Source organism: Aeromonas sp. Marseille-Q5825, from assembly GCF_946892685.1.
Lineage (GTDB): Bacteria > Pseudomonadota > Gammaproteobacteria > Enterobacterales > Aeromonadaceae > Aeromonas > Aeromonas rivipollensis.
In genome coordinates this window covers 171,406-395,819 of the sequence record NZ_CAMPOU010000006.1, presented here as the reverse complement: position 1 = coordinate 395,819, position 224,414 = coordinate 171,406, and the positions used below count along the sequence as shown (strand labels likewise).

Sequence of the window (224,414 nt, the reverse complement as noted above, 5' to 3'; positions counted from 1 at the left end):
TGATCGCCGGCGAGCCGGACATCGCCCGGGTGCCGGTGATGATCGACTCCTCCAAGTGGGAGGTGCTGGAGGCGGGTCTCAAGTGCGTGCAGGGCAAGCCTGTGGTCAACTCCATCTCCATGAAGGAGGGGGAGGCCAAGTTCATCGAACAGGCCAAGCTGCTGCGTCGCTATGGCGCCGCCGTCATCGTGATGGCGTTCGACGAGGTGGGCCAGGCCGATACCCGTGCCCGCAAGTTCGAGATCTGCCAGCGTGCCTACCGCATCCTTGTAGATCAGGTCGGCTTCCCGCCGGAAGACATCATCTTCGACCCCAACATCTTCGCGGTGGCGACCGGCATCGACGAGCACAACAACTACGCGGTGGACTTTATCGAGGCGGTGAAGGACATCAAGGAGCACCTGCCCCACGCCATGATCTCCGGCGGCGTCTCCAACGTCTCCTTCTCCTTCCGTGGCAACGAGCCGGTGCGGGAAGCCATTCACGCCGTCTTCCTCTACCATGCCATCCGCAGCGGCATGGACATGGGGATAGTCAACGCCGGTCAGCTCGCCATCTATGAAGACATTCCGGCGGAGCTGAAGGCCAAGGTCGAGGCCGTGGTGCTCAACTTGAGTGACAGCGCCACCGAGGATCTGCTGGCCATCGCCGAGAAGTATCGTGGCGCTGGCGCCCAGGCGGAGGATCCCCGGGATCAGGAGTGGCGCAGCTGGCCCGTGGGCAAGCGGCTTGAGCATGCCCTGGTCAAGGGGATCACCGACTTCATCGAAGAGGACACCGAAGAGGCGCGGGCCGGGGCCGAGAAGCCGCTGCACGTGATCGAAGGGCCGCTGATGGACGGCATGAACGTGGTGGGCGACCTGTTTGGCGCCGGCAAGATGTTCCTGCCCCAGGTGGTGAAGTCGGCGCGGGTGATGAAGCGGGCGGTCGCCTACCTGCAACCCTACATAGAGGCGGAGAAGTCCGGCGGCTCCAGCAACGGCAAGATAGTGATGGCCACCGTCAAGGGGGACGTGCACGACATCGGCAAGAACATCGTCGGCGTGGTGCTGCAGTGCAACAACTACGAGATCGTCGATCTCGGGGTCATGGTCTCCTGCGAGACCATCCTCAAGACGGCGCGGGAAGTGGGGGCCGACATCATAGGCCTGTCCGGCCTCATCACTCCGTCCCTGGACGAGATGGTGCACGTGGCGAAAGAGATGGAGCGCCAGGGCTTCAAGCTGCCGCTGCTGATCGGCGGCGCCACCACCTCCAAGGCCCACACAGCGGTGAAGATAGAGCAGAACTACTCGGAGCCCGTGGTCTATGTCTCGAACGCCTCCCGCGCGGTGGGGGTGGCCCAGAGCCTGCTGAACCCCGAGCTCAAGCCCGCCTTCGTCGCCCGCATCGACAAGGAGTACGAGATAGCGCGGGATCAGCATGCCCGCAAGCAGCCTAGATCCAAGCCGGTTTCCCTGGCCCACGCCCGCGCCAACCGCCAGCAACTGGACTGGGTCGGCTATGAGCCGCCCAAGCCCCGCGAGTTGGGCGTGCAGACCTTCGAGGACGTGCCCGTCTCTGTGCTGCGCCCTTACATCGACTGGACGCCGTTTTTCCTCAGCTGGGAGCTGGCAGGCAAGTATCCGCGCATCCTGGAGGACGAGATCATAGGTGAAGAGGCGACCAAGCTGTTTGCCGATGCCAACGCCATGCTCGACCAGCTGGAGCAGGACAAGAGCGTGCGCTGCGCCGGCATCATAGGTCTGTTCCCGGCCAACGGGGTGGGGGACAGCATAGAAGTCTACAGCGACGAGTCCCGTACCGAGGTCATCAAGGTGCTGCACCACCTGCGCCAGCAGAGCGAGAAGCAGGGCTTCCCGAACTACTGTCTGGCGGACTATGTGGCACCCAAGGAGAGCGGCAAGCCGGACTGGATCGGCGCCTTTGCGGTAACCGGCGGTATCGGCGAGGAGGCCATAGCGCAAGCCTACAAGGCGGATCACGACGACTACAACGCCATCCTCATCCAGGCGGTGTGCGACCGTCTCGCCGAGGCCTTCGCCGAATACCTGCACGAGCAGGTGCGCAAAGTGCACTGGGGCTATGCCCCCGATGAAGCACTCTCCAACGAGGAGCTCATTCGCGAGAACTATCAGGGCATCCGCCCGGCCCCCGGTTACCCCGCCTGCCCTGAGCACACCGAGAAGGGCAGCATCTGGGAGCTGCTGGGTGTGGAGCAGGCCATCGGCATGAAGCTCACCGAGTCCTACGCCATGTGGCCGGGGGCGGCGGTGTCCGGCTGGTACTTCTCCCACCCCGAGAGCAAGTATTTTGCGGTGGCGCAGATCCAGCCCGATCAGGTGGAAGACTATGCCCAGCGCAAAGGCATGACGCTGGCAGAGGCCGAGCGTTGGTTGGGGCCAAACCTGAATTGATCCCGTTGCCCGGCCTGAACTGGCCCACGCAAGCCGAGGTGCTATGAAGATTGGATTCGTTGGCCTGGGGGCAGTGGTGGAGACCGCCTATCTGCCGGCATTGCGGGCCCTGGCGCCAGAGATGGCGATCTGGGGATTCGATCCCGCCCGCAGCCTGCCGGGAGTGGACTCGCTGCCGACCCTGGAAGCCCTGCTGGCACAGCGCCTGGATCGGCTGGTCATTGCCACCCCCTCCCTGCTGCACCTGCCCGTGCTGGAGCAGGCGCTGGCAAGCACCATCCCCTTGATTCTGGTGGAGAAGCCTGTGGTGGCTACCCTGGCCCAGCAGGCTCGCCTGCTGGCCCTGCTGGTGGATCCCGAAGTCGCCCCCCGGGTGCTGGCGCTGGATCACTGGATGGCCCGCAACGCCGTCCAGCGGCTGCTCAGCGGCGGGTTGGGGGATGATTGGCGGCCGCAATCCGGTCAGGCTGGCCCCATTTCGCCGGTCACCCTGGCCGACGTGGCCTCGGTGGAGGGCTTCCTGCTGGAGCCCTGCGGCCTTGACGAGCAGGGGCACCCCTATGCCCTCAACTTCGCCACCGGCGAGCCGGACAGGCGGGTCCTGCGTCATCCCGACGGGGTGATCCTCGACATCGGCACCCATCTGCTGGCAATGATCCGCGAGCTGCTGGTGGCCCTCGGCGGGGATGACAGCTTGACGCTGGTGGCTGACGGGGTGGCCGACAGGCTGGGCCAACCCATCCCCAATGGCGATCTCGAGACCGCCGAGGGGCGGGCCTGTCTGCGCGGCGAGGGGGCAGGTGTGCCCCTGAGGCTCTGGCTCGACAAGTACGCAGGATCCGGAGTCGAGAAGAAGGGGTTATGCCTGCATCTCAAGGATGGGCGGCGCATCGAGCTGCTTCGCAGCGGCAATCTGGAGTGGCTGCATTTTCACGGCGTCGATGGTATGCGGGGCTGGCAACATGAGGGGCCCCTCTATCGCGACTGCATAGCCCAAACCCTGCTGGCGCCCTTGCCTGTCGCGGACTGGGCCGGAGTCACTGCGCGCCGGTTGCAGGAGGTGGCGCTGCTGCTGAGCCTGCAGCAGGAATTACGTGGTCCTCATTGAATCTGGTATTCAGCGGTTCTTGCAGAACGCCGAATGGTGAGGGGAAAGGATTGGCGTTGCCAGTCGTTCATGGCACCTTATACTCTCCAGTCCGATTATCAGGTCTGTCATTTCCATGAATATTGCCATTTTATCCCGCGAGCCCAACAACTACTCCACCCGCCGTCTGGTCGAGGTGGCGCAGGCGCGCGGGCATCAGGTCGAGGTGCTCGACACCCTGCGCTGCTACATGAACATCGCCTCCCACAGCCCCTCCATCCACTACGAAGGACGGGAACTGGAGAGCTATGACGCCGTGATCCCGCGCATCGGTGCCAGCATCACCTTCTATGGCACCGCCGTGCTGCGCCAGTTCGAGATGATGAATACCATGGCCCTCAACAGCTCGGTGGCCATCAGTCGCTCCCGAGACAAGCTGCGCGCCATGCAGCTGCTCTCCCGCCACGGCATAGGCCTGCCCATCACCGGCTATGCACACAGCACCCACGACGTGCCCGATCTCATCACCATGGTCGGCGGGGCGCCGCTGGTGGTGAAGCTGCTGGAGGGGACCCAGGGGATAGGCGTGGTGCTGTGCGAGACCCAGAAGGCGGCCGAGAGCGTGATCGAGGCCTTCATCCAGACCAACAACAACATCCTGGTGCAGGAGTACATCCGCGAGGCCAATGGTGCCGACATTCGCTGCGTGGTGGTGGGTGGCAAGGTGGTGGCGGCCATGCGTCGTCAGGCCCAGCCGGGGGAGTTTCGCTCCAACCTGCACCGTGGCGGCGAGGCGTCGGCCATCAAGATCACCCCGGAAGAGCGGGCGACAGCGGTGCAGGCCGCCAAGATCATGGGGCTGGACGTGGCCGGGGTGGATATCTTGCGCAGTGCCCGCGGCCCCCTGGTATTGGAGGTGAACTCCTCCCCCGGTCTGCAAGGGGTCGAAGCCGCCTCCGGCAAGGATGTGGCGGGCAAGATCATCGATTTTCTGGAGCTCAAGGCGAGTCGCAAGCACAAGCCGGCGGAATAAGCCGCCCTCCTATCCTCTGACAACAAGGCGCCCTCGGGCGCCTTGTTGTTATCTGGCTTGTGGGCTTGCCGGGGAGTGCGTTGTCTCCCTTCTCCCCTTGCGGGAGAAGGGTCGGGGATGAGGGGGAAACTATGCCTCTGTGAGGTCGGGGGCGTTCATCGCCAGCCGGGCGCTGAAAACGCCATCCTCCAGCCGGGTCTCTATCTGCCAGCCCAGCTTCTCGCAGATGCGCTGTATGATGGTGAGGCCGCAGCCGTAGCCCAGGATCTGATCCGGCGCCGCCGCGGTGGGATTGCTGATGGTGAGTACCTGCCCCTGAAGCGCGATCTCGATATGACCCTCGGCGTAGCTCAGGGCATTCTTCAGCAGGTTGCCCAGGGCGATGGCGAGCAGGGAGAGAGGGGCCTGCACCTCGCTCTGCTCGTCCAGATTGAGGCGGATATCCAGGCTTTCGCGCTGCAGCAGGGGGGCGAGGCGCGCCAGCTCCCGCTGGATCAGCGGTGCCACCCATTGCGGGGGGCGCTCGACTGCCTCCTTGCGGCCCAGCAGCAGGAAGGTCTCGGTGAGCAAGGCCATCTCGTCGCTGGCGGCCCGAATGCGGCTGGCGGCCCGGGCGGCGGGAGCGGGCAGGTCGCTCACCTTGCCGAGCAGGGCGGCCGAGCCCTGGATCACCATGTTGGGGGTGCGCAGCTCATGGCTGGCGAAGCGGCTGAACTCCTGCTCCCGGGCGAACACGGCGGCCACTTCGTGCTTGCCCGCCAGCAGCGCCAGCTCGATCTCTCGCAGCTCCTGCCAGGGAGCATCCGGCACGAAGTCGACCTGATCCGGGGTGAGGTGGGCGACGCGCTGGCGCAGCCTGTCCAGGGGGCGGGTGATGTGGCGCACCAGCCAGATGCCGAACGCTATGCAGCCGAGCAACAGGGCCAGCCCGATCAGCCGGGTGACCAGGTGCAGCCTGTCTTCGTAAGGATCCAGGTAGTCGTCGGCGTCGTCGTTGAACACCAGATAGAGCAGGCCCTGGCCCGAGGGGTGAGCGCGCACCAGAAAGTGTTTGTCCTCCTCCCCCAGCTGGTGCTCGAAGAAGCCGGGGGTCCGGTAGGGTTTGAGCCAGACGGGCAGGCGTCCCGCCTCCGTCCAGTAGCTGGAGAACTGGCGCGGGCTGGGGGCGGGCGCCGCCGGGCCGAGCCGCAGCCAGTCATCGTTGTAGCGGGTGACCTCGGCCTCCAGCCAGTGGCGCAGGCTGAGCTCCTCCATCTTGTTCTCGGCCACCACCATGAGCAGACTCAGGATCAGCAGCAGCAGCAAGCCGGCCCCGCCCAGCGCCAGAATCAGGCGCTTGCGCAGGCTCGGCAGGTTCAAGGCTTGCTGGCCCGGGGGAGTCGGGGTGCTCATGGTTTGACCAGCCGGTAGCCCTGGCCGTGCACTGTCTCCAGCATGGGGCTGGGGAAGGGCTTGTCCAGGGCGTTGCGCAGGGCGTAGATGTGGCTGCGCAGGGCGTCCGAGTCGGGCTCCTCATCCCCCCAGACGGTGTCGAGCACCTCCTGGCGCGTCACCAGCTGGGGGGCTCGCCTGACCAGCAGGGTGAGGATCTGGAAGGGGATCTTGCCAAGTTTGAGCTCCATCCCGGCGCGGGTGGCGCGGCCCGCGCCAGGATCCACCGCCAGCTCGCCGAATGCCAGTGCTCCCATGTCGCTGCGGGGGCCGCGCAGGGCCAGGGCCTGCAACCGCACCTCCAGCTCCTCCATGGCGAACGGCTTGACCAGGTAGTCGTCGCCCCCCGCCTTGAAACCTGCCAGCTTGTCGTCCAGGCTGTCGCGGGCGGTGAGAAAGAGCACAGGGGTGGCGATGCCGTCCGAGCGCAGCCGCTCGACGGTGCGCAGGCCGTCGAGGCGCGGCATCATGACGTCCATGATGATGACGTCGAAACGCTGCTCGGCCAGCAGTTGCAGGGCGGCCTGGCCGTGATAGGCGCAGTCTACCCTGTGCCCGGCCAGCTCCAGATAATCCATGACGGTCTCAGCCACCTGGGGACTGTCTTCCACCACCAGTATTTTCATGCTCTGATCTCCTGGTTTGGGCCGAGATTTCACGGCCATTTCACACCGGATAAGACATCCTGTGTGCCAGTGTAACCCCGAGGATCCCCGATGAAGAAGTCTCTCTGCGCCCTCTGGCTATTGATTTTATTGCCCTTTGGTCTGGTGCAGGCGGCCGAGTTCAAGCTGACCGGCCGCACCAGCTGGCAACTGGGCCAGTTGATGGTCAACGGCATTCCCTTCGTGATCGATGAGCAGACCCGCTTCAAGGACGGTCTGGACGAAGACGATCTCGGCGGCACCTGGGTCGATCTGGAAGGGGTGATAGAGGGAGATAGACGGCTGGTCCGCGAGGTGGAGCCGTTGGAAGAAAAGCATGAGATGGAGCTGGAAGGGCCTGTGGCGCAGGGGCGGATCTGGGGTTATGTCACCTCGGATGACAGCCTGGCCCCCTTCGAGGGGCGCTGGCTGGAGCTGGAGTGCCGCTTCGACGGCATGCGTCTGAGCCAGTGTCGGGAGGACGACTGAGCCGCCGCACCAGTGAACCGGAAAAATTGCCCGTCCAGGCCCATAGTTAAACCTCCTCGCTGGGTTGACCATGGGCCTGCTTGCTATGACCAGAACCGCATTGTTCCTGCTGCTCTCCTTTCACGCCCTTGCCGATGAGCCCGAGCTCTGGCTGGTGGAGCTGGAGCACAACGACGGCATCCGCCTGCAATTTCAGGGGGCCGAGCTGGAACTCGGCACCGCCGCTCTGAGCGGCGTAGATCAGTTTGATGAGCTCAGGCCCGGCATGCAGCTCGCCATCCAGAGCCGGTACGGCGTGGCCGAGCAAATCCGGGTGCTCGCAACTGGGCCGGATCCGGCCCAGAGCAGCCAGTGGTTGCGGGCGGATGACAGGCTGGTCGCCACCGCAGGAGAGAGCCTGCTGATGCAGCAGCTGGGTGTGCTGGTGTTTGATGCCGGTACCCGCTGGGTGAACGGCAGCCTCGCCGATCTGCAACCGGGCCGCAGGCTGGTGCTGAGCCGGAATGATGAGGGCCGTCTGACCGAGATCCTGATCCCCAACCCGGAGGACACACTCGATTCCGATGAGTGAGCCGAGTCCTTGGCTGGTTGTTCTTTCCCCTTGTTAATGACTTGTACTTTAAAATTCCCCACTTATACTGGCGCCATCTTGTCGGAGTGCTGACCGTCGAACGACGCAAAGCTGAGACCGTTAATTCGGGATCCGTGGAACCTGATCAGGTTAAGACCTGCGAAGGGAAACAAGGGTAACTTGCGAGTTGCCGCGCCGGGGGAGTAGCCACTTCCCCCTTGCCTTGAGGGGAGCCCCCGGGCAAGGGCTGGCGCACAGGAGGGAGGTCGTCCCGCCGCTTGCCCGTCAGGGCGGCGAATGTCCCCGACAAGGGGGACGGGACGGCAGAGCAGGGATGATCCATCCCGCGCTCGCTCCCTCCTGAGAGCGCACCCAGACTGCAAGTTCATCACTTCTCCTCGAACTCCAGACAAGCAAACACCCATAACTTCAACCAGTTAATGTGAGTTTTGCTATGTCTACCTCTTCTGAAAACAGCAAGTCCGTGCCCGCCAGCCGCCGGGAGCAGCGCTCCAGTGCCCAGGCCTTTATCGACAACCTCAAGGGCATGGCCCATCCCAACTCCAGACGCATCTTCATCGAAGGTTCCCGTCCCGACATTCGGGTGGGGCTGCGGGAGATAGTCCTGGCCGACACCTTGGTCGGCGGCAGCAAGGAAGACCCCCAGTTCGAGCCGAACGATCCCGTGCCCGTCTACGACACCTCGGGGGCCTATGGGGATGAGAGTGCCGAGATAGACGTGCGCCGCGGCCTGCCGCGCCTGCGTGAAGCCTGGGTGCTGGAGCGGGGCGACACCGAAGCGCTCGAGGGTCTGAGCTCCGCCTTCACCCAGGAGCGCCTCGCCGACGAAGGGCTGGATCACCTGCGCTTCGATAACTTGCCCAAACCGCTGCGTGCCAAGCCGGGCCGCCGGGTGACCCAGCTGCACTATGCCCGTCAGGGGATGGTCACCCCGGAGATGGAGTTCATCGCCATTCGCGAGAACATGGGCCGCGAACGGGTGCGCTCCGAGCTGCTGCTACGCCAGCATCCGGGTCAGGGCTTCGGCGCCCGCCTGCCGGAAAGCATCACCCCAGAATTCGTGCGCGATGAGGTGGCCGCCGGCCGCGCCATCATCCCCAGCAACATCAACCACCCGGAAGCCGAGCCGATGATCATCGGCCGCAATTTCCTGGTGAAGATCAACGCCAACATAGGCAACTCGGCGGTGACCTCCAGCATCGAGGAGGAGGTGGAGAAGCTGGTCTGGTCCACTCGCTGGGGCGCCGACACCGTCATGGATCTCTCCACCGGCCGCTACATCCACGAGACCCGCGAGTGGATCCTGCGCAACAGCCCTGTGCCCATCGGCACTGTGCCCATCTATCAGGCGCTGGAAAAAACCAACGGCATCGCCGAAGACCTCACCTGGGAGCTGTTCCGCGACACTCTGCTGGAGCAGGCCGAGCAGGGGGTGGATTACTTCACCATTCACGCCGGCGTCTTGCTGCGCTACGTGCCCATGACAGCCAAGCGTCTCACCGGCATTGTCTCCCGCGGCGGCAGCATCATGGCCAAGTGGTGCCTGTCGCACCACAAGGAGAACTTCCTCTACCAGCATTTCCGCGAGATCTGCGAGATCTGCGCGGCCTATGACGTGGCGCTCTCCCTCGGTGACGGCCTGCGTCCGGGCTCCGTCTATGACGCCAACGACGAGGCCCAGTTCGCCGAGCTGCATACCCTGGGGGAGCTCACCAAGATCGCCTGGGAGTACGACGTCCAGGTGATGATCGAGGGGCCGGGTCACGTGCCCATGCACATGATAGAGCGCAACATGACGGAGCAGCTCGAGCACTGCCACGAGGCACCCTTCTACACGCTTGGCCCGCTCACCACCGACATAGCCCCAGGCTACGATCACTTCACCTCCGGCATAGGCGCCGCCATGATCGGCTGGTATGGCTGCGCCATGCTCTGCTACGTCACCCCCAAGGAGCACCTGGGGCTGCCGAACAAGGAGGACGTGAAGCAGGGCCTCATCACCTACAAGATCGCCGCCCACGCCGCGGATCTCGCCAAGGGTCATCCGGGCGCCCAGATCCGCGACAATGCCATGTCCAAGGCGCGCTTCGAGTTCCGCTGGGAGGATCAGTTCAACCTGGCGCTGGATCCCGAGACCGCCCGCGCCTACCACGACGAGACCCTGCCCCAGGAGTCCGGCAAGGTGGCCCACTTCTGCTCCATGTGCGGCCCCAAGTTCTGCTCAATGAAGATCACCCAGGATGTGCGTGCCTACACCGCCGAACTGAATGCCGCCAAACTGGAGGCGGTGGAGATCAAGCTGGTGGGCATGGATGGCCAGCAGGAGCGAGTGGTGGCCGAGGTGGAAAGCGGTATGAACCGTATGGCTGAGACCTTCAAGGAGAAGGGGGGCGAGCTCTACCATCAGGCGGCGGCCCTCAAAGAGGAGCGGGAAGAAGCATGAGCACCAAGCCCATCGTCTGGACCATAGCAGGTTCCGACTCGGGGGGCGGTGCCGGCATTCAGGCCGATCTGCACACCTTGCACGCCCTCGGCGTGCACGGCTGCTCCGTCATCTCCGCCATCACGGCCCAGAATTCGGTGGCGGTGAAGATGGTGGATCCCGTGCTGATGCAGACCTTCTGCGCCCAGTTCGACGCCCTCGGCGTCGATCTGCCCCCGGCCGCCATCAAGATCGGTCTGCTGCCGACCCGGCTCCATGTGGAGGTGCTGGCCCGGCGGCTCGATACGATAAACGCCCCCTTCGTGGTCTATGACCCCGTGGCCATCGCCAGCACAGGCACCCCCATGGCGGAGCCCAACATGCTGGCGGCGGTGCGCGAGCACCTGCTGCCCCGTCTGTCTCTCATCACCCCCAACGGCCCCGAGCTCGAGGCATTGACAGGCATTCCGGCGACCAGCCCCGCCCTGGTACGGGCAGGAGCGGCGCGACTGCGGGAGCTCGGCGCCCGCGCCGTGCTGGTCAAGGGGGGGCATCTTGAGTGGAGCAGGGATCTCTGTCTGGACTACTACCAGGACGAGAGCCGCGAGTTCTGGCTCGCCGCGCCGCGGCTCGATACCCGCCACGGCCATGGCACCGGCTGCTGCTACGCCAGCGCCATCGCCGCCGTCGTGGCGCTGGATTACCCGGTGGAAGACGCCATCACCCTGGCGCGTGCTTATCTGCAGCAAGGGCTGGCAGGGGCGCAGGGGGTGGGGGCAGGCCCCGGCCCCATAGCCCATCTCGGCTGGCCCGGGGATCTTGTTCACTTCCCCCGCGCCGTACTGGCGGGATCAATGCTGGATCACCACTTCGGTCTTTATGAGGCAAGCAGCGCTCGACTGCCGGAGGGCCCCTTTGCCCCCACCGAGCACCGCCTCGGCCTCTATCCGGTGGTGGATTCGGTGCAGTGGCTGGAGCGGCTGCTGGAAGCCGGGGTCAAGACACTGCAACTGCGCATCAAGGATCTGTCCGCCGATGAGGTAGCACCAGCCATTGCCGAGGCGGTGGCCCTGGGTCGCCGCTTCTGGGCGCGGCTCTTTATCAACGACCATTGGCAGCAGGCCATCGCCGCGGGTGCCTATGGGGTGCATCTGGGGCAGGAGGACATGGAGACGGCGGATCTCGCCGCCATCCAGGCCGCCGGCCTGCGCCTCGGTCTCTCCACCCACGGCTACTTCGAGCTGATGCGGGCCCGGGAGCTGGCACCCTCCTATATAGCCCTGGGTCATATCTTCCCCACCAACACCAAGCAGATGCCCTCCCGCCCCCAGGGGCTGGTGCGGCTGCACCACTACCGCGCCCTTATGCGCGACTGGCCCACTGTCGCCATCGGCGGCATCAGTGAAGAGCGGGTGGCAGCGGTCAAGGAGAGCGGGGTGGGCAGCATTGCCCTGGTCTCCGCCATCACAGGGAGCGACGACTGGCAGGGGGCCACGGCCCGGCTGCTGGCCACCGTGGGGGCCGGGGATCCTGCGCGCACAGCCATAGCGGTGCAGGAGGTGGCACATGCTCTCTGACGAGGCGTCTCTTCGTGACGAAGAGTATCTGCGCTATGGCCGCCAGCTGATGCTGGCCGAGATAGGGGAAGCCGGGCAGGTGAGGCTGAAAGCTAAGTCGGTGCTGATCGTCGGCCTCGGCGGCCTCGGCTCGCCGCTCGCCCTCTATCTCGCCGGGGCAGGAGTCGGCACCCTCTGGCTCGCCGACGGCGACGTGGTGGATTCGAGCAACCTGCCGCGCCAGATCCTGTTCGACGGGGAGGGGCTGCGCCGCTCCAAGGCCGAGCTGGCCCGGGAGCGGTTGGCGGCTCACAACCCCCACGTCGAGCTGATCGCCATCAACCAGCGTCTCGACGCCCATAGCCTGCCAGCCTTCGTGGCCGAGGTGGACCTGGTTGTCGACTGCTGCGATAACCTGGCCAGCCGCCATGCCATCAACGCCGCCTGCGTAGGGCAGGGCAAGCCCTGGATCTCCGCCGCCGCCGTCGGCTGGCAAGGGCAACTGATGGTGCGAAGCGCGCCTGAACATGCCTGCTACGCCTGTCTCTACCCGGCGGACACCGAGATAAAGGAGAGCTGCCAGAGCAGCGGCGTCACCGGCCCCCTGGTGGGAGTGATGGGTTCCCTGCAGGCGCTGGAGGCACTGAAACTGCTGCTCGGGCGTCCCAGCCCGGTGGCGGGCACCCTGCGCCGCTTCGATGCCCTGACCCACGAGTGGCAGACGCTGCGCCTGCCCCCCGATCCCGCTTGCCCGGTGTGTGGCAGCCATAAGGATGACCAATGAATATTCGATTGAACGATATCGAGCTGACGCTGCCCACCGGCCAGCGCCTGACCGAGCTGCTGGCGGTGCAGGAGATTGCCCCCCAGGGGGTGGCGGTGGCCCTCAACGGCGCCGTGCTGCCCCGCAGCCGCTGGCCAGAGACCCGCCTCAATGACGGGGACGAGATCCACCTTTTCACTGCCATCGCCGGAGGCTGAGATGCTGACCATTGCCAATCACACCTTCTCATCGCGCCTCTTTACCGGCACCGGCAAGTTTGCCCACCCCGAGCTGATGGCGGCCGCCATAGCGGCGAGCGGTTCCCAGCTGGTGACCATGGCCATCAAGCGCCTCGAACCTGGCAAGCGCCACGATGACATCCTGAGCCCCTTGCTGGCCCTCGGAGTCAAGCTGCTGCCCAACACCTCTGGTGCCAAGACGGCCGCCGAGGCGGTGTTTGCCGCCCACCTGGCCCGGGAGGCGCTCGGCACCAACTGGCTCAAGCTCGAGATCCACCCCGATCCCAAGTACCTGCTGCCGGATCCCATAGAAACGCTGAAAGCCGCCGAACAGCTGGTGAAAGAGGGCTTCGTGGTGCTGCCTTACTGCGGCGCCGATCCCGTGCTCTGCAAGCGGCTCGAAGAGGTGGGCTGCGCCGCCGTCATGCCGCTCGGCGCTCCCATCGGCTCCAATCAGGGGCTGGTGACCCGGGAGTTCCTTTCCATCATCGTCGAGCAGTCCAGGGTGCCCGTGGTGGTGGACGCAGGGATAGGTGCCCCCAGCCACGCGGCAGCGGCCTTCGAGCTCGGCGCCGATGCGGTGCTGGTGAACACGGCCATTGCCGTGAGTGGGGATCCGGTCGCCATGGGCCGCGCCTTCGCGCTCGCCTGCGAGGCCGGTCGCAGCGGCTATGAGGCGGGCCTCGGGGCGCGCGGCAGCCAGGCCCAGGCCTCCAGCCCCCTGACCGATTTCCTGGGGGCGTTATGAGCCAGGGTTTAGAGGTGATAGATGCTGCAGCTATGGGCTCTGTACCACAAGCTCAGCCAAGTGTTCGCTCCCCTCTCCCTTTGGGAGAGGGGTTGGGGGTGAGGGGCGAGGCTGACTCGGCTCTTGAATGGGGCGAGCCCTGCGCTCCTCCCCCTCCCAAGGGGGAGGCCGGGAGGGGGTTGGATTTTGCCGACCGCTGGCGCGAGCTGGAGTGGGACGATATCGGCATGCAGATCCGCGCCAAGACGGCCCGGGATGTCGAGCGGGCGCTGGCCAATCCACGTCGCACCCTGCAGGACTTTATGGCGCTTATCTCCCCGGCCGCCGAGCCCTTCCTGCCCCAGATGGCCCAGCTGGCGGAGCGCCTCACCCGCCAGCGTTTCGGCAATACGGTGGGTTTCTACGTGCCCCTCTATCTGTCGAACCTGTGCGCCAACGATTGCAGCTATTGCGGTTTCTCCATGAGCAACCGCTTGAAGCGCAAGACCCTGAATGCCGAGGAAATCGAGCGCGAGTGCCTGGCCCTCAAGGCGCGCGGCTTCGACAGCGTGCTGCTGGTGACCGGCGAGCACGAGACCAAGGTGGGCATGGACTACTTTCGCCAGCACCTGCCGCAGATCCGCCGCCACTTCAGCACCCTGGCAATGGAGGTGCAGCCCCTGTCGCAGGCCGAATACGCCGAGCTCAAAACCCTGGGCCTCGATGCGGTCATGGTCTATCAGGAGACCTATCACGCCCCGGCCTACGCCCGTCACCACCTGCGCGGCAACAAGCGGGATATCGGGTGGCGTCTCGCCACGCCGGATCGGCTGGGACGCGCCGGTATCGACAAGATTGGCCTCGGCGCCCTGATCGGTCTGTCACCGGACTGGCGCGCCGACAGCTACTTCGTGGCCGAGCACCTCGCCTGGCTGGAGCGCCACCATTGGCAGAGCCGCTATTCGCTCTCCTTCCCGCGCCTGCGCCCCTGCACCGGGGGGCTGGAGCCCGAGGTGACCATGTCGGATCGCCAGCTGGTGCAGCTGATCTGCGCCTGGCGCCTCTTCTCGCCAACCCTGGACTTGTCGCTCTCCACCCGGGAATCCCCGGCGTTTCGCAACGGTGCGGTACGTCTTGGCATCACCCAGATGTCGGCGGAATCCCGCACCCAGCCGGGCGGTTATGCGGAGGGAGACAAGGAGGAGCTGGAGCAGTTCGCCATCCACGACGACCGGGCCCTGGGAGACGTGGCCGCCGCCGTGCGGCAGGCGGGGTTGCAGCCGGTGTTCAAGGACTGGGAACCCTTCTTGGGCCGATAGGTGCGGCCAGGCCCCCTTTGGACTGGTAGCCGCCCGTCATAACGGTTGGGCGGTGTTCGGCCGCGCTCCTTGCTGGTGCCGATGCTTTGGCTCCCTCCCCTGCGAAGGGGAGGGTTGGGGAGGGGTCTTTATGCGACATTTCATTGGCATCGTAGGGTCGATTAGCCGTCAGGCGTAATCGTCCGTTTTGCAGTTTTTGGGGGGGAATACGGCACGGCCTTGCCGCGCAGGACGCGAGGCTGCTGGCCTCGACGGGGTTTCGCCCGCCCTTCGGGCTGGGGCGAGTAACTTTTCTTTGCGTGGCCAAAGAAAAGTCACCAAAAGAAAGGCCACCCCCGCCAATCCGACCGCTGCGCGGTTGCCCTCGGGTCAGGTGCAAGGCCGGACGGACCGCCGCAGACGGCACTTTGGCCTTCGCCATCCATGGCTTCGGCCAAAGCCCGCTTCGAACATCCTGTTCTCGCGCCAAATCGGGTCGAGCTGCGCTCGCCCTTTCCCGATCTGGCCCCTGTGCCGGCTGCGTCTGCGCCATCATCCCTGATGGCGTTCCTGACCTTGCCCCTTCCCCTCGGCGGATTGGAGGGGGACCCAACAGTGTGCTTGCCTTGTCTTTCGGAGCCACTTATATAGCTCAGTAGTGTGGCTACCAAAACAGGGGAGAGCCGTATATCTCACGGTAAGGGTAAATGCTCACAGATAAATGCGATTATCATTTTATTCTTGGATTCAGGAACTGGCTTGTGTATATAAATTCTATTTTGGTGAACTTGGAGCTTTCCATGCCATTCACAATACAAAATAGAACCTTCCATTGTTATCGTTCTGGCTCTTCTTGAGTCTGCATTCCTAGATACATTCGGGTTCTCTGGTTCAACAGTGATACCAAAACCAGTAAACCGATCTCTTATTATTTGATTTGTTGGTGCTAAATTATTATTTATAACTATTTCATCCGGTCTCAATATAGGTGGTGGAGTGGTAAATATCCACTCCCCATGATCATTGAGAATCGACATGTATTTCATTATGGCTGATCTTAGAGGAAAATATCCACCGACTAAATCATCAATGCCATCCAATACATTGTTGTGGAAATGTAAGTCAGGAAATGCATTTTCAGATAGCTGTCTAAACTTATCTGATGTATTACCTTCAATATCAATGGCATTTCGCCAGAAATTAAGATGTTCTTTTTCGTCTCCAATGATATGGATGTCTACTTCGCCTAAATTTGATGATGTTTTGAAAACTCCTGATTCATGTAGCCCAATACATCCCACGGCTACGCCATGTAAATTATTATAATGAGCCCAAGAAAGATCGAGGTTATCATTTTCTTGCGCATCATTTATAGCTAATAAACTGTTTTCTATGAGCTCGTCAGGGAAATTAGTTTCATCAATATAGAGTGGAGCTCTATCCAACCAGGCTGAACACTCTTGGGATATTTCACTAGGCATGCTAGCCATAAATGTCCAGAAGTCCTTGTCTTCATAGACTATTTTTTTCTGTAAATTCTCACCAATCCATATTTTTTCTTTCCTATCAATAGCAGTGCCAATTCTATCCAAGAAAGAGTCTATTATAGATTGATGTAACGCTTGATCTATATTATCAAATGTCCACTCATCACTGTTAATTACAAAAGACATTATTACCTCCTTCTACGGAGACGGCCCAGGGAGGATACATCAATCTGGTATTGGTCAAAAAAGCCTTTCGGCCAGCTACTAATGCTGCCATCATCCTTAATGTTGAGCCTATGAACTCCTACTTTAGAGTCATCAAAGTAATAAGTTAATACATCATTGCTATTAATGTGACTATTGATTGCTATTGATTTTCTTATACCATTCAATACATGATCAGAATGGGTTTCAACAATTATTTGAATTCCTTTCCCAGCCAACCATCCTAGAAATTCCCCCATTTTTGATTGACCGGCTGGGTGTAAATGCGCTTCAGGATTTTCAATCAATATTACACCCCCATTTAGCGCAGTAAGTCCACAAAGTATTACAGGTAGCGAATAAGATATTCCGAAACCCATATTCGGTGCACTAACCCATTCTCCTCCAATTGTACGGAAGCTAATGGCGGTAATACTGGTGCCCTGGAATTGTGCTGTCGAAATTTCAACTTGTTTTGCAATATCTTTTAACCAGCGTTCTATTTCATACTTCAATAATGTTGATTCTTGACCATTATTGTCTGGATGTAAACGGGTTATGTCTTCAATAGGCTTGTCCCCAAGAGATCCTATCATCTGAGCACAATACTCACCATGAACTCCTACTTCCAGTTCATCATCAGGTTCAGGAGATGAACCGAGTATACTACGAGGCCCTAAGCGCTCTGCGGAGAGATATGAGAAATATCTTTTTCTATTCAAGTTATTTTCTGAATTAATTTCAGATAGATCATTGTTCAGTCTTAAAAACAGATCATCCTCATTTAATGTCCTGAACACACATTTATGAATAGAGGTATCATCGAAATTTAAAGTAATAGTGATGTCCGCATCGTAATCCCAGTTCCTTACTTTTCCTGCTACACCAAGCTGTAAACCAAATGGACCATTTAATTTTATAATCTCATTTTTAGAGGCCGCCCATGCCAATAGAATTGCTTGTATTAAGGATGTTTTACCATAACCATTTAACCCTGTAAGTACAGTTAACCTTGATAGGGGAAACTCACTGTGGGTAAATTTTTTAAATCCAGATACGGTTACTTTATTAATCATTTAGAACCCCTATCAAAATATCTCTCATTTTTTTAATGCGATACTCGACAGCTGATGGTGAGCCAGTACCAACTGAAACTGAACGAACAAAAATCTCATCGTTGAAAGCTTCTCTAAATGCATGGTTAATAGATTTTTTCTTTGGCTCCAGATCAGAGGCTTTATAATCAGCTAATGCTATGGCTTGAGATTCAAAGACTGCTCTATTGATTGGCCCTTTGCGCTTGCTATTCAGAGGGTAACGTCTAAATGCAGTGTCATCAAAAATCAGATTTGCATTTTCCATAGCTTGATAGAAATCAAATTTCAATGAGTTTATCTCTGCTTCAGAGATAGATTGATTGTTTTTAGAATGTCCATCTATTCGCTTTGTAAACTCAACTAGGTATGCGTCTAGGTTTTTATATTGACGATACTCGTCAGCATTTAAGTTTCTAAATGCTAGAAATCTAAGAACTAGCTCTCTATTGGTCATTCTTCCACTATGACGAACATTATTTCCATTACTGTCCTTTCGCCAAAAATTAAAGTCTGTTGCTTTATCGAACGAACTCGATTCGGACAGTTCACTCAATAACTCCCTTGATCTTTTTTTGCTCATCGCGTGACGAATTTCTTGTGCAGACAAAGGGCTTCCAGAGGTGTTAACTCTACTGAATATGTCGTATTTCACTTCTTCTGGGGTTTGTGGCTCGATAACGTGAACAACTATTTGTGTGCTTCTAAAACGACGAGAAGATGCCGTGTCTAATTTAGAAAACAGTAAACCATTGAGGCCCTGTAAATATTCAAGGTCTTCGTGTGATAATATGTGTTCATCGTTCATGAACATAGCTATTGTCGATAGCCGTTGAACACCATCTATCACCTGATAAGAACCATCATCTGATTGGTTGAAATAAAAGGCAGGTAGTGGTATCCCCAAGAGAATCGATTCTATCAAACGTGTCTTTTGGCGCTTTCGCCATACATAATCACGTTGAAAGTCAGGAGATAAATCGATTTCTTCATCCATGATTTGAGTAACTACATCACGTAGTGAAAAATGTTTTGTTGAAATTCGTATTTTACTTGGATCCCAAGGTTCAGGGATATTATCACCATTGCTATCATCTTCATCATCGACAAGATCTAGCGAAAATAGAATGCTATCATCATCATTATTAACCATGGATTTTGTCATCATTCCTCAGCCATTTTATTAAAATGATAAAAAACAGAGCTGTATATTCAACTAATAATAGCATGTTGATGTAACTAGCGGCTATACCATAGAAAGAATTCTAGGAAAAGGGCTCTGTGACTCCCTACGTTTTGAGAAAGGCTCAGCAGGTGCTTGGCACAAGCACTATCCAACAATAGTAGGACCTTGGTTGTCTTCATTCATTTACCTTTCCTCTTAGTCGAACCTTAGGTTCGACTTCTGTTGGGGGTGTTAGAGAAGAGTTGATCATGAGAGTTGCCGTCGTGGTGCCCGCTATTGCTGTTGGTGTTGTCGGCAGAGGTACTGAGAAAGGAGATCGGGCTCCAACTCTGAGCCTTGGTAGGAGTAGGGGCTCACATTGGCGCCCTTATTATTACAAAGCATGGTCTCCCCTATTTGATGGCACCCTCCAGTACTTCTATATCTCCGCCGGCAATCAACTTTAAATTCCGGCTGATCTGCTCCACCGGCCAGTTCCACCAGGCGAGGGCGCCCAGGCGGGTGATGGTGTCGTCGTCGAAGCGGTAGCGGATCACCTTGGCGGGGTTGCCGCCGACGATGGCGTAGTCGGGGACGTCGCCTGTGACCACGGAGCGGGCGGCGATAATGGCGCCGTTGCCGACCTTGACGCCCGGCATGATCAGGGCGTCATAGCCAATCCAGACGTCGTTGCCAATCACCGTATCCCCCTTGTAGGGGAGGCTGCCAGGTTTGGGGGCGGCGCTCTCCCAGCCGTTGCCGAAGATAAAGAAGGGGTAGGTGGAGAAGCCGGAGCTCTGGTGGTTGGCGCCGTTCATGATGAACTTGACCCCGCGGGCGATGGCGCAGAACTTGCCGATGATGAGCTTGTCGCCGATGAAGGGGAAGTGGTAGAGGACGTTGCGCTCAAAGCCTGCGGAGTCTTCCGGGTCGTCGTAGTAGCTGTAGTCGCCCACCTCGATATTGGGCCCCTTGATGGTGTTCTTGATAAAGCACACCTGGGGGAAGCCCTTCATGGGGTGGGGGTTGGCGGGGTCGGGTCCGTGCATGGGGTGCTCCTCTGGGGTCTGGGCTCAAGCTACCCTAACGGAACCGGAAGGACCCTTGCCACCTTTTTGTACGCCCCGGTTCGCCAGCCTTTGTCGCCCCCGGCCCATGTGCGCATCGACCCGGGGCCGGTTTGTCTCTAGCATGGGAGGGATGCGGGGCTGGTGCTCCGCCCCCACGGGCTTTTGGCGAAGTCCGTCCTGCGGACTTCTGGTGGAGAGAAAAGATGAAGCTGCGTTCCTTGTTGATGGTGGGTGCCCTCTTGCTGGGCGGCTGTGCGGTCAATCCCTATGGAGGCACCCCGGCGCCGGTCGGCGAGCCGGACAAGCCGGTGAGCCAGCCACAGAAACCTGTGGCCGAGCCTGACAAGGCAGAGCCTGTGCCTGCGCCCGAACCCGTTGCCCCGACCGGGCTGGCGCTCGCCATGGCGGATGCCTTTCTGAAGGCCCCCGAGGTGCAGGCGCTGAGCCAGGATGGCAGCCCTGTGCTACTGCTGATGGCGCCCCAGAACGGCACGGGTGAGCCCTTCAGTACCCAGCCCATGGCGGTGGCCATGAGCCAGCGCATTCAGGCAAACAGCGGCTTTCGCTTCGCCGATCCCGGCCAGGTGGCGGCCATCACGGGTCAGCTCGAGTACCAGCAGGGGGGCATGAACCCCGCCTCTTTGGTGCGTCTGGGTCGTCAGACCGGGGCCGGTTACATGCTCTACGGGGATCTTCTCTCCGAGGGGAGCCGCTACCGCCTCGCCATGAGCCTGATGGATCTGAAGAGCGGCGAGCTGCTCTGGAGCGGGAGCCGCTCCGCCAGCCGCTGATCCCGCCATCCCTGCCACCGAAAACGCCATCGAGCCCCTCTCGATGGCGTTTTCGTATCAAGGCACCGGAGCCCGGAGAAGGGCAAGGCGCGCCCCTTGACGCTCGGCGTCCCCCTAGTGCTCTAGTCCTGCCGCTTCTTCAGGAAGTAGGTGATATGCCCGGGCGGCATGTCCGGCAGCTCGCCGAAGACGGTGTAGCCCTGCTTCTGGTAGAAGGGCAGCGCCTGGAAGCTGGTGGTTTCCAGGTGGACATTGATGATGCCCTTGCTCCCGGCATACTGCTCCATGCTGGCGAGCAGGCGGCCGCCCCAGCCCTCCTTGCGAATGCGCTCGTCAATCCAGAGCCAGTCGATGTGCAGCCAGCCCCACTTGATGTCGGCGAGTATGCCGCCCAGCACAAGCCCCTGTTCATCCTTGATAAAGCTGGCTACCTGCTCGCGCAGATGGCTGCCGGCAACCGCCTGGTTGTAGCCTGACAGGCCGATGCGCAGGGCGTCGAGATCCCGCTCAATCGGGGGCAGGGGTGGGGTGAGTTTCATCTAGGGGCCTCCTGGGGCAGGCAAATCCCATTAATATCCAAACGGCATCCACCAGGTCAAGGCTGGCGGCGGTTCGCCACGGCATTCTGGCCGTATGCGATACTGAACGGGTCGTGTATAACAGACAACACAGGGCCCTCCCCGCAGATAAAAAGGAGCACCTATGGCTCTCTCAGTGGCACAACTCTATGAAGTGATGACCCAGTTGCCCGACCCCGTCTTCATCCTCAGTGAAGATGGTCACTACATCGAATACATAGGCGGGGTGGAGCAACAGTCATATCAGGATGGCAACCCCCTGATCGGCAAGCGGTTGTTCGATGTGCTGCCGGCAGACAAGGCGTTCTGGGTGATGGAGCAGGTGGCGCGCGCCCTGGCCGGCGGCCAGGTGCAGGTGGTGGAGTACGATCTCTCCCCCGCCGAGGTGGAGGGCATAGATGCCGAGGCGGGGCCCCAGGGGATGCAGCGCTTCGAGGGCAAGATAGCGCCGCTGCCCTCTCTCTACGACGGCAAGCGAGCCGTGGCCTGGATGACCCGCAACATCACCCGCCAGCACGAGCTGCAACTGCGGCTCAAGCGGCTCGGCGAGACGGATCAGCTGACCGGCCTCTACAATCGCCACTTCTTCTTCGATCAATATCACCAGAGGGTGCAGGGCCAGCCGCTCACCGGCCTCATCATGCTGGATCTCGATCACTTCAAGCAGATCAACGATCGCTACGGTCACCAGACCGGGGACAGGGTGCTGTGCCGCGTCTGCGACTGCGTCTCTGCCCAGCTGCGGGGGGAGGATCTGTTCGTGCGCAGCGGCGGCGAGGAGTTTCTGATCCTGCTGCCGCAGATAGACGAGGGGATATTGCTGAAGGTGGCGGAGCGGATCCGCGCCGCTGTGGCGGCCATGGCGCCGGATCCGGCCCCCGTCACAGTCAGTCTGGGCACCACCCTGATCCGGCCGGGGGAGGAGCTCAGCGCCGTGCTGGCCCGGGCGGACGAGTGGCTTTATCGGGCCAAGCGGGGCGGGCGCAACCAGGTGGCCCACGACGGGGATCCCTGAACAGTGCCCTGGCTTGCAACGAAGGAGGGCGACACTGTGTCGCCCTCGTTGTTATCTGTCGCTACCCGGCCTTGACCAAAGTGTCGCCTTGGCGCTTGTCTGCCGAGCCTTATCCAAACAGGGTCGAGATGTTCTGGCCCGCCATCAGCAGACCTATGGCCAGCACGCTGAACCAGACCAGGGTGGCGCTGACCAGGGCATAGCCGAGGGCGACGAAGAGGCCGTCCCGTTGCAGCATGCCGATGGACAGCAGCAGTATGGCCCAGGCGGGCATGGCGTTGGTGAAGGGGATGGCGCCGAGCGGCAGCATCAGCAGCAGGGCCGCCAGCATGATCAGCAGGCCGTTGCAGCGATTGATGGCGGAGCTGCCGGTCAGCAGCAGCAGGCGCGGCCGGATCAAGCGATCGATACGGGCCAGCAGATCGGCCCCCTTGTGCAGGGCCGGTTTGAGGTGCTCGGCGGCGAAGCGGCGCTCCATCAGGACGGCGGGCAGCCAGGGCACCCGGTTGAGGGTGATGCCGATGCCGATGAAGAGGATCAAGAGCCCAAAGGGCGTGCTGACGCCGGGAATGGAGACAGGCAACAGGAAGGGGACTGTGAGCAGCACGCAAAACAGCAGCATGCCCTGTTCGCCCACCAGAGCCAGCATCTCCCTGAGGCTGATGTGGCTCTCCTCGATGGCGTGGGCTGTGGCCCGCAGGGTATCGGAGAGTGTGCTTTGTGGGTCGTTGAGTTGCGCGGCAACCATTCCTGAGATCCTCGTCCTGTTAACGCCACCACTGTGGCGCCGCCAGCTTACGTGGCAGAGGTTAATCCCAGATGAATAATGTGAGCCTGCGCAAGCTTTGATGGAAATCGAGGGCAGGGAAGGGGGGCGGGTCGCCAAAATGGGGCGATACAGCCCCCGTCAAGGGTCGGATGGAACAGGCTCTGATATGCTTTTGACGCAATCCATGCCAACCGGGGAGAAGAGCGTGACGCGAGCGACCATGATGCTGCTGGGACTGTGCTTGCCGCTGACGGGCGGGGCGGCCGAGTCCGCCGCCTCGGGCTGGCAACTGACCCCTTTCCTGGGTTACAGCTCCTCCATCGACTTCGAGGCCATGGATGAACCTGCCCCCACGCCGCACTCGACCGGCATCGACTCACTGCAAGGGGAGAGCTCGGGCAACTGGGGCCTCTTCATCAGCCGGGAGGTGGATGATCCCGGCATGGTGGAGCTGCTCTACAGCCATCAGTCCACCCCCATCTCCCCGGATCAGCCTGACAGGCTGACGGTGGATACCCTGCACTTCGCCGGGGTCCTCACCCTCTCGGACAACCTGATGGCGCCCTATCTAGGTGCCGGGATCGGGGTGACCCGCTTCGATGCCTATGATAGCGAGACGGCCCCCTCCATGTCCCTGGCGCTCGGGGTGCAGCCGCGCCTGGGGGAACATCTGGCGCTGCGGGCCGAGGTGCGCGGCTACGGCTCCCTGCTCAATGACGACAGCGCGTTTCTCTGCAACCCCGAGGTCTGCGCCTTCCGGGTGCGGGGGGATCTGCTTACCCAGTGGCAGGCCAATATCGGCTTGACCCTGAGGTTCTGAGCCCGCTTTCCGGCCCGGTTTATGGGATGCCGAAGGTGATGCGGTTCAGGGGCTCGTTCACGTCAAACAGCTTGAACTGCACCGCGCTGGCGCCCATGGCGAGTACCCTCTGCTCGCCTGCAGGCTCGCTGGCCGCAGTGGCCAGCGCTAGCCCCTCAGCGAGCCCGCAGCAGCCAGCCAGTGATCCGGTTTGTCGCCAGCAGCCGGCAGGCGAGCAGGGAGAGCACCAGTAGCACCGGCACCTTGACCAGCTCCCACCACAGCAGCTTGCCCTGGGGGCCTAACACCATCAGCCAGACCACCAGCATCATATGCAGGCAGTAGAGGCCCAACACTTTGGGGGCCTGGCGTTCCAGCCAGCTGCCCTTGCCCCAGTTTGGGTTTGCCAGCAGCAGGCCAAAGAGGCCGAGTGCCCAGGGCAGGGAGCCCAGCAGGAAGTCGTGACGGTTGAGGGGCACGGCGGCGAAACGCAGCAGGCCCGCGGCCTCCAGGGCATAGAGACCCATACCCGCCACCATCAGCAGGGCGCTGCGCCGGGCATCGGGTTGCCAGCCACGCAGGCGCAGCTCGGCACCGAGCGCCACGAACAGCAGCGAGAAGAAGGGGCCGTTGCGGGTCAGCAGGGCCCACTCGCCCCCCGACAGCAGCGGGCCATAGGAGCCGCCGATCAGGGCAAGCCCGTAGAGCAGCGCCCCCGCCACCAGGGCCAGTCGGGGCAGACTGACCTGCCAGCAGAGGGCCAGCAGCAGAACGGCCAGCATCAGGGCGGGCAGGAACCAGAGGTGGATCATGCCGCCTACCCACCAGGCGTTGAGGGGATCCCCCAGCTGCATCTGCCACTGGCCCGCCATGGCGGGCAGATAGCCTTCCGTCATGGCCGCGACCGGGTTGAAGGGCACCAGCAGATAGAGCAGGCTCCACACCAGCCAGAGCCCCAGCAGGGGGCGGCAGTAACGCAGCGCCACCGCCATAGGCTTGCCTGCGGCCAGGGCGGGTTGCAGGAAGTAGCCGGCGCACAGGAAGAAGAGCGGCACCGCGAAGCGGCAGAGCTGGTTGATGATGGCCCCGAGCCAGAGGTAGGGGGTGCCGTCCCAGAGGGTGGGATCGAACGGATTGCTGAAGGGGGAGAGGTGAATGGTCATCACGGCCATGATGGCCAGGACTCGCCCGCACTCGATGCTGGAGATGCGCATGATTGTTTCCGACGGCTGAAACCCGGCACCCTAGCAGCCGGGCACATGCCTCTTCCAGCCAGGGGGTCGCCAACTGTGACCCCCATCGGTGGCCGGTTACCCTTTGTTACCCTGGGGAAGGGCAGGGTTACCCCGGGTGGGAGGCGGATCCCGTTTTGGTGTCGGTAAGATCCCTAGAGCAGGGCAATCACTACAGTGGCGACGGTACCCAGCAGCAGCAGGGCTATGCCGCGACCGGCGGGGCCGTGCAGCTTGTTCCACATCAGCAGACTGGTGAGAGCCAGCAGCAGCATGGCCAGGGCCGCCAGATCGCCAAACAGCTGCCAGGCCAGGCCGGTACCCATGCCGCGATGCAGCCGGTTGAGGCTGGCGGCGACGTTGGCCCGCTGCAGCTCGGTCTGCACCAGCAGGGTGCCTTCCACATAGCTGGCGGCCAGGCTCTGGCTCAGGGTAACGCCGCGCAGCTCCCATTTGGCCGGCAGGGTGAGGGGGCCTGTGGGGGTGGGCAGGGTCCGGGCCGGGGTGATGCTGAGTCGCCCCTCCTCCAAGCCCTCAGGGTAGTGCTGTTGCAGCAGGGCTTTCAGGGCGTCCGGGCTCGCCAGCGGCGCGGCCAGCGTTATCTCCTCGCTCGACTTTTCGGTGTGGGGGCCGGGCAGAGGCAGCACGGCCCTGTGCTGGAGCCAGAGGCCGGTCAGGCCGTAGAGCAGCATCAGGGTGAGGGTGGCAAAGCCCGCCCAGGCGTGGATGCGGCGCACCCACTTGTTGTTGTGAAGGGGGAGTCTCTTGGGTTTTTTCATGGTGGCGCGTCATAAAAAACTGGCCAGCAGAGGCTGGCCAGTGGGGCTGTGGGCAAGGGGGTTCAGAAGCGGTAGGCGGCGGTGAGATTCAGCTGACGGGGGCTGCCCGGCATGATCTGGGCCGCGCTGGTGGCGCTGACGAAGTAGTCGTGGTCGGTCAGGTTCTCCACGCTGAGCTGGGCATCCCACTGGGACCAGCGGTAGCCGGCGCGGGCGTCATAGCGGGCGTAGCCGGGCAGCGTGGTGGTGTTGGCGTTGTCGGCGAAGCGATCCCCCACCGCCGTCACCCCGGTTTCCCCATACCAGCCCTGCTGGCCGTTCTGGTAGCCGGCGAACAGCTGGCCGTTCTCGCGGGAGACGTTGCTCGGCCGCTTGCCCTGCAGATCCGCGTCCGCCTTGACCTGCTCCGCATCCTGGATGGCGATGCCGCCATGCAGGTAGAAGGCGTCGGTCAGCTGGGCGCGGGCGCTCAGCTCTATGCCGTCGGTGCGTTGCAGGCCGGTGAGGATCACCTTGGTGGGATCCAGCGGATCCTTGCTGCGCTTGTTGTACATCTCCAGCCTGTAGAGGGAGAGGGTGGTGGCCAGGCGACCGTTCAGCCAGTCGCTCTTCACGCCCCCCTCGTAGAGCCGGGTGTGCTGGGGATCCAGCTTGTTGTTCTTGTCTCCCGGGGTGATGCCGATCAGCTCCCCGCCCACAGGGGTGAAGGTCTTGCTGTAGGAGGTATAGAAGGCATGTTCCTCTATGGGGTTCCACACCAGGCCCAGGCGTGGGCTCAGGCTGGTGACCGAGAGGGTCTCCTCCTTGTCGAGGTCGTTGCGGCGGCTGGTGACGGTGAACGCGTCCCGGCGCAGGCCGCCGAGCAGGTGCCAGTCACCCAGACTGAGCTGATCCTGCAGATAGAGGCCGACCCCGCGCACCCTGTGCCTGGCGTCGCTGGAGAGCTTCATGGTGCCGTTGTAGCTCGGCAGTGAGCCGGGATCGTACAGATCCCCCGGGGGAATAGGGGTGGCGTTCTGGTAGAGCTTGGGGGTGCGCTCCTGCCAGCCCTGCTCCAACCCCACCAGCAGGCGATGGGCGACGGGGCCTGTCTGCAGCTGGCCCTCGGCTTCCGTGTTGCTGGTGAGGCTGTTGGCCTTGAGATCCTGCTGCCAGCGGGCACGGGTCACCTTGTCACCCTTGACGGCGGTGACATAGGTGTTGTCGAACTGGCTGTCGAGCCTGGTGTAGCCGAGCTGCTGGCGCAATTGCCACCGATCGTTGATGTCCCAGCTAAGGCGGGATCGGGTGGACTGGGCCAGATCGTCGATGAAGTCCCGGCTGGTGTCGCTGTAGACGCTCTCTATGGGGACGTCGGCGGGACGGCCATCGACCCCGGGGATGCCGCGATCCGGGGTGCGATCGTGCTCGTTGCGCTCGTACTGCACCAGCCAGTTCAGGCTGTCGCTTATCTCCCAGTTCACGGCGGGGGCCAGCAGGGTGCGCTTGCTGGTCACGTCGTCACGAAAACTCTCCTTGTCCTCCTGGGCCAGGTTGAGGCGCAGTTGCACCCGCTCCCCCGCCTCGGCGTTGAGGTCGGCGGCGAAGCGTCGGCTGTCGAAGCTGCCGACCCGGGCGCTGACGCTGGACGCTTGCCCGCGCTGGGGTGTCTTGCTGACTCTGTTGATGATGCCCCCGGTGCTGCCACGGCCGTAGAGCACGGCGGCCGGCCCCTTGAGCACCTCGACCCGCTCTATGTTGCCAAGGTCGCGGGTGTACTGCATGTCGTCCCGCAGGCCGTCGAGGTAGAAGTCGTTGCTGGCGTTGAAGCCACGGATATTGACGCTGTCGAAGCGGGTGTCACCGCTGGCGTTGACCCCGGGAATACCGGTCAGGGCCTCGCTCATGGTGGGCTGGCCGTAGGCGGTCAGCTCGCTGGCCGGGACGCTCTCTATGGTCTGGGGCACCAGCTTGGCCGGGGTGGCGGTGCGGGTCGCGGTGGCCACTTCTTCGTGCTGGCTGCGTTTGCCGACCACGGTCAGGGTCTCGTCTTCGGCGCGGGGGCTGGCACAGAAGGCCAGCAAGGCGACGCCCAGCAGGGCGCGCGGGGAGTTGGGGTTATGCATCTGGGTGTGACTCTTATCGACCTGTTGGCCTGAACTTATTGATTTATTTGTAGTTATTGGTGTCTCTCGTTTCGAGAGGGCGCCAATGATATTGATTTTCATTTGCCTTGCAAGGGAAAGATGTAAGAAAACTACATCGATGGAAATGGGCGCAGTCAGACGGCACCAGCCGGGTTCATGCCCCGGTTTGGAGATGGGTGAACGGCGGGGTTACCATGGCCAGAACGCGCCATGGCGCATCACGGATGGAACAGGAAGGGAGAGGGACATGGCAGAGATCATCAGGGCGGATCTTCATAACCGGCACCATGGCGAGGCGCTGGTGGCGTTGCTCGACGCATACGCCAGGGACGAGATGGGCGGCGGCGCCCCCCTGGCTGACGAGGTGAAGGCCAATCTGGCGCAGGCCCTGGCGGCGAGAAGTGGTGCCCATGTGCTGCTGGCCTGGGTGGATGACCAGCCGGTCGGGGTGGCCACCTGCTTCGAGGGGTTCTCGACCTTCGCCTGCCGGCCCCTGCTCAATATCCACGATCTGGCGGTGCACCCGGCCCATCGTGGCCGCGGCATCGGCAAGGCGTTGCTGGCCGGGGTGGAGCGGCTCGCCCGGGAGCTCGACTGTTGCAAGCTGACCCTGGAGGTGCTGGAGGGCAACAAGGTGGCGCAGGCCGCCTACAAGGCCAGCGGTTTCGAGGGCTATGAGCTGAGCCCGCAAGTGGGCAGGGCCCTGTTCTGGCAGAAGAAACTCTAGCCTCTGTGGCTCAGCCCCAAGGCGGGAGAGGAGAATGAAAAACGGCGCGCAGAGGGATCTGCGCGCCGCTTTGTCTGGGGCCTGAGTTAGAAGTCGTAACGGGCCGCCAGCTGGAAGTCATCCTTGGTGTTCAGCTTGCCGCTGTCATTGCTGTCCAGGTTGTTGATGCGGTACTCGCCGATGACCCTCAGGTTCTTGTTGAACTTGTACTGGGCCCCCAGGGTGTAGTAGTCGATGGAGTCGTAATCGCTCTTGCCGCTCTGCTCCACCTTCTGCTTGTTCCACAGGGCCATCAGGCCGAAGCCGCTCTCGAAGTTGTAGCCGAGCGCCGCTTCCCAGCCGGTGTGATCCTTGCCGGTGGCCAGGAAGTCGCTGCCGTCGGCGTAGCTCAGGGCGGCATAGACGGCCTTGTTGTCGTACTTGGCGGAGATCAGCCACAGCTTGGCATCCTCTTCACCGCTCTTGTCGCGGATACCCACGTTGTAGGCGGTACCCAGGGCCAGGTTGAACGGGAAGGTGTAGGCCAGGGCGGCGCCGTAGGCGGCATCGCTGTCCTTGCTGGTGGTCTCTTCGGTGTCACCGCCGTCGAACTTGTAGCTGGTATCGACCTGGAAGCCGTTGAACAGGCCTGAGTATTTCAGCACAGAGCCGGCACGGTTGGTGGCGAAGGTGTCTGTCTTGGCGCCGAGGGCGTCGTTGCCGTAGCCGTCGGAGAGGGAGACGTCGGTCCAGTCGGCCAGCAGGCCGGGGGCGCCCTTCTGGCGACCGAAGGTGACATTGCCCCAGTCGGCGCCCACACCGGCGAAGGCCAGGCGGGTGCGCATGTTGTCGGAGTTCTCGCTGACGGTCTTCTCGCTGTCATTGACGTAGATCTGCAATTCATACTGGGCCAGAGCCTTGAGACCCGGGTTGATCTCGCTCTCTACCTTGGCGCCCAGGCGGACAAACTGGTTGGCGCCCTGCTTGTCGCTGTATTCGTTCTTGATGTCACCATTGGCATCCAGCTCCTTCTTCTCACCGAAGAACTGGCCGGCGTAGATGCGGCCATAGAGATCGAGCAGAGTGGAGTCATTTTTATAGACTTCGACGGCTTGAGCCTGGAAGGCGGCGGTGAGAGCCAATGCTACTACTGTCAGCTTTTTCATCATGATCCCTTGTGTTGCAAGCTTCTGTTTTAAAAGACGGGGCCATGCTAGGAGGGGCAGATGACAGCGGGGTGACCGTGCGGTGAACAAACCGTGGCGGTTTCATGTCAGCGGGATGAAAACCGCGATTTATGTGGCGAGCAGCCACTTTTGCGCGCAAAGGTTTGCCCTTGTGGTAGAATGCCGCCCGTTTTCGAGCTCCTAAGGTTGGATATGCGATGAGACGTGAACTGGCAATCGAATTTTCCCGAGTGACGGAAGCGGCTGCACTGGCTGGCTACAAGTGGCTCGGACGTGGTGACAAGAATATCGCCGATGGCGCGGCCGTTGCGGCCATGCGTCACATCCTCAATCAGATCCAGATCGATGGCGAGATTGTGATAGGCGAGGGCGAGATCGACGAAGCCCCCATGCTCTACATCGGCGAGAAGGTGGGCACGGGTCAGGGCGACGCCGTGGACATCGCGGTCGACCCCATAGAGGGCACCCGCATGACCGCCATGGGGCAGTCCAATGCCCTGGCCGTGCTGGCTGTCGGCGACAAGGGCTCCTTCCTCAAGGCTCCCGACATGTACATGGAGAAGCTGATCGTGGGTCCGGGTGCCAAGGGCGCCATCGATCTCGATCAGGCCCTGGAGCTGAACCTCAAGGCCGTGGCCAAGGCGCTCGGCAAGCCGCTCTCCCGCCTGACCGTCATCACCTTGGCCAAGCCGCGTCATGACAAGGCGATCAAGGAGATGCAGGGGCTGGGCGTGCGGGTGTTCGCCATCCCCGATGGTGACGTGGCCGCCTCCATCCTCACCTGCCTGCCGGACAGCGAAGTGGACATGCTCTATGGCATCGGCGGCGCCCCGGAAGGGGTGATCTCGGCTGCTGTGATCCGCGCCCTGGACGGCGACATGCAGGCGCGCCTGGTGCCCCGTCATCAGGTCAAGGGTGACAGCCCCGAGGTGCGTGCCCTGGGCGAGCAGGAGATTGCCCGTTGCCAGGAGCTCGGCATCGACGTGACCAAGGTGCTCAAGCTGGAAGATCTGGCCAAGAATGACAACGTCATCTTCTCGGCCACCGGCATCACCAAGGGTGATCTGCTGGAAGGCATCACCAGCAATGGCGTCATGGCGACCACGGAGACCCTGCTGATCCGCGGCAAGTCCAGAACCATCCGCCGTATCAAGTCGATCCACTTCCTGGATCGCAAGGACAGTGTGGTACGCGACATCATCCTGTGATGAGGGTGTGCTGAGTGGCGGCAAGTCCCGTCCTCTCATGCCGCCGCATCAAGTCGATCCACTCCCTGGATCGCAAGGACAGCGTGGTACGCGACATCATTCTCTGATGCGCGAAAGCCCTGTCACTGAAAAGCCCGACCGCTGCTGCCGTCGGGCTTTTTGTTGCCCACGCGCCGGGGCCTGGACTATTTCGAGGAACAGGGCGGATAAGGCTAAGGGGAATCGGGGCCCTTTGATAGACTGCTTCGCCATGCACAGGAATGCATCATATGGAATGTCGTCAAGGTTGCGGTGCCTGCTGCACAGCCCCCAGTATCAGCAGTGCCATCCCCGGCATGCCGGAGGGCAAGCCGGCCGGCGTTCCCTGTGTTCAGCTCGACCAGTGGCTGGGCTGCAAGATCTTCGGCCAGCCTGAGCGCCCGGCGGTGTGTAGCAGCTTTCGGCCCATGCAGGATGTGTGCGGCTCGCACCGCCAGGAGGCTGTCTGGCTTATCGGCGAGATGGAGCGGCTGACGGCCTGAGGCGAGGTTGTGGCTCGTCCGATGATGTGGCGATGTCCGCAACGACGTTACCTCGTCCGATTACGCCGCTGCGCGGTTAATCGAACCTACATGGCCAATCAAGCCTCCACATCCAGCCGTTCTCGTAGGTTCGAATAGCGAAGCGTATTCGAACGATCGCGAAACACGGAGAAACCCGGAATAGAAAAAGGCCGCAATTGCGGCCTTTTTGGTTTTCTCTGTCACTCGTGTCAGACGTCGGCCAGTTGCAGGGCCTGACGATAGTACTCGTTGGCCTTGTTGGTGAGACGGCGCTTGTCCATCACCTGGCCGAGGGCGTGGTAGAGGGCGGCATCCGGCCTCTTCGCCACTTCCTGCTCCAGCAGGCGCTGGGCCTCGTCCAGCTGGCCGGCCAGCAGGTAGATTCGTGCAAGTGCCGCCTCGGCGCCCGGCTGATCCTGGATCTTCTTGAGCAGGGTCAGCATGGGCTGATAGTCATCCAGCCTGAGCTTGGGCAGGCGGGCGAACAGCTCGGGGGAGGGATCCTTGCGCAGGGCCTCCAGCCAGAGGTCGGCCGCCTCGCTGTCGGCACCGAGCCGGCGCAGACGATCCCCGTAGCTGGCCAGCAGTGCGGGATCCTGACGCAGCTTGCGGGGCAGCGCCTGCCACACAGGGCGCAGGGTCTCGAGGGCGCCGCTGGCGGCCTCGAGACGGCCGGTCCAGGCCTGGTGCAGCAGCGCCTCTTCCTGCACCGACGTCAACTTGCCCACCTTGCGCAGGGCCGGGGCCAGATCGATCAGGGCCGCCCAGTCCTCCCGGGCCAGATAGACCTGGCGCAGTTGATCCAGCACCATGGGGTGGCGCGGATGCAGGGCGTAGACGGATTCGAGCCGGCCGAGGGCGCTGTCGTACTGGCCCTGCTCTATCTGCAGCTGGGTCTGGATCAGGGTCAATGCCAGCTCGGCCTTGGGGTTCTCCTCCTGCGCTTTTTGCAGGTAGTGATCCCGGCGCACGTCATCGCCTCTGGCCTGGGCCACCTTGGCGGCACTCAGGTAGTTGAGCAGCGGGGTGTCGCTGTTGTCGGCCCCCTTGATCAGCAGCTTCTCGGCCTGGTTGTAGTGCCCCTCGGCCATGGCCAGGGTGGCATTCACGGTTTGCAGGTTCGCCTTGCGGCGACGGCGCGAGCCGAACCAGCCCTGGGTCTTGCGGCGCAGGCCGAAGACCCGGCCCAGCACCCACTCGACGATGAGCAGGGCGCCGTAGAAGAGCACCGCCAGGATCACGGCGCTGGTGACCGAAGACTCCACCGTGTAGTTGCCGAGCGAGATGAGCACATAGCCCTTGTTGCCGGAGGCTTCGGGGCCGAAGATCAGGCCAGCGACCATCACGGCCACCACGACGATCAGACGAATCATGGTCTCCTCCTCAGTTGCCGGCCAGGATGCGTTGCAGGCGCTCGGTCAGCACCTGTTCCAGCATGGACTGGGTCTTGAACTGATCCGGGTAGTCAAACTGGATCTGCTCGCCTTTGAGCTTGTCGAGCTCGGACTGCATGTATTGGGTGGCGCTGTTGTCGACGTCGAAGTACTGGGTCAGCCAGCGCTGGGCCTTCTCCAGGCTGTCGGTATAGAGCGCCTGCTGCTCGCGATAGACGGCGAGCTGGGCCTGCAACAGCTTGGTCTTGAGGTTCTCGCGCAGGAAGATCTCCTGCTGCGGGGAGAGCAGGGCCTCCACGGCCCCGTCGCGGCGACGTATGGTGATGAAGTTCTCGGTGAACTTGACCCAGTTCTTCTTGAGATTGCTCTCCCACTCGTCCGGATTGGCACTGACTGCCTGATCCGGTTCGGCCTTGGCTTGTGGCATGCTCACGGTGGAGAGGGGCAGCAGCTCTATCTGGTCGGAGAGCGCAGCCAGCTTCAGGGTCAGCCCCTCGCGATCGACCCGCGGCATCCCCTTGAGCTGGGCTATGTCTTCCGCCAGTGCCTTGCGAATGTGCATCAGGCTGGGATCGTTGAGCGCCTTGATCCGCTCGTCGGCGTTGCCGAGCAGGGTGATGGCGGAGACGATATCATGCTCGAGCCACAGCTTGCGGCCCGCCATGCGCACCAGATATTCGGATTCGGCCAGCATCCAGTCGTTGGGGCGCTTGTCGTCGAGATCCAGCACCTTGTGCTGCAGGGCGTCCAGCGCCTCCTGCTGCTGTTGCTGGCTCTTGCCGAGGGCGCTGAACTGTTCGGCATCCTTGCTGTTGTTCTGATCCAGCTTGCCCATGGCCTCGGCCAGTTGCAGCTTGAGGGCGCCGAGTTCGGCCTGCTGGGCGACGGCATTCTGGTGGCCGTGCAGATAGAGGCCGCCGGTCAGCCCCAGGGCCAGCAGTATGGCAACGCCACCGAGGACGACGCCGGCGCCGCCCTTCTTGTTGCCGACGGCCTTGTTCTCGGGCTTGTTGTTGTCGGCCGCGGGGGCCGCAGCGCTCGGCTGGACTTCTTGCTGTTCAGTCATTCCATCTTCCTCAGTTCCAGGGCGGCCACCAGAGCCTGGTTGGATGCACCTTGGGCAATCACGATACGGGTAAAACCAGCTCCCTCGGCCAGCTCGGCCACCCGGGGACTGGGCACCACCAGCAGGCGGTCATAAAGCCAGGGTCGCTGCGGGCCGGGCACCAGTGCCAGCAACCGCTGCAGGAGTTCACCACTGGTGATGAGCAGGCTGTCGAGGCCGGCTGCCTGCCAGTGGCGGGTCAATGCGTCCCCGTCTAGCTCGGGGTAGTGGCGCTCATAGGTGGCACAATAGTGCACCAGTGCGCCGCGTGAGGCCAGCGTCCGGGCGATGAGATCCCGCCCGTCGTTGCCGCGCAGGATCAGCACCCGCTTGCCGCTCACCTGTTGCAGGGCGGGCAGGGCCAGCAGCCCTTCGCTACGTGGATCGTCAGGGCAGCTCGCCTCTATACCGACTTCGCTGAAGGCATCTGCGCTGGCCTGACCGACCGCAAAGTAGTCAATATGTGGCCAGGTCAGACCAGTTTGCAACAGAAAATGATGAGCAAATTTAACGGCATGGGCACTGACGGCAATGACGATGTCCGTTTGGGGCAGCCATTCGGGCAGGCGGGGGAGTTCACTGCCCGGCCGGGTTTCCAGCAGCGGGCAGCACAGCGGTGCATGGCCCTGCTGGCGCAGCAACTGCACCAGCAGGGCGGCCTGGGCGGCCGGGCGCACCACCAGGGGGACCATCAGGTGGCGCTCCGGGGTGGTGACCATGAGCCGGCCAGGCCCGCACTCATGCCCGGTAGACCTCGGCCAGAATTGCGTCGGCACCGGCGGCCAGCAGGCGCTGGGCCAGGGCGTGGCCGAGCGCCTCGCCGTCCGCCAGGGGGCCGCGGATCTCGTCCCGGATCACCTGGGTGCCATCCGGGCTACCCACCAGGCCGCGCAGCCAGACCTCGTCCCCCTGCACCAGCGCATAGGCACCGATAGGCACCTGACAACCCCCTTGCAGGGCGCGGTTCATGGCGCGCTCTGTCAGCACCCGGATCCGGGTCTCGGCGTGCTCCAGCGGTGCCAGCAGGGCGTGCAGCTCGTGGTCATCCTGGCGGCACTCGATACCGACCGCCCCCTGACCGTTGGCGGGCAGGCTCTGCTCCGGCTCGATGAAGGCGGTGATGCGATGGGCCATCTCCAGCCGTTTCAGGCCGGCGGCGGCGAGTATGATGGCGTCGTACTCACCGGCATCCAGCTTGGCGAGGCGGGTGTTGACGTTGCCGCGCAGGTCGCGGATCACCAGATCCGGGCGGGCGGCCCGCAGCTGGCACTGGCGGCGCAGGCTGGAGGTGCCGACCACGGCTCCCTGGGGTAGCTCGTCGATCTGCTTGAAACAGTTGGAGACGAAGGCATCGCGCGGGTCTTCGCGCTCGCAGATGGTGTGCAGGCCAAGCCCTTCCGGGAACTCCACCGGCACGTCCTTCATGGAGTGGACGGCGATGTCGGCCCGCCCTTCCAGCATGGCAGTCTCCAGCTCCTTGACGAAGAGTCCCTTGCCGCCGACCTTGGCCAGCGGCGTATCCAGGATCTTGTCACCCTGGGTGCTCATGGGAACCAGTTCGACTCGCAGATCGGGATAGAGGGCTTCCAGCCGATCTTTTACAAAGTTGGCCTGCCACAGGGCCAGTGGGCTCTTGCGAGTGGCAATTCTCAGGGTTCGGGCTGCCATATCAATCAGTTGTTTCATCTTTAGTGAGGAAAACGATCTTACCACCCTTTGCAGGGGCTTTCATGGCGCAGCCGGCAAAAGCGGGGCCAAGCTCAAAAAGGGTCGCTGAAATTAATTTTCATTCGCTCATTATATGATGGCAACTAATTGAAAATATTATTTTTTATTGCTTTCCGCTGATACCGTTACGGGGCGTGCCAGAAATAATCCGGTGATTGTGTGCGGGCTTGTTTACCACTGCTGTTTGCATTGTTAACATGATCACACTTTTTTGACGTCTCCCCGTTTTGGTGCGTCATTTCTCTTCCCCATAGGTAGGGCATTGCTGGTAAAACTCGACACGCTGGTGGCGCGCTACGACGAGCTGAATCGTCTCAAGACGCAACGAGCGTTGGATCTCATGAGTCGCTATGGGCAGCAGGTCTTCCAACTGCTGCCTGTCATGCTGCACTTCAATCATCCCCTTCTGCCCGGTTATGTGGCAGGGGACGTGCCTCATGGTATCTGGAGTTTCGTCGCCAACGAGGCTCAACAAGCCTTCATCCAGGATCTGTGTCAGAACGCCAACTGTCAGGGGGGCCTCAGCACCCACGACAAGTCGATCCAGGGCCTCTACTCCATGGGCAGCACCTCTTCTATCGGTCAGTGCTGCCACTCGGATCTCGACATCTGGGTCTGTCACGTGGCCGGCTTGTCCCAGGAACGCCTCGCCCTGCTGGAGCAGAAGTGCCAGCACCTCTCCCTCTGGGCCGAGCAGCGCGGGGTCGATCTCAACTTCTTCCTGATCCCCGAAGACAAGTTCCGCCAGCGCAACGATGCCCAGATGCAGGGGGAGAGCTGCGGCAGTGCCCAGCACCTGCTGCTGCTCGACGAGTTCTACCGCAGCGCCATGCACATCGCGGGCAAGCGGCTGCTCTGGTATCTGGTGCCTGCGGAATATGACGATCACTACGACGACTATGTGAACGGCCTCTTTGCCCACGGCAAGTTGAGCCAGGATGACTGGCTCGATCTGGGGGGCTTTGACCGCATTCCCGCCGAGGAGTACTTCGGCTCCGCCCTGTGGCAGCTCTACAAGGGCATAGATTCCCCCTACAAGGCTGTGCTCAAGTCGGTGCTGATGGAGGCCTACTCCCACGAGTATCCCAACACCCGGCTGCTGTCGGTGACCAGCCGCGACTGGTTCCAGCACAACGAGGGGATGCACTACCGGCTCGACAACTACTGCCTGATGCTGGACAAGGTGACCAACTACCTCAAGTCCATCGGCGACATGCAGCGCCTGGATCTGGTGCGCCGCTGCTTCTATCTCAAGGTGTGCGACGGTCTGAGCCACCCGAAGGAGGAGCACTCCCCGGACTGGCGCCGGGAGCAGATGGCCCAGCTGGTGGCTTACTGGGGCTGGAGCCCGGAGCGGCTGCATCACCTGGATCATCGCCAGGAGTGGAAGGTCGAGGACGTCAAGGTGGCTTACGCCGAGTTGCTGGAGGCCCTGATGCAGAGCTACCGCAACCTCATCCAGTTCGCCCGCCGCAACAACATCAGCGAGTCCATCAACCCGGAGGACATCGGCATACTGTCGCGCAAGCTCTATGCCGCCTTCGAGAGCCTGCCGGGCAAGGTGCAGCGGATCAACCTCAAGATAGCGCCGGATCTCGGCGAGCCGGATCTCAGCCTGGTGCAGGTGCCCCACGGCCGCCTGAATCGCGCCGGCTGGTATCTCTACAAGCACTCTCTGGAGCCCGCCGACATCATAGGTCGGGCGCCGCTCGAATATAACGGATACATCAGCAAGCTGGTGGCCTGGGCCTACTTCAACGGCCTGCTGACCCCCCAGTCCCGGGTGCACCTGTTCAATCAGGGCTCGGATCTGCACATCGACAACCTGCACCAGTTCTGTCGCGATCTCTCTGGGACCTTCCCGGTCAAGTACCCTCGCGCCACCAACCTGGCCCTGAGCCGCCCCTGCGAGATCCACCAGCTCTCCATCTTCCTCAACCTGGAGACGGACCCGTCCAGCCACTGGGTGGGGCAGGTGATCGAGTTCGACGCCAATGCCGCAGACGTCTTCTCCTTCGGCCGCAACCAGGAGTGTCTGGTGGGATCCGTGGATCTGGTCTATCGCAACTCCTGGAGCGAGATCCGCACCTTGCACTTCCAGGGGGAGGAGGCTGTGGTCGATGCCCTCACCACCATACTCGGCAAGATGCACCAGGATGCCGCCGCCCCCGAGATGATAGAGGTGTTCTGTTACAGCCAGCACTTCCGCTCCCTGGTGCGCACCCGCTTCCAGCAGCTGGTGGCCGAATGCATAGAGCTGCGTCTGGCCCGGGACAAGCAGCAACTGGTCAAGACGCTGGCCCTTGGCCGCGAGAAGTACGGTATCTTCTTCGAGCGGCGCGGGGTCTCGGTGAAGAAGCTGGAAAACGCCATCGACTTCTACCGCCACATCTCCCACAACAAGCTGGATCACCTGCCGCTGCGGCTCGACAAGACCCACAGCCAGCACCTGCCCGGCATAGTCGACACCTACGCCAGCGAGGGGCTGGTGCAGTTCTTCTTCGATACCCGGGATGCGGGCACCAACATCTATATCCTGGACGAGGCGAACCGGGTGGAGATCTACCAGCACTTCGCCGGCAACAAGGATGAGCTGGTGCAGGGGGTGAACCGCTTCTACACCTCGGGCCACGAGCGCTTTAGCGATGCGGGCCAGTTCAGCAACTTCAACCTGCCCCAGTATTATGAAATCGTGCAGATGGGCGACAAGCTGGAGGTGATCCCCTACCGCAGCCAGAATCCGCAGCGAGACAATCCGGGGGCGGCTCGGGAAGTAGGGTGATGGAAGCGGGGTGATGTGCCGGGCACATTGCCAACGGGATGAAAGCAAACGGCCTGCATGATGCAGGCCGTTGTCGTATCTGTGGTGCTACATCAGGCGCCGAGGCGCGCCAGCAGCCAGTGGCGGATGTCGGCGAGTTGGGGTCGGCAGATCTCGTGGCGCATGGGGTATTCGTGCCACTCTAGGCTGAGGCCCGCCGCCTCCAGCCGGTTCTTGGCATCCCAGCCCATGGAGAGGCTCACCACATCATCATAGATGCCGTGCATGTAGCAGATGGGCAGGGCGCGGGCGGCCTCGCTCATCTCCTCGACCAGTTGCTCGGGCGCCGCCAGATAGGTGGACATGCAGAGCAGGCCCGCCAGCTTTGCTTGATAGCGCAGCGCGGTGAAGGAGGCGATGACGCCCCCCTGGGAGAAGCCCGCCAGCACTATGTTGCCCGGGGCGAAGCCCTCGGCCACCAGCCGATCCAGCAGGGCGGCGATACGATCGGCGGACTCGCGTACATGGGACTCCACGGCGCGGTCCGCCGGGTCGTCGAAGCTCTTGATGTCGTACCAGCCGCGCATCTTGTAGCCCATGTTGATGGTGATGGGCCGTTCAGGTGCATCGGGCAGCAGGTGACGGACCAGCAGGGTGGCGGGCAGCGCCAGGGCATCGACCAGGGGCGCGAGCCCGGCGCCGGAATCCCCCAGCCCGTGCAGCCAGATCACCGCATGACGGGCGCCCTGGGGATGCAGATCCATCATGGGAGACTCTGCCATCATGGGAACTGGACGGGCTCGCCCGCCTGGGTGGTGCAGGCTCGGGTCAGCAGGGCCTTGAGCTCGTCGCCGAAGCGGTTGTCGATCCAGCTGTCACCGCGCAGCTCGAAGTGGAAGCCGTTCTCGCGGGTGGCCACCCAGATCTGGTGCAGGGGTTCCTGCTTGTTGATGATGACCTTGGTCTTGTTCTCGAAGCTTAAGGTCAGCACACCGCCTGCTCGCTCGCAGTCGATATCCGGATACCCCTCGTCGATAACGTCTTCCACATACTGGAAAAAGGCGTCGGTCAGGGCGTGATACTCGTGATCCTTCATCGGTTTATCCTGTTGCTTTTAACAATGTGAGTGCGATTATAGAGGGCCAAAAATTTTTTCGCAGCGAACCATTATGATTACCCAGTTCACCAAGTGCCTGTTTGCCGCGTCGCTGTCGTTCGGGTTGGCCGCCTGCGGCCTGACGGGGCCACTCTACATGCCACCGGCCGAACAGCCCGCCTCCACTGAGCAAGCGCCGGCACAGCCCAAGACAGAGAGTACACCGCAAGCCGCCTCGCCTGCGACCGCCACACCGGCCTCCGAGGCCGCGCCGCAATAATCTAGGAAGGAACCGCCCCCTTGGATCACTTTAACTACGACGCCGACGGCCAGCTTCAGGCCGAGCAGCTTCCCCTGCAACAGCTCGCCGAGCAGTACGGTACCCCGCTGTATGTCTACTCCCGCGCCACCTTGGAACGCCACTGGCACGCCTTCGATCAGGCGGCGGGGGACATTCCCCATCTGATCTGCTATGCGGTCAAGGCCAACTCCAACCTGGCGCTGCTCAACCTGCTTGCCCGCCTGGGCTCGGGTTTTGACATCGTCTCCGGCGGGGAGCTGTCCAGGGTGCTGGCGGCAGGGGGCGATCCGGCCAAGGTGGTCTTCTCCGGCGTCGCCAAGAGCGAGGCCGAGATGCGCCTCGCGCTGGAGAAAGAGATCCTCTGCTTCAACCTGGAGTCGGAAGCCGAGCTGGAGCGCCTGAACCGGGTCGCTGGCAGCATGGGCAAGACAGCGCGCGTCTCGGTGCGGGTCAATCCCGACATAGACGCGGGCACTCATCCCTATATCTCTACCGGCCTCAAGCAGAACAAGTTCGGCATCCCCATCGAGCAGGCGCCCGCCATCTATCGCAAGGCGGCGGCCATGGCCCACATCGAGATCAAGGGGGTGGATTGCCACATCGGCTCTCAACTCACTGAATTGAATCCCTTTATGGAGGCAGCGGACAAGCTGCTGAAGCTGATCGACGAACTGGCGGCCGAAGGTATCCATATCCATCACCTGGACGTGGGCGGGGGCCTGGGGGTCAACTATGGCGCCGAGCAGCCACCGCACCCGACCGAGTACGCCGAGGCGCTCAAGCAGAAGCTGGCGGGCCGGGATCTGACCCTGCTGTTCGAGCCGGGCCGTGCCATAGTCGCCAACGCCGGCGTGCTGTTGACCCGGGTCGAGTTCCTCAAACCCGGCGAGACCCGCAACTTCGCGCTGATCGACGCCGGCATGAACGATCTACTGCGCCCCTCTCTCTATGGCGCCTGGATGAACATCATAGAGGTGGACAGCCGTACGACCCACGAGAAGGCGCTGTACGACGTGGTCGGCCCCGTGTGTGAAACCGGTGACTTCCTCGGCAAGGAGCGTACCCTGGCGATTGCCGAGGGCTCACTGCTGGCGGTGCGTTCCGCCGGGGCCTACGGCTTTACCATGTCGTCCAACTACAACACCCGTCCCCGTGCGGCCGAGGTGCTGGTGGACGGTGACCAGGCCCATCTCATTCGTGAGCGGGAGCAGCTCGCCGACCTCTGGCGAGGCGAGCACCTGCTGCCTTGAGCTATATGGATTTTCAGCGTTCCTCCAGGTGAGAGCGTGATAAACGGTGAGACAGGAACGCGCGATGTTGATTGAGTTTTCCAGGATGCATGGGGGGTTGGACAACGACTTCAGGGTGGTTGGCGACTTTCGTTACGGCCTGAACGGCGCAGGGAAAAAAGATGTTGATTGAATTTTCCAAGATGCATGGCCTGGGCAACGACTTCATGGTGGTGGACGGTGTCACCCAGAAGGTGTTTTTCAGCAACGACGTCATCAAGAAGCTGGCGGATCGCCACTTTGGCATCGGCTTCGATCAGCTGCTGCTGGTGGAGCCGCCCTATGATCCCGAGCTCGACTTCCATTACCGCATCTTCAATGCCGATGGCAGCGAGGTGGAGCAGTGCGGCAACGGTGCCCGCTGTTTCGCCCGTTTCGTGCGGCTAAAGGGGCTGATCAACCGGGATCGCATCGCGGTCAGCACGGCCCGAGGCCGCATCACCCTGCAGCTGGAGGGGGAGAACCAGGTCACGGTCAACATGGGGGTGCCCCAGTTCGAGCCGGGCAAGATCCCGTTTCGCGCCCAGAAGGCGGAGAAGACCTACCTGCTGCGGGCGCAGGATCACACTGTGATGTGCGGTGCCGTCTCCATGGGCAATCCCCACTGCGTCATCGAGGTGCCCTCGGTGGCCGATGCCCCTGTGGAGACCCTGGGCCCCATCATGGAGCGCCACGAGCGTTTCCCCGAGCGGGTCAACGTCGGCTTCATGGAGATGGTCAGTGCCAGCGAGATCAAGTTGCGGGTGTTCGAGCGCGGGGTGGGGGAGACCCTGGCCTGCGGCACCGGCGCCTGTGCGGCCGTGGTGCTCGGCATCAGCCAGGGCAAGCTCAGAGAGCGGGTCACCGTCACCCTGCCGGGGGGCAAGCTGACCATCGCCTGGAAGGGGCCGGGTCAGCCGGTCTACATGACGGGCCCGGCCGAGCATGTCTTTGATGGCCAGATAGAGCTGTAAGCCAGTGAGCGGGCCAGTCGAGCATATGACGGGCCCGGCCGAGCATGTCTTTGACGGCCAGATAGAGCTGTAAGCCAGTGAGCGGGCCAGCCGAGCATATGACGGGCCGGGCCGAGCATGTCTTTGATGGCCAGATAGAGCTGTAAGCCAGTGAGCGGGCCAGTCGAGCATATGACGGGCCCGGCCGAACACGTGTTCGACGGCCAGATAGAGTTATAGGCATCGAGTGGGGACGTCCTCCGCGCAGCCAAACGGTAATGTCGGGGCCCTGTGCCCCTTTTTCGGATGGATCAACCAAGTTATGAGCGAACTCAAACGGCAGGAATCACTGATGGACGAAGCCACAGTGCTGGAGTACCTGGCCCGTTACCCCGAGTTTTTCCAGCGCCACGGGGCCATGCTGGACAGGATCCGCATTCCCCATGAGCACAAGGGCACCATCTCCCTGGTGGAGCGCCAGCTGGACAGACAGCGCGAGCGCATCGAGCAGCTGGAGCAGGAGATCACCGAACTGATGGGGATCGCCAGCGAGAACGAGCGGATCTTCCGGGTCTATGCGGATCTCTATGGCGAGCTGTATGGCTGCCAGACCCTGTTCGAGCTGAGCGCCGTGATGGGCAAGGCCTTCGTGCAGCGGCTGCGGCTGACCGGCCTGCGGCTCTGGCTCAGCCCGAAGAAATTCCAGCTGACTGGCCCCGAGCAGCGCTTCCTGGCTGACGGCAAGCAGCTCGATCAGCTGCTGGGCCAGCGGCTGCCCGGGACGGATTACTACTTCGGCCGGCTCAACCAGAGCGAGAAGCAGGCGCTGTTTGGCAGCGATGTGCTGGTCAACTCCGTGGCCCTGATGCGGCTCGGGGATCTCGGCGTGCTGGCCTTCGCGAGCTCGGATCCCAGCCACTTCACCCCTCACAACGACACCCTGCTGCTGGGTCAGCTGGGGCGTCTGCTGCAACTGCGTCTGCCCGAGCTGGTTCGTGGCTAAGGCACCCCTCCCCGCCGCCGACCCCCTGCCTGCCTCCCTGGCGGGGGAACTCACCGCCTTTATCGAATACCTGAGGGTCGAGCGCCAGCTCAGCCCTCATACCCGCAGCAACTATCAGGCCCATCTGGAAGCCATGGCCGCCGAGCTGGTCAGGCTGGGGGTCGATGACTGGGCCCGGCTCGAGGCGAGCCAGGTGCGCAGCCTGGTGACCCGGATGCACAAGGCAGGCCTGGCCCCCCGATCGCTCGCCACCAAGGTCTCTGCCCTGCGCAGCTTCTGCGACTGGCAGGTGCGCCAGGGGCGGCTCCCTGCCAACCCGGCCCGCGGCATCGTCACCCCCAAGCAGGGGCGGCCGCTGCCCAAGAACCTCGACGTGGACGAGATGTACCAGCTGCTCAACATCACCGACGAGCAGGATCCGCTGGCGGTGCGGGATCGCGCCATCATGGAGCTGATGTACTCCTCCGGCTTGCGCCTCGCCGAGCTGGTGGGGCTCAACCTCGCGGACGTGAAGCTCGATGAGCGCCAGCTCAGGGTCACCGGCAAGGGGTCGCGAGAGCGGGTGCTGCCCATGGGCAGGATGGCGGTGGAGTGGCTGCAGAAGTGGCTCAAGGTGCGGCCCTTGCTGGCGGGGGACGAGGGGGAGGCGCTGTTCGTCTCCAAGCGCCGGCAGCGACTGTCGGCCCGCTCGGTACAGGAGCGGCTCGACGGCTGGGGCAACAAGCAGGCCCTCAATGCCCACGTTCACCCCCACAAGCTGCGCCACAGCTTCGCCACCCACATGCTGGAGTCCTCCGGCGATCTGCGGGCGGTGCAGGAGCTGCTGGGCCACGCCGATCTCTCCACCACCCAGATCTATACCCACCTCGACTTCCAGCATCTGGCCAAGGTGTATGACAGTGCCCACCCAAGGGCCAAACGGGATCCTGCCACCCCGGAAGATGAGTGAGCTTTGCCAGTTATCAAGGGGCCAAGGGAATGACAGCGCACCATTCGCGAGGGCCAAACGGGATCCCGCTACCCCGGAAGATGAGTAAAAGCGACTGTGCTCGAATGGTTCTGCTCCCTTCTACCCTCGTGGGAGAACGCTTGGGGATGAGGGGAATGGGTTTGACAACAGGTAACGGGAACAGCCCCATAAAGAGGAATGACCATGCAGTTCTACCGTCGCTGGCAGCCGGTGGCCGCCATCTCGTTTGATCTTGACGACACCCTCTATGACAACGGCCCCGCCATAGCGCGGGCCGAGCAGTGGATGCTGAGCCACCTGCGCAGCGAATACCTGGCCACCGCCATGCTGGACAAGCCGCGCTGGCTCGAGCTCAAGCGCAACCTGCTGCTGGCCCGGCCCGAGCTGGGTCAGGACGTCAGCCTGGCGCGCCAGCACGGCATCCGCGAGGCCATGGTGCAGGGGGGCATGGCCGCCTCCCGGGCGGATCAGGAGGCAGAGCGGGTGTTCGCCGCCTTTCTCGCCGAGCGCTCGAAGATAGAGGTGAGCGAGGCAACTCACGCCCTGCTGGCTCGCCTGGCGGAACGCTACCCCCTGGCGGTCATCACCAATGGCAACCTGGATCTGGTGCAGGCCGGACTCGCGGACTACTTCACCCTGGTCTGCAAGGCGGGGGCCGGGGCCAGGATGAAGCCGGCGCCGGACATGTTCGTGCAGGTGCAGCAGGCCCTCGGGCTCGCCCCCGGCCAGATACTCCACGTGGGGGATCATCCCGAGACGGACGTGCTGGGGGCCAGGTTGCACGGCTTCAAAGCCGCCTGGCTCAACGAGCGCCGGTTGCCCTGGCAGTCGTTGCAGTTGCTGCCGGATGTGGAGCTCGCCACCCTCGACGAGCTGGCCGGGCTGCTGCTCTGATCCTGCTAGAGGGGCAGAGAAAGAGATGCGCAGGCGAGGCCATTTATTTATCCTTGGCGCGGACTGACAAGGGAGTGCTGGGCGTGAGTGGAATGAAGAGTGTCATCTGGTTGGTCATCCCCATCGTGCTGGCGGGCTGCGATCTGTTTAGCGACCACTACCGGATGGAGTTCAGGGATGGATCCTGGCGGGATATCGCCATTTCGCCCTTTTCGGATCAGGCCCGCTGGCGTGAAGGGTGCGCCACCGGCGAGATACTGGTGGACATGACCCTGCCCCTGAAGCGGGGCAAGGTGGTCGATGGCCGCGAACAGCTGCTGATCGGCGGCGAGCTGTTCGAGCTGGAAGAGGCCCGGCTCTATCGCGGCAACGGCATGGTGCTGGGGCAGGCCCCTGACCATGTTCAGCGGGGCCTCAAGGGGCTGGATGTCTGCCGTACCCTGCGCCCGGATCGCGGGGCCCTGCCCAAGTTGAAGGGCAAGGGATTCGGCGACTAGCCCGCCCGCTGCCGATGCTGGCGACAGGCGTCGCCGAAGGCGCTAAACAGCTTGATGGAGTGGGGATTCTCTTTCGCCTTCCACTCCGGGTGCCACTGCACCGCCAGGAGAAAGAGGGTGGGAGCGTGGCATGAATAGCCTCGATCAAGCCATCCTCGACATGGGTCAGCGACGCCGGATGTCTGCCATACCCTGCGTGCGCCCCGTTCGCGGGGCCCTGCCCAAGTTGAAGGGCAAGGGATTCGGCGACTAGCCCGCCCGCTGCCGATACTGGCGACAGGCGTCGCCGAAGGCGCTAAACAGCTTGATGGAGTGGGGGTTCTCTTTCGCCTTCCACTCAGGGTGCCACTGCACCGCCAGGAGGAAGGGGGAGAGGGCAGGGGCGTGGATCGCCTCGATCAGCCCGTCCTCGGCATGGGCCAGCGGCGCCAACCCCTTGGCCAGCGTCTTGATCCCCTGACCGTGCAGGGAGTTGACCGGGATCTGCGCCTCCCCCATCAGGTCGGCAAACCAGCTGCCGGGCACCAGACTCACCTGGTGGCTGTGGCCATACTGCTCCTCCACGGGATCGTCCGCATCCTCCCTGTGATCCGCATAGCCGGGCTCGCAATAGACCTTCTGATGAATATCCCCGCCCAGCGCCACGTTGATCTCCTGCATGCCGCGGCAGATGCCGAGCAGGGGCAGTCCCCGATCGAGGGCGGCGCGCACCAGGGCTATGTCGAACAGATCCCTGTCCCTGTCCTGGGCCTTCTCCGGGGTCAGGTTCTCCTGGCCGTAGAGGGCGGGATCTATGTTGGATCCGGCCCCGCTCAGGTAGACCCCATCGACGAGATCCAGATACTGCTCCAGATCAGCTGTCCCGCAGCAGGTGGGAACCAGCAGGGGCACGCAGTCGCTGATCTCCACCAGGGGGGTGATGTATTTGTGGGTCATTACCTGGTAGGCGTGGCCACTGCGGGCCTGGGCCCCCATGGTCATCAGCACGACGGGTTTGGAATGGGAACTGGGGTTGGGCATAGGTCACCTTGGCTATCCTTGGCGGTCTCATCCTGCGCCTTGGGAAGGCCCTTGCCGCGTCACTCTCGCAAGGGCATGCCTCAAGGCATGGTCATGGGATCAGGGTCGTGTCACAGTGCCAGAATCGTCGGTCAGCCTGGGCGATGACAGCCTGGATCCCGATCCCAGTCTGCCAAGGCCGTTCAATATGTCAAACGAAATGATGCGTTAATGTTAAATCTCGTGGCGACTGAGCCAGCTTGAGTCCCTGCTTCAGGGGCTTTAGCGGCAGTTGGCGGGCATTTGGGGGAAAGGCGTGGTGGATATATTAAACATTCGGCCCTGATGGCCGGATAGCAGAAGGGGCCCGCAGGCCCCTCGTCGATTCAGGCATTGAGGATGAACTGCTCTATCACCCTGGCCACGCCGTCCTCGTCGTTGCGGGCCGTGGTGTGCTGCGCCAGCGTCTTGATCTCGTCGGTGGCGTTGCCCATGGCGACCCCGAGTCCGGCATATTCGATCATGTGGCGGTCGTTGCCCGCATCGCCCACCGCGATCACCTGGTGAGCGGTGAGGCCCAGGTGCTCCGCCAGGGCGGCCACGCCGGTGCCCTTGTTGCTTCGCTTGTTCATGAACTCGAGGAAGTAGGGGGAGCTGCGCACCACCGTGTAGCGCTCATAGAGCTCGGCGGGCAACTGGGCGATAGCGCGGGAGAGCTGGGGCTCGGGGTCTATCATCATCACCTTCATGATCTGCTCGTCGGCGGGCAGGGTGGCGAAGTCCACCAGGTTGATCGGCATCTTGATCAGTTGGGACTCGTGCTCTGTGTAGGTGCTGATCCTGGGGCTGATGAGGCCCTGGAGGACGGAGAAGCCGTGGACGTTGACCCCCAGCTCAGAGGCGAGATGGGCGATGGCGCTGGCGTCGCTGCCGGTCAGCAGCTGGCTGCGCAGTATGCGTTGATCCGCGACCTGCTGCACCAGGGCGCCGTTGTAGCAGATGACGTAGTCATCCTGACCGGTGAGGCCGAGTTCGGCCAGATAGGGCGTCATGCCTTCCAGCGGGCGGCCCGAGGTCAGCACTACTGTCACGCCCTGGGCGCGGGCGGCCGCGATGGCGGCATGGGTGCGGGGGGTTATTTGACCGTGCGGGTTCAGCAGGGTGCCATCCATATCCAATGCGATCAGCTTGTACATCTTCTCACTACCTGAGTCTGGCCGGCCCGCCCTATGGGGCCAAGGGGAGGCCGAGTGTAGCGAAAATCGCCGCCGGGATCACGAGTTGAACGGTTGCGTGGCAGAGCTGCCCCTGACTGGCACCTCTCAGTGCTGGCCCTCGTAAGGGGTCAGTTGCAGTTGATCTTCCCGGATGGCGAAGTGGATGGGGCCGTGTTCTATGTCGACCCTGTTGTGGTGATGGGCCATCTCCACCTCGACGCCGGGGAAGAGGCGCTGGGTGGCGATGATGTCCATGTTGGCCATCAGGGCCTGCAGCTCGCGCTGCGCCTCGGCAAGCTGTTCATCAAGGGACTTGCTCTCGTCCAGCTGACGGGTGCGCAGCTCCTTGATCTTCTTCAGGGTCTCGGGATTGCGCTTGTCGCCGGGCAGTTGCAGCAGCCGCAGGATGAGATCCTGCAGCTTGTCGAGCTGCTCCCGGCAGGCCTGCTTGCGTTGACGCAGGGCCTGCTCCTGCTCCTTGTGGCTGAAGTAGCCACCGAGGATCTGCAGCCGGGTCCGGTTCGCCGCCGAGGCCCCGAGCACGGGCGCCATGATGAGTCGGTTGGCAATGTTGATGCCGCCGATGAGGTGGCCCTTGCGCATGGCGCTGTCCCCGACCCTGATGTCCTGGCCGCTGCGGCAATAGCTGTGGCTGAGCTGGCTCTGGATATGGATGTCGCCATCGGCCTCCAGCCTGGCGTACTGGGCATAGCTGGCGTGGATCTCGCCCCCGGCGTTGAGGTGGCAGAGGTACTGGTCCCCCTCCAGCTTGCGCCCTATGATGCCGTTGCGCACCGTGATGGTGCCGCCGGATTCGATATAACCCCCCTCGACGAAGCCCCCTATCACCACATCGCCGCTGGTCTTGATCCGCATGCCGGGCATGACGTCCCCGGTGACCAACAGGGAGCCCTCGAACATGACGTGACCGTGGCGGATGTCGACCTGCTTGACGCTCAGCACCTCGTCCACCCTCATGCCGGCCCGCTCCTGGCAAGGTAGCCCGGCACGGGTCGCCAGCAGCAGATCCGGGTCCTCGGGGGAGAAACAGGTTCCTTCTCCCGCCGTCATGGCGCTCTCCTTGCCGTGGCGGGCCGGCAGCACCTGGCCCGTCACCGTGAAGCCCTCTATGCCCTGGGTGGCGGGGTGGCGCCGCATCAGGGGGGCGCCCGCCTTGACGGTGAGCAGGGTGCCGAGATCGCGCATGTCCACCTTGCCGTGGTCCACCTCCTGGGGCTTGAGGATCCGCTCCGCCGCCGTCTCCACCAGCCGCTCCAGGCGGGTATCTTGGCCATGCCTGGCCGCCTTGCCCAGGGCGATGACAGGGGTGAGCCGGGCGCCGGGGGCCGCCTCGCTGGCGGCCTTGATGGCGGCGGCGAGCAGCCGCTCGCTCACCCCCTGCTTGATTGGGCTCGCCGCCACCGCCTCCTGCAACTGCGCCAGGGTCAGGGGGTTGCCGCCCCAGTCGGCGGTGATCTGGGCGCTGGCGCTCATCTGATCCTTGTCGACCAGGACGAGGAGCCGGGCATCCTGCCGCTGGGCTATGGGCACGGGAGGGGGGAGGGGGCGTCCGGCTGGGTCAGCAGGGTGTTGAGCAGGGCGACGGCCTGCCGGATCCCCTCGTCGAGGGGTTGATAGCGTCGGCAGTTGGAGAGCCGCAGCAGGGCCAGGACATGTTGCTCCTGGACGGGCTCGGTGAGACCCGGGGTAATGCGCAGACAGACATAGGTCATGTCTGCCGACAGCTGAAACCACGCTTTGCTTAACACCGGGATCCTCCTTCGTTGTCCCGATCCGGCTAGCCCCCCTGTGGCCGGGGGCGGGATCCTTGCCAAGAGTCGATGCCGCCGGGGCGGCCAAGAACCGCAGTATTCTGACATTTCGTCGTCCGGGTCAACGAGCCGAGTGCAAATGGGTGAGCCGGGTTGAGGAAATCCTGTGTGACGGGGAGTTGGGCCGATGGCGAAGGCGCGGCGGCTTGCTGAGTGTCAAATGAGGTGTTTTTGGCGGTATCTGCTGACTATTTCACCGACTGCCGCCCCCGACGGGCATCAAGTTCAGGGTGGCAATACGATTCACCTTGCAAGGGGAGGTTCAAGGGATTTTAATCTGCCGCCGCCCCGAGGCGCTGATGCCGGTCGCTGCCGACCATACTGTCCTCTTGTCCAACCGAACGAGCCCCATGACCGCCCAAGGCCACCTGCTGTTTTCCGTTACCTGCGCCCTGCTTGCCCACAAGGTCGAACTCACTCCGGCCCTGGCCGAAGGCAGCCTGTGGCACATAGTGCCCATGGCCCTGGCCAGTGCCCTGCTGCCGGATCTCGATCACCCCCAATCCCTGCTCGGTCGGCAACTGCCCTGGATCTCGGGGCCCCTCTCCCGCCTGTTCGGCCATCGCGGCTTCACCCACAGCCTGCTGGCGGTGGGCCTGGGGATATGGGGGTTGGCGCAGTTTCAGGCACCCGGGCCACTGTCCGGGGTGATGAAGGACGCCCTCATCGTCGGCTACCTCAGCCACCTGCTCGGGGATTGGCTCACCCCGGCGGGCATTCCCCTGTTCTGGCCCTGGCGTCGGCGCTTTCGGCTGCCCGGCCTGCCCCTCAAGAGCGGCGGGGGCTACGAGAAGGCCTTCTGCCTGCTGACCCTGGCGCTCGCCGGGTACTGGGTGCATGGGAGCGCGGGCTTAGGCGCCTTCTAGCCCGGTATCAGTCGATGCGGCTGGCGGTTCTGGTCAGGGTGAGGTAGTCGGCGAGTACCGGCAGGCCCTGCAGGTGACGGCGCAGCATGTCGAGGGCGGCGAAGGCGAGGATCCGGCGGCCGCTCTCGGGATCCGGGTGACTCAGCTTCACCCTCTGGCCGATTCGCTGGCCGTCTGCGCACAGCAGCAGCGGTACGCCGCCTGGGCCCGTACTGCCTATGGTCAGGCTGGGTTCCCGTCCGCTCCCCGTCAGTTGGTCGAGCTCGCTCGGGAGGTTGTGGCTGAAGCTGGCCTCCAGCACCGGATGGGGGTGGCACATGGCCAGCAGGGCGCCCCGGCTCTCGCCTTCTTGCAGCCACAGCGGCCGCTCCCCCAGCAGGGCCAGGATCTGCTGAGCCGGATCCTCGTTCCCCCGTCCCACCAGCCAGGGACTTATCTCCCCGAGCAGGCGCGCCTCGGCGGCGGCCATGTCGGCGGCGCTGGCCCCATGGCCGATGAGTTTCAGCTCGATGAGAGGCATGGAGGAGCGGTAGCCGAGTTCGATGCCGGCAGGCCAGGGCGCCGCATCCAGCTTGTCCGAGAGGGCGGATTCCGAGATGCCGAAGGTATAGAAGCGGCGCAGCTCTGTGTCCGTCTCTTCCCCCGCCAGCGCCTTGAGGCGCGGCAGGATTTGCTCGCACACCATCTGCTTGAACTCGAACGGCACGCCCGGGGTGAAGAAGAGCCGGCTCTGGCCGTGGCTGGCCGGGTGGCTGACCAGGAAGCCGCAGGCGGTGCCGACCGGGTTGTCGAGGATCTCGCAGCCCCGGGGCAGCCAGGCCTGCTTGCTGTTGCTCTGGGCCATGATGCGGCCCCGGCTGGCGTAGCGCTCGGCCATGGTGGCGAGCCAGTCGGGGAACAGGGTCAGGGGTTGGCCGAAGGCCTCGGCCGCCGCCTGGGCGGTGAGATCATCCGCGGTGGGGCCCAGGCCCCCGCACACCAGCACCACCTCGGCCCGGTTGGCACTCTCCTGCAAGGCGGCCTTCAGATCGGCGAGGTTGTCCCCCACGGTGAGGCGGCGGCGCACCTGCCAGCCCTGTTCCAGCAGCAGGGCGCTGAGCCAGGCGGCGTTGGTGTCCACCACCAGGCCGGTCACTATCTCGTCCCCCGTGCTGATGATCTCGATACGCATGCAGACTCCTTGGGTGGTGGGCCCCGATCAGGGCTTGTTGTGCTCGAAGTAGTAGCTGATCCGGGTGCGCGGGTTGAGGTACTCGAACACCGCCGGCGGCAGTCGCTTGGGGTGGATCACCTTGGCAATCGTCAGCTCGGCCTGCTCGAGATCTATGATGGCCGCCTCCTGGCGCGGGATGCGGGGATCGTACACCAGCACGGCGGGGTAGAGCAGGCGGGAGGCGTTGACCGACATCACCAGCCCGACCTGGCCGTTGGAGAGCTGCACCACGCTGCCGGGCGGGTAGATGCCCATCAGGCGGATCAGCATGCCGAGGTGGTCGGTGTTGAACTGGGCCTTGCGCTGCTTGTAGAGGTTGCCGAGGGCCGAGTAGGGCACCTTGGCCTGCAGGTGGCAGAGGTTGTCGTACTCGTTGATGAGGGACACTATCTGGGTCAGGGGGTCGAGCTGATCCCCCCTGAGCCCCTGTGGCCCGCTGCCGTCCAGATATTCGTGATGGTACTGCACTATGCGCTTCGCAGGCTCCGGGAAGCCGCTGGCCAGGCTCAGCAGATCCAGGCCATAGCGCGGATGCTGGGCCATCAGGTTCTGCTCCGGTTTGGTCAGGGGGCTTGTCTTGCGCAGGATCTGGCTCGGGATCTTCAGCTTGCCGATGTCGTGGAACAGGGCCCCCATGCCGACCTGGCGAATAGCCTCGGCTGGCAACTTGCACTCCCTGGCCAGCAGCATGCTGAGCACGCTGACGTTGAGGGAGTGAAACTGGAGGCTGTTGCCATCCGCGCTGTCGGAGACCAGGTGCAGCACCATCTCGTCCACCGACAGCAGCTGCTCCGTCATGGCGTTGATCAGCTCCTGGGCCTCATTGATGGCGTTGAGGGGGCGGGACTGGATCTTGCCCATCAGGTTGCGCACCTGGGCCAGGGACTGCTGGAAATGCTTCTCGCACTGCTGCAGATCCCGGCGATAGCGCTGCAACTGCTCGATGCGCCTGGCCTTCTCCTGCTGCATCTCCTGCTGGCGGCCGACGAGATCGTCAGTGCCATCCGGTGCGGGCTGCACCTGATCGAGGGGCTTGGGGGGGGCGTCGCTCTTGTCGGGAATGATGGTCACCAGCTTGAGGCCGAGCCGACGGATCAGCTCTATCTCCTCTTCACTCTTGAGTTTGAAGCTGGAAAACAGGAAAGGGTGCTCGCGCCATCCCAGTGGCAGGGAGACGTAATTGCCGACTTGCAGCCGGTCTACGGAGATCTTGATTCCTGTCATGGGGTTGGGCACGAGAGACACACAGAGCCGTATGCTAGTCAAAGGCAGGGGTGAATACAAAAGGTATCTGATGACAGGATGAGCGCTTTATTATAGGCTTCTAGATGTCCAGACATATTTACCGATGCAGTACAGGGAGTCAGCATGCCGATCAAGATCCCGGACCAGTTGCCCGCCGCCGAAGTGCTGGGGCAGGAGAACATCTTCGTGATGACGGAATCCCGGGCCGTCACCCAGAACATCCGTCCGCTGCGGGTGCTCATCCTCAACCTGATGCCCAAGAAGATAGAGACCGAGATCCAGCTGATGCGGATGCTCTCCAACTCGCCGTTGCAGGTGGATGTGGATCTGCTGCGCATCGACGATCGGGAGTCGAAGAACACGCCTCAGGCGCACCTGGAGAACTTCTATCACGACTTCGAGCAGGTGCGTGGCAACAACTACGACGGCATGATCATCACGGGGGCGCCGCTCGGGCTGGTGGAGTTCGAGGAGGTGGTCTACTGGCCGCGCATCGTCGAGATCATCGAGTGGTCCCATCAGCATGTGACCTCGACCCTGTTCCTCTGCTGGGCGGTGCAGGCGGCGCTCAAGGCGCTCTACGGCATGGAGAAGCAGACCCACGGCGAGAAGCTGTCAGGGGTCTATCGCCACCATCGCCTCGACGAGCACGAGCCGCTGCTGCGTGGCTTCGATGACGAGTTCGTCGCCCCCCACTCCCGTTATGCGGCCTTCGACGGTGACCTCATCCGCGCCCACACCGATCTGCAGATCTTCGCCGAGTCGGAGGAGGCGGGGGTCTATCTGGCGGCGACCAAGGATTGCCGCCAGGTGTTCGTCACCGGCCACCCGGAATACGATGCCTTGACCCTGGACGGCGAATATCAACGGGATCTGGCGGCGGGGCTCACCCCCGTCATCCCGGTCAACTACTACCCGGACGACAATCCTGGCCAGACTCCGCGCGCCACCTGGCGCAGCCACGGCCACCTGTTGTTTTCCAACTGGCTCAACTACTACGTCTATCAGCTCACCAGCTATCGGCTGGAGGACATCGGCAAGGTGTTCACCTACGAGCAGCCCAAAGGCTAGGTGTCATAGGGCCGGCTCACCCGCGATGATCCGCCATCGCCTGGAGGACATCGGCAAGGTGTTCACTTAATCAGCCGCCCAAGGGGTAGGGCGCCCTTCAGTCGGCCCCGGCCAGCCGTCGCCCCCGGGTGTCGAGCCAGTGACGGTGGCAGGCCAGGGTGAAGGCGCCGGGCCGCCTGGCCCGGATGGCGGCCATGGCCTCCGGCTGGGGCTGGCCCAGGGTCATCAGCAGCAGGGCCGCCACCAGCCCGGTGCGGCCGCTCCCTCCGTGACAGTGAATGGCCAGGTGCCGGCCCTCGCGCAGCAGGGCGAGCAGTTGCGGCAGCACGGGGGGCCAGGCTTGCTCGAAGGCTTCATCGGGGGCCTCATCGTCCGCTATGGGCAGGTGGAACCAGGCCATGCCCCTGGCCCTGACCAGTGAGCCGAGGGACCCTGCGCCGCGTGCGGCCAGCTCATCCTTTGTCATCAGCGTGAGCACACCGCCGGCACCGGCCAACTGCAACTGGGCCAGGGCGAGGGGCATGGGAACCTGCTGGTTGCCGGGACAGGGGGTGAGCAACAGCTGACCGTCGAGGCGCGGAACCTCCAGGCTCCAGAAGGGGTGGGCACTGAGCATGAGGATCCTTGTCGGTGCTAGGCGGGTGTCAAACGAACTTGTTGGCCCCCTGTTTGAGTGCGGCACAGCATAGAGGGCGCGGGTGCGATGTCAATCTGCGTTGTGTTCGGCCCGGTTTACGGGCAGAGTCTAAAAAAATTGAGCGATGGAAGGAGTAGAGATGAGAAACCTGGATCAACTGGACTTGGACATCCTGGCCCATCTGTTTCGCGATGCGGGCATGACCAACAAGGATTTGGCGGCCCTGGTCGGGGTGGCTCCCTCCACCTGCCTGGAGCGGGTGCGCAAGCTGCAACAGGACGGGGTGCTGAAGGGCGCTCACTGCGAGGTGGATTATCAGGCCCTGGGCGGCCATATCCAAGCCATGGTCTCCCTGCAGCTGGCGCGGCACAGCCGGCAGATCATAGATGCGTTTCGCGATGCCATACTGGCGTTGCCCGAGGTGATCAGCCTGTTTCACATGGGTGGCAAGGATGATTTCCTGGTGCACCTCTGCGTCGCCGACACCGAGCACCTGCGCAACTTCGTGTTCGATCACTTCACCTCCCGGGAAGAGGTGGTACACCTCGAGACCTCCCTGGTGTTCGAGCACAGGTTCAGCCGATCCCTGCCCTGCTTCACTCACCCCTGAGCGTCAGGGAAGCCGCAAAAAACCGCCAGTTGGCGGTTTTTTCGTTTCTGCATCGTGTCAGTTGAGGGCGAGCCTATCGTCCGGCGCCGTCTGGTAGAGCCCCTGCTGGTAGGCCAGGTTGCCCCAGAGTACCAGCCCCAGCGCGGCATCCTTCATGGCATCCGGCTGCGGGGCCGGGGTGAGGGTCTCGCTGGCATCGTCATAGACGAAGCCTTCCGCCGCCCGCTCAGGTTGCAGTATCACCACATCCTTGCCCCGCATCAGGGCGAAGTTCTTGTCGTACTGCATGATGGCGCGCCCCGGCCAGTCCGCCGGCATCCGGGTCAGATCCTTGCCCAGCATGGGGTAGTCGGCACTTATGCCCATCAGGGAGAGCAGGGTGGGCGCCATGTCTATCTGGCTGACGATGCGCCTATCCTGTTTCGGCGCTATGCCCTCTCCCACTATGACTCCAGGGATATGGAAGCGGGGGATGGGCACCAGGCTGGCTCCGCCGACCCGGCTGTCGTGATCGGCGATGACCAGGAACAGGGTGTCCTTCCAGTAGTCCGATGCCTTGGCCTTCCTGAAGAACTCGCCGACGGCGTAATCCGCATACTTGGCGGCGTTGTTGCGGGTCGCCTTGGGCTGCTCGTAGAGGGAGATGCGGTCGTCCGGGAACTCGAAGGGATCGTGGTTGCTGGAGCTGAATACCAGGCTGAAGAAGGGTTTGCCCTGCTTGTGGAGTGCCTCGAAGGTGTCGTTGGCCTTGGCCATGAGATCCTCATCCGAGGCGCCCCATGAGCCCTCGAACACAGGGTTCTTGAAGTCCTTCTGCTCGACTATGGTGGTGAAGCCATTGCCGAGGAAGAAGCTGCGCATGTTGTCGAAATGGCTCTCGCCGCCGTAGATGAAGCTGGTGTCATAGCCCCGCTGCTTGAGCAGATCCGCGATGGTGAAGAAGTTGGTCTGGCTCTTGCCGAGTTTGACCACGGCCTGGGCCGGGGTCGGGGTGAAGCCGGTCAGCACCGCCTCTATGCCGCGCACCGAGCGGGTGCCGGTGGCGTAGAGCTGCTCGAACGCCCATCCCTCCCGGGACAGCGCATCTATGTTGGGGGTCAGGGGCAGGCCGCCGAGGGAGCCGACGAACTGGGCGCCCAGACTCTCCTGCAGCAGGATCACCAGGTTCTTCGGCTTGCCGCTATGGCTGGCTTCGTTGAAGGTCTGGCTGGGTTGTGTCTCGGAGTTGAAGTCCTGGCCGGGGCGGCCGCTCTCCTCGCGCACCAGTTCCAGGATCCGCTCTCTGGGCAGTTCCCCGTAGAATTCGCCGGCACTCTCCTCGTTGCTCATCTGCTTGATGGCGAAGAAGAGGGAGTAGGCGGAGTTGACCGTCAGGGCGTTGACCAGGGGATCGCTGGCGAACGCCACCATGGCCGGGTTCAGGGCCCTGTGCCCCAGGCTGGAGCGGGCGCCGAGGAAGCCGATGACCAGGATCAGCAGGGCGAAGGCCGGGCGCAGATGCCAGCGCGGGAAGCTCAGGTGCCGCATCAGGCGCCCGCTCAGCCACCAGCCGCCCCCCAGGGTCAGCAGGCTGAACACCAGGGCCAGCAGCAGTTCGCCCTTGCGGCCCGCCCACAGCATGGCGAGCACCTCCTTCGGATAGATGAGGTATTCGATATAGAGGCGATTGGGGCGAACCCCGTATTCGGTGACGAAGGCGGGGGTGGAGATCTCGAGGAAGAGCATCAGCCAGAGCCCCAGGGTCAGCCAGACCCGGATAAGTTGCAGCCAGGCGCGCCCCAGGGCATGGGGGCCGGCCAGCAGCAGGGTGAAGACGGCGGGGACGCCCCACAGCCAGCAGAGGGTGGCGAAGTCGACGCGCAATCCCTGCAGCAGCATCTCTGACCAACCGGCGACGGCGTCGACCCGCTCCTGTTGCCAGAGCCCCAGGCCTGCCCGGCTGGCGGAGAGGGCGATGAGCGCGATCACCGAAAAAATGGCGATGGGCCAAAATGGACCCAGCCAATGTCTTATTTTTGTCATTGTTTTTCCTGATAAAGCCTGTTTTTTGATGCCCATCCGAGGACAGCTTTTTTTATATTGCAGGGTTATGACAATGGGGGCGGGGAAAGGTTGCGGCGCAGAGAGAGACTGGACGCTATTGATAATATTGATTTTTTAATGAGTGCTCCCGGGGGATCCAAAAGACAGCATAAATGACTGGGCGTTGTGTGATCCCCACTGCAAAGTGCGGCGAGGGGCTTGCCTATAATGGCGCCGGATTTTCTCAATCGGAGCCGAAGGGATGCCGGTCTTTATCGATGTGGAGTATGTGCATGGCTGGTGCCTGTTCGTGGTGCTCTCTGACGGCACCACCGGGGTGCTGGACCTGACCCCCTGGCGCAGCCAGCCCCTGTTCGCGGCGCTGGACTCGGAGCGGCGTTGCGCCCGGGTCTTCATCAATCGCCGCCACCAGCTGGAGTGGCCCTCGGGCTGCACCCTGTCGGCCCAGGAGGTCTATCACCTGATTGCCCCCATCGACGAGCGCGAGGCCTTCCCGGATCGCAATCCGGGCTGAGAGTGATGGGCTAACTCGTTGAGCCAGGTAACGTTTTCAGTCACAGACCCGCTTTGGCGAGGCCGTTATCATGGCCTCAGGGTGGCGCATTTTGCGCCAGCACCACCACAGCGGGAAGATAACAATGAAACAAGGAAGGTTGCGCCATGGCGGCCTGATCGGGGCCGCCTTGTTACTGACAGCGTGCGGCAGTGGCGGCGGGGGATCCAGCGGCGAGACCCAGCCCCCCGTGGTCAATCCGCCTCCCACCTCGGACAGTCGCGCCTGCTACGGCGATGATCAGCCCGCCTGCAACCTGAGAACCTATCAGGTGATGGTGGAGTCCTTCGTCGATGGCGACGGCAGTGCCAATTACGGCGTCGGCTACGGCCCCTCCAGGCACAACGGCGATCTGCAAGGGATCATCGACAGCCTGGACCACATCAAGAGCCTCAACGTCAACGCCATCTGGCTTACCCCTGTGTTCGACTCCTGCGCCGGTCAGGCCGGGGACGACAGGCTGGATGCCACCGGTTATTTCGCCTGCGACTTCTTCAATGTGGACCCCAACTTCGGCAGCAACGCCCAGTTGAAAAAACTGGTGGAGGCGGCCCACCAGCGCGGCCTCTATGTCTTCCTCGACGGTGTCTTCGGCCACGTCAACAAGGTGGGGGTGAGCAAGCCCTCCCCCGAGGGCCGTCTGCCTGCCCTCACCAGCGGCGGCGCCGGTTATCCGGGCCAGTTGGTGGATTACGGCCAGCCCGAGAGCCTCGCCTACTTCAAGGAGGTGGCCCGCTACTGGATTGAGCAGTACGGCATCGACGGCTGGCGCCTCGATCAGGCCTATCAGCTGGGGCTGGGCGACTGGCGCGCCATTCGCACCGAGGTGGAGCAGGCCAGTGCGGCGCGCAAGGCCGCCGGCCAGCAGTGGGGCACCCTCGGCTACCTGGTGGGCGAGGTGTGGAAGGGAGCTGACGAGATCCGGGCCCAGGCTTATGGCAGCAGCGACAACCCGGCGCTCTCCTCGGCGTTCGACTTCCCGCTGCGCTACGGCCTGGTGCAGGCGCTGGCGGTGGAGGAGTCCGGCAAGGGCGGGCAGGGGGCCAGCGTGCTCGATGCCAGCTGGAACAAGGTGGAGAACTACCCCAATCACGCCATGCCGAACCTGATGCTGGGCAACCACGATTTGGTGCGCTTCGGCGATCTGCTGGAGCGCGGCAACTTCAACCAGGCGGACTACTGGCAGCGCCACAAGGCGGCCTTCAGCTTCCTGGCGGCCCGCTCCGGCCCCATCACCCTCTACTACGGCGAGGAGTTTGGCGACGAGGTGCCGGGCTTTGCTGCCCAGGTGAGCGGTGACTGTGCGGCCCAGGGATTGTGCGACGATCACGTGGCCCGCAGCGACGGCAAGGTGCCCGGTGTCACCGGCTTCACCCCGAGCGGCGAGCAGGCCGAGCTCAAGCAGTGGCTTGGCCAGCTGCTGGCCCTGCGCGCCGCCCATCCCGCCCTCTATCAGGGGGAGCGGGTCAAGCTGGTGGCCGATGGCAGCGTCTATGGCGACATCAAGCAGACGGCGGCCGAGCAAGTGGTCTACCTGCTCAACCTATCAACCACGCCCCAGAGCTACAGCCTGCCTCTGGTTAAGCTGCGCAGCGGCAGCGCCCTGGTGGATCTGCAGAGCGGTGAGCGCCTGGCCATGGGGGGCAGCAGCCTGACGGTGGATCTGCCGCCCCTCAGTGGCCGCTTCCTGCTGCTGCAATAAGACGGCAAACAGCAAAAGGGCTCCCGCAGGAGCCCTTTTTGTTGCCAGCTGGCGACAGGGTCACTTCTCGAGGCCGCTGCCGAGCTCCTCCTGACGGGGGCTGGCCGGCGCGCCGCGCTCGTTGCCGCTGCGCCAGTGCTCGATCCGGTTGTGCACCCCACGGCGCAGGCTCTTGAAGCTGGTCTCCAGGTAGTGAACCCCCACCAGGATCCCCAGGGTCACGCCGGTGAGCAGCACGGCCTGGTGCAGCATTCCCATGCCGATCAGGGCGCCGAGGGCGGCCAGCATCCAGATGGTAGCCGCCGAGGTCACCCCCAGCACCTGACCATCCCGGGTCATCATGACCCCGGCGCCGAGGAAGCCGATGCCGGTGATGAGCTGGCCCAGCACCCGCGCCTGATCCGCAGACTGCGGGCTGACGGCGGCGCCGATGGCGAGAAAGCAGTAAGTGCCGAGCACTATGAGGGAGGAGGTGCGAATGCCGACCGGCTTGCCGTGCAACTGGCGCTCCAGCCCGACCAGACCGCCGCACACCAGACAGGCCAGAATGTTGTTCCAGCCAAGGGGCGCTATGTCCCACCACTGCGTTGTCATCATACCCACCTCTGCCGATCCTGCTTGTTATCCTGCCGCGCTCTGCCCCCGGTTCTCCAGCCGTTGCCGGAAGGCCCTGGCCAGGCGCTCGTAGAGATCTTTGGCCTCTCTGTCTTCAATATCGCCACGTATCCAGGGATTGTCGATGATTTCCAGCAGCACGCAGCCCTGGCCCTGCTGGCGAAGATCCACCCCGAACAGGCCGTTGCCGAGCTGGTGCACGGCGCGGCGGGCGGTCTGCAATACCCGCTCCGGTACCTCGGTGAGCGGCAACGCCTCGATCCGGCTCAGGTCGAGGGGGTGCTTGCGGCGGCGGATGCGATTGCCGGGCTCCGGCCGGTAGCGGCGGCAGGCGAACAGCGGCGAGCCGTCGAGAAAGCCGATGCGCCAGTCGAACTCGGCGGGGATCCGGCTCTGCACCAGCAGCAGGGCTGAGCGGCCCAGCCCCTCGTCCAGCAGGCGGGCGAGCTGGGTCTCGTCGCTCGCCATGGCCAGATCCCGGCCCTGGGCACCGTCGGGCACCTTCACCATCAGCGGCAGGCCGAGCCGCTGCACCAGCTCGTCCACCTGGTGGCGGCCACGGCGGGTCACCACCATGGTCGGCGGCATGGGCACGCCGCTGCGCACCATCAGCTCGTAGAGGTAGAGCTTGTTGCTGCAGGCGAGGATGGCGCGGGAGCTGTCGATCACCGGCATCTTGAGCTGCTCGGCGCGGCGGGCGAACTCGAAGGTGTAGTGGCCGACCGCGGTCTCGGCCCGCAGCCAGAGGGTGTCGAACTCCGGCAGCCGTTCTATGGCGGATGGCGCCAGTATCTCGGCCTGGATCCCCTGGGCGGCGGCGGCCTGGATGAAGCGCTCTATCGCCAGGGCATCGCTGCTGGCGCGGCCATCGTTCTGATCCATCAGGATGGCGAGCTGATAGAGCGGCGCCGTCTGCTCCTCGCCCCCGGTGCCCACCAGGGCCTGGGCGTGTTGCAACATCAGATCTCGCTCGCTCTGGCTCAACGCCAGCGGGGAGAGGCTCTGCTGCTGGCGCACCGACCAGCCGTGACGGCCACGTTTCAGGGTCAGCTCCTGCAACGGCAGCTGGCTCAGGCCGTAGTAGTAGCGGGCCAGCCCCCCTAGCTCGCTCTGCTCGCACTGGCCGAAGATGGCGCGCACCCGGATCCTGTCCTCGCTCTGGCGGGTCAGCCAGCCCTGCAGCTTGCGCCACAGCTTGGCCGGTGGCTGCTGGGGTTGCAGCCGGCTGATGGCCTGCAGTCCCGGCAGGCAGTGGTGACTGCGGGCCTGGGCCAGCAGTGAGCAGTAGTAGCCCGCGCTCAGGTGTTCCAGACTGCGGCAGAGGTTGATGATGCGGGGGCGGCCGCCCGTGGTCGGCACGCCGTGTTGCAGATAGGTGCGGGCGGTCAGCAGATAATCGGCATGGCAGGGCCAGTCGCCCAGCTCCTCGACGATGACATAGGTACTCATATTTTCGGCTCCACAGAAAGGACTGCCCGAAAAGGCAGGATCCCCAGTGGGCTTCGATGCACCGACAAGCACGACAATGGCGCGAGGGGAAACAAGAGGTTACAGTGCCTAATATTCTGCCTTGGTAACTTGTGATACAAGTCGCATTTCTGGTGCTGAGGATAAATAACCGAACAAGGACTCCCCGTGTTGACCGTGCGCGCGGCCCGAACCGATGATTTGGGCGCCATCGTGAAGCTGGAACGCTACTGTTTCCCCCCCGAAGTCGCCTTCGGCCGCAGCCGCTGGCACTACCTGCTCAGCCATGCCAAGGGGCGCACCCTGCTGCTGCAAGATGAGAAGGCGCAGTTGATGGGCTACCTCAGCGTGCTGGAGCACAGGGGCTGGGACAGGCTCATCATCCAGACCCTCGCCATTCGCTGGACGGTGCGCCGCCAGGGCTGGGCCCGGCGCCTGCTGGAGCAGGTGATCCGGGAGGGCCGGGAGGCGGGCTGGGGTGCCATCCGGCTCGAGGTGGCCGACGCCAACCCCGAGGCCCAGACCCTCTACCACAGGCTGGGGTTTCGCCCAAGGCTCAGGCTGCCGGACTACTACGGGCCGGGTCAGCATGCGCACCGGCTGGTGCTGCCACTGCGATCCGATGAGCAGGGAGCGGCATGAGCCGCGCTGCCTCGACATCGAGGGGCCAGCATGAGCTGTGATAACTGTCTGGCCACCGCCATCAAGGCCAAACTCGGGCGTTGCCCGGCTTGCGCCATCCAGACTCTCGTCATCGGGGCCGTGGGCTGGCTGGTCTGGTGGTGGTGTGGCGCCGACACCTCGGTCAACGCCCTCACCGGCCTGCTGTTTGCCCTGGGGGGCAGCGGCCTGCTGCTGCTGCACCTGTCGGTCTTCCTCTGGCGCAAGGTAACGGGGCGCGAGCTGGATAATGAGTGAATTCTTTTTGTTTCAACCAGATAAATAACAATGGAGGTTCAGATGATCGCAATGGTAACGGGCGCCTCGTCCGGGTTTGGTGAGGCCATCAGCCGTCAGCTGGTGCAGGCTGGTTACAGGGTGATAGGCACCGGTCGCCGCGCCGATCGGCTGGCCGCCCTGGCCGACGAGCTGGGGGAGCAGTTCCTGCCGCTGGCGTTCGACGTGCAGGACAAGGCGGCCACCCGCGCCGCCATCGAGGGGCTGCCGGCCGCCTGGCAGGAGGTGGATCTGCTGGTCAACAACGCCGGGCTGGCGCTCGGGCTTGAGCCCGCCCACAAGGCGGATCTGGAAGACTGGGAGCAGATGATAGCCACCAACATCAGCGGCCTGACCCTGCTCACCCGATTGCTGCTGCCGGGCATGGTGGCGCGCAATCGCGGCCACGTGGTCAACATCGGCTCCATCGCAGGCACCTACCCCTATCCGGGCGGCAACGTCTACGGCGCCACCAAGGCGTTCGTGAAGCAGTTCAGCCTGAACCTGCGGGCCGATCTGGCGGGCACCGCCATCCGCGTCACCAACCTGGAGCCGGGCCTGTGCGGCGGGACCGAGTTCTCCAACGTGCGCTTCCACGGTGACGACGCCAAGGCGGCGACCGTCTATCAGGGGGTGCAGGCCATCCAGCCGGAGGACATCGCCAATACGGTGCTCTGGGTCAGCCAGCAGCCCGCCCACGTCAACATCAACAGCATAGAGATCATGCCGGTGGCCCAGACTTTCGGCCCGCTGCAGATCAGCCGTCGCTGAACCCCGTCTCGCCGGGATGAGAAGAGGCACCCCTGGGTGCCTCTTCTCGCTGCTGCCCTGTCGTTTTTCCCGCCTGCCCGCCGCGTCATCTGGCGTCATTCACCCGCTATCCCAGGTCGCTGCCACCCAGTGGTCAAGTTGGCCTGCAACTTGCTGGTCATGGTTATTGGCGGGGAGTCTCTCCCCCGGACGCCGGCCTGGCCGGCAGCAGCTTGGAGCCTTCATGGACATCAAACCTTATGGTCAGCAACTCGCCCAGAGTGCGTCCCACAGCCGTGCCCTGGCCACCCTCAGTGGCGATGACAGCCAGCAAGGGAGCTGGGATCAGCAGGTCAGCCTCTCCAGCCAGGTGCTGACCGGCAAGGCGCAGCAGGTACTGACTTACGAGCATCTGGCCAGAAGCGGCAAGAGCGCCTCCCTGGCCGGGAGCGCCAACAATACGGTGGTACAGCAGCTGGTGGACAAGGCACTCGGCTTCGATCGCAAAAAATTTGACGATCTCGAGAGCCAGATCAAGGGGGTGGCCGACAACAAGACGCTCTCGGCCGAAGAGCGTGAGACCGAGACTCGGGCCCTGACCGAGCAGCGTGATGCCATGCTCAAGGCTGCCATGGACAGGCTCACCGGCAAGTCGTCGAGCGGGCAGAGCGCCCAGGCCTGACACCAACGACTCGAACGGCAATCTTTGGTGTCAACTGGGCAAGATTTTGCCCCGGATGCGGGAAGGATGAAGCAGGGAGCGCCAGCGCCCTCCCTGCCGCAGACGGCGTGCCTCAGGGCTGTTTGGGCACTATCCCTATGGCGATGGCCGTGGTCTGGACGGCCTTGATCTGATCCCCCTTGGCGATCAGGGCGAACTGGGCAGGATCCTTCACCTTGAGGGTGAGGGTATCGTCCACACCCTTGACCCTGATGGTCTGCTGCGCCTTGTCGACGTCGATGACGTCGGCATAGATGGTGACCTGCATGCCAGCCCCGGCGCCCGGCTGCTCGCCGGCGGCCGCCTTGCTCCCTTCTACTTCCACTACCCGCTTTCTCACGCCGGCTGTGCCCTTGAGCAGCTCGAGATCCAGCAGTTGCAGGTAGCGCAGCGCCACCACATCCCCCACCTTGAGGTTCTGGAGGTTGGTCACCTCTTCCCCGGCGACCAGATCGAAGGTCTTGCCTTCGGCATTCTTCAGGCTGATCTTGCGGGTCGCGAGATCGATGGCGGTGACGGTCGCCTCGGCCTTCACCTCTTCTGCCAGGCTGGCCTGGCCCGGGGTGACGGCCACATTGGCGGTCACTTCGGCGGCCTGTATCAGGGGATTGACACAGAGAGTGAGCACTCCTGCGATCCATGCGTGCTTCAGTTTCATGATTGAGACCCTATGACTGGAAAACAGAACCCCGTGAGAGGCGTCAGGATGACGACATGGCGCGGCGCCATGACGGAGCGGGGAGTGTTCCCCCGGCTCCAGTGACACCATAGCAAAGTCACACCTGAGTACCATCATGTCAAAGAGGGCGCATCACCATTTTGATGGCTCGCTCCCGTTTTTGACCCGATGGGATGACGGCATGGCGCGGCGCCATGGGGAGCAGGGGAGTGATCCCTCTGCCCCCGTTTTTTGACCTGATGGTATGGCTGGCGCACAATCCCCCTGCATGCATTCAACCGAGGGCTCTGCCGTGTACAACTTCCAATATGCCAATCCCACCCGCGTCTGTTTCGGGGAGGGCCAGATAGCCACGCTGCCGGAGCTGATACCTGCGGGCAGCCGCCTGCTGGTGCTCTACGGCGGCGGCAGCATCAAGCAAAACGGCGTCTATGAGCAGTTGATCCAGGCGCTGGCGGGCAGGGAGTGGCTGGAGTTTCCCGGCATAGGCGCCAACCCCCAGTACGATCAGCTGATGGAGGCGGTGGATCTGGTCAAACGCGAGCGCATCGACTTCCTGCTGGCGGTCGGTGGCGGATCCGTGGTGGATGGTACCAAGTTCGTGGCCGCCGCGGCCTGCTTCGAGGGGGAGGATCCCTGGGACATCTTGCTGGACAAGGCGCCGATCAAGGCTGCACTACCCCTCGGCTGTGTGCTGACCCTGCCTGCCACCGGCTCCGAGAGCAATCCCGCCGCCGTGGTGAGCCGGGGGGAGGCCAAGCTCTCCTTCTACAATCCGCTGGTGCTGCCCCGCTTTGCTGTGCTGGATCCCACCACCACCTACAGCCTGCCGGTGCGCCAGGTGGGCAACGGCGTGGTGGATGCCTTCGTCCATATCCTGGAGCAGTACCTCACCTTCCCGGTGGGAGGGGATGTGCAGGACCGGCTGGCGGAGGGCCTGCTGCAGGTGCTGGTGGACAACGGCCCGCGGGCGCTGACGGAGCCCACCAACTACCAGGTGCGGGCCAACCTGATGTGGGCCGCCAGCCTGGCGCTCAACGGCCTCATCGGGCGCGGCGTGCCCCAGGACTGGTCCACCCATGCCATAGGCCACCAGCTCACCGCCCTGCACGGGCTGGATCATGCCCAGAGCCTGGCGGTGGTGCTGCCCTCCCTGCTGCGGGAACAGGCGGCCCAGAAGCAGGAGAAACTGGCCCAGTTCGCCGAGCGGGTCTGGCACTCCCGCCGGGAGGACAAGGCGCTGCGCATCGAGGAGGCCATCATCCGCACCGAGCAGTTCTTCCAGCAGATGGGGGTGGGCACCCGCCTCGCCGACTACGGCCTGAACGAGAGCTGCATCCCCGCCATCTGCTCCAACCTCAAGCGTTTCGGCCTGACCGCGCTGGGGGAGCAGCAGGACATAGATCCGGACAAGGTGGCCAGGATCCTTTCACATGCTCTTTAAGTTTGGGGTTCCAGCTTCGGGCGAAGGAGAGATCCGGGCAATATAGTGGCGCGGATCCTTTCCCACGCCCTCTAAGCCTCGGCTCCCGAGCTGAAAAGAAAACGCCCCGCATTCGGGGCGTTTTGCATTCCAGGGCAGGGGCAGTCGATCAGGCGCTCTGATCCAGCTCGCGCTCCAGGGCTGCCGCCTTCTGGCGGGCCGGATGGGTATTGAGGCGTTCCCAGTAGCTCTTAAGGTGCGGGAACTGGGCCAGCTGGCCGCTTTGTGCCAGCAGATCCACCAGGAAGGAGTTCATGATGTCGGCGCCGGAGAGGCGATCCCCCACCAGATAGTGGCGGCTGGCCAGCACCTCGTTGAGATAGCCCAGCACCTTGGCGCACTCCGCCTGGGCGTAGCCCGGCAGGAAGCGCATCGGGCTGCCGTCCTTGCGCACGAACATGTCCAGCAGCAGCGGCAAGATGCCGGAGCTCTCGGCGAAGTGGAGCCACTGCAGGTACTCGGGGTAGTCGGGGCTGTCGGTGGCTGGCGCCAGCCGCTCCGGGGCGTGACGGGCAATCAGATATTCTGTGATGGCGCCCGATTCCGCCAATACGCGGCCGTCGAACTCGATGACGGGTGACTTGCCGAGGGGGTGGATGGCCTTGAGCTCTGGGGGCGCCAGGAAGCTGGTGGCATCGCGCTGGTAGGCCTTGATCTGGTAGGGCAGGCCCAGCTCTTCGAGCAGCCAGATGATGCGTTGGGAGCGGGACTTGTTCAGGTGGTGCAGGACTATCATGGGAACCTCGATGGGTGGCTGAAGCGGCTGATACGCGCTGGCGGGGTGACTGGTTCACCGGCAGACAAAAAAGAGCGGGCAGATGCCCGCTCTGTGCTGACTCAGGCCTCCAGCGCCTGATCCAGATCCGCCAATATGTCTTCGATCGCCTCGATCCCCACCGACAGCCGGATCATCTCCGGCTTGACCCCGGCCCTGGCCTGCTCGGCGTCGCTCAGCTGGCGGTGGGTGGTGGAGGCGGGGTGGCAGGCCAGGGACTTGGCATCCCCTATGTTGACCAGCCGCTTGAAGATCTTGAGCGCATCGTAGAAGCGCACACCCGCCTCATAACCCTCCTTCAGACCGAAGGAGAGGATGGCCGAGGGGCGGCCGCCCATGTACTTCTCCGCCAACGGATAGTGGGGGTGACCGGGCAGACCGGCGTAGCTGACCCAGGCCACCTTGGGGTGATGCTTGAGGTGGTGGGCGACCCGCAGGGCGTTGTCCACGTGGCGCTCCATGCGCAGGCTCAGGGTCTCCAGCCCCTGCAGCAGCAGGAAGGCGTTCATGGGGGCCAGGGCCGCGCCTGTGTTGCGCAGGGGCACTGTGCGTACCCGGCCTATGAAGGCTGCCGGCCCGAAGGCTTCCGTATAGACAACTCCGTGGTAGGAGGGCTCCGGCTGGGTGAGCTGGGGGAAGCGTTCGGTGTTATCCGCCCAGGGGAACTTGCCCGAGTCGACGATGACGCCGCCCAGCGAGTTGCCGTGGCCACCCACGTACTTGGTGAGGCTGTGCACCACTATGTCGGCGCCGTGTTCTATGGGTTTGCACAGCACGGGGGTGGCGACAGTGTTGTCGACGATGAGCGGCACGCCGCGGGCGTGGGCCACCCTGGCGAAGGCCGCCAGATCGACGATGTTGCCCGCCGGGTTGCCTATGCTCTCGCAGTAGACCGCCTTGGTCTTGTCGTCGATGAGGGCGGCGATGGCCTCGGCGCTGTCATCTTTGGCGAAGCGCACCTCGACCCCGAAACTCGGCAGCATGTGGGCGAACAGGGTGTAGGTGCCGCCGTAGAGCTGGGGGGTGGAGACAATGTTGTCGCCGGCGGCGGTCAGCGCCTGGATGGCGTAGGTGATGGCGGCGGAACCCGCCGAGACCACCAGACCGGCTATGCCCCCCTCGAGGGCAGCCATCCGCTGTTCCAGCACGTCGTTGGTGGGGTTCATGATGCGGGTGTAGATGTTGCCAGGCACCGCCAGGTTGAACAGATCCGCCCCGTGCTGGGCGCTGTCGAACTCGTAGGCCACCGTCTGGTAGATGGGCACGGCCACCGCCTTGGTAGCGGGATCGTGGGAAAAGCCGTGGTGCAGGGCCAGGGTCGCATCTTTCATCACACACTCCTTGTTGGACGTCGTCGCCATTATGGATGGATAGACGTCCAATCTAGCAGGCCCTGCGCCGATGTAAACCACCCAATCCGGCAAAGCAATTGCGCCCGCTGACGATATGCGTCTCCCTTGAGCGCTCCGTGCGAGGGATGGTACTCAGAGACGGCGACGATACTCCCTGTCGTCTATCTGGTGCATGTCCCACTGCATCAGGCGGTTGAGCTGATGCATGGGATCCTCGATCAGGGTCAGCGGACGGGGCAGGATCCGGCGGAAGTAGCGGCGCATTCCTTGCTGGATCCGGTTCGGTGCATGGGGGGTGGTCTGGCTCATGATGGTGCTCCTGTGCTGTGGTGCTCACGTTCGCCAACAGTATTGAGCTAAAATGAGGAAGTAAAAACTGACGAATTGACTGATAAGGATTTCCTCTTTTATGCCCAGCAGCCGCCTCTACCAGCAATTTCAACGGCTCGCCCAGCAGCTTGGCTGCGATGAGCGGGAGGCCAGCCTCGCCGAGGTGGCGGACTTGCTCTGCTGCACCCCGCGCAACGCCCGCCTGCTGCTGCGCCGCATGCAGGATCAGGGCTGGCTCAGCTGGTCGGCCGAGGCGGGACGGGGGCGGCGCTCCCGGCTCATACTGCTGGACAACCAGGAGAGCCTGACTCGCCGCCGTCTGCGGGATCTGCTGAGCCAGGGCCAGCTCGCCCAGGCGGTGCGGCTGGCGGAGGGGCGGCTGGACTTGCTCACCCCGCTGCTCATCGAGCAGCTTGGTCAGGCCACCCGGGAGGGGCGCCAGATCCTGCGGGTGCCCTACTACCGGCCGTTGCCCCGCCTGCTGCCCACGGATCCCCTGCGCCGCTCCGAAATTCACCTGAGCCGCCAGATCTTCAACGGCCTCACCCGGCGAAATGAGGAAAATGGGGAAATCGAGGGGGATCTAGCCCACCACTGGGAGTGTCTGGGCCCCTGCCACTGGCGCTTCTATCTAAGGCCTGCGGTGCGCTTTCACCACGGCCGCGAGCTGGCGGTTGAGGATGTGATGGAGAGCCTGCTGGCCTTGCGGGATCGCCCGCTGTTTGCCCACCTCGCCCGGCTGGAGAGCCGCTGGCCGCGGACCCTGGATCTGCACCTCGACAGCCCGGATCCCCTGCTGCTGCACCTGCTGGCGGAGCCGGTGGCGGCCATCTTGCCGCGTGAACTCAAGGGGGAGGCGGGCTTTGCCCTGCAACCCGTGGGCACAGGCCCCTACAGAGTCACCGCCAACGATCCCCTGCAGCTGTGCCTTGAGGCCTTCGACGACTACTTCGGCCTGCGAGCCCTGCTCGACGAGATCGACATCTGGATGCTGCCGGAGCTGGCGGAGCGGCTGGAGAGCCACCTGCAGCTGGGGCGCGACAGTCCCGAGCTCGGCACCATGCGCGGCGAGTCCGAGCTCGAATCCGGCTGCTACTTCCTGCTGCAAGACGACAGATCCCCCCTGCTGCAGGATCCCGCCTTGCGCCAGTGGCTGACCCGGCTGCTCAACCCCATAGCCCTGATGGGGCGGGTCGCCCCCGAGCTGCAGCGGGGCTGGACCAGCGCCCTCGGCCTGCTGCCCCACTGGCGCGAGGCCTTGCCGGCCGAGGAGCCTAAACCGGTGCTGCTGCCGACCCGGCTGGTGCTGGCCTGTTTCAACCAGCACCTGGAGTTCAACGAGTGCGCCAATGCCATGGCCAGCCTGCTGGCAGAGCAGGGGATCCTGCTCGAGGTGCGCACCCTGGATTACGGCCGCTGGGTGAGCGGCGCCGATGAAGATGTGGATCTCTGGCTCGGCACCTTGAACCTGGAGCATGAACACGCCTTCGCCCCCTACGCCTGGTTGCAGGGCACCCCCTTGCTGCGCCGGGTATGGGGGGGGCAGCAGGCCCTGTGGCAGGGATTGACGCAGTGGCGCGCCAGCGGCGCCGAGCCTGGCCCGCGCGCCTTGCTGGCCGAGGTGCAGCGCCAGGGCTGGTTCGTGCCCCTGTTTCACCACTGGCTGGAGCTGGAGAGCCGGGTCGGCGTGCATGGGGTGCGGATGACGGCCCTCGGCTGGTTCGATTTTCGCAGCGCCTGGCTCAAACCCGAACAGGGGATGGCGGCGCCGGAAAGCGGAGGCGGCTCCCACCCGGATGCCGGGACGCTTGAGTCATAAGGGTTGGCGCGCTAGCCTGTGCGCGGTCCCACGACAAGGAGTCTAAACCTATGCTGGAAATGCAGATCCAACCCCGTTTTCAAGAGACGGACGCCCTCGGCCACATCAACAATACGGTGCCGGCGGTCTGGTTTGAATCGGCCCGTGATCCCCTGTTCCGCCTCTTCTCTCCCGAGCTGGATGTGCACAACTGGCATCTGATCATCGCGGGCTATACGGTGCAGTTCAAACGGGAGCTGTTCTATGGCCAGCAGGTATTGATCAAGACGGGGGTGCGGCGCATCGGCACCAGCTCCTTCACCCTCTGGCAGGAGGCCTGGCAGGGGGGCGAGCTGGCGGTGACCGCCGAGACGACCCTGATCCATTTTGACTACCAGACCCGTCAGTCCATCCCCCTGAGTGACGCGCACCGGGAGGGGCTGAGGGCCTGGCTGGTAGAGAGTTAACCTGGCCTTTGGGCCATCACAGGACACTTATGCGCAAGACAGCGATCGCCCTGAGCCTCGGCTTGGGACTGGGACTCTGCTCCCTGCCTTCTCTGGCCACTACCCTGGCCGAGCAGTTCACCCTGATGGAGAAGGGGGCCGACTATGGCCTCGACACCCGGCTGTTCAGCCATGACGGTGTGGACATCAAGGCCTGGATCGACGGAGTTCCCGTCATCATAGCCGTGCCCATCCTGAACGAGCAGGGCAAGCAGGAGGGGGAGAGCCGATACTACTTCAAGGGGGGCAAGCTGTTCGGGGTGAAGGAGCCCGCCGCCCAGTTCGCCTTCGATGACGGCGGCAAGCTGACCCAGTGGCTGGACGAGAAGGGGCAGCCGGCGGAGTTCGTCAGCAAGATGAGCATGCAGCAGCGGGAGGCCTGGCTCACCCGGCGGGCAGCCGAGCTGAGCGCGCTGTTCGTGCCGAGCCAGGCGGAGCAGCAGGCCGGCGAAGGCGGCGTCAAGCTGAAGGGGGCCGAGCTGACCCGGTGGCTCTGCAACGGCAAGCTGATGGCGCTCGCCAAGGGCGACAAGGTGACCTTCGAGCAGGCGAAGCTCAAGACCAGCCCAGAGGGCATGAAGGGGGAGGTCTCCCTGCGCCAGGAGAAGGGGTGGCAGGATCTCTGCCTCACCTGCGAGGTACAGGGCACCCAGGTGACCCGCCTCACCTGGCAGCCATTGCCAGGAGCCAACAAGCCGCAATAACGGCATCGAGGATCGACGAGGGGGCCAGCAGGGCCCCCTCGCTATTTATGGTCGCTCCACGAGCCTCAGCCGGGTCAGCGCCTCCACCCGCCGCCACTGCCCGGGCTCGAACCAGCGCGCCAGGATCGCCTGCTGCTGCTCGGTCCGCTCCAGGGGGAGCAGGGGCTCGAGTTCCGCCAGATAGCCCGCCAGCTGCCGATCGAACCCTTGCTGGCTCTGCGCCAGCTGATGCAGCCGATCCACCGCCTCAGGTCCCAGATGCTCCAGCAGCACGGCGTCCCGCTCGGCGGGAGAGACCAGCTCCAGCCGCTGCAGATCGCCGAGCAGACGGCCGTTGGCCTCCGCCTCCCTGAACCACTGGGGTTGCTCCGCCAGCCAGAGCGCCAGCTCCTCCCCCAGCACCTCACTGTCGGCGGCGTCGGCCTCTGCCAGCGCCTTGCGCCTCAGGGTCCACTGCTCCATCAGCCTCTCTTCGGCAAAGAGCGACCCTGCTCGGCGGGGCTGAAGTGTTGCCGGCGCAGCCGCTCACGCTCGTCAAACAGCAGTTGCAGGCTGGCGAGGCCCGGATCCGTCGGCACCGTCAGGCTCCCTTCCGCCCGCAGAAATTGCCGGTAGCGGGCCAGCATGGCGTCCTCTTCGTCCGTCTCGCCCTGCTCCAGCCGCTGGGCCAACTGGTGGCGCAGGGCTCCCCGCTCGGGGGCCGCCGCCAGATCAGGGGCAGGCTCGGGCCAGAGCAGGAGTGCCCCCAGCAGGGCCGCGCCCAGGGAGAGGGCGACCAGCAGGATCCGTCTCATAGCCCCAGCCTCTGCAAGCGGTTGGCATGCTGACGATAGAGGGTGACGGGATCCGTGTCGAACAGGTGGTGGATGCCAAACGACTGGTTCACCTCGTCCAGGTGGTTCATCCGGTAAGCCGTGCCTATCACCTTGCCGAGGTGGCTGCTGCAGACCCCGACCAGGCCGTCATTGGGCTCATGAAAGAAGCTGCCGGTCAGGGCCAGCGCCGGATCCACGGGATCCAGTATGTTGGTCATGTTGCCGCGCCCGCTCCAGGAGAAGTAGTAGACGCCGTTGTCGGCCAGCAGCGGCCCCTCGCCGCAGTGCTGGCTGGGCAGCCCTTCTGGATAGCGCTGGTTGAAGCGCTGGGCACCGGCGCTGGTCAAGGCATCGAGGGAGGCGAGGGGATCCTGGGGCAGGTCACTGCCGCCGGAGAGCAGCGAGATGACCCCGGAGAGCGCCGAGGCGGCGGCCAGCGCCAACTGCTCGGCCACCGAGCCCGGCGCCACCCTGGTGCGCACCAGATCGGCGATCTCGGAGCCCTGGTTGACGCCCCCCACGCTGGTGGCGGAGGCGACCAGCTCGGGGGCGACCGAGGCCACATAGCGAATGGTGGGGCCGCCGTGGGAGTGGCCTATGAGGTTCACCTTGTCGGCCCCCGTGATGGCGAGTACCTGCTGTACCTGCCTGAGCAACTGCTCGCCGCGCAGCTCCGAACTCTGGGTGGCGGAGACCTGCGCCACATAGACGCGGGCGCCGTCCCGGGTCAGGGCCTGGGGAATGCCGTAGAAATAGTCGACCCCGAGCAGCTTGTCGAAGCCGAACAGTCCGTGCACCAGCACTATGGGGTAGCGGGTCTGGGTATAGCCGGCCCCCTGACCCAGCATGGGCAGGGCGCACAAGAGCACCAATAGCCATCTTTTCATCTTCACCATCCTTGTGAAAACCGGCTGCGCTCCGGCAGCCACCGGCCTCATGCCGGTAGCAGCAGCATGGTAGCTGAACTCAAATGTATCTGTGGATGGGATCACTAAACCGGGGATTGCAGAAAAACCCTACCCATATGGGCAAAAAGGGGCCGCGCCAACTATTCCTTGTGTCCGCCCATCAAATAAGTTAAATAATAATTATTATCATTTGGATGTCTGAGTCATGACGGTAAGCTGGGTGAAGGGATGGGTCGGTGCCACCGACGGGGACAGCAGCATGGCGCACTGGAAGGCGCAGACCCTGAGTGGCAATCGCCACTTCGACGCGGGTGAGCACGCCAGGGCGCTCGACTATTACCAGCAGGCCCTGTGGCTGGCCCGTCAGCAGTTCCCCTGCTGGCCGGATGCGGACGAAGCCGTGGCAGCCCTGGTGGTAGCCCACCACAACCTGGCGGATCTGCTGGTGGCCATGACGCTGCCGGACAGGGCCGCCGACATGTTGTGCCATGTCCACGACTGCCTGCTCGCCACCAGCCAGTCTCCCGCAAGCCCCGATCCCCTGCGGGCGGCGGCCCTGCGCCATAGCCGTGGCACCCGCACCGAGCTGCTCGCCTTCGTGCGCAAGCACGGTCATCACGACGGCATCTTGCGCTGCCTCGGTCAATGTCAGTGCCAGACCGAGCCCGCCCATCAATTGCATTGAGCCCAACAAGAGAGAGAACGAACATGAGCCATACCTTGCCTGCCCTCGCCTATGCCTATGACGCGCTGGAGCCCCACATAGATGCGCTGACCATGGAGATCCACCACAGCCGCCACCACCAGACCTACATCACCAACCTCAACGCCGCCCTGGCCGAGCTCCCCGAGTTGGCGGCCCTGCCGGTGGACGAGCTGCTGCTGAGCTTCGACAGCCTGCCGGCCAAGGTGCAGGGTGCAGTGCGCAATCATGGTGGCGGTCATGCCAACCACAGCCTGTTCTGGCAGGTGATGAGCCCGCAAGGGGGCGGTGAGCCGACCGGTGAGCTGGCCGAGGCGATCAATCGGGATCTGGGGGGGCTGGATGCCTTCAGGCAGGCCTTCACCCAGGCGGCCCTGAGCCGGTTTGGCAGCGGCTGGGCCTGGCTGGTGGTGGACAAGGCGGGCCATCTGCAGGTGGTGAGCAGTGCCAACCAGGACAGCCCCCTGATGGAGGGGCTGGTGCCTGTCCTGGGGCTGGACGTGTGGGAGCACGCCTACTACCTCAAGTACCAGAACAAGCGTCCCGACTACATAGCCGCGTTTTACCAGGTGATCGACTGGGACGAGGTGGCCCGCCGCTACCGGCAGGCGCTGGCCTGAGCCCTCTCCTTTTCTTCCTTCATAAAAAGAGACCCGCCATCAGGCGGGTCTCTTTTTATGCTCTGCTCAGGGCGTGGCCGCGCTAGTCGATGCCGGTGTACTGGCGGCACCACTCGGTGCCTGTGCTGGCGTGGTCGAGACGGCGGCACTGGTCGATGGCGATGTGCTGGCGGCACCACTCGGTGCCTGTGCTGGCGTGGTCGAGACGGCCGCGCTGGTCGATGGCGATGTACTGGCGGCATCACTCGGTGCCTGTGCTGGGGCGGTCGAGACGGCGGCACTGGTCGCCTTGGCCGCACTGACGGCAGGGGCAGGTGTTGGCTTGGTGGCTGGTGCCATGGGCAGGCAGGGCTGGCTGGCCCCTATGGTGCTCAGGGCCTGGCAGGGGATGGGGCCGCCGATGACGATGGGCTCGCCTAGGAACTTGGGCCCCTTGTCCAGCACGTAGAGATCGAGCAGCCCCATCAGGCGGGCGAACACCTCGCGTACCCGGGTCTTGATGCCCTGATAGGCGCTGGGATCCAGGGCGTTGAAGCCGACGGCCTCGATGCCGAAGTGGCGGGCGATGAAGATGGCGCGCTCGTTGTGGAAGGCCTGGGAGACCACGGTGAAGCGGGCCTGCCCGAACACCTCCTTGGCGCGCACTATGGAGTCCAGGGTGCGAAAGCCCGCGTAGTCGCTGTAGATGGCCTTGGCCGGGATGCCCGCCTGGATCAGGGCCCGCCGCATCTGGCGCGGCTCGTTGTACTGGACGGTGGCGTTGTCGCCGGAGACCAGGATGTAGTCCACCTTGCCGTTGTTGTAGAGCTCGGCGGCGGCCTTGATCCTGTACTTGAAGTAGTGGTTCGGGCTGCCCCCGATCAGATACTTGGAGGTGCCGAGCACCAGGGCGACCCTGTTGTAGGGCACCGCATCGACGTCGTCGTAGGTGTAGTGACGGGCGTCGGAGACGGTCCACTCGCTGTAGCCCAGCAGCGCGGCGACTGAGGCCAGCAACAGGCAGAGGCAGGCGAGCAGGATCTTGGCAAACTTCTTCATGCGCGGTGCGGTTCGGGTCTGAAGTAAGAGATGACAGGGGGCCATTCTATTACAACTTGCCCTGGCGCGTCAGGTTTGATGCTCCGGCATGGCGTCACTCGGGCACAGGCTGTCGCAGAGCGCGGCGCGATCTTGAGTCCATCAAAGGGCGCCATAAACAAGGGCGGCCATGGCCGCCCCGTCTCATTCACGCCTCACCCTCAGTGGGCTGAGTCGTTCGCCTTGCACTCGTCAGACTCCTTGTTGGCCTCCCACCAGGGCAGCAGATCCCGGCCAAGCCATGCCTGGTAGGCCTCGCTGTCGCTAGACACTCTGTTGCAGGCTGGCGGCCAGCTTGCTGCGGGAGGGTTTCAGGCTGCCGCCGAGATCCGGCCAAGGATGCCACTGATCCGGCACCATAAAGCCAGGCAACGCCTGCCTGATCCAGGCGGCCAGCTCGGCGTAGGGCACGGGCTCTGCCAGCCAGTCGATGAAGGCGGCGGGGCGCTGACCCCACTGCGCGCTGGGGATGGGCACCACCAGGGCCTGGGCCACGGCGGGGTGATCCACCAGCCGCTGCTCTATGGTCTCGGGCTGGATGTTCTCCCCTCCCGAGATGAAGAGGTTGTCGAGCCGCCCCTCCACCACCAGCTCGCCGTCCGGGGTGAAATGGCCCTTGTCCCGGGTGTGGAACCAGCCCTCCTCATCCAGCGGCAGCACCAGCTCCCCGGCCTGGAAATAGCCGGCAAAGAGGGTGTCGCCGCGCACGCAGATCTCCCCCTGGCGGATGCAGACCTCCCGCCCGGGCAGAGGCCTGCCCACCACCCCGGCACCGGCAGGCAGGCCGGTGCAGACCTGGCTGCCCATCTCGGAGAGGCCATAGCTCGACTTGGGGGTGAACCCCAGGGCCTTGAGGCGATTGACTAGGGGCTCAGGGATGGCGGCCCCCCCGAGCAGCAGCTCGCGCAAGCGGGTGCGGGCGGGGTCGAAGCCTTGCGCCAGCAGGCGCCAGAGCTGGGTCGGTACCAGCGAGAGGTGGGTGATGGGCTGATCCTCCAGCCGCCCCTTGAGGGGCTGGGTGCGATCGTCCAGCACCAGGCTGGCCCCCGCCAGGAAGACCCGGAACAGGATGGCGTAGCCGCCGACGTGAAACAGCGGCAGGGAGAGCAGCCAGCCGCAGTCTGCATCGAGCGGGATCAGGCTGGCCGAGCCCCGGGCCGAAGCGAGGTGGTTGGCGAGGCGGTGCACCACCGCCTTGGGTGTGCCGCTGGATCCCGAGGTGAGGATCATGTTGTTGAGCTGGGCCGGTTCAAGCTGCCAGGCTTCCTCGCTTGCCGGCAGTTCGCCCCTGAAGTCGAGCCGCAATGGCAACCCGCTCCCCACCGGAATCTCCCCCGCTGACCAGAAGGCGCAGGCATCCAGCTGTGCGGCCAGCTCGGCCTGCCTGGGGAGGGGGAAGGCGGGATTGAGCGGGCAGAAGACGAGGCCGCTGCGCACGCAGGCCCAGGCCAGCAGCACGTCCTCCAGGGCGCCGCGCACCACGGCGGCCAGCCGGTCGCCGGCCTTTAAACCCGCCTGCTCGAGCTGCTTGCACAGGCCGTTGAGCCGGGCATCCAGCTGTCGGTAGCTGAGGGAGCCGTTGCCGTGGATGGCGATGCGTTCGGGTGCCGCCTGTGCCCAGTGGCGCACCGGGCAGGCCTCCAGTGAGGCGTCAGCTGCACGGATGGGCGGCATGGGAGCCCCTTCAGTCACGGTGAAACAGGGGAGTCATCAGGCTTGGGTCGGGTTGACCCTGCTTGTCCAGCAGATCCCTGGCCAGCCAGCGCCTGGTGTCGAGGCCAGGGGCCTGATCCGGTGCCCACTCTCCCGCGAGGCGGGCGAGCTGACCGAGACCGACGCCTGACTCGAAACAGGAGGAGACGATGACCTTCAGCTTAAGCTCGCGGGCGCGGGCCACCAGGGCCTCGCTGTTTGCCAGGGAACCGAGCAGGGTTGGCTTTAGCACCAGGGCCTTCAACTGGGGTATGGGTTCCCATGGCTTGCCCTGGGCCAGCAACTCGTCGAGGGCCACCGGCATGCCGGTACGGTTGGCGACGAAGGCGATGTCGGCAAAGTCGGCACAGAGATCTTCCAGGTATTCGATCCGGTTCGGATCCAGGTGACCGCAGAAGGCCCAGGCCTCCTCGCGGGTCCAGCCCTGGTTGGCGTCCAGCACCAGCTTGAGATTGGGGCGCCGATCGAGCAACAGGCGGATCAGCGCCAGCTCGTCCCGCATGGGATAGCGGGCTACCTTCAGCTTGGCCTTGAGGGGGGTCTCGTGCAGCCACTGCTTCCAGTTCTTGAGCAGCTCCTGAGGGGAGCCCTGAATGAGGGGATAGGGTTCGGGCAGGCTGGTGCTCTGCTGTGGCCAGTGACGGCGGGCACAGTCGAGCCCGAACTGCACCGAGGGTAGCCGGGGGGCTATGGTCTGCCCCCGGGCCAGCTGCGCCAGGCAGGCCAGGCTCTCGGCTTGCGCCTCGGCCAGGCTCTCCCTGGAGAAACCGGGCAGGGGGGCTATCTCCCCCCAGCCGTCGTTGATGCGCACCAAGAGGCCCTCTCGCGCCACCTCCACCTTGCCGTGAAAGGTCAGGGGTTGGGTAAAGGGCAGTTGGTAGCGATAGAGGGCGAGTGTCATCAGGGGTTCCGCTTGTATTTGGAGAAGTCGGGGCGGCGCTTCTCGTTGAAGGCGTTGCGCCCTTCCTGACCCTCTTCGGTCATGTAGAAGAGCATGGTGGCATTGCCCGCCAGCTCCTGCAAACCGGCCTGGCCGTCGCAGTCGGCGTTCAGAGCGGCCTTCAGGCAGCGCAGCGCCATGGGGCTGTTTTGCAGCATCTCCCGGCACCAGCGCACGGTTTCCCGCTCCAGCTCGGCCAGGGGCACCACAGTGTTGACCAGCCCCATGTCGAGGGCTTGGCTCGCATCGTACATGCGGCAGAGGAACCAGATCTCGCGGGCCTTCTTCTGGCCGACGATGCGGGCCATGTAGGAGGCGCCCCAGCCGCCGTCGAAGGAGCCGACTTTCGGGCCTGTCTGGCCGAACTGGGCGTTGTCGGCGGCTATGGTCAGGTCGCACATCATGTGCAGCACATGGCCGCCACCGACCGCATAACCGGCCACCATGGCGACCACGGGTTTGGGGCAGGTGCGGATGTCGCGCTGGAAGTCGAGCACGTTGAGGTGATGGGTCCCCTCGTCGTCGCGGTATCCACCGTAGTCGCCACGGATCTTCTGGTCACCGCCGGCGCAGAAGGCCTTCTCGCCAAAGCCGGTCAGTATGATGGTGCCCACCTTGTCGTCGTAGCGGGCATCGGCCAGGGCCTGCAGCATCTCTTTGACGGTGCGGGGGCGGAAGGCGTTGCGCACCTGGGGGCGGTTGATGGTGATCTTGGCAATGCCATCCTGGGACTTGTGATAGAGGATGTCCTCGTAACCGGCGGAGCAATCCTGCCACTCAATGGGAGCGTACAGTTCCGCTTCCGTCATTGCCTCAATCATGGTGTTTTCCTTCTGGTGTGGTAGAGGTCAGCCGGGCAACCCTGTCAGGGGCGACGGGGGCATAGGGTTGCGCTTCCGTCATTGCGTCAGTCATGACTCTTCTCTTCTGGTTGCTTGACCCAGTCCCGCAGGAGCCGGGCAAAGGTGTCGGGCTGGCTGGCGTGCAAGTTGTGCCCGCCATCCAGAGCCAAGTGATTGATATTGCAGCCTTGCTTGACCAGCTGGCAAGCCAGGCGATGGAATTTGTGATCCCGGCTGCCGGAGATCCAGCGCACCGGCAACCGGGTTTTACCCAGCCAGGGGGCGAGATCCGGCTGCTTGCCGAGGGAGGTGGCGCGCAGCATGGTCGCCACGGCTCTGCCCTCGTTGCCAAGGCGTTTCGCCATTTGGCGGGCACGGGCCTCCTCGTCCAGATCGGCGAACACCCCCTGCCGGTACCAGTCTGCCAAGACCTGGGCCAGGGGTTCGCGCTCGAAGCGCCGGGCCCAGCCCTCGTCGTGTTCGAGGCGGGCGGCGCGCTCGGCCGCAGGCAGGCCGGGGTGGCAGTTCTCCAGCAAGAGCGCCTGCAAGCCGGCGGGGGACTGGCTGGCGTGATAGAGGGCGAGCCGCCCCCCCAGGGAGTAGCCCGCCAGCCGGTAGCGCGTTATACCCCGCGCGGCCAGCTCGCCGCAGAGCCACTCGTGGGCCTCGTCAAAGCCGCTCACCCTCAGCCCCTTGTTGCTGCCGTGGCCCGGCAAGTCCAGCGCGTGGCAATCTATTCCAGGCATTGCCTCGATCACTGGCTGCCAGTCGCGGCCATCACCCAGCAGGCCGTGCAACAGAACCAGCCTTGGCTGGTCTGCGTTAGTGGCCACGGATAAGGGACCCCAGTGCTTTAAGATCCTCGGCCACCTCGTTGCTCGGCACCTTGATTTCAATCAGGGTTACCCCTTTTTCCAGGGCGGTTGCGTAATCTTGCTCGAACTCGGCCAGGGTGGTCGGCGCTCTGTAGTGCAGGCCGAACATGGCGGCGGCGTGCTCGAAGTGCAGGCCGTGGGGCAGGCAGTAGTAGGTCTCCAGCAACGCATCTTTAGTCGGTACCGGCAGCATGCGGAAGATGCTGCCACCGTCGTTGTTGAGCAGGATCACCACCAAAGGGCGGCTCCCCTTGCCGAGCAGGGCCAGGCTGTTGAGATCGTGCAGGGCGCTGAGATCGCCGAGCAGTAGTGTGGTCGGCTCGTCGCTGGACAGGGAGAAACCGAAGGCAGTGGCGATCAGGCCGTCGATGCCGGAGGCGCCGCGGTTGGTCATCAGCCGGCTGGGGCCCTTGCCGGTTTCGCCGAGCATGTCCATCAACCGGGCCGGCATGCTGTTGCCGACGAACAGCTGGCCCTGGATGAGCTGGGTCAGACGGTGGCAGACCCCGAGTTCTGAGAAGCGATCGCAGGCACGGCGGATCTGGCCGCTGATGCCCTGCTGGCGCTCCGCCAGCCGGTGCCAGGGCAGATGGCGATGGTCCACCGGATGGGCCGCGGCGAAGGCGCCGGGCGTACACACCAGGCGGCGACGCAGCCGGTAGTCCGGATCCAGCCTGGCCGGTTGCGGGTCCACCAGCCAGTAATCCTGCCAGGGGTGCTGCTTGATGAACTGGCCGAGCCGCTTGGAGATGAGGCGAGCACCGAATTGCAGCAGCACCTCGGCCCGGGCCAGCTCGGTCACGAAGCAGCTGTTTTGCAGGGCGAGATCCATGTGGATGAGATTGCGACTGTCGAAGCGGATCTGGCTCTGCAAGTCCGCCAGCAGCGGCCAGCCGAGGCGCTCGGCCAGCTGGGCGACCCTCTGCGCTTCGGCAGGATCCTGCATGCGGCCCGCGACTATGACGCCGCGTTTGCCCTGCAAGGCGGCCCAGTCTGGCTGGCGGGGGCAGTGCTGCTCGCCCTGCTGCCAGGGGCTCCAGGGCTCGTTTGAATGGAGCCAGTCACCGAGGGGGGCCAGGTAGTCGGAAAAATCCAGGTACGCCTCGCCGGGATAGAGGGGCTCGGGATACATGCAGTTGAAGTGGACAGGCCCCGGGGTCAGTGCCTGTCTGGCCAGGGCCTGATCCACCGAGCTCAGTACGAAGGCGGCTGGTATGGTCGGGGTGGGGCTCGGCAGGTTCTGCTGATGGACGGGGTAGCGACCGAAGATCCCCTGCTGGTCGATGGCCTGGTTGGCGCCGTTGTCGATAAGCTCAGGCGGTCGATCGGCCGAGAGAATAATCAGCGGCACGCCTGTGAGTTGTGCCTCGGCCACCGCGGGCCAGAGGTTGGCCACCGCAGTGCCCGAGGTCATGATCACCGCGACCGGTCGGCCGCTCCCCTTGGCCAGCCCCAACGCCATGAAGCCCAGACCCCGCTCGTCGAAGTGGAGGTGACGGCGAAAACCGGCATGGGCGGCGGCGGCCATGGTGAGCGGCGCCGAGCGGGAGCCCGAGGCCAGCGCTATGTCCCGCACCCCGAGGCGATAGAGCTCTTCCAGCAGGAGGGAAGACCAGACGTGGTTGAAGGTGGCATGCTGGCTGGCAAACGCTCGGTGCTCAGGCAATTGGCTGGCGGGCATAAGGCTCTCGCAGTGGGTCGATGAAAAACGCTATCCCAGCAGGGAGAGCACGTTGGCGATCTTGTTGTCGAGCTCGGCCCACTCGGCGGCGGGCTCTGACCCGGCCACTATGCCGGCGCCGGCAAACAGGCTGATGCCCCGGGCCGTTATGCGGGCGCTGCGGATGGCGACCGAGAACTCCGAGGTCTCCCGGCTCAGCATGCCGCAGGCACCGGCGTACCAGCCGCGCTGGTAGGGTTCACATTCGCGGATAAAGGCCAGCGCCGCCTCGCGGGGGGCACCGCCCACCGCCGGCGTCGGGTGCAGGGCAGCCAGCAGTTGCCAGTCGCACACACCGGGTTTGAGCTCGGCCTCTATGTCGCACTTGAGGTGTTGCAGCAGCCGCAGTTTCAGGATGCGCGGCTCGGTCAGGGTGGCGTCCGTGGTGAGGGGGGCCAGGCGGCTCAGGATGTCTGCGTGTACCAGCCGGTTCTCCAGCCGGTTCTTGCTGTCGGCCAGCAGCTCGGCGGCCAGGGCCGCGTCGGCCGCCTCGTCACCGGAGCGGCGTATGGTGCCCGCCAGCGCCTCGGTGAAGAGGTGGCCGCGTTCCCGGCGATAGAGGCGCTCGGGGGAGCAGGAGATGAAGCTCTGCTCGGGGGAGAACTGGAAGCCGAAGTGGAAGCACTCCTGGGCGTGACTTGCCCACTGGGTGAGCAGGGACCAGGGGCAGAGGGGAGCATCCCCATGCTGGCCGGTCAGCACGCTTTCCCGTGACAGCACCACCTTGGGGGTGTGGGCCTGAAAGGCGGGCGCCGTCACCCGCTCTACCAGGGTTTGCCACTGGGCCTGGCCCGGGACATCCCGGCGCTGCCAAGGGCGTTTTTGCAGTGGGGGCAGGGGGGCTTCCGGTTTCAGGGCGTCAAGGGCGGCCTCGGCCGTCTGCAGTTCGGCATCCAGATTGCCGTCGGTCAGCCAGAGGTTGAGGCAGAGGCTGACACACTCTCCCCGGCGCACCAGCTCGATGCGCGGCAGCACGAAGCGGCAGGGGCCGAACCCCTGCCAGCCGGGCTGGGCGGGATCGAACGCCAGGCCGCCGTAGTAACGGGGGCTGTCTTCACTGTTTGAGTTGGCGAGATCGCAGACCCGCTGGATATCCGCTGGCCGGGTCAGCTCGTGGATGGCGCCGAGGGCCACATACTCGGGGCTCCTGGGACCACGGGCCTGCCAATAGATGCGGGGATACAGGGTCTGCGCCGCCAGCCATCCCGGGAAGAGGTCGACGTTGGCCGCCACGCGCAACCGCACGAAGCCGCTGACATTGCTGTGACGCAGGGCGTCCAGTTGTTGCTTGAGATGGGTCTGAGCCAACATGGATGTCTTGTCTGAGCCGGATAGTCGCAATCGCTCTGGGGGAGGATGGCGCAGGTTGATGCCAAAGGGCGATGATTTCCTATATATTATCTGCCCATTCTTCCATGTAAATTGCCCGAGGGAGCCCAGCCCCCACGGAGCCAAGTATACCTAAATCCGGTTCGATAACCCTTAACACGATCAATATCTGATTGTTTGGCCATCACAATATGACAAATACCTTCTCTGTTTGGTTGCTGGCGGCGCGTTTGCGAACACTGCCCCTGGCGTGCTCCTCCATTTTGCTGGGCTCGGGGCTCGCAGCCAGTCGGGGGGCCTTCGACGGCGCCATCATGGGCCTCTCCCTGCTGACAGCCATACTGCTGCAGATCCTCTCCAACCTGGCCAACGACTATGGTGATGCGGTCTCCGGTGCCGACAACTGCGAGCGGATCGGGCCCCAGCGTGCCGTGGTATCCGGCCTCATCACCCGCCACCAGATGTGCATTGCCATGGGGTTGACCGCGCTGGCGGCCGTGGTGAGCGGCCTCTCCCTGCTGGTCTGCGCCTTCGGGGAGCAGTGGCAGCAGATCCTGACTTTCATCCTGCTGGGGGGCGCCGCCATAGTCGCGGCCATCACCTACACGGTGGGCAAGACCCCTTACGGCTATCGCGGTTTCGGGGACATCTCGGTATTCCTGTTCTTCGGCCTGCTGGGGGTGCTCGGCTCCTACTACCTGTTCACCCATACCCTGCAATGGGATCTGCTGCTGCCCGCCACCGCCTGCGGCCTGTTGGCCACCGCCGTGCTCAACATCAACAATGTGCGGGACATAGAGAGCGATGCCGCCAGCGGCAAGATCACCCTGGCGGTGCGGCTCGGCCGCAACCGCGCCATCGCCTATCACTGGGGGCTGCTGGGGGGGGCGCTGCTGGCCACCATCGCCTTCCTGCTGACCCAGCCCGCAAGTGTCTGGCCCTGGATCTTCCTGCCCGCCATCAAGCCCCTCACCGATGCCGCCCGCACCCTGCGCGAGAGCTTCGATGGGGAGGTGTTGACCGGCGCCCTCAAGAAGACCGCCATCAGCGCCTTCCTGTTCAGCCTGCTGCTCTCGGTCGGGCTGGCGCTCTCCTGAGCGCTGTGCCGCCATGAACTGGCGCTGTTTGTCGTGCGCCAGACCAGGAAGGGCCCCGTTGAAGGGGCCCTTCTTGTTGGTGTGCCTTGTCGTTTTCTTCAAGCATTTCAGCGCTTTTCCCTCCTGCTCCAGGCCTGATGGCCGTGATCCGGCTGGCAATATTGAGAAATTCTCGGAACGGGTCGCCGACTTGTGACGGGCCTCGATTGTGGCACGGCGTCGATTGCTATAGAGATGTAAGCGTGTGGGGTTTCATATGTAAAAAACCAATGGCAGGGACAGGCTTATGGACAGGTTAGGGAAACATCTTGGATGGGGGCTGCTGGCACTGCTGGGCGCCAGCTCCCTCGGTTACATCGCCCTCAACAGGGGCGAGCAGATCAACGCGCTCTGGATAGTGGTCGCGGCTGTGTGCGTTTACCTTATCGCCTACCGCTACTACGGGCTCTTCATCGCCAAGCGAGTGCTGGCGGTCGACAGCAGCCGCATGACGCCGGCGGTGCGTCACAACGACGGTCTGGACTATGTGCCGACCGACAAGAAGGTGCTGTTTGGCCACCACTTCGCCGCCATCGCCGGCGCCGGTCCCCTGGTCGGCCCCGTGCTGGCGGCCCAGATGGGCTATCTGCCCGGCATGCTCTGGCTGCTGGCCGGTGTGGTGCTGGCGGGGGCTGTGCAGGACTTCATGGTGTTGTTCGTTTCCACCCGTCGCGATGGTCGCTCCCTCGGCGAGCTGATCAAGTCGGAGATGGGTCCGGTCGCCGGGGTCATCGCCCTGGTCGCCACCTTCATGATCATGGTGATCATACTGGCGGTGCTGGCGATGATAGTGGTCAAGGCGCTTACCCACAGCCCCTGGGGCACCTACACAGTGGCCTTCACCATACCGCTCGCCATCTTCATGGGGATCTACACCCGCTACCTGAGGCCGGGCCGCATCGGTGAGGTCTCCATCATAGGTCTGGTGTGCCTCATCTTCGCCATCGTCTCCGGTGGCTGGGTGGCCGAGAGCCAGACCTGGGCTCCCTACTTCGACTTCGACGGGGTGCAGCTGACCTGGATGCTGGTGGGCTACGGCTTCGTTGCCTCCGTGCTGCCGGTCTGGCTGCTGCTGGCGCCGCGGGACTATCTCTCCACCTTCCTCAAGATAGGCACCATCATAGGCCTGGCCATCGGCATACTGGTGACCCAGCCGACCCTGCAGATGCCGGCGCTGACCCAGTTCGTGGACGGCACAGGCCCGGTCTGGGCCGGGGATCTCTTCCCCTTCCTGTTCATCACCATCGCCTGCGGCGCCGTCTCCGGCTTCCATGCGCTCATCTCTTCCGGCACCACCCCCAAGATGCTGGCCAACGAGAACCAGGCCTGCTTCATCGGTTATGGCGGCATGTTGATGGAGTCCTTCGTCGCCATCATGGCGCTGGTCTCCGCCTGCGTCATCGATCCGGGCGTCTACTTCGCCATGAACAGCCCCCTGGCGGTGCTGGCACCGGCGGGCACCGCCGACGTGGTGGTCTCCGCCGCCGCCGTGGTGAGCAGCTGGGGCTTCCAGATCACCCCGGAGACCCTGACCCGCATCGCCAGCGAGGTGGGTGAGCAGAGCATCATCTCCCGTGCCGGCGGTGCCCCGACCCTGGCGGTCGGCATGGCCTACATACTGCACGGCGCCCTCGGCGGCCTGATGAACGTCGCCTTCTGGTACCACTTCGCCATCCTGTTCGAGGCGCTCTTCATCCTCACCGCCGTGGATGCCGGCACCCGGGCGGCGCGCTTCATGCTGCAGGATCTGATGGGAGTTATCTCCCCCTCCCTGAAACGCACCGACTCCCTGCCGGCCAACCTGCTGGCCACCGCCCTTTGCGTGCTGGCCTGGGGTTACTTCCTCCATCAGGGGGTGGTGGACCCGCTCGGCGGCATCAACACCCTGTGGCCGCTGTTCGGCATCGCCAACCAGATGCTGGCGGGCATGGCGCTGATGCTGTGCGCCGTGGTGCTGTTCAAGATGAAGCGTCAGGCCTATGCCTGGGTGGCCTTGCTGCCCACCAGCTGGCTGCTCATCTGCACCCTGTCGGCGGGTTGGGAGAAGACCTTCAGCGACAATCCCAAGCTCGGCTTCCTGGCCATCGCCAACAAGTTCCAGGGGATGATCGACAGCGGCACCATTCCGGCCCAGTACACCGAGTTCCAGCTGGCTCAGCTGGTGTTCAACAACCGCCTCGATGCGGGGCTGACCATCTTCTTCATGGGGGTGGTGGTGGTGCTCGCCGGCTTCTCCCTGAAGACGGCCCTCAAGGCGCTGCAGAACCCGCAGCCGACCGCCAACGAGACCCCCTATCAGCCGATGCCGGCGCAACAGGGTGCCACCCGGCCCCAGTCTGATGACGACGGCGATCTGGCTCCCAGCCTCAAGTAAGTCAGCAGGCCGGCACCCCAGGGTGCCGGCTCCTCACTGACGACGAACAAGGAGCAAGCATGTTTGATACCCTGGCCAAGGCGGGCAAGTATCTGGGGCAGACCGCCAGGCTGATGGTGGGCGTGCCCGACTACGACAACTATGTGCAGCACATGCGGCTGACCCACCCGGAGCAGACCCCCATGAGCCACGACGAGTTCTTTCGCGAACGCCAGGATGCCCGCTACGGCGGCAAGAATGGCGGGCGCTGCTGTTAATAGACCCATCACAGGACTCCCATAATGACGAATGCTGTAGCGGTCACTCTGCTGACCGGTTTTCTCGGCGCCGGCAAGACCACCTTGCTCAACCACTTCCTGCGCCACCATGGCGATGCCTCCGTGGCCATTCTCGAGAACGAGTTCGGCGCCGCCAATATCGACGGTGCCCTGCTGGAGGGAGGCTCGGGGGTCAGCGTGGTGGAGCTCAGCAACGGCTGCGTCTGCTGCAGCGTGCGGGGTGAATTTCGGGCCGCCCTGAGCGATCTGCTGGCCCGGCGGACGGCGGGGGAGTTGCAGTTCGAGCGGCTGATCGTCGAGACCACGGGGCTCGCCGATCCCGCCCCCATCATCCAGACCTTCTTCGTTGAAGAAACGCTGCGGGATGCCCTGCGCCTGGATGCCGTCATCACCCTGGCCGACTGTGAACACATAGGTCGTCAGCTGGATGAGCATCCGGTGGCGGCATCCCAGCTCGGCTTTGCCGACCGCATCCTGCTCACCAAGACGGATAGGGTGGACGGAGCTACCCGGGAGGCGGCCATAGCGCGAGTCCAGGGTATCAACCCCAAGGCGCAGATCATCGACATAGTGCGGGGGGAGTGTCCGGCCGGGCTCTGGCTCGATCTGGATGCCTTCACCCTGAGCGACGAGCTGAGCCTAAGCCAAGGCATCAAGATAGTGCGTGGGGGCGGTCAGGGCGTCGAGGCGTTTGCGCCCCTCTCGGCCCGGCCCCGCTCCTGGCAGGATGTCATCTCGGCCCACCTGTTCGAGGGGGGCGAGCTGGACTTGAAGAAGATAGGGGCCTTCATGGAGCAGTGCATAGAGCAGCATGGCAACGACATGTTGCGCTACAAGGGGGTGCTGGCCATCGCCGGGGAGCCGCGCCGGCTGATAGTGCAGGGGGTGCACAGGGTGGCGGGGTTCGATTACGGCTCTCCCTGGGGTGACGAGGTGCCCTGCTCGCGGCTGGTGGTGATCGGTCGCTACCTGCCTCTGGAGGCGCTGCGGGAGGGCTTTGCCCGGACGCAGGCCGGAGGAAAAACGACAGATGCGTGAATCACTGAAACAGAAAATCATCCAGGTCTGCCACCAGAAGATCGGCCAGAAGGGGGAGGGGGTCGGTGTCTCCTTCTATGCCTTTTTCGCCAACAGGAATGACGACCCCGAGCTGCTGATGGAGGCGGCGACCTGGTGGATCCAGACCCAGAAACTCGACCACTTCGAGAAGGCGCGCAAGATCATCGCGCTGGTCGAGGCCATGAAATAGGGCGGGATGAAACAAGAAGGGCTCCTGATGAGGAGCCCTTCTTGTTTATGGTTTGCAGCTATCGACGCCGAATGGCCTTAGCTGGCTGGCGCCACTGCGGTCCGGCGGGAGAAGAAGAGACAGTCCAGCAGCCAGATGACCAGCATGGAGGCGCCCACCAGGGGGAAGCAGATCCCGAGCAGCACCAGCACTGCGATGGCGCCGCCCATGGGGGGCAACTTGGCGGGCAGGGGCGGGGCGGCGAGCCGGCCCTTGGGGCGGCGGCTCCACCAGATCCAGAGCCCGCTCACCGAGCTTGCCAGCACCATCAGGCAGATGATCAGCATGACCAGCTGGTGGGGCCAGCCGTAGATCTTGCCCATGTGCAGCATGACGCCGGTTTCCACCGTCTTGGCGACCGGACCATAATCCTGCCAGCGCACGTCGGCCAGCACCTTGCCGCTGTATTGATCTATGTGCAGGGTGGCGTCGTTGCGCGGATCATCGGCGAACAGGGCTATGGTATAGACGCCTGTGTCACCGACCGGCGGCGTGATGCTGTAACCCGGGTGAACCCCGCGCTCGGTGGCGATCTCCACTACCCGTTGCAGGGGGATGCGGTGGCTGGCCATGACCATGCCGTCGTGTTCTCCGCCATGGTTCATGGCGCTGTGATCATGGCTTTCCGGCGCCGGCTGCGAGCTCGGCATGGGCGTGTTCTCGACGGCCCAGGGCACAGTCTGTTCATGGGCATGGTTGAGGGTGCGGGCGAGAGGGGCGGATTTGGGCACCTCGTTCCACATGGCGGCCGGGAAACGGTTCCAGACGTTGGCGAACTGATCGCCCCAGAAGCCGGTCCAGGTCATGCCGCTCAAGAGCAGCAGCAGCAGGAAACCCGCCCCCCAGAAGCCGACCACGGCGTGCAGATCGCGCCACCAGAGGCGTCCGCGCTGGTTCATTCTGGGCCAGAGGATGCCCCCCACGCCGGGTCCCTTGCGCGGCCACCACAGGTAGAGCCCGCTGACGAGCAGCACTATGCCCCAGCCGGCGGCCAGTTCGATCAGCCGATCCCCTGTGGTACCGAGCAGCAGCTCCGCATGCAGGGCACGGGCCACCGCCTGCAGGTTCCACTTGTTGTCCATGGTGCCGAGCAGGGCGCCGCTGGCGGGATCCATGAAGAGGGTCAGCTCGCGCTCGCCTTGATTTACGATGAGCTGGGCGCTCGCGTCACTGGCCACGGGGGGCAGATATTTGCGCAGGCTGGCATCTGGCATGGCGATCTTCGCCTTGGCCAGCAGTTGATCGGCGCTCAAGGCCTGGGTGGCGGGGGCCACCTTCATCAGCTCGGGGTAGAGCAGGTTGTCGAGCTGGGGCTTGTACAGGTACAGGATGCCGGTGAGGGAGAGCAGGATCAGAAAGGGGGCGACGAAGAGACCGGCATAGAAATGCCAGCGCCAGATCCTTTGGTAATAACTCGCGTCTTGATTCTTCATCTTTGATCCTTGCGCCCAGGCTAAAGGTTTCAGTTGGTGGAATGTTTGGTTGGCGCGGATGATAGCAGCAACGTTTTATTAACTGCAACAGAACATGCTGGCTCCGCCTTCACTGCGCTGCGCACAGAAACTGTGCCATTTAGCGTCGATGTCTGTCGGTGATGGCCTGGGTTCCATGGACTTTTTGCATATAAATCCTTACCTTGTTGCAACATCAGGCGGCGTCGGCGCGGCGAAAAATTCAGGGGAGGAGGGGGACGTGCACTTGCAACCACACGGCCATTTCGAGATGCAGCGACAGGGGCAGGTGCTGATTTGCCGCCCGAGCGGCCCCTTCAATCTGGCGGGCGCCATGGCCTATGAGGCTGCCTTCAGCCAGCAGATCGCAGGATTGCGCGATGCACCCTGGGGTATTGTCGAGGTGGCGACCGAGTTCGAGGCCGCCGGTCCCGAGGTGCTGGTGCGCTTTCGTCGGCAGTTTGGCTGGTGCGCCGCCAATGGCTGCGCCTTTCTCGCGGTCGTGGTGGTGGGCGGGTTCAAACGCTATCTGGCGGATCAGGTCTTCAGCGAGTTGCCGTTCAATACGGTGCGCTACTTCGAGCAGGAGGCGGCGGCCATCCGCTGGTTGGGGGAGCAGCTCGGCGGCGACGTCACACCGGTGAGCTGACCCGGCAGCCCGGGGCTGTCTTGTCTGCCCGTCTCATTCCAGCTTGATAAACCATTTATCCCGCTCGTCGACGCAGTCGGGCTCACCCATCTCGAACTCGCGACAGATCAGCGGCCGCACCTCATAGAAGTTGCACATCGCTGATAGGGCAGCCCAGCGCGGCTTGCTACCCCTTGGTCAACTCAGCTTGATAAACCATTTATCCCGCTCGTCGACGCAGTCGGGCTCGCCCATCTCGAATTCGCGACAGATGAGGGGGCGCACCTCATAGATGCGGCACATCATGGTGTTGCGGTCCAGGGCCGCACACCAGCCATCTTCCAGCCGGCGCATCACGGGGATTTCCCCTTCCCTGTCGAGCACATAGCGATCCGGCACGCCGGTATCGGTAAAGAGCATCACTTCGAGGCGGCAGCAGCAGGCTTCGCAGTTCTGGCAGCTCACGTCGGTTTGGATTGCTTGGGTCATGGTGCCTGTCTTGCCGCATGGCGGCATCGAAATATATGAAACAGGCGCCTGTCAGGCGCCTGTGGTCTGGCTAAGGGCTTGTGAAGAACCTTAGCCCAGTTTGCGGGCGCGGTAGGTGCGCCCCTTGATCTTGCCTTCCTGCAGCCGCTTGAGGGCGGCGCTCGCCACCTGACGCTTGACCGCCACGTAGGAGTACTGCTCGGAGATCTGGATCTTGCCCACATCGGCGCCAGCAATGCCGCCTTCGCCGGTCAGGGCGCCCAGGATGTCACCGGCCCGCACCTTGGTCTTGCGGCCCGCATCTATGGAGAGGGTTACCATCTGCGGGGCTATCGGCTTGATGTCGCGGCCTATGGTGTCGAGATCCCCCAGCGGCATCGGCGCCTGCTGGTACTCCTCGATCAGGTTGACGCGCTGGGCTTCGTTCGGCTGATAGAGGCTCAGGGCCAGGCCCTGCTGGCCGGCACGACCGGTACGACCGATGCGGTGCACGTGCACTTCAGGGTCATAGGTCAGCTCGTAGTTGATGACGGCGCCCAGCTCCTTGATGTCGAGGCCCCGGGCCGCTACGTCGGTCGCGACCAGTATGGTGGCGCTGCCGTTGGCAAAGCGGACCAGCACCTGATCCCGCTCCCGCTGTTCCAGATCGCCGTTCAGCGCCAGGGCCGAGAAGCCCTTGGCGGCCAGGTGATCGGCCACGTCGTTGCAGGCGCGCTTGGTGTTGCAGAACACCACGCAGGAGCTGGGTTGATAGTGGCTGAGCAGCCAGGTGAGGGCGTCGAGGCGCTGACCGGCCGGCACTTCATACAGCTTCTGTTCGATGGCACTGCCCTCGTGCAGGGACTCCACGCTCACCTCGACCGGGTTGCGCTGCACACCGCGGCTCATCTGGGCTATCCCCTCCGGATAAGTGGCGGAGAACAGCAGGGTCTGACGGCGCTCGGGGGCATAGCTGATGACGCGGTTGATGTCTTCGCCAAAGCCCATGTCCAGCATGCGATCTGCCTCGTCCAGCACCAGAGTCTCCAGGCTGGAGAGCTCCAGGGTACCCTGCTCCAGGTGCTTGAGAATACGACCCGGGGTGCCGACGGCGATGTGGGCGCCGAAGCTCAGGGTGGCGGACTGAGGTGCGGTCGGGGTGCCGCCACACAGGGTCACCAGCTTGACGTTCGGCAGGGCGCGGGCCAGGCGACGGATCTCCTGAGCCACCTGATCCGCCAGCTCGCGGGTCGGACAGAGCACCAGGGCCTGTACGTCGACACGGTTGACGTTGAGGCGGGAGAGCAGGCCCAAGGCGAAGGCGGCTGTCTTGCCGCTGCCGGTTTTTGCCTTGGCAATCAGGTCTTTGCCTTCGAGTACCAGGGGCAGGCTCTGGGCCTGGATCGGGGTCATCTGCAGGTAACCCAGGCTGGTGAGGTTCTCTTGCAGGGCGGGGGAGAGATTGAGGCTGCTAAATTCGCTGTTGTTCACAAAAGGACTCTATTTCGGAGAAAACGGGGATGCGCGAGCGCTAAGGCCGCGCATCATACCAGAATGTGGCACCGGATGTGGCGGATTTTTGAACGCTTAAGCCCGTACAACCTCAGGGCGGGTTCATCTGTCCCCATGGCGACAGAGAGGTGCAACCGGGGTGGCACCTGGTGAATGTTTGCAGTGATTCGCTAATTATTTATCAGGGGTAAACGTTTTCTATTCTGGTTGATTAAATTTCCTGGATGAAATAGGTGCCGTGCATGAGAAGGAGTGTTGCGAAAATGATACTGGAATATCAATTGGCGCTGTCAGCGCAATCAGAATATTCCTATCGACATGTTCTATAAGGCATTTTTAACTTGATGTTGCACGATTAATATACTGTTAATGGTTAATTAATTTAAAAACGTTTGTATTATCTCGCATACATATTATTGAGCCAGATTGTGATGGCTATCTGATTTTTAAATATGCAAATCTCTATGATGGCGCCGGTCAAAAATTACAATTCACTCAGGTGCTACTGGTATGGAATACGTTCACTTTGTGCTCGGACTGGTGATGGTCCTCGTGCTCGCGTTGCTGGCTAACCGCCACAACTGGAAACAGATCAAGCTGCGCTATATCGGCCAGCTGTTGGTGGTGGAACTGGCGCTGGCCTGGTTCATGCTGAACTCCGAGGTGGGCCTGGCCGTGGTGGGTGGCTTCGCCGCCGGCTTCACCAAGCTGATGGAGTTTGCCAAGCAGGGTACCGACTTCGTGTTCGGTGGTCTGGTCAACGAGGGAGCCTTCTCCTTCTTCCTGATGGTGTTGATGCCCATCGTCTTCATCTCGGTGCTGATCGGTATCTTGCAGTACATCCGTCTGCTGCCCATCATCATCCGTGGCATCGGTACCGTGCTGGCCAAGATCAACGGCATGGGCAAGCTGGAATCCTTCAACGCCATCAGCTCCATGATCGTCGGCCAGTCCGAGAACTTCATCGCGCTCAAGAACACCCTGCCGCACCTGAACGAGAAGCAGATGTACACCCTGGCGGCGACGGCCATGTCCACCGTCTCCATGTCCATCGTCGGTGCCTACATGCAGCTGATCGAGCCGCGTTACGTGGTGGCCGCGCTGGTGCTCAACATGTTCAGCACCTTCATCGTGTTGTCGCTGATCAACCCGTACGAGCCGGACAACTCGGTCACCGATCTGAAGGCCATCGCCGAGGGTGACGAGCACCATACCCCGAAGAAAGAGAACTTCTTCGAGATGCTGGGCGAGTACATCATGGCCGGTTTCTCCGTGGCCGTGATCGTGGCCGCCATGCTGGTCGGTTTCATCGCCCTGATCGCCCTGGTCAACTACCTGTTCGAGATGGCGTTTGGTGTCAACTTCCAGTACGTCATGGGTTACATTTTCTATCCGATCGCCTGGATCCTGGGTATCCCCAGTGGTGAGGCGCTGCAAGCCGGCTCCATCATGGCGACCAAGCTGGTGACCAACGAATTCGTGGCCATGATGGATCTGGGCAAGATTGCCGCCGATCTCTCCCCGCGCACCATCGGCATCCTCTCCATCTTCATGGTGTCGTTCGCCAACTTCAGCTCCATCGGCATCATCGCCGGTGCGGTGAAGGCGCTGAACGAAGAGAAGGGCAACATGGTCTCCCGCTTCGGCCTGAAGCTGGTCTACGGCTCCACCCTGGTGAGCCTGCTCTCCGCCGTGATAGCCGGTGTGATGATCTAATCGCCCCTCGCCATCACAATGACAAACCCCTGCTTCGGCAGGGGTTTGTTTTTTTGGGGCCGGTAACCACAGCAGCCAGCAGGGGGGTGAATACAAACGCCAGTCCCGATGGCAGGGCATGGTGCCTATCGGGTGGAGTTAGCCGGCTGTGATTTAAAAAAATCAGTATGTTGCGGCGATAAAATGCCGACAATGGTCCCGTTAGCGTCGGCTTACAACTTGCCTTTGAGCAGCCATTTGTCGAGGGCATTGGCGAAGCGCTGCTTGTCGGCGGCGTTGAAGGGGGCCGGGCCGCCGGTCTGTACCCCGGCCGAGCGCAGCTCCTCCATGAAGTTGCGCATGCCGAGCCGGGCCTGGATGGTCTCGCGGGTGTAGATCTCACCACGGGGATTGAGCGCCTCGCCGCCAGCATCGATCACCCAGGAGGCGAGGGGGATGTCGCCGGTGATCACCAGATCGCCGGGCTGAACCTGCTGGGCAATGACATGATCCGCCACATCGAATCCCTTCTCCACCTGTTGGGTCTTGATGAAGGGGGAGGGGGGGACCCGCAGCCCCTGATTGGCCACCAGCGTGGTGACGACCTGGGCGCGGTGGGCGGCGCGGTAGAGGATCTCCTTGACCGGAATGGGGCAGGCATCGGCATCGACCCAGATGGGCATGGCATGGTTTCCTGTAGTTGAAACGGGCATAAAACGAGAGCGGGCATGGTAGCACAGACGCCCCCTTCCCGGTGTGGGGCTGAGTCGGCCCCCGCTTTCGTGTAAGCTGGGGCCTGAGCATGAATGAGAAGGAGACGAGATGGATCGGGTGCCCAGTGACGTAATTTATGGTCTGACTCTGGATGGCAAGGGGGGCATGACCCCGCTTGCCACAGGCAGCGAGATCCCGGCAGCCCAGCCCAGCTGGGTGCATCTGGATTACGGCAATCCGGAGGCGGCCCGCTGGCTGTTGCAGACCCCCTTGCTCAATGATGCCGCGCGCGAATCCCTGCTCGGCCAGAGCAACAGGCCCAAGCTGGTGCGGATGGGGGAGACTGTGCTGCTGATCCTGCGTGGCATCAATCACAACAAGGATCACAGGCCCGAGGAGATGGTGGCGCTGCGCATCTACATCACCCCGGATTTCATCCTCAGCAGTCGCCGTCGCTCCCTGCTGTCGGAAAAAGATGTCTTCCAGCAGTTGGCGCTGGGGGGCGGCGCCATCTCTACCGCCGACTGGCTGGTGGAGATCTGCGATGCCCTGACCGACAGGGCGGGGGAGTTTGTCGAGGAGCTGCACGATCAGATCCTGGAGCTGGAAGAGATAGTGCTGATGCGTGAACTGCCCGCCAACGGCAGACTGGCGCGGATCCGCAAGCAGCTCATCATGATCCGCCGTTACCTCTCTCCCCAGCGGGATCTGGTGGCGCGCCTCGCTAACGAGAAGCTCACCTGGCTGGATGAGGATGACAGGCGGCGCCTGCTCGACATCGCCGATCGACTGCGCCGCTGGCTGGACGATCTGGACGCCGGGGTGGCTCGCTCTGCCGTGCTGGCGGACGAGATCAACAACCTGACGGCGGAGGCCACCAACCGCCGTGCCTACCAGATGTCGGTGATGGCACTGATGTTCCTGCCCGCCAGCTTCCTGACCGGCCTGTTTGGCATCAACCTGGGCGGCATACCCGGGGCCGAGAGCCCGACCGCCTTCTGGATCTTCTGCGGATCTCTGGTGGGGCTGGCGACCGGGCTGGCGGTCTGGCTCAAATATCGACGCTGGTGGTAAGGAGCGCGCATGACGACATGGGAATCCTTTGGTGTGACCCTGCTGCTGTTGCTGGGACACACCCTGATCCGCGGCCTCATTCACAAGAGCCTGATGGCGCTAGGACAGAGCCGACAGGTGAGCGAAAACCGGGTGCTCTATGTGGAGCATGTGTTCCACTTCCTGCTCGGCTGCGCCACCCTGCTGATCCTGGCGGGGGTGTGGGGGCTCGACTTCTCCCGGCTGGTGGTGCTCGCCTCCTCCTTCTTTGCCGTGCTCGGCGTCGCCATGGTGGCGCAATGGTCGATCCTCTCCAACATCACCGCCAGCATCACCATCTTCTTCGCCTTCCCCTACAAGATCGGCGACCGGATCCGCATCCTCGACAAGGATGACTCAGTCACCGGCGTCATCACCGAGATAGGCCTGTTCTACCTGCGGGTACGGGATGACAACGGCGATCTGGTGACCTACCCGGCCAACCTGATCCTGCAAAAGCCGGTCAGGCGGCTGGAGGGCAAGGAAGCCGAGCCACTGCAGCCGGAATGAGAAAAGGCTCCCTTGGGAGCCTTTTTGCTGGCATCGGTCTCAACGCTCGAAGAAGCGATAGAGGTGCTCGACCTGGATGGGGCAATCGGCTACCAGGTGGATATGGTCGCGAGCCTCTTCGGTCGAGGAGAAACTCATCGGGCAACCCAGGGTGTCCGTCATCATGTAGAGATGGCCGTCCTGACCCCGAAACTCCACTACCCAGCCGGGGGAGATGATGTCATGCATGATCTCCGCCTCCCTGAATCTGTGCTGCTGGTGAAGCGCACGCAATTCGCTGACTGTCATGACATCCTCCTGTGACTCATGGCGCCACCCTCAAGTCTAGTCGCCCGCGGCGGTCGCAGGCCCGGGTCGCCGGAGATGGCGGCGCATCAGGCCGCCTGGGGCTCCCGTGGTGGCTGCAGGGCGATAAGCAGCTCCCCGGCCAGCGGCGCCACCGGGCCTGTGACGACCCGGGGTTTTCCCCTGGCATCGACGATGAACAGGGGAATGGCGCCGGGATTGGCGTCCTGATACTGGGTCCAGTCGAAGGCCTCGCTCAGGCGGGTCGCCTTGATCTGGCCGCCCCGGCTCAGCAGGCCGCTCAGGCGGGCGAAATTCATCTCGGTCCCGAACAGATCCTGGCGTGCACGGAAGGTGGCGCTCTCCCGGTTCGCCTTGCCGTGCTGCTCGCTGGAGCGCAGGGAGTGGACCTTTTCTTCCCCGTACAGGTGGGCAAAGTGCAGCACCCCCAGGGCGTTGTTGTGACGGTTGGGGGAAAGCGCCAGCACCGTATGTATGCTGGTGAGGGGCAGGTGCAGCTCTGCATGTTCCGATTGTGGATTGCCGAAGTAGCAGGGCAGGCCGCTCATGCGGGCCAGCTTGCAATGTTCCCAGGCCGGATCGGAGAGATGGACGGGTATGCCCTGATCCGCCAGCGCCCGGCCTATGGCGCGGGCCACCGAGTTGGCGCCGATCAGCAGCCAGGTATCGGGAGCGGGCTGGCGCATGCCGAGCAGCCTGGCCAATGGGGTCGCCGTCAGGCTCTGCAACACCACTGTGAAGATGATGACCGCAAACACCAGGGGCACCAGCTTGTCGGCATCTTCAATGCCGGCCTCGTGCATGCTGATGGCGAAGGAGGCGCTGACCGCCGCCGCCACTATGCCGCGGGGGGCTATCCAGGCGAGCAGTGCCCGGGCGCGCCAGGGGAGATCCGATCCCAGGGTCGAGACCAGGATGCAGAGCGGACGGGCCACGAACTGCACCACGCACAGCAGCACCAGCACCATGGGACCGAGTTGCCAGAGCTGCGCCAGATCGAGTCGGGCCGCCAGCAGTATGAAGAGGGAAGAGATGAGGATGACCGCCAGATCCTCCTTGAATGCCAGCACCTCCTCCAGATCCAGTCCCTCCTGGTTGGCGAGCCAGATGCCGAACACCGTCACCGCCAGCAGCCCGGACTCGTGGCTGAGCCAGTCCGACAGGGTGAAGGTGACCAGCACCAGGGCCAGCACCCCGAACTTGTGCAGGCTGACCGGCAACCAGTCCTTGCGCATGATCAGTGTGGTGATCCAGCCGGCCGCCACCCCGATCAGCGAACCCACCCCCACCGTCTTGGCCAGGGCCAGCAGGGTGTGATCGATGAGATCCCCCTGGCTGCCGAGGCGCACCGCCTCGAACACCAATACCGCAAACAGGGCGCCGATGGGATCGATGACTATCCCCTCCCAGCGCAGGATCTTGTCCACCTCCCGCACCGGCCGAATGACGCTGAGCATGGGAGCGACCACGGTCGGCCCTGTCACCACCAGCACGGCGCCGAGCACCATGGCAACCCGCCAGTCCAGCCCCAGCAACCAGTAGCTGGCGGCGCCTATGATGGCGAAGCTGACCAGCATGCCGGTGGAGCAGAGGTTGCGCACCACCTTGCCTATCCCCTTGAGCTCGGTCAGGTGCAGGGTCAGCGCCCCTTCAAACAAGATGATGGCGACCGAGAGCGACACCAGCGGAAACAGCAGCTCCCCCAGCAGTTGATCCGGGTCCAGTACCCCTGTCACCGGGCCGAGCAAGAGGCCGCTCAGCAGCAGGAACAGGATGGCGGGGACCCGCAGTGACCAGGCGAGCCACTGGGCGAGCAGGGAGATCAGGGCGATCCCGGCGAGAGAGAGTGCAATCATGCCAACCTCGGGTGGGTAATGGGGTTGGGAGTAGTGTAGCGGGGAAGGAGGGCAAATTGACACCCGGTAGAGGCGGCCTCGGGGAGGCCGGTATCCCGGGAGTAACCTCAGCGGGCTGGCCTGATCAGATGGGGCTCTCTTTGTGGAGTTCGGTGACGCAGTCGGTCACCGCCAGCACCAGTGCGGAGCGCACCATCTGATCGAGCCGGTTGAGCTGCATTTGATAGAGGGGCCAGTCCTCCTCGTTGGCCGGGGGATCCTGCGGCATCATGCTGGTCTGATGGATGGCATGCAGGCGGCTTAGCAGGTCGCGGATCGGCTTGTCGCTGAAGCGATAATCCTTGGGGTCGCGCACCAGAAAATCGCGGATCTTCAGGTAGGCCTCGAGATCCTGGTAGTGCTCGAGGGAGATGAGGCCGAGGGCGAAGATGAGCTTGAGGCGCACCTCCAGCTGGCCGAGGGGGCCGCTCTGGTTGAGCAGGGGTTCGATGGCGTATTTGACGGCATACTCCTCCTGGCGGAACGCGCGCCGCATCAGGGAGTCGACCGCCTCTTCCAGGATGGTCACGACCTCGAGAAAGAAGCCGCGAGGGCCATCCTGCTCGTTGAGTCGCTCCAGTACATCATCTTCCTGGTGTGTGGTCATAGGTGCTTAAGGTCCGGCTGACTGGGAGAGAGAGTGCCTCTCTCCCGGTTTTTATCATATGGGGCGGCGTCACTCGCCATGCGCTCGGGCTGCCGGCGAGTGCGCCCCATGGGGTCACTTCAAGGTGCCATAACGGGAGACGATGGCGCGCACTATGTCGCTGCCTTCATCCAGCCCGGTCACCCGGGCCAGGGTCCTGGCCGGGCCCAGCTCCGCCAGCAGGGCCTGCAGCTCCACCGCCTGGGGATCGTCAGCATTGTTGTAGTGCAGCGCCGCCGCTATGCCCTCCTGCAGGTGGTCGCTCGGCAGGCCGTACTCCAGGGTACCGAGCAGCGGCTTCACCAGCCTGTCCCCCGCCGCCAGCTTGCGCAGCGGCTGACGGCCGACCCGGTCGATTTCATCCACCAGATAGGGGTTGGCGAAGCGGGACAGGATCTTCTCTATGTAGGCGGCATGCAGGCGCGGATCGAAGCCGTAGCGTTTCACCAGCACGGCCCCGCTCTCTTCCATGGCGCGGCGCACCTTGCTGCGGATCAGCGGATCCTCGATCGCCTCCCGCACCGTGCGATAGCCCCGCAGCTTGCCGAGGTAGGCGGTGACTATGTGCCCTGTGTTGAGGGTGAACAGCTTGCGCTCGACGAAGGCCATCAGGTTGTCGGTGGGCTCCATGCCCGCCACCTGGGGCAACGCCCCCTTGAACTGGGTCTGGTCGACTATCCACTCGCTGAAACTCTCCACCGTCACTTCCAGCGGATCATCGTTGGCCGCGGCGGGGGGGACTATGCGATCCACCGCCGAGTCGACGAAGCCGACGCAGTTGTCGAGGGTGGCATGATACGCGACCGGCAGGTACTTGAGTACCTCCTGCTTGAGGTGGCTGGTGCCGCGCACCATGTTCTCGCAGGCGATGACGTTCAGCGGGGTCAGGTTGCCGGCATCGAAGCGGGCCTGCAGCCCCTTGGCCAGGGTGCTGGCTATCTTGTCCAGTATGTTGGGGCCCACCGCAGTGGTCACCAGATCGGCGGTGATGATGCGGGCGATCACCTCGTGTCCGGCGGAGCTGACGGCGGCCACGTTGCGCACCACGTCCAGCTTCTGATCCGTGCCCACCACGTGGACCTTGTACTCCTGGCGGTGATTGAGCTGATCGATCAGGGTCTCGTTGACGTCGGCGAAGGTGACCTGATGGCTGGCGTCCGCCAGCAGTTTTCCGATGAAGCCACGGCCTATGTTGCCGGCACCAAAATGCAATGTTTTCATGATATTAACCTCTACAACCAAAGACGATGAAGGACGATTAGGCAGCCTGTTCGGCCCCCAGCAGATCCAGGAACTCCTGGGGATCCTGGGTGCTGGCCAGCCGGTCGATGAGACCGGGTTCATCCAGTGCATTGGTCAGGCGGGTTATGACCTGAATGTGTTCGTCATTGCGGGCGGCGATGCCGATCACCAGGCGCGCCACCTCGTCGGCGGCTTCGCCAAAGGCGACCCCGGCCGGGTACTGGCAGATGACGATGCCGGTACGCTTCACGTGCTCCTTGGCGGCTATGGTGCCGTGGGGGACGGCGATGGACTCGCCGAGGTAGGTGGAGACCAGCTGCTCACGCTCCAGCATGGCGTTGACGTAGTCGGGCGCCACATAGCCCCGCTCCGCCAGCAGCTTGCCGGCAGCCCGGATGGCGGCCTCCTTGTTGTCAGCCTTGAGGCCCAGGTGCACGTCCTGGAGGCTCAGGGTGAAGACCTCGGCGGCCTGCGGCTCGTAGCTGTCGTCGTTGGCCGCCACCAGCAGTTGCGGGTTGGCCACGTCGTCGTTGGCGGCCCTGGCCAGGCTGAGGTTCTGCACCAGCTCCTGATAGAGGGCGTTGTCGAGGAAGTTGGAGAGGGAGATATGGTGAGCGTGAGGCGCATGGCGACGGGCCCGCTCGGTCAGATCCTTGTGGGTGATGACCCAGTCCACCTGATCATCGAGCTGATCGATAGCGCGGTTGGTCACGCTGATGTTGAGCCCGGCGGCCTGCACCCGCTTGCGCAGCAGGCCGGCGCCCATGGCGCTGGAGCCCATGCCAGCATCGCAGGCGACCACTATATTGCGCACCGCAGTCAGCTCGGCACCCGGCTTCTTGGCCGCAGTGGTCTCGGGTTTGGCACTCTTCATGCTCTTCATCTTGCGGGTGGCTTCACCCAGGGCATCGGCCTCGTCGGCTTCCGGCTGCTGGGCACGGACGAACACGGCGGCGACCAGGAAGGAGACGGTGGCGGAGGCGATGATGGAGAGCAGCACCCCGATGAGGGAGGCTTTCGGCGTCATCAAGAGCACGGCGAAGATGGAGCCCGGGGAGGCCGGGGAGACCAGACCTGCATTGAACAGGGTCAGGGTGAAGACCCCTGTCATGCCACCGGCGATCACCGCCAGGATGAGGCGCGGGTTCATCAGCACGTAGGGGAAGTAGATCTCGTGGATGCCACCGAAGAAGTGAATGATGGAGGCACCGGCGGCGGACTGCTTGGCAGCGCCACGGCCGAACACCATGTAGGCCAGCAGCACCCCCAGACCCGGACCCGGGTTCGCTTCGATCAGGAAGAAGATGGAGCGACCCTGCTCGGTGGCCTGTTGGATCCCCAGCGGCGAGAAGATGCCGTGGTTGATGGCGTTGTTGAGGAAGAGGATCTTGGCCGGTTCGACGAAGATGGAAGTCAGCGGCAGCAGACCGTGGGCGACCAGGAAGTCGACGCCACCGGCCAGGGCGCCGGAGAGCACCTTGACGAAGGGACCTATGACGAAGAAGGCGAGGATGGCGCACAACATGCCGATGATGCCGGCGGAGAAGTTGTTGACCAGCATCTCGAAGCCGCTCTTGACCCGACCTTCCATCGCCTTGTCGAAGCGCTTGATGGCCCAGCCACCCAGGGGGCCGACCATCATGGCGCCCATGAACATGGGGATGTCGGTCCCCACTATGACGCCCATGGTGGTGATGGCACCGACCACTGCACCCCGCTCACCCCCGATCAGCTTGCCGCCGGTATAGCCAATCAGCAGGGGCAGCAGGTAGGTGATCATGGGGCCGACCAGCTTGGCCAAGGTTTCGTTTGGCAGCCAGCCGGTGGGGATGAAGAGGGCGGTAATGAAGCCCCAGGCGATGAAGGCGCCTATGTTGGGCATGACCATATTGGACAGGAAGCGTCCAAAATTCTGTATCTTGACTTTGGTATCCGGTGATAACATGTCGGGACCCCGTTTTAAGCCTGTGTGATTGAAAGTGGTAGTCGGGATGACGGGTTTTGCCGAACCCCCATCCCTGTCGTCTAAGCAACTTCAATCTACCAGCTTGTGATCAAATTAGGCTGAAAACGGGGTGTCTTGTGACCCAGCTCTCAAATACCCCGACCTCCCCCCTCCCTTCATGGTGATGCCGATCACATTCAGGCGCTGTAGTTTGGCTACATTTCGATCTTTCCCGTCGTGAACGGCTTTTTAATGTGATTCGGATCACGCTTTGTTGTTTGCGCAAACCTTGTGTCAATGTGATTGCCATCACAAATCTCTTATTTGTAGCCAATTGGAGCATGCCTGGTGACGGCAATTCAGAGGGTGGTGGCGATGGATTTCGCATCATCATCGACTACTAATCAATGAATCAGTGGTTTTGTAACCCACTTTCAGTTTTGCTCCCCGCGCTTTCGGCCACTTGGGTGCTGTCCCGCCTCCTTTGGCAGGCCCTGATTGGTCTCCCTGGCGACGCCTGCCAATACCCGCTGCGAAAAATGGGAGTGTCGGCACAGCCACAAGCACAGGCCGACCCAGCCCATCCACACCCCCTGAGGCTGCTGCCCAGGTTGCCGTGCCCATAAAAAAAGCCCGCAATATTGCGGGCTCTTGGCGTGCAGGGGAGCGGGGCTTATTCCGCCTTGGGGGCCGCGTCGGCCGCAGCCTCGCTGCTCTCGCTTGCTGTGCTCTCGGCTGCCGGTGCTTCCGGTGCCGGACCCGGCACCAGGGCCACCGCCGGTTTGGCGATGAGGGAGCGGGTCTCTTCCACCGCCTCGCTCAGCTTCACCTCGATGATCTGGCCAAGCTCATAGACCACTTCTGTCTTGTCCAGGTAGACGCGACCGTTGTCCCAATTGCACTCCAGCCTGTCCTTGTTGTCCAGGATGTGGCGGGCGGGCATGAAGACCACGGCGCCGTTCTCCTGCAGACGCAGCTTGAGGCCGGCCCGCATCACATCGATGATCTCGGCGTTGAACACCTGATCGGTACCGGCGGCGGCCTGGAGGTAACGGACATAGAGCCAGTCGCCGATGTCGCGCTCCACCCTGCGGTGCAGGCGGCGGCACTCGGTCAGGTGCTCGGTGAGCTCCTGGCTCGGGCGCTCACCCGGGGTCTTGCCGGCGATGACGGCCTTGAGCAGACGATGGTTGACCATATCGCCGTACTTGCGGATCGGGGAAGTCCAGGTGGCGTAAGCATCCAGCCCCAGGCCGTAGTGGGCACCCGGCTCGGCGGACATCAGGGCATAGCTCTGGAAGCGGCGGATCTTGCCGTCCAGCCAGCGGGTGTCCAGGCTGTCGATCCAGCGGCGCAGGGCGCAGAAGCCGGTCAGGCTGGCGATCTCTTCCTTCTCGAACGGGGCCTCGGCACTTTTCAGCAGGTCGATGGCGCCGTCGAGGGACTCTTCATCGAACCCTGTGTGGACGTTGAAGATGCCGTAGCCGACGCTCTTGCCCAGCACGCGACCGGCGCAGATGTTGGCGGCTATCATCGACTCTTCGATCATCCGGTTGGCGATGCGGCGCGGCTCCACATGGATTGCCAGCACGGCGCCGTTCTCACCCAGCTCGAAGTCGTAGTCTGGACGGTCCGGGAACACCAGGGCGTGCTCGGTGCGCCACTTGATACGCGCCTCCGTCATGGCCTTCATCAGCGGCAGCTGGGCCAGGACGCCGGCGTCTATGTCCAGCGCCTTGCCGTGCTCGGCCCAGTCGGAGACCTCGTCATAGTTCAGACGAGCGTGGGAGACGATGCGGGCGGCGAAGAATTCGGTCTCTTCCAGCAGCAGGCCATCCTCGGCGATCAGCAGACGTGCGCACAGGGTGTTGCGCTCCTCGCCCTCCTTCAGGGAGCAGAGCTCGTCGGAGAGGGTGCGCGGTATCATGGGCACATTGCGGCCCGGCATGTAGACGGTGAAGGCGCGCTTGGCGGCTTCCTGGTCCAGCTCGCTGCCTTCGGCCACGTAGGCGGTCGGATCGGCGATGGCGACCAGCAGCTCCCAGCCGTTGTCCAGTTTGCGGATGGAGAGGGCGTCATCCATGTCCTTGGTCTTGGCGCCATCTATGGTGAAGAAGGGCACCTGGGTCAGATCGCGACGGGGCAGCTCTTCCTCTTCGATGACGTTCCACTCGGGCAGGTCCGCCGGTTCGATCTGGGCCAGGTTGTGGCGCGCCAGCACTACCCACCAGGGCACGTTGTGATCGTCCTTGTCGGCGATGAGCTGGGTTATCTCGGCGGAGAAGTTGCCATCCACCAGGGCGTGACGCTTGAGGGTCGCCACCACCCAGTCCCCTTCCTTGAAGGACTTCTCGTCCAGACCCTTCTTGGCGCGGGCCTTGATGGCGTCCTTGATGAGGGGGTGATCAGGCACCACGTTGAGGCGGTCGCGGAACATCTTGACGCGGCCGACGAAGCGGACCACGGCCTGCTCCAGCAGGGCATCCGGCTCGGCCACTTCCTTCTCTTTTTCGGTACGGATCAGGGCGCTCACCCGGTCACCGTGCATCACCTTCTTCATGTAGGGAGGCGGCACGAAATAGCTGGTCTTCTCATCGACCTCCAGGAAGCCGAAGCCCCGATCGGAGGCGCGAATCACACCCTCTTTCTTGGGGATGTTTTCGCGGATTTGTTGCTTGAGCTGGGCCAGCAGCGGATTGTCTTGGAACATAAGTGAGGAACCTGAAGTGGAAAACCTGGGTGGAGACCTGATGAAGGATCGCCCAGCACTATACGTTTTTACCCCTCCAAAGCCAAGGTGAATGGCCCGCTCAGCGGGGTTGCAGTGCCCGGCGACCCTGCTCGATCAGGCGCAATGAGATCTGCTTGTGCAGCCCCCGCTCCAGCACCCAGCGGTGCCAGTAGAGGCGCTCGACCAGGTGGAGATCCGGGCTGAGATCGAGCAGCAGCCCCTGTGCGAGCTGCTGGCGGATCTGCAACTCGGGGATGAGACAGCAGGCCAGCCCCTGCTCGGCCATGGCGACGAAGGCCTCCGACGAGCGCACCGTGTGGCAGGGGTAACCGCCGGGGGCCAGGGCGAAGTGGCGGGCCATGAAGCTGACGTGCATGTCGTCGCGCTGATCGAAGGCGACCGCCGGTGCCTTGGCCAGCGCCGCCGGGGTGAGCCCGTGGGGGAAGTGGCGGGCGACGAAGGCGGGGCTGGCGGTCAGCAGATAGCGCATCTCGCCGAGCTCGTCGACGCAGCAACCGGCCAGGGCCTGCGGCTGCAGGCTGACGGCGCCGAACGCCTGGCCCTCGCGCACCTTGTCGAGGGTGCGGCTCTCGTCATCCACCAGCAGGTTCAGCTCTATGGGGTGCTGTTCCAGCAGGGGCGCCAGGGCGGGCAGAAACCAGGTGGCCAGGCTGTCGGCGTTGACGGCTATGCTGACCCGGATCGGCGCCTGGGGCTCGCTGGGGGAAAGTTCGCCCGCCAGCTCCAGTTCCAGCTGGCGTACCTGACGGTAGTGGGCCAGCAGCTTCTGCCCGAGGGCCGTGGCCTGCAGGGGCTGGCTGCGGATGATCAGCGGCTCGGCAAACTGCTGCTCCAACTGCTTGATGCGCTGGGAGATGGCGGACTGGGTGATGTGCAGACGCTGGGCGGCGCGCTCGAAGTTCTGCTCCTGCATCACGGCATCCAGTGCCAGCAGCAGCTTGTAGTCCAGCGTCTTCATCAGCATTCCTTATCAGAGAAGGGGATTGAGCAAGGATGCTACTGGAGCGGGGGCGGGAGAACAACCTGGCCCGGCGGCGGGCACTGCGTGGGGGCATCCCGAGCTGTCACTGTGAGATGTGACAGTAGAGATAAGATGAGATTCATAAGATACTCATTCAGTCCGTTTTTGCATGGGGTGGAAACGGGCCATAGCGAGAGTTTTGGTCCCGGGTGTCAGCCCGGGACTTTTTTATGGGGTCAGCTCATGCCGAGCAGCTCTCCGGCCGGGGCGTACTCCCCCCGCAGGGGACGGTTGACGGCGCGCTCGAAGCGCTCGTCCAGCTGGAAGCGGATCCCGACTCCGCGCACGGCCCCCAGATCCACCGCCTGACGGTGGCCGAGCCGCTCTATGGGCAGGCCGAGGCGGCGGAAGATGCGCTCCACCGGCAGGCTGACCACGGCGACCAGCTCCCGGATCCCCTGTTCCCTGGCGAAGGCATAAACCTCGCGGAAGATGACGCAGGTCAGCTCGCTGATGCCGTTGTCGAGCGCGGGAGCGCGGCCGGCATCGATGGCAAGCCGGGTCAGCTCCCAGACATCGGCGCCGCGCGGGGGACGCTCGCCGGCGAGGGCACCGGGAAAGATGCTGGGCAGCATGTAGTCCTGGGCGCAACTGAGCAGCCTGATGCAGCCGCACAGACCCTCTTCATCTTCAATCAGCACCCAGTGGGTATCGGGCTTGTCGAAGCTGTCCCGCTCCAGACCCCGGTGGGATTCCACGTCCCAACCGAGCCGATCGGAGAAGACGCGCTTGCGAAAGCGATAAAGCTCGTTTTCGACCTCCCATCTGGGGTGTTCTTTCAATTTTCCTTTGAAAACAAGCATTCATGTCTCTCCATTTCATGGTTAGGCGCTATAATCCAAGGCCTTGGCCAGGGGAGGCTAGCCTATGACACGCGACCAACTGCTTGAGTATCTGGAACATTTCACGCTGGTAACGGATGGAAACCGGCTGGCCGAGCTGATCGGCCGCTTCACCCTGGGAATGGGCTACGACTACTATCGTTTTGCGCTCATCCTGCCCATGTCGATGCAAAGGCCCAAGGTGGTGTTGTTCAACCAGTGCCCTGACTCCTGGGTGCAGGCCTACACGGTGAACAACATGCTGGCCTGTGATCCCATCATCCAGCTCGCCCGCACACAGACCCTGCCCATCTACTGGAACCGGCTGGACGAGAAGGCGCGCTTCCTGCAAGAGGGGAGCATGGACGTGATGGGGCTGGCGGCGGAGTTCGGGTTGCGCAACGGCATCTCGTTTCCGCTGCACGGGGCGACGGGGGAGAACGGCATACTGTCGTTCATCACCCGGGAGCGGGCATCCAGTGACCTGTTGCTGGAGTCCTCGCCCATCCTCTCCTGGATGTCCAACTACATCTTCGAGGCGGCGATCCGGATAGTGCGTCAAAGCATGAGGGAGGAGGATCCCCAGGAGGCCCTGACGGATAGGGAGACCGAGTGCCTGTTCTGGGCCAGCGAAGGGAAGACATCGGGGGAGATCGCCTGCATCCTCGGGATCACCGAGCGCACCGTGAACTACCACCTCAACCAGGTCACCCGCAAGACGGGGTCGATGAATCGCTACCAGGCCATCGCCAAGGGGGTCAGCAGCGGTATCTTGCTGCCGAATCTGGAGCAGGTGGTGGTCACCAACTTCCCCAGACTGTTGCAGTGAATGCCGGCCGGGCGACGCTGCCCTGTCGCTCGGCATCTCCTCTGTCGCCATCACCCAGTGTCCCAAGCCGATCCCGTCACTTTGGCGATTCTCGGGGCGGGCCTCCGGGGCCACAATTGTCAGATCCTGCAATTGACAGCCTGCCAGATGTCGTTTTTCGCCCCGCCTTATCAGTTTTTTGAATGCATCAGAAAATGAATGAATTTCTCTGATTCCACGCCTCCCCTTATAGTGCCCCCAGATCTCCCACACAAAGGTTTGTCCATGTTTGCGACCACACTGCAGGGCTTTACCCTCGGCCTTGCCATGATCATCCCCATAGGTGCCCAGAATGCCTTCGTGCTGAGCCGGGGCATTCACCGCAACCACCATCTGCTGACGGCGACCCTCTGCTGCCTGTGCGATCTCGTGCTGATCGGAATAGGGGTGTTTGGCGGTGCCAACCTGCTGGCGGCCAGCCCCATCGGACTGGCGCTGCTGACCTGGGGCGGCGTGCTGTTTCTCGGCTGGTTCGGGGTGCGCTCCCTGCGCAGTGCCTGGCGCGGGCAGGGGGCGGCCCTGGCGGACTCTCCCCAGCTGATGGGGGTCAAGAGCGTGCTGGCCATGACCCTCGGGGTGACCCTGCTCAACCCCCACGTCTACCTGGATACCCTGATGCTGCTCGGCTCCTTCGGCAGCCAGTTTGCCGAGGATCTGAGACCCGCTTTCGCCGCAGGTGCCATGCTGGCTTCTCTGGTGTGGTTCTATGGGCTGGCCTTCGGGGCGGCGGCGCTTTCTCCCTGGCTTGCCCGGAGCAGGGTGCAGCAAGTCATTGATATGGTTGTCGGTATCATAATGCTGGTGCTGGCGGTCAAGCTGGCCAGCGGGGCTCTGCTGGCCTCATAAGGCTATTTTTGTGCCGGGCTTCATAAAAATGAGTCCCGGTGTCATCTGCTGACATATTCGTCTGTTAAATTCCCGGCGCTGGTAAAGCGTTACTCATAATAAAAGGGAAAAAACAGTGAATAACTCCATGAAGCTGGGGGCAATCGCCGCCATCGTGCTGCTGACCGCCTGCAGCAATGAAAATGACAGCAAGGCGCAGCCGGGGACAGTCTCCCTGCGCCTGATCCAGACCTCCGACATCCACTCCAACGTGCTGGGGTATGACTACTACCAGAACAAGGAAGACCGCAAGTTCGGCCTCTCCCGCACCGCCCTGCTGATCCGCGCCGCCCGCGCCGAAAACCCCAACAACCTGCTGCTCGACAACGGTGACCTGATCCAGGGCACGCCGCTGGCGGACTATATCTTCGAGCAGTCCGGTGCCGGCTACCTCGAGAAGCAGGCCCACCCTGTGTTCAAGGCGATGAACGAGCTGGGGTATGACGCGGGCAACCTCGGCAACCACGAGTTCAACTACGGCCTGGATTACCTCGGCAAGGTGCTGGCGGGGGCCGAGTTCCCCTATGTGAACGCCAACGTGTTCGAGGCGGGCGCCTTCAAGCGCGACGCCAAGGGACAGATTGACTGGAGCGGCAACAAGTTCACCCCTTATCTGCTGCTGGAGCGCCAGGTGACCGATGACAAGGGCCAGTCACAGACCGTCAAGGTCGGCATCCTGGGTCTGACGCCGCCCCAGGTGCTGCAGTGGGACAAGCGCCATCTGGAAGGCAAGGTGGTGGTGGCCGACATGGTCGAGACCGCCAACCACTACGTGCCCGAGCTGCGCGCCAAGGGTGCCGATCTGGTGATAGTGGTCGCCCACACCGGCATCAATGCCAACAGCTATGAGGCCATGATGGAGAACTCCGCCTGGCACCTGGCCAAGGTGAAGGGGATAGATGCCCTGATGCTGGGCCACGCCCACAAGAACTTCCCCGGCGACTTCCCGGACCTGCCGGAGGTGGACAACAAGGCCGGCACCCTGAGCGGTATTCCGACCGTGATGCCCGGCTACTGGGGTAACCACCTCGGCATCATAGATCTCAAGCTGGAGCAGGTGAACGGCAAGTGGCAGGTGAAGCAGAGCCAGGCCAGCCTGCGCAAGATAGATTCAAGCGAAGGCAGCGCCGTGGATCAACGGGTCGTGGATCTGGTGCAGGCGGATCACGACGCCACCAACCAGTGGCTGGACGAGCCGTTGGGCAAGATCACCTCTCCCATTCACAGCTTCTTCGCCCTGGTGCAGGACGACCCCTCGGTGCAACTGGTGAGCGATGCCCAGCGTCAGCACGCCGAGCAGTTGCAACAAGACGGTCTGCTCAAGGAGCCCTACCCGATCCTGTCGGTGGCGGCCCCCTTCCGCGGCGGGCGCAACGGCATCAATGACTTCACCTATGTGGCCCAGGGGGACATCTCACTGCGCAACGTCTCCGATCTCTACATCTATCCGAACACCCTCCAGGTGGTCGAGGTGAACGGGGCCACCGTCAAGGAGTGGCTGGAGATGAGCGCCGGCCAGTTCAACCAGATAGACACCGGCAAGACAGAGGTGCAGTGGCTGGTGAACGAAAGCTTCCCCACCTACAACTTCGACGTGATCGACGGTGTGAGCTACGAGGTGGACATCACCCAGCCGGCCCGTTACAGCAAGGAAGGCACCAAGGTGAGCGACGGTCAGCGCATCAGCGGCCTCACCTTCAACGGTCAGCCGGTGGATCCGGCCCAGAAGTTCTACGTGGTGACCAACAACTACCGCGCCAGCGGCGGCGGTCACTTCCCGGGCATTGATGGCAGCAACATAGTGCATGAAGATCCCTTCGAGACGCGGGAGATCATCGCCCAGTACCTCAAGTCCCAGTCTGCTGCCAATCCGGCGGGCTTCAGCCCGGCGGCCAACAACAACTGGCACATGAAGGCGCTGCCAGTGGGGGTTGACGTGCGGCTCTACTCCTCGCCGAGCGATGAGGCCAAGGCCCTGGCCGGGGCGGATCTGGCGTACAAGTCCACCCTGGCGATGGATGACGCCAAGCATCCCGGTTACGCCATCTACCGCCTGATCCGCCAGTAATGGTGGTGAACCTCTGTCTAGTCCTGAAATAGGTTTACACATTTTCGTCTAGCTTCACGTGACTCAGAACCCCCGATGCACTGCATCGGGGGTTCTGTATTTCAACCCATGATGCGGTCGCTCCAGGTTGTAAATATCCACCGCCTCACGCACCATCTCCCTCGCTTGCGCCAGGTCCTGCGGGCTTTGCAACAACAACTCCCCTTTCAAAATTCCGTTCACCCGTTCTGCCAACGCATTCTGGTAGCAGTCATAGCCATCCGTCATCGAGCATTTCACCCCGTGCCGTTCATGCAATGACTGATACAGCCCCGAGCAATACTGCACGCCACGGTCCGAGTGATGGATAAGCTCCCCGCCGCCACGCCGTTGCTTCAGCGCTTTCTTGAACGCCATCGCCACCGACTCGGCGTGCATCCCTTCGTGCACGTGATGGCCCACTATCTTGCGTGAGTAAGCATCCGTCACCAGGCTCAGGTACAGCGGCCCGCTCCTGGCTGGCAGATAGGTGATGTCGGCGACCCAGACCTGCTCCGGAACCACCGGCGTGACCTGATTAGGCCCTGCCTTGAGCAAGTTGGGATGACGGTAGAAACGGTGAAAGCTGTGGGTGGTCTTGTGATACGCCCGCCTGGGTTGCACCAGCAGGCGGTGCTCGGCCAATATCCGAAACAGCCTGTCCCGTCCGACCTTGAGCCCGCCATCATCCTGACCCTGCAGCAGATAATGCAGCTTGCGGGTGCCCACCCGCGGTTGTCGCAGCCGAACTTTGCGCACGAAGCGCACCACCTGCAGCCCCTGTGCATGGCGCTCGTCTGCAACCCGATTGCGCTTGTAGTAAGCCTGACGGCTTATCCCCAGAAACAGGCAAGCCCTGACGATGGTCAGCCTCTCGACTTGCCGCTGCGAGAGGACTTGCCGGGTCGCTTTTTTACGATGGAGACGCCGTAGTCGTTCTTCAGCACATCGACGACGGCCTCAAAGAACTGGGCCTTCTGGCTCATCAGCGCCAGCTGCTGCTCGAGTTCCTTGATGCGCTGTTCGGGCGTCTGGTTGTCGGGGTCTGGCATGGTGATGCTCCTGCCGGCGCGCACAGAAGCCCCCTGGCTCCAATCTTGCCGACCATGTTTACGCAACCATACCAGAACGGTGGAGCGACCCTGAATGCCATAACGGGCCTGAGCCTGTTTGTAGGTGAGCTCGCCTTTTTCAATCTGCTCGACCAGCGCGAGTTTAAAAGTCAGCGAGTAATCGCGCTGTGTCCGTTTCACACCTTGTCCCATCGGGCTCTCCATTTATGTGGGGGAAAGGTGTAAACCATATTCAGGACGGGACACTCAGATAGCAAAAGCCCTCGCAGTGCGAGGGCTTTTTCATTGGGAAGGGGCCTTAGTAGAAACCCGCGTCGTCCGGGTTGGGACGGGTCTTGAAGCGGCGATGCAGCCACATGTACTGCTCCGGGGCCTTGCGCACGGCGGCCTCAATCTCGCGGTTGGCGCGGGCGGCATCGACCAGGTCGTCACCACTCGGGTAGCCTTCCAGCGGCGACCCTATGTGCAGGGTGTAGCCCTCCTGGGTACGGATGTTGTAGCAGGGCAGGGTGACTGTGTTCTTGACCCTGGCCAGGGTGGCGGTGCCCGTGATGGTGGCCGCCTGCTCCACCGCGAAGTAGGGCACGAAGACGCTGGCGTGGCTGCCGTAGTCGTGATCAGGCGCATACCAGAGGGCGTCGCCGTTGCGCAGTGCCTTGATCATCCCCTTCACGTCCATGCGATCCACCAGGTACTTGTTGGAGGCGCAGCGACCGTGATACTGGGCGTACTCCAGCACCGGATTGGTGTTGGGGCGATAGACACCGACCCCGGGCCGCACCAGGCCGAAGCAGCGGGCATTGAGCTCCAGCGTCAGGAAGTGGCAGGAGAGCAGCAGCATGCCCTGACCCTTTTCGATGGCGTCGATGACATGCTCTTCCCCTTCCACCTTCATCAGGCGGCGCATCCGCCAATCTGGCCAGAACCAGGCCATGCCCACCTCGAAGATGGCGCAGCCCACGCTCTCGAAGTTCTGTTTGAGCAGGGCTTCCCGCTGATCCCGACTGAGCTCGGGCATTGCCAGCTCCAGGTTGCGACGGGCAATCTTGACGCGGGATTTCAATAGCTTGCGGGCCAGGGTGCCGAGCTGGCGACCCAGCCACATCTGGCTGCGCCAGGGCAGCAGCACCAGCAGCCAAAGCAGGCACAGACCGAACCAGCTGCCCCAGTAACGGGGATGGAACAGACGGGGTTCGAGGCGGGGAGCATGTTCTTGGGCCATGAAGAGTCTCTTGTTCACAAAGGCAAAGGAGGGAGCCCAGCCGACACGGGGGGATCGGTGCCCGTGGACAGGCTGTCACTCGCAATCTGGGGATTCTATCCGAAAAACGGGGGCGGGTGCGAATCGCCATCACCTGGTCAGAGGGGTCAGACGGGGGCGCCGTGGCGGGCATGGCTGTGCTTTTTTCACGTCCCGGAAAAGAGTGTGATAAAATCGGCCGCTGAAATTTTCAGGTTTTGAGAGCCGATACAGATGAAAATCACCCTGCCCGAGTTTGAGAAAGCCCGCGTTCTGGTCGTTGGCGATGTCATGTTGGATCGCTATTGGCATGGCCCCACCGGCCGCATCTCCCCCGAGGCGCCGGTGCCCGTGGTCAAGGTCGAGCACATAGAGGAGCGCCCGGGTGGCGCCGCCAACGTGGCCCTGAACTCTGCCGCCCTGGGTGCCCAGGCCGTGTTGCTCGGGCTGACCGGTCAGGATGAGGCCGCCGATGCCCTGGCCGGCCAGATGGCAGGGGTCAAGGTCGCCTGTGATTTCGTTCGTCTGACCGACTACCCGACCATCACCAAGCTGCGGGTGCTGTCCCGCAACCAGCAACTGCTGCGCCTCGATTTCGAAGAGGCCTTCCACGACGTGGACGCCAGCCTGCTGATGAGCAAGGTGGAGCAGGCGCTGCCGGGGGCCGATGTGATGATCCTCTCCGACTACGGCAAGGGCGCCTTGAACGACGTGCCTGGCATGATTGCCCGCGCCCGCGCCGCCGGCATCCCTGTGCTGGTGGATCCCAAGGGGACGGATTTCGAGAAGTATCGCGGCGCCACCCTGCTGACCCCCAACATGTCCGAGTTCGAGGCCGTGGTGGGCAAGGTGAAGAGCGAAGAGGAGCTGGTCGCCAAGGGGCTGGAGCTGGTCAAGCGCTTCGAGCTGGACGCCCTGCTGGTGACCCGTTCCGAGAACGGCATGACCCTGATCCGTGAAGGGCAGCCCGAGCTGCACCTGCCGGCCCAGGCTCACGAAGTCTATGACGTCACCGGTGCCGGCGATACCGTCATCTCCACCCTGGCTACCTCCCTGGCCGCCGGCATGAGCCTGGACGAGGCCTGCGCCCTGGCCAACACAGCCGCCGGCATAGTGGTGGGCAAGCTGGGTACCTCCACAGTGAGCCCGGTGGAGCTGGCCAACGCCCTCTACACCGAACAGGAGACCGGCTTTGGCGTCATGTCCGAGGCCCAGCTCAAGGTGGCCGTGCAGGCCGCCCGCCTGCGCGGCGAGAAGGTGGTGATGACCAACGGCTGCTTCGATATCCTGCATGCGGGCCACGTCTCCTACCTGGCCAATGCGGGCAAGCTGGGGGATCGCCTGATAGTCGCGGTCAACACCGATGAGTCCGTGCGCCGCCTCAAGGGGCCGGGCCGTCCGGTCAACCCCACAGAGCGCCGCATGACGGTGCTGGCGGCCCTGGGTGCCGTGGATTGGGTGGTGCCCTTCGGTGAGGACACGCCCCAGCGACTGATCGCCGAGATCCTGCCAGACCTCTTGGTCAAGGGGGGTGACTACAAGCCCGAAGAGATCGCCGGCTATGCCGAAGTGACCGCCAACGGTGGCGAGGTGCGGGTGCTGAACTTCGAGGACGGTTGCTCCACCAGCGAGATCATCAAGACCATACGCGAGCGCGGCTGAGCACCTCCGGCCTCGGCCGAAGGTGCCTGACCACTCGCCCATGGCGAGCGGCAAGCAGGCAGCAAAAAGGCGACCATAAGGTCGCCTTTTTTCATGCCGTGAATCCGGCTCAGGACTTCTTGGTGACCTGGGCGGCGGGCATCAGGCCCTGGTTCACGTCTTCCAGATCCTTCTGCTCCAGTATGCCGGCGGCCTGCTTGAGGGAGAGGATGCTGAGGATGTAGTTGTAACGGGCCTCGGAGAGTTTCTGCTTGGCCTGGTACAGCTTGCGGGTGGAGTCCAGCACGTCGACTATGGTCCGGGTACCCACTTCATAACCGGCCTCGGTCGCCTTCAGGGCGCTGTCGGCGGAGATGACGGACTGGCTGTAGGCGCGCACCGAGCCGATGCTGGCGTTCACGTTGTTATAGGAGGAACGCACTGTGCTCTGCACCGAGCGGAAGCTGCGCTCCAGCTGCTCGCTGGCGGCCACGTAGTTGAACTGGGCCTGCTTGACCTGGGAGGTGGTGGCGCCCCCGGTGTAGAGCGGCAGGTTGAAGTTCAGACCGATGTTGCCCTGATTGCTGTTGCTCTCGGGGTTGCGGATCTCGTCCTTGTAGTCGTTGTAACCGGCGGTGAGGCCGGCGCCCAGATCCAGGGTCGGCTCATGGCCCGTCTTGGCCAGATCGATCTGCTCCTTGGCGATGTCCTTGCCGATGCGGGCGCTGTGCAGCTCAAGGTTCTTGTCCAGGGCCAGCTCCAGCCACTTGTCGGAGTTGAACGGAGTCTTCTGCGGGGCGAAACGCTCGGTGTTGAGCACGTCCAGCTGGCGATGATCGATGCCGGTCAGCTCGCGCAGGCTCTCGTAGCTGTTGTCCAGGGTGTTCTCGGCATTGATCTCGTCTGCCAGCGCCTGATCGCGCTCGGCCTCGGCTTCATGCACGTCCGTGATGGCGGTCAGGCCCACTTCGAAGCGCTGCTGGGTCTGTTCCAATTGACGCTCTACCGCGGTCTTGTTGGCGCGGACGAACTCCAGGGTATCCATCGCCTTGAGCACGTCGAAATAGGCCTGAGCGGTACGCAGCATCAGGTTCTGGTACTCGAGGTTGTAGGCCACGTCGGACTGGGTGGCGCTCTTCTCGGTCAGGTCCAGGTTGACCCAGTTGCTGCGACGATAGACGGACTGATCCAGGGTGACGCTGCCGCTGGCACCGCTGTTGGTCTGGGTATCGTCCTTGTTCTGCAGGTAGTTCAGGCCGGCGCCCAGATTGATCTGTGGCAAGAGAGCGGCGCGGGATTCGTTGATCTTCTCGAAGGCTTGGTCCCGCTTGGCCTTGGATTCCAGCAGCTGGGTATCCTTGATCTGGGCTTGCTGGTAGATTTCGAGCAGGTTTTCGGCATGAGCGGCACTGCTCACACCCAGCATCACCATGACTGACAAGAGTGTTCTTTTCATATGATAGTTTTAACCTTATTTATCAACCCAAAGCTGTCCGCTGGATGAAGGGGGGGATTGTCACCGACCAAGCTTGATTTCAGCTTAACCACTCTACTACAAGCAGATTTCATTGCGAACTGTCTCTTTTCCAGCGACAGAAACGTCAAGAGTCAGGGCGAGTTTTCTCGGCCACGCGCCTAGCCAAATGTCCTGTGGCTGCTAAAATCCATCCCTCATCGTCGGCGAGAGCGAGTGAATGAATGTTCATTCATGCCCCCGAATATTATGGTCAAACCAAGCCAAGTCAAGCTGGTAGGAGTCTCGTATGTCACAGCAAGCCTTGCCTCAAACCAGTCACTATTCCGGTGATGATGTGAAAATCATCGATAAATCATCTGGATACAACGGCTTTTTCAAAGTGAACGTCTATCGCCTGCAACACAGGTTATTTGCCGGTGGCTGGAATGAGCCCATAGTCCGCGAGCTGTTCGAGCGGGGCCATGCGGCCGCGCTGCTGCCTTATGATCCCGTGCGCGACCAGATAGTGCTGGTGGAGCAGTTCCGCATCGGTGCCATCGAGACCAGCCCCACTCCCTGGCTGCTGGAGCTGGTGGCCGGCATCATAGATGAAGGGGAGACAGCAGAAGCCGTGGTGCGCCGCGAGGCGGTGGAAGAGGCGGGCATCGAGGTGGGTCGCTGCGAGCATGCCATCAGCTACCTGGTGAGCCCGGGTGGCAGCACAGAGCGTATCGAGGTCTATGTGGGGGAGGTGGATGCCAGCCAGGCGGCGGGGATCCACGGTCTGGCGGAAGAGGGTGAAGACATCCGGGTGCACGTGGTGAGCCGCGAGCAGGCCTACGCCTGGCTCAAGGAGGGGCGCATCGACAATGCCGCCTCCGTCATCGCCCTGCAATGGTTGGCCCTCAATCATGGCGAGCTGCAGGCCCGCTGGCTGGCGGGGCGCTGAGGTGGTGCTCGTTCACGCCAGGCGCCATGTGCCTCCTGCCTGCGAGGTCAATCGTCCATGGACCCTGATTGATGGAGTTGCGATATGCCATTAGTCCAGAGCCCGATGAAGCGTTATGTGCCTGATCTGATGTCCTTGCAGCGTACCTGCGAGGTCAACTACATGGCCTTGATGAAGTTGCTGCCCCCCGGCGGCAGCGTGGGGGCCGAGCGCCGTTATCAGGTGGGCAACGGCCTGCAGTTCCAGCTCACCGTCAGCGAAGAGAGCCGCTTCACCAGTCAGGTGATCCTGGCCCAGCACAATCCCGAGTTGCCGAGCTACTTGCAGGCTCGTATAGAGATTCGTTTGTATCACGATGTGCGGATGGCGGAAGTGTGTGCGGCGCAACAGATTTCAATGTTGCAACCACGTTATGATTATCCCAATAAAAAAATGCACCACAGGGATGAAAAAGAGCAGGTAAATCTATTCTTGGCCGATTGGCTAAGATTTTGTCTCAAACATGGCACCAGCCTGATCAACATCCTCTAGTCGAACCCATAAAAAAGAAGCGTGATTTTGGAAACAGAGCTACCTCAGGCGCCGGACGGCAGTGTGCGCCTGTTACAGATTACCGATACCCATCTCTTCGCCAGTGCAGAGGGACGACTGCTGGCCGTGCGAACCGCAGAGAGCCTGGCCGCCGTGCTGGAGCAGGTGCAGGCCAACGCGCATCCGTTCGATCTGATCCTCGCCACCGGGGATCTGTCCCAGGATCACAGCCCGGAATCCTATCAGCGGTTCGCCTCCATGATGGCCCCGCTGGCGCGCCCCATCTACTGGTTGCCCGGCAACCACGATGACGGCCCCCTGATGACGGAGTACCTCCACGCCGCCGGGATCAGCGAAGCCAAGCAGCTGGTGGGAGACCACTGGCAGGTGATCCTGCTCGATACCCAGGTGCGCGGCAAACCCCATGGTGTGCTCGGGGATCACCAGCTGGCGGCGCTGGACAGCGCCCTGCGTCAGCATCCCGAGCGCCACGCCCTCATCGCCCTGCACCATCAGGCGGTGCCGGTGGGTTGCGCCTGGCTGGATCAGCACAATCTCAAGAATGCCGACGATCTCTTCGCCGTGCTGGCCCGCCATCCCCAGCAGAAGACCATCTTGTTCGGCCATGTGCATCAGGAGTTTGACGAGGTGCACCAGGGGGTGAGGCTGATCGCCAGCCCCTCCACCTGCATCCAGTTCAAGCCGCTCTCCGATGGCTTCGCCCTGGACGAGTCCGGTCCGGGCTGGCGTTATCTGACCCTGCATCCGGATGGCCGCATCGCCAGCCAGGTGTGGCGGCTGCCGGTGGGGCAGTTCGTGCCCGACCCCAACGCCACCGGGTATTGAGGAGTCCGCCACCATGACCCCGGTTCTGCTGTATCTGCACGGTTTCAACTCATCGCCCGGCTCGGCCAAGGCGCAGCAGATGGCTGCCTGGGTGGCCGAGCACAGGCCCGACATCGAAGTGCTTATCCCGGCCCAGCCCAATACCCCGGCGGCGGCCTGGGAGGCCATCGAAGGCGTCATTGCCGAGGCCAGGGCTCGCCATGATGGCCGCCTCAGGCTAGGCGCCGTGGGCAGCTCCCTCGGCGGCTTTATGGCGACCCGGGTGAGCGAGCTGCATGGCTGCCGCGCCGCGCTGATCAATCCGGCGGTGCGCCCCCATGAACTGCTCTGCGACTACCTGGGCCACCAGGTCAATCCCTATACCGACGAGCGCTACGAGCTGCTGCCGACCCACATGGACGAGCTGCGGGCGCTGGCGGTACCGGTGAGCGCCCCCGAGCGACTCTGGATCCTGCAACAGCAGGAGGATGAGGTGCTCGACTATCGCAAGGCATTGAGGGAATACGAGTTTGCCCGCCTCTCCCTGGAGTGCGGCGGCAACCACGCCTTCGTCGGCTTCGAGCGCTATCCTGCCCAGATAGTGCGCTTCCTCGGGCTCTAGCCGTGCAACCGCCGTTGGCCGCCTTTCTGGAACAGGTGCTGGCCACGGCCCAGGCCGGGCTCACCTACTCCCAAGATCCCTTCGATATCGCCCGCTTCGAGGCGCTGCGAAACGCGGCTGCCACGCTTGTCGCCAGCCAGAGCGAGCTGGATCCCGAGGCCATCGCCCACTGGATTGCTCTGGACAGCGGTTATCCCACCCCCAAGCTGGATGTGCGGGCGCTGATCCTGGATGACGCGGGCTGGCTGCTGTTGGTGCAGGAGCGCAGTGATGGACTCTGGACCCTGCCCGGGGGCTGGTGCGACATAGGCGACTCGCCAGCGGGCGCAGTGGTGCGCGAGGTTGTTGAAGAGACGGGCCTTGAGTGCCGCGCCGTGCAACTGCTGGCCCTGTTCGACAAGCTCAAACACCCCCATCCCCCGCAACTGCCCCATGCCCACAAGGCCTTCTTCCTGTGCGAGGTGACGGGCGGAGCGCTGCTCACCGAGACTGACGAGACCCTAGGCGCGGCCTATTTCCCCATCGACGCCCTACCTCCGCTCTCCCGCCACCGGGTGGTGGAGTCCCAGTTGCGCAGCCTTCACGACCATGTGCGGCAGGGGCGGTGCGAGACGCTGTTCGATTGAGACGACAGGGCCCCGTGCCCGGTGGCAAGGAGGCCATATGATCAAACAAATCGGCAATACCCCCATTCAGGCGAAACACAGGGCCAGCTGCCATTGCGGCGCAGTGGTGCTGGAGCTCAGTCTGCCGGATGGTGTGGTGGATCCCCGCCGCTGCGACTGCTCCCTCTGCCGGCGGCGGGGGGCCATAGTCGCCTCTGTGCCGCTCTCTGGCATCCGCATCCTGCAGGGAGAGGAGGTGCTGCGCTGTTACCAGTTCAACACCCGTACCGCCAAGCACTACTTCTGCGGCGTCTGCGGCATCTACACCCACCACCAGCGCCGCTCCAACCCGGCCGAGTATGGCTACAACCTCGCCTGTCTCGAGGGGGTCAACCCGTTCGCGCTCGGCGAGGTGCCGCTGCGGGACGGCATCAACCACCCGGCCGACAGGGCTGAATGACGGCATGGTGCCATCTGCTTCTGTAGCCGCCGAAATGGCTGTGTTAACCTTGGTCTGCCTGCGCTCTGGCGGGCCATTCTCCTCCTCTTGCCAACCGGGAGCCTGCCCGTGACGACTGCTTCAGCGCTGCCGGATCTGATCCTGGGGGCCTCGCTCTACTTTCCCCCCCTGTTCAAGGCGGTGCTGCTCGGGCTGCTCGGCTGGTTGCCGGTGCACCATCTGCTGAGAGACTGGCTCTACGGCGGGGACGTCTGGCACCCTCTTCTGATGGATCTCTCCCTGTTTATCCTCGCCGTCAGTGGCGCACTCTGGATACTGCTACATGGCTAAATCTCCCCTGGCAACCCTCAAATACTTCTCCACCCTGCTGGTGTGCGCCCTGGCGCTGGTGTCGCTCTGGTGGCTCTGGAACTACTACATGCAGGGTCCCTGGACCCGGGATGGCAAGGTGCGGGCCGAGCTGGTCAGCATCACCCCCGAGGTGTCGGGCAAGATAGTCAGCATCTGGATCAAGGACAACCAGCTGGTGAAGAAGGGGGAGACCCTGTTCAGCCTGGATCCCGTGCCCTACCGGATTGCCCTGGACAACGCCAACGCGGCGCTGGCCAAGGCGAAATCGGATCTCGACAAGGCGGAGCACGAGGCCAGGCGTCGTCAGAACCTCTCCCGCACCGTCATCTCCGCCGAGGCGGTCGACGAGTCCAGGCTCAATGCCCAGGCGATGAAGGCGGCCTATCAGGTGGCCCAGGCCAATCTGGAGCAGGCCAGATGGTCGCTCGCGCGAACCGAGGTGCACGCCGCCAGCGACGGTTACATCACCAACCTGCAGGCCAGGGTCGGCAACTACGCCAGCGCCGGGGTGCCTCTGGTGGCTTTGGTAGATATCCACTCCTTCTACGTGCAGGGCTATTTCGAAGAGACCAAGCTCAGGCACATAGCACCGGGCAAGCCGGCGCGCATGGTGCTCTACAGCGGTGAGCAGGCGCTCAAGGGGGAGGTGGAGAGCATAGGGCGCGCCATTCACGATCAGAGCCTGGAGGGGAGCCAGGGGCTGCTGCTCGACGTCAAGCCGAACGTGCCCTGGGTGCGGCTGGCCCAGCGGGTGCCGGTGCGGATCCGTCTGCTGGATGTGCCGCCCGAGCTTGCCCTGATCGCGGGCACCACCTGCACCATCACCATAGGGGAATAGGGTGGCAGGCCGGGGACGCTGGCGCCAGACACCCTGGGGCCAGGCCAATGAGGGCCAGTGGCGCTATGCCCTGCGCAACAGCCTGGCCATGTGCCTGTCGCTCTGGCTGGCCTTCGTGCTGCAACTGGATGCCCCCTACTGGGCCATGACCTCCGCCGCCGTGGTGAGCTTTCCCACCGTCGGCGGCGTCATCAGCAAGAGCCTGGGGCGGGTAGTGGGCAGCCTCATCGGCGCTATGGCGGCCGTGATGATCACCGGCCTTGGCATCAGCGATCCCTGGCTGTTCAGCTTCCTTATCGCGCTCTGGCTGGGGCTCTGCACCTACATCTCCAACCACTATCAGAACAACGTCTCCTACGCCTTTGCCCTGGCGGGCTACACCGCGGCCATCATCGCCTTCTCCTGCGTCAACGTGACCGAGACGGAGCACATCTTCGACATCGCCCAGGCCAGGGTGAGCGAGGTGATAGTGGGCATTCTCTGCGGCGGTCTGATGATGATGATTCTGCCGAGCCTCTCGGATGGAGAGACACTGCTGGCGTCCCTTGGCAAGAGTCAGGCCCGGCTGCGGGAGCATGCCCAGCTGCTCTGGCTGGGGGAGGCGGGGGCCGATGTGCGCGGCGCCCACGAGGGGATCATCGGCCAGATCCTCACCATGAACGTGCTGCGCATTCAGGCGGTGTGGAGTCACCACCGGCTGCGCCGCCACAACCGGCTGCTCAACTTCCTGCTGCACCGCCAGCTGCGGATGGTCAGCCTGATCTCCGGGGTGCGCCGCATGCTGCAACACTGGCCGCAGCTGCCGGACGGGCTGACACCCCTGCTGACCTCGGTGATCCGCGCGCTGGGCGAGCCCGATTGCGACAAATACCGCATCGCCCGCCTGCTGGCTCCCTTCGTGGCCGAGTCGGGCCGTGATTTTCGCCGCCGCACCTTCTGGCTGCGCCTGCGCCATTTCTGCTGGAGCTATCTGGAGTGCCAGCGCTGGCTCGGCCGACTGGCGCCCTATGACGGCCAGGAGTGGCCCACGCCGCCCCACCACAGCTCGCTCACCCGTTACAACGACAGCGTCGAGGCGGCCTACAACGGCGGTCGCACCTTCCTCTGCGTGGTGCTGGGCTGCGCCTTCTGGATCAACACCCAGTGGGAGTCAGGCGCCTCGGCCCTGACCCTGCTGTCCATCTGCTGCGTGCTCTATTCGGCCACCCCGACGCCGACCAAGGGAACCCAAACCATGCTGCAGGCCATCCTGCTGCTGAGCCTGGTCTGCTTCGCGGTCAAGTTCGGCCTGATGATCCGCATCGACGACTTCTGGCTGTTCTGCGCCCTGCTGTTCCCCGCGCTCATCACCATGCAGCTGATCAAGTTGCAGCGCCCCTCGTCGGCGGCGCTCTGGGGCCAGCTCATAGTGCTGCTCGGCTCCTTCCTCGCCATCACCAACCCGCCGAGCTACGACTATCAGGCCTTCGTCAACGACAGCATCGGCAAGGTGCTGGGGGTCATGGTGGCGGGACTGGCGTTCCAGATCCTCAGACCCAGCTCGGACAGGCGCAAGAGCCGCCGCCTCATCCGCTCCCTGCGCCGCCACTTCATCGATCAGCTGGCCGCCAGGCCCCGGCAGAGCGAGAGCCAGTTTGAATCCCTCATCTATCACTGCATCAGCCAGCTTGGTCAGGGGCAGGATCAGAGCGCCCGGCTCTGGGTGCTGCGCTGGAGCGTGGTGCTGCTCAACTGCAGCCACATCGTCTGGCAACTGCGCCAGTGGCGGGGCAGGGAGCCGGCACTCTATCTGGTGCGGGACGCCTGCGTGCGCTGTCTTGAGGGGATCCTCACCGAGCAGGGGGTGCAACATGGCTCCCTCCATCAGACCCTGGCCGAGCTGGATCGCATCAGCCTCGGCCTGGCCGATCACCCCGAACCCTCGGCCCGGGAGCTGGCGGGCCTGGTGTGGCGACTCCATTGCTCCCTCTCCCCCCTGTTGCAGGCGCAGCCTTCGGCCCTGGCGCCCGCCTGATCCCTCTCGTCCTTGTTGCAGGCGCAACCCATGGCCCTGGCGCCCGCCTGATCCCTCTCGTCCTTGTTGCAGGTGCAGCCCATGGCCCTGGCGCCGTCAGCTCCCTCTTGCCCTTGTTGCTGGCGCAGCCCATGGCACTGACACCCGCCTGATCCCGCGGGGCCATAGCCTCTCTGGATCACCCTTTGCCACCGCCCTATTTGTCCAAGACCCTCCCAGCGAGTAAGATTCCCTCCAAACGTCAATTCGCAAGGCCCTCCATGTCCACTCAATACAATGCGGATGCCATTGAGGTCCTCAATGGCCTCGAACCGGTGCGTCGCCGCCCCGGCATGTACACAGACACCACCAGGCCCAATCACCTCGGCCAGGAGGTCATCGACAACAGCGTCGATGAGGCGCTGGCGGGCCATGCCCGCACCCTGGAGGTGACCCTGTATGAAGATCAGTCCCTCGAGGTTGTCGATGACGGCCGTGGCATGCCGGTCGACATTCACCCGGAGGAGGGGGTCTCGGGGGTGGAGCTGATCCTCTGCAAGCTGCACGCGGGTGGCAAGTTCTCCAACAAGAACTACCAGTTCTCCGGCGGTCTGCACGGGGTGGGCATCTCTGTGGTGAATGCCCTCTCCGATCGGGTCGAGGTGACGGTGCGTCGCGACGGCCAGGTCTATGACATCGCCTTCGAGCGTGGCGACAAGGTGCAGGAGCTGACCATCACAGGCACCTGCGGGCGCCGCAACACAGGCACCCGGGTGCGCTTCTGGCCAGAGGCGCGCTACTTCGACTCACCCCGCTTCTCGGTCTCCAAGCTCGAGCATCTGCTCAAGGCCAAGGCCGTGCTCTGCCCCGGCCTCACCATCAAGTTCCTCGACAAGAACACCGGCATCAAGTTGGAGTGGTGCTACGAAGATGGCCTCAAGGATTACCTCGTTGATGCGGTCAAGCAGTTCACCTGCTTGCCGGAGCAGCCCTTCGTCGGCGCCTTCAGCACGGAGCAATCGGCGGTGGACTGGGCCCTGTGCTGGTTGCCGGAAGGGGGCGAGTGCCTCGCCGAATCCTATGTGAACCTCATTCCCACTGCGCTCGGCGGCACCCACGTCAATGGCCTGCGTCAGGGTCTGCTCGACGCCATGCGCGAGTTCTGCGAGTTCCGCAACCTGTTGCCGCGCGGGGTCAAGCTCACGCCGGAAGACATCTGGGATCGCTGCGCCTACATCCTCTCGGTCAAGATGCAGGATCCCCAGTTCGCCGGTCAGACCAAGGAGCGGCTGTCGTCCCGCCAGAGCTCGGCCTTCGTCTCCGGGGTGGTAAAGGATGCCTTCAGCCTCTACCTGAACAGCAACACCGAGCTGGCGGAGCAGATAGCCGAGATCTGCATCAGCAGCGCCCAGCGCCGGATGCGCGCCGCCAAGACGGTGGTGCGCAAGAAGATTACCCAGGGCCCGGCCCTGCCTGGCAAGCTCACCGACTGCAACTGCGCCGACCCCATGCAAGGGGAACTCTTCCTGGTGGAGGGGGACTCGGCGGGCGGCAGCGCCAAGCAGGCGCGTGACCGTGAATTCCAGGCCATCATGCCCCTGCGCGGCAAGATCCTGAACACCTGGGAGGTGGAGGCTGGTCAGGTGCTCGCCTCGCAGGAAGTGCACGACATCTCTGTGGCCATAGGCCTGGATCCCGACTCCGAGGATCTCTCCGGCCTGCGCTACGGCAAGGTGTGCATACTGGCGGATGCGGACTCGGACGGTCTGCACATCGCCACCCTGCTTTGCGCTCTCTTTGTTAAGCATTTCAGAACCCTGGTCAACAAGGGCCACGTCTATGTGGCCATGCCGCCGCTCTACCGGATCGACATCGGCAAGGAGGTCTTCTATGCCCTGGATGAGGACGAGAAGAACGGCGTGCTGCAACGGGTCGAGGCCGAGAAGAAGAAGGGCAAGGTGATGGTGACCCGATTCAAGGGCCTGGGTGAGATGAACCCGAAACAGCTGCGGGAAACCACCATGGATCCCAACACCCGCCGCCTGGTCCAGCTCACCATGGGCGAGCTGGAGGAGGGGGACGAGACCCTGCAGCTGATGGACATGCTGCTGGCCAAGAAGCGTGCCCCGGATCGCCGGGAGTGGCTGGAAGAGAAGGGCAACCTTGCGATCATCTAAGCCAATGGCCTCTGTCATCAGCCGACCCGACTTTCAGGTGCGCCGCCCAGTGGCGCACCCTAGCAAGAGAACAACCTTATGAGTGATGCTATCGAGCTCAGTCTGGACGGGGTAGAGCGCCAGCCCATGCGCGCCTTCACCGAACAGGCTTACTTGAACTACTCCATGTACGTCATCATGGATCGGGCTCTGCCCCACATAGGTGACGGCCTCAAGCCCGTGCAGCGGCGCATCATCTACGCCATGAGCGAGCTGGGGCTGTCCGCACTCTCCAAGCACAAGAAGTCCGCCCGTACCGTGGGTGACGTGCTGGGTAAGTACCACCCCCACGGCGACAGCGCCTGTTATGAAGCCATGGTGCTGATGGCCCAGCCCTTCTCCTACCGCTACCCGCTGGTGGACGGTCAGGGCAACTGGGGTGCGCCGGACGATCCCAAATCCTTCGCCGCCATGCGTTACACCGAGGCGCGCCTGTCGCGCTTCTCCGAGCTGCTGCTCTCCGAGCTGGGCCAGGGCACGGTGGAGTGGACGCCGAACTTCGACGGCACCATGAAGGAACCGGTGGTGCTGCCCGCCCGCCTGCCCCACATATTGCTCAATGGGGTGACCGGCATCGCGGTGGGGATGGCGACCGACATCCCGCCCCACAACGCGCGGGAAGTGGCTCTTGCCTGTGCCGAGCTGCTGGACAATCCCAATGCGGGGCTGGATGTGCTGATGACGCACATTCAGGGGCCGGACTATCCGACCAACGCCGAGATCATCACTCCCCGCGACGACATCCGCAAGATCTACGAGACCGGCAAGGGCTCCATCAAGCAGCGGGCGGTGTGGAGCGAGGAGGATGGCGACATCGTCATCACGGCGCTGCCCCATCAGGCCTCGGGCGCCAAGATCATGGAGCAGATCGCCGCCCAGATGGTGGCGAAGAAATTGCCCATGGTCACCGACCTGCGCGATGAATCCGACCACGAGAACCCGACCCGACTGGTGATCATTCCCCGCTCCAACCGGGTGGATGTGGAGGGGCTGATGGCCCACCTGTTCGCCACCACGGATCTGGAGAAGAACTATCGCGTCAACCTCAACATCCTGGGGCTGGACAACAGACCCCAGGTGAAGACCCTCAAGATGATCCTCTCCGAGTGGATCGTCTTCCGCCGCGAGACCGTGCGTCGCCGTCTGCAATATCGCCTCGACAAGGTGCTGGCTCGCCTGCACATCCTCGAAGGCTTGCTGGTTGCCTACCTCAACATCGACGAGGTGATCGAGATCATCCGCACCGAGGATGAGCCGGGCAAGGTGATGGTGGAGCGCTTCAACATCAGCGAGACCCAGGCCGAGGCCATCCTCGAGCTCAAACTGCGCCATCTGGCCAAGCTCGAAGAGTTCAAGCTGCGCGCCGAGCAAGAAGAGCTGGCGCTGGAGCGCGACAAACTCGAACTGATCCTGGGCTCGGAGCGTCGCCTTAACACCCTGCTCAAGAAAGAGCTGCTGGCGGATGCCGAGAAGTACGGCGACGATCGCCGCACCCCGCTGGTGGAGCGTGCCACCGCCGTCGCGCTGACCGAGAAGGAGCTGACCCCGAGTGAGCCGGTGACCGTCATTCTGTCCGACAAGGGCTGGGTGCGCGCCGCCAAGGGCCATGACGTAGACGTGGCCGGGCTCTCCTACAAGGCGGGGGATGGCTATCTGGCCCACGCCTGCGGGCGCAGCAACCAGCAGGCGGTCTTCCTCTCTAGCCTGGGCCGCACCTATTCGCTGGAGGCCCACACCCTGCCTTCCGCCCGCAGTCAGGGGGAGCCGCTCACCGGCCGCTTCGCCCTGGGGGCGGGTGAAGAGGTGCGCCATCTGGTGATGGGCAATGAGGGCGAACCCTACCTCATCGCCAGTGACGCCGGTTATGGCTTCGTCTGCAAATATGACGACCTGATCGGCAAGAACAAGAACGGCAAGGCGCTGCTGACGGTGCCGGAAGGGGGCCTGGTGATGGCCCCCCAGAAGATTGGCTCGCCAGAGACCGACCTCTGCATGGCCATTTCCAACGAGGGGCGCATGTTGCTGTTCCCGCTGAGCACACTGCCGGTGCTCGGCAAGGGCAAGGGCAACAAGCTCATCAGCATTCCGTCGGCGCGGGTCAAGGCGCGGGAGGAGTTTATGGTGATGGCCGCCATTATCCCGCAGGGGCAATATGTCACCCTCTTTGCCGGCAAGCGCAAGCTGACCCTCAAGCCCTCGGATCTCGACTACTACCGTGGCGAGCGCGGCCGCCGTGGCGCCAAGCTGCCCCGCGGCTTGCAGCGGGTCGATCGCATCGAGATTGAACCCGCCGCCGGTGCCGAGCCGGTGGCCGGGGAAAATCAGGAAGGGTAATAAGGAGAAGGGAGCAATTCATTGCTCCCACTTTTTTAAGAATAAACCTGTAGTGATTTATTTTATATTATCCCATAACTCTGAAGCAGCAGATTCTATTTCCTTGTATGATTTTGGCACCAAAGGTGACCTAATCGGTGCTTTAGTTTTATCCCATTCTAAAACCGAACCACCTTTATCTTTTCGTTTCAATTTAGCCCCTCCGCCTAAGCTCATAGAGAACAGGTCAAGAAATCGACGTGGACCAATACCAATAAATGGTTCAAATGCTACTGTTGTTTTATTGTCTGGGGTGGATTCCTCGAATTCAGATTTCAATGTTATTGATTCAGAATGGAAATCCAAAGCTCGACTTTTTGGATATGGCTCTACATAAACAACCCGCTGTACTCCACTGGCTATAATGTGTTTTGCACAGTTATGGCATGGGAACGTAGTACAATAAATAGTTGAACCACTGGTAGGAATTCCTGCTCTACCACAAGAAAGTAAAGCATCCATTTCTGCATGTACGACACGTCCAAACTCAGTTAGGTCAGAAATTTTGCTGTCCTTTAGTATTTTCATTATTTCAAATTGGCTTTCTTCTTTAAGTAGCCCCTTACTTAGAAGATTGCTAGCAATCTCTTCTATTATTTCTGCCTGTGCTTGCTTGTTGGAATCTATTTCTCGAGTGTAATCTTTACCATCGGGAAGATCCTCTACTTTTCCAGTTTTGGGGTCTACCTCTGCCCAATATAACCCCCCACCAGATTTCGGCACATCATTAGCGCCTGTTGCAATTATTTGTTTTTCCCTACTAATTACAGCGCCAACCTGACGTGACAAGTCACCAGAACGAACAGAGCTGTTAAATGCCATGAACATTGCAAACTCATCAAAGGTAGGGTTTTTATATGGATGAGAGAAAATTAATTCCAGAAAACGTTGTAGTCCATTTTTAACTTGATCGCTATTACTACCAAAATTAAGAAAGAAATCAGACAGATGATAAGTGTCACGAGTTTTTTGGCCATGATCTACGCTTTCATCTTCATCGATTTTTATTAACTCGTTAGCTTCGCTTTGAGTCAATCCTTTGTCTTCGCATAGGTGCTGCCTTCGTCTTTTTTCATCAGCATGTATGCCAATTAAATAAAACCCATCACCATAAATTTTTCGTAAAAGCTCAACTTCACTAGGATGCTTTAATGAATTAACTATATATGCTGTTTTGGGAGCCCCAGTAGTTCTCGAGTTAGAGATCTCTTTAGCTACACCGGCAGATAAAATCGCATTGTTTCCACTTTTATCTCTAAGAGTATCTCCAGCATTCATGTAATGCTTTATTCTTTCATATTCATTTTTACCATCGTATTTTGGTAGTATGCTCGAGACACGGATATCTTTAACGGTATAGCCAAACCCTTGTAACTTGTCAGTTAATGGCTCTGTTACTCTTTTGTATTCCGTCCCGACGGAGCTGACAATTCCAATTATTAACTCACTTTCATTTATGCCTGTTGTTAAATATTGTAGCTCTAAAGATAATAGATTGTCCTGCTGAGGTTTTTTCTCTCTTTGTTCGCCGCTGGCGAATGTGTCCATAGAGATACTATTGGTTTCTTTTAGTTGTTGAGGTTCACTAGGGTATAAAAGTTTGGGGACATCTGTCTCTAATTTTAATTTGTCTGGTTCCTTACCTTGAAAATTTATAGAACCAGTGCTCTCAAACCAGTTCATGACGCCATGACCTAATCTCAAGACTTTCTTATTAGGCTGGTTCTTATCCCAAGCTCCACCTAAAGAAGCTAGCCGGCTTTCCAGGTCATCAAAAGTACCAGTGAACTTCAATGCCATTTCGTTTACCTCGCAAGTTCCATTTTTATGATTAAAACATAACCAGCATGTTCATCAATTTTACTAATCAGTATATCTGTAGAAAGGTTTTGTCCGAAGCCTTTCAGGTTAGAGGTGTGAGCATTATCTGTTTTATTGCTTATCGTTGTGGCTCCTCAATGAGGGCCGTAGGTTTAATTAACGCAGCGTAATCAGACGATCGCGAAAACAGGTTGTCGAAATTCTGCTGGTGCTCCAGCTGATCTCTATGTCCATAGCCACCAAGATTGCGGTGCGTCCGATTACGCTTCGCTAATCGACCCTGCCGCCCCTGTTGGAATCAGCGCTCTGTAGCTTGTCTATGGCTTCTGTTGTGATGGCTTGATCCCCCTCATCCCCGACCCTTCTCCCGCGAGGGGAGAAGGGAGCCCAGATCGCAGCGATTTTGGAATGGCGTGACAGCTACGGCACAGGTTGGCAGGCACTTGTTCCCTCTCCCCTTGGGAGAGGGCTAGGGTGAGGGGAGGTAACCATAGGGTGCAATGAACAACGTGAATTGCACTGTTATTGACCCCGCGAGGTTGCCGGTGCAATGCGCTTCGCTTATTGCACCCTACGTCCTTTCTCTTTTGCCTGCTCGCGACCGGATAACCGGTGCGGCCGATTACGCTTCGCTAATCGACCCTACTTGCCTCTGTTTTATTTAAGGCTCTGTTGCTGGTCGATGGCTTCTGCTGTGGTGGCTTGCTCTCCCCTTTGCCGATTGCCGCAGGTCAAGGATGTGGCCGATTAGGCCTCGCAAGTCGCCTCTGCTCGCTAACCTTGAAGGAAGCAGCACAGTGCCAGGAGGCCAGACATGGAAACGGAGAAAGCCATAGGGCTTATCGAGGCTCACGGGGCCTTTCACGGGGATCACTACAGCTTCAACAGCGACGAGTTCGTGCAGTGGTGTCGGGAGGATGCCCACCAGACCCTCAGCCTGGAGCAGGCCAATCACGAGCTTGCCCCCTTCTGCATCCGGGTCGGCTATGCAGAGCCGAGCAGGTCGTGGCGTTACTATCTCACCTGATGCCCATCCGACGCAGGCAAAGGCGAGGCAAGGGCCTCGCCTTTTTATGGGCCGGGTAATGGAAAAGGAGCCGGCAAGGATCCTTTCCTGTGCTCATGCCCCGGCCTGTTGTTGGTCTTATATGCCGGCCTGGCCACCGCGCAGCAGCACCATGACGGTAAACAGCAGCCAGTCATTGATGATGTGTGCGCCGGTCGATACCCAGATATTTTTGGTGATGATGTAGCCACTCAGCAGCACTATGCGAGCCGTGCCGATCACCAGAAAACATTGCAGAAAATTCCAGTCATAAGTGGGCAGGTGCATGGCCCCGAAGATAAGGGCGGTGCAAAGCCAGGCGGTGATGATGGCGGACTTGCGGCTCAGGCTGAGCTTAGTGTGACAAAACCAGAGGATGGCCAGAAAAGGCAGTATGGAGACCACCTCCTCGCCAAAGAGCTGGGGCGCCGTTTTTATATAAAAGAGGATGCGCGCCGTATTGGGGGCCTCTGCCAGCATGGCGCTGACCGGGTTGTCACTCATCTTGAACAGCTGCTGCAGCACCAAGGCAACGGCGACCGAGACCAGAATGTTGACGAAGGCGATCGCCAGCATCAAGAGGACATCCCGCCCCGTCGGCGTTCGAAACAGTGCTCGCCATGCCTTCCCCGCCACCATGGCGAGCACGGCCAGGGGGATGAGAGGGAACAGGATGGCGGATACAAAGCCGCCCGCCGTGGTTTTATAAAATGCAATGTGCGCCGTCAGCACGGCGAAACCCAGCACCACCCCCAGCAGGATCAGCACCCAGCTGCGGCCAGACAAGGCATTCGGGGGCTGACGATAAAAGGGGAAGTCTCCGGCACTTTTGCGCTCGAAACCAAAGCTATCGCCGTCGTTCAATACCGGCCTTGCTGCAGATTGCTGCTCACCCATGCTGACCCCCGATAGTTCATTCAGTTGGCATGGAGACAACCCTACACCAAGTGGGGCACCTGAGTAGTCACGCCAGCCTCTTTATTTAACGGCCAATCATCAAGCTGTTATTGCGGAGCACCTGCCTTCCTGGCAGCCACTATGTTGCGGACACCCAATCTTTTCCCCCTCTTTGCCTGTGGCGACGGGAGCAGCACCATGGTCGATGAGGCTGCGTCGCTAAACCCGTTGGGTGTAGTGATCAAAGGCGATAACCTTTTGATATCCCTCCGATTCGTAGAGGGCTTTTGCGGGCAGATTGGATACGGCTGTGGCCAGTTTGACCGTCAATGCGTCCGTCTCCCTGGCAAAGGTCGCTACCTGTTTTAGCAAGGCTCTCGCGACTCCTTGCTGGCGGGCCGATGCTGCGACAAACAGATCGTTGAGATACCACATCCGCTTCATCGCAACGGATGAGAAGGCGGGATAAAGCTGGGCAAAGCCAATGGCTTCCCCCGTCTCACCGCGAGCCAGAAAGATAACAGACTCACTTTTGGCAAGACGTTCGGCAATGAAGGCGGCTGCGGCCATGGGCGCCGGAGCCTGTCCATAAAATTGGCGATAGGCATCAAACAAGAGGGTGAGATCGTCGATATCAACGGAGGTTGCCTGGTGAATATGCATCTAATGTCCTTATCAGTGCTCAAGAGCCGGCAGGGCGCAATAAACAAGGTGAATCGCACCGCCGAAGTATCAATTATTGAAATTCCAGGCGATGGGCAGCTCAAGGTCGAAGACAAGCTCGTTCCCTTCCAGGCGAAAAGGCACGCTGGTCTGGTGCTGGTCATATTCGTTGATGATGAGGCAGCTCTCGGCGAAGTTGGACTCGTAGTTGAGCTGGGCCGTGCCCGTGGCGCCTGCGGCGTCGAGCGCTATGCCAAGCACCCGCAGCGGGTTCTGCTGGCTCAGGTTGACTCTGGTGTCCCCCACGTCCACCAGCCGCTCCAGCAGGGGGAAGAAGTCCTGCTTGTGGTGCTCTATTGCCCGGGCTATGGCCTGCTCCAACTCGGCCTGAGTGGCAAAGGGGCCCGCCAGCTTATATCGGGTCTGGATCCGCTCCTGGGTCATCTTGGTCTCCTTCTCGCTTGTGCCCGATCCGGGCCTGTCGGTCACACCTTATCAGATACGGGTGCAGAGCATCAGGCGGGGATGCGGCCGCTGCGCACCAGCGCCCGGCGGATGTTCTTGCACATCTTGCCGAAGCGGTTGAGCTCGTCGAAGCTGGGCGCAATGCCGCGCTGGATCTGATATTGCCAGTAGCTGAGATCCGTATCCACCAGCTCCATCAGCTTCTTGGGGCAGCCGATGCAGCTGTTGTCGGGCCCGCACTTGAAGGTATCTGGCTGATAGAGCGGGAATTCTTGCTTCACGGCGTCGATGATCTGCTGCATGGCGGTAATGCGGTCCGGCTTTCTGCTCACTGCGTTCCCCTGCGGTCGGTATGAGGGGGCCATTATATTCCTGACAAAATGTGGGCCAATGACGCTGAGGAGGTAGTTGGCGCCACCCGTCCGGCATTGGGGGCCATGAACCCAGGCAGAACAGCGCCCGACGGATCGGGCGCTGGATGAGAAGGGAGGGGGAGACCTATTTCTTGATCTCGTGGCCGATGACGCCACCGACGACGGCACCACCTATGGTGCCGGCCGCGCTGCCTCCGGTCAGTACGGCGCCGCCGACGGCACCTATGCCGGCACCCACGGCGGTACTCTTGCCCTGTTGCGACATGCCGGAGCAGGCTGCCAGCCCAATCAGCAGGGCCATTGCCACAGCCCCTCGTGTCAAACCATGGAGCTTGTTCATGGGGTTACCTCTTGATGTTGTGCAATGCGCCTGGGGTATGCGGCAAGCCATCCCGCTGGGGTTGCCGATCCCGACCCGGACCCCGACGCATCAGCCCGGATAGTGGTTGGTTCAGGGGACGCCAGGGCGCAGGGGATGACGCGCCAGGGGGCCGTATATCGGTCGGCGCGACCTGCGCCTGTTCGTGATGGGGCCATCTTCCCTCACCCCGGCAGGGGCGTCTGTACGCTAGCGCTTATAGGGGCACTTTTTATTGGCGGCGCTTGTTCGGGGGCGCAGAGATGACAACGCCCGGCGAGCCGGGCGTTGGGGGACAAGTTCTCAAGGCAGACAAGCGCCCTAGAAGTCGTGGTAGAGGGGCCAGCCGAGCAGGGGGTGCCTGAGGCCGGCGCGCATCTCGAAGTTGTCTAGCTTCTCCGGCGAGGCGTTCTCCCTTTGCTGCTGCTGGTACTGGCGCACAAACCCCAGGGTGTGCAGCAGGTTGGGCACGAAGCCCGGGCTCAGCTCCTGGCGCAGGGCGGCGGCCATGTCGGCGGGCAGCTCGGCGAGCATGAGGGCAAGCTGGGTGGTCAGATGCGCGGTGTCGTACCAGGCCTCGTCGAGCTCAATCTCCCGCCCAAGTCGGCGCTTGAGATCCTGTTTCACCTTGAGGGGGGCGGCTCCGCTGCCCTTGCCACAGAGGATGCGGTAGAGCAGGGCCTCGGCCAGCTTGTCTTCCATGGTGGGGTGATCGCTCTCGCAGGCGAAGAAGTGCTGATCGATGAGCCCCATCAGGCGGACCTTGTTGTGCTCGGTCAGTGCCTTCTCGTACTCCTGCCACCCTTGCCACTCCTCCACATCGGGAGGGCTGGAGATCTTGTCCAGCAGCCTGGCATCCACGTCCCCGTAGAGGCTGTTGCCGGTCTGCCTGGGGCTGACGGAGATCAGCATGGACCAGCCCTTCTGGAACGGCTTGATGGGGCCTTCCGGCGCCTGCAGCAGGGCCAGCGCCCGGGCAGTGTCGCGCCCGGAGAGCTCCTGCAATCCCAAGCTCACCACGCCGATGACGTCGTGGGCGGCCTGCTCCAGCAGGTGCATCTTGTACTTGTTGTAGTACTTGTCGGCGAATTTCAGGCTCATCAGTACCGCCTTGCCCTTGATGGCGGCAAGTTGCTGGGCGCTCAGGAGTTCACGCTCGGCGCCAAAGCGCAGCACCTGGGTGAGGAAGGGGCCTTCGTTGGCCTCGCGGATGACTAGCTGCATAGGGCTCTCCTCAATCCAGGAAGCTGAACATGTCGTCCACTTCGTCGTACTCGTCGCTGACCTGGTTCTTCTCCTTGGCCTGCATCACCAGCTCGTTGGCGAACTTGTTGATGATCCCCTCCCAGGTGGCGTTCTCACTGCGCAGCAGCGACTTGATGGCTTTCTCCACCTCGGGAGCCTGCTCGCGGATCAGCATCAAGAGGCTTCTCGGATCATCCAGCGGGTAGTCGTGGGCATCCTCGCTCTGCTGGCGCTCGCTGTAGGTGAGGGACTCCTCGAGATCTTCCTCTTCGGCGTGCAGGCCATCGCTATAGCCCTCTTCATCCTCGTAGCGATCGCCACGGTAGAACTCGATGAAGGGGATGGCGAGGTAGAAGAGCCCGGCGGGATCCTCGGCGATGCACTCCAGGATCTCGCGCTGCTTGGCCTCGCTGTCCTGGGTGCGGATCAGGTAGTTGAGGAAGTCGAAGGTGTGCTGTTGCAGCTCCTCGGCATTGTTCTTGATGGCCTCCTCCCAGTAGAGAGGCTGCTGGCAGACGATGTCGCGGATCCGCTCCGGGGTCATCAGCTCGGAGATGATGGACGGGAAGGAGATGTCGTGCTGGCCGTTGATCTGGGTCAGGGTAACGATATCAATGTTTTCAATGACTTCGGCCAGTTGCTCGTCGGACATCGTCTTGGCGATCAGCTCGAACTTTTCGCTGGCCTGCTTGGGCTCGACCACGGCCAGCTCTTTGATCTCGATGGCGGTAATTTCTATCAGACTGTTCATGCTTTGCCTCAAATTAGAAACGCACTTCGTCGTACATGTCCTGATCGTCTTCTTCGCCATCACCGCCATGATAGTCGGCGTCGGCATCTTCCCCGTCGTCATCTTCGTCGTCCTGCAACTCGTAGTCGTCATCGGCACGACGGCCACCACGGGGCAGGGGGTTGTCCAGCAGGTAGAGCACGGCGCAGGCTTCGATCAGCTGATCTTCGCTCTGGGCTCGCACCGCCTTGACCAGCGGCAGATCGGCGTTGTTGAAGGCCACCGACACCTTGAACTCGTCCCATGAGGGTTGTACGCCGTCGGCGAGCCACCTGGCCCACTGCGGCTTCGCCTTGGGCGGGAACTGCACCCGGCCATAGAGGGCCAGCGGCAGGTATTCGGGCATGAACTCCAGCATGCTGATGTCGGCCAGCAGCAGGGCCTTCATCTTGCCGGTGAACTGCTCGAGTGCCTTGGGCTGATCCTGATCCCGGTAGGATTCGATGTTCTCGCTGGCATCACTTTGCAGCGCCTTGAGTCGAGCCTGGTCCCATTTTTTTTGCATAGCGCCCTCAGGGGTAGAATTGGTCCCACATCTCCTGCATGGCAGCAGCGGGATCGGTCACGATGACGTTGTTGAAATCTTTGATAAAAGCGGCTCTCGCCTTGGGATCGGAAAGCACCTCGTAGGCCTTCTTCACCTGATGCAGCTTGATGGCTGCCAGCTCTCGCTCTTCATCCGTCGCCCCGAGCAGCTTGTCGGGGTGGTACTGGTTAGACAGCCGTCGATAGGCTTTCTTGATGTCGTTTTCGCTGGCGTTGGACTTGACGCCCAGCACCCGAAAGTAGTTGTTCATGGCAGATCCTGCATCACTGGCATCATCAGAGTCACAATGCTGGCGCCTGATGGGGCTTGGGGAACCAGGCACGGTAAAAACCCGTCATTTTAACGGAAACCACCGGCCACCGCCATGAATAGGACGCGATATGGCAGCGACCCGGGGCGAACGGGGAGCCCGGTCGTCATTAAGCGGCTTGCCAGCCCGTCTGGCATGGGGCCCCTGCATGGGGACTACACTGACAGAGGGTATCCGTGACGGGCGACAGTGCGCCCATGCCGGTACCAAATCGCCGGACGTGCATGTGACAAGGGACCTGCCCTGGCGATCCTCATCAGGCCTCGACAAGATCGCGGCCACCAAAAGGAATTAACCGCCATGTTCAAACTTTATCTTCTGCCTCTGGTACTGCTGGGCGGCCTCGCCATCGCCGCCGATGAGAGCCTCGATGAGCCGCTGGTGCTGCTCAAGGGGGATGTCACCAAGGCCCAGTTTATGGAGAGAGCCGAGCAGCGCTTCGCCCGGCAAGACAGCAACGGCGATGGCACCCTGTCGGTTGCCGAGAAGGAGGTCGCCATGGCCAAGATGCAAGAGGCGATGAAGCAATCGGGCAAGGCCATGCCGGGCAAGATGGGCAACATGAGGCCGATGCAGGATACGACCAAGGCGCAGTTCATCCAGCGCCATGAGAGCCTCTTCACCCGTCTGGACAAGAACGCTGACGGCGTGATCGACGAGGCCGAGCGGGCCAGCGTCAAGGCCCGGATCGGCCAGGGGGCCATGTCACCGGCGCAATAGGGGGCGAGTCAGCAAGTTCGGCCTTCAGATAAAAAAAGAGCCCGGTAGTCATACCGGGCTCTGCTCATTGTGATGGGGCTCAAGCCAGCCAGCTGGCCCACAGCAGCCGCAGCTGCAAGCCCCAGCGACTGCTCCAGCCCGTGGTGCTGCTCACCACCTTGCCCTCCTTGATGATGAGGAAGCTGGGGGTGACGCTCACCTGCCAGCGGGCGGCGAGCGCCCCCTGCTCATCGTTGTGGGTGGGGAAGGTCAGCCCCTTCCTGGCCATGCCCTGTTGCAACCTGGCGTCGTCGCCGGAGCGCAGCGCCACCGTCAGCAGGTTACCGCCGTCTTGCCAGAGCTGCTCCACCGTCGGGGTAGTGAAGCGGCAGACGGCGCACCAGCTGGCCCAGTAGTAGACCAGCAGCGGCCTGTCCCGGCTCATGGCCTGCAGGTCGGCCTGGGTGCCATCTTGCAGGGTCAGCACAGGCAGCGGGCTGTCTTCTGGCAGCGCCGGGCTGCGCCACAGATCCAGCACGGTCGAGATGATCAGGGCAAACAGCAGCAGCCAGAGCGCCTCCTTGCCCCAGCGTCGCCAGCGGGGTCTGGGGGTGACTGTCTCGGTCATTGGTTACCCCAGTTTCGCCAGTTCAGTTTTCACAAGCTGTTCGAGCTGTTCATAGGGAAGCGCGCCCGGCACCAGCTGGTTGCCGATAAGCGTCGCCGGTGTGCCCTGCACCCCAAGCAGGGTGCCGATGCGCAGGCTATTGCGCAGCTCCTCTGTGGCCTTGCCCTCAGGCTTGAGTGCCACATTGCCGGTGGCCGCCAGCGCCTTGTTGATGTCCGCCTCGGTCAGCATGCCCTGCTTGCTCATCAGCTTGTCGTGCAGGGCGAGGAAGCGGGCCGGATCCTGCTGCCACAGGGTCAGGCTGTACTGGGCCGCCTTGGCGGAGGTCTGTCCCTTGAACGGCAGCAGCTTGATCACCAACCCCAGATCGTTCGGATAGGCCTTGAGCAGCTTGGCTACCGCTGGGTCGAACTGCTTGCAGTAGGGGCAGTTGTAGTCGGTGAAGAGCACCAGGGTCAGCTTGGGGTTCTTGGCCCCCAGGCGCGGGCTGGTGGCGCTGTTGAACAGCACATCTTTGTTGCCCTTGATGAAGTCGCCGAGCTGGGCCGCCTGATCGGCGGCGTTCTGTTTCTCCCAGGATTCGGCCGCCTCATCCAGGATCTTCGGATTCTGGACCAGGGTCTCGCGGATGAGCTCCTTGATGCGGGCCTCCTGCTCCGGGGTGAAGGGGGCGGCGTGCAGGGCCGGGGTCAAGAGTGTGCCCAGCAGGGTCAGGGCGAGCAGGGTAGGTTTCATTTGTTTTCTCCTTGAGAGGGGGCAATACCGGCTTGCGCCAGGGTGGCAAGCAGGGTCGATCGGTCCAGCAGGGGGGAGAGGATCTCGCCATCCGTCAGGCCGGGCCCGTAGATCTGGTTGAAGGGAATGGCCACGCTGCCGCGCTGGCGCAGGAAGCTGGCGATGCTGTCGGAGGGGCGGCTCCAGTCCCCGCGCAGGGCCACCACATCGGGGGCGCTCAGGGCCTGTTGCACGTCATCTCGCAGCAGTACGTTGAATTTGTTGGCTTTGCAGGTGATGCACCAGTCGGCGGTCACATCGATGAAGACTCGCTTGTTCTGGGCCAGTGCCAGTGTGATGGCCTGCTCAGAGAGCGGCTGCCAGTCGACCCTGTCCTGCTGGGGCTTGCCGTCCAGGGTGAAGGCGCCGCCGAGCAGCAGGGCCCCGCCCAGCAGGCAGCCCAGTGCCAGCCCCAAAGTCAGCGCCCGTATGCCGTGGCGCCACACCACGGCCAGCAGCAGGGCGACCAGCATCAACGCCATCAGGATCAGCATCCAGAAGGGGCCTATGTGATTGCCCAGCAGACTGAGCAGCCAGAGGCTGGAGCCCAGCATCATCAGGCCGAGCAGGGTGCGCAGGCGCCCCATCCAGCGGCCCGGCTTCGGCAGCCAGAGCGCGAGACGAGGGACGGCGGCGATGAGCAGCCAGGGCAGGCTCATGCCCAGACCCAGTGCGGTAAAGATGAGCCAGAGCTGACCCAGCGGCGCCCCGAGGGCAAAGGCGACCGCAGTGCCGAGGAAGGGGGCGGAGCAGGGGGTGGCCAGCAGGGTGGCAAAGCAGCCCTGCAGGAAGTGACCCCCCAGGCCCTGGCCGCCGCTGGTGGCCAGGCGGGTATTGAGGTTGCTCGGCAGCCGCAGCTCGAACAGCCCCAGCAGATTGGCGCAGAACAGCGCCGTCACCACCACCATGAAGCCGATAAACCAGACGCTCTGGAACTGGATGCCCCAGCCGACCGCCCCCTGGGTGGCGCGCAGCAGTGTGCTCATCAGCGCCAGCGCCCAGAAGGAGACCAGAATGCCGGCACTGGCCGCCAGGAATTGCAGGCGCACCGGGCGGCGCTCCCGGCTCTCGAGTTGCAGCACAGATCCCAGCTTGAGGGCCAGCACCGGCAACACGCAGGGCATCAGGTTGAGGATGAGCCCCCCCAGCAGCGCGGCCCCCAGCAACCAGAGCAACGAGCGGCCGCCGCTCGGCAGGGTCAGGGGTTCACCTATGCGGACCTCGCTCTGCCAGGCCTGCTCGCCGCTCGCCAGTACCAACCCGAGTGGCTGATGACGGATATCGGGGGCATCCCCCTGCCAGCCATCGCTGACCGGAATGCGGGCGATCAGGGTGTTGCCCTGCACCTCCAGGCTGGGCTCACCAAATTCGGCCCCCTCCAGGCGCTGGAGGAACACCTGGGGATCCTGCCAGCCCTGGGGGTTGTCTGCGGTCAGTTGCAGCTGGTTCTGCCGGTAGCCCGCCTTGAGGGTCACAGTGTCCGGCATGGCCTGCGGCTGGGTGCTCATCGCCTTCGCATAGGCAAGGTCGAACCCCTCAGGGGCAGCGCCGTCCAGCGCCAGGGTGAAGGGGTAGTCGGTCAGGATGCAGACGTTGCTGCAGGTCGAGAGGCGCAGGGTGCCCGTCAGTGCCTCGCCGCCGCTGCGGGTGAGGCTGATGGGAAGGCTGACGTCCCCCTGGTAGCCCTGGGTCGAGATGCCGCTGACGTCGAACCGTCTGGGCACTGGCCAGTGCCACTGCGCCGTCGGCTCGGGCTTATCCCAGAGGATCTCGGGGGCTATGCCACCTTCCCCCGGGTTCTGCCAATAGGTTTTCCAGCCGGATTCAAGCTGCAGGCTGAGCAGCACCCGGGGGGCGGCGGGATCCCGGGTGTCAGCTTGCAGCCGCACCTTGGCGTGATCGTTCTGGGGGCTGGTGAGCCAGCCGGTGTCGCTGGCCAATCCCATGGATTGCCACAGCAGACCGCTCAGCAACAGGGCGGCCTTGATGATGTTTGACATGTGTTTGTCTCTTGAAAATGAAAGTCAGGGTGGAGAAAACCGCCGCAGACTCATTCCCGCCAGACGCAGAGGGTGAGGTGCAGTCGCCGTTCGGGAGGCGAGATGTTGATGGGAGGAGGAAGCGCAGGGGCGCGGCGCGACAGGGGCGCCAGCAGGGCAATCACGAAGGCGATGGCAAAGAAGATCTGCTCGGCGCAGAGCAGATTGGCGGCACTGAGCCACTTGCCGTTGAGCTGGCAACTGCTGGGCTGGGGCGTCGCGGTTTGCCCCTCGTCGGCATCGGTGCTGGACGAGGAGAGGGGGAGCATCTGGCAGCTCAGGGCCTGGTCGAGCTGTGCCAGCCTGGCCAGCGGCTGGGCCGCACAGTTGAGCACCAGGATGCAGACCAGCAGCAGGAGTCTTGTCGCCACGCGTTGTCGCAAAATCATGCTCGTCCTACCCTGTTGAATGGGGCATATCCTATCGATCAATGGTGGCGTGAGCAAGCCAGCGGGATTCGATGCGACCACATGTTCCATCTGGCGTGGTCGGTTCTGTCTGGCGAACGCTTGTTCGCTAAAAGGGGGACCAGTATACTGCGCCGAGTCAAATTCCGAGGTGTTCGATGCTCAAACTTGCCCGTGTGCTGCTGCTTACCCTGCTGCTCATCTTCTGGTTCGTGTTTGGTCTGTTGCTCTGTCTGGTGCGTCCGCGCCACCCCAACAACGTCTATGTTTTCGCCCGCATGTACCATGCCGTCTGCCCGCTCATCGGGCTCAAGGTCCGGGTCACCATTCCGGACGAGGTCAAGTCGGCGGGGCCTGCCGTCTATGTCTGCAATCACCAGAGCAACTTCGACATCTTCACCGTGACCGGTGCCGTGCGCCCCGGCGTGGTGGCGGTGGGCAAGAAGAGCCTGCTGTGGCTGCCCTTCTTCGGCCTCATCTTCTGGCTCTCCGGCAACGTGCTGATCGACAGATCCAACCGCTCCCGCGCCATCGGCACCATAGGCCAGGTGGTGGATCGCATCAAGCACCACGGCACCTCCATCTGGATGTTCCCGGAAGGGACCCGCTCCCAGGGCCGCGGTCTGCTGCCGTTCAAGGCCGGCGCCTTCCACACCGCCGTCCAGGCCGAAGTGCCCGTGGTGCCCATCGTCTGTTCCAGCTACTTCGGTCAGGTTGACCTGAACCGCTGGGACAACGGCGAGGTGCTGCTGGAGATGCTGCCCCCCCTGTGCAGCAAGGAGCACGGCGCCGCCGGCATCCGCGATCTGTCGGATACCTGCCGGGCCAAGATGGAAGCCAAGCTGGCGGAGCTGGATGGCAAGCTGGGCCATCGCCCGGCCGCCTGAGGTTTGAGTTCAACTGCATGAAGGGAGCCGCCGGCTCCCTTTTTTATTGGTTAAAATCACCACCATGTTGGCCATTTTTACCAACTAATGGCCTTGATATGGCAACGTCGAGTCTCCATCTATCTGTAAAACAACAATAAATTATCTTGGCACGGCTCTTGTAATGCCATGGGAAGAGATAGCCATCCCCATGAACAAGGAGCCAGACCATGAGCGTATTCAGCCGCCTGACTGACGTGATCAATGCCAACCTGCACAGCCTGCTCGACAAGAGCGAAGAGCCGGAGAAGATGCTGCGTCTGATGATCGAAGAGATGGAGCAGGTGCAGATCGAGATGAGAACCCAGGCCGCCCGGGTCATCGCCGAACAGAAACAGCTGGAGCGCCATCAGCAGGCGCTGCGCCACCAGATCCAGGAGTGGTCTGCCAAGGCCGAGCTCGCCATCCAGAAGGGACGTGAGGATCTGGCTCGTGCCGCCCTCACGGAGAAGCTGGCCGAGGTCAAGAAGTGCGAGCAACTGGAGCAGGACAAGGCCCGGGTAGCCGAGGTGCTGGCCCAGCTCACCGCCGACAGCGAGCGGCTGGCGACCAAGCTGACCGAGGCCCGCGAGAAGCAGAAGATGCTGACCCTGCGCGAACAGACTGCCCACAGCCGGATCCGTGCCCGCGCCCAGGTGGACAACCAGCGCATGCATGAGCTGATGGCCCGCTTCGACGGCTTTCAGGGCCGGGTCGATCAGCTGGAAGCCCAGCTGGAGGCGGCTACCCTGGGGCAGAATCCCTCTCTGGAGGCCCAGTTCCGCGAGCTGGAGTTGAACGACGAGATTGAGCGTGAGCTGGCTCGCCTGAAAAGCCGGAAGGCGGAGGCATAACCATGAGCCCCTGGCCCAAAGATCTGGCCCATCGCAAGCTGACCGGGGTCTGTGCCGGTCTGGCCAACGGGCTTGGGATCTCGAGGGTGACGGTGCGGGTGCTGGCCTTGCTGGCGCTTATCCTGATGCCGCCCCTGGCCCTGGCCATCTATCTGCTGGCGGTGCTGGTCATGCCGCCCCGTCGTGAATTGAAACGCTGGCTGGACTGATCCCCGGATCAGAGCCGCCGGCCACTGCAAGCCTGTGAGGAGCACAACATGCTGGAATTTATCGTCTTGATGCTGGTGCTGGTGACCATGGCGCTGACCGGTTTTACCGTGCTGGCCATGCTGCTGGTGAGCGGGGTCTTCGTGCTGTTTGGCGCCCTGGCCGGCATGTTTGCCCTCATCATCAAGCTGGCGCCCTGGTTGCTGCTGGTGCTGGCGGTGTGCTGGTTGCTCAGCAACAGGCGCAAGCAGTCGAACACCTACCGTTAAACCTCCCTGACCCTTTACGGCCACCCTTCTGGGTGGCCTTTTTTATGGCGGCTGGTTCAGGGGGACGGATTGATGGGGACCGCGGCGGCGCTCAGCCAGGGCCGGCTCCAGTCGTGCCAGAGTTCGGGGTCGAGTACCAGGCGCTCCTTGAAAGCCTTGCTCTGCTGCTTGAGGCGATACTCGAGGCGCAGCGCCTCGCCCTTGTCTGCCACCCCCTGGCGCCACACCAGGGTCAGCAGCCCCTTGCCACGCAGGGCGCGGGCGCCCTTGCCGCTCTGGTGCTGGCGCAGGCGCCGCTCGGGATCCGTGCTGATCCCCGCATAGAGCGAGCCCGCGCCGGTGCGCACCAGATAGATAAACCAGCGGGGGGACGGTGTATCGGCCACGATGGTCATGCTCATGTCTTGCGCCATTCGACCCCGCCGCGCTTCAGCAGGTGCAGGGGCAGCAGGCTCACCAGCAGGCCGGCCCAGACGAAGGCGAAGCCCACCGATTTCACCGGATCCGGGATCTCGCCAAACCAGAAGATGGCGAGCAGGAAGGCGAGGCTCGGCTCTATGTATTGCAGCAGCCCCACGGTACTCATGCGGGTGCGTGCCACTGCGTAGCAGAACAGCCCCACCGGCAGCAGGGTCGCGGGGGCTGTGCCCATCAACAGCAGCTTGTCGGCCCAGTCCCCGGCCATGAACTGGCTTATGCCGTGCAGCCCCAGCCAGGCGAGGATCAGCAGGGCGACGGGAAGCTGGGCCAGGGACTCGAGATAGAGGCTGACACCGGCATCGTGGCGCACCTTCTTCTTGATGAGGCCGTAGAAGGCAAAGTTGGCCCCCATGATGAGGGAGAACCAGGGCAGTTCGCCGTAGGAAAACAGCATGTAGGCCAGCCCAGCCAGCGCCAGGGCAACCGCCAGATGCTTCTGGGGGGTGAGCCGCTCCTTGAGGAAGAGCACTGCGAAGGCGATGTTGAACAGCGGCGTCATGAAGAAGGCGAGGCTGGTGGCCAGCACCTGGCCCGTGGTCAGGCACCAGGTGAACATGCACCAGCTGATGGACATGACGGGGCCCGCCAGCAGGATGAGGCCAAGCTGGCGGGGTTCGCTGCGCAGGCGTGCCCAGGGGACCCGCACCCCGAGCAGCAGGAAGAGGCCGCCCAGCAGGATGACAGACCAGAGTACCCGGTGGGAGAGCAGCTCCCACATGTTGATCTCGGGCATGAACTGGTAATAGAGGGGCAGCATGCCCCAGAGCACGAAGGAGAGGGCCGCACTGCCGGGGCCCAGCCAGTTCTTCATCGCTTTCCGTTTATTAAATTAAACAAATGTGGCCGCATGATAAGTATCTGCCGCCGGTTCCACAAGCGGGATCCTGCCGGAAACTCTGTTACCATCAGGCCATGAACCGACTCGACCTGCTGTTTGAACAGATCCGGGCCTGCCGCCTGTGCGAGGCCCACCTGCCGCTGGGGCCCAGGCCGGTGATCCGCGGCAGCGAGCGTGCTCGCTTGCTGATCATCGGTCAGGCGCCCGGTACCCGCGTCCATGCCAGCGGCATCCCCTGGGATGACCCCTCCGGCGATCGGCTGCGCAACTGGCTCGGGGTGGGCAAGGCCACCTTCTACGACGAGTCCCGCATCGCCATCATGCCGATGGGGCTCTGCTACCCCGGCAAGGGCAAGTCGGGGGATCTGCCGCCCAGACCCGAGTGCGCGCCCACCTGGCACGACAAGGTGCTGATGCTGTTGCCCAACATAGAGCTGACCCTGCTGATCGGCCAGTATGCTCAGCGCCACTATCTGCGGGAGGCGGGCAAGGATTCGCTCACCGAGACGGTGCGCAGTTGGGCTGACTATGGCCCGGCCTGGTTGCCGCTGCCGCACCCTTCCCCGCGCAACACCTTCTGGCTCAAGAAGAATCCCTGGTTCGAGCAGGAGGTGATCCCCCATCTGCAGCAGAGGGTTGCCCCCTTGCTGCTCTGATTCAGACCGCCGGCTCTGCCAGCGGCTTTGACTTGCCGCGCGCCATGGCGACCAGCGGCAGTATGATGCACAGGCACCCCAGCAGCAGCGGTAGACCCGGCTGCTCGTCGAACAACCAGACTCCGATGGCGACCGCCATCAAGAGACCCGTGTACTCCGCCGAGGCGATCTTGCTCGCCTCCGCCTTGCGATAGGCCACCACGCACAAGCCCGCATAGACCATGATCAGCGCCGAGGAGCCGAAGGCGGGCCACCACATCTGCCACTGCCAGGCTCCCCCTTCCCACCAGGCCAGCGCCAGTATGATCGGCATGCTCAGCACGTTGGTGAAGAACAGGGTCTGGGCTATGGGCTGCTTGAGGGGGATCCGCTTGATCAGCAGGTTGTTGACCGCCATGGAGAGCGCCACCCCGAGCGCCGCCAGGGCGGCCCAGTTCACCTCGGTCGGGCGCAGCACTATCAGCACACCGATGAAACCCACCAGAGCCGTCAGCACCTTCTGGCGCGACAGCGCTTCCCCTGCCAGCCAGACCGCGAGCGGCACCATCAGCAGCGGGGCCGCATAGAAGAGGGCATTGGCGGTGGCCAGCGGCAAGCGGGTGAGGGCGACCACCATCAGGCAGACGCCGATCGCCCAGATGTGGGCTCGCAGCAGGTGCCACTTGATGGCCACCGGCGGGTTGCGCCGCCAGGACCAGAGCAGCCAGGGCGCCAGCAGGAGGGCGGCGGAGAGCTGGCGGAAGAAGACGAACTGGAACACCGGCTGGCTCGGCTCCAGCACCTTGACCAGCGCATCGGAGAAGACCGCCACCATGTTGCCCAGCACCAGATAGAGGATGCCGATCCCGACTGCGTTCATACCACCTCCCACGTTAGATGAGGGAAGGGTAGTCTGACGCCCGTTATCCAGTAAAATGATAAAAAATCACCATCCATGAGAATTTTGGATAATGAAGCTACCTCCCCTGCGCGCCGTTCAATACTTCGAGGCGGTTGCCCGCCTGCTCAGCTTCTCCCGTGCGGCCCTAGAGCTCAATGTCAGCCAGAGCGCGGTCAGCCACCAGATCCGCCTGCTGGAGGACTTTCTGGGGGAGCGGCTGCTGCTGCGCCAGGGACGCCTGCTGTCGCTGACCGCCCAGGGGGAGAGCTATTTCGAGGGGATCTCCGCCGGGCTCGGCCAGATAGCCCAGAGCAGCGAACAGCTGCGCGGTGGCGGCGAGATGCGGCTGCGGCTCGCGGTCTACAGCTCGTTCGCGGTGAAGTGGCTGATCCCCAGGCTGGCCGGGCTGCGCCAGCTCTACCCCGAGCTGGATCTCAGCCTCGAGATGGTGGCGGAAGATCCCGAACTCTCCGATCGGGTGGCGGACTGCTTCATCACTGTCTCCCCCCACGGGCGCGGCTATTGCCACGATCTCATCTATCGGGAGCGGCTCTTTCCGGTCTGCAGTCGTCGCCTGTTGCAGCAGGTGGAGGGGGAGTGGCCTGCCGCCATCTGGCAGTTGCCGCTGCTCTCGGTGCAGTCCATCTACAAGGCGCGGGGGGAGGATTGGCAGCGCTGGGCCAAGGCGGGGGGGCTGGTCATTCCGGACGAGGCGCGGATGCACCACTTCAGCCATGTGCTGCTGGCGATGGAGGCGGCGGCCTGGGATCAGGGGGTGGCGTTCGTGAACGACTACATGCTGCGACCGGACGATCCCCAGCTGGTGGCCTTGCCGGTGCACCAGCTGGAGACGGGGGATGCCTTCTACTTTACCTGCAAGCGATCCCGGGCCCATGAGCCCGCCATCAGCCGGCTGCGCCAGTGGCTGATGATGGAGACGCGCCAGAGCATGCCGCTCTAGCCGGTGGGCTGCCGGCTCAGGATAAACAGGGGGCATGGGATGAACGAGGGGCCGAGGGTGTGAGTGGCCTGATAACTAGGGTCAGGCCACTCCAGGCTCAGGCTTTCTTGAACTGGCTCAGGATAAAGAGGCTGGTGGCGCAGACCACGACCGAGGGGCCTGCCGGTGTGTCCTGGTACCAGGAGAGGGTCAGCCCCCCCAGCACGGCGAGACAGCCGATCAGGGCCGCGAAGCCGGCCATCTGCTCCGGCGTCTGGCTGAAGCGGCGGGCGGTGGCGGCCGGAATGATCAGGAGCGAGGTGATGATCAGCGCCCCGACAAACTTCATGGCCACGGCGATCACCAGGCCTATCAGCAGCATCAACACGCAGCGCAGCACGTCGACCCGCACCCCCTCCACTCGCGCCAGCTCCTCCGAGATGGTCATGGAGAGCAGGGGATCCCACAGCCGCCAAAGGGTGAGCAGCACCAGGGCGCCGCCGCCGTAGATCCAGAGCAGGTCCATGGGCTGCACCGAGAGCAGGTCGCCGAACAGGTAGGCCATCAGATCCACCCGTACATTGTCCATGAAGCTCAAGGTGACCAGGCCAAGGGAGAGGGCGCTGTGGGCCAGGATGCCGAGCAGGGTATCGGTCGCCACCTGCTGGTTGCGGCTCATGATCACCAGCAGCATGGCCATGGCGAGGCAGCAGACTACCACCGCCAGGGTGAGATCCACCTGCAGCAGTATGCCGAGGGCGATGCCGAACAGACAGGCGTGGGAGAGGGTGTCGCCAAAGTAGGCCATCTTGCGCCACACCACGAAGCTGCCGAGGGGCCCGGCCAGCAGGGCGATGCCGAGGCCGGCCGCGAGGGCATATAACAGAAAGCTGTCCACTTGAATGTCCTTAGCTGTGCTTATGGATTGCGAGACGGCAGGCGGATGACGGGGACCTGCGGCTCATGATGATGATGTTCGCCGTCGCAGTGATGATGGTGGGTATAGACCGCCAGCACCTCCCGCTCCGGGCGTCCGAACAGGCGGGCAAATTCGGGGTGGCGCGCTACGCTCTCCGGCTCGCCGTGGCAGCAGATGTGGCGATTGAGGCAGATCACCTCGTGGGTGCTGGCCATCACCAGGTGCAGATCGTGGGAGACCATCAGCACGGCGCAGTTGAACTCGGCCGCCAGCTGGCCGATCAGGGCGTAAAGCTCGATCTGGCCCGTGATATCCACCCCCTGGACCGGTTCGTCCAGCACCAGCAGCTCGGGCTTGACCAGCAGGGCACGGGCCAGCAGCACCCGCTGCATCTCGCCGCCGGAGAGCTTCTGCATCCGGTTGTCCAGCAGCTCCTGGGCGCCGACCCGCTCCAGCGCTTCCTCGATGGAGAGGCGGCTGTTCTTGCCGAGCTGGAGGAAGCGGCGCACCGTCAGTGGCAGGGTGGGATCCAGATAGAGGCGCTGGGGAACATAGCCGACCCGCAGATCACGACGACGAATGATCTTGCCGGAGTCCGGATTGAGCAGGCCCAGCACCAGCTTGCTCAGAGTGCTCTTGCCCGCCCCGTTGGGGCCGACTAGTGTGGTGATTTTGCCTTTGTTCAGGGTAAAGGAGACCTTGTCGAGCACGGACCGTCCGTCAAATGACAGACAGACCTCTTTCAGCTCCACCAGTTGGGTCATGACAGCTCCGGGGTTTACAGCCTGTGAGAGTTATAATATAACAGCGACGTTGGTTTGTTATATTATCACACACTCACTCCCTGACGAGACCTCTATGCGAATTCTTACTCTGATCACTGCGCTGCTGGCAGTGAGTCTGCCTGTCCGCGCCCTCGAGGTGCTGACCACCATCAAACCCCTGGGTTTTATCGCGGCGGCCATCACGGATGGCGTGAGCGAGCCCAAAGTCTTGCTGCCAACCGGCGCCTCTCCCCATGACTTCTCCCTGCGCCCTTCCGATATTCGCAGCATCAATGACGCCGATCTGGTGGTGTGGGTCGGCCCCGAGCTGGAAGGTTTCATGGCCAAGCCGCTGGCCGAGCATCCCCACAAGCTGACCCTGACCCAGGTTCCGGGGATGCCGCTGTTCAACTACGCGACTCAGGGCAGCCAGGATCCCGCTCATCATGACGACCACGACCACGACCACGCCGCCCATGAGCACGATGACCACGATGAAGGTCATGAGGGGCATCACCACGAGGGGGTGGATCCCCATATCTGGCTGGGGCCGACCCAGGCCAAGGTGATTGCCAAGGCGATCGCGACCGAGCTTGCCAAGCAGGATCCGGCCAATCAGGCCCGTTATGCCGCCAACCTTGCCGCATTCGATGCCAAGGTGGACGCCAAGGACAAGGTGATCGCCGAACAGATGAAGGCGGTGAACCAGAAGGGCTATTTCGTGTTTCACGAGGCCTATGGATACTGGGAGCGTCACTACGGCATGAGCTCCAAGGGCCACTTCACCGTTAGCCCGGAGCGTCGCCCCGGCGCCAAGACACTGGTGGAGATCCGCAAGGCGCTTGAAGAGAAACAGGCGAGCTGCATCTATGCCGAGCCGCAATTCTCGCCTGCGGTGATCGAATCGGTCGCCCGCAACACAGGCGCCAAGGTGTTGCTGCTGGATGAAGTCGGTGAGCAGGTGCCGCTTGGTGCTGATGCTTATCCGCACTTCATGCAACAGCTGGCCGACGCCTTCGCCCAGTGCCGCTGAGTCATCCCAGACTCGCCCTATGGGGCGGCCGCGGCCAACTATACTGACCTCCAGCGTCTGATATGGAGCGTCAGTTATGAAATTATTGCTTGTCCCCATCTGCACCCTGGCACTGATCTGTGCCAGCGTGCAGGCCTCCCGCCTGTCCGAGCACATTGCCAGCCCCGAGCTGAAGGCAAAAATGCAGGAAGTCTATGGCGCCAGGGCTATCCAGCGCGCCGAGGCCTTTTCGCGCCTGCTCGCGCCCAGAGCGGGCACCACGGATCAGCAGAAGCTGGAACTGGTCAATAACTACTTCAACAATCTGACCTACAGCGAAGATCCCAGGCTTTGGGGGGACGAGGACTACTGGGCCAATCCGCTGGAATTCATCGGGGCCAGAGGGGGTGACTGTGAGGATTACAGCATCTCCAAGTATTACACCCTGATGGAGCTCGGCGTCGACGAGAAGAAACTGCGGCTGGCCTATGTGAAGGCGATCCGCTACAACCAGTTTCACATGGTGACGCTCTATTTCCCGACGACCAAGTCCGACCCTCTGGTGCTGGACAACATCAATGGTCGCATCCTGCCCGGCAGCAAGCGCAATGACCTGCAACCCGTATACAGCTTCGACGCCAAGAGCATCTGGGTCATGAAGTCACGCCGTGAGGGGACCCTGGCCGGGAGTGCCGATCGCCTGACCCAATGGAAGTCGATGCAGAGCCGCTTCTCCAGCGAACATCTGCGTGCCCCCCGCCGCCAGCTATAGCTTGCCTGCGGCCTTCAACTCCTCGAAATACCTTGCCGCCCCCGGATGTTGCGGGGCGTTCAGCACAGGACCAATCTTGTTGCGCGCCTTGTGGAACAGGTTGGCGTAGCCATAGGTCTGCTCGTTGAAACTGGTCTGCTGGCTCAGCATGGCCTTGGTCAGGCGATAGGCGTCTTCATCCGGCGTGGCGGCATTGGTCACCAGGGTGGCGGCGATGGCAAAGGTGGGGGTGGCTTTCAGGTTGCCGGGATAGATGCGGGCCGGTACCTGGCTGCGCTGGTAGTATTTGACGCCTTGCAGCAGTTGATCCCGAGTCGCACCTTCGATGGCCATGAAACGGATGGCGCAGCGCTTGGATGTCTCCAGCACGATCCGGTTCGGGTGCCCCATCACCAACCCATAGGCATCGATCTGTTTGCTGCACAAGGCTTCGGACAGATTGGCCACGCTCTTCAGATCGAGATCCTGCTCCTTTGCCCCCAAGACGTTGAACAGTGCCAGCGCCGTCTGGCGAGTGCCCGAACTCTTGAGTCCCATGTCTATGGGGGCCAGTTTGAGTTGCTCCAGGGTGGTGATGTCGCCATCGGCCCGCACCACTATGGTGAAAGGCTCAGCATGGGTGGCAAAGAGGGTTCTCAATTCGGGCTGGGGTTGCTTGGCAAATGGTCCCGTGCCCTGGCTGGCCTGATAGAGCCAGTCAGACTGGACGAGGGCGTAGGGGATCTCTGCGGCTTGCAACTGCCGCAGATTCTCGATGGAGCCCGAACTGGCCTGGGGTTTGCATTGCAGTGTGGGGTCGCTCTTGTGAGCCAGTCGACAGAACTCCTTGATGACCTGGTAATAGATACCCTGTTCTCCCCCCGTGCCTATGGTCATGGACACTGCATGCGAGCCGGGCTGCCACAGCAGGGCAAGCAATAGGATAGGGATTCTCATGATGCCTCCTGGCTGGCATAGCCATCAATGCCCCAACTGCGCAGGGTATCCGTGTCGTTGATGTCGCCAGCTTCCGCCAGCAGGGTATAGCCGGAGGCATGCAGACACTGGGAAAGCAGGTTCCAGTAGAGGGGGGCCTGGGTCAGCTGGCAGCTGATGAAGACCGGCTTGATGGGGTCTAGCTTTGTCAGGTTGTCGTTGTTCATGGGCACATTGCTGAATGCCATCTCGACCCCCTGAGCCTGAAGCGCCCCCAGGCGCTCCTCGGCCAGGGGAGGGAAGCTGGCCAGATCCCAGCGCCAGTCCAGGGTCTTGCCCCTGGCGCTGGCCAGGGAGGAGGCGAACTGTGCCCAGTCAGGATGATTGAGCAGGCTGAGGGGGAGCTGTAGTCCTTCCGTCTTCTGAGTCAGCCAGTCGTTGAGCAGCGCCCGGATCTCATCCGGCGAGCTGTCCGTGGTAGGTGGGGTCTGGGGCAGTAATCGGCTATAGAGGCGGATGTTTCCCTGAGTGGAGAAAAAGTGCTGCAGATACATGCCGTTGGCGATGTCGGTCAACCCCGCGAGTTTCTGATGGGCCTGCAGGCTGTCATGTTTGCCGAGCTGGGTGATCTTGAGCCTTTGCTGCAGCAGATCCCGCTTGCGCTCGGAGACCAGCTGGTTGATGGAGACCACGACCTCCTGCAACTCGCGAAGCCATGGGGTTGGCAGATGGCCGCTGAACTGGCGTTTGCGGATCTGCACCAGTTGCAGGCTGACTTGTTCGAGGGGGCGCAGCAGGCGGCCGCACACCCAGGTGATCACCAGGGTGAATACCAGCAGACCCGCGAGCAGTGCCAGTCCGGTGCGGCTGATGGCGTTCCAGAGGTGTTGGTAGGCGTATCCCTCGTGGCCTTCGAGGGTGAGGGTGCCCAGAATGCGCCAGCCATCGGTGAGCTCCTGCTCGATCTTGACAGGTGGCATGTGGACGACAGCCGGCAGCCAGCTGGGGATATTTTGCTGGGCCGTGTGGAAGACTTTCTGGAACAGCAACTGGCCATCGGGATCCAGCAGCGTGACCGAGCTGACGAAGCCGCCATCGAACATGGCGTTGACTATGGTTTCCGCCAGCACCTTGTCATCGTTGAGCAGGGTGCCTTGCAGTACCAGACCCAGGGCCGTGATGGCCGTCTCCAGGTTGGCCGACATCTGATCGAGGATGGACTGCCGTACCGTGGTGATCTCCAGCATGAGCAGCAGGATGGCACCAATGGTGAACAGGATCAGGATGATTACATTTAACAATCTTGCCAATGACATACCCACTCCCTGGAAATGTTTTTGCAACATCTGATGGTCCGGGGGTGAACGCAACCGGACTTGGTTCTTAAAAATAGAAAAAAATGGCTGAAAAAGGCGATCATTTCTGCCCATGCAGGAAGGTTATGCATAAAATGTGAGTTTCGTGCATATCGCGATGAACTTTTTGTAAGTATTTAGGTCTAAAACCCAGATATTCGGTTTTCATAATAAAAAATCATAAAAACAGACCCACAACTACCACCCTTAGATCTAATAACAGGATAGCGGATGAAACGTCTCCGTCCCTTGGTAGCGCAGGCTGCCAACTGGGAACCCCCGGTTCCCCGCAAACATTTTTACGCCATGCTATTGCTCACGGCCATGACGCTGTCAGCGGTAGCCGTATTGCCAGCTCCAGGTGACATCCTTGAGCGGCCATTGCGTCTGGAGTTGCCCATTGCCACCACTGGCACGGCAACCAACGAAGACAATACGGATTTTAACGACATCCCGGATCACGAACTGGTGGAAGCCGCGGCGCCGGAAGATGACATTCCGGCCGATGCCACGCCCCAGTGGCAGGATTACCGGGTACGCAACGGCGAAAACCTGACCACCATCTTCAACAACCTCGGCCTCTCCACCACCACCCTCTACAAGGTGCTGGATGCGGATGCCAAGAACAATCTGGCCCGCCTCAAGCCTGGCCAGACCATAGAGTTGCTGATCGATCAGGACAACATACTGCAGCAGCTGAAGATCCGCCTGAACATCAAGCAGACTCTGGTGCTGGAGCGTACCGACGACACTTACAGCGCCAACATGCTCAATGAAGAGGTGCAGTGGCAGCAGAAGAGTTATGACGGCGTCATCAATGGCAGCTTCTACGTCAGCGCCCGCAACGCGGGGATCCCGGCCAACCACATCCAGAAGATTGCCAACCTGTTCCAGTGGCGCCTGAATTTCGCCAAGGATCTACAAAAAGGCGACAAGTTCAAGGTGTTGGTGAGACAGGAGACGGTCGAGGGCAAGAGCACGGGCAACACCCAGCTGCTGGGCGTCGAAGTATTCAGCCAGGGCAAGGCGGTATCGGCCTGGCTGTCGGAAGATGGCAACTATTATGACGGTCAGGCGAACAGCCTGGAGCGCGGCTTCCGCCGGTATCCGACCCATAGTCGCTATCGGGTCAGCTCCAACTTCAACCCGGCCCGACGCCACCCCATTACCGGCCAGGTCCGCCCCCATGAGGGGACTGACTTCGCCCTGCCGGTGGGGACGCCCGTGATGGCGACCGGCGACGGTGTCGTGCTCAAGGCGACCCGCCACCCCCTAGCGGGCACCTATGTGGTGATAAAGCACGGTCGCACCCTGATGACTCGCTATCTGCACTTGAGCAAGTTGCTGGTCAAACCCGGCCAGAAGGTGAAGATGGGGGACAAGATAGCGCTCTCCGGCAACACGGGCCGCTCTACCGGTGCACATCTGCACTATGAGGTGCGAGTCAACAACCGCCCGGTGGACCCCATGAAGGTCAAGCTGCCGATGGCGGAGCCGCTCTCCGGCAAGGACAAGCGCCAGTTCCTTGCCAAGGTGAAGAGCTATCGCAAGGAGATGGAGGCGGGTTGAGCCCCTCTCTGCGGATACAAAAAAGGCCCCGCCAATCTGGCGGGGCCTTTTTACTGGTGGTTGGGTTCAGTAACCCTTGTCGAAGTCGATGCGGCCATCGAGTTGCTGGCCGTCGATGAAGCGGATGTAGTTGCGGATAAAGATCTGGGCCACATCTTCCGGGAAGCTGTAGGCGCTGTTGTGGGGGGTGATGATGAGATTGGGCTGATGCCAGAGCGGGCTGTCAGCGGGCAGGGGCTCCTGCTCGAACACATCCAGCACCGCAGTGCCCAGCTTGCCGCCGCTCAATGCCGCCAGCAGATCCCCTTCATGGACCGCATTGCCCCGGCCGACGTTGAAGAAAATGGCCCCCGGCTTGCAGTGGTTGAAGCGATCGGTGGTGAACAGATGGCGGGTCTCGCGGGTCGCCGGCAGTACGCTGACGATGACGTCGGCCTGGGCCAGCATCTTGTTCAGTGCCGGCAGCTGATACACCTGATCGAAGCCGGCGCGCTCATTGCCACTGTGGCTGATACCGAGCACCCGCATGCCGAAGTGCTTGGCGGTGTGAGCTATGTGCTGGCCTATGCTGCCGGTGCCCAGGATCAGCATGGTGCGCCCCTTGAGCCCCTGATAGGGATGGCTCTGCCACAGTCGCTGTTGCTGCTGTTCGCGGTAGAGCGGCAACTGGCGCGACAGGTTGAGCAGGTGACCGAACACGTACTCGCTCATCAGCGGCCCGAAGATGCCGCGCACATTGGTGAGCAGGTAGTCGCGGCGGCAGCTGGCATCCAGCAGCACGTCGACCCCGGCGTAGGTGGACTGGAGCCAGCTCAGCCTGTCGGCCTTGGCCAGCAGGGGTCTGGCCCGTGCCGGTTCTGCCATCAGGATGTGGGCATCACCGATCAGCTTCTCGGCATCGCTCTGGTTGTCGGCCCGCAGTATGTGCAGATGGGGGAGGCGGGCGGCCTTGAGCAGGCGCTCATAGTGGTTGTTGTCCTGGCTGAGCAGAAGCAGGGTACGTTGGCTCATACTCTTGTTCCTTATCATGTTTGCGGCACGGCGGAGGAGGGGTCTGTCCTCATCTTACCCCAGTTGATCGGGCAAGATAGTCGACCAGGGCGCTTTTTCGTTTTCGCCACGCCCCTCGTGGGCTACAATCTGCCCCACATTTTGCAAAGGATCCGACTCCAGTGTTTGGTGACAAGTTTTATAAGCGACTGGCCGAGCTGCAGCCTTGGCAGCAGACCGTCTACACCCTGGCGCTGGCAGAGCGCATGTACCCCAACTATGTGCTGTTTACCCAGGCAGCCGGTTTCGGGGATGCGAAGGCGTTTCGCCACGCGCTGGATCAGATGTGGAATTACCTCACCGTGAAGGGATCCCGCGTCAATCTGGGGGCCATCCTGGAGGCGTTCGAGGTCTATATTCCCGAGCCTAGCAAGTTTGAATCCTACGGGGCCTACCCGGCGCTGGATGCCTGTGTGGCGCTGGGCTGTGCCTACAACTCGGTGATCTGCCGGGTGGGGGAAGAAGCCATGGATGCCAGCCACGCTTCGGTCGGTACAGTGGCCGGTTTCATCGAGATGCTGGAAGAGCGGGATCTCAGTGACGAAGAGCTCTACGAGCACGAATACATCGAGGCAGAACTGGAGTTCCAGGTTGAGCTGCTCAAGCAGGTCGCCCATGAGCGTGACAGCGATCGCATCCTGGCCATCCGCACCTTTGCGGCCCAGGGCGGCGTCTCCAACATAGGCATCAGCCTGGAAGAGTGATCTCCCCGCACGCTTCCCATAAAAAAAGCTCCCATTCGGGAGCTTTTTTTATGGCCGTCGTTTGTTCAGGCGCGCTCTTCGGTGAGCGGTCTGACGCTTAGCACGGGAGCCGCGTCTATGCCGTCGGCATTCATCATGGCCGAGATCCGTTGCAGGGAGGAGAGCAGCAGTCCCTGTTCCCAGTTCTCCAGGGCCTGGAAGCGCTGGATGAAGCTCTCCTGCAGCGGGGTGGGGGCCTGGGCGAGCAGGGCGCGACCCGCGTCAGTCAGTGTCGCATGCACCTTGCGCTTGTCGGTTTCGCTGCGGATACGCTGCACCAACTGGCGGCTCTCTAGCCTGTCCATGATGGTGGTCGCGGTGGCCTGGCTCATGTTGGTGTGATCGGCGAGCTGGCGCATGGAGATCTGGCCAAGCTCGTTGATCCCCTTGAGCAGCAGGAGCTGCGGCGACGTCAGCCCGGCCTCCTTGATCAGGCGTTTGGAGTGCATGTCGATGGCACGGATGATCTGGCGCAGAGCAATCAGCACTTCATCATGTTTTTCCATGGAGTCGGGGTCATCGCAGGGCAGTGGAGAGGCGCAAAATTCTCCGCCTAATCCCCAACAAGGTCAATATGGTTTTTGGTGTAATCATTTCTGCTCTAATGAATTTTATGTTAGGTTATTGGACAATTGCCGCATTTAAACCCGATATTTGAGGAGTGACATCATGAATGACGACCTGGATATCAAGTCCCTGGTTGCCGATCTTCGCGTGGTCAGGGTCCGCTATGAACTGCCAGATACCTCGGCTTTCGTGCGTTATCAGCCCGCCTATGACGAGGATCCCAACAACCTGCAAGTGCATCACTACGATGGTGAGCTGCCGCTCTCCTGCAGCGACACAGGTTCTTTCAGTCTAAAGGAGTTGGTGAACGAATTGCGCTACGCCTATGTGCTGGTGCACCTCTTCCCCGACGAGAGTGCCATGAACTTCTACCTGGCCGGTCTGGACAATGGCCTGGCCCAGCTCGAGTTCATCGGCGGCTCCTATGACTTCAACCGGCTCTGGATCACCAGCGGGATCTCCAGTCTGGGGGTGCCAATGGCCATCTTCCTCGGCAAGCGTCACGCCGTGAACGGCCAGCCTTCGGTCACCCTGGTGGATCACCGCGAGCGGGTGGCGGGTCGACTGGTCTATCGCGCCATCGGTGGTGCGGGAGATCACGTGGGTGAAGATTTTTTCAACAATGACTAAGGAGGCCCGATGAGAGCAACCAAAGGGCTATTGAAAGGCCTCAATCCCACCATGGCCATGACGGCCCTCACCGTCGTGACCCTGTTCCTGTTGTTTGGAGTGTTTGACCCGGATACCGCGGGAACCTGGTTCACCGGCGCCAAGGACACCATCATTGCCGGCTTCAAGTGGTACTACATTCTGGTGGTTGCCCTGTTCCTGTTCTTCGCCGTCTACCTGATGTTCAGCCGTTTTGGCAGCATTCGACTGGGCGACGACGACCAGGTACCGGAGTTCGGCTACTTCGCCTGGTTCTCCATGTTGTTCAGCGCCGGCATGGGCATAGGCCTGGTGTTCTGGAGCATAGCCGAGCCCATGTATCATCTGCAGGGCAACCCCTTCGTCACCGAAGGGATGACGCCGGAAGCGGCCCAGATCGCCATGCGCCTCACCTTCTTCCACTGGGGTCTGCACCCCTGGGCCATCTATGTGATCGTCGGCCTGTCGCTGGCCTTCTTCAGCTACCGTCGCAAGTTGCCGCTGGCCATTCGCTCCGTGCTCTACCCTATCCTCGGCGAGCGGATCTACGGCTTCTGGGGTCATGCCGCCGACGTGCTGGCGGTGTTCGGCACAGTGTTCGGGGTGGCCACCTCCTTAGGGCTTGGTGTCTCCCAGATGAACACCGGCCTCAACCAGATGTTCGGCATGGAAGTCTCCCAGCACAGCCAGCTCTGGCTCATCGGCGGCATCAGTCTGATCGCCACCCTGTCGGCCATCTCCGGCGTGGGGCGCGGGGTGAAGATCCTCTCCGAGCTCAACATCTGGCTCAGCGCCTTCATCCTCGTCCTCTTCCTGGTGCTGGGGCCGACCACCTATATCCTCAACGCCTATGTGCAGAACATCGGCGATTACCTGCAAAACATCGTCAAACTGAGCTTCTGGACCAACACAGAGGCCAACGGCACCTCGGCCTGGCAATCGAGCTGGACCGCCTTCTACTGGGGCTGGTGGATAGCCTGGGCCCCCTTCGTCGGCATGTTCATCGCCCGCATCTCCAAGGGGCGCACCATTCGTGAGTTCGTGCTCGGCGTGCTGCTGGTGCCCTCCCTGCTCGGCATGTTCTGGCTCACTGTGTTCGGCGGTACCGCCATGCATCTGGAGCTGTTCGGCGGCGGTGGCGTGGTCGCGGCGGTCAACCAGGACGTGACCCTGGCGCTCTACAAGACGGTGGAGCTGCTGCACTGGGAGACCTTCGGCTGGATTGCGAAAGGGGTGCTGACCCTGCTGATCTGCACCTACTTCATCACCTCCAGCGACTCGGGCACGCTGGTCATCACCACCCTGCTCTCCATCGGCGATCAGGATCCCCCCGTGCTGCACCGCGCCATCTGGGGGCTGGGTCAGGGGCTGGTGGCGGCCATTCTGCTGGTCTCCGGTGGCCTGGCGGCCTTGCAGGCGGCCAGCATCATAGCCGCGCTGCCGTTCTCGCTGATCATGCTGGCCATGTGCTATTCGCTGATGCAGGGGCTCAAGCAGGAGAGTCAGCACCAGTTCGAATACCGGCAGAAGCTCAAGCGCCATCCCGGCTCGGTCAATCTGAGCCTGCTGGATCGCATAGGTCCGGGCTGATGGCCCAGTACCATTGAGGCAAAACGAAGGGGAACCGCGAGGCTCCCCTTTTTCATTGCCTGTGTTCCGGTGTTGCCGTCAGAGCATCTGCTTGAGGCGATAGAGCAGGTCCAGCGCCTGACGGGGGGAGAGCTCGTCCGGGCGCACCGCTGCCAGCTCTTCCACCACCGGATGGGGTTGTGGGGCCAGGGTCACCGGAGCCGGGCGGCTTTCACCGGCTGCGACCGGAGTGGCGCTTTCCAGCTCGTGCAGTTTGTGACGGGCCTGATGGATCACCGATTTCGGCACCCCCGCCAGCGCCGCTACCTGCAGACCGTAGGAGCGGCTGGCCGCGCCTTCCTGCACAGCGTGCATAAAGGCGATGGTGTCACCATGTTCAACCGCATCCAGATGGACGTTGGCCAGCCCGCTCATCAGCTCCGGCAGACGGGTCAGCTCGAAGTAGTGGGTAGCGAACAGGGTGTAGGCGCCGATCTTGCTCGCCAACTGCTCGGCGCAGGCCCACGCCAGCGAGAGGCCGTCGTAGGTGCTGGTGCCGCGGCCAATCTCGTCCATCAGCACCAGGCTGCGGGCGGTGGCGTTGTTGAGGATGTTGGCGGTCTCGGTCATCTCCACCATAAAGGTGGAGCGGCCGGAGGCCAGATCGTCCGAGGCCCCGATGCGGGTGAAGATGCGGTCGATGGGGCCGATGCGGGCGCTGTCGGCGGGCACGAAGGCACCGATATGGGCCAGCAGCACGATCAGCGCGGTCTGACGCATGTAGGTAGATTTACCCCCCATGTTAGGACCTGTGATGATCAGCATCCGGCGATCCCGCTCAAGCCGGATGGGGTTGGCGATAAAGGGATCGCTCATAACCTGCTCCACCACCGGATGACGGCCCGCCTCGATCAGGATCTGATCCTCATCGATGAGCGTCGGGCAGCGGTAGTCGAGGGTCTCGGCCCGCTCCGCCAGATTGGCCAGCACGTCCAGCTCCGCCAGCGCGGCGGCAGACTCCTGCAGATCGCCGAGGTGGGGCAGCAGGGCGTCGAGCAGCTCTTCGTAGAGGCGTTTTTCCAGCGCCAGCGCCTGAGCTTGGGCGGTGAGCACCTTGTCCTCGTATTTCTTCAGCTCGTCGATGATGTAGCGTTCGTTGTTTTTCAGCGTCTGGCGGCGGATGTAGTGGGCCGGCACCAGATGGCTGTTGGCGCGGCTCACCTCGATATAGAAGCCGTGTACCTTGTTGTAACCCACCTTGAGGGTGTTGATGCCGGTCAGCAGCTTCTCCCGCTCTTCGATGCGGGCGAGGCTGGCGGTGGCGCCGTTGGCCAGATCCCGCAGCTCGTCCAGCTCCTGATTGAAGCCGTCACGGATGACGCCGCCATCGCGGATCAGCACCGGCGGCACCTCCATCACGGCGCGCTCCAGCAGGTCGAGCAGCTCGGGGAAGGTGCTGGCGCGCTCGGCCAGCTGCTGCACCGCTTCGTGCTCATTATCCGCCAGCTGGCGCTGCAACTCGGGCAGCTGGGCGAATGCCTGACGCAGGCGGGTGAGGTCGCGCGGCCGGGCCGAGCGCAGGGCGAGACGGGCCAGCACCCGCTCCACATCCCCCACCTGACGCAGCAGGTTGCCCAGCTCGTCGTAGAGGTTCTGCTCGATGAGCTCCTTGATGGTGCTCTGGCGGCCTTTCAGGATCACCCGATCGCGGATCGGCTGGTGGATCCAGCGCTTGAGCAACCGGCTGCCCATGGGGGTGGCGGTGCGATCCAGTACCTCGGCCAGGGTATTCTCATAGCCCCCCGCCAGGTTCTGGGTCAGCTCCAGATTGCGGCGGGTGGCGGCATCCATGATGACCGCATGATCGGGCTGCTCGAGGCGTACGCTGCGGATATGGGGCAGGGCGGTGCGCTGGGTGTCCTTGACGTACTGCATCAGGCAGCCAGCGGCGCACAGGGCGGTCTCGCTCTGCTCGACCCCAAAGCCCACCAGATCCTGGGTGCCAAACTGCTGGCAGAGCAGCTTGCGGGCTGTGCCCAGCTCAAACTCCCACTCCGGGCGGCGGCGCAGGCCGCGACGACCCTCGACGTGGCGCAGGAACTCGAAGGACTCCGGGTAGAGCAGCTCCGCCGGGTTGGTGCGTTGCAGCTCCGCTAGTAAAGTCTCTTCCTTGTCGAACTGGTTGATGAAGAAGCGGCCTGAGCCTATGTCCATGGTGCCGTAGCCGAAGCGGCGGCCATCGTGGTAGACGGCGGCGATCAGGTTGTCCTGTCGCTCCGAGAGCAGCGCCTCGTCGGATACTGTGCCCGGGGTGATGATGCGAATGACCTTGCGCTCCACCGGTCCCTTGCTGGTGGCGGGATCCCCCACCTGCTCGCAGATGGCGGCGGATTCACCGAGCTGCACCAGCTTGGCCAGATAGCCCTCGATGGCGTGATAGGGCACCCCCGCCATGGGAATGGGGCTGCCCGCGGACTGGCCGCGCTTGGTCAGGGAGATGTCGAGCAGTTGGGACGCCTTGCGGGCATCGTCATAGAACAGCTCGTAGAAGTCGCCCATCCGGTAGAACAGCAGGATCTCCGGGTTCTCGGCCTTGAGGCCAAGGTACTGCTGCATCATGGGGGTGTGGGCGCTCAGGTTGGCGCTGGTGGCTTGGTGCTGTGCTGTCATGTTCTATTCCAGAAGGTGCTCTTGCGGGCAAGCGTCTGCCGTAATGGGTCTGAATCTGGTGGCCATTCTACATGGTCGGGCCGAGATGGTGAGGGGTTATCTCGCTTTGGGGAGAGGGGCCTGGGGTTTCAGGGGCCGGGTGGCATGGGCAGGCCGTCACCGGGATCAGAAGCGAGGAGGGGGGGGCGAGGGGTGCGGGGGGGAAGGGGAAGATCCCCGCCATCAGCGCGGGGATTGTGGTCACAGCGTCAGGATGCGCTCTTAGTACATGGCTTCGTTGCCACTGAGCATCTCGTGCAGCTTGGTTTTCTGCTCCGGGGTCAGCACCTTGCTGACTTCGAACAGGTAATGGGCACGGTAGTAGCGGGCCTCGGCCTGCACGTTGCTGATGGTCTGCAACTGCTTCTTGGCGGCCGCCTCGTCCCACTTGCCAGTCTTGATCATGTTGATGATGACGTCCTGACCGATGGCGTCGAGCTTGACCGAACCGAGTTCCTTGGCCGCCTTCTCACGCAGGCTCTTGATCTGCTCAACCTGTGCGGTGGAGAGGTTCAGCTCTTGCGCCAGGGTGGTTTCGCTCTGCAGCTCGGGGGCGCTCTCGGCGGCGAAGGTGTTGGTGGCAAAACAGATCGCCAGGGCAGTCATGGCGACTTTAAATTGATGCTTCATCTGCTTTCTCCAGTATCCCAAAAGATAGAAACCGCATACAGGGCGGTGCCTGCTGATTATAGGAAGCCCCCATGTACTGGAGCTTAAGCGTTGGCGACTTGCCGCTGTGGCGCACTTGCGTCCAATGTCCGGCAGGGCCATGCCGGTCGGTCGCTGACGCAGCCGGCCCCGGGTCGGTTGCTCGCGATTCGGGGCGACTGCATAATGACCCCCATGTTTCCCCCGCAAGGGGCCAGAGAGGGCATGATGATGGGGCTTGAGGCAGAGATCGATCGTTTATCCCGGGAGCTCGGCGAGGCATTGCAGGCTCGAGGCTGGTTCGCCGCCACGGCGGAGTCCTGTACCGGGGGCGGCGTTGCCACGGCCATCACGGATATTGCGGGCAGCTCAGGCTGGTTCGACCGCGGCTTTGTCACCTACACCAACGAGGCCAAGCAGCAGATGCTGGGGGTGAGCATCGACAGCCTGCTGCGCCATGGCGCCGTCAGCGAGGCCGTGGTGCTGGAGATGGCCAGAGGGGGCCTGGCCCGTTCCGATGCGGGGATCTGCGTTGCCATCAGCGGCATCGCCGGACCCGGTGGCGGCAGTGACGACAAGCCGGTCGGCACCGTCTGGTTCGCCTGGGCGGATCGCACGGGTCGCCATCAATCCCTGCTCGCCCGCTTCGATGGCGACCGCCATCAGGTGCGCCAGCAGGCGGTCAGACAGGCCTTGTCCGGACTGCTGGCCCTGCTCAGATAAATTGGGCTTGATACTGTATGCATAAACAGTATACTTAGCCCAACTTCACTTCTACATCACGATTCCCAGCGGAGATTGGCATGGATCAGAACAAACAGAAGGCACTGGCGGCTGCGCTGGGCCAGATCGAAAAGCAGTTTGGCAAAGGCTCCATCATGCGTCTGGGCGACAGCAAGACCATGGATATCGAAGCCATCTCCACCGGCTCCCTCTCCCTTGATGTGGCGCTGGGCATCGGCGGTCTGCCGTGCGGTCGTATCGTCGAGATCTACGGCCCGGAATCGTCAGGTAAAACCACCCTCACCCTGCAGGTGATCGCGGAAGCCCAGAAGAAAGGCAAGACCTGTGCCTTCGTCGATGCGGAACACGCGCTGGATCCCATCTATGCCGCCAAGCTGGGGGTCAACGTCGACGACCTGCTGATCTCCCAGCCGGATACCGGTGAACAGGCGCTGGAGATCTGCGACATGCTGGTGCGCTCCAACGCCGTTGACGTCATCATCGTCGACTCGGTGGCAGCCCTGACGCCGAAAGCGGAAATCGAAGGCGAGATGGGTGACTCCCACGTCGGCCTGCAGGCCCGCCTGATGTCCCAGGCGCTGCGCAAGCTGACCGCCAACATCAAGAACGCCAACTGCCTGTGTATCTTCATCAACCAGATCCGGATGAAGATCGGCGTCATGTTCGGTAGCCCCGAGACCACCACGGGTGGTAACGCGCTCAAGTTCTACGCCTCGGTGCGTCTGGATATCCGTCGCATCGGCGCCATCAAGGACGGCGACGAAGTGGTCGGTAACGAGACCCGCGTCAAGGTGGTCAAGAACAAGGTGGCCCCGCCCTTCAAGCAGGCCGAGTTCCAGATCTTCTACGGTGCCGGTATCTCCAAAGAGGGCGAGTTGGTTGATCTGGGCGTCAAGCACAAGCTGATCGACAAGGCCGGTGCCTGGTACAGTTACAACGGCGAGAAGATAGGTCAGGGCAAGGCCAACGTGATGAAACTGTTCGCCGAGAACAAGGTGATGGCCGCCGAGGTGGAAGCCCGCCTGCGGGAGCTGCTGCTCTCCGGTGCCGTGCCGGTCGAGAAGCCGGTGGCCGCGGTCGCCGAAGAGTTTGAAGACGAAAGCGAACAAGAGTTCGAATAAGGAATAAGGAAGGCCGGGTTAATACCCGGCCTTGTCATTTATGGTCGATGAATCCTCCCCCGAACCCGTTGAACTCTCCTTTGAAGAACTGTTTGCTGCCGCCCGCGCCTTTGCCATGCGCAGTCTGGCTCGCCGTGAGAGCGCCGAGTCCGAGCTGGCCAAGCGGCTGCGGCTGCAGGGCTTCAATGAAGAGGTGATCGAGGCGGTTGTCGAGTATTGCCGCGGCTACAACTGGGTCAATGACGATCGTTACGGCGCCATGGCGGTGCGAGCCGGTGCGGCCAAGGGCCATGGTCCCATCAAGATCCGCTTCGATCTGCGCCGTAAGGGGCTGGACGATATGCAGATAGACGCCGCATTCGACCAGCCGGAGCTGGATTGGTTCGAGCTGGCGTTCGCCCTGCTGGAGCGGCGTGCCAGAGTCGCCGATCTGGGGGATTTCAAGCTGCGGATGAAATGGCTCAAGTACCTGCTTGGGCGGGGCTTTACCCAGGATCAGGCGCGTTACGCCATCTCGGCAATGCAGCAGGGGGAGGAATAAAGGGCTGGTGCTGGCCATGGAGCAGTGGCGTGTTCCTGCGACACGTGCAGATAAGAGAGGGCCTTTTCCCTGTTTTATCCTGTTTCTGATGGCTGCGGCGCCATGATCCGCCACCCAGCCGACTCCCCTTTCGGCCTGCTCCTGCACGGCGTCCTGCCGCTGCCCCGTCCATTGGGGGCTTTTTCACCCGTGACGGGCCCGCGCGTTTTACTTTACCCCGCAGAAAACTTACATTATTGCGATTAAAAGTCCGTATCCGAATCAAGCAGGATTTTCCATGTATATGTCCACGTCAGAGTTACGCGCAGCGTTTCTCGAGTATTTCCGCTCCCAGGGGCACCAGGTTGTCTCCTCCAGCTCGCTGGTGCCGCACAACGATCCGACCTTGCTGTTCACCAACGCAGGGATGAACCAGTTCAAGGACGTGTTCCTTGGCGCAGAGAAGCGTGCCTACAACCGCGCGACCACGGCCCAGCGCTGTGTACGGGCCGGCGGCAAGCACAATGACCTGGAAAACGTCGGCTATACCGCTCGTCACCACACCTTCTTCGAAATGCTGGGCAACTTCAGCTTCGGTGACTACTTCAAGCAGGACGCCATCCGTTTTGCCTGGGAATTCCTGACCGGTACCCTCAAGCTGCCCAAAGAGCGCCTGCTGGTGACCGTCTATGAAACGGACGACGAAGCTTTCAACATCTGGGCAAACGAGATCGGCGTGCCGGTCGAGCGCATCGTACGTATCGGCGACAACAAGGGTGCCGCCTTTGCCTCAGATAACTTCTGGCAGATGGGTGATACCGGTCCCTGCGGCCCCTGCACCGAGATCTTCTACGACCACGGCGATCACCTCTGGGGTGGCCCTCCCGGCTCACCGGAGGAAGACGGCGACCGTTTCATCGAGATCTGGAACGTGGTCTTCATGCAGTTCAACCGTCAGGCTGACGGCACCATGGAGCCGCTGCCCCGTCCGTCCGTGGACACCGGTATGGGCCTGGAGCGTATCTCCGCCATCATGCAGGGCGTGCACTCCAACTACGAGATCGACATCTTCCAGGCGCTGATCAAGAAGGCCGCCGAGATCGTCGGCACCGAGGATCTGAGCAACCAGTCCCTGCGCGTCATCGCCGACCATATCCGTTCCTGCGCCTTCCTGGTGGCTGACGGCGTCATGCCCTCCAATGAAGGCCGTGGCTATGTGCTGCGTCGCATCATCCGCCGCGCCGTTCGCCACGGTCGCAAGCTGGGTGCCACCGAGATCTTCTTCTACAAGCTGGCCGCCGAGCTGGCGGTGCAGATGAAGGACGTGGCTGCCGAACTCATCGCCCAGCTGCCGCTGGTCGAGCGCGTGCTGCGCATCGAGGAGGAGCAGTTCGTCCGCACCCTGGACAGGGGCCTGCTGCTGCTCGAAGAAGTGCTGGCGAACCTCGGCGATGCCAAGGTCATCCCGGGCGAGGTGGTGTTCAAGTTGTATGACACCTACGGCTTCCCGGCAGATCTTACCGCCGACGTGGTCCGCGAGCGCGAGATCGGTATCGACGAGGAAGGCTTCAAGGCCGAGATGGAGAAGCAGCGCGCCCGTGCGAAGGAGGCCTCCAGCTTCGGCGTGAACTACAACGAAGTGTTGAAACTCGATTTCGAGACCCCATTTACCGGTTACAAGCAGCTAAGCCAAACGACTCAGGTGGTCGGCATCTACAAGGATGCTGTCGAAGTGAGTGGGCTGATCGCCGGTGAAGAAGCGGTGATCGTGCTGGCCGAGACCCCCTTCTACGCCGAGTCCGGTGGTCAGGTGGGCGACAGCGGCATTCTGAAAGTGGATGACGGCATCTTCGCCGTGACCGACACCCAGTATGCGGGCAATGCCATCATTCACAAGGGCTATATGGAGCTGGGTACCCTGGAGAAGGGCGCCGAGGTGGAAGCCGTGGTCGACGGGGATCGCCGTCAGGCCGTGGCTCTGAACCACTCTGTCACCCACCTGCTGCACGCGGCCCTGCGCCAGGCGCTGGGTGATCACGTGACCCAGAAAGGCTCCCTGGTCGGGGCGGAGCGCATGCGCTTCGACTTCTCCCACTTCGAAGGCCTGACCATGGCGACCATTCGCCGGGTCGAGGAGCTGGTCAACGCCCAGATCCGTGCCAACCACGATGTCGTCACCCAGGTGATGGATCTGGAAGCGGCCAAGTCCGCTGGCGCCATGGCGCTGTTTGGCGAGAAGTACGAAGACGACGTGCGTGTCGTGCGCATGGGGGATTACTCCACCGAGCTGTGTGGCGGTACTCACGCCAAGCGTACCGGTGACATCGGCTTCTTCAAGATCATCGCCGAGAGCGGTGTTGCCGCCGGGGTGCGCCGCATCGAAGCGGTGACCGGCAAGGGCGCCATCGATTTCATGCACCAGCTGGCAGAGCAGTTTGAAGAAGCCGCGGCCCTGGTGAAAGGGGACCAGTTCTCCATCGGCAGCAAGGTGCGCCAGCTGTTGGACAAGTCCCGGATGATGGAGCGCGAGCTGGAGCAGCTCAAGGCCAAGCTGGCCGCTCAGGCTGGCAGCGACCTGCTGAGCCAGGTCATCGAGATCAAGGGCCAGAAGGTGCTGATCGCGGCGCTGGACGGTGCCGATCCCAAGTCCCTGCGCGGCATGCTGGACGAGCTGAAGAACCGGATGAAGTCCGGTGTCGTACTGCTGGCAACCAGCAGCGAGGACAAGGTCAATCTGATCGCCGGCGTGACCAACGATCTGACCGCCAAGGTGAAGGCCGGCGAGCTGGTCAACCTGGTGGCCCAGCAGGTGGGTGGCAAGGGCGGTGGTCGTCCTGACATGGCCCAGGCGGGTGGTACCCAGCCTGATGCGGTGCCGGCGGCCCTGCAATCCGTTCACTCCTGGCTGGAAGAGCGCCTGTAAACGGGCGAGGTGATCTGTGGCACTCTATGTACAGAAGTACGGCGGCACCTCGGTCGGCACGCTGGAGCGGATCGAGGCGGTAGCTGATCGTGTTCAGCTGAGCCGCGCCCAGGGGCATGATGTGGTGGTGGTCGTGTCCGCCATGTCGGGCGAAACAAACCGGTTGCTGGGCATGGCCCAGCAGCTGGATCCGGATGCCAACCGGCGCGAGATGGATGTGCTGGTCTCGACCGGTGAACAGGTCACCATAGCGCTGCTGGCCATCGCGTTGAACAAACGGGGTTGCCCTGCGGTCTCAATGACCGGTGATCAGGTTCGTATCCACACCGATTCCGCCCATGGCAAGGCACGCATCACCCAGATCGACACCGAGCAGGTTCAGGCCGAGCTGGGTGCGGGCAAGGTGGTGGTGATCGCCGGCTTCCAGGGCCGTGATGAGCACAATGCCATCACCACCCTGGGGCGAGGTGGTTCGGACACCACGGCTGTTGCCGTGGCGGCGGCCATCAAGGCCGATGAATGCCAGATCTTTACCGATGTGGATGGGGTCTATACCACGGATCCGCGCATCGAGCCCAAGGCACGCCGCCTCTCCACCATCACCTTCGAGGAGATGCTGGAGATGGCGAGTCTGGGGGCCAAGGTGCTGCAGATCCGTTCGGTGGAATTCGCGGGCAAGTACCGCGTACCGCTGCGGGTGCTGTCGAGTTTTGTCGACGGAGAGGGAACCTTAATCACATATGGAGGTGAGAGGATGGAAGCACCCCTGGTATCCGGCATTGCGTTCAATCGCAACGAGGCCAGCCTGACCATTCTGGGTGTGCCGGACAGGCCGACGGTGGCCGCGCAGATCCTGAATCCGATCAGCGACGCCAACATAGATGTCGACATGATAGTGCAGAACACCCTGGGGGATGGCACCGCCGACTTCACCTTCACGGTGAATCGCGATGACTATCGCCGGGCTCGCGCCTTGCTGGAGGAGACCGCCACCCTGCTGGGTGCCGCCTGCGTGCAGGGCAACGGGGAGATCGCCAAGGTCTCCATCGTCGGGGTCGGCATGTGGAATCATCCCGGGGTCGCGCGCACCATGTTCAAGGTATTGGGCGAGGAGGGGATCAACATGCAGTTGATTTCCACCTCTGAAATCAAGATATCCGTGGTGATTGACGAGAAGTACCTGGAGCTGGCCGTGCGTTCGTTGCACTCAGCGTTCGGGCTGGATAATGAGCCTCATGAGCAGCCCTTGGGGAACAATCCCTGATTGATTTAGTTTCAACCATTTACCATATCGGTATCTTTGTAAGATAATGGCGCATATCGATATAAATACAAAACAGGATACAGGAGCAAGCGAATGCTTATTTTGACTCGTCGTGTAGGGGAAACCCTGATGATCGGTGACGAAGTGACTGTCACCGTGCTGGGCGTTAAGGGTAACCAGGTTCGTATCGGTGTGAACGCACCCAAAGAGGTCTCCGTACACCGCGAAGAGATCTACATGCGGATACAGGCCGAGAAAGTACCGGGCCAACCGAATTTCTAAGCCATCCCATTGGCAGCTTCAAGGCGACATCTCAGGTGTCGCCTTTTGTTTTTCCGTGCCCTGCAAATCGGCTTGCAGGGCCCGGAAGCAGGGGGTAAGTGTCGATATTGCTTGAATATTCCACGCTTTGACCAAATGCTGAGCGAACACGCTGTTTTCTCCAAAAAAGTGTTTGACTAAAAATCCCTGTGAAGTATTATCAGCCCCGCAAACGGAGAGGTGGCCGAGAGGCTGAAGGCGCTCCCCTGCTAAGGGAGTATGCGGCTTATACCCGCATCGGGGGTTCGAATCCCCCCTTCTCCGCCATTTGCGCCCGTAGCTCAGCTGGATAGAGTACCTGGCTACGAACCAGGTGGTCAGAGGTTCGAATCCTCTCGGGCGCACCATATTCGACTCATGATGAGTCATGTATCGACCATCAGCAGGTTGGTACGCTAGAAAAGGCTTACTGTTGAGTAAGCTTTTTTTATCGCTTTAAATCAGGGCGCCCGTAGCTCAGCTGGATAGAGTACCTGGCTACGAACCAGGTGGTCAGAGGTTCGAATCCTCTCGGGCGCACCATTTAAAGTGAAATCAACGATTTATGAGCGCCCGTAGCTCAGCTGGATAGAGTACCTGGCTACGAACCAGGTGGTCAGAGGTTCGAATCCTCTCGGGCGCACCATTTTAGGCAGTACCAAAAGTTTGTGAGCGCCCGTAGCTCAGCTGGATAGAGTACCTGGCTACGAACCAGGTGGTCAGAGGTTCGAATCCTCTCGGGCGCACCATTTTAGGCAGTACCAAAAGTTTGTGAGCGCCCGTAGCTCAGCTGGATAGAGTACCTGGCTACGAACCAGGTGGTCAGAGGTTCGAATCCTCTCGGGCGCACCATACAGACAGCCTCGACGTCAGTCGGGGCTGTTTTTTTATGGGCGCTATTCCCCCGGTCGTGGGGCTCTGCTGTCCTGATGGCGGTTGATGTGCCACCGCATTGAACGACGCTTGTCGTTCCCGCCACATCACTCTCCGTCGTCGTCCTATCTTCCCCCCGATCCCTATCAGGCCCTGCTACTCGGCGTCTTGTCATCCCCGCCCAATGTCACCTCCAGCCACACACAGGCGCTGCTGCAGGCACGCTCTGTGCCCGCGGGCATCACGAGGGCGGCATGGACCCAGGCTCTGGACGTTGAACGCCTTGGCGGCCGACAGGGGTCTTTGGCGGTGTCTAGTCCTGAAATAGGTTTACACATTTTCGTCTAGCTTCACGTGACTCAGAACCCCCGATGCACCGCATCGGGGGTTCTGTATTTCAACCCATGATGCGGTCGCTCCAGGTTGTAAATATCCACCGCCTCGCGCACCATCTCCCTCGCTTGCGCCAGGTCCTGCGGGCTCTGCAACAACAGCTCTCCTTTCAAAATCCCGTTCACTCGCTCTGCCAACGCATTCTGGTAACAGTCATAGCCATCCGTCATCGAGCATTTCACCCCGTGCCGCTCATGCAATGACTGATACAGGCCCGAGCAATACTGCACGCCGCGGTCCGAGTGATGGATAAGCTCCCCGCCGCCACGCCGTTGCTTCAGCGCCTGTCTGAACGCCATCGCCACCGACTCGGCGTGCATCCCTTCGTGCACGTGATGGCCCACTATCTTGCGTGAGTAGGCATCCGTCACCAGGCTTAGGTACAGCGGCCCGCTCCTGGCTGGCAGATAGGTGATGTCGGCGACCCAGACTTGCTCCGGTGCCACCGGCGTGACCTGCTCTGGCCCCGCCTTGAGCAAGTTGGGATGACGGTAGAAACGGTGAAAACTGTGGGTGGTCTTGTGATACGCCCGCCTGGGCTGCACCAGCAGGCGGTGCTCGGCCAATATCTGAAACAGCCTGTCCCGCCCGACCTTGAGCCCGCCATCATCCTGACCCTGCAGCAGATAATGCAGCTTGCGGGTGCCCACCCGTGGTTGTCGCAGCCGTACCTGACGCACGAAGCGCACTACCTGCAGCCCTTGTGCATGGCGCACGTCTGCAACCCGATTGCGCTTGTAGTAAGCCTGACGGCTGATTCCCAGAAACCGGCAAGCCCTGACGATGGTCAGCCTCTCGACTTGCCGCTGCGAGAGGACTTGCCGGGTCGCTTTTTTACGATGGAGAGGCCGTAGTCGTTCTTCAGCACATCGACGACGGCCTCAAAGAACTGGGCCTTCTGGCTCATCAGCGCCAGCTTCTGCTCGAGTTCCTTGATGCGCTGTTCGGGCGTCTGGTTGTCGGGGTCTGGCATGGTGATGCTCCTGCCGGCGCGCACAGAAGCCCCCTGGCTCCAATCTTGCCGACCATGTTTACGCAACCATACCAGAACGGTGGAGCGACCCTGAATGCCATAACGGGCCTGAGCCTGTTTGTAGGTGAGCTCGCCTTTTTCAATCTGCTCGACCAGCGCCAGTTTAAAAGTCAGCGAGTAATCGCGCTGTGTCCGTTTCACACCTTGTCCCATCGGGTTCTCCATTGATTGGGGGGAAAGGTGTAAACCATATTCAGGACGGGACACGGGCAACAAAAAGGGCTCCTTGAAGGAGCCCTTTTTAATCACTGCAGCTGAAGATTACTCTTCGTCAAAACTGCCGGCTGCGTTGAGCAGATCCGCCAGATTTTGCTGAGCCTCATCGGCAGTCACCTGCGGCACACCGACAGCACGAGCTGCGGCGGCACGCTGGTTGATCCGGGCATGGTGGTAGGCAAAGCCGGTACCAGCCGGGATCAGACGACCCACGATGACGTTCTCTTTCAGGCCACGCAGTTCGTCACGCTTGCCGCCAACGGCCGCTTCGGTCAGAACGCGAGTGGTTTCCTGGAAGGAAGCCGCGGAGATGAAGGACTCGGTGCTCAGGGATGCCTTGGTAATACCCATCAGGATGTGACGGAAGGTGGCCGGAGTCTTACCCTCGGCAACCAGCTTACGGTTGGCAATCTTCACACGAGCCACTTCAACCTGCTCGCCTTCGATCAGGTCAGTGTCGCCAGCGCTCAGGATCTCGCACTTACGCAGCATCTGACGAACGATGACTTCGATGTGCTTGTCGTTGATCTTAACGCCTTGCAGACGGTAAACGTCCTGCACTTCGTTGGCGATGTAGTTGGCGACCGGGCTGATACCGCGCAGACGCAGAATGTCGTGAGCAGACTCAGGACCGTCTGCCAGCACTTCACCCTTCTCAACTTTTTCACCTTCGAACACGTTCAGGTGACGCCACTTCGGAATCATCTCTTCGTAGATGTCGCCACCGTCGGTCGGGGTAATGACCAGACGGCGTTTGCCCTTGGTCTCTTTCCCGAAGGAGATGGTACCGGAGATCTCGGCCAGGATAGCCGGTTCCTTCGGTTGACGTGCTTCGAACAGATCCGCAACGCGCGGCAGACCACCGGTGATGTCCTTGGTACCGCTGGACTCTTGCGGGATACGCGCGACCGCGTCACCCACGCCCACGTTGGCACCATCCTCCAGGTTCACGATCGCCTTGCCCGGCAGGAAGTACTGGGCGGCTACATCGGTACCCGGGATCATGACATCCTTGCCGTTCTGGTCGACCAGCTTCACGGTCGGACGCATCTCTTTACCGGCGCTCGGACGTTCGTTGACATCCAGCACGACGATAGAGGAGAGACCGGTCAGCTCGTCGGTCTGACGAGTGATGGTCACACCGTCGATCATGTGTTCGAAGTCCAGGCGACCTGCTACTTCGGTGATGATCGGGTGGGTGTGCGGATCCCAGTTGGCGACGGTATCACCGGCACTCACGGCCTGGCCATCTTTCACTTCCAGGACGGAACCGTAAGGCAGCTTGTGGCTTTCCTTGGTACGGCCCATCTCGTCCATGATGGTCAGTTCGGTAGAACGGGAGGTGATAACCAGCTTGTCTGCACTGTTGGTAACAAACTTGGCGTTCTGCAGCTTGATGCTACCGGTATTCTTGACCTGGATGCTGCTCTCGGCAGCAGCTCGGGATGCGGCACCACCGATGTGGAAGGTACGCATCGTCAGCTGGGTACCCGGCTCACCGATGGACTGGGCGGCGATAACACCGACAGCCTCACCCTTGTTCACCAGGTGACCACGGGCCAGATCACGGCCGTAGCAGTGGGCACAGTTACCGAAGTCGGTCTCACAGGTGATGGCAGAACGTACCTTCACGCGGTCGACGGAGTTACGCTCCAGCAGGTCACACAGATACTCGTCGAGCAGCGTATTGCGCGCGACCAGGATCTCGCTTTCAGTACCCGGCTTGATCACGTCTTCGGCGACCACACGACCCAGCACGCGCTCACGCAGCGGCTCGACCACATCACCACCTTCGATCAGCGGAGTCATCCACAGACCTTCGGTAGTGCCGCAATCGTCCTCGGTGATCACCATGTCCTGAGCCACATCAACCAGACGACGAGTCAGGTAACCGGAGTTCGCCGTCTTCAGTGCGGTATCCGCCAGACCCTTACGAGCACCGTGAGTGGAGATGAAGTACTGCAGTACGTTCAGACCTTCACGGAAGTTCGCCACGATCGGCGTTTCGATGATGGAACCATCCGGCTTGGCCATCAGGCCACGCATACCGGCCAGCTGACGGATCTGGGCGGCGGAGCCCCGCGCACCAGAGTCGGCCATCATGAAGATGCTGTTGAAGGAGGCCTGCTCTTCTTCTTCACCCAGGGAGTTGACGTTCCGCTCCTTGGAGAGGTTATCCATCATGGCCTTGGAGACGCGATCGTTCGCGCTGGCCCAGATATCGATAACCTTGTTGTAGCGTTCGCCCGCGGTCACCAGACCGGACAGGAACTGGTCCTGGATCTCGGCGACTTCGGCTTCGGCTGCCGCAATGATGTCTTTCTTGGCATCCGGGATGACCATGTCATCGATACCAACGGAAGCACCGGACAGGGCCGCGTAATGGAAACCGGTATACATCAGCTGGTCAGCGAAGATGACGGTGTCCTTCAGGCCCTGCTTGCGATAACAGGTGTTCAGCAGACGGGAGATGAGCTTTTTGCCCAGCGCCTTGTTGGATACGGATTTGATCCAGTTCTGCGGATTGGCATCCAGATCGGCCTGCTCGGCGGCAGTCAGCACCTTGGGTTCGTCGATCAGCGCGTATTCCATGCCTTTGGGCAGGATCAGGCTCAGGATCGCACGACCAACTGTGGTGTTCTTCATCTCGGTGTGCGGCAGCAGGGAACCGTCTTCCTGACGCAGGTATTCGGTAATGCGCACTTTCACACGAGCATGGAGATCGGCCAGACCGGCGCGATAGACCTTCTCAGCTTCTTTCGGGCCGGCCAGCACCATACCTTCGCCCTTGGCGTTGATACGGGCACGGGTCATGTAGTACAGACCCAAGACCACGTCCTGAGAAGGAACGATGATCGGCTCACCGGAGGCAGGCGACAGGATGTTGTTGGTAGACATCATCAGGGCGCGCGCTTCCAGCTGGGCTTCCAGGGTCAGCGGTACGTGGACCGCCATCTGGTCACCATCGAAGTCCGCGTTATAGGCGGCACAGACGAGCGGGTGCAGCTGGATGGCCTTGCCTTCGATCAGGGTCGGTTCAAACGCCTGGATACCCAGACGGTGCAGGGTCGGTGCACGGTTCAGCAGGACCGGGTGTTCGCGGATCACTTCGTCCAGGATGTCCCAAACGACGGCTTCTTCGCGCTCCACCATTTTCTTGGCGGCCTTGATGGTGGTCGCCAGACCACGGGATTCCAGCTTGCCATAGATGAAGGGCTTGAACAGCTCGAGCGCCATCTTCTTCGGCAGACCGCACTGATGCAGACGCAGAGTCGGACCTACGGTGATAACGGAACGACCGGAGTAGTCGACACGTTTACCCAGCAAGTTCTGACGGAAACGACCTTGCTTACCCTTGATCATGTCGGCCAAGGATTTCAGCGGACGCTTGTTGGAACCTGTGATGGCACGACCACGACGGCCGTTATCCAGCAGGGCATCCACGGACTCTTGCAGCATGCGCTTTTCGTTGCGCACTATGATGTCCGGAGCCGCCAGATCCAGCAGACGCTTCAGGCGGTTGTTACGGTTGATCACGCGACGGTACAGATCGTTCAGATCGGAAGTCGCGAAACGGCCGCCGTCCAGCGGTACCAGCGGACGCAGGTCCGGCGGCAGCACAGGCAGCACTGTCATGATCATCCACTCCGGCTTGTTGCCGGACTGCAGGAAGGCTTCCATCAGCTTCAGGCGCTTGGTGGTCTTCTTGCGCTTGGTCTCGGAGTTGGTTTGATCCAGCTCCTCGCGCATGGTCTTGACTTCACCTTCCAGATCGATGGCACGCAGCAATGCAAGGATTGCTTCGGCACCCATCTTGGCGTCGAATTCGTCGCCCCACTCTTCCAGTGCGTCCAGATAGTTCTCTTCGGACAGCATCTGGCTGCGCTCGAGGTTGGTCATGCCGGGTTCGATCACTACATAGGATTCGAAATACAGCACGCGCTCGATGTCACGCAGGGTCATGTCCAGCAGCAGACCGATACGGGACGGCAGGGACTTCAGGAACCAGATGTGGGCAGTCGGGCTGGCCAGCTCGATGTGGCCCATGCGCTCGCGACGGACCTTGGTCTGGGTCACTTCTACGCCGCACTTCTCGCAGATCACACCACGGTGTTTCAGGCGCTTGTACTTGCCGCACAGACACTCGTAGTCCTTCACCGGTCCGAAGATACGGGCGCAGAACAGACCATCACGTTCCGGCTTGAAAGTCCGGTAGTTGATGGTCTCAGGCTTTTTGACCTCACCGAATGACCAGGAGCGGATCATGTCAGGAGAGGCCAGACCGATCTTGATACTGTCAAACTCTTCGGTCTTGGTCTGAGCCTTCAAAAACTTGAGTAAGTCTTTCACGTGTTTCCCCTGTCAGGAGTCTAACCTCGGCGCCCTACTACCAAAGCAGCAGGGCGCCCACGTCAATTCTCGAACAATAAGAGCGAGCTCTTACTCTTCGTCCAGCTCGATGTTGATACCCAGAGAGCGGATTTCCTTCAACAGTACGTTGAAGGATTCGGGCATGCCCGGCTCCATACGGTGGTCGCCATCCACGATGTTCTTGTACATCTTGGTACGGCCATTCACATCGTCAGACTTGACGGTCAGCATTTCCTGCAGGGTATATGCCGCACCGTAAGCCTCCAGGGCCCACACTTCCATCTCACCGAACCGCTGACCACCGAACTGTGCCTTACCACCCAGCGGCTGCTGGGTAACCAGGCTGTAGGAGCCGGTAGAACGCGCGTGCATCTTGTCGTCTACCAAGTGGTTCAGCTTCAGCATGTACATGTAACCCACGGTGACCTTGCGCTCGAAGGCGTTACCGGTACGACCGTCGAACAGGGAGATCTGACCGGATTCCGGCAGATCGGCCAGCTTCAGCAAGGCTTTGATTTCGCGCTCTTTGGCACCATCAAAGACAGGTGTAGCAACCGGCAGACCCTTACGCAGGTTACCCGCAAGGGTACGTACGTCGTCATCAGACAGCTCGGCGATGTTCACTTGCTGGGTGTCTTTCTCGCCCAGGTCATAGACCTGTTGCAGGAAGTCACGCATCTCGTGCAGCTCGCGCTGATCCTTGATCATGCGGTCTATCTTCTCGCCGATGCCCTTGGCCGCGAGGCCCAGATGCACTTCGAGGATCTGACCGATGTTCATACGGGACGGTACGCCCAGCGGGTTCAGTACGATGTCGACCGGACGGCCGAACTCGTCATGGGGCATGTCCTCGACCGGGCAGATCTTGGAGATAACACCCTTGTTACCGTGACGGCCCGCCATCTTGTCACCCGGTTGGATGCGACGCTTGACTGCCAGGTAAACCTTGACGATTTTCAGTACGCCCGGCGCCAGATCATCACCCTGGATAATCTTGCGACGTTTGTTCTCGAACTTCTTGTCGAAGTCGGCTTTCAGCTCGATGTGCTGTTCGGCGATCTGCTCCAGCTCGATCTGTTTGGCTTCATCTTCGATGGCCAATTCAAACCACTTGGAACGATCCAGCTTGTTCAGACGATCTTCGCTGTAGCCGGCGGCCAGCAGCAGGTTGCGGGAGCGGCCGAAAATGCCGTCTTCCAGGATCTTGAACTCTTCGGTCAAGTCCTTCTTCGCTTCCTTCAGCTGCATCTCTTCGATTTCTTTGGCGCGCTTGTCTTTTTCCACGCCATCGCGGGTAAAGACTTGCACGTCAACCACGGTACCGTACACACCGTTCGGCACACGCAGGGAGGAGTCCTTCACATCGGAAGCCTTCTCACCGAAGATGGCGCGCAGCAGCTTCTCTTCCGGGGTCAGCTGGGTTTCACCCTTGGGTGTTACCTTGCCGACCAGGATGTCGCCGCCCTTCACTTCGGCACCCACGTAGACGATACCGGACTCGTCCAGCTTGGACAGAGCGGCTTCACCCACGTTCGGGATGTCGGCAGTGATCTCTTCCGGACCCAGCTTGGTGTCACGGGAGATACAGGCCAGTTCCTGGATATGGATGGTGGTCAGGCGATCTTCCTGTACCACGCGCTCATTCACCAGGATCGAGTCTTCGAAGTTGTAACCGTTCCACGGCATGAAGGCGACACGCAGGTTTTGGCCCAGCGCCAGTTCGCCCAGGTCGGTAGACGGGCCGTCAGCCAGCACGTCGCCCGCCATCACCGGCTCACCCAACATCACGCAAGGACGCTGGTTGATACAGGTGTTCTGGTTGGAACGGGTGTACTTGGTCAGGCTGTAGATGTCGATGCCGGCTTCGCCTGGCAGCAGCTCATCTTCATTGACCTTGATAACGATACGGGAGGCATCGACGTAGTCGATCATGCCGCCACGCTTGGCCACTACGGTAACACCGGAGTCAACGGCCACGGCGCGTTCCATACCGGTACCTACCAGCGGCTTGTCAGCACGCAGAGTCGGTACAGCCTGACGTTGCATGTTCGAACCCATCAGGGCTCGGTTAGCATCATCGTGCTCCAGGAACGGGATCAGGGCCGCTGCCACAGAAACTATCTGTTGCGGGCTCACGTCCATGTACTGGATCTGGTCGGCGTTCATAAAGGTGGATTCACCCTTGTGACGGCACGGGATCAACTCGTCTTTCAGACGGCCATCTTCGGTGGTCGCGGCGTTAGCCTGTGCGATCACGTACTTGCCTTCTTCGATTGCTGACAGGTAATCCACTTCGTCGGTGATCACACCGTCGATGACCTTGCGGTACGGGGTCTCGAGGAAACCGTACTCGTTGGTGCGGGAATACACGGACAGCGAGTTGATCAGACCGATGTTCGGACCTTCCGGAGTCTCGATGGGGCACAGACGACCGTAGTGAGTCGGGTGTACATCTCGAACTTCGAAGCCGGCACGCTCACGGGTCAGACCGCCCGGGCCCAGCGCGGAAATACGACGCTTGTGGGTCACTTCGGACAGCGGGTTGTTCTGGTCCATGAACTGGGACAGCTGGCTGGAACCGAAGAACTCTTTGACCGCGGCGGAGATCGGTTTGGCGTTGATCAGATCCTGCGGCATCAGGGTGTCCAGGTCGCCCAGGGAGAGACGCTCCTTGACCGCACGCTCGACACGCACCAGACCGACGCGGAACTGGTTCTCTGCCATTTCACCGACAGAACGGATACGACGGTTACCCAGGTGGTCGATATCGTCCACCTCGTCATTGCCGTTACGGATGTCGATCAGGCGCTTCATGACTTCGACGATGTCGTCTTTGGTCAGCACGCCAACGCCGGTCTCGTCTTCACGACCCAGACGGCGGTTGAACTTCATCCGACCCACGGTAGACAGGTCGTAACGCTCGGAAGAGAAGAACAGGTTCTCGAACAGCTGCTCTGCCGCTTCGCGGGTGGGCGGCTCGCCCGGACGCATCATGCGGTAGATCTCGACCAGAGCTTCCAGACGACTGGAGCTGGAGTCGATACGCAGGGTCTCGGACATGTAAGCACCGTGGTCCAGTTCGTTGGTGAACAGAACCTCGAAGTGCTTGAAGCCGGCTTGGGACAGATTGGCTACCGCTTCCAGGCTCAGGGCCTGGTTGGCAGTCACGACCATTTCACCAGTTTGCGGGTGCGCGTAGTTCTTGGCTGCAACTTTGCCAACAACGTACTCTACCGGCACCTCGATCTGGGTGATGGCGTCTTTTTCCAACTGACGGATATGACGGGCAGTGACACGACGACCGGTCTCAACCACCACGGCGCCATTGGCAATGATGTCGAAGGTCGCAGTCTCACCACGCAGGCGCTCGGGCACCAGATCCATCATCAACTTGCCATCTTTGACCTCGAAACCTATGGTCTCGAAGAAGGTGGCCAGGATTTCTTCGGAACTGAAGTCCAGGGCGCGCAGAATAATGGAGGCCGGCAGTTTACGACGACGGTCGATACGGACAAACAGGTTGTCTTTCGCATCGAACTCGAAGTCCAGCCAGGAGCCACGGTAGGGGATAACGCGGGCGTTATACAGTACCTTACCGGATGAATGTGTTTTGCCTTTATCGTGGTCGAAGAAGACGCCCGGGCTGCGATGCAGCTGGGAGACGATAACCCGTTCGGTACCATTGATGACAAAGGTGCCGTTTTCGGTCATGAGCGGAATTTCGCCCATGTACACTTCTTGTTCCTTGATATCTTTGACGGTGCCGGCAGCTGCTTCACGGTCGTACAGAACCATACGAAGCTTGACACGCAGCGGCGCGGAGTAGGTCACTCCACGGATCTGGCATTCTTTTACGTCAAATACCGGCTCACCCAGGCGATAGCTGACATACTGAAGCTCAGCACTACCGGAGTAACTGGTGATCGGGAAAACGCTACGGAAAGCGGCCTCTAGGCCATATTCACCTTCCGGGTCAGCCTCGATGAACTGCTTGAAGGAGTCCAGCTGAATGGACAACAGATAAGGCGTGTCCAGTACCTGGTCTCGCTTACCGAAGTCCTTACGAATGCGTTTTTTTTCGGTATAAGAGTAAACCATAGGGTTCCTCAGCTCGCTGATAAGTGACCCACTCTGTCCCGCGGGACAGCTCTGTCTCAACACCGTTTTGTGTTGGCCCGGACGATGAGGCGGTCCGGATTGCTGGTGCACTGAGAGTCGTAAACGGTGTGAAATGCTCTCAGTCTACAGCGCAAAAAGGCTGGTGAACAAACATTCACCAGCCCTAGCCTGTTTTATCAGGCTAATCTACATAAATGCAGATTATTTGATCTCAACAGAAGCACCGGCAGCTTCCAGCTCTTTCTTCAGAGCTTCAGCTTCGTCTTTGGAGACGGCTTCTTTCAGGTTGGTCGGAGCGGCTTCTACCAGGTCCTTGGCTTCTTTCAGGCCCAGGCCGGTGGCAGCACGAACGGCCTTGATGACGGCAACTTTGTTGGCGCCAGCAGCAGTCAGAACTACGTCGAACTCGGTCTTCTCTTCTACTGCTTCAGCGGCCGGACCGGCAGCTACAGCAACAGCGGCAGAAACACCGAACTTCTCTTCCATTGCTTCGATCAGCTCAACAACTTCCATTACGGACATGGAAGCAACGGCTTCGATGATTTGGTCTTTAGTGATAGACATGACAAAAATTCCTGATGTTGAATAAACTCAAACAGCCTAAATAGGCGAGAATCAAGCAGCAGCTTGTTTCTGGTCGCGAACAGCAGCGATAGTACGAACCAGCTTGCCAGCAGAGGCTTCCTTCATGGTAGCCATCAACTTCGCAATTGCTTCGTCGTAGGTCGGCAGCGTGGCCAGACGATCAATTTGTGCTGCGGCGATAAACTCACCGTTAAAAGCGCCAGCCTTGATTTCGAACTTTTGGTTCGCTTTGGCAAACTCTTTGAACAGACGAGCGGCAGCGCCCGGGTGTTCGTTAGAGAAAGCAATCAAGGTAGGACCAGTCAATACGTCGTTCAGGCAACCGAATTCGGTGCCCTCTACCGCGCGACGCAGCAGGGTGTTACGCACAACGCGCATGTACACACCGGCTTCACGAGCGGATTTACGCAGGACGGTCATCTTGTCAACAGTCACACCGCGAGAATCGGCTACAACTGCAGACAGAGCGCCTTTGGCAGCTTCGTTGACTTCAGCAACAATTGCCTTTTTGTCTTCGAGTCCCAATGCCATTGGCTTAACTCCTGGATTGAATCTGAGTCTCATGACTCAGTACTGACACATCCCCCCTACCTTCACAACAGAGGGGAACGATGCGGTAGCAGGATTCCAGAAGAGAAAGAAAACTTTCTCGCTGGGTTTCCGGCACCGTCTACGCAGGAAGGATTAAGGCCTTGCAGCCACCTGCGGTCTTGGACGGAGGTCGAAACCCCCAACCAATCAAGGCGCAAAATTATAGATTAAATTTTGCGCCTTGTAAAATCCATCAATTAGCCCTGAGCTTCCAGAGAAGCTTGGTCTACGGCAACACCGGCACCCATGGTGGTGGAGATGCTGACTTTCTTGATGAAGATGCCTTTGGCGGAAGAGGGTTTGCCCTTTTTCAGAGCAACCAGCAGAGCTTCCAAGTTTTCTTTCAGCTGAACTTCGTTGAAAGAAACCTTACCCAGAGTGGTATGGATGATACCATTCTTGTCATTGCGGTAACGAACCTGACCGGCTTTAGCATTCTTCACAGCTTCAGCAACGTTCGGGGTTACGGTACCCACTTTCGGGTTAGGCATCAGGCCGCGCGGGCCCAGGATTTGGCCCAGTTGACCAACAACGCGCATGGCATCCGGGGATGCGATCACGACGTCGAAGTTCATCTCGCCTTTCTTGACCAGCTCGGCCAGGTCATCCATACCAACCAGTTCAGCACCGGCAGCCTTGGCGGCTTCGGCGTTGGCACCCTGGGTGAATACGGCGACACGGATGTCACGACCGGTACCGTGCGGCAGTACAGTAGCACCACGTACGTTCTGGTCGGATTTACGAGCATCGATACCCAGGTTAACGGCAACGTCAACGCTTTCAACGAACTTGGCGGTAGCCAGTTCTTTCAGCAGGGCAATGGCTTCGTTGATGGAGTACTCTTTGGTACCGTCAACTTTTTCGCGAATAACGCGCATACGCTTGGAAAGTTTTGCCATTGTCTTAATCCTCCACTACCAGGCCCATGGAACGAGCGGAGCCTGCGATGCAACGTACTTTTGCATCCAGATCGGCACCAGTCATGTCCGGCTCTTTGGTCTTGGCGATTTCTTGCAGCTGAGCAACAGTCACCTTACCAACCTTGTCTTTGTTCGGCTTGGCGGAACCAGACTGGATGCCAGCAGCTTTCTTCAGCAGGAAGGAAGCAGGCGGAGTCTTGGTTTCGAAGGTGAAGGAACGGTCGCTGTAAACGGTGATCACGACAGGAGTCGGTGAGCCTTTTTCCAGCTTTTCTGTACGAGCGTTGAACGCCTTACAGAATTCCATGATGTTCACACCGTGCTGACCCAGAGCAGGACCAACGGGAGGGCTGGGGTTAGCACTGCCAGCCTTAACTTGCAGCTTGATATAAGCTGTGACTTTCTTAGCCATTACGAAAATACCTCAAAAATGGGTTCTAGCGCCTCGGAGACATGCTCCTGCAAACGGCTCCCCAACAAATAAAGGGGCAGCGAATTATAGAGATAATCGCTGCCCCTGACAACCGTTAAACGTACAGAGTTTAATCAGCCCTTTTCGACCTGACCAAAATCCAGTTCTACCGGCGTTGAGCGACCGAAGATCAATACGGAGACCTTCACGCGGCTCTTCTCGTAGTCCACTTCTTCAACGGTGCCGTTGAAGTCAGCGAACGGACCATCGGCAACCCGCACCATTTCACCCGGTTCAAACAGGGTTTTCGGACGCGGCTTGTCGTGGGCATCTTGCAGACGATTGAGGATGGCATCCGCTTCCTTATCGGAGATAGGAGCAGGACGATCGGAGGTGCCACCGATGAAGCCCATCACACGCGGCACATTGCGTACCAGGTGCCATGTGGTCTCGTCCATCATCATCTGGACCAGGACATAACCCGGGAAAAATTTGCGCTCACTCTTGCGCTTCTGGCCGGCACGCATCTCGACCACTTCTTCGGTCGGGACCAGCACTTCGCCAAACAGCTCTTCCATGCCATGCATCTTGATATGTTCACGCAGGGATTTGGCAACCCGGCCTTCATAGCCGGAAAATGCCTGCACGACATACCATCTCATACGTTGTTCACGTTGTTCAGTCATGGCTTTTCCTTACACACCGGTAATCAGGTTGACCAACCAGACCAAGGCACCGTCCAGAATGAACAGCAAGAGCCCCATCACGGCGGTCACCGCCAGCACAATCAGGGTTGTCTGAATGGCTTCCTGGCGGGTCGGCCATACGACCTTGCGGACTTCCAGGCGCGACTCACGAGCAAAAGCCAGTGTTGCCTTACCTTTGGTGGTTTGCAGGGCCACTGCACCTGCAGCAGCGATGACAACGACCACACCCAGGGCGCGGACGGCGGCGACAACGTCAGTGAGCAGGTAATTACCTACCACAGCGGCCGCCAGGATGATGAAAACCAGGCCCCAAAGAAGGGTATCCTTGCTTCCGCCCTGTCCCTCAGAACTAACACTCATACAACCCACCTGTATCTGACGTAACCAAAGACACAAAAGCCCCGTACGAGACGAGGTATATGGCAGGGGCGGCAGGACTCGAACCCGCAACCATCGGTTTTGGAGACCGCTGTTCTACCAATTCGAACTACGCCCCTGCATAAGAAAGCCCCTATTATAGGGGCTTTGCTTTATTTATGTAAGCCAAGATTAAGCGATAACTTTGGCTACAACACCAGCACCTACGGTACGGCCACCTTCACGGATAGCGAAACGCAGGCCGTCGTCCATCGCGATCGGAGCGATCAGGGTAACAACCATTTTGATGTTGTCGCCTGGCATTACCATTTCAACGCCTTCCGGCAGTTCGATGGTACCGGTCACGTCGGTAGTACGGAAGTAGAACTGCGGACGGTAGCCCTTGAAGAACGGAGTATGACGACCACCTTCTTCTTTGGACAGCACGTACACTTCGGATTCGAACTTGGTGTGCGGCTTGATGGAGCCCGGCTTGGCCAGTACTTGACCACGCTCAACTTCTTCACGCTTCACGCCACGCAGCAGGGCGCCAACGTTCTCACCGGCACGACCTTCGTCCAGCAGTTTGCGGAACATTTCAACACCGGTACAGGTGGTAGAAACGGTGTCTTTGATACCGACGATTTCTACAGTTTCACCAACCTTGACGATACCGCGCTCTACACGACCGGTAACAACGGTACCACGGCCAGCGATGGAGAAGACGTCTTCGATAGGCATCAGGAACGGCTGGTCAATGGCACGCTCCGGCTCCGGGATGTAGGTATCCAGGTGGTGAGCCAGCTCGATGATCTTCTCTTCCCATGCTGCGTCGCCTTCCAGCGCTTTCAGCGCGGAACCACGAACTACCGGCAGGTCATCACCCGGGAAGTCGTATTCGGTCAGCAGCTCACGAACTTCCATCTCGACCAGTTCGAGCAGCTCTTCGTCATCTACCATGTCGCACTTGTTCATGAACACGATCATGTACGGGATGCCAACCTGGCGACCCAGCAGGATGTGCTCACGAGTTTGCGGCATCGGGCCGTCAGTCGCGGCTACTACCAGGATCGCGCCGTCCATCTGGGCAGCACCGGTGATCATGTTCTTAACGTAGTCGGCGTGACCCGGGCAATCTACGTGGGCGTAGTGACGGATAGCAGTGTCGTATTCTACGTGGGAGGTGTTGATGGTGATACCACGCTCACGCTCTTCCGGTGCCTTGTCGATCTGGTCGAAGGCGAAAGCTTTACCACCGAAGTGCTTGGCCAGCACGTTGGTGATGGCGGCGGTCAGGGTGGTTTTACCGTGGTCAACGTGGCCGATGGTACCCACGTTAACGTGCGGTTTATTACGCTCAAATTTTTCTTTAGACATGATCGTCCCTCTAAACTAACGCTGAGTACGCGGTGGCAAGCTAACCACAGAACAGTTTATATGATGGATTTGAATCAGGGGGACAGAGAGGATGGTGCTGGCAGGCAGGTTCGATTGCCGAACTCACCCTAGGGTGTGGCTTTCAGAATTACCTGAGCCATATCAGCATCTTGGAGCGGGCAGCGGGAATCGAACCCGCATCATCAGCTTGGAAGGCTGAGGTAATAGCCATTATACGATGCCCGCATTTCTCTAACCCAAAGAACTCAAACCGCAGAGAAATATGGTGGAGGGAGAAGGATTCGAACCTTCGAAGGCAGAGCCGTCAGATTTACAGTCTGATCCCTTTGGCCGCTCGGGAACCCCTCCGATTGCACGAATGCCACAACGGTAATTCTGCTTGCACCCGTTGTTTTTGTCGCATTTGCCGGGCAAATAGACGACAGACATCCAAGCGTCGCGCATTTTATGGTAAGGATTTTGGGGATGCAACCACTGCACCCTGCAAAATGTGCATTATTGCCGGGATCTATGCAAAAAAACGCTCCTCCTCAGTCCCAACCGGACGCGTCCCTTGTCGCTCCCGATCCCTTGGTGTATGGTCGCCCTGCCCAAGAAACAGTGATGACACCATGACGACAGAGCATAACCCCTATTTGCAATTCACCCGCGAACAATGGGCGTTATTGCGCGATGCGGTCCCCCTGACCCTGACCGAGAGGGACCTGCACACCCTGCGTGGCATCAACGAGAAGGTGTCATTGCGCGAGGTGGAAGAGATCTATCTGCCCCTTTCCCGCCTGCTCAATCTCTACGTCAAGGCCAAGCAGCGCCGCAGTCGGGTGCTGGAGCAGTTTCTCGGCCAGTCCCGCGGCAAGGGCACCTACATCATCAGCATCGCCGGCAGCGTGGCGGGGGGAAAGAGCACCACGGCCCGCATCCTGCAAGCATTGCTGGAACGCTGGCCCGAGCACCCGCGGGTAGAGCTGGTCACCACGGATGGCTTCCTTTATCCCAACAAGGAGCTGGAAGAGCGCGGGCTGATGCGCCGCAAGGGTTTTCCGGAATCCTACGACATCCGCCATCTGGTGGAGTTTGTCGCCAACATACGTGCGGGTCACGAGAAGGTCGAAGCGCCGGTTTACTCCCACCTTATCTACGACATCCTGCCCGATGAGAAGAAGGTGGTGGAACAGCCGGACATCCTGATCCTGGAGGGGCTCAACGTGCTGCAGAGCGGCATGGATTACCCCCAGGAGCCCCACAGAGTCTTCGTGTCAGATTTTGTCGACTTCTCCATCTATGTGGACGCCGACGCCGAGCTGCTGCGCGCCTGGTACATAGACCGCTTCCTCAAGTTCCGCAGCGGCGCCTTCTCGGATCCGGACTCCTACTTCCACCACTATGCCAAACTGGCGGAAAGCGAGGCGACCGAAATAGCCAGCAACATATGGCAAGACATCAACTATCTGAATCTGCAAGAGAACATCTTGCCGACCCGGGAGCGGGCCAACCTGATCCTGACCAAGGGACAAGAGCACGCCATCGAGCAGATCAAGCTGCGCAAGTGACCGTAGCGAGTCGCCGGATAACGAAGAGGGGGCCCGCAGGCCCCCTCTTCTATTGGGTTCTCATGAGCCAGTCTCGCTCAGTCGCCCCGGCGCAGGGAGATCTCTCCCCCCAGATAGAGTTTGACTCCCTCGTCCGTTTCCAGCCGCAGGGCACCGCGATCGTCGATGCCCCGGGCTATGCCGCGGATCACCTGCTCCCCCATCAGCAACTTCACCGGTTGGCCAGCAAAGTAGTCGAGCCGGTTCCAGCTCTCGACGAAGCTAGCCAGACCGCTCTGCTCGAAGGTCTGCATGGCCGCTTGCAGATGGAGGAGTACGCAGGCCGCCAGCTGGTTGCGATCCACCAGTTCGGGCTGAACCTGGCGCAGCTCTGACCAGGCCTGATCGATCTTCTCCCCCTGCTGGCTCGGCATCGCCAGATTGAGGCCGATGCCGATCACCAGATGGCAGCTGGCGCCGGCGCTGCCGCTCATCTCCACCAGTATGCCCGCCAGCTTGCGGCCCTGGTAATAGAGATCGTTCGGCCACTTGAGCTCCACCCCGGGGTAGCCGAGGGATTCCAGCGCCTCCACCACGGCCACCCCCACCGCCAGACTCAGCCCCATGGCGGCCGCCATGCCCTGCTCGAGCCGCCAGTACATGCTGAGGATCAGCTGGCAACCGAACGGCGAGACCCAGGGCTTGCCACGACGCCCCCGACCGGCGGTCTGGCACTCGGCCAGGCAACTCTCGCCGGCGCTCAGCTGGTTGACCCGCTCAAACAGATACTGGTTGGTGGAGTCGATCACCGAGAAGCAGTGTACCGGCGCCATGGGGGCCAGGGCCTGCAGTTGCGCCTGATCATAGAGTGCCATGGGAACCGCCAGGCGGTACCCCTTGCCGGTCAGGCTGAACAGATCCAGCCCCAGCTCCTTGAGGGCGGCCATGTGCTTGCTCACAGCCGCACGGCTGATGCCGAGCTGCTCCCCCAGCTGTTCGCCGGAATGAAACTGGCCGTCGCTGAGCAAGCCGATCAGAGTCTGCCTGATGGGAGTGAGTGTCATGCCAGCACCTCGTCCAGCCAGGTTTCGCCGGTGAGCCCCATGAAGCGCACCTCGTGCTCCAGCACCACACCGAACTTGTGCTCCACGCTGTCACGCACATGGGCCGCCAGGGCGATGAGCTCCATGGCGCTGGCGCCCCCGAGGTTGACCAGCACCAGCGCCTGCTCCTGATGGACGGCGGCACGGCCGATGGCAAAGCCCTTGAGACCGCACTGATCGATGAGCCAGCCCGCCGCCAGCTTGGCCTGCCCTTCCCCGGCCGGGTAGCAGGGCATCTGCGGATATTGCCCCTTGAGTGCATCCGCCACCGAGGTCGGCACCACGGGGTTCTTGAAGAAGCTGCCCGCGTTGCCGAGCACGGCAGGGTCCGGCAACTTGGCCATGCGAGTGGCACAGACGGTGTCGAAGATGGCCTGCGCACCGGGATGTTCGCCGAGGGCCGCCAGGGGGCCATAGCCGATCACGGGTTGCCAGACCTTGGGCAGGCGCAACCCGACGGCGGTGATGAAGTGGGTGTCCTGATAATCGTGCTTGAAGATGCTGTCACGATAGCCGAACTGACAGTCGGCTGCGGCGATGCGCTCCACCTCGCCGCTCTGCCAGTTGAATGCCTCCACATAGGCACAGAACCGGGCCAGCTCGACCCCGTAAGCACCTATGTTCTGCACCGGAGCCGCACCGACTGTACCCGGGACCAGCGCCAGGTTCTCCAGCCCATGCCAGCCCTGTTGCAGGGCGTGGCACACCAGCTGATGCCACTCCTCCCCCGCCGCCACGTGCAGCAACCAGTGGCTGTCGTCATCCTGCAGCGCTATGCCTTTCATCCGATTGAGCACGACCAGTCCGGCAAAATCATTGCAGAACAAGATGTTGCTCCCACCACCCAGCACCAGGCGCGGCAAGGCGTTCAGCTCCAGATTGGCCCGCAACTGGCAAAGATCATCCAACTGGGCCACTTCGGCCAGCCAGAGGCAATGTGCTTCCAAGCCCAGGGTATTGAGGGCCGCCAAGGGGGCATGGGGAGTGAGTTTCATCTGCGTGTTCCGACAAGGGCAAGGGCGCAGTTTACCCCAGATCCCCCGGGACGAAAAACCCGGGTACTGTTCGGACTCAAACCGCTGGAGTAAAGTAAGCCCTTCAGCCCGTTGAGGAAGCATGAATGAACAATCAATTCGCCGTCATCGGCCTCGGCCTGTTCGGCAGCGCACTGTGTGAAGAGCTGCAGTTGCAGAATGCCGAGGTGCTGGCCATCGATATCGACGAGAGCAAGACCCGCCAGATAGCAACCCTGTGCAATCACGTCATCGTGGCCGATGCCACCGATGAGGCCACGGTCGCCGAGCTGGGGCTGGCCAATTTCGATATCGTCTTCGTGGCCATCGGCGACAGCCTGGAGACCAGCATACTCACCACGCTGGTGCTGAAGGAAGCCGGGGTGAAGAAGGTATGGGTCAAGGCGCGCGACAAGTTCCACGCCAAGATCCTGCAGAAGGTGGGCGCCGACAAGGTGATCAACCCGGAGTGGGACATGGGTCGCCGGGTCGCCCAGAGCATGCTGGACAACCGTCTGTTCGACTATCTGGAGCTGGGGCACGACATGGTGCTGACCGAATTCGTGATCGGTCTGCAACAGAACGGCCGTACCCTGGCCGATCTGCACCTGCTGCAACAGAGCGACTTCCAGTTGCTGGCCATCAAGCGCGGTGAGGTGCTGCACAACGTGCTGACCGGCAAGATGGAGCTGCAGCTCGGTGACATCCTGATCCTGGCCGGCAACAAGCACGCCATCGATCACTGGCTCGACACCCTATGATCAACTGGCGCAGCAACTACGCCTTCGCCCTGTACAGGGATACCGAGTCCCGCTGGAGTGAAGCCAGGCTGATCCTGGGCAGCTTTCTCATCATCTTGTTGGTCGGCACCCTGTTTCTGGTGCAGCCCTCGAGCCACAACGGCGAGGTCACCTTCATCAATGCTCTGTTCACCGCGACCTCGGCCATCAGTGTGACCGGGCTCGGGGTGGTGGATACAGGCACCGCCTTTACCCTGCAAGGACAGATCATACTGCTGATGCTGATGGAGATAGGGGGCCTGGGCCAGATGACCATGACCTTGCTGCTCATCGCCATGTTCAGCAAGCGGGTCGGTCTGCGCCAGCAGGTACTGGCGAAGGAGGCACTGGGCCAGGAGGGATCGGTCAACATCATCCAGCTGGTGAAGCGCATAGTGCTGTTCGCCCTGATTGCCCAGCTGATCGGCACCGCCATCATGGCCATTCGCTGGGTGCCCGAGATGGGCTGGGGCCATGGCCTCTACGTCAGCTTCTTCCATGCGGTTTCTGCCTTCAACAACGCCGGATTCTCGCTGTTTGCCAACAACCTCATCGACTACAGAGACGACCCCATCATCAGCCTGACCATACCGGCCCTGCTCATCCTCGGCGGCCTGGGTTTTACCGTCATCGTCGATCTGGTGCGCAACCGTCGCTGGCGCAAGCTCAAGCTGCACAGCAAGCTGATGTTGCTGATGACCCCGGGGCTGCTGCTGCTGGGCACCCTGATGTTCTGGCTGCTGGAGCACAACAATCCCGCCACCTTCGGCAACGCCGGGCCCGGCGGCCAGCTAATGGCGGCCTTCTTCCAGTCGGCCACGGCGCGCACGGCAGGCTTCAACACGGTGGACATTGGCCAGATGGTACCCGCCTCCCTGCTGTTCATGATGATGTTGATGTTCATCGGTGCCGGCGCTACTTCGACGGGGGGCGGTATCAAGGTCACCACCTTCGCCGTGGTGTTGCTGGCCACCCGGGCCTTCCTCACCAAGCGTCCCCATGTCACCGCCTTCGGCCGCACCCTGTCACCCCAGATAGTGACCCGATCCCTGGCCATCATCATCGTCAGCACCATGGTGCTGATGCTGGCCATGTTCCTGCTGATGCTCACCGAGTCGCAGCCCTTCGACAAGATCATGTTCGAGACCGTCTCGGCCTTTGCCACCGTAGGCCTCTCGACCGGCATCACCGCCTCCCTGAGCGAGCCGGGCAAGCTCATCCTGGTGCTGGTGATGATCTGCGGCCGTCTCGGGCCGCTGACCCTGGCGCTGATGCTGGCCAGACCGAGCGAGACCCGGATCCGCTACCCGGAAGAGGGCGTCTATACCGGCTGATCGGCCGCCAGAACCAGATCGAGAGAGGGGCCCTGGGCCCCTCTCTCTTTTTACGCCTCATGTCGCCGCAATGGCCCCAGGCCACTCAGGCGGCCTTGCTTCTGGCCGGGCGCTTGCCCGCCCCCTTGCGGGGCTGTGCACCGGTGCCACTGGTCGACGAACTCTTGCGGCTGAAGCGCCGTTTGCTGGCCCCCGGCGCCTCCTTGGGCAGGGCGCTGAAGCTGGCCCCCGAATCCTGCCTGGCCCCCTCAATCAGGCCGTTAAGCTGCTCGGTGAGCGGCCCCATAAATTGCTGGTAGCTGGCGTGACGCTCGGCGATCCGGCCGAGGTGCTGCTCCCACAGCGCCGTCATGTCCGGCGTGGTGGCAGTGGCAGGCAATGCCTGGATCAGGGCCCGTCCGGTCGGGGTCGCCTTGATGCTCTTGCCCTGCCGCACCAGGAAGCGGCGCTTGAACAGCAGATCTATGATGCCGGCCCGGGTCGCCTCCGTGCCGAGGCCATCTGTCTCGCGCAGGATCTTGCGGATCTCGGGATCCTGCACATGGCGGGCTATGCCTGTCATGGCGGCCAGCAGGGTGGCGTCGGTGAATGCCTTGGGTGCCTGGGTCATCTTCTCCTGCAGCTCGCCCCGCTCGCAGCGCAGCTCCTCGCCCTGACGCAGGGCCGGCAGGGTGCCCGCCTCCTCCTCATCGTCCTCTTCGACCCCGAGCAGCGCCTTCCAGCCCGCCTTGAGGATGCGCCGCGCCTTGGCCTGGAACAGGCCACCGGCGATGCGCAGCAACACCCGACTGTCGTTGTATTCGAACGGCGGATAGAACTGCAGCAGGTACTGGCGGGCGACCAGGCCATAGAGCTTGCCCTCGTCGGCGGAGAGGCTGGCCAGGTTGCCATGTTTCTCGGTGGGGATGATGGCGTGGTGGGCATCCACCTTGCCGTCATTCCACGCCTTGCTGCGCAGCTTGCCATCTGCCTCGCTCACCGCCTTGGCCAGGGCCGGGGCCGTGGCGGCGATGGCATCCCGCACCTGGGGTGCCCGATTGAAGTGATCGCTCGGCAGATAGCGGCTGTCGGATCTGGGGTAGGTGATGAGCTTGTGGCGCTCGTAGAGGCTCTGGCAGACATCCAGCACCCGCTTGGCGTCCATGCCAAACCGCTTGGCGGCATCGATCTGCAGGCTGGAGAGGTTGTAAGGCAGTGGCGCCGCCTGCTTGCGGGCCTGCTCTTCCACCTCCTCCACCCGGGCTGGCTGGCCCTGGATGCGCTCCACCACTTTGGCAGCCAGCGCCCGGTTGAGCACCCGCCCCTCCTCGTCCTGCCAGGGCGTGCAGGCCTCGGAGGGCAGCCACTTGGCACTGAACCCTTCGTTGCGCTCCGTCACCACATGGGCCAGCACCTCGTAGAAGGGTTTGGGCACGAAGGCATCTATCTCGAGATCCCGCCGCACCACCAACCCCAGCAGCGGCGTCTGCACCCGGCCGACCGAGAGCAGCTCGCTGCAGCCGGCCTTGCGCCCGAGCAGGGTATAGGCACGGGTCATGTTGATGCCGTAGAGCCAGTCCGCGCGGCTACGGGCCAGCGCCGAGACCGCCAGCGGCACGAACTCCTTGTTGTCCCGCAGCTTGTCGAGGGCACGGCGCACCGCGGGGGGATTGAGATCGCTGATGAGGCAGCGCTGCACCGGCTTGAGTTTGGGGTAGCCGAGAAAATCGATCACCTCGTCCACCAGCAGTTGCCCTTCCCTGTCCGGGTCACCGGCATTGACCACGCAGTCGGCCTGCTTGATGAGCCGCTTGATCACGGCAAGCTGGCTCCTGGTCTTGGGCTTGGCCACCAGCTGCCACTGGCTCGGCACTATGGGGAGCTGCTCCATGCGCCACTGCTTATAAGCAGCATCATAGGCATCGGGCTCCGCCTGCTCCAGCAGGTGGCCGATACACCAGGTCACCACGTCTCCCTGCGCCGTCTCGATGAAGCCCTCCCCCTTCTTGTGGGGCTTGGGCAGAACATCGGCGATGGCGCGGCCAAGGCTGGGCTTTTCGGCAATAAAGAGTCGCATGACTGACAAACCTGATCACTGTATATGCAAACAGTATATATCGAGCCTTTCGTAAAGCCCAACACCGGCCCATTCCGAGCCAGAAAGTCGCACTGGAGAGCAAAACGTCGCGACAGTGCCGTTTCCAGCATCATTCGTACGGATATGATGACCAAAAGAGAGCCAAATAAGGCCAAACTAACAAAGTTAACCATCTGGGATTGATTTAAATTCAAACAAAATTGTATTTATCAAATTTAAAACCAAGAAAAACCAATTTAAAGAATAAAAAGCATAACCGAGGTCAATCCCTCACCCGTCAAGACTACTACTATATTGGTAATACCCGATTCGAAGGACACTGCCGCCATGCTTGGAAAAATGTTGAGAAAGACCTGGTTCTGGCTCCTGTTGCTCGGAGCCCTGCTGGGCGTCGCGGCACTGGGAGTGACAGTCACAGTGCTGCACAAGACCAGCTCCACCGAATTCTGCGTCTCCTGCCACTCCATGCAGACACCGCTCGCAGAGTATCAGGGCAGCGTCCACTTCCAGAACGTGAAGGGGATCCGTGCAGAGTGCGCCGACTGCCACATTCCCAATGAGCCCGCCTCCTACCTCTGGACCAAAATCCGCGCCGTGAAGGACATCTATCACGAGGCGATCGGCACCCTCGACACCCCCGAAAAATACGAAGCCCACAAGCTGCGCATGGCCCAGACGGTCTGGGATCAGCTCAAGGCCAATGACTCCGCCACCTGCCGCAGCTGCCACAGCTACGCCGCCATGGACATTCTGGCCCAGCGCCCCAACGCCCGTGCCGAACACCCGGTCGCCATCAAGGATGGCCAGACCTGTATCGACTGCCACCGCGGCGTCGCCCACATCATGCCTGACATGAGCGGTCTGGCTGCCGCCGGCGCCAGTGAACTGGCGGCTGCCGCGGCCCAGACCCCGACCAGCGTCACCACCCGTTACGCCATCGCCACCACGCCCCTGTACCTCGATGCCAAGGCCACCACGGACGAGGGCACCCTGATGCCGTCGACCCGGGTCGAGATCCTGGCCAACGACAACGGCCGCGCCCAGGTGCAGATCGAGGGCTGGCAGCAGGACGGGGTGAGCGAGGTGTTCTACGCCGCCCCCGGCAAACGCATCCTGAGCGTGCTGGTCGGCGATGCCGCCAAGCAGGCGCTGGTCACCGGCAAGAGCGAGACCGACAGCGCCACCAACCTCACCTGGCATCAGGTCAAGCTGACCGCCTGGGTGGATCAGGCCCAGCTCATCGGCGATCAGGGCAAGCTGTGGCAATACGCCTCCACCCTGATGTCCAACAACTGTACCGGCTGCCACGGTCTGACCGCGCTGGATCACTTCAATGCCAACCAGTGGATAGGCGTCATCAAGGGCATGGAGTCCCGCACCTCCCTCACCCCGGAGCAGGCTCGCATGCTGACCCAATACGTGCAGAAACACGCCAGTGACATGAGCGCGGCACACTAAGGCTGGAACAGAGGAATTCGATATGACTTTTTTCAATGATCAACAGACCAATCTGTCCCGCCGCAGCCTGCTCAAGGGCCTGGGGGCCTGTGCCGCCCTGCCCCTGCTCGGTGCCCTGTTCCCGAAACACGCCCTGGCCCAGGCCATCAGCACGGCGCTGGAGCAGTTCCCCTCCCTGGTCCCCGCCCAGAAGGGCATACTGACCGGCGCCCACTGGGGAGCCTTTGAAGCCATAGTCGCCGATGGCCGCATGGTGCGGGTCCAGCCGGTGGCCGATGATCCGGCACCGAATGACCTCATCGACATGGCGCCGTTCCAGGTCCATGCCAAGAACCGCATCAAGTACCCCATGGTGCGCAAGAGCTGGCTGGAGCACGGCCCGGGCGCCAAGCCCGAGCTGCGCGGCGCCGACGAGTGGGTGCGGGTGAGTTGGGAGCAAGCCATCGAACTGGTGGCTGGCGAGATCCAGCGGGTCCAGCGCGACTTCGGCCCCCAGGCGATCCACGCCGGCTCCTACGGCTGGAAGAGTGTCGGCATGTTCCACAACAGTCGCACCCTGCTGCACCGCCTGATGAACCTCAGTGGCGGCTTCACCGGCTATGCCGGTGACTACTCCACAGGCGCGGCCCAGGTGATCATGTCCCACGTGATGGGCTCCATCGAGGTATACGAGCAGCAGACCGCCTGGCCCAACGTGGTGGAGCACGCCGAACTGGTGGTGCTCTGGGGGGTCAACGCCCAGGTCACCCTCAAGAACAGCTGGAACATGCCGGATCACGAGGGTCAGGCCGGTTTCAAGGCCCTCAAGGAGAAGGGCACCCGCGTCATCAGCATAGATCCCGTCTACAACGAGACCGCCAAGCTGGCCAACGCCGAGTGGATAGCCCCGAACGCCTACACAGACGTGGCCATGATGCTGGGGGTGGCCCACACCCTTTATAGCGAGAAGAAGCACGATCAGGCCTTCCTCGATCGCTACGCCGTCGGCTTCGACAAGTTCCTCGACTACCTGCTCGGCAAGGACGACGGTCAGCCGAAGAGCGCCGAGTGGGCGAGCAGCGTCTGCGGTGTCGAGGCCAAGGTCATTCGCCAGCTGGCTCTGGACATGGCGGCCAAGCGCACCATGATCATGGCCGGCTGGGGCATGCAGCGTCAGCACCACGGGGAGCAGCCGAACTGGATGCTGATCACGCTGGCGGCCATGCTGGGCCAGATCGGCCTGCCGGGGGGCGGCTACGGCTTCAGCTACCACTACTCCTCCGGTGGCAGCCCCACCGCCAAGGGTGGGATCCTGGCGGGTATCTCCGCCGGCAACGCCCCCAAGAACAGCCCGGCCCCCATTCCGGTGGCCCGCATCGCCGACTGTCTCGCCAATCCGGGCAAGACCATCGATTTCAACGGCCGCAAGGTGACCTATCCGGACATCAAGCTGGTCTATGTGGCGGGCGGCAACCCCTTCCACCACCATCAGGACACCAACAACCTGCTCAAGGCGTGGCGCAAGCCGCAGACTGTGATAGTCCACGAACCCTACTGGACGGCTACCGCCAAGCACGCCGACATAGTGCTGCCAGTCACCACCAGCTACGAGCGCAACGATCTGGAGATGGGGGGCGACTACTCCCAGCGCTATGTGTTCCCCATGCACCAGTGCGTGCCCCCCCAGTTTGAAGCCCGCAACGACTTCGATATCTTCAGCGCCATCGCCGCCAAGCTGGGTGTGCAGGAGCAGTACACCGAAGGGAAGGACGAGATGCTGTGGCTCAAGCAGATGTACGACGGCATGGCCGCCCAGGCCCGGGGTGCCCGGGTGGCGCTGCCGCCGTTCAGCATGTTCTGGGAGTCCAACAACTACATTCGTTTCCCGATCCCCGAGGCGAACCGCCAGTGGATCCGCCACGCCGATTTTCGCGAGAACCCGCTGCTCAATCCGCTCGGCACCCCGTCCGGCAAGATAGAGATCTTCTCCAACACGGTGGCGGGCATGGGTTATGCCGACTGCGCCGGCCACCCCAAGTGGTATGAACCCAAGGAGTGGGTGAAGAGCGAGGTGGCAGCGCGCTATCCGCTCTCCCTCAACACCTCGCACCCGACCCAGCGGCTACACTCCCAGCTGGACAACACCCCGCTGCGGGACAAGTTCGCCATCGCCGATCGGGAGGCCATACTGATCCACCCGGACGACGCCAAGGTGCGAGGCATCCAGGATGGGGACCTGGTGCGCGCCTTCAACGAGCGCGGCCAGATCCTGGTGGGGGCGCTGCTCTCGAAAGACATTCGCCCCGGCGTGGTGCGGATCTGCGAAGGGGCCTGGTTCGATCCGGCCAAACCGGGTGAGGTGGGCGCCATCTGCAAGAACGGCAACGTCAACTGCCTCACCTTCGACGAGGGCTCTTCCAGCCTGGCGCAAGGCAACTGCGGTCACATGGCCCAATTGCAGATCGAGAAGTACAGCGGGCCAGAACTCGTCAACACAGCCCATGAGGTACCGGTCCACGCCTGATGCCGGGATGAAAACAAAAACGGCGCCATAAGGCGCCGTTTTCTTTATCGCGGTTTTCGGGGTGACTCAGAAGTCTCCCTCCACCATCTACCCTTGTGCACACTCCATCCGCTTTGCCGCCGGAGCACAGACAAGGTGGATCAGAAGTCTCCCTCCACCATGTACTCTTCCGCACACTCCACCAGCTGTGGCCAGAGATCTTCCGGCACCCAGGCTTCGGGGTCATCCTCGTCCCCATCATACTGGGTCCAGAAGAAGGCGCGCAGGCCGCTCGCGAAGTCGTCGCTGATCTCGGCCAGCTCCGAGAGCGGCCCCAGCCAGGCGATGCGGCGCAGGCCGGAGGCGAGATCGTTGATGGCATCCATCAGGGTGCGATCGTCCTGACTCTGCTCCACCAGCAGGGTGAAGCGCTCGCGGGCGCTCTCGGTCTGATCCTCATCCAGTTCGCCCACATCGGCCAGCAGATCGACAAAGTCCTCCAGCAAGAACTGGATCAGGGAATCCCTGTCCTCAAACCACTGGATCTGGGCCCCCTTGGTACCCAGCACCGAGGCATCGAACGAATCATCGAGATGGCACAGCGCCCATGGATCGTCAGTCATTGCTACCCTTCCTACCGCTTGAAATAAGGACCCTATCTTATGCCTGGTGCGCCCCCCATGCTACCTCGGAGGACGACCCGGGCCCGAGCGGCCCATGCCGGGCCGCCTCACTCATCTGTGCATCAACCGTCGACCCTGGCCACCTTGGGCAACGAGAGCGAGGCTGCCAGCCCCCCCAGCTCGGCCCGCCCCATGATGAGGCTGCCACGATAGGCTTCGGCCAGGTCTGACACTATGTTGAGGCCGAGCCCGGAGCCCGGCACCTTCTCGTCGAGGCGCACCCCGCGCAGCACCGCCTTGGCTATCTGATCCTCGCTCATGCCGGGACCGTCATCCTCGATGCGCAGGGTGATCCAGCCCCCCAGCTCGGCGCTGGAGATGCGCAACTGGCCGGCCGACCATTTGAAGGCATTTTCCAGCAAATTGCCCACCATCTCGTCGAAGTCCTGCTCCTCCACCCCGACCGCCAGGTTGGCCGGCACCTGCAGGTCCACCGTCTTGCCCGGGTAGAGGCGGGAGAAGGCTCGGCAGATGTACTCCACCCGCGCCCGCACCGGGGTCGAGACCCCGAGGATCTTGGCGGCGCCGGTGACCCGCGCCTTGCCGAGGTGATAGTCGATGTGGCGCTGGATCTGGTCGAGCTGCTCGCCGATGGCGGCCTGATCCTCGGGAGGCAGCTGGGCCACCTGATTGCGCATTATGCTGAGGGGCGTCTTGAGGGCGTGAGCCAGGTTGCCGGTGTGGGAGCGGGCCCGCTGCAGCAGCTCGCTGTAGTGGTGCAGCAGGCGGTTGATGTCTTCCACCAGCGGCTGGATCTCCAGCGGATAGCGCAGCCGGAACCCCTCCTGATGGCCCTGGTGGACCCGGCCCAGCTCGCGGCGCAGCAGATGGAGCGGACGCAGGCCGTAGACTATCTGGAACATGAAGCCCAGCACCAGGCCAGCGGCGGCGAAGCCGAGACCGAGGAACAGGCTGATCCTGGTCTTCTTCAGGGTCTGGGTCAGGGCGCTGCTGTCCTTGGCCATCACCAGGGTAAACACCTTGTCAGAGCCCGGCAGCAGCACAGTGCGGGTCATGATCAGCAGGGGCTCCTTGTTGGGCCCCTTGCCGACGAAGAGATCCGGATCCCCGAAGGCCGACTTCAGGCCGTGGGCGCTCAGGTGCACATCCCACAGGGAGCGGGAGCGGCTGACCACGGCATCCCCCAGCTCAAGCTGCCAGTAATAACCGGAATAGGGCTGGCGGAAACGGGGATCCGCCATGGGCTCGGTGACCACAGGCAGACCATCGGGCTGGATCTCGAGGCGAGAGAGCAGATCGTAGAGCTGCAACCTCAGGCCGTCGGCTTCCGCCTCCTGCCAGTAGTTGCGCATCATGGTCTGCAGGCTGAAGCCGGTGGCGAACAGGAAGAGCCCGCACCAGACCAGGGCGATAGCCACCAGCCGTCCCCGCAGGGTACGCACCAGCCTCATTCATCGACCCCCTGCCGTGCTGGCATCAGCGTCCGTCTCACTCGTTGATCCGGTAGCCGAGACCGCGCACCGTCTCGATCAGATCGGCGTGGGTCTTCTTGCGGATCCGGCCGATGAACACCTCGACCGTGTTGGAGTCGCGATCGAAATCCTGGGCATAGATGTGGTCGATCAGCTCGCTGCGCGACACCACCTTGCCCCTGTGCTGCATCAGGTAACCCAGCACCCGGAACTCGTGGGCAGTCAGCTTGATGGGGGTGCCTTCGTACCATACCTGGGACGCCGCCATGTCGAGCCGCACCCCGCCTATCTCCAGGATCGAGCTGGCATTGCCCGCCGCCCGGCGCACCAGGGCCTGCACCCGGGCCACCAGTTCGGCGACCTGGAACGGCTTGGTGAGGTAGTCATCGGCCCCGGCGTTGAGCCCTTCTATCTTCTCGTGCAACTGGCCACGGGCGGTCAGCACCAGCACAGGGGTGTCTATCCCCTTGCTGCGCCACTCCTTGAGCACGCTCAGACCATCGCGACCCGGCAGGCCGAGATCCAGAATGATGGCGTCATAGGGTTCGGTCTCGCCGAGAAAACCCGCCTCGTTGCCATCGTGGCAGAGATCGGTCACAAACCCGGACAGGCGCAGCTGTTCCGCCAGCTGGCCTGCCAGGATCTTTTCATCTTCAACTATCAGAATTCGCATAAATGGGTATCCAAAGCAGAGTTGCGCCTGTCGCGGCGGCGATTGGGGGACGAGTCATCAGGGCGGGGAGCATAGGGCGGATCACTCCTCCTCCGGGGGCGGGCGAGGCTCGAACAGGCGCTCCAGATGATGGCCCTTGAGCCACACCATCTCCAGGTTGTCGGCGCGATAGCCCACCTTGATGACGCTGTTCTCGTCGTCGATAAGCCTGAGCTCATAGAGCCAGACCCCGTCTTCCTCCCCCAGATCGACGCGCAGCACGCGCACCGGCAGGCGGGAAGCCACCTCCATCAGCTCATGAAAAGGCCGGATCCGCCCCTCGCTGACCGCCTGTTGCAGCAAGGCCTCATTCGGCTGGGCCGCCTGGACCAGCATCGGCAGCAGCAATCCAAGCAGGGGCAGCGCGCTATTCATGGGTGATTCATCTCTCAAAACCTAACATAATGCCGTTTATAGTGTGCCAGCCATGAATCCGGAATGAATATGATCCCACGCAGTATCCTGCTGATCCTCTGCCTTTTTTCCACCCTTGGCTGGGCGGCTCAGACGCGTCTCGACATGCCGGCACTGGTCAAGCTGTTGCTGGCCCAAGGGTACCACGACATTCGGGAAGTCGAGCTGGAAGGGGACAAATTCGAGGTGGAAACCCTGGATGCCGACGATAGGCGGGTGCAACTGCAGGTCGATGCCTACAGCGGAGAGATCACAAAAAAAGAGGCCGATTAGGCCTCTTTCAGTTTCTGGCGTTGCTGCCGGCGCTGGCGCCAGGGACGCAGCAGCTTCTCTCGCCGCGGCCACAGCAGAGCCATCGCCAGCAACAGGTAGATGAGGGGCTCCTGCCAGCCACTCTTCACCGACCACCAGTAGTGCACAGGCACCAGCAGGGCCACCGCATAGATCCAGTTGTGCAGCTTCTGCCAGGCTGGCCCCATGCGCCGCAGCAGGGCCGGGATCGAGGTGATGCTCAGCGCCAGCAGCAACAGCAGCGCCACCATACCCACCACTATGTAACTGCGCTTCACCAGCTCGCCGCCGATCAGACCCCAGTCAAACTGCAGATCCAGCCCCAGCCAAACCATAAAGTGCAACCCGGCCCAGGCCGCGCACCAGAGCCCGAGGGGGCGGCGCAGCTTGATGAGCTGACCCTGGCGCCAGCGTTTGGCCAGCGGCGACACCAGCAGGGTGAGCAGCAGCAGATGCAGCGCCCCCTTGCCGAGGTAGTGGGTCAGCCCCTGCACCGGATCCCCCCCCAGCAACCCGGCCGGCACGGCATAGCCAAGCCAGAGCAAAAAGCCCAGCGAGGCCAGGTGTACCAGCAGGCGCAAGCCGTTGATATGGGCTGTTTTCAGTCTCGGCGTCATATCGCAGTTCCCGTTATGTTTTTCCCATCCCTCATCCCCAACCCTTCTCCCGCAAGGGGAGAAGGGGGCAAGACACCGTTCGGGCAGAGCGTCAGTTTCAATACCATTTGCGCAAATCCATCCCCTGATAGAGGGAGGCCACCTCGTCGCCATAGCCGTTGAACATCAGGGTCGGCTGGCGCTTGGCGCCGAAGATGCCCCCCTCGCCGATGAAGCGCTCGCTGGCCTGGCTCCAGCGCGGGTGATCCACTTCGGGATTGACGTTGGCATAGAAACCATATTCGTTCGGTGCCAGCAGGTTCCAGGTGGTGGGAGGCATCTCCTCCACCAGGCGGATGGAGACTATGCTCTTGATGCTCTTGAAGCCGTACTTCCAGGGCACCACCAGCCGGATGGGTGCCCCGTTCTGGGCGGGCAGCGTCTTGCCGTAGAGCCCCATCGCCAGGAAGGAGAGCGAGTTCATCGCCTCGTCGAGGCGCAAGCCCTCCACATAGGGGTAATCGATGCCGCCGCCGAGGGAGCGGGAGGCCTGTCCCGGCAGTTGCTCGGGATCATAGAGGGTCTCGAACGCCACGAACTTGGCGCGACTGTTGGGCTCGGCCCGGCGGATCAGATCCGCCAGCGGAATGCCGCTCCAGGGCAGCACCATGGACCAGGCCTCCACGCAGCGCAGCCGGTAGATCCGCTCCTCCAGGGTGCTCTTGTTGATAAGATCCCACACATCCAGGGTAAAGGGTTTGGCCACCTCCCCCTCTACCTTGAGCGTCCAGGGCTCGGGTTTGAGGTAGTGGGCGTTGCGAGCCGGATCCCCCTTGTCGGTGCCGAGTTCATAGAAGTTGTTGTGGCTGATGGCCTTCTCCAGCGGCGTCAGGGTCAATCCGTCCTGCCGGGTCGCAGCCTTGTAATTGAGTGGTTTGGTGGCAGGTGCCGGGGTCGACTCCTCGGCGGAGAAGAGATCCAGCAGGCTGGCCTGGGTGGGAAATGCCAGGGTGGCGGCACTCAGTCCCAGCCCTTTCAGGATGAGCCGGCGATCCTGATAGACGGCTTCCGGCGTGACATCCTGTTCGGTGAGGTGATGAGAGGAACGGCGCTTGATCAACATGGAAAACTCCCGGGGCGATGAGGCTGACAACCATAAGACCCGCCCCGGCCGAGTTTTATTTCACACAAATTTACATGGGCTGGTAAAGAGGCAGCGCCTTGGCCATGGTGCCGACCAGGAACAGCAGAATGAATACCAGCAGGGGAACTATCACGTTTGGCACCATCAGACTCACTCCATGAGCAGGACAGGGCCTCTAACTATGGTCGAAGGCCAAGAACGCCTCCAATGAATTTTTTTCGCGAGCGCAAGCGTATTCCCGAGTTGAAAAGAGTGACAGAGATCACACACAATCCGGCCCCTGCTTGCCGCCCCCTCGCCTAAGGGTAGGCTGCCTCCTTTTCCGAATCCAACCACTGAGAGTCATGTCATGAGCCCATTGATCGCCATCGCCATCACGACCGGGATCCTCTCCGCCGTCTGGGGCGGACTGGCCGCCGCCCTCGGCCTCATCTCCTGGGTCGGCTTCCTCGGTTGTACCAGCTATTTCGCCTCGAGCGGCGGTTACAAGGCGCTGCTGCAGACCCTGCTGTGCAATGCCACCGGCATGCTGTGGGCACTGCTGCTGATCCACGGCGAAGGCTGGTGGGGGGCTGGCATGGCGGGCTATCTGATGACGGGTGTGGTGGCGACCCTGATGTGCGTGCAGGCCAAGCAGCAGTGGCTGGGCTACATTCCCGGCACCTTCGCCGGTTGCTGCGCCACCTTCGGGGCGGCGGGGGAGTGGCGGCTTATCCTGCCATCCTTGGTGATAGGGGCGCTCTTTGGCTACCTGATGAAGGCGAGCGGCCTCTGGCTCTCCGACAAAACCCGGAAGGCCCAGGCCGCGAACAGCGCGGTCGATCCGGCCTGAACAAGGGGAGCGGCAAGTCTCTGACCGGCCGCTCCCGCCTCGCTTATCCCTTCGATTTGAAGTTTGCCGCCTCGATACCGTGCCGATTCAATAACTTGTAGAAATCGGTGCGGTTTCTTCCCGCCATGTTGGCCGCCAGGGTCACATTCCCTTCTGTGGTGCGCAGCAGGCGGATCAGATACTCCTTCTCGAACTCGGCGCGGGCCTCGTTGAACGAGGGAATACCGCCGACACCACCGCTCAGGGCAGATTCCACCATGGCGGCGCCTATCACAGGGCTGCAACAGAGGCTGGCGAGCTGTTCCACCACTCCGTAGAGCTGACGGACGTTGCCGGGCCAGGCCGCCGCCGCCAGCAGGGCCAGCGCCTCCGGCGAGAAACCGAGGGCGGCGCAGTTGTCGTGGCGACTGCGATAGTCGTCCAGCGCCTGGCGCGCCAGCAGGGGGATATCCTCGCTGCGGGCGCTGAGGGGCGGCAAGGTGATGTTGGCCACGTTGAGGCGGTAGAAGAGATCCTCCCGAAAACGCCCCTCCTCCATGGCGGTGACCAGATCCTGATGGCTGGAGCTGATGACCCGCACCTCGGGGGTGCCCTGACCATATTCCGCCAGCACCTGCAGCAACTTGGCCTGCAACGACTCCGACAGATTCCCTATCTCGTCGAGGAAGAGGGTCGCCCCCTTGGCCTGCTCGAACAGGCCGGACTGTCCATCCTCGCCAAACAGCTGCAAGTCCAGCACAGGCCAGGGCAGCGCGGCACAATTGATGGTGTGCAGCGGCTGGTCACGGCGGCGGCTTGCCTGATGCAGCGCCTGGGTCATCACCCCCTTGCCGGAGCCCGAAGGCCCCAGGATCAGCACGGGCACCTCCATGGCGGCCACGCTGCTCGCCTGGATCAGCAACTGCTCCATCTGGGGATTGCGGGTCTGGATGAGGGACTGCCACTCATGCTGCTGTTTCGGGCGAGTCAGGCTCAGGGCGTGCTCTATGGTGACCAGCAGCTCGTCCTTGTCGATGGGCTTGGTGAGAAAGCTGAACACCCCGGAACGGGTCGCCTGGATGGCGTCCGGGATGGTGCCGTGGGCGGTCATGATGATGACCGGCATGCCGAGCCACTGGGCCTGGATCCGCTCGAACAGCGCCAGTCCGTCCATGCCCCCCATCCGCAGGTCACTCAGCACCAGATCGGCCCGCTGCTGACGCAACCTGTCCAGCGCCCCCTCGGCGCTGTCGGCTGTATCCACCTCGTAACCCTGACTGCGCAGACGCATGCTCATCAGCTTGAGCAGGCTGGCATCGTCGTCCACCAGCAGAATGCGACTCATGCTCTCACCCCTTTACCCTGAAGATCTGTTGTGGTTCCCCGCCTTGCACGCCCTCGGCATGTCATGGCTGGGCGCCCCCATTGAGCTTGCGCTGGTTGAGCTGTTCGTCGATGGCGGAGAGCTGCTCTATCTGGCGGCGCAGACGCTGCACCTCCTGGCTCTGATCGTCGCGGCGACTGTCACGGGCCAGCAGCTCCTCACCGAGGGCTATCCAGCTGCGCAGGAAGGCCTGGGCATCCAGGCCGAGCTCGGGCAGCAGGGCCTTGAGCCGATCCAGCCCGGCCCGGCGGCTCGCCACCGACTCGGACGGATGGGTGTTGACCATGGCCAGGCTGACCCGGCTCTCGAGATCGGTGGCACCGGCCAGCCGCTCGCGCTCCTGCGCCCGCTGCTGGGGGCGGCTGGCCAGCAGCCAGTCCGAGTATTGCAGGCGCACCTGCATCTCTTTATTGGCAAACTCCATCCGCTTGGCGAGGACCTGCTCCGAGGGCTCGGTCAGGCTGCGCGATGGCAGCAGGGAGCAGCCTGAGAGCAGGCTTATCATCAATACGGGTACAACGAATCGTTTCATCTTGAATTTCACTTAAGATCCAACCGGAAACAGACATCAGCCTGTTTATCCTCAATTAATTTAAGCTCGCCCCCCAGACTCATCGCCGACTCGCGGGCAATGGAGAGGCCCATTCCGGATCCTTTCAACAACCCCTGGCGCACTATGCTGCCCTGCTCGAAGGGCTCGAAGATCCGCTCCCGCTCGTTTGGCGGGATGACGGGCCCTTCGTTGGCCACTTCCAGCCAGCTGCCGTTGGCATCCTGGCCGGCACGGATCCAGATCTGGCCACCCTTGGCGCCATAACTGACCGCGTTGGAAAACAGGTTGTCGAGGATGAGTCGCAGACGATAAGGCTCGGCCTGCAGGCTGATGGGCTCGGGCGGCAAGTGTACACTGATTTGTTTGGATTCCAGCGCCAGCCGGTACTCTGCAGACAATTCTGACAACAAGGGGGCCAGCGGCACCGCCGTCAGGCTGAACACCTCCTGCTGGCTGAGGCGGTTGAAGTCGAGCAGGCGCTCGATCAGGGTCTGCAACCGGCGGCTGTTCTCCTCCAGCATCTGGCAGATCTCCTGCTGATCCCCGTTGAGCGGCCCCACCAGCTGTTCGGAGAGCAGATCCGCCCCCTCCCGCAGCACGGCGAGGGGCGTCTTCAGCTCGTGGGATACATGGCGCAGGAACTGGTACTTCTGCTGTTCCAGCTCCTTGAGCTTGTCGTGCAGCCAGCCGATCCGCTCTCCCAGCAGCACCAGTTCGGCGGGGCCATCCACCGGGCGCTTGTCCGGCTCGACACCGGCTCCCAGGCTCAGGATCCGCGACTCAATCTGACGCACGGGGTGGATGATGAGGTAGGTAAACAGCAGCACCAGCAACAGGCTGAGTCCCGCCACGAAGCCGCTCACCCACCAGATCTCCTTCCGCAGTTCGGCGATGGCCGCCCGCATCCCCGCCACATGCTCATCGACCTGGCTGCGGGTGACCACTTCCAGCTGCTGGTTGAGCTCGTTGAACTGGGTGAAGTTGGGGCTGGTCGCCTCCTGTCTGGCCTTGCGCAGATCCTGCAAGCCATCCAGCCAGGCCAGGATGGCCTCGAGATCTGTGTAGGCGGCGGCATCCGGGATGGATTGCCGATGGGTGGCGAGCAGCTCGCGATAGCGGGCCAGCTGCTGCTGATAACTGCCGAGGATGCGTTCGTCCCCCAGCACCGCATAGCGGCGCAAGGTGCGCTCCAGATCGATGGCCTGGGTGGTGAGCAGGGTCGCCCGGCGGGTATCCCGCACCGCCCGCTCCATCTCGTCGCTGGTCAGCTGACCCAGATGGGAGAGCGCCTGGCTGTCGTGCCAGATCATGCCCCCCAGGGGCATCAGCACCAGCACGAAGCCCATCAATACCACCTGGAGCAGGGAACGGGGCCGAACCTTGGTCATCTTCTGCTGTCTCGATTCTTCATGGGTGGGCCAGCATATCCGCACTCCATGAAAAAGCAAAACCGGCCAGGGGGCCGGTTTGGTTGCACTCGGGGTCAGGATTCACGCCAGACCGACGGACGCCAGGCAGATTATCAGGATCACTGCCAGGGCACCTGAGGCGGTCAACAGCGCCCACTTCATCTCCACACTCATATGAACCTCCTTTCTGCCAATCAGAGTTGGATCACAACAGATAACGACATGTTAATTCATAGTGAATCCGATAACCGTGAGCTGCGTATATATTTCAGACGAGCCCAACCCAAGGAATGGCAACCATGTTTTACCTCTGCAGCATTGGATCCAATCTCGACCCTGCCCAGCATGTCAGCCAGGCCGTGGAAGAGCTGCTGGCGCGCTTCGGTCAGCTGCGTCTGAGCTCGGTGATCCAGACCAAACCGGTGGGGATGCAGTCGCGCCATGACTTTCTCAACTGCCTGTTCGTCGTCCAGAGCGAGCTCTCCGCCGCCCAGCTGAAAGCCGAATTCGTCACCATGGAGCTGGCCCATGGGCGGGATCGCGGCAATCCCCTGTGCAAGGTGACTGACAGGCCCCTCGACATCGACATCCTGGCCAGCCATGAGAGGGATGCCTTCGCCGGGGTCGGGGTGGATGCCTATCTCAGGGATCTGCTGGCCGAGATGTATGAGGGGGGACGGGTCGGCGCCCACAAGGTGGCGCTGCGTCTGCAGACCAGCAAGGTGTTTGCGCAGCAGAGCTTCGGCCAGCAGCCCGTCGCCCTGCGCCAAGCTGCCGAACAGCGTCAGGAGTTGCCCGCCGTGCACCCGGACCTGCCTGCCCATCAGGCAAGCATTCGGCCCAACTAGGCGCCCGGCACAGGGCGGCGAACGCCCGAGCAGGCTACCGCCACCTCCATCCCCCTCATGACGTCTAGATGACGGCGAGGGCCCGGCCACCGTCCACCCGGATGCTGGCCCCCGTCATATAGTCGTTTGCCATCAAGAGCCTGACTGCCTGCCAGATGGGCTCCAGCCCCCCCTCCCTCGCCAGCGGCGTCCGAGCCAGCACCTGCTGACGCCAGGCGTCCCCATGCTCGTCGAGGAATAGTATGGGGCCGGGCTCTATGGTGTTGACCCGTACCGCCGGTGCCAGCTCCCTGGCAAAGCTCATGGCCAGCGAATGCGCCCCGGCTTTGGTGGCCACATAGGCTGCGAACTGGGGCGCCGGGGCATGAATGTAGATGTCGGTGATGTGGATGATGCTGGCGTTGGGATTGCCTGCCAGCTTGGGGGCCAGCGCGCGGTTCAGCTGAAATGGCGCCGCCATATGTACCCGGTAGAACTGTTCGAATTGGGCCAGCTGCACCGCAGGATCCGCCGCCTGTGGCTCGAAGGCGGAGGCGTTGTGGATGATCAATGCCAGATCGTCATGGGCTCCCAGCACAGTGACAAGGCGGGCCACATCCTCTTCCACGGCGAAATCCGCCTGCACCAGCTCCACCCCCAGATCCCGCAAGCGGGCCAGCTCGGGCCGCTCGCTGCGATAACTGCCCGTCACCTGCCAGCCCGCGGCCACCAGCTGTTCGCACAGGTAGAATCCCAGCCGACGGCCGCAGCCCGTTACCAATGCACGCATAACCTCTCCTTTTGTCAGTGCTTGCCGACCCGGGGACCTGCCTATCAATCTCCACGGCACAAGCCATTGGCCCCGTCCGCCGTCCAGGGGACATAGTGACACCACTTTAACCCTTTTGGAGCCACCCAGATGCTGCAGATCCGCAATCACATGAGCCGCCTGACCCACTCCCTCAGCCCGCAACTCGGCCTGGCCGAGGCCCTCGACAGACTCCATCAGGCCGATGCGAGCGGCCTGCCGGTGCTGGACGATCAGAAACGGCTGATCGGATTTCTCTCCGAGCAGGACTGCATCCCCAGCCTGCTCACCGGCAGCTATCACTGCGACAGCCGCACCCGGGTGGAGGATCTGATGAGCCGCACCCCGCTGTTCGTCAGCCCGGACGACAGCATCCTGGATCTCGCCCGCCAGATGACGGGGGCCAGGCCCAAGGTCTATCCGGTGCTGGAAGGGGGCAAGGTGGTCGGCATCATCAACCGCCGGCAGGTGATGCAGGCCCTCAACGCGCAGATGAAGCAGTGCCAGGCCACCTAGAGCTGGTAGCGTCCCCGATCGCCGATATCGAAATGCAGGGGCATGCGCCACTTGGCCAGACTGAGCAGGCCGAGCAGCAAGCCGCTCACCAGGGCAACCAGGGCCGTGGCCCAGGCGAAGCGGGTCCACTCCAGCAGCCATAGCAGGGGTAACAGCAGAGGCAAGAGCCTGATACCCGGGATGGCGAAGCAGAACTGCTCCTTGAACGCCAGGCCACAGAGGGTGGCCAGGGCAGCCCCCAGCACCAGGAGGGCGGGGGCGCCGCAGGCGGCCAGCATCAGTCCGCCCCAGGCCAGCCCCTGCAGGAGAAACCGGACCCGCTTGTCATAAATGTGCAGGCAGAATCCACACAGGCCGCTGGCCACCACCAGCATGGTCAGCCAGACGGAGGGCGACAAGGGCGCCGGTCCTCCCAGCAAGCCAACCCCTCGACACAACAGCAGCAAAGCTGTCAGACTCAGACCGAGACGATAGAGACAGACAGAGAGCCTGTCGATGCCATCCAGTTCGCTTTCTACTTCAGGGTTTGCCATCCGGGGTCGTCTCTATTGAGGTATCTGCCGGTCACTATACCCCGTTGCGCTTAAACCAGCCCCGAGTGTTCAGGAGATGTGATTTGCGGATCTTGCTCGTGTTCTGCTTGCTGCTGCCCTGCTGGCTGTCGGCCAGGGAGCTGGTCATTGGCGGCCTGCTGGAGCCCCCCCTGAAGTGGCTGGATGAGAAAGGGCAGCCACGGGGGCTGGATGTGGATCTGGTCACCACCATCTTTGGCGTCCTCCAGGTCCCCATCAAGATAGAGCTGCTCGATTCCGGTGCCAGACTCACCCGCAACGCCGAGGGCGGCGTCTATGACCTGCTGCTTAGCCACTCCTACAAGCCGGAGCGAACGCGCTACCTGCTCTACCCCAAACAAGCCCATATCCGCCACAGCTGGCACTTCTTCGTGCGCAAGGCCGACATGAGCAAGATCCACTACCAGACCCTGGCCGATCTCAAGCCCTGGCGCATAGGTGTCACCAAGGACTTCTCCTACACCCCAGAATTGACGGCGGCCATGGCCGATCCTGCCTATCGCTTCCAGGCGATCCCCATCAACCAGTTGCAACTGCGCAAGCTGATCGCCGGGCGCATCGATCTGGTCCCCATGTCCCTGGTCACCGCCTTCACCCAGATAAGGGAAGAGGGGCTGGAGGGCAGGCTCGGCTACCTGCCAAAACCCCTCAAGACCAGTCCCTACTTCAATGTCTGGACCCGCTCCCGGGCCGATGCCGACACCCCGGCCCTGATGGCGGCCTATGACGCCGAACTGCTGCACATGAAGCATGACGGCCGCCTCAAGGCCCTCTACGACAAATACGGCATCCCCTATCTCGAGCCCTGATCCCTAGGGTCAGGGCTTCACGTCTCTCAATATCGGGTTCTGCAGCGAGATCAGGGTTTCACATCTCTAAGGATGGGATTTTGCAGCGAGATCAGGGTTTCGGTGGACTGGATCTCGTCTATGGTCTGGATCTTGTGGATCAGCACAGTCTGCAACTCGTCGATGGAGCGGGTCATCACCTTCATGAAGATGCTGTAGTGGCCAGTGGTGTAATAGGCCTCCACCACCTCGTCCAGCGCCTGCAACTTGGCCAGGGCCGAGGGGTAATCCTTGGCGCTCTTGAGGTTGATGCCGATAAAGCAGCAGACGTCGTAACCCAGCTTCTTGGCATTCACCTGCACCCGGGTCCCCTCTATGATCCCCGCCTGCTTCATCTTCTCCACCCGCACATGAATGGTGCCCGGGCTGACCGCCAGCTGTTTGGCCAGCTCGGCATAAGGAATGCGCGCATTCTCCATCAGGGCGGTGAGGATGGCCTGATCGAGATTATCGATCCGATAATTTTCCGACACTTTTTTGCACTCCCGTTGACGATGTCTCAGTAAAAGCCCGGATATTTTGAACAAAAAAATGCATAAAGCCTATTTCTATTATCGAATATTGAATTTAGTGCGCAATCTGTTGAAGAATCGCCACATCCAACGGGTTTGAAACAGGTATTTCCCATGAAACAGCACTACATTCGCAGCCAACAACAGATCAGCTTCGTCAAAGAGATGTTCTCCCGCCAGCTCGCCCAGCAACTGGGTCTGATGGAGGTGCAAGCCCCCATTCTGAGCCGGGTCGGCGATGGCACTCAGGACAACCTCTCCGGCCACGAGAATGCGGTGCAAGTGAAGGTGAAGACACTCCCCGAACACAGCTACGAGGTGGTGCACTCCCTGGCCAAGTGGAAGCGCCATACCCTGGGTCGCTTCGGCTTCGGCCCGGGTGAAGGCATCTACACCCACATGAAGGCCCTGCGCCCGGACGAAGACAGACTCACCCCCATCCACTCCGTCTACGTAGATCAGTGGGACTGGGAGAAGGTGATGCCAAGCGAGCGCCGGGATCTCACCTATCTGCAGGAGACGGTGCGCGGCATCTGGGCCGCCATCAAGGCCACAGAGCGCGCGGTCTGCGCCGAACACGAGCTGACCCCCTTCCTGCCAAGCGAGATCCAGTTCCTGCACAGCGAAGAGCTGCTGACCCGTTACCCGGACCTCGATGCCAAGGGGCGCGAGCGGGCCATCGCCAAGGAGCTGGGAGCCGTTTTCCTCATCGGCATCGGCGGTGCCCTCTCCCACGGCGAGCGCCACGATGTGCGTGCCCCTGACTATGACGACTGGAGCAGCGAGAGCGAACTGGGTCTGGCGGGTCTGAACGGCGACATCCTGGTGTGGAACCCTGTGCTGGAAGACAGCTTCGAGATCTCCTCCATGGGGATCCGGGTGGACGCCGAGGCCCTGCGCCGCCAACTCGCCATCACCGGCGACGAGGATCGCCTGCAGTACGACTGGCACCAGGATCTGCTGGCCGAGCGGATGCCGCAAACCATAGGCGGCGGCATAGGCCAATCCCGTCTGGCCATGCTGTTGCTGCAAAAAGAGCACATAGGTCAGGTGCAAGTAGGTGTCTGGCCATCCGAGATGAAGGCAGCTATCCCGGGCATGCTGTAAGCAGATTGATGGCATCCGGCAACCCATGCCGGATGCCGAAGGTGTGTGGCGGTGCGGACTGAAAGAGCGCAGTCCGGACAGGCTGTAAGGAGAGGGTCATCCAGGATGACCCGCTGCGAAACCGGGGCTTGCCCCTGCGACCCGCTCAACCCACGCAAGGTCGCATCGAATACATTCCTCCCGGCAATCTTCGGATTGCCGTTTTTTTTGCCTGCACCCGAGCGGCCCATGAAAAAAGGGGCCTGAGCCCCTCTGCAGTCCTGCCTCAGCCCTCAATACGCCTTGCTGCCCAGCAGGTGGCCATCCACCGGGGAAGGCAAGCCGTACTGGGAGTAGGTGCCATGGAACGCCTTGATGGTCTGGCCGAGATCCCCCTTGAACCTGGGATCCTGAGGGCGCCCGTGGCTGTTGATGTAAAGGGAGACATCCCAGGCCTGCTGATCGCTCAGACTCCCCCCCTGGGAGAGCGGCATGTTGCTCTTGATGAAGGCGGCCGCCTTGTCGATGCCGTGCATACCCGCGCCCCAGTTGTAGCTCTCCTTGCCCCACAGGGGTGGGAAGACGTAGCGATCCGCCACCTTCTTGCCCTCCCCCTCACCGCCGTGGCAATCGGCACAGCGCTCGGCATAGACGCTCTGGCCCCGCTTGAAATCGGGGGCCTGGGGAGGGGTGGCGATGGTGAAGAAGTTGCGCCCGGGCAGCTTGTCACTGATGGGGGCGCCGCTCGCCAGCCAGTAGGAGTAGGCCACCAGATCCCGGATCGCCTGACTGTCATAGGCGGGGGGCTGGCCCTCTCTGGCATTCATCGAATAGAGGAAGCAACCTTGCAGCCGATCCTCATAGGTGTTCACCTTGTTGTTCTTCTTGCGATAGGCGGGGTAGGCCGGATAGGCCCCCCACATCGGACTGGCACCGGCAATGATGCCGGCCCCCAGGTGGCAGTTGCTGCACTGCAAGCTGTTCCCCGGCTGGCCCTGCCCCTTGAGCTGCTGGGTGTTGACGAACAGGCTGTAGCCACGCTTGATGGCCGCGCCCATCTCCCCCTCCGGCACGGCAGACCAGTCGGGCACCTTGTGGTAGTTGCCATCGGGTGCCTTCTCCCCGAGCGGGACGCTGAACTGATCCTCGAACGCTGCGCCATGAGCCAGACCGGCCAGCAGGCAGGCCATCAGATATGCATGCTTCATTTCGCCACCCCCTGCGCCGCGAAGTAGTTGGCCACGGCGTCCATTTCCGCCTCGCTGAGCGACTTGGCGATGGCAGGCATGGAGCCCATGGCGCCAAGCGGGCGCTTGTCGGCCTTCCAGTAGATCAACTGCCGCTTGAGGTAGGCGGGATCCTGACCGGCGAGACGGGGAAACAGGGGCATGACGCCGACGCCACTCGGGCCATGGCAAGCCACGCAGGCCGGCAGATTACGCTCAGGTTTGCCGGCCAGGGCCAGCCGCTCCCCCGTCTCCATGTCCCCGGGCCACTTGTCGCCGCTCCAGTGCAGGCTCACCTCCCTGGCGGCAGCCTAGCCGGCAAAATGGCTGGCCGCCCGGGCTATCTGCTCGTCGCTCAACTGGTAGATGATGGGATTCATGAAATCGCTGACCCGTTTGCCGCTGCGAAAGGCACGCAGTTGCTCGGTCAGGTAGGCCTCCGACTGTCCCCAGAGATTGGGGATGTTCGACTCCTTGGGCACGCCGTTCATCCCGTGGCAGGTGGCGCAGATCTGGGGCACATCCTGGGTTGCTTGCTCCCCCTGCACCGCCAGGGGCACCAGGCTGCTGCACAGCAACATGAGCGAAAATCGTGTTCTCATCGGCAAAGGCTCCCTCTCCTGACAATGACAATGGCGTCATTAATGGTATGAAGCCTATCACTACAATTCGATGACCAATAGTTATCGCCATGTTAACGCCAACATGCTGCGACAATAAAAAACGCCAGTCCTAGGGCTGGCGTGGTTCTGGTCGATGGCCTCATCGCCAGCGCCGCAGTGCTGGTTGGGCTCGCTTCCCACCTCGCTCAGGCTCACGGGAACACATGTTCAAAGCCCGCCCCTATCTGGGTTTGCCTTGGCAGCCCCACCTTCCGCTTGCCGGTACAGTGGCAGGCAAAAAGGCGGCCGACCCCTTCCCGTTGCAAATATGACCCCAGCACCGCTGCCCGTTGCGGGCCGGAAAACTTCAGGTGCAAGCCACCTATGACGGCATGCACCCGCTCGTCGCCACACACCTCCTTGGCCCACTGGACGATGTTTTCGACCCCGGAGTGGCCGCAGCCGATGAAGACAATCAGACCCTGCTCGCTCTTGTAGGCCAGCGCTGAGTCGTCGCTGATAAGATCCTTCTCCACTCGACCACCTCGCAATATGTAGCCAAGCAGGGAAGGAGCCGCCATGTCGCGCCGCGCGATGCTCCCGAGAAACACCAGACGCTCGGACAGCCAGACCGGCTCGGCCGAACAGTGAGGGAGCAGCCCTCTCATCGCCAGTTGTTGCGGATCCAGATCCCCCGAGAGGCGGTAGAGGTTGTAGCGTCGGGGCAGCAACGGCAGGAAGTAGCCCCGCTCATTGAACACATCCGGACAGGCGATCAACGGGATGGGATCGGGATATAGGGGCAGGGAGCCGATGCCGCCCACATGGTCGTAATGACCGTGGGACAGCACCACATGGGTGAGAGAGCCGAGATCGACCCCCATCACCTCGGCATTGTGGCGCAGCGCCCGGCCACGACCGCTGTCGAACAGCACCCTGAGGCCATCGCACTCCAACAGCAACGACAGTCCCTTTTCAGGCAGGCAGCCGGGTAGATGAACATCATCATCCACCAAGACGGAAAACTTCAGCATCTCAATCACCCTGAAAACAAAACGCAGGCACAAGGCCTGCGTTTTTCATCGATGACACCATCATGGCTGGCTCATGGTGAGCCCGTTGCTGTCGGCACCCAGCAGCAACTTCTTGCCGGGGATGACCCGGCCGCTGAGCAGGGCCTGGGCCAGCGGGTTTTCCACCTTCTGCTGGATTGCCCGCTTGAGGGGACGCGCCCCGTAGACGGGATCGAAACCGGCGTGGACCAGCTTGGTCAACAGCTCCTCGCTCACCTCCACCTCGAAGCCCTGGGACTCCAGACGGCCCATCAGGCTCTTGAGCTGGATGCGGGCGATGGACTTGATGTGATCCTCGTCCAGCGGGTGGAACACCACAGTCTCGTCGATCCGGTTGATGAACTCCGGACGGAAGCTGCGGGTCAGCAGTTCCATCAGCAGGGCCTTCATCTCCTCATAGTCCTTCTCGGCGTAGTGCTCCTGGATGAGATCCGAGCCGAGGTTGGAGGTCATGATCACCACGGTATTGCGGAAATCGACGGTGCGGCCCTGACCATCGGTCAAGCGGCCATCGTCCAGCACCTGCAGCAGTATGTTGAACACATCCGGGTGCGCCTTCTCCACCTCGTCCAGCAGGATCACCGAGTAGGGGCGACGGCGTACCGCCTCGGTGAGATAACCCCCCTCCTCGTAGCCCACGTAGCCGGGAGGCGCCCCCACCAGCCGTGCCACGCTGTGCTTCTCCATGAACTCGGACATGTCGATGCGCACCATGGCGTCCTGGGTATCGAACAGGAACTCAGCCAGCGCCTTGCACAGCTCTGTCTTGCCCACCCCGGTCGGCCCGAGGAACAGGAAGGAGCCGATGGGGCGATTCGGATCGGACAGCCCGGCCCGGGAGCGACGGATGGCGTTGGAGACGGCGTCCACCGCCTCTTCCTGGCCGATCACCCGGCTGTGCAGTTGCTCTTCCATCCGCAGCAGCTTGTCCCGCTCCCCTTCCAGCATCCGCGCCACCGGAATGCCGGTCCAGCGCGCCAGGACGTCTGCGATCTCCACGTCGGTGACACGGTTGCGCAGCAGGCTGGTCTCCTGCATCTCCGCCTGGGTGGCGAGATCCAGCTGTTTCTCCAGCTCGGGGATGCGGCCGTATTGCAGCTCGGACATGCGGCCGAGATCCCCGGCCCGGCGGGCCACCTCGAGATCCTGACGGGCCTGCTCCAGCGCCGCCTTGATGTGCTGGGTACCGGCAAGGGCGGCCTTCTCGGCCTTCCACACCTCTTCCAGCTCGTTGTATTCCCGCTCCTTCTCGGTCAGCTCCTGGTTGAGCAGATCGAGGCGCTTGCGGCTGGCGTCGTCGTCCTCCTTCATCAGCGCCTGCTGCTCCAGCTTGAGCTGTATGATGCGCCGCTCCAGCCGGTCCAGGGACTCAGGCTTGGAGTCGATCTGCAGCCGGATGCTGGCCGCCGCCTCGTCGATGAGATCGATGGCCTTGTCAGGCAGCTGGCGATCCGCGATGTAGCGGTGGGACAGCTGGGCCGCCGCAACTATGGCGGGGTCTGTGATCTGCACATGGTGGTGCAGCTCGTAGCGTTCTTTAAGGCCGCGCAGTATGGCGATGGTGTCCTCCACCGAGGGCTCCTCCACCAGCACCTTCTGGAAGCGGCGCTCAAGGGCGGCGTCTTTCTCCACGTACTGGCGATATTCGTCCAGGGTGGTGGCACCGACGCAGTGCAGCTCACCGCGCGCCAGAGCCGGTTTGAGCATGTTGCCCGCGTCCATGGCCCCCTCGCCCTTGCCGGCGCCGACCATGGTGTGCAGCTCGTCCACGAAGAGGATGACATTGCCCTCCTCCTTGGCGAGATCGCTCAGCACCGCCTTGAGCCGCTCCTCAAACTCGCCGCGATACTTGGCACCGGCCACCAGGGCCCCCATGTCGAGGGACAACACCCGCTTGTTCTTGAGCCCTTCCGGCACCTCGCCATTGATGATGCGCTGGGCCAACCCCTCGACGATGGCTGTCTTGCCCACACCGGGGGCACCGATCAGCACGGGGTTGTTCTTGGTGCGGCGTTGCAGCACCTGTATGGTGCGGCGGATCTCTTCATCCCGGCCGATCACAGGGTCGAGCTTGCCGAGTTCGGCCCGCTCGGTGAGGTCTATGGTGTACTTCTCCAGCGCCTGACGGTTCTCCTCGGCGTTGGCATCATCGATCTTCTTGCCGCCACGCACCTTGTCGATGGCCTGCTCGAGTTTTTCCTTGGTCAGGCCCTGGGCGCGCAGCAGCTCCCCCAGGTTGCCCTTCTCGTCGAGGGCCGCCAGCACGAACAGCTCGGACGAGATGAACTGATCCTTGCGCTGCTGGGCCAGCTTGTCGCAGACGTTGAGCAGACGACCGAGGCCGTTGGAAAGTTGCACGTCCCCTTCGACGCCGCTCACCTTGGGCAGGCGGTCGAGCTCCTCGCCGAGACGGGAGCGCAGGGCGTTGATGTCCATCCCGGTCAGGGTCAGCAGCGGGCGGATGGAACCGCCATCCTGATTGAGCAGGGCTGTCATCAGGTGGACGGGTTCGATGAATTGGTGGTCACGACCCAGTGCGAGAGACTGGGCATCGGAAATAGCGACTTGGAATTTGCTGGTCAGGCGATCGAGGCGCATTGCACTCCCCCTTTGAAACAGACACGCCGCTTGCGCGGCAAACAACATGATCTTCTGACAAGGTAAATGAGGCCCGTACGGGTTATTTCAAGGGTTGAGGCTGGTTATTTTTTCTGCAAAACGGGGAGGAGGCAGGATGCCCGCCCCTCTCGCGCGGATTTGGTCTTGAGAGGGGCGGGTGATTTCTTAGCGGGCCAACCAGATGATGGAGGCCATCCGGCCGGTCTGGCCGTCGCGGCGACATGGGCAGTAGAACTGCGCTCTGCACGGGAGGCAGTCCCCAGAGGCAATTACTCTGCCAGCCAGATCAGCGATGCCATGCGGCCGGTCTGGCAGTCGCGGCGATAAGAGTAGAACTGATCGCCGTCGCTGAAGGTGCAGAATTCGCCGCCATAGACAGCGTTCACACCGGCGCGAGCCAGTCGCAGCCGGGCCAGCAGGTAGATATCCGCCAGCCATTTCCCATCGTTGGCTGAAGGCACGAAGGCGGCGACCGCCTCGGCCTGCTCCGCCATAAAGGCCTCGCGCACCTCGCCACCCACTTCGAACGCCGTGGGGCCTATGGCCGGGCCGAGCCAGGCCAGGATCTCCCCCGGCTCGCAGCCCATGGCGGCGATGGTCGCCTCCAACACGCCCTCCTTCAGCCCACGCCAACCGGCGTGAGCGGCAGCCACCACTGTGCCGGCCCGGTCGCAAAACAGCACCGGCAGGCAGTCGGCTGTCATCACTATGCAGGCCTGCCCGGCTTGCTGGGCGCAGGCCGCATCGGCATCCGGTGCCCCGTCGTATTCGTTGCTGACGGGGTGGACTGCGGTGCCGTGCACCTGGTTGAGCCAGTTGAGGGGCCCGGGGATCTGCGCCGCCTGCTGCAGGCGGGCACGGTTGGCCTCGACCCGTGCCGGCTCGTCCCCCACATGGGCCCCCAGGTTGAGCCCGGCGAAGACCCCTTCGCTCAGGCCACCATCCCGGGTGGTCGACAGGGCCCTGACATTGCCAGGAGCGGGCCAGTCGGGTTCAATCCAGTTCATCTGTGACTCCTTCCATTCACGGATATAAAAACGGGGCTCCTGAAAGGGAACCCCGTTTGGCATCTCTTGGGGCCGGACGGCGGCAGAAACCGACGCAGGCCCTATTGCATCAGCTCCAGACCAAATCGTCCGGGTTGGCCAGGGTATCAGCCCGCAGCACTTCCATCAGATCCAGCATGTCTTGCGGTGTGGCAGAGTGCCACTCCATGACTTCGCCGGTGATGGGGTGAGCCAGCTTCAGCATGGTGGCGTGCAGCGCCTGGCGGTTGAAGTTGCGCAGGGCCAGGGTCAGCTCCGGAGTCGCATTGCGCAGCAGGCGCAGACGGCCACCGTAAGCGGGATCACCCACCAGCGGATGCTTGATGTGAGCCATGTGGACACGGATCTGGTGGGTACGACCGGTTTCCAGACGCAGACGCAGACGAGTGTGGCCACGGAACTTCTCGTGCACCCGGTAATGGGTCACGGAAGGACGGCCATTGGGCACCACAGCCATGTGGGTACGCTGGGTCGGGTGACGGCCGATGGGGGCATCCACGGTACCGCCTGCGGTCATGTGACCTATGGCGACGGCTTCGTACTCACGGGTGATCTGACGCGCCTGCAGCGCCTCCACCAGATGGGTCTGGGCCGGGATCGTCTTGGCAACCACCATCAGGCCAGTGGTGTCTTTATCCAGACGGTGCACTATGCCGGCACGGGGTACCTCGGCGATGCCGGGGTAACGGTGCAGCAGGGCGTTGAGTATGGTGCCATCCGGCGTGCCGGCGCCCGGGTGAACCACCAGGCCGGCCGGCTTGTCGATCACCAGAATGTGTTCATCTTCATAGACGATGTTGAGGTCGATGTTCTGGGCATCCCAGCGGGTGTCATCTTCCAACTCGACATCTACATGTACCTGCTGCCCGGCCACCACTTTCTCGCGCGGGGTATTGGCAACCTGACCGTCCAGGGTCACTCTGTCCTGTAAAATCCACTCCTTGATGCGGGTTCTGGAGTAGTCTGGAAACAATTCGGCCAGGGCCTGGTCGAGTCGCTGCCCGAATTGGTGATCCTGAAATTCGCCTGTCAGTTCAATATGCTGGCTCATGTATGGTCTCTTGAGCGGGGGTATCAATTCGAAATAATCCGGGTATTCTAGCTTTTCTTTTAGCCAAGCATAACGGATACTTTGCCAATTTCGTGGAAATGGACCGGATGTTGTTGATGGGAAAGAAGTCTCGCCTGCTGATGTCGCTCGCCTTGGTCGCTACGCTGATCACTGGCTGTTCCAGCACCAAACCCAAGGTTCCCGACGAACCGCCGGAAGTTCTGTACCAGAAAGCCCGTCTCAAACTGGACACAGGCAACTACCTGAATGCCATCGAGTTGCTGGAAGCGCTGGACTCTCGTTACCCGTTCGGCGCCTACTCAAACCAGGTGCAGCTCGATCTCATCTACGCCTACTACAAGCAGGATGATACCGCCCAGGCGATCGCCAATATCGACCGCTTCATCCGCCTCAACCCGGCGCACAAGAACATCGATTACGTGTTCTACATGCGCGGTCTGACCAACATGGCGGCGGATTACAACTTCTTCCAGGACTTCCTGGGCATAGATCGGGACGACAAGGACCCCTCCTACGCCCGTCAGGCCTTCCAGGACTTCAAGACCCTGCTGCAGAGCTACCCCAACAGCAGCTACGCGGCCGATGCCCGTGCCCGCATGGTCGGTCTGAAAACCCGCCTCGCCCGCTACGATCTGGGGGTGGCCGAGTATTACGTGAAGCGTGATGCCCTGATCGCCGCCGCCAACCGCGCCAAACTGGTGGTCGAAACCTATCCCGACACAGTCGAGACAGAGAAGGCACTGGAGATCATGGTCAACGCCTACGATACCCTGAAGATGCCGACCCTGGCCCGCCACGCCCGCGAAGTGCTGGCCAAGAACTACCCGGACAATCGCCTCGGCCGCGGCTGAGCATGACGGGAACAAAAAAACCGATGCCAAGGCATCGGTTTTTTTATGGCTGCAATCTCCGCGCAGAGTGCGCCCCCCATGACGGCACCCTGCATGCGCCGTCATCTTCATTCAGCTACTTGGCTACGTTGCCCGCCACGTTGAGCACGTCCCAGGTGCGGGAGAAGGGCGGTGCATAGGCGAAGTCCAGCATGCCGAGCTGATCCGTGGTCACCCCCATGGTGATGGCCACCGCCAGGGCATCGATGCGGTGTACCGCCCCCTTGCGCCCCAGGATCTGGCCCCCCAGCAGCCGCTTGCTGCCCGCCTCATAGACCAGCTTGACGTGAATGTCTGACTGACCCGGGCAGTAGTTGGTGTGGCACTTGTCCTTGATCACCACGGTGCTGTAGTCGATGCCCAATTGTTGGGCCTCTTTCTCAGAAAGTCCGGTACGACCCGCCTCCAGTCCCAGCACCTTGAGCGCCGCAGAGCCCAGCGTGCCCGGAAACTCCTGGCCGGCGCCGGCCAGGTTCTCCCCCACCATGCGCCCCAGCTTGTTGGCTATGGTGGCGAGCGGCACATAGACCTGCTGCTGCTTGACGCTGTGCCAGACGCTGGCGCAGTCCCCCGCCGACCAGACGTTGGTCAGCGAGCTGCGGCCCTGACGGTCGACCTTGATGGCGCCATTGCCGAGCCGCGCTATGCCGGTGTCGGCCAGGAACTCGGTATTGGGCCTGACCCCGGTGCAGACCACGACTATATCGGCCTGGTACTCACCCTGGTCGGTACGCACGCCGCTGACCCGGCCCTCCCCCAACAAGGCTTGGACGCGCTCACCCAGATGCAGGGCGACGCCCCGCTCCCGCAGCTCGGTCTCGATGTGCTGGGTTATCTCAGAGTCGAAGGCATCGGGGATGACCCTGTCCGCCAGCTCGATGAGGCGCACCTCCTTGCCCTGATGGACCAGGGCCTCGACCACCTCCAGCCCGATAAAGCCGGAGCCGATCACCACCGCCTTCTTGCTGCGCGGATCCTGCACCGCTGCCTTCAGTGCCAGCCCATCGCTCATGCGGCGCAGCCCGAACACCCCTTGCTGCTGCAAGCCGGGGATGGGGGGCATCTGTTCGCGGGCACCTGTGGCTATCATCAACCGATCGTAGCTATCGGTGAAGCTGTCCCCCTTGTGCTCCACCCGCAAGGTCTGGGCCGCCGCGTCCAGGCTCAGCACCCTGTGGCCAATCTTCACCTCTATCCCCTTGGCGGCGAACTGCTCCGGGGTGAACTCGGCCATGTAGCCCGGCTCCTGGAAATCATCCCCCACGAAATAGGGCAGACCGCAGGCACCGAAGGAGATCACCTCGGAGGCCTCATAGACCACAATCTCGGCATCTTTGGCCAGACGGCGCGCCTTGGCCGCCGCACTCATGCCGGCGGCTTCGCCACCGATGATCACAATACGCATAGCTTGACTCCAGTCACGACAGGGGAGGCCTCGCCTCCCCTTTTCATAAACAAATCAGAAGATAAGATCCGGTCAGACCGCGGACTCTTCCCCGTCCAGACTGACCTCGGCATCGCCGTTGAAGACGGCCATGTCGGTCTGTCCCATCAACCGGCTGGTGAGGGTGCCGGCCGTGATGGAGCCGGAGACGTTGAGGGCGGTGCGGCCCATGTCGATGAGGGGCTCGATGGAGATGAGCAGCCCCGCCAGGGCCACCGGGAAGTCCAGGGCGGAGAGCACGATCAGCGCCGCGAAGGTGGCGCCGCCACCGACCCCGGCCACCCCGAAGGAGCTGACGGTGATGATGGCGATGAGCGTCATGATGAAGCCGGGATCCAGGGGATCGACCCCCACGGTCGGCGCTATCATCACCGCCAGCATGGCCGGGTAGATGCCGGCGCAGCCGTTCTGGCCTATGGTGGCGCCGAAGGAGGCGGCGAAGTTGGCGATGCCCGCCGGGATGCCGAGCGCCCGGGTCTGGGTCTGCACGTTCATGGGGATGGAGCCCGCACTGGTGCGCGAGGTGAAGGCGAAGGCCAGCACCGGCATGATCTTCTTGAGGAAGCGCAGCGGGTTGATGCCCACCAGGCTCACCAGCAGCAGGTGCACCAGGAACATGATGGCGATGGCACCGTAAGAGGCCAGCACGAAGTTCAGCAGGTTGATGATGTCCGCGTAGTTGGAGCCGGATACCACCTTGGCCATCAGCGCCAGCACGCCATAGGGAGTGAGGCGCAGCACCAGGGTCACCATCCGCATGACGATGGCGTGGGCGACCTGCATGAAGCGCTCGAAGCTGGCGAAGATCTCGGGCTGCTTGCGGGCGATGCCGGTGGCGGACAGGCCGATGAAGATGGAGAAGATCACCACGGCTATGGTGGAGGTCTTGCGTGCCCCCGTCATGTCGAGGAAGGGATTGGCCGGGATGAACTCCAGCACCATCTTGGGGAGGGACATACTCTCGACGCTGCCGAGGCTGGTCTGCAGGGCCGCGCCACGGGCCGTCTCGGCGGCGCCGGCAACCAGCCCCTCGGCACTCAGGCCGAACAGGTTGGACATCAGTATGCCCGCCCCGGCGGCGATCATGGTGGTGAAGATCAGCACCCCTATGGTCAGGGCGCTGATCTTGCCGAGCGCCGTGCCGCCGCTCAGCTTGAGGATGGCGCCTATGATGGAGACCATGATGAGCGGGATGATGATCATCTGCAGCAGCTTCACGTAGCCGCTGCCGACCAGATCCAGGTAGTCGCCGGTCTGGACCAGCACCTCGGAGCCGACGCCGTACAGCAGTTGCAAGGCCCAGCCGAACAGGACCCCGAGCCCCAGCCCGGAGAAGACGCGGCGGGTGAAGCTGACATGGGTCTGCTGCAAGCGGTAGAGAAACAGCAGCAACATGACCAGGATGGCCAGATTACCGATAACGCTAAGAGTCATGATATTCCCCAAAAATAAACGGGCGAGGCCCGAGGTGGATGGACGGGCGCACCCTGCGCCTCGCCCCGAAACTGGCCGCATCGTGGCGGCACGCCCCCCGTTCGGGGTGACGTCAATCTCTGCAAAAACCGGGGGCGGCCAGTGCCGCCCCCCTCATCAGCCAGCCTTGCCTTGTTGCTTGGCCCGCATGATGTTGATGATCTCTATGTCGGTGTCCAGCATCCCCTGTTTCGAGAGACGGCCCAGGTTCGCTATGGTCTGGTCCACATCGTCGGAGACTATGCCCTCGCTCTGGGGCACGTGCAGGTTGTTGATGGCCATCAGCGACGACTTGACCGCCGCCGAGGTGGAGGTGGACACCTTCATGGAGCAGGCGCTGCCGGCACCGTCGCAGATGATGCCGGAGACGTCGCCAATCATGTTGTTGATGCAGTGGCTGATCTGCTCGAACTGGCCACCCAGCAGCCAGGTGATGGCGGCGCCCGAGCCCATGGCGGCGGTACTGGCGGCGCACAGGGCCGACAGCTTGTTCTGGTAGGCCTTGATGTAGATGGCCACCAGGTGGCTCATCACCAGTGCCCGGGTCAGCTGCTCGTCATCGGCCTTGAGGAAGCGGGCGGCGGCGACCACCGGCATGGTGGCGGCTATGCCCTGGTTGCCCGAGCCCGAGTTGGACATGGCGGGCAGCATGGCGCCGTCCATCCGCGCGTCCGACGCGGCAGAAGAGAGGCGCATGGCCAGCGTCATCAGATCGTCCGAGAGCAGCTTGCGCTCCACCTGCTCGGTGAGGATCTTGCCGATGCGCAGGCCATAGCCCTGCAGCCCCTCATCCGCCAGCGCCTGGTTCATGGTGGCGGCCTCGCGGATGAAGTCGAGCTCGGCCAGTGGCGCCTCCAGGGCAAACGCCACTATCTCCCGCAGCGTCATGGCGGGCTTGCCGGATTTCGCGGGCTGGATCTGCACCCCGGGGGCACTGGCCTGCTCCATCAGCACCTCGCCGTCCAGCTCCATCAAGACGATGCGGGTGTGGTCGGTACAGATCACCACACGGGCGCTGTGACCCTCAGCCTCGGCAAGCACCTCGGCGTAGAGCACGTCAGGCACGTCCTTCACGTCCACCTTGATGATGGGCAGCAGCGCCTTGGCGGCGTCCACCTGCTCCGGGGTCAGGGTCTTGAGCACCTCCAGCCCCGCATCCGGGTTGCCCCCCGTGATGCCGACGGCGGCGGCGACCGGCAGACCTATCATGCCGGTGCCGGGTACCCCGACCCCCATGCCATTCTTGAACAGGTTGCCGCTGACCCAGACGCTGATGTTGGTCGGATCCTGCCCCAGCAGCTTGCGGCAGTTGGCGGCGGCCAGCGCCACCGACATGGGTTCGGTGCAGCCCAGGGCCGGCACCACTTCACGCTTGAGCAGAGTAATAAAGTCGGTCCATTGTGCTTTCATCTGTGGTTTCTCTGGTTCACTGTGCCGCAGGCATCGTATGAGGATATGGGTGCTATCTGGAGGGCCACCCCGTCCATGTCACTTTATTTGATTCTAGTGGCGCGAGTATCAAATAAAATTGAGCCCCCTCGCCTTTTGCCGCCATTATGCCTTCC

Annotated in this window: 213 protein-coding genes, 9 tRNA genes, 3 pseudogenes and 1 riboswitch (1 of these 226 running past the window's edge); of the genes and pseudogenes, 103 read left to right on the top strand and 122 right to left on the bottom strand. The window is 62.3% G+C overall.

Annotated features, from left to right (window positions below):
* The 3 genes from metH to rimK all read left to right on the top strand — a co-directional run.
* Positions 1–2,417 carry the 3' portion of a methionine synthase gene (gene metH, locus OC537_RS16780; protein ID WP_262112949.1) on the top strand. Its footprint begins 1,279 nt before the window's first position, so 2,417 of the gene's 3,696 nt are visible here — the last part of the coding sequence; its start codon lies off the left edge, out of view; its stop codon occupies positions 2,415–2,417.
* Positions 2,418–2,460: 43 nt separating this feature from the next.
* A complete protein-coding gene (locus OC537_RS16775) occupies positions 2,461–3,525 on the top strand; it encodes a Gfo/Idh/MocA family oxidoreductase (protein WP_262112947.1) in 1,065 nt (354 codons plus the stop codon).
* A gap of 115 nt (positions 3,526–3,640) precedes the next feature.
* On the top strand, positions 3,641–4,537 hold the full coding sequence (rimK, locus tag OC537_RS16770) for a 30S ribosomal protein S6--L-glutamate ligase (protein WP_025325466.1): 897 nt from the start codon (positions 3,641–3,643) through the stop codon (positions 4,535–4,537).
* Positions 4,538–4,666: 129 nt separating this feature from the next.
* On the opposite strand, the gene OC537_RS16765 is transcribed toward rimK, so the two are convergent.
* Together OC537_RS16765 and OC537_RS16760 are read right to left on the bottom strand one after the other, a co-directional pair.
* Complete coding sequence (locus OC537_RS16765) at positions 4,667–5,896, bottom strand: sensor histidine kinase (RefSeq protein WP_262113345.1); 1,230 nt, start codon at positions 5,894–5,896, stop codon at positions 4,667–4,669.
* A 29-nt stretch (positions 5,897–5,925) separates the two neighbouring features.
* A complete protein-coding gene (locus OC537_RS16760; protein WP_262112945.1) occupies positions 5,926–6,594 on the bottom strand; it encodes a response regulator transcription factor in 669 nt (222 codons plus the stop codon).
* A 90-nt stretch (positions 6,595–6,684) separates the two neighbouring features.
* On the opposite strand from OC537_RS16760, the gene OC537_RS16755 reads away from it, so the two are divergent.
* The 8 genes from OC537_RS16755 (at position 6,685) to thiH (ending at position 14,719) form a co-directional block, all read left to right on the top strand.
* Positions 6,685–7,101: a hypothetical protein gene (locus OC537_RS16755; RefSeq protein ID WP_262112943.1), complete on the top strand. Its 417-nt coding sequence runs from the start codon at positions 6,685–6,687 to the stop codon at positions 7,099–7,101.
* Positions 7,102–7,186: 85 nt separating this feature from the next.
* Positions 7,187–7,672, top strand: coding sequence for a hypothetical protein (locus tag OC537_RS16750; RefSeq protein WP_262112941.1), 486 nt, complete (start codon positions 7,187–7,189; stop codon positions 7,670–7,672).
* Between the two features lie 72 nt (positions 7,673–7,744).
* Positions 7,745–7,858: riboswitch (TPP riboswitch) on the top strand.
* Positions 7,859–8,126: 268 nt separating this feature from the next.
* Positions 8,127–10,136, top strand: coding sequence for a phosphomethylpyrimidine synthase ThiC (thiC, locus tag OC537_RS16745; protein ID WP_316044161.1), 2,010 nt, complete (start codon positions 8,127–8,129; stop codon positions 10,134–10,136).
* Complete coding sequence (thiE, locus tag OC537_RS16740) at positions 10,133–11,692, top strand: thiamine phosphate synthase (RefSeq protein ID WP_262112939.1); 1,560 nt, start codon at positions 10,133–10,135, stop codon at positions 11,690–11,692. Before thiC ends, thiE begins: the two co-directional genes overlap by 4 nt.
* On the top strand, positions 11,682–12,455 hold the full coding sequence (locus OC537_RS16735) for a HesA/MoeB/ThiF family protein (RefSeq protein ID WP_262112937.1): 774 nt from the start codon (positions 11,682–11,684) through the stop codon (positions 12,453–12,455). Before thiE ends, OC537_RS16735 begins: the two co-directional genes overlap by 11 nt.
* A complete protein-coding gene (thiS, locus tag OC537_RS16730) occupies positions 12,452–12,652 on the top strand; it encodes a sulfur carrier protein ThiS (protein WP_042042049.1) in 201 nt (66 codons plus the stop codon). The genes OC537_RS16735 and thiS overlap by 4 nt, the downstream gene beginning before the upstream one ends.
* Position 12,653: 1 nt before the next feature.
* On the top strand, positions 12,654–13,421 hold the full coding sequence (locus OC537_RS16725) for a thiazole synthase (RefSeq protein WP_262112935.1): 768 nt from the start codon (positions 12,654–12,656) through the stop codon (positions 13,419–13,421).
* Between the two features lie 32 nt (positions 13,422–13,453).
* On the top strand, positions 13,454–14,719 hold the full coding sequence (gene thiH / locus OC537_RS16720; RefSeq protein WP_262113341.1) for a 2-iminoacetate synthase ThiH: 1,266 nt from the start codon (positions 13,454–13,456) through the stop codon (positions 14,717–14,719).
* Between the two features lie 671 nt (positions 14,720–15,390).
* On the opposite strand, the gene OC537_RS16715 is transcribed toward thiH, so the two are convergent.
* From OC537_RS16715 to OC537_RS16700, 4 genes are all read right to left on the bottom strand, one after another.
* The gene (locus tag OC537_RS16715) at positions 15,391–16,371 is read right to left on the bottom strand and encodes a hypothetical protein (protein WP_262112933.1); all 981 of its coding nucleotides are present in this window, start codon (positions 16,369–16,371) and stop codon (positions 15,391–15,393) included.
* Between the two features lie 2 nt (positions 16,372–16,373).
* Positions 16,374–17,465, bottom strand: coding sequence for an AAA family ATPase (locus OC537_RS16710; protein ID WP_262112931.1), 1,092 nt, complete (start codon positions 17,463–17,465; stop codon positions 16,374–16,376).
* Positions 17,458–18,651: a DUF262 domain-containing protein gene (locus tag OC537_RS16705; RefSeq protein ID WP_262112930.1), complete on the bottom strand. Its 1,194-nt coding sequence runs from the start codon at positions 18,649–18,651 to the stop codon at positions 17,458–17,460. Before OC537_RS16705 ends, OC537_RS16710 begins: the two co-directional genes overlap by 8 nt.
* A 410-nt stretch (positions 18,652–19,061) precedes the next feature.
* Complete coding sequence (locus tag OC537_RS16700) at positions 19,062–19,697, bottom strand: Vat family streptogramin A O-acetyltransferase (RefSeq protein ID WP_262112928.1); 636 nt, start codon at positions 19,695–19,697, stop codon at positions 19,062–19,064.
* Positions 19,698–19,921: 224 nt separating this feature from the next.
* Here OC537_RS16700 and OC537_RS16695 point away from each other — a divergent pair, with 224 nt between their 5' ends.
* On the top strand, positions 19,922–20,509 hold the full coding sequence (locus tag OC537_RS16695; protein ID WP_163155421.1) for a penicillin-binding protein activator LpoB: 588 nt from the start codon (positions 19,922–19,924) through the stop codon (positions 20,507–20,509).
* A gap of 122 nt (positions 20,510–20,631) precedes the next feature.
* Here the strand turns inward: OC537_RS16695 and OC537_RS16690 are convergent, their stop codons facing one another.
* A complete protein-coding gene (locus OC537_RS16690) occupies positions 20,632–21,048 on the bottom strand; it encodes a GNAT family N-acetyltransferase (RefSeq protein WP_106885161.1) in 417 nt (138 codons plus the stop codon).
* Between the two features lie 163 nt (positions 21,049–21,211).
* Between OC537_RS16690 and OC537_RS16685 the strand changes: the two genes are divergently transcribed.
* Positions 21,212–22,102 (top strand): sensor domain-containing diguanylate cyclase, encoded by an 891-nt coding sequence (locus tag OC537_RS16685; protein WP_139746187.1) that lies wholly within the window; start codon positions 21,212–21,214, stop codon positions 22,100–22,102.
* Positions 22,103–22,211: 109 nt separating this feature from the next.
* Here the strand turns inward: OC537_RS16685 and OC537_RS16680 are convergent, their stop codons facing one another.
* Positions 22,212–22,850 (bottom strand): exopolysaccharide biosynthesis protein, encoded by a 639-nt coding sequence (locus OC537_RS16680; protein WP_106885159.1) that lies wholly within the window; start codon positions 22,848–22,850, stop codon positions 22,212–22,214.
* A gap of 244 nt (positions 22,851–23,094) precedes the next feature.
* Here OC537_RS16680 and OC537_RS16675 point away from each other — a divergent pair, with 244 nt between their 5' ends.
* Positions 23,095–23,691 (top strand): porin family protein, encoded by a 597-nt coding sequence (locus OC537_RS16675; RefSeq protein ID WP_262113339.1) that lies wholly within the window; start codon positions 23,095–23,097, stop codon positions 23,689–23,691.
* Between the two features lie 155 nt (positions 23,692–23,846).
* Here OC537_RS16675 and OC537_RS16670 read toward each other — a convergent pair whose 3' ends face one another.
* From OC537_RS16670 to OC537_RS16660, 3 genes are all read right to left on the bottom strand, one after another.
* The gene (locus tag OC537_RS16670; RefSeq protein WP_262112918.1) at positions 23,847–24,884 is read right to left on the bottom strand and encodes an acyltransferase family protein; all 1,038 of its coding nucleotides are present in this window, start codon (positions 24,882–24,884) and stop codon (positions 23,847–23,849) included.
* A gap of 173 nt (positions 24,885–25,057) precedes the next feature.
* Positions 25,058–25,681, bottom strand: a complete 624-nt coding sequence (locus OC537_RS16665; protein ID WP_262112916.1) for a PepSY-associated TM helix domain-containing protein — start codon at positions 25,679–25,681, stop codon at positions 25,058–25,060.
* A 62-nt stretch (positions 25,682–25,743) separates the two neighbouring features.
* Positions 25,744–27,786: a TonB-dependent receptor gene (locus OC537_RS16660; protein WP_262112914.1), complete on the bottom strand. Its 2,043-nt coding sequence runs from the start codon at positions 27,784–27,786 to the stop codon at positions 25,744–25,746.
* Positions 27,787–28,054: 268 nt separating this feature from the next.
* Here OC537_RS16660 and OC537_RS16655 point away from each other — a divergent pair, with 268 nt between their 5' ends.
* Positions 28,055–28,534, top strand: a complete 480-nt coding sequence (locus tag OC537_RS16655; protein ID WP_262112912.1) for a GNAT family N-acetyltransferase — start codon at positions 28,055–28,057, stop codon at positions 28,532–28,534.
* Between the two features lie 86 nt (positions 28,535–28,620).
* Here OC537_RS16655 and OC537_RS16650 read toward each other — a convergent pair whose 3' ends face one another.
* Complete coding sequence (locus OC537_RS16650) at positions 28,621–29,679, bottom strand: porin (RefSeq protein WP_111910726.1); 1,059 nt, start codon at positions 29,677–29,679, stop codon at positions 28,621–28,623.
* A 218-nt stretch (positions 29,680–29,897) separates the two neighbouring features.
* Here OC537_RS16650 and glpX point away from each other — a divergent pair, with 218 nt between their 5' ends.
* A complete protein-coding gene (glpX, locus tag OC537_RS16645; RefSeq protein ID WP_106885152.1) occupies positions 29,898–30,908 on the top strand; it encodes a class II fructose-bisphosphatase in 1,011 nt (336 codons plus the stop codon).
* Between the two features lie 269 nt (positions 30,909–31,177).
* On the top strand, positions 31,178–31,429 hold the full coding sequence (locus OC537_RS16640) for a YkgJ family cysteine cluster protein (protein WP_025325492.1): 252 nt from the start codon (positions 31,178–31,180) through the stop codon (positions 31,427–31,429).
* A 230-nt stretch (positions 31,430–31,659) separates the two neighbouring features.
* On the opposite strand, the gene OC537_RS16635 is transcribed toward OC537_RS16640, so the two are convergent.
* From OC537_RS16635 to hemC, 4 genes are read right to left on the bottom strand one after another with little or no spacing between them, the layout of a single operon-like run.
* On the bottom strand, positions 31,660–32,823 hold the full coding sequence (locus OC537_RS16635) for a heme biosynthesis HemY N-terminal domain-containing protein (RefSeq protein ID WP_106885151.1): 1,164 nt from the start codon (positions 32,821–32,823) through the stop codon (positions 31,660–31,662).
* A 10-nt stretch (positions 32,824–32,833) separates the two neighbouring features.
* A complete protein-coding gene (locus tag OC537_RS16630; RefSeq protein WP_262112907.1) occupies positions 32,834–33,910 on the bottom strand; it encodes a uroporphyrinogen-III C-methyltransferase in 1,077 nt (358 codons plus the stop codon).
* Positions 33,907–34,641, bottom strand: coding sequence for a uroporphyrinogen-III synthase (locus OC537_RS16625; protein ID WP_262113335.1), 735 nt, complete (start codon positions 34,639–34,641; stop codon positions 33,907–33,909). The genes OC537_RS16630 and OC537_RS16625 overlap by 4 nt, the downstream gene beginning before the upstream one ends.
* Positions 34,642–34,687: 46 nt before the next feature.
* On the bottom strand, positions 34,688–35,617 hold the full coding sequence (gene hemC, locus OC537_RS16620; protein ID WP_262112905.1) for a hydroxymethylbilane synthase: 930 nt from the start codon (positions 35,615–35,617) through the stop codon (positions 34,688–34,690).
* A gap of 322 nt (positions 35,618–35,939) precedes the next feature.
* On the opposite strand from hemC, the gene OC537_RS16615 reads away from it, so the two are divergent.
* Positions 35,940–38,459 (top strand): class I adenylate cyclase, encoded by a 2,520-nt coding sequence (locus OC537_RS16615; RefSeq protein ID WP_106885148.1) that lies wholly within the window; start codon positions 35,940–35,942, stop codon positions 38,457–38,459.
* 92 nt (positions 38,460–38,551) lie between these two features.
* Here the strand turns inward: OC537_RS16615 and OC537_RS16610 are convergent, their stop codons facing one another.
* Together OC537_RS16610 and cyaY are read right to left on the bottom strand one after the other, a co-directional pair.
* Positions 38,552–39,205: an alpha/beta hydrolase gene (locus OC537_RS16610; protein ID WP_162520217.1), complete on the bottom strand. Its 654-nt coding sequence runs from the start codon at positions 39,203–39,205 to the stop codon at positions 38,552–38,554.
* Positions 39,206–39,219: 14 nt separating this feature from the next.
* Positions 39,220–39,534 carry an iron donor protein CyaY gene (gene cyaY, locus OC537_RS16605; protein WP_106885146.1) on the bottom strand — a complete coding sequence of 105 codons (315 nt, stop codon included), beginning with the start codon at positions 39,532–39,534 and terminating at the stop codon, positions 39,220–39,222.
* Between the two features lie 73 nt (positions 39,535–39,607).
* Here cyaY and lptM point away from each other — a divergent pair, with 73 nt between their 5' ends.
* From lptM to OC537_RS16570, 7 genes are all read left to right on the top strand, one after another.
* Positions 39,608–39,814 carry an LPS translocon maturation chaperone LptM gene (lptM, locus tag OC537_RS16600; RefSeq protein WP_106885145.1) on the top strand — a complete coding sequence of 69 codons (207 nt, stop codon included), beginning with the start codon at positions 39,608–39,610 and terminating at the stop codon, positions 39,812–39,814.
* A gap of 20 nt (positions 39,815–39,834) precedes the next feature.
* The gene (lysA, locus tag OC537_RS16595; protein WP_262112897.1) at positions 39,835–41,085 is read left to right on the top strand and encodes a diaminopimelate decarboxylase; all 1,251 of its coding nucleotides are present in this window, start codon (positions 39,835–39,837) and stop codon (positions 41,083–41,085) included.
* 161 nt (positions 41,086–41,246) lie between these two features.
* A complete protein-coding gene (gene dapF / locus OC537_RS16590; RefSeq protein ID WP_106885144.1) occupies positions 41,247–42,077 on the top strand; it encodes a diaminopimelate epimerase in 831 nt (276 codons plus the stop codon).
* Positions 42,078–42,378: 301 nt separating this feature from the next.
* Complete coding sequence (locus OC537_RS16585; RefSeq protein ID WP_162627239.1) at positions 42,379–43,059, top strand: DUF484 family protein; 681 nt, start codon at positions 42,379–42,381, stop codon at positions 43,057–43,059.
* Positions 43,052–44,008 (top strand): tyrosine recombinase XerC, encoded by a 957-nt coding sequence (xerC, locus tag OC537_RS16580; protein ID WP_234676110.1) that lies wholly within the window; start codon positions 43,052–43,054, stop codon positions 44,006–44,008. The genes OC537_RS16585 and xerC overlap by 8 nt, the downstream gene beginning before the upstream one ends.
* A 204-nt stretch (positions 44,009–44,212) precedes the next feature.
* Positions 44,213–44,923 carry an HAD-IA family hydrolase gene (locus tag OC537_RS16575; protein WP_139746181.1) on the top strand — a complete coding sequence of 237 codons (711 nt, stop codon included), beginning with the start codon at positions 44,213–44,215 and terminating at the stop codon, positions 44,921–44,923.
* A gap of 92 nt (positions 44,924–45,015) precedes the next feature.
* Complete coding sequence (locus tag OC537_RS16570) at positions 45,016–45,420, top strand: hypothetical protein (RefSeq protein ID WP_262113330.1); 405 nt, start codon at positions 45,016–45,018, stop codon at positions 45,418–45,420.
* Here the strand turns inward: OC537_RS16570 and OC537_RS16565 are convergent.
* Positions 45,417–45,589: pseudogene (locus OC537_RS16565) on the bottom strand (gamma-glutamyl-gamma-aminobutyrate hydrolase family protein); the annotation flags it as partial. The gene OC537_RS16570 and the pseudogene OC537_RS16565 overlap by 4 nt on opposite strands.
* On the opposite strand from OC537_RS16565, the gene OC537_RS16560 reads away from it, so the two are divergent.
* Complete coding sequence (locus OC537_RS16560; protein WP_262112892.1) at positions 45,551–45,673, top strand: hypothetical protein; 123 nt, start codon at positions 45,551–45,553, stop codon at positions 45,671–45,673. The pseudogene OC537_RS16565 and the gene OC537_RS16560 overlap by 39 nt on opposite strands.
* Here OC537_RS16560 and OC537_RS16555 read toward each other — a convergent pair.
* The 4 genes from OC537_RS16555 to OC537_RS20635 all read right to left on the bottom strand — a co-directional run bounded on the left by OC537_RS16555 (position 45,670) and on the right by OC537_RS20635 (position 49,405).
* On the bottom strand, positions 45,670–46,440 hold the full coding sequence (locus tag OC537_RS16555; RefSeq protein ID WP_262112890.1) for a gamma-glutamyl-gamma-aminobutyrate hydrolase family protein: 771 nt from the start codon (positions 46,438–46,440) through the stop codon (positions 45,670–45,672). The genes OC537_RS16560 and OC537_RS16555 overlap by 4 nt on opposite strands.
* Before the next feature lie 365 nt (positions 46,441–46,805).
* Complete coding sequence (gene yidA, locus OC537_RS16550) at positions 46,806–47,615, bottom strand: sugar-phosphatase (RefSeq protein WP_262112888.1); 810 nt, start codon at positions 47,613–47,615, stop codon at positions 46,806–46,808.
* 126 nt (positions 47,616–47,741) lie between these two features.
* Entirely contained in the window at positions 47,742–49,130 is a 1,389-nt protein-coding gene (locus OC537_RS16545; RefSeq protein WP_316044160.1) for a FapA family protein, read from the bottom strand.
* A 47-nt stretch (positions 49,131–49,177) separates the two neighbouring features.
* Positions 49,178–49,405 carry a hypothetical protein gene (locus OC537_RS20635; protein WP_316044159.1) on the bottom strand — a complete coding sequence of 76 codons (228 nt, stop codon included), beginning with the start codon at positions 49,403–49,405 and terminating at the stop codon, positions 49,178–49,180.
* Positions 49,406–49,818: 413 nt separating this feature from the next.
* On the opposite strand from OC537_RS20635, the gene OC537_RS16540 reads away from it, so the two are divergent.
* Positions 49,819–50,334 carry a metal-dependent hydrolase gene (locus tag OC537_RS16540; RefSeq protein WP_106885138.1) on the top strand — a complete coding sequence of 172 codons (516 nt, stop codon included), beginning with the start codon at positions 49,819–49,821 and terminating at the stop codon, positions 50,332–50,334.
* 7 nt (positions 50,335–50,341) lie between these two features.
* On the opposite strand, the gene OC537_RS16535 is transcribed toward OC537_RS16540, so the two are convergent.
* Both OC537_RS16535 and OC537_RS16530 read right to left on the bottom strand, forming a co-directional pair.
* Positions 50,342–51,505 carry a competence/damage-inducible protein A gene (locus OC537_RS16535; RefSeq protein ID WP_106885137.1) on the bottom strand — a complete coding sequence of 388 codons (1,164 nt, stop codon included), beginning with the start codon at positions 51,503–51,505 and terminating at the stop codon, positions 50,342–50,344.
* Positions 51,506–51,532: 27 nt separating this feature from the next.
* Complete coding sequence (locus OC537_RS16530; protein WP_262112885.1) at positions 51,533–52,771, bottom strand: HD-GYP domain-containing protein; 1,239 nt, start codon at positions 52,769–52,771, stop codon at positions 51,533–51,535.
* Positions 52,772–52,915: 144 nt separating this feature from the next.
* On the opposite strand from OC537_RS16530, the gene metA reads away from it, so the two are divergent.
* Entirely contained in the window at positions 52,916–53,863 is a 948-nt protein-coding gene (metA, locus tag OC537_RS16525) for a homoserine O-succinyltransferase (protein ID WP_111910712.1), read from the top strand.
* A gap of 97 nt (positions 53,864–53,960) precedes the next feature.
* Here metA and OC537_RS16520 read toward each other — a convergent pair whose 3' ends face one another.
* Positions 53,961–54,479, bottom strand: a complete 519-nt coding sequence (locus OC537_RS16520) for a tyrosine-protein phosphatase (protein ID WP_262112881.1) — start codon at positions 54,477–54,479, stop codon at positions 53,961–53,963.
* 160 nt (positions 54,480–54,639) lie between these two features.
* Between OC537_RS16520 and OC537_RS16515 the strand changes: the two genes are divergently transcribed.
* Entirely contained in the window at positions 54,640–55,110 is a 471-nt protein-coding gene (locus OC537_RS16515) for an Lrp/AsnC family transcriptional regulator (RefSeq protein WP_025325515.1), read from the top strand.
* Positions 55,111–55,167: 57 nt separating this feature from the next.
* Here the strand turns inward: OC537_RS16515 and OC537_RS16510 are convergent, their stop codons facing one another.
* Positions 55,168–57,132, bottom strand: a complete 1,965-nt coding sequence (locus OC537_RS16510; RefSeq protein WP_262112878.1) for an LTA synthase family protein — start codon at positions 57,130–57,132, stop codon at positions 55,168–55,170.
* A 262-nt stretch (positions 57,133–57,394) separates the two neighbouring features.
* Between OC537_RS16510 and OC537_RS16505 the strand changes: the two genes are divergently transcribed.
* Both OC537_RS16505 and OC537_RS16500 read left to right on the top strand, forming a co-directional pair.
* On the top strand, positions 57,395–57,667 hold the full coding sequence (locus tag OC537_RS16505) for a DUF2442 domain-containing protein (RefSeq protein ID WP_106885132.1): 273 nt from the start codon (positions 57,395–57,397) through the stop codon (positions 57,665–57,667).
* A gap of 124 nt (positions 57,668–57,791) precedes the next feature.
* The gene (locus OC537_RS16500; RefSeq protein WP_262112874.1) at positions 57,792–59,408 is read left to right on the top strand and encodes an alpha-amylase family protein; all 1,617 of its coding nucleotides are present in this window, start codon (positions 57,792–57,794) and stop codon (positions 59,406–59,408) included.
* 60 nt (positions 59,409–59,468) lie between these two features.
* Here OC537_RS16500 and OC537_RS16495 read toward each other — a convergent pair whose 3' ends face one another.
* Together OC537_RS16495 and OC537_RS16490 are read right to left on the bottom strand one after the other, a co-directional pair.
* Complete coding sequence (locus OC537_RS16495; RefSeq protein WP_262112872.1) at positions 59,469–60,005, bottom strand: MgtC/SapB family protein; 537 nt, start codon at positions 60,003–60,005, stop codon at positions 59,469–59,471.
* Between the two features lie 24 nt (positions 60,006–60,029).
* The gene (locus OC537_RS16490; RefSeq protein ID WP_262112870.1) at positions 60,030–61,472 is read right to left on the bottom strand and encodes a RimK family protein; all 1,443 of its coding nucleotides are present in this window, start codon (positions 61,470–61,472) and stop codon (positions 60,030–60,032) included.
* A 186-nt stretch (positions 61,473–61,658) separates the two neighbouring features.
* Between OC537_RS16490 and OC537_RS16485 the strand changes: the two genes are divergently transcribed.
* The 4 genes from OC537_RS16485 (at position 61,659) to OC537_RS16470 (ending at position 63,858) form a co-directional block, all read left to right on the top strand.
* Positions 61,659–62,132 carry a GNAT family N-acetyltransferase gene (locus tag OC537_RS16485; RefSeq protein ID WP_111910706.1) on the top strand — a complete coding sequence of 158 codons (474 nt, stop codon included), beginning with the start codon at positions 61,659–61,661 and terminating at the stop codon, positions 62,130–62,132.
* 30 nt (positions 62,133–62,162) lie between these two features.
* Positions 62,163–62,408 carry a DUF3624 family protein gene (locus tag OC537_RS16480; protein ID WP_139744127.1) on the top strand — a complete coding sequence of 82 codons (246 nt, stop codon included), beginning with the start codon at positions 62,163–62,165 and terminating at the stop codon, positions 62,406–62,408.
* A gap of 42 nt (positions 62,409–62,450) precedes the next feature.
* Positions 62,451–63,197, top strand: a complete 747-nt coding sequence (locus OC537_RS16475) for an SDR family oxidoreductase (RefSeq protein ID WP_163135793.1) — start codon at positions 62,451–62,453, stop codon at positions 63,195–63,197.
* Between the two features lie 223 nt (positions 63,198–63,420).
* Entirely contained in the window at positions 63,421–63,858 is a 438-nt protein-coding gene (locus tag OC537_RS16470) for a hypothetical protein (protein ID WP_262112864.1), read from the top strand.
* A gap of 112 nt (positions 63,859–63,970) precedes the next feature.
* On the opposite strand, the gene OC537_RS16465 is transcribed toward OC537_RS16470, so the two are convergent.
* Complete coding sequence (locus OC537_RS16465; protein ID WP_234568490.1) at positions 63,971–64,525, bottom strand: hypothetical protein; 555 nt, start codon at positions 64,523–64,525, stop codon at positions 63,971–63,973.
* A gap of 319 nt (positions 64,526–64,844) precedes the next feature.
* Here OC537_RS16465 and OC537_RS16460 point away from each other — a divergent pair, with 319 nt between their 5' ends.
* Positions 64,845–66,020 carry an iron-containing alcohol dehydrogenase gene (locus tag OC537_RS16460; RefSeq protein WP_262112863.1) on the top strand — a complete coding sequence of 392 codons (1,176 nt, stop codon included), beginning with the start codon at positions 64,845–64,847 and terminating at the stop codon, positions 66,018–66,020.
* A 148-nt stretch (positions 66,021–66,168) separates the two neighbouring features.
* Here OC537_RS16460 and OC537_RS16455 read toward each other — a convergent pair whose 3' ends face one another.
* The 3 genes from OC537_RS16455 to OC537_RS16445 form a co-directional block, all read right to left on the bottom strand.
* Positions 66,169–66,795, bottom strand: a complete 627-nt coding sequence (locus OC537_RS16455; RefSeq protein WP_139744124.1) for a glutathione S-transferase family protein — start codon at positions 66,793–66,795, stop codon at positions 66,169–66,171.
* A 101-nt stretch (positions 66,796–66,896) separates the two neighbouring features.
* Positions 66,897–68,165 carry an O-acetylhomoserine aminocarboxypropyltransferase/cysteine synthase family protein gene (locus OC537_RS16450; protein ID WP_262112860.1) on the bottom strand — a complete coding sequence of 423 codons (1,269 nt, stop codon included), beginning with the start codon at positions 68,163–68,165 and terminating at the stop codon, positions 66,897–66,899.
* Positions 68,166–68,318: 153 nt separating this feature from the next.
* Complete coding sequence (locus tag OC537_RS16445; protein ID WP_163135785.1) at positions 68,319–68,495, bottom strand: hypothetical protein; 177 nt, start codon at positions 68,493–68,495, stop codon at positions 68,319–68,321.
* 100 nt (positions 68,496–68,595) lie between these two features.
* Between OC537_RS16445 and sgrR the strand changes: the two genes are divergently transcribed.
* The 3 genes from sgrR to OC537_RS16430 are packed head-to-tail and all read left to right on the top strand — an operon-like array spanning position 68,596 to position 71,524.
* Positions 68,596–70,335: an HTH-type transcriptional regulator SgrR gene (gene sgrR / locus OC537_RS16440; protein ID WP_262112856.1), complete on the top strand. Its 1,740-nt coding sequence runs from the start codon at positions 68,596–68,598 to the stop codon at positions 70,333–70,335.
* Positions 70,336–70,385: 50 nt separating this feature from the next.
* A complete protein-coding gene (locus OC537_RS16435) occupies positions 70,386–70,781 on the top strand; it encodes an acyl-CoA thioesterase (protein ID WP_234678240.1) in 396 nt (131 codons plus the stop codon).
* Between the two features lie 29 nt (positions 70,782–70,810).
* Positions 70,811–71,524 carry a hypothetical protein gene (locus OC537_RS16430; RefSeq protein WP_262112853.1) on the top strand — a complete coding sequence of 238 codons (714 nt, stop codon included), beginning with the start codon at positions 70,811–70,813 and terminating at the stop codon, positions 71,522–71,524.
* Between the two features lie 45 nt (positions 71,525–71,569).
* On the opposite strand, the pseudogene OC537_RS16425 reads toward OC537_RS16430, so the two are convergent.
* Together OC537_RS16425 and OC537_RS16420 are read right to left on the bottom strand one after the other, a co-directional pair.
* Positions 71,570–72,318, bottom strand: a pseudogene (locus tag OC537_RS16425) (lipase secretion chaperone).
* Entirely contained in the window at positions 72,315–73,226 is a 912-nt protein-coding gene (locus OC537_RS16420) for a lipase family alpha/beta hydrolase (RefSeq protein ID WP_262112851.1), read from the bottom strand. The pseudogene OC537_RS16425 and the gene OC537_RS16420 overlap by 4 nt, the downstream one beginning before the upstream one ends.
* A gap of 280 nt (positions 73,227–73,506) precedes the next feature.
* Between OC537_RS16420 and OC537_RS16415 the strand changes: the two genes are divergently transcribed.
* On the top strand, positions 73,507–73,932 hold the full coding sequence (locus tag OC537_RS16415) for a hypothetical protein (protein ID WP_163135894.1): 426 nt from the start codon (positions 73,507–73,509) through the stop codon (positions 73,930–73,932).
* Positions 73,933–73,955: 23 nt separating this feature from the next.
* A complete protein-coding gene (locus tag OC537_RS16410; RefSeq protein WP_262112849.1) occupies positions 73,956–74,570 on the top strand; it encodes a superoxide dismutase in 615 nt (204 codons plus the stop codon).
* Positions 74,571–74,636: 66 nt separating this feature from the next.
* Here the strand turns inward: OC537_RS16410 and OC537_RS16405 are convergent, their stop codons facing one another.
* From OC537_RS16405 to OC537_RS16375, 7 genes are all read right to left on the bottom strand, one after another.
* Positions 74,637–75,608, bottom strand: coding sequence for an ElyC/SanA/YdcF family protein (locus tag OC537_RS16405; protein ID WP_262112845.1), 972 nt, complete (start codon positions 75,606–75,608; stop codon positions 74,637–74,639).
* Positions 75,609–75,911: 303 nt separating this feature from the next.
* Positions 75,912–77,321, bottom strand: coding sequence for an AMP-binding protein (locus OC537_RS16400; protein ID WP_262112840.1), 1,410 nt, complete (start codon positions 77,319–77,321; stop codon positions 75,912–75,914).
* 10 nt (positions 77,322–77,331) lie between these two features.
* On the bottom strand, positions 77,332–78,261 hold the full coding sequence (gene menC, locus OC537_RS16395; protein ID WP_106885114.1) for an o-succinylbenzoate synthase: 930 nt from the start codon (positions 78,259–78,261) through the stop codon (positions 77,332–77,334).
* On the bottom strand, positions 78,261–79,121 hold the full coding sequence (gene menB, locus OC537_RS16390) for a 1,4-dihydroxy-2-naphthoyl-CoA synthase (protein ID WP_106885113.1): 861 nt from the start codon (positions 79,119–79,121) through the stop codon (positions 78,261–78,263). Before menB ends, menC begins: the two co-directional genes overlap by 1 nt.
* An 86-nt stretch (positions 79,122–79,207) precedes the next feature.
* Positions 79,208–79,975, bottom strand: coding sequence for a 2-succinyl-6-hydroxy-2,4-cyclohexadiene-1-carboxylate synthase (gene menH, locus OC537_RS16385; RefSeq protein WP_262112837.1), 768 nt, complete (start codon positions 79,973–79,975; stop codon positions 79,208–79,210).
* A complete protein-coding gene (gene menD / locus OC537_RS16380; protein ID WP_262112835.1) occupies positions 79,965–81,698 on the bottom strand; it encodes a 2-succinyl-5-enolpyruvyl-6-hydroxy-3-cyclohexene-1-carboxylic-acid synthase in 1,734 nt (577 codons plus the stop codon). The genes menH and menD overlap by 11 nt, the downstream gene beginning before the upstream one ends.
* A gap of 30 nt (positions 81,699–81,728) precedes the next feature.
* A complete protein-coding gene (locus OC537_RS16375) occupies positions 81,729–83,048 on the bottom strand; it encodes an isochorismate synthase MenF (RefSeq protein ID WP_262112834.1) in 1,320 nt (439 codons plus the stop codon).
* Positions 83,049–83,257: 209 nt separating this feature from the next.
* Between OC537_RS16375 and OC537_RS16370 the strand changes: the two genes are divergently transcribed.
* The 5 genes from OC537_RS16370 (at position 83,258) to OC537_RS16350 (ending at position 88,103) form a co-directional block, all read left to right on the top strand.
* Positions 83,258–84,163 carry a 1,4-dihydroxy-2-naphthoate polyprenyltransferase gene (locus tag OC537_RS16370; protein WP_262112832.1) on the top strand — a complete coding sequence of 302 codons (906 nt, stop codon included), beginning with the start codon at positions 83,258–83,260 and terminating at the stop codon, positions 84,161–84,163.
* A 286-nt stretch (positions 84,164–84,449) separates the two neighbouring features.
* Positions 84,450–86,576, top strand: coding sequence for a pyruvate/proton symporter CstA (cstA, locus tag OC537_RS16365; RefSeq protein WP_262112831.1), 2,127 nt, complete (start codon positions 84,450–84,452; stop codon positions 86,574–86,576).
* A gap of 59 nt (positions 86,577–86,635) precedes the next feature.
* Positions 86,636–86,833, top strand: a complete 198-nt coding sequence (locus OC537_RS16360) for a YbdD/YjiX family protein (protein ID WP_025325546.1) — start codon at positions 86,636–86,638, stop codon at positions 86,831–86,833.
* Positions 86,834–86,857: 24 nt separating this feature from the next.
* A complete protein-coding gene (locus OC537_RS16355) occupies positions 86,858–87,892 on the top strand; it encodes a CobW family GTP-binding protein (RefSeq protein WP_262112827.1) in 1,035 nt (344 codons plus the stop codon).
* On the top strand, positions 87,885–88,103 hold the full coding sequence (locus tag OC537_RS16350) for a DUF6500 family protein (protein ID WP_171275341.1): 219 nt from the start codon (positions 87,885–87,887) through the stop codon (positions 88,101–88,103). Before OC537_RS16355 ends, OC537_RS16350 begins: the two co-directional genes overlap by 8 nt.
* A gap of 77 nt (positions 88,104–88,180) precedes the next feature.
* On the opposite strand, the gene OC537_RS16345 is transcribed toward OC537_RS16350, so the two are convergent.
* The gene (locus OC537_RS16345; RefSeq protein WP_234677406.1) at positions 88,181–89,575 is read right to left on the bottom strand and encodes a PepSY-associated TM helix domain-containing protein; all 1,395 of its coding nucleotides are present in this window, start codon (positions 89,573–89,575) and stop codon (positions 88,181–88,183) included.
* Positions 89,576–89,834: 259 nt separating this feature from the next.
* Between OC537_RS16345 and OC537_RS16340 the strand changes: the two genes are divergently transcribed.
* A complete protein-coding gene (locus OC537_RS16340; protein WP_262112826.1) occupies positions 89,835–90,242 on the top strand; it encodes a hypothetical protein in 408 nt (135 codons plus the stop codon).
* A gap of 33 nt (positions 90,243–90,275) precedes the next feature.
* Here the strand turns inward: OC537_RS16340 and OC537_RS20630 are convergent.
* The 3 genes and pseudogenes from OC537_RS20630 to dbpA form a co-directional block, all read right to left on the bottom strand.
* Positions 90,276–90,368: pseudogene (locus OC537_RS20630) on the bottom strand (YkgJ family cysteine cluster protein); the annotation flags it as partial.
* Positions 90,369–90,419: 51 nt separating this feature from the next.
* Positions 90,420–90,710 (bottom strand): YkgJ family cysteine cluster protein, encoded by a 291-nt coding sequence (locus tag OC537_RS16335; RefSeq protein WP_139744102.1) that lies wholly within the window; start codon positions 90,708–90,710, stop codon positions 90,420–90,422.
* Positions 90,711–90,800: 90 nt separating this feature from the next.
* Positions 90,801–92,180: an ATP-dependent RNA helicase DbpA gene (gene dbpA, locus OC537_RS16330; protein ID WP_106885104.1), complete on the bottom strand. Its 1,380-nt coding sequence runs from the start codon at positions 92,178–92,180 to the stop codon at positions 90,801–90,803.
* Between the two features lie 531 nt (positions 92,181–92,711).
* Here dbpA and OC537_RS16325 point away from each other — a divergent pair.
* Positions 92,712–93,917 carry a NupC/NupG family nucleoside CNT transporter gene (locus OC537_RS16325; RefSeq protein ID WP_042651983.1) on the top strand — a complete coding sequence of 402 codons (1,206 nt, stop codon included), beginning with the start codon at positions 92,712–92,714 and terminating at the stop codon, positions 93,915–93,917.
* Positions 93,918–94,129: 212 nt separating this feature from the next.
* On the opposite strand, the gene OC537_RS16320 is transcribed toward OC537_RS16325, so the two are convergent.
* Positions 94,130–94,579 (bottom strand): YaiI/YqxD family protein, encoded by a 450-nt coding sequence (locus OC537_RS16320; RefSeq protein WP_106885102.1) that lies wholly within the window; start codon positions 94,577–94,579, stop codon positions 94,130–94,132.
* A gap of 139 nt (positions 94,580–94,718) precedes the next feature.
* Between OC537_RS16320 and zntB the strand changes: the two genes are divergently transcribed.
* Together zntB and OC537_RS16310 are read left to right on the top strand one after the other, a co-directional pair.
* Entirely contained in the window at positions 94,719–95,684 is a 966-nt protein-coding gene (gene zntB / locus OC537_RS16315) for a zinc transporter ZntB (RefSeq protein ID WP_106885101.1), read from the top strand.
* 9 nt (positions 95,685–95,693) lie between these two features.
* On the top strand, positions 95,694–96,212 hold the full coding sequence (locus OC537_RS16310; protein WP_139744098.1) for a mechanosensitive ion channel domain-containing protein: 519 nt from the start codon (positions 95,694–95,696) through the stop codon (positions 96,210–96,212).
* A 39-nt stretch (positions 96,213–96,251) separates the two neighbouring features.
* On the opposite strand, the gene OC537_RS16305 is transcribed toward OC537_RS16310, so the two are convergent.
* The 8 genes from OC537_RS16305 to OC537_RS16270 form a co-directional block, all read right to left on the bottom strand.
* Positions 96,252–96,500 (bottom strand): hypothetical protein, encoded by a 249-nt coding sequence (locus OC537_RS16305; RefSeq protein ID WP_025325558.1) that lies wholly within the window; start codon positions 96,498–96,500, stop codon positions 96,252–96,254.
* Positions 96,501–96,586: 86 nt separating this feature from the next.
* Positions 96,587–98,374, bottom strand: a complete 1,788-nt coding sequence (locus OC537_RS16300) for a cation:proton antiporter (protein ID WP_262112818.1) — start codon at positions 98,372–98,374, stop codon at positions 96,587–96,589.
* Positions 98,375–98,498: 124 nt separating this feature from the next.
* A complete protein-coding gene (locus OC537_RS16295) occupies positions 98,499–99,020 on the bottom strand; it encodes an MltR family transcriptional regulator (RefSeq protein ID WP_025325560.1) in 522 nt (173 codons plus the stop codon).
* Positions 99,021–99,134: 114 nt separating this feature from the next.
* Positions 99,135–100,280 carry a mannitol-1-phosphate 5-dehydrogenase gene (locus OC537_RS16290; RefSeq protein WP_262112815.1) on the bottom strand — a complete coding sequence of 382 codons (1,146 nt, stop codon included), beginning with the start codon at positions 100,278–100,280 and terminating at the stop codon, positions 99,135–99,137.
* A 37-nt stretch (positions 100,281–100,317) separates the two neighbouring features.
* Positions 100,318–102,246 carry a PTS mannitol transporter subunit IICBA gene (locus OC537_RS16285; RefSeq protein WP_262112813.1) on the bottom strand — a complete coding sequence of 643 codons (1,929 nt, stop codon included), beginning with the start codon at positions 102,244–102,246 and terminating at the stop codon, positions 100,318–100,320.
* 673 nt (positions 102,247–102,919) lie between these two features.
* The gene (locus OC537_RS16280) at positions 102,920–104,956 is read right to left on the bottom strand and encodes an exoribonuclease II (protein WP_262112811.1); all 2,037 of its coding nucleotides are present in this window, start codon (positions 104,954–104,956) and stop codon (positions 102,920–102,922) included.
* A gap of 100 nt (positions 104,957–105,056) precedes the next feature.
* Positions 105,057–105,956 (bottom strand): LysR family transcriptional regulator ArgP, encoded by a 900-nt coding sequence (locus tag OC537_RS16275; RefSeq protein ID WP_111913447.1) that lies wholly within the window; start codon positions 105,954–105,956, stop codon positions 105,057–105,059.
* A gap of 239 nt (positions 105,957–106,195) precedes the next feature.
* Positions 106,196–106,822, bottom strand: coding sequence for an acyl-homoserine-lactone synthase (locus OC537_RS16270; protein WP_111913449.1), 627 nt, complete (start codon positions 106,820–106,822; stop codon positions 106,196–106,198).
* Between the two features lie 64 nt (positions 106,823–106,886).
* Between OC537_RS16270 and OC537_RS16265 the strand changes: the two genes are divergently transcribed.
* From OC537_RS16265 to OC537_RS16255, 3 genes are all read left to right on the top strand, one after another.
* On the top strand, positions 106,887–107,669 hold the full coding sequence (locus OC537_RS16265) for a LuxR family transcriptional regulator (protein ID WP_106885094.1): 783 nt from the start codon (positions 106,887–106,889) through the stop codon (positions 107,667–107,669).
* A 264-nt stretch (positions 107,670–107,933) separates the two neighbouring features.
* The gene (gene lysE, locus OC537_RS16260; RefSeq protein WP_106885093.1) at positions 107,934–108,554 is read left to right on the top strand and encodes an L-lysine exporter; all 621 of its coding nucleotides are present in this window, start codon (positions 107,934–107,936) and stop codon (positions 108,552–108,554) included.
* Between the two features lie 127 nt (positions 108,555–108,681).
* On the top strand, positions 108,682–110,661 hold the full coding sequence (locus OC537_RS16255) for a bifunctional 2',3'-cyclic-nucleotide 2'-phosphodiesterase/3'-nucleotidase (RefSeq protein WP_262113326.1): 1,980 nt from the start codon (positions 108,682–108,684) through the stop codon (positions 110,659–110,661).
* A 63-nt stretch (positions 110,662–110,724) separates the two neighbouring features.
* On the opposite strand, the gene OC537_RS16250 is transcribed toward OC537_RS16255, so the two are convergent.
* Together OC537_RS16250 and lpxL are read right to left on the bottom strand one after the other, a co-directional pair.
* Positions 110,725–111,944 (bottom strand): IS3 family transposase gene (locus tag OC537_RS16250; protein ID WP_262112803.1). Its coding sequence is split into 2 segments (ribosomal slippage): positions 110,725–111,596 and positions 111,596–111,944, totalling 1,221 coding nucleotides; the frame shifts between segments, so codons are not numbered across the junction.
* A 106-nt stretch (positions 111,945–112,050) separates the two neighbouring features.
* Complete coding sequence (gene lpxL, locus OC537_RS16245) at positions 112,051–112,974, bottom strand: LpxL/LpxP family Kdo(2)-lipid IV(A) lauroyl/palmitoleoyl acyltransferase (RefSeq protein ID WP_262112801.1); 924 nt, start codon at positions 112,972–112,974, stop codon at positions 112,051–112,053.
* 252 nt (positions 112,975–113,226) lie between these two features.
* Here lpxL and hldE point away from each other — a divergent pair, with 252 nt between their 5' ends.
* The gene (gene hldE / locus OC537_RS16240; protein WP_139744090.1) at positions 113,227–114,654 is read left to right on the top strand and encodes a bifunctional D-glycero-beta-D-manno-heptose-7-phosphate kinase/D-glycero-beta-D-manno-heptose 1-phosphate adenylyltransferase HldE; all 1,428 of its coding nucleotides are present in this window, start codon (positions 113,227–113,229) and stop codon (positions 114,652–114,654) included.
* 109 nt (positions 114,655–114,763) lie between these two features.
* On the opposite strand, the gene tolC is transcribed toward hldE, so the two are convergent.
* Positions 114,764–116,089 carry an outer membrane channel protein TolC gene (gene tolC, locus OC537_RS16235; protein WP_106885089.1) on the bottom strand — a complete coding sequence of 442 codons (1,326 nt, stop codon included), beginning with the start codon at positions 116,087–116,089 and terminating at the stop codon, positions 114,764–114,766.
* A 307-nt stretch (positions 116,090–116,396) separates the two neighbouring features.
* On the opposite strand from tolC, the gene nudF reads away from it, so the two are divergent.
* The 11 genes from nudF to parC all read left to right on the top strand — a co-directional run bounded on the left by nudF (position 116,397) and on the right by parC (position 127,813).
* The gene (gene nudF, locus OC537_RS16230) at positions 116,397–117,038 is read left to right on the top strand and encodes an ADP-ribose diphosphatase (protein ID WP_025325572.1); all 642 of its coding nucleotides are present in this window, start codon (positions 116,397–116,399) and stop codon (positions 117,036–117,038) included.
* A 105-nt stretch (positions 117,039–117,143) separates the two neighbouring features.
* Entirely contained in the window at positions 117,144–117,569 is a 426-nt protein-coding gene (locus OC537_RS16225; RefSeq protein ID WP_404835543.1) for a DUF1249 domain-containing protein, read from the top strand.
* Positions 117,570–117,596: 27 nt separating this feature from the next.
* Positions 117,597–118,415 (top strand): 3',5'-cyclic-AMP phosphodiesterase, encoded by an 819-nt coding sequence (gene cpdA / locus OC537_RS16220; RefSeq protein WP_111913459.1) that lies wholly within the window; start codon positions 117,597–117,599, stop codon positions 118,413–118,415.
* A gap of 13 nt (positions 118,416–118,428) precedes the next feature.
* Positions 118,429–119,016 carry a YqiA/YcfP family alpha/beta fold hydrolase gene (locus OC537_RS16215; RefSeq protein WP_163135739.1) on the top strand — a complete coding sequence of 196 codons (588 nt, stop codon included), beginning with the start codon at positions 118,429–118,431 and terminating at the stop codon, positions 119,014–119,016.
* 2 nt (positions 119,017–119,018) lie between these two features.
* A complete protein-coding gene (locus OC537_RS16210) occupies positions 119,019–119,642 on the top strand; it encodes an NUDIX hydrolase (protein WP_262112789.1) in 624 nt (207 codons plus the stop codon).
* Between the two features lie 37 nt (positions 119,643–119,679).
* Positions 119,680–120,081, top strand: a complete 402-nt coding sequence (locus OC537_RS16205; protein WP_262112787.1) for a GFA family protein — start codon at positions 119,680–119,682, stop codon at positions 120,079–120,081.
* An 87-nt stretch (positions 120,082–120,168) separates the two neighbouring features.
* Complete coding sequence (locus OC537_RS16200) at positions 120,169–120,411, top strand: DUF1656 domain-containing protein (RefSeq protein WP_106885084.1); 243 nt, start codon at positions 120,169–120,171, stop codon at positions 120,409–120,411.
* A complete protein-coding gene (locus tag OC537_RS16195; protein WP_234568528.1) occupies positions 120,404–121,270 on the top strand; it encodes an HlyD family secretion protein in 867 nt (288 codons plus the stop codon). The genes OC537_RS16200 and OC537_RS16195 overlap by 8 nt, the downstream gene beginning before the upstream one ends.
* 1 nt (position 121,271) lies before the next feature.
* The gene (locus OC537_RS16190; RefSeq protein WP_262112783.1) at positions 121,272–123,284 is read left to right on the top strand and encodes an FUSC family protein; all 2,013 of its coding nucleotides are present in this window, start codon (positions 121,272–121,274) and stop codon (positions 123,282–123,284) included.
* Positions 123,285–123,544: 260 nt separating this feature from the next.
* Positions 123,545–125,440, top strand: coding sequence for a DNA topoisomerase IV subunit B (parE, locus tag OC537_RS16185; RefSeq protein WP_234691320.1), 1,896 nt, complete (start codon positions 123,545–123,547; stop codon positions 125,438–125,440).
* 78 nt (positions 125,441–125,518) lie between these two features.
* Complete coding sequence (gene parC, locus OC537_RS16180) at positions 125,519–127,813, top strand: DNA topoisomerase IV subunit A (RefSeq protein WP_262112778.1); 2,295 nt, start codon at positions 125,519–125,521, stop codon at positions 127,811–127,813.
* 57 nt (positions 127,814–127,870) lie between these two features.
* Here the strand turns inward: parC and OC537_RS16175 are convergent, their stop codons facing one another.
* Positions 127,871–129,652, bottom strand: coding sequence for an anti-phage dCTP deaminase (locus OC537_RS16175; RefSeq protein ID WP_262112776.1), 1,782 nt, complete (start codon positions 129,650–129,652; stop codon positions 127,871–127,873).
* A gap of 835 nt (positions 129,653–130,487) precedes the next feature.
* Between OC537_RS16175 and OC537_RS16170 the strand changes: the two genes are divergently transcribed.
* Positions 130,488–130,700: a hypothetical protein gene (locus OC537_RS16170; RefSeq protein WP_033131787.1), complete on the top strand. Its 213-nt coding sequence runs from the start codon at positions 130,488–130,490 to the stop codon at positions 130,698–130,700.
* 117 nt (positions 130,701–130,817) lie between these two features.
* Here the strand turns inward: OC537_RS16170 and OC537_RS16165 are convergent, their stop codons facing one another.
* From OC537_RS16165 to OC537_RS16125, 9 genes are all read right to left on the bottom strand, one after another.
* Positions 130,818–131,615, bottom strand: coding sequence for a CPBP family intramembrane glutamic endopeptidase (locus tag OC537_RS16165; protein WP_262112771.1), 798 nt, complete (start codon positions 131,613–131,615; stop codon positions 130,818–130,820).
* Between the two features lie 219 nt (positions 131,616–131,834).
* Complete coding sequence (locus tag OC537_RS16160; RefSeq protein ID WP_168236343.1) at positions 131,835–132,278, bottom strand: GNAT family N-acetyltransferase; 444 nt, start codon at positions 132,276–132,278, stop codon at positions 131,835–131,837.
* Between the two features lie 69 nt (positions 132,279–132,347).
* Positions 132,348–132,722: a hypothetical protein gene (locus tag OC537_RS16155; protein ID WP_168236344.1), complete on the bottom strand. Its 375-nt coding sequence runs from the start codon at positions 132,720–132,722 to the stop codon at positions 132,348–132,350.
* A gap of 71 nt (positions 132,723–132,793) precedes the next feature.
* Complete coding sequence (locus tag OC537_RS16150; protein WP_163148118.1) at positions 132,794–133,045, bottom strand: hypothetical protein; 252 nt, start codon at positions 133,043–133,045, stop codon at positions 132,794–132,796.
* Positions 133,046–133,241: 196 nt separating this feature from the next.
* Entirely contained in the window at positions 133,242–133,418 is a 177-nt protein-coding gene (locus OC537_RS16145) for a glycine zipper 2TM domain-containing protein (RefSeq protein ID WP_316044158.1), read from the bottom strand.
* Between the two features lie 378 nt (positions 133,419–133,796).
* Positions 133,797–134,699, bottom strand: a complete 903-nt coding sequence (locus OC537_RS16140) for a hypothetical protein (RefSeq protein WP_171275361.1) — start codon at positions 134,697–134,699, stop codon at positions 133,797–133,799.
* Between the two features lie 10 nt (positions 134,700–134,709).
* Positions 134,710–135,471, bottom strand: a complete 762-nt coding sequence (locus OC537_RS16135) for a hypothetical protein (RefSeq protein WP_262112762.1) — start codon at positions 135,469–135,471, stop codon at positions 134,710–134,712.
* Between the two features lie 13 nt (positions 135,472–135,484).
* Positions 135,485–136,015, bottom strand: coding sequence for a hypothetical protein (locus tag OC537_RS16130; protein ID WP_139751118.1), 531 nt, complete (start codon positions 136,013–136,015; stop codon positions 135,485–135,487).
* A 7-nt stretch (positions 136,016–136,022) separates the two neighbouring features.
* Positions 136,023–136,307, bottom strand: coding sequence for a J domain-containing protein (locus tag OC537_RS16125; RefSeq protein WP_262112759.1), 285 nt, complete (start codon positions 136,305–136,307; stop codon positions 136,023–136,025).
* A gap of 360 nt (positions 136,308–136,667) precedes the next feature.
* Between OC537_RS16125 and OC537_RS16120 the strand changes: the two genes are divergently transcribed.
* Positions 136,668–137,087 (top strand): EF-hand domain-containing protein, encoded by a 420-nt coding sequence (locus OC537_RS16120; RefSeq protein ID WP_106885069.1) that lies wholly within the window; start codon positions 136,668–136,670, stop codon positions 137,085–137,087.
* A 79-nt stretch (positions 137,088–137,166) separates the two neighbouring features.
* On the opposite strand, the gene OC537_RS16115 is transcribed toward OC537_RS16120, so the two are convergent.
* Genes OC537_RS16115 through OC537_RS16100 form a run of 4 tightly spaced genes read right to left on the bottom strand, consistent with a single transcriptional unit; the run spans position 137,167 to position 140,896 of the window.
* The gene (locus tag OC537_RS16115; protein ID WP_163135704.1) at positions 137,167–137,694 is read right to left on the bottom strand and encodes a protein disulfide oxidoreductase; all 528 of its coding nucleotides are present in this window, start codon (positions 137,692–137,694) and stop codon (positions 137,167–137,169) included.
* 3 nt (positions 137,695–137,697) lie between these two features.
* Positions 137,698–138,429, bottom strand: a complete 732-nt coding sequence (locus OC537_RS16110; protein WP_005331039.1) for a DsbA family protein — start codon at positions 138,427–138,429, stop codon at positions 137,698–137,700.
* The gene (locus tag OC537_RS16105) at positions 138,426–140,468 is read right to left on the bottom strand and encodes a protein-disulfide reductase DsbD family protein (RefSeq protein WP_262112752.1); all 2,043 of its coding nucleotides are present in this window, start codon (positions 140,466–140,468) and stop codon (positions 138,426–138,428) included. Before OC537_RS16105 ends, OC537_RS16110 begins: the two co-directional genes overlap by 4 nt.
* Before the next feature lie 50 nt (positions 140,469–140,518).
* Positions 140,519–140,896: a hypothetical protein gene (locus tag OC537_RS16100; RefSeq protein ID WP_262112750.1), complete on the bottom strand. Its 378-nt coding sequence runs from the start codon at positions 140,894–140,896 to the stop codon at positions 140,519–140,521.
* Positions 140,897–141,072: 176 nt separating this feature from the next.
* On the opposite strand from OC537_RS16100, the gene OC537_RS16095 reads away from it, so the two are divergent.
* From OC537_RS16095 to pspG, 4 genes are all read left to right on the top strand, one after another.
* Positions 141,073–141,801, top strand: coding sequence for a 1-acylglycerol-3-phosphate O-acyltransferase (locus tag OC537_RS16095; RefSeq protein WP_106885064.1), 729 nt, complete (start codon positions 141,073–141,075; stop codon positions 141,799–141,801).
* Positions 141,802–142,010: 209 nt separating this feature from the next.
* Positions 142,011–142,673, top strand: a complete 663-nt coding sequence (gene pspA / locus OC537_RS16090) for a phage shock protein PspA (RefSeq protein WP_163147997.1) — start codon at positions 142,011–142,013, stop codon at positions 142,671–142,673.
* A gap of 2 nt (positions 142,674–142,675) precedes the next feature.
* Positions 142,676–142,882, top strand: coding sequence for a PspC domain-containing protein (locus OC537_RS16085; protein ID WP_262112747.1), 207 nt, complete (start codon positions 142,676–142,678; stop codon positions 142,880–142,882).
* A gap of 48 nt (positions 142,883–142,930) precedes the next feature.
* The gene (gene pspG, locus OC537_RS16080) at positions 142,931–143,149 is read left to right on the top strand and encodes an envelope stress response protein PspG (RefSeq protein ID WP_005331057.1); all 219 of its coding nucleotides are present in this window, start codon (positions 142,931–142,933) and stop codon (positions 143,147–143,149) included.
* A 56-nt stretch (positions 143,150–143,205) separates the two neighbouring features.
* Here pspG and OC537_RS16075 read toward each other — a convergent pair whose 3' ends face one another.
* Positions 143,206–143,550 carry a GIY-YIG nuclease family protein gene (locus OC537_RS16075; protein WP_262112746.1) on the bottom strand — a complete coding sequence of 115 codons (345 nt, stop codon included), beginning with the start codon at positions 143,548–143,550 and terminating at the stop codon, positions 143,206–143,208.
* Positions 143,547–144,440 carry an EamA family transporter RarD gene (gene rarD / locus OC537_RS16070; protein WP_163155297.1) on the bottom strand — a complete coding sequence of 298 codons (894 nt, stop codon included), beginning with the start codon at positions 144,438–144,440 and terminating at the stop codon, positions 143,547–143,549. The genes OC537_RS16075 and rarD overlap by 4 nt, the downstream gene beginning before the upstream one ends.
* 101 nt (positions 144,441–144,541) lie before the next feature.
* Between rarD and OC537_RS16065 the strand changes: the two genes are divergently transcribed.
* On the top strand, positions 144,542–145,123 hold the full coding sequence (locus OC537_RS16065; RefSeq protein ID WP_262112745.1) for a uracil-DNA glycosylase family protein: 582 nt from the start codon (positions 144,542–144,544) through the stop codon (positions 145,121–145,123).
* Position 145,124: 1 nt separating this feature from the next.
* Here the strand turns inward: OC537_RS16065 and OC537_RS16060 are convergent, their stop codons facing one another.
* On the bottom strand, positions 145,125–145,982 hold the full coding sequence (locus OC537_RS16060; RefSeq protein WP_005331061.1) for a DMT family transporter: 858 nt from the start codon (positions 145,980–145,982) through the stop codon (positions 145,125–145,127).
* 91 nt (positions 145,983–146,073) lie between these two features.
* Here OC537_RS16060 and OC537_RS16055 point away from each other — a divergent pair, with 91 nt between their 5' ends.
* Positions 146,074–146,964: a LysR substrate-binding domain-containing protein gene (locus OC537_RS16055; protein ID WP_025325605.1), complete on the top strand. Its 891-nt coding sequence runs from the start codon at positions 146,074–146,076 to the stop codon at positions 146,962–146,964.
* Between the two features lie 97 nt (positions 146,965–147,061).
* On the opposite strand, the gene znuB is transcribed toward OC537_RS16055, so the two are convergent.
* On the bottom strand, positions 147,062–147,841 hold the full coding sequence (znuB, locus tag OC537_RS16050; protein ID WP_025325606.1) for a zinc ABC transporter permease subunit ZnuB: 780 nt from the start codon (positions 147,839–147,841) through the stop codon (positions 147,062–147,064).
* Between the two features lie 20 nt (positions 147,842–147,861).
* Positions 147,862–148,626 (bottom strand): zinc ABC transporter ATP-binding protein ZnuC, encoded by a 765-nt coding sequence (gene znuC / locus OC537_RS16045; RefSeq protein WP_262112744.1) that lies wholly within the window; start codon positions 148,624–148,626, stop codon positions 147,862–147,864.
* A gap of 94 nt (positions 148,627–148,720) precedes the next feature.
* Between znuC and znuA the strand changes: the two genes are divergently transcribed.
* On the top strand, positions 148,721–149,659 hold the full coding sequence (gene znuA / locus OC537_RS16040) for a zinc ABC transporter substrate-binding protein ZnuA (protein WP_262112743.1): 939 nt from the start codon (positions 148,721–148,723) through the stop codon (positions 149,657–149,659).
* 76 nt (positions 149,660–149,735) lie between these two features.
* Positions 149,736–150,410, top strand: a complete 675-nt coding sequence (locus OC537_RS16035) for a transglutaminase-like cysteine peptidase (RefSeq protein WP_234568548.1) — start codon at positions 149,736–149,738, stop codon at positions 150,408–150,410.
* Here OC537_RS16035 and OC537_RS16030 read toward each other — a convergent pair.
* Both OC537_RS16030 and OC537_RS16025 read right to left on the bottom strand, forming a co-directional pair.
* Positions 150,405–151,346, bottom strand: coding sequence for a TAXI family TRAP transporter solute-binding subunit (locus OC537_RS16030; RefSeq protein ID WP_262112742.1), 942 nt, complete (start codon positions 151,344–151,346; stop codon positions 150,405–150,407). The genes OC537_RS16035 and OC537_RS16030 overlap by 6 nt on opposite strands.
* Positions 151,343–152,641 (bottom strand): LapD/MoxY N-terminal periplasmic domain-containing protein, encoded by a 1,299-nt coding sequence (locus tag OC537_RS16025; protein ID WP_262112741.1) that lies wholly within the window; start codon positions 152,639–152,641, stop codon positions 151,343–151,345. The genes OC537_RS16030 and OC537_RS16025 overlap by 4 nt, the downstream gene beginning before the upstream one ends.
* A 270-nt stretch (positions 152,642–152,911) precedes the next feature.
* Between OC537_RS16025 and mepM the strand changes: the two genes are divergently transcribed.
* On the top strand, positions 152,912–154,249 hold the full coding sequence (gene mepM, locus OC537_RS16020; protein ID WP_139744064.1) for a murein DD-endopeptidase MepM: 1,338 nt from the start codon (positions 152,912–152,914) through the stop codon (positions 154,247–154,249).
* Between the two features lie 66 nt (positions 154,250–154,315).
* On the opposite strand, the gene OC537_RS16015 is transcribed toward mepM, so the two are convergent.
* The gene (locus OC537_RS16015) at positions 154,316–155,260 is read right to left on the bottom strand and encodes a D-2-hydroxyacid dehydrogenase (protein ID WP_262112740.1); all 945 of its coding nucleotides are present in this window, start codon (positions 155,258–155,260) and stop codon (positions 154,316–154,318) included.
* Between the two features lie 161 nt (positions 155,261–155,421).
* On the opposite strand from OC537_RS16015, the gene OC537_RS16010 reads away from it, so the two are divergent.
* Positions 155,422–156,003: a YjaG family protein gene (locus OC537_RS16010; protein WP_262112739.1), complete on the top strand. Its 582-nt coding sequence runs from the start codon at positions 155,422–155,424 to the stop codon at positions 156,001–156,003.
* Between the two features lie 65 nt (positions 156,004–156,068).
* On the opposite strand, the gene OC537_RS16005 is transcribed toward OC537_RS16010, so the two are convergent.
* The gene (locus OC537_RS16005) at positions 156,069–156,548 is read right to left on the bottom strand and encodes a MarR family winged helix-turn-helix transcriptional regulator (RefSeq protein WP_025325615.1); all 480 of its coding nucleotides are present in this window, start codon (positions 156,546–156,548) and stop codon (positions 156,069–156,071) included.
* 163 nt (positions 156,549–156,711) lie between these two features.
* On the opposite strand from OC537_RS16005, the gene OC537_RS16000 reads away from it, so the two are divergent.
* Positions 156,712–157,239, top strand: coding sequence for a hypothetical protein (locus OC537_RS16000; RefSeq protein WP_111913441.1), 528 nt, complete (start codon positions 156,712–156,714; stop codon positions 157,237–157,239).
* A gap of 9 nt (positions 157,240–157,248) precedes the next feature.
* Positions 157,249–158,847: a BCCT family transporter gene (locus OC537_RS15995; protein ID WP_025325617.1), complete on the top strand. Its 1,599-nt coding sequence runs from the start codon at positions 157,249–157,251 to the stop codon at positions 158,845–158,847.
* Between the two features lie 78 nt (positions 158,848–158,925).
* Here the strand turns inward: OC537_RS15995 and mutS are convergent, their stop codons facing one another.
* Entirely contained in the window at positions 158,926–161,496 is a 2,571-nt protein-coding gene (gene mutS, locus OC537_RS15990; RefSeq protein WP_262112738.1) for a DNA mismatch repair protein MutS, read from the bottom strand.
* Positions 161,497–161,757: 261 nt separating this feature from the next.
* Positions 161,758–162,165 (bottom strand): Spy/CpxP family protein refolding chaperone, encoded by a 408-nt coding sequence (locus tag OC537_RS15985; protein WP_240453164.1) that lies wholly within the window; start codon positions 162,163–162,165, stop codon positions 161,758–161,760.
* A 249-nt stretch (positions 162,166–162,414) separates the two neighbouring features.
* Between OC537_RS15985 and pncC the strand changes: the two genes are divergently transcribed.
* The 12 genes from pncC to OC537_RS15925 all read left to right on the top strand — a co-directional run bounded on the left by pncC (position 162,415) and on the right by OC537_RS15925 (position 169,907).
* Entirely contained in the window at positions 162,415–162,906 is a 492-nt protein-coding gene (pncC, locus tag OC537_RS15980; RefSeq protein ID WP_106887795.1) for a nicotinamide-nucleotide amidase, read from the top strand.
* Between the two features lie 80 nt (positions 162,907–162,986).
* Complete coding sequence (recA, locus tag OC537_RS15975) at positions 162,987–164,048, top strand: recombinase RecA (RefSeq protein WP_106885048.1); 1,062 nt, start codon at positions 162,987–162,989, stop codon at positions 164,046–164,048.
* Between the two features lie 40 nt (positions 164,049–164,088).
* Positions 164,089–164,589: a regulatory protein RecX gene (locus tag OC537_RS15970; protein ID WP_262112736.1), complete on the top strand. Its 501-nt coding sequence runs from the start codon at positions 164,089–164,091 to the stop codon at positions 164,587–164,589.
* Positions 164,590–164,866: 277 nt separating this feature from the next.
* Complete coding sequence (gene alaS / locus OC537_RS15965) at positions 164,867–167,491, top strand: alanine--tRNA ligase (RefSeq protein WP_139744992.1); 2,625 nt, start codon at positions 164,867–164,869, stop codon at positions 167,489–167,491.
* A 16-nt stretch (positions 167,492–167,507) separates the two neighbouring features.
* Positions 167,508–168,755, top strand: a complete 1,248-nt coding sequence (locus OC537_RS15960; protein ID WP_262112697.1) for an aspartate kinase — start codon at positions 167,508–167,510, stop codon at positions 168,753–168,755.
* A 93-nt stretch (positions 168,756–168,848) separates the two neighbouring features.
* Positions 168,849–169,037: a carbon storage regulator CsrA gene (csrA, locus tag OC537_RS15955; RefSeq protein ID WP_005315760.1), complete on the top strand. Its 189-nt coding sequence runs from the start codon at positions 168,849–168,851 to the stop codon at positions 169,035–169,037.
* A 213-nt stretch (positions 169,038–169,250) separates the two neighbouring features.
* Positions 169,251–169,343 (top strand) — tRNA-Ser (locus OC537_RS15950).
* 3 nt (positions 169,344–169,346) lie between these two features.
* Positions 169,347–169,423: transfer RNA gene (locus OC537_RS15945), tRNA-Arg, on the top strand.
* Positions 169,424–169,521: 98 nt separating this feature from the next.
* Positions 169,522–169,598, top strand: a tRNA-Arg gene (locus tag OC537_RS15940).
* Positions 169,599–169,624: 26 nt separating this feature from the next.
* Positions 169,625–169,701: transfer RNA gene (locus OC537_RS15935), tRNA-Arg, on the top strand.
* Between the two features lie 26 nt (positions 169,702–169,727).
* Positions 169,728–169,804 (top strand) — tRNA-Arg (locus OC537_RS15930).
* 26 nt (positions 169,805–169,830) lie between these two features.
* Positions 169,831–169,907 (top strand) — tRNA-Arg (locus tag OC537_RS15925).
* Between the two features lie 380 nt (positions 169,908–170,287).
* Here the strand turns inward: OC537_RS15925 and OC537_RS15920 are convergent.
* The 13 genes from OC537_RS15920 to OC537_RS15860 form a co-directional block, all read right to left on the bottom strand.
* Positions 170,288–171,507, bottom strand: a protein-coding gene (locus tag OC537_RS15920) for an IS3 family transposase (protein WP_262112695.1) whose coding sequence is annotated in 2 segments (ribosomal slippage) — positions 170,288–171,159 and positions 171,159–171,507 — 1,221 coding nt in all. Because the reading frame shifts where the segments join, the coding sequence is not laid out codon by codon here.
* 108 nt (positions 171,508–171,615) lie between these two features.
* On the bottom strand, positions 171,616–175,920 hold the full coding sequence (gene rpoC, locus OC537_RS15915; protein ID WP_005325063.1) for a DNA-directed RNA polymerase subunit beta': 4,305 nt from the start codon (positions 175,918–175,920) through the stop codon (positions 171,616–171,618).
* Positions 175,921–176,010: 90 nt separating this feature from the next.
* A complete protein-coding gene (rpoB, locus tag OC537_RS15910; RefSeq protein WP_025328615.1) occupies positions 176,011–180,039 on the bottom strand; it encodes a DNA-directed RNA polymerase subunit beta in 4,029 nt (1,342 codons plus the stop codon).
* Between the two features lie 222 nt (positions 180,040–180,261).
* Positions 180,262–180,624, bottom strand: coding sequence for a 50S ribosomal protein L7/L12 (gene rplL / locus OC537_RS15905; RefSeq protein WP_025328616.1), 363 nt, complete (start codon positions 180,622–180,624; stop codon positions 180,262–180,264).
* 51 nt (positions 180,625–180,675) lie between these two features.
* Complete coding sequence (gene rplJ, locus OC537_RS15900) at positions 180,676–181,176, bottom strand: 50S ribosomal protein L10 (protein ID WP_025328617.1); 501 nt, start codon at positions 181,174–181,176, stop codon at positions 180,676–180,678.
* Positions 181,177–181,433: 257 nt separating this feature from the next.
* Entirely contained in the window at positions 181,434–182,135 is a 702-nt protein-coding gene (gene rplA / locus OC537_RS15895; RefSeq protein ID WP_041206544.1) for a 50S ribosomal protein L1, read from the bottom strand.
* Positions 182,136–182,139: 4 nt separating this feature from the next.
* The gene (gene rplK / locus OC537_RS15890; RefSeq protein ID WP_016352267.1) at positions 182,140–182,568 is read right to left on the bottom strand and encodes a 50S ribosomal protein L11; all 429 of its coding nucleotides are present in this window, start codon (positions 182,566–182,568) and stop codon (positions 182,140–182,142) included.
* 134 nt (positions 182,569–182,702) lie between these two features.
* On the bottom strand, positions 182,703–183,230 hold the full coding sequence (gene nusG / locus OC537_RS15885; RefSeq protein ID WP_197066239.1) for a transcription termination/antitermination protein NusG: 528 nt from the start codon (positions 183,228–183,230) through the stop codon (positions 182,703–182,705).
* Positions 183,231–183,263: 33 nt separating this feature from the next.
* Complete coding sequence (secE, locus tag OC537_RS15880) at positions 183,264–183,635, bottom strand: preprotein translocase subunit SecE (RefSeq protein ID WP_042650611.1); 372 nt, start codon at positions 183,633–183,635, stop codon at positions 183,264–183,266.
* A gap of 60 nt (positions 183,636–183,695) precedes the next feature.
* A tRNA-Trp gene (locus tag OC537_RS15875) sits at positions 183,696–183,772 on the bottom strand.
* Positions 183,773–183,824: 52 nt separating this feature from the next.
* The gene (gene tuf, locus OC537_RS15870; RefSeq protein WP_025328607.1) at positions 183,825–185,009 is read right to left on the bottom strand and encodes an elongation factor Tu; all 1,185 of its coding nucleotides are present in this window, start codon (positions 185,007–185,009) and stop codon (positions 183,825–183,827) included.
* Between the two features lie 171 nt (positions 185,010–185,180).
* Positions 185,181–185,255 (bottom strand) — tRNA-Gly (locus tag OC537_RS15865).
* Between the two features lie 38 nt (positions 185,256–185,293).
* Positions 185,294–185,378, bottom strand: a tRNA-Tyr gene (locus OC537_RS15860).
* 263 nt (positions 185,379–185,641) lie between these two features.
* On the opposite strand from OC537_RS15860, the gene coaA reads away from it, so the two are divergent.
* Positions 185,642–186,580, top strand: a complete 939-nt coding sequence (coaA, locus tag OC537_RS15855; protein WP_106885566.1) for a type I pantothenate kinase — start codon at positions 185,642–185,644, stop codon at positions 186,578–186,580.
* 77 nt (positions 186,581–186,657) lie between these two features.
* Here coaA and birA read toward each other — a convergent pair whose 3' ends face one another.
* Positions 186,658–187,623, bottom strand: coding sequence for a bifunctional biotin--[acetyl-CoA-carboxylase] ligase/biotin operon repressor BirA (gene birA, locus OC537_RS15850; RefSeq protein ID WP_262112684.1), 966 nt, complete (start codon positions 187,621–187,623; stop codon positions 186,658–186,660).
* Complete coding sequence (gene murB / locus OC537_RS15845; protein ID WP_262112681.1) at positions 187,620–188,657, bottom strand: UDP-N-acetylmuramate dehydrogenase; 1,038 nt, start codon at positions 188,655–188,657, stop codon at positions 187,620–187,622. The genes birA and murB overlap by 4 nt, the downstream gene beginning before the upstream one ends.
* Positions 188,658–188,782: 125 nt before the next feature.
* Between murB and OC537_RS15840 the strand changes: the two genes are divergently transcribed.
* Together OC537_RS15840 and OC537_RS15835 are read left to right on the top strand one after the other, a co-directional pair.
* Entirely contained in the window at positions 188,783–189,436 is a 654-nt protein-coding gene (locus OC537_RS15840; protein ID WP_106885563.1) for a potassium channel family protein, read from the top strand.
* The gene (locus OC537_RS15835; protein WP_139743791.1) at positions 189,433–190,788 is read left to right on the top strand and encodes a TrkH family potassium uptake protein; all 1,356 of its coding nucleotides are present in this window, start codon (positions 189,433–189,435) and stop codon (positions 190,786–190,788) included. The genes OC537_RS15840 and OC537_RS15835 overlap by 4 nt, the downstream gene beginning before the upstream one ends.
* 85 nt (positions 190,789–190,873) lie before the next feature.
* Here the strand turns inward: OC537_RS15835 and OC537_RS15830 are convergent, their stop codons facing one another.
* Positions 190,874–192,844, bottom strand: coding sequence for a DNA topoisomerase III (locus OC537_RS15830; protein ID WP_262112668.1), 1,971 nt, complete (start codon positions 192,842–192,844; stop codon positions 190,874–190,876).
* Positions 192,845–193,192: 348 nt separating this feature from the next.
* Between OC537_RS15830 and OC537_RS15825 the strand changes: the two genes are divergently transcribed.
* A complete protein-coding gene (locus OC537_RS15825) occupies positions 193,193–194,323 on the top strand; it encodes a NapC/NirT family cytochrome c (protein ID WP_262112667.1) in 1,131 nt (376 codons plus the stop codon).
* A gap of 22 nt (positions 194,324–194,345) precedes the next feature.
* On the top strand, positions 194,346–196,826 hold the full coding sequence (torA, locus tag OC537_RS15820) for a trimethylamine-N-oxide reductase TorA (protein WP_262112665.1): 2,481 nt from the start codon (positions 194,346–194,348) through the stop codon (positions 196,824–196,826).
* Between the two features lie 140 nt (positions 196,827–196,966).
* Here torA and OC537_RS15815 read toward each other — a convergent pair whose 3' ends face one another.
* From OC537_RS15815 to OC537_RS15800, 4 genes are all read right to left on the bottom strand, one after another.
* Positions 196,967–197,428 (bottom strand): hypothetical protein, encoded by a 462-nt coding sequence (locus tag OC537_RS15815; RefSeq protein ID WP_262112662.1) that lies wholly within the window; start codon positions 197,426–197,428, stop codon positions 196,967–196,969.
* Positions 197,429–197,550: 122 nt separating this feature from the next.
* Positions 197,551–198,900, bottom strand: coding sequence for a sensor histidine kinase (locus OC537_RS15810; protein ID WP_163157796.1), 1,350 nt, complete (start codon positions 198,898–198,900; stop codon positions 197,551–197,553).
* A 37-nt stretch (positions 198,901–198,937) separates the two neighbouring features.
* Positions 198,938–199,594, bottom strand: coding sequence for a response regulator transcription factor (locus OC537_RS15805; RefSeq protein ID WP_025328630.1), 657 nt, complete (start codon positions 199,592–199,594; stop codon positions 198,938–198,940).
* Between the two features lie 81 nt (positions 199,595–199,675).
* Positions 199,676–200,008, bottom strand: a complete 333-nt coding sequence (locus OC537_RS15800; protein ID WP_025328631.1) for a PepSY domain-containing protein — start codon at positions 200,006–200,008, stop codon at positions 199,676–199,678.
* A 63-nt stretch (positions 200,009–200,071) separates the two neighbouring features.
* Here OC537_RS15800 and OC537_RS15795 point away from each other — a divergent pair, with 63 nt between their 5' ends.
* On the top strand, positions 200,072–200,320 hold the full coding sequence (locus OC537_RS15795) for a PepSY domain-containing protein (protein ID WP_111910906.1): 249 nt from the start codon (positions 200,072–200,074) through the stop codon (positions 200,318–200,320).
* Here OC537_RS15795 and msrQ read toward each other — a convergent pair.
* Entirely contained in the window at positions 200,317–200,955 is a 639-nt protein-coding gene (msrQ, locus tag OC537_RS15790) for a protein-methionine-sulfoxide reductase heme-binding subunit MsrQ (RefSeq protein ID WP_262112657.1), read from the bottom strand. The two genes, OC537_RS15795 and msrQ, sit on opposite strands and share 4 nt — an antisense overlap.
* Positions 200,956–201,052: 97 nt before the next feature.
* The gene (msrP, locus tag OC537_RS15785; RefSeq protein ID WP_163157790.1) at positions 201,053–202,057 is read right to left on the bottom strand and encodes a protein-methionine-sulfoxide reductase catalytic subunit MsrP; all 1,005 of its coding nucleotides are present in this window, start codon (positions 202,055–202,057) and stop codon (positions 201,053–201,055) included.
* 370 nt (positions 202,058–202,427) lie between these two features.
* Between msrP and OC537_RS15780 the strand changes: the two genes are divergently transcribed.
* A complete protein-coding gene (locus OC537_RS15780) occupies positions 202,428–202,910 on the top strand; it encodes a DUF1097 domain-containing protein (RefSeq protein ID WP_106885554.1) in 483 nt (160 codons plus the stop codon).
* Between the two features lie 43 nt (positions 202,911–202,953).
* On the opposite strand, the gene OC537_RS15775 is transcribed toward OC537_RS15780, so the two are convergent.
* The 4 genes from OC537_RS15775 to OC537_RS15760 form a co-directional block, all read right to left on the bottom strand.
* The gene (locus OC537_RS15775) at positions 202,954–204,234 is read right to left on the bottom strand and encodes a sigma 54-interacting transcriptional regulator (protein WP_106885553.1); all 1,281 of its coding nucleotides are present in this window, start codon (positions 204,232–204,234) and stop codon (positions 202,954–202,956) included.
* Positions 204,235–204,295: 61 nt separating this feature from the next.
* Complete coding sequence (locus OC537_RS15770) at positions 204,296–204,805, bottom strand: hypothetical protein (RefSeq protein ID WP_025328636.1); 510 nt, start codon at positions 204,803–204,805, stop codon at positions 204,296–204,298.
* Between the two features lie 8 nt (positions 204,806–204,813).
* Positions 204,814–206,214 carry a sensor histidine kinase gene (locus OC537_RS15765; protein ID WP_106885552.1) on the bottom strand — a complete coding sequence of 467 codons (1,401 nt, stop codon included), beginning with the start codon at positions 206,212–206,214 and terminating at the stop codon, positions 204,814–204,816.
* 102 nt (positions 206,215–206,316) lie between these two features.
* Positions 206,317–206,409 carry a YnhF family membrane protein gene (locus tag OC537_RS15760; RefSeq protein WP_106885551.1) on the bottom strand — a complete coding sequence of 31 codons (93 nt, stop codon included), beginning with the start codon at positions 206,407–206,409 and terminating at the stop codon, positions 206,317–206,319.
* Positions 206,410–206,534: 125 nt separating this feature from the next.
* On the opposite strand from OC537_RS15760, the gene folK reads away from it, so the two are divergent.
* Positions 206,535–207,083 carry a 2-amino-4-hydroxy-6-hydroxymethyldihydropteridine diphosphokinase gene (folK, locus tag OC537_RS15755; RefSeq protein ID WP_139743799.1) on the top strand — a complete coding sequence of 183 codons (549 nt, stop codon included), beginning with the start codon at positions 206,535–206,537 and terminating at the stop codon, positions 207,081–207,083.
* Positions 207,084–207,147: 64 nt separating this feature from the next.
* On the opposite strand, the gene OC537_RS15750 is transcribed toward folK, so the two are convergent.
* Positions 207,148–207,852 (bottom strand): SDR family oxidoreductase, encoded by a 705-nt coding sequence (locus tag OC537_RS15750; RefSeq protein WP_262112647.1) that lies wholly within the window; start codon positions 207,850–207,852, stop codon positions 207,148–207,150.
* A gap of 129 nt (positions 207,853–207,981) precedes the next feature.
* Between OC537_RS15750 and OC537_RS15745 the strand changes: the two genes are divergently transcribed.
* Entirely contained in the window at positions 207,982–208,386 is a 405-nt protein-coding gene (locus OC537_RS15745; RefSeq protein ID WP_106885548.1) for a CBS domain-containing protein, read from the top strand.
* Here the strand turns inward: OC537_RS15745 and OC537_RS15740 are convergent.
* Positions 208,383–208,919 (bottom strand): DUF2301 domain-containing membrane protein, encoded by a 537-nt coding sequence (locus OC537_RS15740; RefSeq protein WP_168235998.1) that lies wholly within the window; start codon positions 208,917–208,919, stop codon positions 208,383–208,385. The genes OC537_RS15745 and OC537_RS15740 overlap by 4 nt on opposite strands.
* A 92-nt stretch (positions 208,920–209,011) precedes the next feature.
* On the opposite strand from OC537_RS15740, the gene OC537_RS15735 reads away from it, so the two are divergent.
* The gene (locus tag OC537_RS15735; protein WP_410050483.1) at positions 209,012–209,767 is read left to right on the top strand and encodes a substrate-binding periplasmic protein; all 756 of its coding nucleotides are present in this window, start codon (positions 209,012–209,014) and stop codon (positions 209,765–209,767) included.
* A gap of 50 nt (positions 209,768–209,817) precedes the next feature.
* On the opposite strand, the gene asnC is transcribed toward OC537_RS15735, so the two are convergent.
* The gene (gene asnC / locus OC537_RS15730) at positions 209,818–210,279 is read right to left on the bottom strand and encodes a transcriptional regulator AsnC (RefSeq protein ID WP_005324409.1); all 462 of its coding nucleotides are present in this window, start codon (positions 210,277–210,279) and stop codon (positions 209,818–209,820) included.
* Between the two features lie 153 nt (positions 210,280–210,432).
* On the opposite strand from asnC, the gene asnA reads away from it, so the two are divergent.
* On the top strand, positions 210,433–211,425 hold the full coding sequence (gene asnA / locus OC537_RS15725; RefSeq protein ID WP_262112640.1) for an aspartate--ammonia ligase: 993 nt from the start codon (positions 210,433–210,435) through the stop codon (positions 211,423–211,425).
* A gap of 272 nt (positions 211,426–211,697) precedes the next feature.
* On the opposite strand, the gene OC537_RS15720 is transcribed toward asnA, so the two are convergent.
* The 7 genes from OC537_RS15720 to rluD form a co-directional block, all read right to left on the bottom strand.
* On the bottom strand, positions 211,698–212,612 hold the full coding sequence (locus OC537_RS15720) for a c-type cytochrome (protein WP_262112639.1): 915 nt from the start codon (positions 212,610–212,612) through the stop codon (positions 211,698–211,700).
* The gene (locus tag OC537_RS15715; protein WP_262112637.1) at positions 212,609–212,926 is read right to left on the bottom strand and encodes a c-type cytochrome; all 318 of its coding nucleotides are present in this window, start codon (positions 212,924–212,926) and stop codon (positions 212,609–212,611) included. The genes OC537_RS15720 and OC537_RS15715 overlap by 4 nt, the downstream gene beginning before the upstream one ends.
* Positions 212,927–212,941: 15 nt before the next feature.
* On the bottom strand, positions 212,942–213,232 hold the full coding sequence (locus OC537_RS15710; protein WP_262112635.1) for a c-type cytochrome: 291 nt from the start codon (positions 213,230–213,232) through the stop codon (positions 212,942–212,944).
* 212 nt (positions 213,233–213,444) lie between these two features.
* A complete protein-coding gene (locus OC537_RS15705; RefSeq protein ID WP_262112633.1) occupies positions 213,445–214,266 on the bottom strand; it encodes an MBL fold metallo-hydrolase in 822 nt (273 codons plus the stop codon).
* A 60-nt stretch (positions 214,267–214,326) separates the two neighbouring features.
* A complete protein-coding gene (clpB, locus tag OC537_RS15700) occupies positions 214,327–216,903 on the bottom strand; it encodes an ATP-dependent chaperone ClpB (protein ID WP_262112631.1) in 2,577 nt (858 codons plus the stop codon).
* Positions 216,904–217,193: 290 nt separating this feature from the next.
* On the bottom strand, positions 217,194–217,931 hold the full coding sequence (pgeF, locus tag OC537_RS15695; protein ID WP_262112628.1) for a peptidoglycan editing factor PgeF: 738 nt from the start codon (positions 217,929–217,931) through the stop codon (positions 217,194–217,196).
* A 109-nt stretch (positions 217,932–218,040) separates the two neighbouring features.
* Positions 218,041–219,021, bottom strand: coding sequence for a 23S rRNA pseudouridine(1911/1915/1917) synthase RluD (rluD, locus tag OC537_RS15690; protein ID WP_005324417.1), 981 nt, complete (start codon positions 219,019–219,021; stop codon positions 218,041–218,043).
* 116 nt (positions 219,022–219,137) lie between these two features.
* On the opposite strand from rluD, the gene OC537_RS15685 reads away from it, so the two are divergent.
* Positions 219,138–219,893, top strand: coding sequence for an outer membrane protein assembly factor BamD (locus OC537_RS15685; protein ID WP_163137524.1), 756 nt, complete (start codon positions 219,138–219,140; stop codon positions 219,891–219,893).
* A 115-nt stretch (positions 219,894–220,008) separates the two neighbouring features.
* Here the strand turns inward: OC537_RS15685 and OC537_RS15680 are convergent, their stop codons facing one another.
* The 3 genes from OC537_RS15680 to OC537_RS15670 form a co-directional block, all read right to left on the bottom strand.
* Positions 220,009–221,337: a CoA-disulfide reductase gene (locus OC537_RS15680; RefSeq protein ID WP_262112624.1), complete on the bottom strand. Its 1,329-nt coding sequence runs from the start codon at positions 221,335–221,337 to the stop codon at positions 220,009–220,011.
* Between the two features lie 72 nt (positions 221,338–221,409).
* Positions 221,410–222,810 (bottom strand): L-cystine transporter, encoded by a 1,401-nt coding sequence (locus OC537_RS15675; RefSeq protein ID WP_163148398.1) that lies wholly within the window; start codon positions 222,808–222,810, stop codon positions 221,410–221,412.
* Between the two features lie 156 nt (positions 222,811–222,966).
* Complete coding sequence (locus tag OC537_RS15670; protein WP_262112621.1) at positions 222,967–224,259, bottom strand: serine dehydratase subunit alpha family protein; 1,293 nt, start codon at positions 224,257–224,259, stop codon at positions 222,967–222,969.
* Positions 224,260–224,414: the final 155 nt, after the last annotated feature.

Coding starts and splice junctions, on each gene's coding strand:
- OC537_RS16775 (WP_262112947.1), top strand. CDS start 2,461: ATGAAGATTGGATTCGTTGGCCTGGGGGCAGTGGTGGAGACCGCCTAT.
- rimK (WP_025325466.1), top strand. CDS start 3,641: ATGAATATTGCCATTTTATCCCGCGAGCCCAACAACTACTCCACCCGC.
- OC537_RS16760 (WP_262112945.1), bottom strand. CDS start 6,594: ATGAAAATACTGGTGGTGGAAGACAGTCCCCAGGTGGCTGAGACCGTC.
- OC537_RS16755 (WP_262112943.1), top strand. CDS start 6,685: ATGAAGAAGTCTCTCTGCGCCCTCTGGCTATTGATTTTATTGCCCTTT.
- OC537_RS16750 (WP_262112941.1), top strand. CDS start 7,187: ATGACCAGAACCGCATTGTTCCTGCTGCTCTCCTTTCACGCCCTTGCC.
- thiC (WP_316044161.1), top strand. CDS start 8,127: ATGTCTACCTCTTCTGAAAACAGCAAGTCCGTGCCCGCCAGCCGCCGG.
- thiE (WP_262112939.1), top strand. CDS start 10,133: ATGAGCACCAAGCCCATCGTCTGGACCATAGCAGGTTCCGACTCGGGG.
- OC537_RS16735 (WP_262112937.1), top strand. CDS start 11,682: ATGCTCTCTGACGAGGCGTCTCTTCGTGACGAAGAGTATCTGCGCTAT.
- thiS (WP_042042049.1), top strand. CDS start 12,452: ATGAATATTCGATTGAACGATATCGAGCTGACGCTGCCCACCGGCCAG.
- OC537_RS16725 (WP_262112935.1), top strand. CDS start 12,654: ATGCTGACCATTGCCAATCACACCTTCTCATCGCGCCTCTTTACCGGC.
- thiH (WP_262113341.1), top strand. CDS start 13,454: ATGGGCTCTGTACCACAAGCTCAGCCAAGTGTTCGCTCCCCTCTCCCT.
- OC537_RS16715 (WP_262112933.1), bottom strand. CDS start 16,371: ATGTCTTTTGTAATTAACAGTGATGAGTGGACATTTGATAATATAGAT.
- OC537_RS16710 (WP_262112931.1), bottom strand. CDS start 17,465: ATGATTAATAAAGTAACCGTATCTGGATTTAAAAAATTTACCCACAGT.
- OC537_RS16705 (WP_262112930.1), bottom strand. CDS start 18,651: ATGATGACAAAATCCATGGTTAATAATGATGATGATAGCATTCTATTT.
- OC537_RS16700 (WP_262112928.1), bottom strand. CDS start 19,697: ATGCACGGACCCGACCCCGCCAACCCCCACCCCATGAAGGGCTTCCCC.
- OC537_RS16695 (WP_163155421.1), top strand. CDS start 19,922: ATGAAGCTGCGTTCCTTGTTGATGGTGGGTGCCCTCTTGCTGGGCGGC.
- OC537_RS16690 (WP_106885161.1), bottom strand. CDS start 21,048: ATGAAACTCACCCCACCCCTGCCCCCGATTGAGCGGGATCTCGACGCC.
- OC537_RS16685 (WP_139746187.1), top strand. CDS start 21,212: ATGGCTCTCTCAGTGGCACAACTCTATGAAGTGATGACCCAGTTGCCC.
- OC537_RS16680 (WP_106885159.1), bottom strand. CDS start 22,850: ATGGTTGCCGCGCAACTCAACGACCCACAAAGCACACTCTCCGATACC.
- OC537_RS16675 (WP_262113339.1), top strand. CDS start 23,095: ATGCTGCTGGGACTGTGCTTGCCGCTGACGGGCGGGGCGGCCGAGTCC.
- OC537_RS16670 (WP_262112918.1), bottom strand. CDS start 24,884: ATGCGCATCTCCAGCATCGAGTGCGGGCGAGTCCTGGCCATCATGGCC.
- OC537_RS16665 (WP_262112916.1), bottom strand. CDS start 25,681: ATGAAAAAACCCAAGAGACTCCCCCTTCACAACAACAAGTGGGTGCGC.
- OC537_RS16660 (WP_262112914.1), bottom strand. CDS start 27,786: ATGCATAACCCCAACTCCCCGCGCGCCCTGCTGGGCGTCGCCTTGCTG.
- OC537_RS16655 (WP_262112912.1), top strand. CDS start 28,055: ATGGCAGAGATCATCAGGGCGGATCTTCATAACCGGCACCATGGCGAG.
- OC537_RS16650 (WP_111910726.1), bottom strand. CDS start 29,679: ATGAAAAAGCTGACAGTAGTAGCATTGGCTCTCACCGCCGCCTTCCAG.
- glpX (WP_106885152.1), top strand. CDS start 29,898: ATGAGACGTGAACTGGCAATCGAATTTTCCCGAGTGACGGAAGCGGCT.
- OC537_RS16640 (WP_025325492.1), top strand. CDS start 31,178: ATGGAATGTCGTCAAGGTTGCGGTGCCTGCTGCACAGCCCCCAGTATC.
- OC537_RS16635 (WP_106885151.1), bottom strand. CDS start 32,823: ATGATTCGTCTGATCGTCGTGGTGGCCGTGATGGTCGCTGGCCTGATC.
- OC537_RS16630 (WP_262112907.1), bottom strand. CDS start 33,910: ATGACTGAACAGCAAGAAGTCCAGCCGAGCGCTGCGGCCCCCGCGGCC.
- OC537_RS16625 (WP_262113335.1), bottom strand. CDS start 34,641: ATGGTCCCCCTGGTGGTGCGCCCGGCCGCCCAGGCCGCCCTGCTGGTG.
- hemC (WP_262112905.1), bottom strand. CDS start 35,617: ATGGCAGCCCGAACCCTGAGAATTGCCACTCGCAAGAGCCCACTGGCC.
- OC537_RS16610 (WP_162520217.1), bottom strand. CDS start 39,205: ATGATGGATCTGCATCCCCAGGGCGCCCGTCATGCGGTGATCTGGCTG.
- cyaY (WP_106885146.1), bottom strand. CDS start 39,534: ATGAAGGATCACGAGTATCACGCCCTGACCGACGCCTTTTTCCAGTAT.
- lptM (WP_106885145.1), top strand. CDS start 39,608: ATGATTACCCAGTTCACCAAGTGCCTGTTTGCCGCGTCGCTGTCGTTC.
- dapF (WP_106885144.1), top strand. CDS start 41,247: ATGTTGATTGAATTTTCCAAGATGCATGGCCTGGGCAACGACTTCATG.
- OC537_RS16585 (WP_162627239.1), top strand. CDS start 42,379: ATGAGCGAACTCAAACGGCAGGAATCACTGATGGACGAAGCCACAGTG.
- OC537_RS16575 (WP_139746181.1), top strand. CDS start 44,213: ATGCAGTTCTACCGTCGCTGGCAGCCGGTGGCCGCCATCTCGTTTGAT.
- OC537_RS16570 (WP_262113330.1), top strand. CDS start 45,016: ATGAAGAGTGTCATCTGGTTGGTCATCCCCATCGTGCTGGCGGGCTGC.
- OC537_RS16560 (WP_262112892.1), top strand. CDS start 45,551: ATGAATAGCCTCGATCAAGCCATCCTCGACATGGGTCAGCGACGCCGG.
- OC537_RS16555 (WP_262112890.1), bottom strand. CDS start 46,440: ATGCCCAACCCCAGTTCCCATTCCAAACCCGTCGTGCTGATGACCATG.
- yidA (WP_262112888.1), bottom strand. CDS start 47,615: ATGTACAAGCTGATCGCATTGGATATGGATGGCACCCTGCTGAACCCG.
- OC537_RS16545 (WP_316044160.1), bottom strand. CDS start 49,130: ATGAGCGCCAGCGCCCAGATCACCGCCGACTGGGGCGGCAACCCCCTG.
- OC537_RS16540 (WP_106885138.1), top strand. CDS start 49,819: ATGACCGCCCAAGGCCACCTGCTGTTTTCCGTTACCTGCGCCCTGCTT.
- OC537_RS16535 (WP_106885137.1), bottom strand. CDS start 51,505: ATGCGTATCGAGATCATCAGCACGGGGGACGAGATAGTGACCGGCCTG.
- OC537_RS16530 (WP_262112885.1), bottom strand. CDS start 52,771: ATGACAGGAATCAAGATCTCCGTAGACCGGCTGCAAGTCGGCAATTAC.
- metA (WP_111910712.1), top strand. CDS start 52,916: ATGCCGATCAAGATCCCGGACCAGTTGCCCGCCGCCGAAGTGCTGGGG.
- OC537_RS16520 (WP_262112881.1), bottom strand. CDS start 54,479: ATGCTCAGTGCCCACCCCTTCTGGAGCCTGGAGGTTCCGCGCCTCGAC.
- OC537_RS16515 (WP_025325515.1), top strand. CDS start 54,640: ATGAGAAACCTGGATCAACTGGACTTGGACATCCTGGCCCATCTGTTT.
- OC537_RS16510 (WP_262112878.1), bottom strand. CDS start 57,132: ATGACAAAAATAAGACATTGGCTGGGTCCATTTTGGCCCATCGCCATT.
- OC537_RS16505 (WP_106885132.1), top strand. CDS start 57,395: ATGCCGGTCTTTATCGATGTGGAGTATGTGCATGGCTGGTGCCTGTTC.
- OC537_RS16500 (WP_262112874.1), top strand. CDS start 57,792: ATGAAACAAGGAAGGTTGCGCCATGGCGGCCTGATCGGGGCCGCCTTG.
- OC537_RS16495 (WP_262112872.1), bottom strand. CDS start 60,005: ATGATGACAACGCAGTGGTGGGACATAGCGCCCCTTGGCTGGAACAAC.
- OC537_RS16490 (WP_262112870.1), bottom strand. CDS start 61,472: ATGAGTACCTATGTCATCGTCGAGGAGCTGGGCGACTGGCCCTGCCAT.
- OC537_RS16480 (WP_139744127.1), top strand. CDS start 62,163: ATGAGCTGTGATAACTGTCTGGCCACCGCCATCAAGGCCAAACTCGGG.
- OC537_RS16475 (WP_163135793.1), top strand. CDS start 62,451: ATGATCGCAATGGTAACGGGCGCCTCGTCCGGGTTTGGTGAGGCCATC.
- OC537_RS16470 (WP_262112864.1), top strand. CDS start 63,421: ATGGACATCAAACCTTATGGTCAGCAACTCGCCCAGAGTGCGTCCCAC.
- OC537_RS16460 (WP_262112863.1), top strand. CDS start 64,845: ATGCATTCAACCGAGGGCTCTGCCGTGTACAACTTCCAATATGCCAAT.
- OC537_RS16455 (WP_139744124.1), bottom strand. CDS start 66,795: ATGATAGTCCTGCACCACCTGAACAAGTCCCGCTCCCAACGCATCATC.
- OC537_RS16450 (WP_262112860.1), bottom strand. CDS start 68,165: ATGAAAGATGCGACCCTGGCCCTGCACCACGGCTTTTCCCACGATCCC.
- OC537_RS16445 (WP_163135785.1), bottom strand. CDS start 68,495: ATGAGCCAGACCACCCCCCATGCACCGAACCGGATCCAGCAAGGAATG.
- sgrR (WP_262112856.1), top strand. CDS start 68,596: ATGCCCAGCAGCCGCCTCTACCAGCAATTTCAACGGCTCGCCCAGCAG.
- OC537_RS16435 (WP_234678240.1), top strand. CDS start 70,386: ATGCTGGAAATGCAGATCCAACCCCGTTTTCAAGAGACGGACGCCCTC.
- OC537_RS16430 (WP_262112853.1), top strand. CDS start 70,811: ATGCGCAAGACAGCGATCGCCCTGAGCCTCGGCTTGGGACTGGGACTC.
- OC537_RS16420 (WP_262112851.1), bottom strand. CDS start 73,226: ATGAAAAGATGGCTATTGGTGCTCTTGTGCGCCCTGCCCATGCTGGGT.
- OC537_RS16415 (WP_163135894.1), top strand. CDS start 73,507: ATGGCGCACTGGAAGGCGCAGACCCTGAGTGGCAATCGCCACTTCGAC.
- OC537_RS16410 (WP_262112849.1), top strand. CDS start 73,956: ATGAGCCATACCTTGCCTGCCCTCGCCTATGCCTATGACGCGCTGGAG.
- OC537_RS16405 (WP_262112845.1), bottom strand. CDS start 75,608: ATGAAGAAGTTTGCCAAGATCCTGCTCGCCTGCCTCTGCCTGTTGCTG.
- OC537_RS16400 (WP_262112840.1), bottom strand. CDS start 77,321: ATGCCGCCCATCCGTGCAGCTGACGCCTCACTGGAGGCCTGCCCGGTG.
- menC (WP_106885114.1), bottom strand. CDS start 78,261: ATGACACTCGCCCTCTATCGCTACCAACTGCCCTTTACCCAACCCCTG.
- menB (WP_106885113.1), bottom strand. CDS start 79,121: ATGATTGAGGCAATGACGGAAGCGGAACTGTACGCTCCCATTGAGTGG.
- menD (WP_262112835.1), bottom strand. CDS start 81,698: ATGCCCGCCAGCCAATTGCCTGAGCACCGAGCGTTTGCCAGCCAGCAT.
- OC537_RS16375 (WP_262112834.1), bottom strand. CDS start 83,048: ATGTTGGCTCAGACCCATCTCAAGCAACAACTGGACGCCCTGCGTCAC.
- OC537_RS16370 (WP_262112832.1), top strand. CDS start 83,258: ATGACAAATACCTTCTCTGTTTGGTTGCTGGCGGCGCGTTTGCGAACA.
- cstA (WP_262112831.1), top strand. CDS start 84,450: ATGGACAGGTTAGGGAAACATCTTGGATGGGGGCTGCTGGCACTGCTG.
- OC537_RS16360 (WP_025325546.1), top strand. CDS start 86,636: ATGTTTGATACCCTGGCCAAGGCGGGCAAGTATCTGGGGCAGACCGCC.
- OC537_RS16355 (WP_262112827.1), top strand. CDS start 86,858: ATGACGAATGCTGTAGCGGTCACTCTGCTGACCGGTTTTCTCGGCGCC.
- OC537_RS16350 (WP_171275341.1), top strand. CDS start 87,885: ATGCGTGAATCACTGAAACAGAAAATCATCCAGGTCTGCCACCAGAAG.
- OC537_RS16345 (WP_234677406.1), bottom strand. CDS start 89,575: ATGAAGAATCAAGACGCGAGTTATTACCAAAGGATCTGGCGCTGGCAT.
- OC537_RS16335 (WP_139744102.1), bottom strand. CDS start 90,710: ATGACCCAAGCAATCCAAACCGACGTGAGCTGCCAGAACTGCGAAGCC.
- OC537_RS16325 (WP_042651983.1), top strand. CDS start 92,712: ATGGAATACGTTCACTTTGTGCTCGGACTGGTGATGGTCCTCGTGCTC.
- OC537_RS16320 (WP_106885102.1), bottom strand. CDS start 94,579: ATGCCCATCTGGGTCGATGCCGATGCCTGCCCCATTCCGGTCAAGGAG.
- zntB (WP_106885101.1), top strand. CDS start 94,719: ATGGATCGGGTGCCCAGTGACGTAATTTATGGTCTGACTCTGGATGGC.
- OC537_RS16310 (WP_139744098.1), top strand. CDS start 95,694: ATGACGACATGGGAATCCTTTGGTGTGACCCTGCTGCTGTTGCTGGGA.
- OC537_RS16305 (WP_025325558.1), bottom strand. CDS start 96,500: ATGACAGTCAGCGAATTGCGTGCGCTTCACCAGCAGCACAGATTCAGG.
- OC537_RS16300 (WP_262112818.1), bottom strand. CDS start 98,374: ATGATTGCACTCTCTCTCGCCGGGATCGCCCTGATCTCCCTGCTCGCC.
- OC537_RS16295 (WP_025325560.1), bottom strand. CDS start 99,020: ATGACCACACACCAGGAAGATGATGTACTGGAGCGACTCAACGAGCAG.
- OC537_RS16290 (WP_262112815.1), bottom strand. CDS start 100,280: ATGAAAACATTGCATTTTGGTGCCGGCAACATAGGCCGTGGCTTCATC.
- OC537_RS16285 (WP_262112813.1), bottom strand. CDS start 102,246: ATGTTATCACCGGATACCAAAGTCAAGATACAGAATTTTGGACGCTTC.
- OC537_RS16280 (WP_262112811.1), bottom strand. CDS start 104,956: ATGTTCCAAGACAATCCGCTGCTGGCCCAGCTCAAGCAACAAATCCGC.
- OC537_RS16275 (WP_111913447.1), bottom strand. CDS start 105,956: ATGAAGACGCTGGACTACAAGCTGCTGCTGGCACTGGATGCCGTGATG.
- OC537_RS16270 (WP_111913449.1), bottom strand. CDS start 106,822: ATGCTTGTTTTCAAAGGAAAATTGAAAGAACACCCCAGATGGGAGGTC.
- OC537_RS16265 (WP_106885094.1), top strand. CDS start 106,887: ATGACACGCGACCAACTGCTTGAGTATCTGGAACATTTCACGCTGGTA.
- lysE (WP_106885093.1), top strand. CDS start 107,934: ATGTTTGCGACCACACTGCAGGGCTTTACCCTCGGCCTTGCCATGATC.
- OC537_RS16255 (WP_262113326.1), top strand. CDS start 108,682: ATGAAGCTGGGGGCAATCGCCGCCATCGTGCTGCTGACCGCCTGCAGC.
- lpxL (WP_262112801.1), bottom strand. CDS start 112,974: ATGGCCCAAGAACATGCTCCCCGCCTCGAACCCCGTCTGTTCCATCCC.
- hldE (WP_139744090.1), top strand. CDS start 113,227: ATGAAAATCACCCTGCCCGAGTTTGAGAAAGCCCGCGTTCTGGTCGTT.
- tolC (WP_106885089.1), bottom strand. CDS start 116,089: ATGAAAAGAACACTCTTGTCAGTCATGGTGATGCTGGGTGTGAGCAGT.
- nudF (WP_025325572.1), top strand. CDS start 116,397: ATGTCACAGCAAGCCTTGCCTCAAACCAGTCACTATTCCGGTGATGAT.
- OC537_RS16225 (WP_404835543.1), top strand. CDS start 117,144: ATGAAGCGTTATGTGCCTGATCTGATGTCCTTGCAGCGTACCTGCGAG.
- OC537_RS16215 (WP_163135739.1), top strand. CDS start 118,429: ATGACCCCGGTTCTGCTGTATCTGCACGGTTTCAACTCATCGCCCGGC.
- OC537_RS16205 (WP_262112787.1), top strand. CDS start 119,680: ATGATCAAACAAATCGGCAATACCCCCATTCAGGCGAAACACAGGGCC.
- OC537_RS16195 (WP_234568528.1), top strand. CDS start 120,404: ATGGCTAAATCTCCCCTGGCAACCCTCAAATACTTCTCCACCCTGCTG.
- parE (WP_234691320.1), top strand. CDS start 123,545: ATGTCCACTCAATACAATGCGGATGCCATTGAGGTCCTCAATGGCCTC.
- parC (WP_262112778.1), top strand. CDS start 125,519: ATGAGTGATGCTATCGAGCTCAGTCTGGACGGGGTAGAGCGCCAGCCC.
- OC537_RS16175 (WP_262112776.1), bottom strand. CDS start 129,652: ATGGCATTGAAGTTCACTGGTACTTTTGATGACCTGGAAAGCCGGCTA.
- OC537_RS16170 (WP_033131787.1), top strand. CDS start 130,488: ATGGAAACGGAGAAAGCCATAGGGCTTATCGAGGCTCACGGGGCCTTT.
- OC537_RS16165 (WP_262112771.1), bottom strand. CDS start 131,615: ATGGGTGAGCAGCAATCTGCAGCAAGGCCGGTATTGAACGACGGCGAT.
- OC537_RS16160 (WP_168236343.1), bottom strand. CDS start 132,278: ATGCATATTCACCAGGCAACCTCCGTTGATATCGACGATCTCACCCTC.
- OC537_RS16155 (WP_168236344.1), bottom strand. CDS start 132,722: ATGACCCAGGAGCGGATCCAGACCCGATATAAGCTGGCGGGCCCCTTT.
- OC537_RS16150 (WP_163148118.1), bottom strand. CDS start 133,045: ATGCAGCAGATCATCGACGCCGTGAAGCAAGAATTCCCGCTCTATCAG.
- OC537_RS16145 (WP_316044158.1), bottom strand. CDS start 133,418: ATGGCCCTGCTGATTGGGCTGGCAGCCTGCTCCGGCATGTCGCAACAG.
- OC537_RS16140 (WP_171275361.1), bottom strand. CDS start 134,699: ATGCAGCTAGTCATCCGCGAGGCCAACGAAGGCCCCTTCCTCACCCAG.
- OC537_RS16135 (WP_262112762.1), bottom strand. CDS start 135,471: ATGAACAGTCTGATAGAAATTACCGCCATCGAGATCAAAGAGCTGGCC.
- OC537_RS16130 (WP_139751118.1), bottom strand. CDS start 136,015: ATGCAAAAAAAATGGGACCAGGCTCGACTCAAGGCGCTGCAAAGTGAT.
- OC537_RS16125 (WP_262112759.1), bottom strand. CDS start 136,307: ATGAACAACTACTTTCGGGTGCTGGGCGTCAAGTCCAACGCCAGCGAA.
- OC537_RS16120 (WP_106885069.1), top strand. CDS start 136,668: ATGTTCAAACTTTATCTTCTGCCTCTGGTACTGCTGGGCGGCCTCGCC.
- OC537_RS16115 (WP_163135704.1), bottom strand. CDS start 137,694: ATGACCGAGACAGTCACCCCCAGACCCCGCTGGCGACGCTGGGGCAAG.
- OC537_RS16110 (WP_005331039.1), bottom strand. CDS start 138,429: ATGAAACCTACCCTGCTCGCCCTGACCCTGCTGGGCACACTCTTGACC.
- OC537_RS16105 (WP_262112752.1), bottom strand. CDS start 140,468: ATGTCAAACATCATCAAGGCCGCCCTGTTGCTGAGCGGTCTGCTGTGG.
- OC537_RS16100 (WP_262112750.1), bottom strand. CDS start 140,896: ATGATTTTGCGACAACGCGTGGCGACAAGACTCCTGCTGCTGGTCTGC.
- OC537_RS16095 (WP_106885064.1), top strand. CDS start 141,073: ATGCTCAAACTTGCCCGTGTGCTGCTGCTTACCCTGCTGCTCATCTTC.
- pspA (WP_163147997.1), top strand. CDS start 142,011: ATGAGCGTATTCAGCCGCCTGACTGACGTGATCAATGCCAACCTGCAC.
- OC537_RS16085 (WP_262112747.1), top strand. CDS start 142,676: ATGAGCCCCTGGCCCAAAGATCTGGCCCATCGCAAGCTGACCGGGGTC.
- pspG (WP_005331057.1), top strand. CDS start 142,931: ATGCTGGAATTTATCGTCTTGATGCTGGTGCTGGTGACCATGGCGCTG.
- OC537_RS16075 (WP_262112746.1), bottom strand. CDS start 143,550: ATGAGCATGACCATCGTGGCCGATACACCGTCCCCCCGCTGGTTTATC.
- rarD (WP_163155297.1), bottom strand. CDS start 144,440: ATGAAGAACTGGCTGGGCCCCGGCAGTGCGGCCCTCTCCTTCGTGCTC.
- OC537_RS16065 (WP_262112745.1), top strand. CDS start 144,542: ATGAACCGACTCGACCTGCTGTTTGAACAGATCCGGGCCTGCCGCCTG.
- OC537_RS16060 (WP_005331061.1), bottom strand. CDS start 145,982: ATGAACGCAGTCGGGATCGGCATCCTCTATCTGGTGCTGGGCAACATG.
- OC537_RS16055 (WP_025325605.1), top strand. CDS start 146,074: ATGAAGCTACCTCCCCTGCGCGCCGTTCAATACTTCGAGGCGGTTGCC.
- znuC (WP_262112744.1), bottom strand. CDS start 148,626: ATGACCCAACTGGTGGAGCTGAAAGAGGTCTGTCTGTCATTTGACGGA.
- znuA (WP_262112743.1), top strand. CDS start 148,721: ATGCGAATTCTTACTCTGATCACTGCGCTGCTGGCAGTGAGTCTGCCT.
- OC537_RS16035 (WP_234568548.1), top strand. CDS start 149,736: ATGAAATTATTGCTTGTCCCCATCTGCACCCTGGCACTGATCTGTGCC.
- OC537_RS16030 (WP_262112742.1), bottom strand. CDS start 151,346: ATGAGAATCCCTATCCTATTGCTTGCCCTGCTGTGGCAGCCCGGCTCG.
- OC537_RS16025 (WP_262112741.1), bottom strand. CDS start 152,641: ATGTCATTGGCAAGATTGTTAAATGTAATCATCCTGATCCTGTTCACC.
- mepM (WP_139744064.1), top strand. CDS start 152,912: ATGAAACGTCTCCGTCCCTTGGTAGCGCAGGCTGCCAACTGGGAACCC.
- OC537_RS16015 (WP_262112740.1), bottom strand. CDS start 155,260: ATGAGCCAACGTACCCTGCTTCTGCTCAGCCAGGACAACAACCACTAT.
- OC537_RS16005 (WP_025325615.1), bottom strand. CDS start 156,548: ATGGAAAAACATGATGAAGTGCTGATTGCTCTGCGCCAGATCATCCGT.
- OC537_RS16000 (WP_111913441.1), top strand. CDS start 156,712: ATGAATGACGACCTGGATATCAAGTCCCTGGTTGCCGATCTTCGCGTG.
- OC537_RS15995 (WP_025325617.1), top strand. CDS start 157,249: ATGAGAGCAACCAAAGGGCTATTGAAAGGCCTCAATCCCACCATGGCC.
- mutS (WP_262112738.1), bottom strand. CDS start 161,496: ATGACAGCACAGCACCAAGCCACCAGCGCCAACCTGAGCGCCCACACC.
- OC537_RS15985 (WP_240453164.1), bottom strand. CDS start 162,165: ATGAAGCATCAATTTAAAGTCGCCATGACTGCCCTGGCGATCTGTTTT.
- pncC (WP_106887795.1), top strand. CDS start 162,415: ATGGGGCTTGAGGCAGAGATCGATCGTTTATCCCGGGAGCTCGGCGAG.
- recA (WP_106885048.1), top strand. CDS start 162,987: ATGGATCAGAACAAACAGAAGGCACTGGCGGCTGCGCTGGGCCAGATC.
- OC537_RS15970 (WP_262112736.1), top strand. CDS start 164,089: ATGGTCGATGAATCCTCCCCCGAACCCGTTGAACTCTCCTTTGAAGAA.
- alaS (WP_139744992.1), top strand. CDS start 164,867: ATGTATATGTCCACGTCAGAGTTACGCGCAGCGTTTCTCGAGTATTTC.
- csrA (WP_005315760.1), top strand. CDS start 168,849: ATGCTTATTTTGACTCGTCGTGTAGGGGAAACCCTGATGATCGGTGAC.
- rpoB (WP_025328615.1), bottom strand. CDS start 180,039: ATGGTTTACTCTTATACCGAAAAAAAACGCATTCGTAAGGACTTCGGT.
- rplL (WP_025328616.1), bottom strand. CDS start 180,624: ATGTCTATCACTAAAGACCAAATCATCGAAGCCGTTGCTTCCATGTCC.
- rplJ (WP_025328617.1), bottom strand. CDS start 181,176: ATGGCATTGGGACTCGAAGACAAAAAGGCAATTGTTGCTGAAGTCAAC.
- rplA (WP_041206544.1), bottom strand. CDS start 182,135: ATGGCAAAACTTTCCAAGCGTATGCGCGTTATTCGCGAAAAAGTTGAC.
- rplK (WP_016352267.1), bottom strand. CDS start 182,568: ATGGCTAAGAAAGTCACAGCTTATATCAAGCTGCAAGTTAAGGCTGGC.
- nusG (WP_197066239.1), bottom strand. CDS start 183,230: ATGAGATGGTATGTCGTGCAGGCATTTTCCGGCTATGAAGGCCGGGTT.
- secE (WP_042650611.1), bottom strand. CDS start 183,635: ATGAGTGTTAGTTCTGAGGGACAGGGCGGAAGCAAGGATACCCTTCTT.
- tuf (WP_025328607.1), bottom strand. CDS start 185,009: ATGTCTAAAGAAAAATTTGAGCGTAATAAACCGCACGTTAACGTGGGT.
- coaA (WP_106885566.1), top strand. CDS start 185,642: ATGACGACAGAGCATAACCCCTATTTGCAATTCACCCGCGAACAATGG.
- birA (WP_262112684.1), bottom strand. CDS start 187,623: ATGACACTCACTCCCATCAGGCAGACTCTGATCGGCTTGCTCAGCGAC.
- murB (WP_262112681.1), bottom strand. CDS start 188,657: ATGAAACTCACTCCCCATGCCCCCTTGGCGGCCCTCAATACCCTGGGC.
- OC537_RS15840 (WP_106885563.1), top strand. CDS start 188,783: ATGAACAATCAATTCGCCGTCATCGGCCTCGGCCTGTTCGGCAGCGCA.
- OC537_RS15835 (WP_139743791.1), top strand. CDS start 189,433: ATGATCAACTGGCGCAGCAACTACGCCTTCGCCCTGTACAGGGATACC.
- OC537_RS15830 (WP_262112668.1), bottom strand. CDS start 192,844: ATGCGACTCTTTATTGCCGAAAAGCCCAGCCTTGGCCGCGCCATCGCC.
- OC537_RS15825 (WP_262112667.1), top strand. CDS start 193,193: ATGCTTGGAAAAATGTTGAGAAAGACCTGGTTCTGGCTCCTGTTGCTC.
- torA (WP_262112665.1), top strand. CDS start 194,346: ATGACTTTTTTCAATGATCAACAGACCAATCTGTCCCGCCGCAGCCTG.
- OC537_RS15815 (WP_262112662.1), bottom strand. CDS start 197,428: ATGACTGACGATCCATGGGCGCTGTGCCATCTCGATGATTCGTTCGAT.
- OC537_RS15810 (WP_163157796.1), bottom strand. CDS start 198,900: ATGAGGCTGGTGCGTACCCTGCGGGGACGGCTGGTGGCTATCGCCCTG.
- OC537_RS15805 (WP_025328630.1), bottom strand. CDS start 199,594: ATGCGAATTCTGATAGTTGAAGATGAAAAGATCCTGGCAGGCCAGCTG.
- OC537_RS15800 (WP_025328631.1), bottom strand. CDS start 200,008: ATGAATAGCGCGCTGCCCCTGCTTGGATTGCTGCTGCCGATGCTGGTC.
- OC537_RS15795 (WP_111910906.1), top strand. CDS start 200,072: ATGAATATGATCCCACGCAGTATCCTGCTGATCCTCTGCCTTTTTTCC.
- msrQ (WP_262112657.1), bottom strand. CDS start 200,955: ATGACGCCGAGACTGAAAACAGCCCATATCAACGGCTTGCGCCTGCTG.
- msrP (WP_163157790.1), bottom strand. CDS start 202,057: ATGTTGATCAAGCGCCGTTCCTCTCATCACCTCACCGAACAGGATGTC.
- OC537_RS15780 (WP_106885554.1), top strand. CDS start 202,428: ATGAGCCCATTGATCGCCATCGCCATCACGACCGGGATCCTCTCCGCC.
- OC537_RS15775 (WP_106885553.1), bottom strand. CDS start 204,234: ATGAGTCGCATTCTGCTGGTGGACGACGATGCCAGCCTGCTCAAGCTG.
- OC537_RS15770 (WP_025328636.1), bottom strand. CDS start 204,805: ATGAAACGATTCGTTGTACCCGTATTGATGATAAGCCTGCTCTCAGGC.
- OC537_RS15765 (WP_106885552.1), bottom strand. CDS start 206,214: ATGACCAAGGTTCGGCCCCGTTCCCTGCTCCAGGTGGTATTGATGGGC.
- OC537_RS15760 (WP_106885551.1), bottom strand. CDS start 206,409: ATGAGTGTGGAGATGAAGTGGGCGCTGTTGACCGCCTCAGGTGCCCTG.
- folK (WP_139743799.1), top strand. CDS start 206,535: ATGTTTTACCTCTGCAGCATTGGATCCAATCTCGACCCTGCCCAGCAT.
- OC537_RS15750 (WP_262112647.1), bottom strand. CDS start 207,852: ATGCGTGCATTGGTAACGGGCTGCGGCCGTCGGCTGGGATTCTACCTG.
- OC537_RS15745 (WP_106885548.1), top strand. CDS start 207,982: ATGCTGCAGATCCGCAATCACATGAGCCGCCTGACCCACTCCCTCAGC.
- OC537_RS15740 (WP_168235998.1), bottom strand. CDS start 208,919: ATGGCAAACCCTGAAGTAGAAAGCGAACTGGATGGCATCGACAGGCTC.
- asnA (WP_262112640.1), top strand. CDS start 210,433: ATGAAACAGCACTACATTCGCAGCCAACAACAGATCAGCTTCGTCAAA.
- OC537_RS15720 (WP_262112639.1), bottom strand. CDS start 212,612: ATGAAGCATGCATATCTGATGGCCTGCCTGCTGGCCGGTCTGGCTCAT.
- OC537_RS15710 (WP_262112635.1), bottom strand. CDS start 213,232: ATGAGAACACGATTTTCGCTCATGTTGCTGTGCAGCAGCCTGGTGCCC.
- OC537_RS15705 (WP_262112633.1), bottom strand. CDS start 214,266: ATGCTGAAGTTTTCCGTCTTGGTGGATGATGATGTTCATCTACCCGGC.
- clpB (WP_262112631.1), bottom strand. CDS start 216,903: ATGCGCCTCGATCGCCTGACCAGCAAATTCCAAGTCGCTATTTCCGAT.
- pgeF (WP_262112628.1), bottom strand. CDS start 217,931: ATGAACTGGATTGAACCCGACTGGCCCGCTCCTGGCAATGTCAGGGCC.
- rluD (WP_005324417.1), bottom strand. CDS start 219,021: ATGAGCCAGCATATTGAACTGACAGGCGAATTTCAGGATCACCAATTC.
- OC537_RS15685 (WP_163137524.1), top strand. CDS start 219,138: ATGGGAAAGAAGTCTCGCCTGCTGATGTCGCTCGCCTTGGTCGCTACG.
- OC537_RS15680 (WP_262112624.1), bottom strand. CDS start 221,337: ATGCGTATTGTGATCATCGGTGGCGAAGCCGCCGGCATGAGTGCGGCG.
- OC537_RS15675 (WP_163148398.1), bottom strand. CDS start 222,810: ATGACTCTTAGCGTTATCGGTAATCTGGCCATCCTGGTCATGTTGCTG.
- OC537_RS15670 (WP_262112621.1), bottom strand. CDS start 224,259: ATGAAAGCACAATGGACCGACTTTATTACTCTGCTCAAGCGTGAAGTG.